The 230,686-nt window shown below is 32.9% G+C and carries 228 protein-coding genes, 3 tRNA genes, 1 other RNA gene, 2 pseudogenes and 1 riboswitch (1 of these 235 cut by a window edge); of the genes and pseudogenes, 166 read left to right on the top strand and 68 right to left on the bottom strand.

The window, feature by feature from the left end; translation table 11 throughout:
• The 4 genes from KA845_RS04205 to KA845_RS04190 all read right to left on the bottom strand — a co-directional run.
• Positions 1–548, bottom strand: the start of a protein-coding gene (locus tag KA845_RS04205; protein WP_002508889.1) for a peptide MFS transporter. The gene continues 955 nt to the left of window position 1, outside the view; only the first 548 of its 1,503 coding nucleotides appear in the window; the start codon lies at positions 546–548; its stop codon lies off the left edge, out of view.
• 383 nt (positions 549–931) lie between these two features.
• Positions 932–2,446, bottom strand: a complete 1,515-nt coding sequence (locus KA845_RS04200) for a peptide MFS transporter (protein WP_002508888.1) — start codon at positions 2,444–2,446, stop codon at positions 932–934.
• A 281-nt stretch (positions 2,447–2,727) separates the two neighbouring features.
• Complete coding sequence (gene queF / locus KA845_RS04195; protein ID WP_002508887.1) at positions 2,728–3,228, bottom strand: preQ(1) synthase; 501 nt, start codon at positions 3,226–3,228, stop codon at positions 2,728–2,730.
• A 24-nt stretch (positions 3,229–3,252) separates the two neighbouring features.
• Complete coding sequence (locus KA845_RS04190) at positions 3,253–4,143, bottom strand: DMT family transporter (RefSeq protein WP_210127798.1); 891 nt, start codon at positions 4,141–4,143, stop codon at positions 3,253–3,255.
• 677 nt (positions 4,144–4,820) lie between these two features.
• On the opposite strand from KA845_RS04190, the gene nrdI reads away from it, so the two are divergent.
• The 7 genes from nrdI (at position 4,821) to KA845_RS04155 (ending at position 12,973) form a co-directional block, all read left to right on the top strand.
• Positions 4,821–5,219 carry a class Ib ribonucleoside-diphosphate reductase assembly flavoprotein NrdI gene (gene nrdI / locus KA845_RS04185; protein WP_002508885.1) on the top strand — a complete coding sequence of 133 codons (399 nt, stop codon included), beginning with the start codon at positions 4,821–4,823 and terminating at the stop codon, positions 5,217–5,219.
• Complete coding sequence (nrdE, locus tag KA845_RS04180; RefSeq protein WP_210127797.1) at positions 5,182–7,287, top strand: class 1b ribonucleoside-diphosphate reductase subunit alpha; 2,106 nt, start codon at positions 5,182–5,184, stop codon at positions 7,285–7,287. Before nrdI ends, nrdE begins: the two co-directional genes overlap by 38 nt.
• A 106-nt stretch (positions 7,288–7,393) precedes the next feature.
• On the top strand, positions 7,394–8,362 hold the full coding sequence (nrdF, locus tag KA845_RS04175) for a class 1b ribonucleoside-diphosphate reductase subunit beta (protein WP_002508883.1): 969 nt from the start codon (positions 7,394–7,396) through the stop codon (positions 8,360–8,362).
• A 754-nt stretch (positions 8,363–9,116) separates the two neighbouring features.
• Positions 9,117–10,085: an ABC transporter permease gene (locus KA845_RS04170; RefSeq protein ID WP_002509864.1), complete on the top strand. Its 969-nt coding sequence runs from the start codon at positions 9,117–9,119 to the stop codon at positions 10,083–10,085.
• Entirely contained in the window at positions 10,075–11,034 is a 960-nt protein-coding gene (locus KA845_RS04165) for an iron chelate uptake ABC transporter family permease subunit (protein ID WP_002509863.1), read from the top strand. Before KA845_RS04170 ends, KA845_RS04165 begins: the two co-directional genes overlap by 11 nt.
• Positions 11,031–11,825 (top strand): iron ABC transporter ATP-binding protein, encoded by a 795-nt coding sequence (locus KA845_RS04160; RefSeq protein WP_021459141.1) that lies wholly within the window; start codon positions 11,031–11,033, stop codon positions 11,823–11,825. Before KA845_RS04165 ends, KA845_RS04160 begins: the two co-directional genes overlap by 4 nt.
• Positions 11,826–11,929: 104 nt before the next feature.
• A complete protein-coding gene (locus tag KA845_RS04155) occupies positions 11,930–12,973 on the top strand; it encodes a ferrated catecholamine ABC transporter substrate-binding lipoprotein SstD (protein ID WP_002509862.1) in 1,044 nt (347 codons plus the stop codon).
• Between the two features lie 379 nt (positions 12,974–13,352).
• Here the strand turns inward: KA845_RS04155 and KA845_RS04150 are convergent, their stop codons facing one another.
• The 3 genes from KA845_RS04150 to KA845_RS04140 form a co-directional block, all read right to left on the bottom strand.
• Positions 13,353–13,667 carry a CHY zinc finger protein gene (locus tag KA845_RS04150; RefSeq protein WP_002509861.1) on the bottom strand — a complete coding sequence of 105 codons (315 nt, stop codon included), beginning with the start codon at positions 13,665–13,667 and terminating at the stop codon, positions 13,353–13,355.
• 11 nt (positions 13,668–13,678) lie between these two features.
• Positions 13,679–14,632: a UDP-N-acetylmuramate dehydrogenase gene (gene murB, locus KA845_RS04145; RefSeq protein ID WP_369946239.1), complete on the bottom strand. Its 954-nt coding sequence runs from the start codon at positions 14,630–14,632 to the stop codon at positions 13,679–13,681.
• A 99-nt stretch (positions 14,633–14,731) separates the two neighbouring features.
• Positions 14,732–15,247: a GrpB family protein gene (locus KA845_RS04140; protein ID WP_002509858.1), complete on the bottom strand. Its 516-nt coding sequence runs from the start codon at positions 15,245–15,247 to the stop codon at positions 14,732–14,734.
• Positions 15,248–15,363: 116 nt separating this feature from the next.
• Between KA845_RS04140 and KA845_RS04135 the strand changes: the two genes are divergently transcribed.
• The 3 genes from KA845_RS04135 (at position 15,364) to KA845_RS04125 (ending at position 18,108) form a co-directional block, all read left to right on the top strand.
• Positions 15,364–16,245, top strand: a complete 882-nt coding sequence (locus KA845_RS04135) for an EMYY motif lipoprotein (protein WP_002509857.1) — start codon at positions 15,364–15,366, stop codon at positions 16,243–16,245.
• 167 nt (positions 16,246–16,412) lie between these two features.
• A complete protein-coding gene (ytxJ, locus tag KA845_RS04130; RefSeq protein WP_002509856.1) occupies positions 16,413–16,733 on the top strand; it encodes a bacillithiol system redox-active protein YtxJ in 321 nt (106 codons plus the stop codon).
• Between the two features lie 259 nt (positions 16,734–16,992).
• Positions 16,993–18,108: a glycerate kinase gene (locus tag KA845_RS04125; protein ID WP_021459139.1), complete on the top strand. Its 1,116-nt coding sequence runs from the start codon at positions 16,993–16,995 to the stop codon at positions 18,106–18,108.
• A 69-nt stretch (positions 18,109–18,177) separates the two neighbouring features.
• Here KA845_RS04125 and pepT read toward each other — a convergent pair whose 3' ends face one another.
• The 4 genes from pepT to gdpS form a co-directional block, all read right to left on the bottom strand.
• Positions 18,178–19,413: a peptidase T gene (gene pepT / locus KA845_RS04120; RefSeq protein ID WP_107374006.1), complete on the bottom strand. Its 1,236-nt coding sequence runs from the start codon at positions 19,411–19,413 to the stop codon at positions 18,178–18,180.
• A 12-nt stretch (positions 19,414–19,425) separates the two neighbouring features.
• Positions 19,426–19,920 (bottom strand): threonine/serine exporter family protein, encoded by a 495-nt coding sequence (locus KA845_RS04115; protein WP_002509853.1) that lies wholly within the window; start codon positions 19,918–19,920, stop codon positions 19,426–19,428.
• 18 nt (positions 19,921–19,938) lie between these two features.
• Positions 19,939–20,700, bottom strand: a complete 762-nt coding sequence (locus KA845_RS04110) for a threonine/serine exporter family protein (protein ID WP_002509852.1) — start codon at positions 20,698–20,700, stop codon at positions 19,939–19,941.
• 165 nt (positions 20,701–20,865) lie between these two features.
• Positions 20,866–21,936, bottom strand: a complete 1,071-nt coding sequence (gene gdpS, locus KA845_RS04105; protein ID WP_002509851.1) for a GGDEF domain-containing protein GdpS — start codon at positions 21,934–21,936, stop codon at positions 20,866–20,868.
• A gap of 391 nt (positions 21,937–22,327) precedes the next feature.
• Here gdpS and KA845_RS04100 point away from each other — a divergent pair, with 391 nt between their 5' ends.
• Positions 22,328–23,380, top strand: a complete 1,053-nt coding sequence (locus KA845_RS04100) for a glycosyltransferase family 4 protein (RefSeq protein ID WP_002509850.1) — start codon at positions 22,328–22,330, stop codon at positions 23,378–23,380.
• A 105-nt stretch (positions 23,381–23,485) separates the two neighbouring features.
• Here KA845_RS04100 and KA845_RS04095 read toward each other — a convergent pair whose 3' ends face one another.
• Positions 23,486–24,124 carry a YigZ family protein gene (locus KA845_RS04095; RefSeq protein WP_002509849.1) on the bottom strand — a complete coding sequence of 213 codons (639 nt, stop codon included), beginning with the start codon at positions 24,122–24,124 and terminating at the stop codon, positions 23,486–23,488.
• A 211-nt stretch (positions 24,125–24,335) separates the two neighbouring features.
• On the opposite strand from KA845_RS04095, the gene fakB1 reads away from it, so the two are divergent.
• The 26 genes from fakB1 to KA845_RS03965 all read left to right on the top strand — a co-directional run bounded on the left by fakB1 (position 24,336) and on the right by KA845_RS03965 (position 54,319).
• Entirely contained in the window at positions 24,336–25,199 is an 864-nt protein-coding gene (fakB1, locus tag KA845_RS04090; RefSeq protein WP_002509848.1) for a fatty acid kinase binding subunit FakB1, read from the top strand.
• Between the two features lie 298 nt (positions 25,200–25,497).
• A complete protein-coding gene (locus KA845_RS04085; protein ID WP_002509847.1) occupies positions 25,498–26,580 on the top strand; it encodes a DEAD/DEAH box helicase family protein in 1,083 nt (360 codons plus the stop codon).
• On the top strand, positions 26,573–27,244 hold the full coding sequence (locus tag KA845_RS04080) for a ComF family protein (protein ID WP_002509846.1): 672 nt from the start codon (positions 26,573–26,575) through the stop codon (positions 27,242–27,244). Before KA845_RS04085 ends, KA845_RS04080 begins: the two co-directional genes overlap by 8 nt.
• A gap of 66 nt (positions 27,245–27,310) precedes the next feature.
• Positions 27,311–27,880: a ribosome hibernation-promoting factor, HPF/YfiA family gene (hpf, locus tag KA845_RS04075; protein WP_002509845.1), complete on the top strand. Its 570-nt coding sequence runs from the start codon at positions 27,311–27,313 to the stop codon at positions 27,878–27,880.
• Positions 27,881–28,157: 277 nt separating this feature from the next.
• Positions 28,158–30,689, top strand: coding sequence for a preprotein translocase subunit SecA (gene secA / locus KA845_RS04070; protein WP_002509844.1), 2,532 nt, complete (start codon positions 28,158–28,160; stop codon positions 30,687–30,689).
• 250 nt (positions 30,690–30,939) lie between these two features.
• Positions 30,940–32,056 (top strand): peptide chain release factor 2 gene (prfB, locus tag KA845_RS04065; RefSeq protein ID WP_100218104.1). Its coding sequence is split into 2 segments (ribosomal slippage): positions 30,940–31,011 and positions 31,013–32,056, totalling 1,116 coding nucleotides; the frame shifts between segments, so codons are not numbered across the junction.
• A 295-nt stretch (positions 32,057–32,351) separates the two neighbouring features.
• On the top strand, positions 32,352–32,993 hold the full coding sequence (locus KA845_RS04060) for a YfbR-like 5'-deoxynucleotidase (protein ID WP_002509842.1): 642 nt from the start codon (positions 32,352–32,354) through the stop codon (positions 32,991–32,993).
• A gap of 5 nt (positions 32,994–32,998) precedes the next feature.
• Positions 32,999–33,232 carry a CsbA family protein gene (locus tag KA845_RS04055; RefSeq protein ID WP_002509841.1) on the top strand — a complete coding sequence of 78 codons (234 nt, stop codon included), beginning with the start codon at positions 32,999–33,001 and terminating at the stop codon, positions 33,230–33,232.
• Positions 33,233–33,529: 297 nt separating this feature from the next.
• Positions 33,530–35,512 (top strand): excinuclease ABC subunit UvrB, encoded by a 1,983-nt coding sequence (gene uvrB / locus KA845_RS04050; protein ID WP_021459135.1) that lies wholly within the window; start codon positions 33,530–33,532, stop codon positions 35,510–35,512.
• Between the two features lie 8 nt (positions 35,513–35,520).
• Complete coding sequence (gene uvrA, locus KA845_RS04045) at positions 35,521–38,364, top strand: excinuclease ABC subunit UvrA (protein ID WP_021459134.1); 2,844 nt, start codon at positions 35,521–35,523, stop codon at positions 38,362–38,364.
• Positions 38,365–38,498: 134 nt separating this feature from the next.
• The gene (locus KA845_RS04040) at positions 38,499–40,622 is read left to right on the top strand and encodes a BglG family transcription antiterminator (RefSeq protein ID WP_204172107.1); all 2,124 of its coding nucleotides are present in this window, start codon (positions 38,499–38,501) and stop codon (positions 40,620–40,622) included.
• 17 nt (positions 40,623–40,639) lie between these two features.
• Positions 40,640–41,104, top strand: a complete 465-nt coding sequence (locus KA845_RS04035) for a PTS sugar transporter subunit IIA (RefSeq protein WP_002509837.1) — start codon at positions 40,640–40,642, stop codon at positions 41,102–41,104.
• A 94-nt stretch (positions 41,105–41,198) separates the two neighbouring features.
• Positions 41,199–41,477: a PTS sugar transporter subunit IIB gene (locus KA845_RS04030; protein ID WP_002509836.1), complete on the top strand. Its 279-nt coding sequence runs from the start codon at positions 41,199–41,201 to the stop codon at positions 41,475–41,477.
• Between the two features lie 119 nt (positions 41,478–41,596).
• On the top strand, positions 41,597–42,856 hold the full coding sequence (locus KA845_RS04025) for a PTS galactitol transporter subunit IIC (protein ID WP_002509835.1): 1,260 nt from the start codon (positions 41,597–41,599) through the stop codon (positions 42,854–42,856).
• 17 nt (positions 42,857–42,873) lie between these two features.
• Complete coding sequence (locus tag KA845_RS04020; RefSeq protein WP_002509834.1) at positions 42,874–43,905, top strand: zinc-binding dehydrogenase; 1,032 nt, start codon at positions 42,874–42,876, stop codon at positions 43,903–43,905.
• Between the two features lie 23 nt (positions 43,906–43,928).
• The gene (locus KA845_RS04015; protein ID WP_002509833.1) at positions 43,929–44,084 is read left to right on the top strand and encodes a hypothetical protein; all 156 of its coding nucleotides are present in this window, start codon (positions 43,929–43,931) and stop codon (positions 44,082–44,084) included.
• Positions 44,085–44,137: 53 nt separating this feature from the next.
• Positions 44,138–45,178: a galactitol-1-phosphate 5-dehydrogenase gene (locus KA845_RS04010; protein WP_002509832.1), complete on the top strand. Its 1,041-nt coding sequence runs from the start codon at positions 44,138–44,140 to the stop codon at positions 45,176–45,178.
• A 290-nt stretch (positions 45,179–45,468) separates the two neighbouring features.
• Positions 45,469–46,413 carry an HPr(Ser) kinase/phosphatase gene (gene hprK / locus KA845_RS04005; RefSeq protein ID WP_204172108.1) on the top strand — a complete coding sequence of 315 codons (945 nt, stop codon included), beginning with the start codon at positions 45,469–45,471 and terminating at the stop codon, positions 46,411–46,413.
• On the top strand, positions 46,410–47,243 hold the full coding sequence (gene lgt, locus KA845_RS04000; protein WP_002509830.1) for a prolipoprotein diacylglyceryl transferase: 834 nt from the start codon (positions 46,410–46,412) through the stop codon (positions 47,241–47,243). The genes hprK and lgt overlap by 4 nt, the downstream gene beginning before the upstream one ends.
• Positions 47,244–47,251: 8 nt before the next feature.
• Complete coding sequence (locus KA845_RS03995) at positions 47,252–47,731, top strand: acyltransferase (protein WP_002509829.1); 480 nt, start codon at positions 47,252–47,254, stop codon at positions 47,729–47,731.
• A 29-nt stretch (positions 47,732–47,760) separates the two neighbouring features.
• Entirely contained in the window at positions 47,761–49,197 is a 1,437-nt protein-coding gene (locus KA845_RS03990; protein WP_021459129.1) for a tetratricopeptide repeat protein, read from the top strand.
• A gap of 62 nt (positions 49,198–49,259) precedes the next feature.
• The gene (gene trxB, locus KA845_RS03985) at positions 49,260–50,204 is read left to right on the top strand and encodes a thioredoxin-disulfide reductase (RefSeq protein WP_002509827.1); all 945 of its coding nucleotides are present in this window, start codon (positions 49,260–49,262) and stop codon (positions 50,202–50,204) included.
• A gap of 190 nt (positions 50,205–50,394) precedes the next feature.
• A complete protein-coding gene (rapZ, locus tag KA845_RS03980) occupies positions 50,395–51,315 on the top strand; it encodes an RNase adapter RapZ (protein WP_002509826.1) in 921 nt (306 codons plus the stop codon).
• Complete coding sequence (locus tag KA845_RS03975; protein ID WP_021459128.1) at positions 51,302–52,303, top strand: gluconeogenesis factor YvcK family protein; 1,002 nt, start codon at positions 51,302–51,304, stop codon at positions 52,301–52,303. The genes rapZ and KA845_RS03975 overlap by 14 nt, the downstream gene beginning before the upstream one ends.
• Before the next feature lie 30 nt (positions 52,304–52,333).
• Positions 52,334–53,275 carry a DNA-binding protein WhiA gene (gene whiA / locus KA845_RS03970; protein ID WP_002509824.1) on the top strand — a complete coding sequence of 314 codons (942 nt, stop codon included), beginning with the start codon at positions 52,334–52,336 and terminating at the stop codon, positions 53,273–53,275.
• An 819-nt stretch (positions 53,276–54,094) separates the two neighbouring features.
• The gene (locus KA845_RS03965; protein ID WP_002509822.1) at positions 54,095–54,319 is read left to right on the top strand and encodes a hypothetical protein; all 225 of its coding nucleotides are present in this window, start codon (positions 54,095–54,097) and stop codon (positions 54,317–54,319) included.
• A gap of 502 nt (positions 54,320–54,821) precedes the next feature.
• Here KA845_RS03965 and KA845_RS03960 read toward each other — a convergent pair.
• Positions 54,822–54,893, bottom strand: a tRNA-Arg gene (locus tag KA845_RS03960).
• A 149-nt stretch (positions 54,894–55,042) separates the two neighbouring features.
• Between KA845_RS03960 and clpP the strand changes: the two genes are divergently transcribed.
• Complete coding sequence (clpP, locus tag KA845_RS03955; RefSeq protein ID WP_002509821.1) at positions 55,043–55,627, top strand: ATP-dependent Clp endopeptidase proteolytic subunit ClpP; 585 nt, start codon at positions 55,043–55,045, stop codon at positions 55,625–55,627.
• 64 nt (positions 55,628–55,691) lie between these two features.
• Here clpP and KA845_RS03950 read toward each other — a convergent pair whose 3' ends face one another.
• Positions 55,692–56,585 (bottom strand): TIGR01777 family oxidoreductase, encoded by an 894-nt coding sequence (locus KA845_RS03950; protein ID WP_002509820.1) that lies wholly within the window; start codon positions 56,583–56,585, stop codon positions 55,692–55,694.
• Between the two features lie 232 nt (positions 56,586–56,817).
• The gene (locus KA845_RS03945; RefSeq protein WP_002510692.1) at positions 56,818–57,006 is read right to left on the bottom strand and encodes a hypothetical protein; all 189 of its coding nucleotides are present in this window, start codon (positions 57,004–57,006) and stop codon (positions 56,818–56,820) included.
• Positions 57,007–57,320: 314 nt separating this feature from the next.
• On the opposite strand from KA845_RS03945, the gene KA845_RS03940 reads away from it, so the two are divergent.
• Entirely contained in the window at positions 57,321–57,965 is a 645-nt protein-coding gene (locus KA845_RS03940; RefSeq protein ID WP_210127796.1) for a DUF4887 domain-containing protein, read from the top strand.
• A gap of 41 nt (positions 57,966–58,006) precedes the next feature.
• Here KA845_RS03940 and KA845_RS03935 read toward each other — a convergent pair whose 3' ends face one another.
• Positions 58,007–58,225, bottom strand: a complete 219-nt coding sequence (locus KA845_RS03935) for a hypothetical protein (protein ID WP_002510535.1) — start codon at positions 58,223–58,225, stop codon at positions 58,007–58,009.
• 331 nt (positions 58,226–58,556) lie between these two features.
• Here KA845_RS03935 and KA845_RS03930 point away from each other — a divergent pair, with 331 nt between their 5' ends.
• The 16 genes from KA845_RS03930 (at position 58,557) to KA845_RS03855 (ending at position 73,708) form a co-directional block, all read left to right on the top strand.
• Complete coding sequence (locus KA845_RS03930) at positions 58,557–59,585, top strand: sugar-binding transcriptional regulator (protein WP_002510534.1); 1,029 nt, start codon at positions 58,557–58,559, stop codon at positions 59,583–59,585.
• 40 nt (positions 59,586–59,625) lie between these two features.
• Positions 59,626–60,633: a type I glyceraldehyde-3-phosphate dehydrogenase gene (gene gap, locus KA845_RS03925; RefSeq protein ID WP_002510533.1), complete on the top strand. Its 1,008-nt coding sequence runs from the start codon at positions 59,626–59,628 to the stop codon at positions 60,631–60,633.
• Positions 60,634–60,766: 133 nt separating this feature from the next.
• Entirely contained in the window at positions 60,767–61,957 is a 1,191-nt protein-coding gene (locus KA845_RS03920) for a phosphoglycerate kinase (RefSeq protein ID WP_002510532.1), read from the top strand.
• Between the two features lie 71 nt (positions 61,958–62,028).
• Entirely contained in the window at positions 62,029–62,790 is a 762-nt protein-coding gene (gene tpiA, locus KA845_RS03915) for a triose-phosphate isomerase (protein WP_002510531.1), read from the top strand.
• Position 62,791: 1 nt separating this feature from the next.
• Positions 62,792–64,315 (top strand): 2,3-bisphosphoglycerate-independent phosphoglycerate mutase, encoded by a 1,524-nt coding sequence (gene gpmI / locus KA845_RS03910; RefSeq protein WP_002510530.1) that lies wholly within the window; start codon positions 62,792–62,794, stop codon positions 64,313–64,315.
• Positions 64,316–64,509: 194 nt separating this feature from the next.
• Complete coding sequence (gene eno / locus KA845_RS03905; RefSeq protein ID WP_002510529.1) at positions 64,510–65,814, top strand: surface-displayed alpha-enolase; 1,305 nt, start codon at positions 64,510–64,512, stop codon at positions 65,812–65,814.
• Between the two features lie 160 nt (positions 65,815–65,974).
• Positions 65,975–66,436 carry a hypothetical protein gene (locus KA845_RS03900; protein WP_002510528.1) on the top strand — a complete coding sequence of 154 codons (462 nt, stop codon included), beginning with the start codon at positions 65,975–65,977 and terminating at the stop codon, positions 66,434–66,436.
• Positions 66,437–66,504: 68 nt separating this feature from the next.
• Entirely contained in the window at positions 66,505–66,738 is a 234-nt protein-coding gene (gene secG, locus KA845_RS03895; protein ID WP_002510527.1) for a preprotein translocase subunit SecG, read from the top strand.
• A gap of 134 nt (positions 66,739–66,872) precedes the next feature.
• Positions 66,873–67,613: an alpha/beta hydrolase gene (locus tag KA845_RS03890; protein ID WP_210127795.1), complete on the top strand. Its 741-nt coding sequence runs from the start codon at positions 66,873–66,875 to the stop codon at positions 67,611–67,613.
• Positions 67,614–67,649: 36 nt separating this feature from the next.
• A complete protein-coding gene (gene rnr, locus KA845_RS03885; RefSeq protein ID WP_021459123.1) occupies positions 67,650–70,037 on the top strand; it encodes a ribonuclease R in 2,388 nt (795 codons plus the stop codon).
• A 22-nt stretch (positions 70,038–70,059) separates the two neighbouring features.
• A complete protein-coding gene (gene smpB / locus KA845_RS03880; RefSeq protein ID WP_021459122.1) occupies positions 70,060–70,524 on the top strand; it encodes an SsrA-binding protein SmpB in 465 nt (154 codons plus the stop codon).
• A gap of 101 nt (positions 70,525–70,625) precedes the next feature.
• Positions 70,626–70,986: a transfer-messenger RNA gene (gene ssrA / locus KA845_RS03875) on the top strand.
• Between the two features lie 133 nt (positions 70,987–71,119).
• The gene (locus KA845_RS03870; protein ID WP_021459121.1) at positions 71,120–71,308 is read left to right on the top strand and encodes a hypothetical protein; all 189 of its coding nucleotides are present in this window, start codon (positions 71,120–71,122) and stop codon (positions 71,306–71,308) included.
• 364 nt (positions 71,309–71,672) lie between these two features.
• Positions 71,673–71,888, top strand: coding sequence for a hypothetical protein (locus KA845_RS03865; RefSeq protein ID WP_021459120.1), 216 nt, complete (start codon positions 71,673–71,675; stop codon positions 71,886–71,888).
• Positions 71,889–72,351: 463 nt separating this feature from the next.
• Positions 72,352–72,915: a GNAT family N-acetyltransferase gene (locus KA845_RS03860; RefSeq protein ID WP_002510522.1), complete on the top strand. Its 564-nt coding sequence runs from the start codon at positions 72,352–72,354 to the stop codon at positions 72,913–72,915.
• A gap of 355 nt (positions 72,916–73,270) precedes the next feature.
• On the top strand, positions 73,271–73,708 hold the full coding sequence (locus tag KA845_RS03855) for a GNAT family N-acetyltransferase (protein WP_021459119.1): 438 nt from the start codon (positions 73,271–73,273) through the stop codon (positions 73,706–73,708).
• Positions 73,709–73,790: 82 nt separating this feature from the next.
• Here KA845_RS03855 and KA845_RS03850 read toward each other — a convergent pair whose 3' ends face one another.
• The 3 genes from KA845_RS03850 to KA845_RS03840 all read right to left on the bottom strand — a co-directional run bounded on the left by KA845_RS03850 (position 73,791) and on the right by KA845_RS03840 (position 75,403).
• Positions 73,791–74,144, bottom strand: coding sequence for a DUF3969 family protein (locus KA845_RS03850; protein WP_002510520.1), 354 nt, complete (start codon positions 74,142–74,144; stop codon positions 73,791–73,793).
• Between the two features lie 423 nt (positions 74,145–74,567).
• A complete protein-coding gene (locus KA845_RS03845; protein WP_002510519.1) occupies positions 74,568–74,921 on the bottom strand; it encodes a DUF3969 family protein in 354 nt (117 codons plus the stop codon).
• Positions 74,921–75,403 carry a hypothetical protein gene (locus KA845_RS03840; protein ID WP_021459118.1) on the bottom strand — a complete coding sequence of 161 codons (483 nt, stop codon included), beginning with the start codon at positions 75,401–75,403 and terminating at the stop codon, positions 74,921–74,923. Before KA845_RS03840 ends, KA845_RS03845 begins: the two co-directional genes overlap by 1 nt.
• A gap of 399 nt (positions 75,404–75,802) precedes the next feature.
• Here KA845_RS03840 and KA845_RS03835 point away from each other — a divergent pair, with 399 nt between their 5' ends.
• Together KA845_RS03835 and KA845_RS03830 are read left to right on the top strand one after the other, a co-directional pair.
• Complete coding sequence (locus KA845_RS03835) at positions 75,803–76,234, top strand: GNAT family N-acetyltransferase (RefSeq protein WP_210127794.1); 432 nt, start codon at positions 75,803–75,805, stop codon at positions 76,232–76,234.
• 179 nt (positions 76,235–76,413) lie between these two features.
• Positions 76,414–76,587 (top strand): VraH family peptide resistance protein, encoded by a 174-nt coding sequence (locus tag KA845_RS03830; protein ID WP_021459116.1) that lies wholly within the window; start codon positions 76,414–76,416, stop codon positions 76,585–76,587.
• Positions 76,588–76,996: 409 nt separating this feature from the next.
• Here the strand turns inward: KA845_RS03830 and KA845_RS03825 are convergent, their stop codons facing one another.
• A complete protein-coding gene (locus tag KA845_RS03825) occupies positions 76,997–77,422 on the bottom strand; it encodes a hypothetical protein (RefSeq protein WP_002510400.1) in 426 nt (141 codons plus the stop codon).
• Positions 77,423–77,864: 442 nt separating this feature from the next.
• On the opposite strand from KA845_RS03825, the pseudogene KA845_RS13150 reads away from it, so the two are divergent.
• From KA845_RS13150 to KA845_RS03790, 7 genes and pseudogenes are all read left to right on the top strand, one after another.
• A pseudogene (locus KA845_RS13150) lies at positions 77,865–78,383 on the top strand (DUF3885 domain-containing protein).
• A 208-nt stretch (positions 78,384–78,591) separates the two neighbouring features.
• Complete coding sequence (gene isaB / locus KA845_RS03815) at positions 78,592–79,077, top strand: immunodominant staphylococcal antigen IsaB family protein (RefSeq protein WP_021459114.1); 486 nt, start codon at positions 78,592–78,594, stop codon at positions 79,075–79,077.
• 254 nt (positions 79,078–79,331) lie between these two features.
• Positions 79,332–79,673, top strand: a complete 342-nt coding sequence (locus tag KA845_RS03810; RefSeq protein WP_103388086.1) for a hypothetical protein — start codon at positions 79,332–79,334, stop codon at positions 79,671–79,673.
• Positions 79,674–79,785: 112 nt separating this feature from the next.
• On the top strand, positions 79,786–80,235 hold the full coding sequence (locus KA845_RS03805; protein WP_002510405.1) for a GNAT family N-acetyltransferase: 450 nt from the start codon (positions 79,786–79,788) through the stop codon (positions 80,233–80,235).
• 119 nt (positions 80,236–80,354) lie between these two features.
• The gene (locus KA845_RS03800) at positions 80,355–80,720 is read left to right on the top strand and encodes a DoxX family protein (protein ID WP_002510406.1); all 366 of its coding nucleotides are present in this window, start codon (positions 80,355–80,357) and stop codon (positions 80,718–80,720) included.
• Between the two features lie 843 nt (positions 80,721–81,563).
• Positions 81,564–82,838, top strand: coding sequence for a cation:dicarboxylate symporter family transporter (locus KA845_RS03795; protein ID WP_002510407.1), 1,275 nt, complete (start codon positions 81,564–81,566; stop codon positions 82,836–82,838).
• A gap of 121 nt (positions 82,839–82,959) precedes the next feature.
• Positions 82,960–83,430: a GNAT family N-acetyltransferase gene (locus KA845_RS03790; protein ID WP_002510408.1), complete on the top strand. Its 471-nt coding sequence runs from the start codon at positions 82,960–82,962 to the stop codon at positions 83,428–83,430.
• A 291-nt stretch (positions 83,431–83,721) separates the two neighbouring features.
• Here the strand turns inward: KA845_RS03790 and KA845_RS03785 are convergent, their stop codons facing one another.
• A complete protein-coding gene (locus KA845_RS03785; protein WP_021459112.1) occupies positions 83,722–83,871 on the bottom strand; it encodes a hypothetical protein in 150 nt (49 codons plus the stop codon).
• A 590-nt stretch (positions 83,872–84,461) separates the two neighbouring features.
• On the opposite strand from KA845_RS03785, the gene KA845_RS03780 reads away from it, so the two are divergent.
• The 4 genes from KA845_RS03780 (at position 84,462) to KA845_RS03765 (ending at position 87,110) form a co-directional block, all read left to right on the top strand.
• On the top strand, positions 84,462–85,274 hold the full coding sequence (locus tag KA845_RS03780; RefSeq protein ID WP_002510409.1) for an oxidoreductase: 813 nt from the start codon (positions 84,462–84,464) through the stop codon (positions 85,272–85,274).
• Between the two features lie 171 nt (positions 85,275–85,445).
• The gene (locus tag KA845_RS03775) at positions 85,446–85,646 is read left to right on the top strand and encodes a cold-shock protein (RefSeq protein WP_002510410.1); all 201 of its coding nucleotides are present in this window, start codon (positions 85,446–85,448) and stop codon (positions 85,644–85,646) included.
• A 173-nt stretch (positions 85,647–85,819) separates the two neighbouring features.
• Positions 85,820–86,251, top strand: coding sequence for a VOC family protein (locus KA845_RS03770; protein ID WP_002510411.1), 432 nt, complete (start codon positions 85,820–85,822; stop codon positions 86,249–86,251).
• A gap of 424 nt (positions 86,252–86,675) precedes the next feature.
• Positions 86,676–87,110 (top strand): GNAT family N-acetyltransferase, encoded by a 435-nt coding sequence (locus tag KA845_RS03765; RefSeq protein WP_002510412.1) that lies wholly within the window; start codon positions 86,676–86,678, stop codon positions 87,108–87,110.
• A gap of 174 nt (positions 87,111–87,284) precedes the next feature.
• Here KA845_RS03765 and KA845_RS03760 read toward each other — a convergent pair whose 3' ends face one another.
• The 3 genes from KA845_RS03760 to KA845_RS03755 form a co-directional block, all read right to left on the bottom strand.
• Positions 87,285–88,247, bottom strand: coding sequence for an arsenic resistance protein (locus tag KA845_RS03760; RefSeq protein WP_002510413.1), 963 nt, complete (start codon positions 88,245–88,247; stop codon positions 87,285–87,287).
• A gap of 127 nt (positions 88,248–88,374) precedes the next feature.
• Positions 88,375–88,503: a hypothetical protein gene (locus KA845_RS13080; RefSeq protein WP_021459111.1), complete on the bottom strand. Its 129-nt coding sequence runs from the start codon at positions 88,501–88,503 to the stop codon at positions 88,375–88,377.
• 379 nt (positions 88,504–88,882) lie between these two features.
• Entirely contained in the window at positions 88,883–89,131 is a 249-nt protein-coding gene (locus KA845_RS03755; RefSeq protein WP_021459110.1) for a hypothetical protein, read from the bottom strand.
• 180 nt (positions 89,132–89,311) lie between these two features.
• Here KA845_RS03755 and KA845_RS03750 point away from each other — a divergent pair, with 180 nt between their 5' ends.
• Entirely contained in the window at positions 89,312–89,521 is a 210-nt protein-coding gene (locus KA845_RS03750; RefSeq protein WP_002510415.1) for a hypothetical protein, read from the top strand.
• A gap of 119 nt (positions 89,522–89,640) precedes the next feature.
• Here KA845_RS03750 and tsaT read toward each other — a convergent pair whose 3' ends face one another.
• The gene (gene tsaT, locus KA845_RS03745; RefSeq protein WP_369946162.1) at positions 89,641–89,832 is read right to left on the bottom strand and encodes a type II toxin-antitoxin system toxin TsaT; all 192 of its coding nucleotides are present in this window, start codon (positions 89,830–89,832) and stop codon (positions 89,641–89,643) included.
• A 185-nt stretch (positions 89,833–90,017) separates the two neighbouring features.
• Between tsaT and KA845_RS03740 the strand changes: the two genes are divergently transcribed.
• The 3 genes from KA845_RS03740 to KA845_RS03730 all read left to right on the top strand — a co-directional run bounded on the left by KA845_RS03740 (position 90,018) and on the right by KA845_RS03730 (position 91,220).
• Positions 90,018–90,515 carry a hypothetical protein gene (locus KA845_RS03740; RefSeq protein WP_002510417.1) on the top strand — a complete coding sequence of 166 codons (498 nt, stop codon included), beginning with the start codon at positions 90,018–90,020 and terminating at the stop codon, positions 90,513–90,515.
• Between the two features lie 25 nt (positions 90,516–90,540).
• Positions 90,541–90,747 (top strand): TM2 domain-containing protein, encoded by a 207-nt coding sequence (locus tag KA845_RS03735; protein WP_210127793.1) that lies wholly within the window; start codon positions 90,541–90,543, stop codon positions 90,745–90,747.
• Positions 90,748–91,010: 263 nt separating this feature from the next.
• A complete protein-coding gene (locus tag KA845_RS03730) occupies positions 91,011–91,220 on the top strand; it encodes a YozE family protein (RefSeq protein WP_002510419.1) in 210 nt (69 codons plus the stop codon).
• Between the two features lie 5 nt (positions 91,221–91,225).
• Here the strand turns inward: KA845_RS03730 and KA845_RS03725 are convergent, their stop codons facing one another.
• The 5 genes from KA845_RS03725 to KA845_RS03705 all read right to left on the bottom strand — a co-directional run bounded on the left by KA845_RS03725 (position 91,226) and on the right by KA845_RS03705 (position 94,850).
• Positions 91,226–91,462: a hypothetical protein gene (locus KA845_RS03725; RefSeq protein ID WP_021459109.1), complete on the bottom strand. Its 237-nt coding sequence runs from the start codon at positions 91,460–91,462 to the stop codon at positions 91,226–91,228.
• Between the two features lie 207 nt (positions 91,463–91,669).
• On the bottom strand, positions 91,670–92,965 hold the full coding sequence (locus KA845_RS03720; RefSeq protein WP_021459108.1) for a CitMHS family transporter: 1,296 nt from the start codon (positions 92,963–92,965) through the stop codon (positions 91,670–91,672).
• Positions 92,966–93,128: 163 nt separating this feature from the next.
• Positions 93,129–93,392: a hypothetical protein gene (locus KA845_RS03715; protein WP_002510422.1), complete on the bottom strand. Its 264-nt coding sequence runs from the start codon at positions 93,390–93,392 to the stop codon at positions 93,129–93,131.
• A 169-nt stretch (positions 93,393–93,561) separates the two neighbouring features.
• Positions 93,562–94,086 carry a GNAT family N-acetyltransferase gene (locus tag KA845_RS03710; RefSeq protein WP_002510423.1) on the bottom strand — a complete coding sequence of 175 codons (525 nt, stop codon included), beginning with the start codon at positions 94,084–94,086 and terminating at the stop codon, positions 93,562–93,564.
• A 338-nt stretch (positions 94,087–94,424) separates the two neighbouring features.
• Complete coding sequence (locus tag KA845_RS03705; RefSeq protein WP_002510424.1) at positions 94,425–94,850, bottom strand: organic hydroperoxide resistance protein; 426 nt, start codon at positions 94,848–94,850, stop codon at positions 94,425–94,427.
• Positions 94,851–95,018: 168 nt separating this feature from the next.
• On the opposite strand from KA845_RS03705, the gene aroD reads away from it, so the two are divergent.
• Complete coding sequence (gene aroD, locus KA845_RS03700) at positions 95,019–95,738, top strand: type I 3-dehydroquinate dehydratase (RefSeq protein WP_002510425.1); 720 nt, start codon at positions 95,019–95,021, stop codon at positions 95,736–95,738.
• Between the two features lie 65 nt (positions 95,739–95,803).
• Positions 95,804–96,343, top strand: coding sequence for a nitroreductase family protein (locus tag KA845_RS03695; protein ID WP_002510426.1), 540 nt, complete (start codon positions 95,804–95,806; stop codon positions 96,341–96,343).
• 553 nt (positions 96,344–96,896) lie between these two features.
• Here the strand turns inward: KA845_RS03695 and KA845_RS03690 are convergent.
• Positions 96,897–97,217 carry a thioredoxin family protein gene (locus KA845_RS03690; RefSeq protein ID WP_002509393.1) on the bottom strand — a complete coding sequence of 107 codons (321 nt, stop codon included), beginning with the start codon at positions 97,215–97,217 and terminating at the stop codon, positions 96,897–96,899.
• Positions 97,218–97,355: 138 nt separating this feature from the next.
• Between KA845_RS03690 and KA845_RS03685 the strand changes: the two genes are divergently transcribed.
• The 7 genes from KA845_RS03685 (at position 97,356) to KA845_RS03655 (ending at position 102,001) form a co-directional block, all read left to right on the top strand.
• Positions 97,356–97,709: an arsenate reductase family protein gene (locus KA845_RS03685; protein WP_002509392.1), complete on the top strand. Its 354-nt coding sequence runs from the start codon at positions 97,356–97,358 to the stop codon at positions 97,707–97,709.
• A gap of 182 nt (positions 97,710–97,891) precedes the next feature.
• Positions 97,892–98,272, top strand: a complete 381-nt coding sequence (gene gcvH, locus KA845_RS03680; protein WP_002509391.1) for a glycine cleavage system protein GcvH — start codon at positions 97,892–97,894, stop codon at positions 98,270–98,272.
• A gap of 249 nt (positions 98,273–98,521) precedes the next feature.
• A complete protein-coding gene (locus KA845_RS03675) occupies positions 98,522–98,914 on the top strand; it encodes a toprim domain-containing protein (protein ID WP_002509390.1) in 393 nt (130 codons plus the stop codon).
• The gene (locus tag KA845_RS03670) at positions 98,911–99,213 is read left to right on the top strand and encodes a thioredoxin family protein (protein WP_210127792.1); all 303 of its coding nucleotides are present in this window, start codon (positions 98,911–98,913) and stop codon (positions 99,211–99,213) included. Before KA845_RS03675 ends, KA845_RS03670 begins: the two co-directional genes overlap by 4 nt.
• 55 nt (positions 99,214–99,268) lie before the next feature.
• Positions 99,269–99,376: riboswitch (SAM riboswitch) on the top strand.
• A 78-nt stretch (positions 99,377–99,454) separates the two neighbouring features.
• Positions 99,455–100,480 carry a methionine ABC transporter ATP-binding protein gene (locus KA845_RS03665; protein ID WP_002509388.1) on the top strand — a complete coding sequence of 342 codons (1,026 nt, stop codon included), beginning with the start codon at positions 99,455–99,457 and terminating at the stop codon, positions 100,478–100,480.
• Complete coding sequence (locus tag KA845_RS03660) at positions 100,473–101,168, top strand: methionine ABC transporter permease (protein WP_002509387.1); 696 nt, start codon at positions 100,473–100,475, stop codon at positions 101,166–101,168. Before KA845_RS03665 ends, KA845_RS03660 begins: the two co-directional genes overlap by 8 nt.
• A 20-nt stretch (positions 101,169–101,188) precedes the next feature.
• Positions 101,189–102,001 carry a MetQ/NlpA family ABC transporter substrate-binding protein gene (locus KA845_RS03655; RefSeq protein ID WP_002509386.1) on the top strand — a complete coding sequence of 271 codons (813 nt, stop codon included), beginning with the start codon at positions 101,189–101,191 and terminating at the stop codon, positions 101,999–102,001.
• 307 nt (positions 102,002–102,308) lie between these two features.
• Here KA845_RS03655 and KA845_RS03650 read toward each other — a convergent pair whose 3' ends face one another.
• Positions 102,309–103,334 carry a hemolysin family protein gene (locus KA845_RS03650; protein WP_002509385.1) on the bottom strand — a complete coding sequence of 342 codons (1,026 nt, stop codon included), beginning with the start codon at positions 103,332–103,334 and terminating at the stop codon, positions 102,309–102,311.
• A 181-nt stretch (positions 103,335–103,515) separates the two neighbouring features.
• Complete coding sequence (popT, locus tag KA845_RS03645; RefSeq protein ID WP_210127791.1) at positions 103,516–104,352, bottom strand: polyprenyl-phosphate transporter PopT; 837 nt, start codon at positions 104,350–104,352, stop codon at positions 103,516–103,518.
• Between the two features lie 340 nt (positions 104,353–104,692).
• Here popT and sufC point away from each other — a divergent pair, with 340 nt between their 5' ends.
• The 11 genes from sufC to KA845_RS03590 all read left to right on the top strand — a co-directional run bounded on the left by sufC (position 104,693) and on the right by KA845_RS03590 (position 116,513).
• Positions 104,693–105,454 (top strand): Fe-S cluster assembly ATPase SufC, encoded by a 762-nt coding sequence (gene sufC / locus KA845_RS03640; RefSeq protein WP_002509383.1) that lies wholly within the window; start codon positions 104,693–104,695, stop codon positions 105,452–105,454.
• A gap of 97 nt (positions 105,455–105,551) precedes the next feature.
• The gene (sufD, locus tag KA845_RS03635; protein ID WP_210127790.1) at positions 105,552–106,859 is read left to right on the top strand and encodes a Fe-S cluster assembly protein SufD; all 1,308 of its coding nucleotides are present in this window, start codon (positions 105,552–105,554) and stop codon (positions 106,857–106,859) included.
• Positions 106,860–106,998: 139 nt separating this feature from the next.
• The gene (locus KA845_RS03630; RefSeq protein ID WP_021458896.1) at positions 106,999–108,246 is read left to right on the top strand and encodes a cysteine desulfurase; all 1,248 of its coding nucleotides are present in this window, start codon (positions 106,999–107,001) and stop codon (positions 108,244–108,246) included.
• On the top strand, positions 108,236–108,685 hold the full coding sequence (gene sufU, locus KA845_RS03625) for a Fe-S cluster assembly sulfur transfer protein SufU (protein WP_002509380.1): 450 nt from the start codon (positions 108,236–108,238) through the stop codon (positions 108,683–108,685). Before KA845_RS03630 ends, sufU begins: the two co-directional genes overlap by 11 nt.
• Before the next feature lie 195 nt (positions 108,686–108,880).
• On the top strand, positions 108,881–110,278 hold the full coding sequence (gene sufB / locus KA845_RS03620; protein ID WP_002509379.1) for a Fe-S cluster assembly protein SufB: 1,398 nt from the start codon (positions 108,881–108,883) through the stop codon (positions 110,276–110,278).
• Positions 110,279–110,500: 222 nt separating this feature from the next.
• The gene (locus KA845_RS03615) at positions 110,501–111,529 is read left to right on the top strand and encodes a hemolysin family protein (RefSeq protein WP_031266507.1); all 1,029 of its coding nucleotides are present in this window, start codon (positions 110,501–110,503) and stop codon (positions 111,527–111,529) included.
• 12 nt (positions 111,530–111,541) lie between these two features.
• Positions 111,542–112,612 carry an NAD(P)H-dependent flavin oxidoreductase gene (locus KA845_RS03610; protein ID WP_002509377.1) on the top strand — a complete coding sequence of 357 codons (1,071 nt, stop codon included), beginning with the start codon at positions 111,542–111,544 and terminating at the stop codon, positions 112,610–112,612.
• Between the two features lie 168 nt (positions 112,613–112,780).
• Complete coding sequence (locus KA845_RS03605; protein WP_002509376.1) at positions 112,781–113,629, top strand: DUF72 domain-containing protein; 849 nt, start codon at positions 112,781–112,783, stop codon at positions 113,627–113,629.
• Between the two features lie 42 nt (positions 113,630–113,671).
• The gene (locus KA845_RS03600; RefSeq protein ID WP_021458895.1) at positions 113,672–114,991 is read left to right on the top strand and encodes a bifunctional metallophosphatase/5'-nucleotidase; all 1,320 of its coding nucleotides are present in this window, start codon (positions 113,672–113,674) and stop codon (positions 114,989–114,991) included.
• Between the two features lie 82 nt (positions 114,992–115,073).
• The gene (gene lipA / locus KA845_RS03595; RefSeq protein WP_002509374.1) at positions 115,074–115,997 is read left to right on the top strand and encodes a lipoyl synthase; all 924 of its coding nucleotides are present in this window, start codon (positions 115,074–115,076) and stop codon (positions 115,995–115,997) included.
• Between the two features lie 141 nt (positions 115,998–116,138).
• Positions 116,139–116,513, top strand: a complete 375-nt coding sequence (locus KA845_RS03590; protein ID WP_002509373.1) for a YutD family protein — start codon at positions 116,139–116,141, stop codon at positions 116,511–116,513.
• Positions 116,514–116,671: 158 nt separating this feature from the next.
• Here the strand turns inward: KA845_RS03590 and KA845_RS03585 are convergent, their stop codons facing one another.
• The gene (locus KA845_RS03585) at positions 116,672–116,938 is read right to left on the bottom strand and encodes a DUF3055 domain-containing protein (protein ID WP_002509372.1); all 267 of its coding nucleotides are present in this window, start codon (positions 116,936–116,938) and stop codon (positions 116,672–116,674) included.
• A gap of 157 nt (positions 116,939–117,095) precedes the next feature.
• Between KA845_RS03585 and KA845_RS03580 the strand changes: the two genes are divergently transcribed.
• From KA845_RS03580 to dltD, 8 genes are all read left to right on the top strand, one after another.
• The gene (locus KA845_RS03580) at positions 117,096–117,527 is read left to right on the top strand and encodes a DUF86 domain-containing protein (RefSeq protein ID WP_002509371.1); all 432 of its coding nucleotides are present in this window, start codon (positions 117,096–117,098) and stop codon (positions 117,525–117,527) included.
• Positions 117,528–117,533: 6 nt separating this feature from the next.
• The gene (locus tag KA845_RS03575) at positions 117,534–118,322 is read left to right on the top strand and encodes a TIGR01457 family HAD-type hydrolase (protein WP_210127789.1); all 789 of its coding nucleotides are present in this window, start codon (positions 117,534–117,536) and stop codon (positions 118,320–118,322) included.
• On the top strand, positions 118,323–119,294 hold the full coding sequence (locus KA845_RS03570) for a 2-hydroxyacid dehydrogenase (protein ID WP_002509370.1): 972 nt from the start codon (positions 118,323–118,325) through the stop codon (positions 119,292–119,294).
• Positions 119,295–119,607: 313 nt separating this feature from the next.
• Complete coding sequence (locus KA845_RS03565; RefSeq protein ID WP_002509369.1) at positions 119,608–119,745, top strand: teichoic acid D-Ala incorporation-associated protein DltX; 138 nt, start codon at positions 119,608–119,610, stop codon at positions 119,743–119,745.
• 13 nt (positions 119,746–119,758) lie between these two features.
• On the top strand, positions 119,759–121,222 hold the full coding sequence (gene dltA, locus KA845_RS03560; protein ID WP_021458892.1) for a D-alanine--poly(phosphoribitol) ligase subunit DltA: 1,464 nt from the start codon (positions 119,759–119,761) through the stop codon (positions 121,220–121,222).
• On the top strand, positions 121,219–122,433 hold the full coding sequence (dltB, locus tag KA845_RS03555) for a D-alanyl-lipoteichoic acid biosynthesis protein DltB (RefSeq protein WP_002509367.1): 1,215 nt from the start codon (positions 121,219–121,221) through the stop codon (positions 122,431–122,433). The genes dltA and dltB overlap by 4 nt, the downstream gene beginning before the upstream one ends.
• A 12-nt stretch (positions 122,434–122,445) precedes the next feature.
• Positions 122,446–122,682, top strand: coding sequence for a D-alanine--poly(phosphoribitol) ligase subunit 2 (gene dltC / locus KA845_RS03550; protein WP_002509366.1), 237 nt, complete (start codon positions 122,446–122,448; stop codon positions 122,680–122,682).
• 1 nt (position 122,683) lies between these two features.
• The gene (gene dltD, locus KA845_RS03545; RefSeq protein WP_021458891.1) at positions 122,684–123,814 is read left to right on the top strand and encodes a D-alanyl-lipoteichoic acid biosynthesis protein DltD; all 1,131 of its coding nucleotides are present in this window, start codon (positions 122,684–122,686) and stop codon (positions 123,812–123,814) included.
• A gap of 449 nt (positions 123,815–124,263) precedes the next feature.
• Here the strand turns inward: dltD and KA845_RS03540 are convergent, their stop codons facing one another.
• A complete protein-coding gene (locus KA845_RS03540; RefSeq protein WP_002464399.1) occupies positions 124,264–124,506 on the bottom strand; it encodes a NifU family protein in 243 nt (80 codons plus the stop codon).
• 105 nt (positions 124,507–124,611) lie between these two features.
• Here KA845_RS03540 and KA845_RS03535 point away from each other — a divergent pair, with 105 nt between their 5' ends.
• The gene (locus tag KA845_RS03535) at positions 124,612–124,929 is read left to right on the top strand and encodes a YuzD family protein (protein ID WP_002509364.1); all 318 of its coding nucleotides are present in this window, start codon (positions 124,612–124,614) and stop codon (positions 124,927–124,929) included.
• A gap of 75 nt (positions 124,930–125,004) precedes the next feature.
• Here KA845_RS03535 and KA845_RS03530 read toward each other — a convergent pair whose 3' ends face one another.
• A complete protein-coding gene (locus KA845_RS03530; protein ID WP_002509363.1) occupies positions 125,005–126,069 on the bottom strand; it encodes an NAD(P)/FAD-dependent oxidoreductase in 1,065 nt (354 codons plus the stop codon).
• A 432-nt stretch (positions 126,070–126,501) separates the two neighbouring features.
• Between KA845_RS03530 and KA845_RS03525 the strand changes: the two genes are divergently transcribed.
• The 6 genes from KA845_RS03525 to KA845_RS03500 all read left to right on the top strand — a co-directional run bounded on the left by KA845_RS03525 (position 126,502) and on the right by KA845_RS03500 (position 132,136).
• Positions 126,502–126,738, top strand: coding sequence for a YuzB family protein (locus KA845_RS03525; protein WP_002509362.1), 237 nt, complete (start codon positions 126,502–126,504; stop codon positions 126,736–126,738).
• A 12-nt stretch (positions 126,739–126,750) separates the two neighbouring features.
• Positions 126,751–127,110 (top strand): HesB/IscA family protein, encoded by a 360-nt coding sequence (locus KA845_RS03520; RefSeq protein ID WP_002509361.1) that lies wholly within the window; start codon positions 126,751–126,753, stop codon positions 127,108–127,110.
• A gap of 223 nt (positions 127,111–127,333) precedes the next feature.
• A complete protein-coding gene (locus KA845_RS03515) occupies positions 127,334–128,542 on the top strand; it encodes an NAD(P)/FAD-dependent oxidoreductase (RefSeq protein WP_002509360.1) in 1,209 nt (402 codons plus the stop codon).
• 104 nt (positions 128,543–128,646) lie between these two features.
• Entirely contained in the window at positions 128,647–130,122 is a 1,476-nt protein-coding gene (locus KA845_RS03510; RefSeq protein WP_002509359.1) for a leucyl aminopeptidase family protein, read from the top strand.
• A gap of 288 nt (positions 130,123–130,410) precedes the next feature.
• Positions 130,411–131,727, top strand: a complete 1,317-nt coding sequence (locus KA845_RS03505; protein ID WP_002509358.1) for a Na+/H+ antiporter family protein — start codon at positions 130,411–130,413, stop codon at positions 131,725–131,727.
• A 28-nt stretch (positions 131,728–131,755) separates the two neighbouring features.
• Positions 131,756–132,136, top strand: coding sequence for a PaaI family thioesterase (locus tag KA845_RS03500; protein ID WP_002509357.1), 381 nt, complete (start codon positions 131,756–131,758; stop codon positions 132,134–132,136).
• A gap of 136 nt (positions 132,137–132,272) precedes the next feature.
• Here KA845_RS03500 and KA845_RS03495 read toward each other — a convergent pair.
• The 9 genes and pseudogenes from KA845_RS03495 to kapB form a co-directional block, all read right to left on the bottom strand.
• Positions 132,273–133,429, bottom strand: a pseudogene (locus KA845_RS03495) (FAD-dependent oxidoreductase).
• Between the two features lie 158 nt (positions 133,430–133,587).
• Positions 133,588–133,944, bottom strand: coding sequence for a Na+/H+ antiporter subunit G1 (locus KA845_RS03490; protein WP_021458889.1), 357 nt, complete (start codon positions 133,942–133,944; stop codon positions 133,588–133,590).
• Positions 133,922–134,215 carry a Na+/H+ antiporter Mnh1 subunit F gene (gene mnhF1, locus KA845_RS03485; protein ID WP_021458888.1) on the bottom strand — a complete coding sequence of 98 codons (294 nt, stop codon included), beginning with the start codon at positions 134,213–134,215 and terminating at the stop codon, positions 133,922–133,924. The genes KA845_RS03490 and mnhF1 overlap by 23 nt, the downstream gene beginning before the upstream one ends.
• Positions 134,212–134,694, bottom strand: coding sequence for a Na+/H+ antiporter subunit E (locus KA845_RS03480; protein WP_021458887.1), 483 nt, complete (start codon positions 134,692–134,694; stop codon positions 134,212–134,214). Before KA845_RS03480 ends, mnhF1 begins: the two co-directional genes overlap by 4 nt.
• Position 134,695: 1 nt before the next feature.
• A complete protein-coding gene (locus KA845_RS03475; protein ID WP_021458886.1) occupies positions 134,696–136,192 on the bottom strand; it encodes a Na+/H+ antiporter subunit D in 1,497 nt (498 codons plus the stop codon).
• Complete coding sequence (gene mnhC1 / locus KA845_RS03470) at positions 136,179–136,526, bottom strand: Na+/H+ antiporter Mnh1 subunit C (protein WP_002509351.1); 348 nt, start codon at positions 136,524–136,526, stop codon at positions 136,179–136,181. The genes KA845_RS03475 and mnhC1 overlap by 14 nt, the downstream gene beginning before the upstream one ends.
• Complete coding sequence (locus KA845_RS03465; RefSeq protein ID WP_021458885.1) at positions 136,526–136,954, bottom strand: Na(+)/H(+) antiporter subunit B; 429 nt, start codon at positions 136,952–136,954, stop codon at positions 136,526–136,528. The genes mnhC1 and KA845_RS03465 overlap by 1 nt, the downstream gene beginning before the upstream one ends.
• Positions 136,947–139,352 carry a Na+/H+ antiporter subunit A gene (locus KA845_RS03460; RefSeq protein WP_021458884.1) on the bottom strand — a complete coding sequence of 802 codons (2,406 nt, stop codon included), beginning with the start codon at positions 139,350–139,352 and terminating at the stop codon, positions 136,947–136,949. The genes KA845_RS03465 and KA845_RS03460 overlap by 8 nt, the downstream gene beginning before the upstream one ends.
• Before the next feature lie 129 nt (positions 139,353–139,481).
• Positions 139,482–139,865, bottom strand: a complete 384-nt coding sequence (gene kapB / locus KA845_RS03455; RefSeq protein WP_261353896.1) for a sporulation phosphorelay system protein KapB — start codon at positions 139,863–139,865, stop codon at positions 139,482–139,484.
• A 63-nt stretch (positions 139,866–139,928) separates the two neighbouring features.
• On the opposite strand from kapB, the gene KA845_RS03450 reads away from it, so the two are divergent.
• From KA845_RS03450 to KA845_RS03430, 5 genes are all read left to right on the top strand, one after another.
• Positions 139,929–140,525, top strand: coding sequence for a peptidylprolyl isomerase (locus KA845_RS03450; protein WP_142019766.1), 597 nt, complete (start codon positions 139,929–139,931; stop codon positions 140,523–140,525).
• A gap of 279 nt (positions 140,526–140,804) precedes the next feature.
• Positions 140,805–141,185 (top strand): S1 domain-containing post-transcriptional regulator Ygs, encoded by a 381-nt coding sequence (gene ygs, locus KA845_RS03445; RefSeq protein WP_002509346.1) that lies wholly within the window; start codon positions 140,805–140,807, stop codon positions 141,183–141,185.
• A gap of 190 nt (positions 141,186–141,375) precedes the next feature.
• On the top strand, positions 141,376–142,509 hold the full coding sequence (locus KA845_RS03440) for an NADH-dependent flavin oxidoreductase (RefSeq protein ID WP_002509345.1): 1,134 nt from the start codon (positions 141,376–141,378) through the stop codon (positions 142,507–142,509).
• Positions 142,510–142,917: 408 nt separating this feature from the next.
• Entirely contained in the window at positions 142,918–144,108 is a 1,191-nt protein-coding gene (locus KA845_RS03435; protein ID WP_142019765.1) for an ornithine--oxo-acid transaminase, read from the top strand.
• Positions 144,109–144,219: 111 nt separating this feature from the next.
• Positions 144,220–145,464, top strand: coding sequence for a Glu/Leu/Phe/Val family dehydrogenase (locus KA845_RS03430; protein WP_002509343.1), 1,245 nt, complete (start codon positions 144,220–144,222; stop codon positions 145,462–145,464).
• A 168-nt stretch (positions 145,465–145,632) separates the two neighbouring features.
• Here the strand turns inward: KA845_RS03430 and KA845_RS03425 are convergent, their stop codons facing one another.
• From KA845_RS03425 to KA845_RS03415, 3 genes are all read right to left on the bottom strand, one after another.
• Positions 145,633–146,598, bottom strand: coding sequence for a glycerophosphodiester phosphodiesterase (locus KA845_RS03425; protein WP_002509342.1), 966 nt, complete (start codon positions 146,596–146,598; stop codon positions 145,633–145,635).
• Between the two features lie 513 nt (positions 146,599–147,111).
• Complete coding sequence (argH, locus tag KA845_RS03420) at positions 147,112–148,488, bottom strand: argininosuccinate lyase (protein WP_002509341.1); 1,377 nt, start codon at positions 148,486–148,488, stop codon at positions 147,112–147,114.
• Entirely contained in the window at positions 148,481–149,683 is a 1,203-nt protein-coding gene (locus KA845_RS03415) for an argininosuccinate synthase (RefSeq protein WP_002509340.1), read from the bottom strand. The genes argH and KA845_RS03415 overlap by 8 nt, the downstream gene beginning before the upstream one ends.
• A 336-nt stretch (positions 149,684–150,019) precedes the next feature.
• Between KA845_RS03415 and KA845_RS03410 the strand changes: the two genes are divergently transcribed.
• The 9 genes from KA845_RS03410 (at position 150,020) to KA845_RS03370 (ending at position 163,459) form a co-directional block, all read left to right on the top strand.
• On the top strand, positions 150,020–151,351 hold the full coding sequence (locus KA845_RS03410) for a glucose-6-phosphate isomerase (protein ID WP_002509339.1): 1,332 nt from the start codon (positions 150,020–150,022) through the stop codon (positions 151,349–151,351).
• Between the two features lie 346 nt (positions 151,352–151,697).
• A complete protein-coding gene (locus tag KA845_RS03405; protein WP_002509338.1) occupies positions 151,698–152,273 on the top strand; it encodes a TVP38/TMEM64 family protein in 576 nt (191 codons plus the stop codon).
• Positions 152,274–152,277: 4 nt separating this feature from the next.
• On the top strand, positions 152,278–152,796 hold the full coding sequence (gene lepB / locus KA845_RS03400; protein ID WP_002509337.1) for a signal peptidase I: 519 nt from the start codon (positions 152,278–152,280) through the stop codon (positions 152,794–152,796).
• 18 nt (positions 152,797–152,814) lie between these two features.
• Entirely contained in the window at positions 152,815–153,387 is a 573-nt protein-coding gene (lepB, locus tag KA845_RS03395; RefSeq protein ID WP_002509336.1) for a signal peptidase I, read from the top strand.
• A gap of 163 nt (positions 153,388–153,550) precedes the next feature.
• Positions 153,551–157,036, top strand: a complete 3,486-nt coding sequence (addB, locus tag KA845_RS03390) for a helicase-exonuclease AddAB subunit AddB (protein ID WP_103388118.1) — start codon at positions 153,551–153,553, stop codon at positions 157,034–157,036.
• Entirely contained in the window at positions 157,017–160,670 is a 3,654-nt protein-coding gene (addA, locus tag KA845_RS03385; protein WP_210127788.1) for a helicase-exonuclease AddAB subunit AddA, read from the top strand. Before addB ends, addA begins: the two co-directional genes overlap by 20 nt.
• An 11-nt stretch (positions 160,671–160,681) precedes the next feature.
• Entirely contained in the window at positions 160,682–161,821 is a 1,140-nt protein-coding gene (locus KA845_RS03380; protein WP_002509334.1) for a DUF418 domain-containing protein, read from the top strand.
• Positions 161,822–162,013: 192 nt separating this feature from the next.
• The gene (locus KA845_RS03375; protein WP_002509333.1) at positions 162,014–162,916 is read left to right on the top strand and encodes a fumarylacetoacetate hydrolase family protein; all 903 of its coding nucleotides are present in this window, start codon (positions 162,014–162,016) and stop codon (positions 162,914–162,916) included.
• 150 nt (positions 162,917–163,066) lie between these two features.
• Positions 163,067–163,459, top strand: coding sequence for a YisL family protein (locus KA845_RS03370; RefSeq protein WP_002509332.1), 393 nt, complete (start codon positions 163,067–163,069; stop codon positions 163,457–163,459).
• Positions 163,460–163,772: 313 nt separating this feature from the next.
• Here KA845_RS03370 and KA845_RS03365 read toward each other — a convergent pair whose 3' ends face one another.
• Complete coding sequence (locus KA845_RS03365) at positions 163,773–165,095, bottom strand: CoA-disulfide reductase (protein ID WP_002509331.1); 1,323 nt, start codon at positions 165,093–165,095, stop codon at positions 163,773–163,775.
• 47 nt (positions 165,096–165,142) lie between these two features.
• The gene (locus KA845_RS03360; protein WP_002509330.1) at positions 165,143–165,985 is read right to left on the bottom strand and encodes a Cof-type HAD-IIB family hydrolase; all 843 of its coding nucleotides are present in this window, start codon (positions 165,983–165,985) and stop codon (positions 165,143–165,145) included.
• 119 nt (positions 165,986–166,104) lie between these two features.
• On the opposite strand from KA845_RS03360, the gene KA845_RS03355 reads away from it, so the two are divergent.
• The gene (locus KA845_RS03355) at positions 166,105–166,413 is read left to right on the top strand and encodes a metal-sulfur cluster assembly factor (protein WP_002509329.1); all 309 of its coding nucleotides are present in this window, start codon (positions 166,105–166,107) and stop codon (positions 166,411–166,413) included.
• 147 nt (positions 166,414–166,560) lie between these two features.
• Here KA845_RS03355 and KA845_RS03350 read toward each other — a convergent pair whose 3' ends face one another.
• Positions 166,561–166,971, bottom strand: coding sequence for an Lrp/AsnC family transcriptional regulator (locus KA845_RS03350; protein ID WP_002509328.1), 411 nt, complete (start codon positions 166,969–166,971; stop codon positions 166,561–166,563).
• A 104-nt stretch (positions 166,972–167,075) separates the two neighbouring features.
• Between KA845_RS03350 and KA845_RS03345 the strand changes: the two genes are divergently transcribed.
• Both KA845_RS03345 and clpB read left to right on the top strand, forming a co-directional pair.
• Positions 167,076–167,495: a carboxymuconolactone decarboxylase family protein gene (locus KA845_RS03345; protein WP_021458881.1), complete on the top strand. Its 420-nt coding sequence runs from the start codon at positions 167,076–167,078 to the stop codon at positions 167,493–167,495.
• 193 nt (positions 167,496–167,688) lie between these two features.
• Positions 167,689–170,298 carry an ATP-dependent chaperone ClpB gene (clpB, locus tag KA845_RS03340; RefSeq protein ID WP_021458880.1) on the top strand — a complete coding sequence of 870 codons (2,610 nt, stop codon included), beginning with the start codon at positions 167,689–167,691 and terminating at the stop codon, positions 170,296–170,298.
• A 271-nt stretch (positions 170,299–170,569) separates the two neighbouring features.
• Here clpB and KA845_RS03335 read toward each other — a convergent pair whose 3' ends face one another.
• Positions 170,570–170,761 (bottom strand): DUF2929 family protein, encoded by a 192-nt coding sequence (locus KA845_RS03335; RefSeq protein WP_002510178.1) that lies wholly within the window; start codon positions 170,759–170,761, stop codon positions 170,570–170,572.
• Between the two features lie 228 nt (positions 170,762–170,989).
• Between KA845_RS03335 and KA845_RS03330 the strand changes: the two genes are divergently transcribed.
• A complete protein-coding gene (locus tag KA845_RS03330) occupies positions 170,990–171,931 on the top strand; it encodes a beta-ketoacyl-ACP synthase III (protein WP_002510177.1) in 942 nt (313 codons plus the stop codon).
• An 11-nt stretch (positions 171,932–171,942) separates the two neighbouring features.
• A complete protein-coding gene (gene fabF / locus KA845_RS03325; protein ID WP_002510176.1) occupies positions 171,943–173,187 on the top strand; it encodes a beta-ketoacyl-ACP synthase II in 1,245 nt (414 codons plus the stop codon).
• Between the two features lie 143 nt (positions 173,188–173,330).
• Here the strand turns inward: fabF and KA845_RS03320 are convergent, their stop codons facing one another.
• A complete protein-coding gene (locus KA845_RS03320) occupies positions 173,331–173,705 on the bottom strand; it encodes a DUF3899 domain-containing protein (RefSeq protein ID WP_002510175.1) in 375 nt (124 codons plus the stop codon).
• Positions 173,706–173,950: 245 nt separating this feature from the next.
• On the opposite strand from KA845_RS03320, the gene opp3b reads away from it, so the two are divergent.
• Genes opp3b through KA845_RS03295 form a run of 5 tightly spaced genes read left to right on the top strand, consistent with a single transcriptional unit; the run spans position 173,951 to position 179,647 of the window.
• On the top strand, positions 173,951–174,877 hold the full coding sequence (opp3b, locus tag KA845_RS03315; protein WP_002510174.1) for an oligopeptide ABC transporter permease: 927 nt from the start codon (positions 173,951–173,953) through the stop codon (positions 174,875–174,877).
• Complete coding sequence (gene opp3C, locus KA845_RS03310) at positions 174,877–175,944, top strand: oligopeptide ABC transporter permease (RefSeq protein WP_245338048.1); 1,068 nt, start codon at positions 174,877–174,879, stop codon at positions 175,942–175,944. The genes opp3b and opp3C overlap by 1 nt, the downstream gene beginning before the upstream one ends.
• Before the next feature lie 17 nt (positions 175,945–175,961).
• A complete protein-coding gene (locus KA845_RS03305) occupies positions 175,962–177,047 on the top strand; it encodes an ABC transporter ATP-binding protein (RefSeq protein ID WP_002510172.1) in 1,086 nt (361 codons plus the stop codon).
• Positions 177,034–177,978 (top strand): ABC transporter ATP-binding protein, encoded by a 945-nt coding sequence (locus KA845_RS03300; protein WP_002510171.1) that lies wholly within the window; start codon positions 177,034–177,036, stop codon positions 177,976–177,978. The genes KA845_RS03305 and KA845_RS03300 overlap by 14 nt, the downstream gene beginning before the upstream one ends.
• A gap of 19 nt (positions 177,979–177,997) precedes the next feature.
• Entirely contained in the window at positions 177,998–179,647 is a 1,650-nt protein-coding gene (locus KA845_RS03295) for a peptide ABC transporter substrate-binding protein (RefSeq protein WP_002510170.1), read from the top strand.
• A 107-nt stretch (positions 179,648–179,754) separates the two neighbouring features.
• On the opposite strand, the gene trpS is transcribed toward KA845_RS03295, so the two are convergent.
• Positions 179,755–180,744, bottom strand: a complete 990-nt coding sequence (gene trpS, locus KA845_RS03290) for a tryptophan--tRNA ligase (RefSeq protein WP_002510169.1) — start codon at positions 180,742–180,744, stop codon at positions 179,755–179,757.
• Between the two features lie 307 nt (positions 180,745–181,051).
• Here trpS and spxA point away from each other — a divergent pair, with 307 nt between their 5' ends.
• The 5 genes from spxA to KA845_RS03265 all read left to right on the top strand — a co-directional run bounded on the left by spxA (position 181,052) and on the right by KA845_RS03265 (position 186,254).
• A complete protein-coding gene (gene spxA, locus KA845_RS03285; protein ID WP_021458876.1) occupies positions 181,052–181,447 on the top strand; it encodes a transcriptional regulator SpxA in 396 nt (131 codons plus the stop codon).
• A gap of 231 nt (positions 181,448–181,678) precedes the next feature.
• Positions 181,679–182,395, top strand: coding sequence for an adaptor protein MecA (gene mecA / locus KA845_RS03280; protein WP_002510167.1), 717 nt, complete (start codon positions 181,679–181,681; stop codon positions 182,393–182,395).
• Between the two features lie 103 nt (positions 182,396–182,498).
• Positions 182,499–183,479, top strand: a complete 981-nt coding sequence (locus KA845_RS03275) for a competence protein CoiA (protein ID WP_002510166.1) — start codon at positions 182,499–182,501, stop codon at positions 183,477–183,479.
• 52 nt (positions 183,480–183,531) lie between these two features.
• Entirely contained in the window at positions 183,532–185,340 is a 1,809-nt protein-coding gene (pepF, locus tag KA845_RS03270) for an oligoendopeptidase F (RefSeq protein WP_204172357.1), read from the top strand.
• A 299-nt stretch (positions 185,341–185,639) separates the two neighbouring features.
• A complete protein-coding gene (locus KA845_RS03265; protein WP_002510164.1) occupies positions 185,640–186,254 on the top strand; it encodes an NAD(P)-dependent oxidoreductase in 615 nt (204 codons plus the stop codon).
• Between the two features lie 59 nt (positions 186,255–186,313).
• Here the strand turns inward: KA845_RS03265 and yjbH are convergent, their stop codons facing one another.
• The 3 genes from yjbH to KA845_RS03250 all read right to left on the bottom strand — a co-directional run bounded on the left by yjbH (position 186,314) and on the right by KA845_RS03250 (position 188,162).
• On the bottom strand, positions 186,314–187,102 hold the full coding sequence (gene yjbH, locus KA845_RS03260) for a protease adaptor protein YjbH (RefSeq protein ID WP_002510163.1): 789 nt from the start codon (positions 187,100–187,102) through the stop codon (positions 186,314–186,316).
• 16 nt (positions 187,103–187,118) lie between these two features.
• Positions 187,119–187,490, bottom strand: coding sequence for a truncated hemoglobin YjbI (locus tag KA845_RS03255; protein ID WP_002510162.1), 372 nt, complete (start codon positions 187,488–187,490; stop codon positions 187,119–187,121).
• Between the two features lie 93 nt (positions 187,491–187,583).
• Complete coding sequence (locus tag KA845_RS03250) at positions 187,584–188,162, bottom strand: CYTH domain-containing protein (protein WP_002510161.1); 579 nt, start codon at positions 188,160–188,162, stop codon at positions 187,584–187,586.
• Between the two features lie 179 nt (positions 188,163–188,341).
• Here KA845_RS03250 and KA845_RS03245 point away from each other — a divergent pair, with 179 nt between their 5' ends.
• The 7 genes from KA845_RS03245 (at position 188,342) to fabI (ending at position 195,247) form a co-directional block, all read left to right on the top strand.
• Positions 188,342–188,689 (top strand): UPF0738 family protein, encoded by a 348-nt coding sequence (locus KA845_RS03245; RefSeq protein ID WP_002510160.1) that lies wholly within the window; start codon positions 188,342–188,344, stop codon positions 188,687–188,689.
• 16 nt (positions 188,690–188,705) lie between these two features.
• Entirely contained in the window at positions 188,706–189,341 is a 636-nt protein-coding gene (yjbM, locus tag KA845_RS03240) for a GTP diphosphokinase (RefSeq protein ID WP_002510159.1), read from the top strand.
• Between the two features lie 14 nt (positions 189,342–189,355).
• A complete protein-coding gene (locus KA845_RS03235; protein WP_002510158.1) occupies positions 189,356–190,165 on the top strand; it encodes an NAD kinase in 810 nt (269 codons plus the stop codon).
• Positions 190,165–191,019, top strand: a complete 855-nt coding sequence (locus KA845_RS03230) for an RluA family pseudouridine synthase (RefSeq protein WP_002510157.1) — start codon at positions 190,165–190,167, stop codon at positions 191,017–191,019. Before KA845_RS03235 ends, KA845_RS03230 begins: the two co-directional genes overlap by 1 nt.
• 28 nt (positions 191,020–191,047) lie before the next feature.
• Positions 191,048–192,433, top strand: a complete 1,386-nt coding sequence (mgtE, locus tag KA845_RS03225; RefSeq protein WP_002510156.1) for a magnesium transporter — start codon at positions 191,048–191,050, stop codon at positions 192,431–192,433.
• 8 nt (positions 192,434–192,441) lie between these two features.
• Complete coding sequence (locus KA845_RS03220) at positions 192,442–194,286, top strand: monovalent cation:proton antiporter family protein (RefSeq protein ID WP_002510155.1); 1,845 nt, start codon at positions 192,442–192,444, stop codon at positions 194,284–194,286.
• Between the two features lie 190 nt (positions 194,287–194,476).
• A complete protein-coding gene (gene fabI / locus KA845_RS03215; RefSeq protein WP_002510154.1) occupies positions 194,477–195,247 on the top strand; it encodes an enoyl-ACP reductase FabI in 771 nt (256 codons plus the stop codon).
• Between the two features lie 139 nt (positions 195,248–195,386).
• Here the strand turns inward: fabI and cozEa are convergent, their stop codons facing one another.
• On the bottom strand, positions 195,387–196,472 hold the full coding sequence (cozEa, locus tag KA845_RS03210; RefSeq protein ID WP_002510153.1) for a lipoteichoic acid biosynthesis protein CozEa: 1,086 nt from the start codon (positions 196,470–196,472) through the stop codon (positions 195,387–195,389).
• A 206-nt stretch (positions 196,473–196,678) separates the two neighbouring features.
• Here cozEa and KA845_RS03205 point away from each other — a divergent pair, with 206 nt between their 5' ends.
• The 3 genes from KA845_RS03205 (at position 196,679) to KA845_RS03195 (ending at position 199,692) form a co-directional block, all read left to right on the top strand.
• Positions 196,679–198,250 (top strand): alanine/glycine:cation symporter family protein, encoded by a 1,572-nt coding sequence (locus KA845_RS03205; protein WP_002510152.1) that lies wholly within the window; start codon positions 196,679–196,681, stop codon positions 198,248–198,250.
• 90 nt (positions 198,251–198,340) lie between these two features.
• Entirely contained in the window at positions 198,341–199,087 is a 747-nt protein-coding gene (locus KA845_RS03200) for an esterase family protein (protein ID WP_002510151.1), read from the top strand.
• Between the two features lie 95 nt (positions 199,088–199,182).
• Complete coding sequence (locus KA845_RS03195) at positions 199,183–199,692, top strand: YjcG family protein (RefSeq protein ID WP_002510150.1); 510 nt, start codon at positions 199,183–199,185, stop codon at positions 199,690–199,692.
• A gap of 441 nt (positions 199,693–200,133) precedes the next feature.
• Here KA845_RS03195 and ltaA read toward each other — a convergent pair whose 3' ends face one another.
• Positions 200,134–201,324, bottom strand: coding sequence for a lipoteichoic acid biosynthesis MFS flippase LtaA (gene ltaA, locus KA845_RS03190; protein WP_210127787.1), 1,191 nt, complete (start codon positions 201,322–201,324; stop codon positions 200,134–200,136).
• The gene (locus KA845_RS03185) at positions 201,302–202,477 is read right to left on the bottom strand and encodes a diglucosyl diacylglycerol synthase (RefSeq protein ID WP_002510148.1); all 1,176 of its coding nucleotides are present in this window, start codon (positions 202,475–202,477) and stop codon (positions 201,302–201,304) included. The genes ltaA and KA845_RS03185 overlap by 23 nt, the downstream gene beginning before the upstream one ends.
• A gap of 421 nt (positions 202,478–202,898) precedes the next feature.
• Here KA845_RS03185 and KA845_RS03180 point away from each other — a divergent pair, with 421 nt between their 5' ends.
• The 7 genes from KA845_RS03180 (at position 202,899) to KA845_RS03150 (ending at position 212,287) form a co-directional block, all read left to right on the top strand.
• On the top strand, positions 202,899–204,383 hold the full coding sequence (locus KA845_RS03180; protein WP_031266499.1) for a UDP-N-acetylmuramoyl-L-alanyl-D-glutamate--L-lysine ligase: 1,485 nt from the start codon (positions 202,899–202,901) through the stop codon (positions 204,381–204,383).
• Positions 204,373–204,603, top strand: coding sequence for a YueH family protein (locus tag KA845_RS03175; protein WP_002510145.1), 231 nt, complete (start codon positions 204,373–204,375; stop codon positions 204,601–204,603). The genes KA845_RS03180 and KA845_RS03175 overlap by 11 nt, the downstream gene beginning before the upstream one ends.
• 12 nt (positions 204,604–204,615) lie before the next feature.
• Entirely contained in the window at positions 204,616–206,178 is a 1,563-nt protein-coding gene (locus tag KA845_RS03170) for a peptide chain release factor 3 (RefSeq protein ID WP_002510144.1), read from the top strand.
• 284 nt (positions 206,179–206,462) lie between these two features.
• Positions 206,463–207,260 carry a TerC family protein gene (locus KA845_RS03165; protein ID WP_002510143.1) on the top strand — a complete coding sequence of 266 codons (798 nt, stop codon included), beginning with the start codon at positions 206,463–206,465 and terminating at the stop codon, positions 207,258–207,260.
• Positions 207,261–207,460: 200 nt separating this feature from the next.
• Complete coding sequence (locus KA845_RS03160; protein WP_002510142.1) at positions 207,461–209,203, top strand: S1C family serine protease; 1,743 nt, start codon at positions 207,461–207,463, stop codon at positions 209,201–209,203.
• Positions 209,204–209,277: 74 nt separating this feature from the next.
• Positions 209,278–210,582 carry a TrkH family potassium uptake protein gene (locus tag KA845_RS03155; protein ID WP_369946164.1) on the top strand — a complete coding sequence of 435 codons (1,305 nt, stop codon included), beginning with the start codon at positions 209,278–209,280 and terminating at the stop codon, positions 210,580–210,582.
• A gap of 196 nt (positions 210,583–210,778) precedes the next feature.
• Positions 210,779–212,287: a bifunctional metallophosphatase/5'-nucleotidase gene (locus tag KA845_RS03150; RefSeq protein WP_002510140.1), complete on the top strand. Its 1,509-nt coding sequence runs from the start codon at positions 210,779–210,781 to the stop codon at positions 212,285–212,287.
• Between the two features lie 49 nt (positions 212,288–212,336).
• Here KA845_RS03150 and KA845_RS03145 read toward each other — a convergent pair whose 3' ends face one another.
• A complete protein-coding gene (locus KA845_RS03145) occupies positions 212,337–212,939 on the bottom strand; it encodes a CPBP family glutamic-type intramembrane protease (RefSeq protein ID WP_002510139.1) in 603 nt (200 codons plus the stop codon).
• A gap of 4 nt (positions 212,940–212,943) precedes the next feature.
• Entirely contained in the window at positions 212,944–213,129 is a 186-nt protein-coding gene (locus tag KA845_RS03140) for a YkvS family protein (RefSeq protein ID WP_002510138.1), read from the bottom strand.
• Positions 213,130–213,325: 196 nt separating this feature from the next.
• Here KA845_RS03140 and lplA point away from each other — a divergent pair, with 196 nt between their 5' ends.
• Positions 213,326–214,315, top strand: a complete 990-nt coding sequence (gene lplA / locus KA845_RS03135; protein ID WP_002510137.1) for a lipoate--protein ligase — start codon at positions 213,326–213,328, stop codon at positions 214,313–214,315.
• 76 nt (positions 214,316–214,391) lie between these two features.
• On the opposite strand, the gene KA845_RS03130 is transcribed toward lplA, so the two are convergent.
• Positions 214,392–214,610, bottom strand: coding sequence for an IDEAL domain-containing protein (locus KA845_RS03130; RefSeq protein WP_002510136.1), 219 nt, complete (start codon positions 214,608–214,610; stop codon positions 214,392–214,394).
• 246 nt (positions 214,611–214,856) lie between these two features.
• On the opposite strand from KA845_RS03130, the gene KA845_RS03125 reads away from it, so the two are divergent.
• From KA845_RS03125 to KA845_RS03110, 4 genes are all read left to right on the top strand, one after another.
• Positions 214,857–215,420: a competence protein ComK gene (locus KA845_RS03125; protein ID WP_031266496.1), complete on the top strand. Its 564-nt coding sequence runs from the start codon at positions 214,857–214,859 to the stop codon at positions 215,418–215,420.
• Between the two features lie 142 nt (positions 215,421–215,562).
• A tRNA-Asn gene (locus KA845_RS03120) sits at positions 215,563–215,637 on the top strand.
• A gap of 2 nt (positions 215,638–215,639) precedes the next feature.
• Positions 215,640–215,728, top strand: a tRNA-Ser gene (locus KA845_RS03115).
• A 287-nt stretch (positions 215,729–216,015) separates the two neighbouring features.
• The gene (locus tag KA845_RS03110; protein ID WP_002510134.1) at positions 216,016–216,504 is read left to right on the top strand and encodes a GNAT family N-acetyltransferase; all 489 of its coding nucleotides are present in this window, start codon (positions 216,016–216,018) and stop codon (positions 216,502–216,504) included.
• Between the two features lie 61 nt (positions 216,505–216,565).
• Here the strand turns inward: KA845_RS03110 and KA845_RS03105 are convergent, their stop codons facing one another.
• Positions 216,566–218,062 (bottom strand): glycosyltransferase, encoded by a 1,497-nt coding sequence (locus tag KA845_RS03105; RefSeq protein WP_002510133.1) that lies wholly within the window; start codon positions 218,060–218,062, stop codon positions 216,566–216,568.
• A 431-nt stretch (positions 218,063–218,493) separates the two neighbouring features.
• Between KA845_RS03105 and KA845_RS03100 the strand changes: the two genes are divergently transcribed.
• Positions 218,494–219,390: an ABC transporter substrate-binding protein gene (locus KA845_RS03100; RefSeq protein ID WP_002510132.1), complete on the top strand. Its 897-nt coding sequence runs from the start codon at positions 218,494–218,496 to the stop codon at positions 219,388–219,390.
• Between the two features lie 340 nt (positions 219,391–219,730).
• On the opposite strand, the gene KA845_RS03095 is transcribed toward KA845_RS03100, so the two are convergent.
• A complete protein-coding gene (locus tag KA845_RS03095; RefSeq protein ID WP_002510131.1) occupies positions 219,731–219,940 on the bottom strand; it encodes a TM2 domain-containing protein in 210 nt (69 codons plus the stop codon).
• A 184-nt stretch (positions 219,941–220,124) separates the two neighbouring features.
• Here KA845_RS03095 and KA845_RS03090 point away from each other — a divergent pair, with 184 nt between their 5' ends.
• On the top strand, positions 220,125–220,679 hold the full coding sequence (locus KA845_RS03090; RefSeq protein ID WP_002510130.1) for a GNAT family N-acetyltransferase: 555 nt from the start codon (positions 220,125–220,127) through the stop codon (positions 220,677–220,679).
• 101 nt (positions 220,680–220,780) lie between these two features.
• Here the strand turns inward: KA845_RS03090 and KA845_RS03085 are convergent, their stop codons facing one another.
• A complete protein-coding gene (locus KA845_RS03085; protein ID WP_002510129.1) occupies positions 220,781–221,719 on the bottom strand; it encodes a 1,4-dihydroxy-2-naphthoate polyprenyltransferase in 939 nt (312 codons plus the stop codon).
• A gap of 182 nt (positions 221,720–221,901) precedes the next feature.
• Between KA845_RS03085 and KA845_RS03080 the strand changes: the two genes are divergently transcribed.
• From KA845_RS03080 to KA845_RS03060, 5 genes are all read left to right on the top strand, one after another.
• The gene (locus tag KA845_RS03080) at positions 221,902–223,254 is read left to right on the top strand and encodes an isochorismate synthase (protein ID WP_002510128.1); all 1,353 of its coding nucleotides are present in this window, start codon (positions 221,902–221,904) and stop codon (positions 223,252–223,254) included.
• Positions 223,247–224,929: a 2-succinyl-5-enolpyruvyl-6-hydroxy-3-cyclohexene-1-carboxylic-acid synthase gene (gene menD, locus KA845_RS03075; RefSeq protein ID WP_002510127.1), complete on the top strand. Its 1,683-nt coding sequence runs from the start codon at positions 223,247–223,249 to the stop codon at positions 224,927–224,929. The genes KA845_RS03080 and menD overlap by 8 nt, the downstream gene beginning before the upstream one ends.
• The gene (gene menH, locus KA845_RS03070; protein WP_002510126.1) at positions 224,916–225,722 is read left to right on the top strand and encodes a 2-succinyl-6-hydroxy-2,4-cyclohexadiene-1-carboxylate synthase; all 807 of its coding nucleotides are present in this window, start codon (positions 224,916–224,918) and stop codon (positions 225,720–225,722) included. The genes menD and menH overlap by 14 nt, the downstream gene beginning before the upstream one ends.
• Positions 225,715–226,533 (top strand): 1,4-dihydroxy-2-naphthoyl-CoA synthase, encoded by an 819-nt coding sequence (menB, locus tag KA845_RS03065; RefSeq protein ID WP_210127786.1) that lies wholly within the window; start codon positions 225,715–225,717, stop codon positions 226,531–226,533. Before menH ends, menB begins: the two co-directional genes overlap by 8 nt.
• Positions 226,534–226,762: 229 nt before the next feature.
• Positions 226,763–227,215 (top strand): MarR family winged helix-turn-helix transcriptional regulator, encoded by a 453-nt coding sequence (locus KA845_RS03060; RefSeq protein ID WP_002510124.1) that lies wholly within the window; start codon positions 226,763–226,765, stop codon positions 227,213–227,215.
• A gap of 77 nt (positions 227,216–227,292) precedes the next feature.
• On the opposite strand, the gene KA845_RS03055 is transcribed toward KA845_RS03060, so the two are convergent.
• Both KA845_RS03055 and KA845_RS03050 read right to left on the bottom strand, forming a co-directional pair.
• A complete protein-coding gene (locus tag KA845_RS03055) occupies positions 227,293–228,459 on the bottom strand; it encodes an aminotransferase class I/II-fold pyridoxal phosphate-dependent enzyme (protein ID WP_002510123.1) in 1,167 nt (388 codons plus the stop codon).
• 117 nt (positions 228,460–228,576) lie between these two features.
• A complete protein-coding gene (locus KA845_RS03050; RefSeq protein WP_002510122.1) occupies positions 228,577–229,581 on the bottom strand; it encodes an acyltransferase family protein in 1,005 nt (334 codons plus the stop codon).
• Between the two features lie 174 nt (positions 229,582–229,755).
• Between KA845_RS03050 and KA845_RS03045 the strand changes: the two genes are divergently transcribed.
• Positions 229,756–230,193 carry a MarR family transcriptional regulator gene (locus tag KA845_RS03045; protein WP_002510121.1) on the top strand — a complete coding sequence of 146 codons (438 nt, stop codon included), beginning with the start codon at positions 229,756–229,758 and terminating at the stop codon, positions 230,191–230,193.
• The last annotated feature ends 493 nt before the right edge of the window (positions 230,194–230,686 follow it).

Here is a 230,686-nt window from a genome sequence, read left to right as displayed (position 1 = left end):
CTGTCAACAAATTGGTTTAAGATTAATGGTGAAATAAGTGCACCCATGTTGACCGACATATAAAAAATAACGAACCCAGCATCAATACGTTTATCATTTACTGGATAAAGTCGTCCAACAATGTTAGAAATATTAGGTTTCATTAAACCAGAACCAACTATGATGAAGAACATAGATGTAAATAGACCAGTCATGCCGATCGGTAAACTTAAACAGACATGCCCGATAATAATAAAGACAGCACCATACAAGTTAGCAGCACGTGTCCCAGTAACACGGTCTGCAACCCAGCCACCTAGAACGGATGTCATATAGATTAATGAGCCGTATACGGCCATGATTGATTGAGCAGTACCTTCATCAATGCCTAAACCGCCATCTTTGATTGAAAAGTACATATAAAATAGTAATAACGCACGCATGCCGTAATAGCTGAATCTCTCCCAAAATTCAACGAAAAATAATACACCAAGACCACGTGGATGTCCAAAGAACCCATGTTGAGGAACATTTGGAACGTCTTGATTTTGGGTGTTATCGTAAGCCAAGTAACATCCCTTCCTTTCTCCCTAAAAAAATGTATAAAAGGAATTTTACGCTTAAACAAAATTAATTGCAACAATATTCTAAAAATAAAAATATTCAAAATATTCAGTTTTTTAATGCGTATAATTAATATATGTTTTTATTTAATTTTAAACAATATGTGATTACGCCTAAGTAAAAACGAAACAATATAGTTACTAGAATGTATGAGTGAATATCATAATAATGGCAGTGGCAATCTGTGGGGAAAATCACTAGTCGGAGACTAAATAGGTTAAGGGAGTGCCCGCGGAAGACTTGCATAAAAAAACTGCCAACAAAGTCAGAGACTTTGTTGGCAGTAAGAACTGACTAACATAAATTAGTCAGTTGTATTAATTAGTGACTAGTAGACACCTTTCATACCACGTTTTACAATTGGCGAAATGAATAATAATAAAATACCAATCACAATCGCAACGATGCCTGAGTACATGAAGTAATCACTTTGATTTATTTTTGTATAAACTACAACGAGTTGTGCATTTAAACCTTGCGCCGTAGCATTACTTAACATCCATAAGCTCATCATACGAGCAGTAAATGTTAATGGTGCAAGTTTAGTAGATGTTGATAAACCTACTGGAGAAATACATAATTCACCGATGGTAATAAGTAAGAAACTTAATACTAACCACAATGGATTAACTAACTCCACACCACTTTGTAGCGGAATAATCATAACAATATAAGATAGACCGGCGATGATTGTACCATAAGCAAACTTATTTACTGTTGGTGGATTGTGTTTACCAAGCTTAACCCATAATGTTGCAAAGACAGGTGCAAGTAAGACGATGAAAATTGGATTTAATGATTGTGCCCATGAAGCTGGGATTGAAAAATCAATTAACCCACCTGTTAATTCAGACATTTCTAATTGTGTTTTTTTATCTGCGAAAGAGGCTAGGATAGTAGATCCTTGCTCTTGAATCATCCAGAATGCTACAGATGCTATGTATAATGGAACATAACTCCATACACGAGATTTTTCGTCTTTCGTTACTTGTTTACTCACTAACATATTCACAACAATATATATTGGTAATACAATGCCTAGGAACGTAATAAGTACACTGAAATTACCTAGTGTTAATGCGTTGTTTAAATGTAAAATAAATAGATAGAGACCAAATAAAATTAATACTATAACAGTGATAAGTGCTACACGTTTAATTTCTGGTTTAGTAAGTGGATTAGGTACGTTTAATCCCGCTAAACCTAAATTCTTTTTACGTTTAACTGCGTACAAAATTAACCCACAAAGCATACCAATAGCAGCAATTAAAAAGCCACCGTGGAAGCCAAAGCGTGTTTGGACGTAACCAGTAAGTAATGGTGAAATCAGAGCCCCTAAATTGATTCCCATATAAAATAATGTAAATGCTGCGTCTCTTCTAACATCATTGTGGTCATATAACTCTCCGACCGTTGTTGAAATATTAGGTTTTAATAATCCTGTTCCAGCGATGATAAAGAGTAATGCAATCATTACAAGTGTGAGATTATTCGGAAGCGATAGTAATATATGTCCAATCATGATGAGGAACCCACCATAGAAAACTGCATGTTGAGTGCCGGTAATACGGTCAGCAATCCAACCTCCAATAATACCAGACATATAAATTAAAGTTCCATAAAGTGCAACAATTTGTAATGCAACAGCTTCATCTAAACCAAAGCCGCCATCAGCAACACTATAGTATAAGTAATAAACTAATATTGCTTTCATACCATAGTAACTGAATCTCTCCCAAAACTCAGTAAAGAATAAAGTGCTTAGTCCTTTAGGATGACCGAAGAAACCAGTCCGCGGTGTGCTTTCCATAATTTCTTCGTGACTATAATTATTTTTTTTCATAATTTCCCTCCCCATAAATGGTTGAATTTATTCTATACTTTTAATAACGAAAAGACAAGAAAAATTTAAAGCGATAACATTTTATAATGAAGGAATTGTAAATTATAAAAAAAGTTGGGATAGAAATATCTCTGTGGGAAAAGCATTAGCCGAAGACTACAGGCTGAGTCAGTGCCCACGGAAAGCACGCACAGTTAAAAATAAAGAGGACTAATCCAAATTAAGGATTAGTCCTCTTATTTTGAGAATGGGATTCATGTCCCAGTCGCTTTCGGGTTAGTTTAACGATTATCTATTTTTTCTGGATAAAGGTCATGATTCATTAGGCGATGTTCTGCCATTGTTGCATATTTAGTATCAGGTCGACCGTAGTTCGTATATGGGTCGATGGAAATACCTCCACGTGGAGTGAATTTGCCCCATACTTCAATATAATGTGGGTCCATTAAATCAATTAAATCATTCATTATAATATTCATACAATCCTCATGGAAATCTCCATGATTTCTAAAGCTAAATAAATATAATTTTAGAGATTTTGATTCTACCATTTTAATGTTAGGTATATAAGAAATATAGATCGTCGCAAAATCAGGCTGTCCTGTAATAGGGCAAAGTGACGTGAATTCCGGACAATTAAATTTAACAAAATAGTCACGTCCAGGGTGTTTATTGTCAAATGATTCTAATACGTCTGGTCTGTAATCAAAGTCATACTTATTATTTTGGTTGCCTAATAAGGTAATATCTTGTAATTCATCAGATTTGCGTCCTTCAGTCATAAAAATGTCTCCTTTGTATAACATTTATTTCATCGTTTGTGATTGATTTTCTTGCGTTGCTTCTATTGGTTGTCGTCTTGCTTTTTCAAACATATAATAACTTGCTGCAATAATTATGACATAACCTAGAGTAGCGTACATATCAGGTGATTCTCCGAATAATACGAAGCCGAAAAAGGCAGTAAAGATGATTGATGCATATGTGAAAATAGATATATCTTTGGCAGGGGCATAACTATAAGCTAGTGTTATACCAATTTGACCAACTGCAGCAGCTAAACCTGCACCGATAAGGTACAATACTTGTAACCAAGACATAGGCTCATAGGTAAACAGTGTGAAAGGTATTAAGGCAACAACAGAGAAGAGTGAAAAATAAAATACAATCGTATAGGGTGCTTCTCTACTACTTAATGCACGTACACACGTGTAAGCACTGGCTGCAAATATGCCAGAGAATAAACCACCTAGTGCAGGGATCATTGCAGAAGAAAATTCAGGTTTTACTACAAATAACATACCAACAATTGCCACAATCATAGCAATGACTTGATATCTTCGTACTTTTTCGTGTAAGAATATTAAACTAAGTAATATCGTCCAAAAAGGGTTTAACTTCATTAATGTATCTGCATCACTTAACAGCATATGATCGATGGCATAAATATTAAGCAAGACACCGATTAGTCCTAAAATAGAACGGGTAATTAATAAAGGCTGACTGCTTAATTTGCCAAAAAGTGGTTGTTTGTATTTATAAATAAAAAATAACGGAATAAATAATGATATTAAGTTTCGAGCAAGAGATTTTTGAAAGACTGGTAAATCTCCAGCTAAACGAAAGAAGACTGACATAAAACTGAAGCCTATAGCGGAAATTAATATCGCTATAATACCTTTTACTTTGGGATTCAATTATATCGCCTCATTTGCAAAATTTTAACGTATTCATATTAGCACAATTTTAATGATAATGTACATAAGTAGTTGCGTTTAATCAAAGAATGTATTATCCTGTAATCGAACACATGTTCTTGTTTTTGAGGGTAAATCTGAAAATAAATTATGTTGTGATTTAATCTGCGTGAAATTCATTAATTTTATTATTGAGCGACGAGGTATGAGAAAACGCACAGTATCAAGAGATTAACATTGTTTCGAAAAAGGCAATTAAAAAGCCTTAAAATTCAATAAAAAAATCTTTTCTCAGAAAAAAGGCAATTTAAACTTGGAATGGTGCCATTTGTTAGTAGTTCGGTGAAATTTTACAAAAGCATTGCTCTTTAAAAGTGACAATTTATTATGTATAATTAAACACATAATATAGTATTAAGAATTACAGACAAACACAATATGTTGTGTTTTTGGTTTGTATATCGCATATATAAAAGCACCACAATTAAGTAATTTAACACCCAGACATATGGTGAAAACATGACAAATTAAGCATTATTACTATTTAAATGCTGATTTACATACAGTGCGATAGCTACTAACAAACACTATATGTTGTGCTTACCTATGGATAGAAGCAAGCGAACATTTATAATTGAATTACAGCTTAGCAATGATTTTAGAAAGTAGGTGGTCCAATGAAGGTCGTGTATTTTTCATTTTCAGGTAATGTGAGACGCTTTATCAAAAAAGCAGAACTTGAAAATACAATGGAATTAACACAGTTAAATTGTTCTGAACGCATAAACGAACCGTATATATTGGTCACTGGGACGATTGGTTTTGGGGAAGTGCCTCAACCAGTACAATCATTTTTAGACACAAATAGTGATTTATTAAAAGCAGTTGCTGCAAGTGGCAACCGCAACTGGGGACAAAATTTTGCGAAAGCAGGCCGTTCTATTGCAGAACGTTTCCAGGTACCGCTTTTGATGAAGTTTGAAGTACAAGGTACATCAAATGATGTGACCGAATTTAAAGATAAGGTGGGGCAATTCTATGAAGACTATGGACGAGAAGAAATACAATCACATTGAATTAAATAATGAAGTTACAAAACGTAAAGATAATGGTTTTTTCAATTTAGAAAAGGATCAAGAGGCTTTAGCCGTTTATTTAGAAGAAATTCACGACAAAACAATATATTTTGATACAGAGCTTGAACGTTTACATTATCTTGTAGATAATGATTTTTATTTTGACGTCTTTGCAAAATATTCAGAAGCAGATTTAATCGAAATTACTGAATTTGCTAAAAGTATCAATTTTACTTTTGCAAGTTACATGTCAGCAAGTAAGTTCTATAAGGATTATGTCTTGAAGACCAATGACAAATCACAGTATTTAGAAGATTATAATCAGCACGTAGCAATTGTGGCTTTATATTTAGCTAATGGTCATAAAGCTACAGCAAAACAATTTATTTCAGCGATGATTGAACAACGCTATCAACCAGCGACTCCAACTTTCTTAAATGCTGGTCGTGCGCGTCGTGGTGAGTTAGTATCATGTTTCTTATTAGAAGTAGACGATAGTTTGAATTCAATTAATTTCATTGATTCCACAGCTAAACAATTAAGTAAAATTGGTGGCGGTGTGGCTATCAACTTATCTAAACTACGTGCACGTGGTGAAGCAATCAAAGGTATTAAAGGTGTAGCTAAAGGTGTCTTACCAGTTGCTAAATCATTAGAAGGTGGATTTGGTTACGCAGACCAACTTGGACAACGTCCAGGCGCAGGTGCTGTATATTTAAATATTTTCCACTATGATGTTGAAGAATTCTTGGATACGAAAAAAGTTAACGCTGATGAAGACTTACGTTTATCAACAATTTCAACTGGTTTAATCGTACCTTCTAAGTTCTTTGACTTGGCTAAAGAAGGTAAAGACTTTTATATGTTTGCACCACACACAATTTACAATGAATACGGTGTGACATTAGATGACATTAACTTAGATGAATATTACGACGATTTAGTAGCGAACCCTAATGTCGATAAAAAGAAAAAAGATGCGCGTGAAATGTTAAATATGATTGCACAAACACAATTACAATCTGGTTATCCGTATTTAATGTTTAAAGATAATGCTAATAAAGTACATGCTAACTCTGATATTGGTCAAATCAAAATGAGTAACCTATGTACTGAAATTTTCCAATTACAAGAAACATCTATTATTAATGATTACGGTACAGAAGATGACATCAAACGTGACATCTCTTGTAATTTAGGTTCCTTAAATATTGTGAACGTAATGGAATCAGGTAAATTTAAAGATTCAGTGCATACAGGTATGGATGCTTTAACTGTAGTTAGTGATGAAGCGGATATTCAAAACGCACCAGGCGTTAAAAAAGCAAATAGTGAGCTACATTCAGTTGGCTTAGGTGTTATGAACCTACACGGCTATTTAGCTAAAAACAAAATTGGTTATGAATCTGAAGAAGCTAAAGATTTTGCAAATATATTCTTTATGATGATGAATTATTATTCTATTGAACGCTCAATGGAAATTGCTAAAGAACGTGGGGAAACTTATAAAGACTTTGAACAGTCAGATTATGCAAATGGTAAATATTTTGAGTTTTATACTTCTCAAACATTTGAGCCACAATACGAAAAAGTTCGTAAGTTATTTGCAGATTTAACTATTCCAACAGCAGAAGACTGGAAAGCTTTACAACAACAAGTTGAAACACACGGTCTATTCCATGCTTATCGTCTTGCGATTGCACCAACACAAAGCATTTCATACGTTCAAAATGCAACTAGCTCAGTAATGCCAATTGTTGATCAAATCGAACGTCGTACGTACGGCAATGCTGAAACGTTTTATCCAATGCCTTTCTTATCACCAGAAACTATGTGGTATTACAAATCAGCATTTAATACAGACCAAATGAAATTGATTGATTTAATTTCTACAATTCAAACTCACGTTGACCAAGGTATTTCGACAATTCTTTATGTTAACTCAGAGATCTCTACACGTGAGTTATCTAGATTATATGTATATGCACATCATAAAGGATTAAAATCACTATATTATACACGTAATAAGTTATTAAGTGTCGAAGAATGTACGAGCTGTGCAATTTAATCGTTAAACGATAAGTCTGTGTGATATAGCAGAGGTTGGTCTAGTACTGACCTCTGCATCTCATTGCATAAATTAAAAATATACACTGGATTGGAGCATCAAATACATGAAAGCAGTCAATTGGAATACACAAGAAGATATGACGAACATGTTTTGGCGACAAAATATTTCACAAATGTGGGTAGAAACGGAATTTAAAGTATCAAAAGATATAGCGAGTTGGAAAACTTTATCAGAAGCAGAAAAAGAAGCCTTTAAGAAAGCTTTAGCTGGTTTAACTGGGCTAGATACACATCAAGCGGATGATGGTATGCCTTTGATTATGTTACATACGACTGATTTACGTAAAAAAGCAGTGTATTCATTTATGGGCATGATGGAGCAAATTCATGCTAAAAGTTATTCACACATCTTTACAACGTTGCTACCATCTAGTGAAACAAACTATTTACTAGACCAATGGGTGATTGAAGAACCGCATTTAAAATTTAAATCTGAAAAAATTGTGAGTACTTATCATAAATTATGGGGTAAAGAAGCTTCTATCTATGATCAATATATGGCACGTGTAGCTAGTGTGTTTTTAGAAACATTCTTATTTTATTCTGGTTTCTATTTCCCACTTTATTTAGCAGGACAAGGTAGAATGACAACTTCTGGAGAAATCATTCGTAAAATTTTATTAGATGAATCTATTCATGGTGTGTTCACTGGTATGGATGCGCAAAGTTTACGTAATGAGTTGTCAGAAAGTGAAAAGCAACAAGCAGATTTGGAAATGTATAAATTGTTAGATGAATTATATAAAAATGAAGTAGCTTATACGCATTCTTTATATGATGAAGTCGGTATCAGTGAAGATGTTTTAAACTATGTCAGATATAACGGCAATAAAGCATTGTCTAACTTAGGATTTGAACCATATTTTGAAGAACGTGAGTTCAATCCAATCATTGAAAATGCACTAGATACATCAACGAAAAATCATGACTTTTTCTCTGTAAAAGGTGATGGCTATACATTGGCACTTAACGTTGAAGCGCTACGAGATGAAGATTTTATTTTTGAAGATTAATAGATCTAATTAATTAAACTATTTGAGCGTTCATTTATGTTAAAGACGCGAAACTAATACTCAAAATATAAAGAGGTTGGGACAATATTGATTTGTCCCAACCTCTTTTCATATTGGTAGTAGCTGACTACATTGAAAATGCGCTTTAAACCAAGCTTTTTCAACGCTAGTCATCCTTGCCGGGGTGGGACAACGAAATCATTTTTTAAAATCGGATTTCTGTCCCACTTCATGATTTATTCGAAATCTTTTTTCATATGGGCAGTAGCTGACTGCATTGAAAATGCGCTTCAAACCAAGCTTTTTTCAACGCTAGTCATCCTTGCCGGGGTGGGACGACGAAATCATTTTTTCAAAATCAGATTTCTGTCCCACTTCGTGATTTATTCGAAACTTTTTCATATTGGCAGTAGCTGACTGAATTGAAAATGCGCTTCAAATCAAGCTTGTTTCAACGCTAGTCATCCTTGCCGGGGTGGGACGACGAAATCATTTTTTCAAAATCAGATTTCTGTCCCACTCCCTTTATCGATATTATTGAGCGATATAAAGAAATTATTTAAAAAAATTAGTGACAATTTCCAGATACAGGTACTTTGTAAATACTGTAAAAAATACATCTACTCTAAAATTATGTTATAAGCTATTGAAATTATTGATAAAGATGATAAAATTTTAAATATACATATGATAATGATTATCAACATCATTGATTGCAATTATCATTAGATTTTGGGGGAAGAGGTACCATGATATGAAATTTTTACTAAATGGTATGAGCTTAGCGATTATGTTGATATTACTAACAATATTGTCATTGTTTGTTGGTGTTAGTAAAGTTTCCATTACTGATATTTTTCATTTAACGCAAGAACAACGTAATATCATCATCTCTAGTAGAATACCTAGGACAGTCAGCATTATCATCTCAGGAAGTACACTGGCATTATCTGGACTTATTATGCAACAAATGATGCAAAATAAGTTTGTAAGTCCCACAACAGCGGGAACAATGGACTGGGCCAAATTAGGTATCTTAATCTCACTTATTTGGTTCCCACAAGAAAATATTATGATTAAATTGGCATTTGCAGTGCTTCTAAGTGTAGGAGGTACATTTTTATTTGTTAAATTAGTCCAACTGATTCGCTTTAAAGATGTAATTTTTATTCCGTTATTAGGGATTATGTTAGGTGGAATTGTATCCAGTTTTGCTACATTTATTGCCTTGAAAACGAACACCGTACAGAGCATAGGCAACTGGTTAACAGGCAACTTTGCCATTATTACAAGTGGACGCTATGAAATTTTATACTTAAGTATACCTTTGTTAATACTTACATATATATTTGCTAACCATTTTACTATTGCAGGCATGGGCAAAGATTTTAGCAATAATCTAGGTGTCAATTATGACAGAATTATCAATCTAGGACTATTCATTTCAGCTACAATTACAGCTTTAGTAGTTGTAACTGTAGGCACATTACCGTTCTTAGGTTTAATCGTACCTAATATTATCTCTATCTTTCGTGGTGATCATTTAAAAAATGCTTTACCACACACAGCAATGTTAGGCGCTATATTTGTCATGTTTTCAGATATCATTGGTAGATTAATTGTGTATCCTTATGAAATTAATATTGGTTTAACGATAGGGGTCTTTGGCACAATTATCTTTTTAACTCTACTTATGAAAGGAAGACATCATTATGCAAATTAGTGCGAATAAAAAAATAATGATTATGCTTGGTGTGACAGTACTAATTGGTGCATTATATCTAGTTGCAGGCATTGATTTCGAAATATTTCGATATCAATTGTCGAGTAAATTACGAAAATTAGTTTTAATGTTGATTGTAGGTGCTGCCATTGGCGCGTCAGTCGTAGTCTTTCAAGCAGTGACTACTAATAGATTATTAACACCATCAATTATGGGGTTAGATGCAGTTTATCTATTTATCAAAGTATTGCTAGTTTTTGCATTTGGTGTGCAATCTTTCTTAGTGACAAATTTATATGTGAACTTCTTTATTACATTAATTGTTATGATTATATTTTCATTATTGCTATTTCAAGGTGTATTTCGAATTGGCAATGTTTCGGTATATTTTATTTTGCTCATTGGTGTAATATTAGGAACTTTCTTTAGAAGTATTACTAGCTTTTTAGAATTGATTATTAATCCAGAAGACTTTTTAGCAGTCCAAAGTTCAATGTTTGCAAACTTTGATGCTTCTAATGAAAAACTAGTAACAGTAAGTGGTATTTTATTAATCATTTTAATTATTATTGTTGTGATGTTGATACCGTATTTAGATGTTTTACTGTTAGGTAGATCCCAAGCCATTAATTTAGGTGTTTCTTATGAAACGATGACACGTATCCTTATGATTTTAGTAGCTGTATTAGTATCCGTGTCTACAGCATTAGTTGGTCCGATAACATTCTTAGGGTTATTAACTGTGAACTTAGCACATGAGATTATGAAAACTTATGAACACAAGTATATTTTACCGGCAACGATTTGTTTAAGTTGGATTAGTTTATTTTTAGCACAAGGCATAGTCGAAAATTTATTTGAAGCAACGACGCAAGTGAGTATTATCATTGATTTAGTAGGTGGAAGTTACTTTATTTACTTACTAATTAAAAGGAGAAATGCAAATTGATTAGTGTACATAACGTTAATAAAACAATTCAAGATAAACAAATACTAAGCGATATTTCTGTAGATATACAACCAGGACGTTTAACAACTATGATTGGACCCAATGGGGCAGGGAAAAGTACATTGTTATCGGCAATAACACGTATGATTGAACATGATGGTGGCGATATTGCTATTGAAGGTCGTGATATTCATAGTTATAAAAGTAACGATTTAGCAAAAAAACTGTCCATTTTAAAACAAACGAATCATACAGAATTGAATATAACGGTAGAACAACTTGTTAATTTTGGGCGTTTTCCTTATTCGAAAGGGCATTTAAAACAAGAAGATAAAGATCAAGTAGAATATGCCTTAGATTTATTGAAATTACAAGATATACGACATCAATCAATAAAAACACTTTCTGGAGGTCAACGTCAACGCGCATATGTTGCTATGACCATTGCACAAGATACAGAATATATTTTATTAGATGAACCATTAAACAATTTAGATATGAATCACTCTGTTCAAATTATGCAGACGTTACGTCGTTTAACACGTGATTTAAATAAAACGATAGTAGTTGTCATTCATGATATTAACTTTGCTTCATGTTATTCCGACGATATTATTGCCTTAAAAGATGGTGAGTTAGTCAAAGCTGGTACAAAAGATGAAGTTATTCAAGAAGAAGTGTTAAGCACACTATATGATATGGACTTGAGTATAGAAAATATTAGAGGTCAACGTATTTGTATCTATTTCGATGAACTGACAACAGTGAAAGAATATGAAATGGCCTTGTAACAGTTTTTAATTCTTTGAAGGGAGTGATGTAACCATTAAAGCAACAAAGTTTTTTTGGTGTATAAAAGGAAGGAATAATTATTTAATAGGAGGATTTAAGTAACATGAAAAAAATCGCTTTAGTAATCTTAGTAGGTTTAATGTTTTTATTAGTAGCTTGTAGTAATTCAGAAGATCAAAAGAGTTCGGACAGTAAGTCTGATGATAAATCATCAGATAAAACAGTAACTGTTAAAAATAGTTATGAAGCAAGTGGTGAAGAACGCGATGGTAGTGATGCAGAAAAAGTAAATGATACAGTGAAAGTGCCAGTAAATCCGAAAAATGCTGTAGTCTTTGATTACGGTGCATTAGATACTATGAAAGAACTAGGACTAAAAGATAAAGTTAAAGCTGTACCAAAAGGTGAAGATGGAGAATCATTACCTGATTTCTTAAGTGATTTTAAAGATAAAAAATATCTTAATACTGGAAGTTTGAAAGAAGTTAATTTTGATAAAGTTGCAGCAGCAAAACCTGAAGTAGTCTTTATTTCTGGTAGAACAGCTAATCAAAAAATTCTAGATGAACTTGAAAAAGCAGCTCCAGATGCAAAAGTAGTTTACATAGGTGCTGATGAAGAAAATTCAGCAAAATCAATGAAGAAAAACACTGAAATCTTAGGTAAAATATACGAAAAAGAAGATAAAGCCAAAGAATTGAACAAAGAATTCGATGATAAAGTTGCAAGCATTAAAGATAAAACAAAAGAATTCAAAGATCAAACAGCAGCATTCTTGTTAGTGAATGAAGGAGAATTATCAACTTTTGGTGCTAATGAACGTTTCGGTTCAATGATCTTTAATACTATGGGCTTTAAACCAGTCGATGAAAGTATTAAAAATAGTCAACATGGTCAAAACATTACAAATGAATATCTTGTAGAGAAAAACCCTGATATGATTTTTGCCATGGATAGAGGACAAGCTATTGGTGGTAAATCAACAGCGAAAAAAGCACTAGGTAATGATGTCATTAAAGATGTCGATGCAGTTAAAAATGACAAAGTTTATGAATTAGACCCTAAATTGTGGTATTTTGCTAGTGGTTCAACAACAACTTCTGTAAAACAAATTGAAGAAGTAGAAAAAGCTATAGATAAAAATTAATTACTCTACCGTGGGGGTTCAATAATTAATGATTAAACTAAACCGAATGACTTATGGCGTTGAAACGTTCATAAGGCATTCGGTTTTTTAATTTCGATTGAAGGTAAAGTGCCATTGACTGATAGAACTAAAAGTGGAAAAGTGAATAAGCCGTTGTTTAATAGAGACTAAATGAATTTTATAGTTATGGTTCAATATTATAAACGTTCATTCATATACTACTCCCAGTTGGCTAGCACGTGACTAAAATGTTATCAATGATTCAAATAAACTACAAAGGTCTATATAAACAAAGAAAACGTCAATTTCTATTTGAATAAAATAGAAATTGACGCTTTTATTTAACTAAAGTTATTTATATCTCAATTCGTTAAATTAATTAAACTGAAAAATAGTGATGATAATGAAATTTACATCTATTATTAAAATGTGCATCACAAGAAGGACAAGTTTCGGTCATCATATATTCGTTAATAGTCAACTCGTGGTGACAGACACCACAAAGTATAGCCCGCTCATTAAACTGATCTGTTGACCATCGTTGAATATTATGAGATTCATGTTCATTGTGACATTTGAAGCACGGATAGTATTTATTGCAACATTTAAACTTGATGGCAATAATGTCTAATGGTGTTTGGTAATGCGTACAACGTGATTCGTCGTCAACGAGTGAACCGTATAGTTTAGTCATATTAAATACTCCTATTGTTTTGAAGGATACTCTCCGATAATGCGAACTTCAGGATGTAAATCAATTTCAAATTTGTCTTTTACTACTTGTTGGACATAGTGTATTAGATCTTCATAATCTGTTGCTGTTCCGTTATCAACATTTACCATAAAACCAGCATGCTTTGTAGAGACTTCTACACCGCCAATACGATGGCCTTGTAACTCACTATCTTGGATTAATTTACCAGCAAAGTGACCTGGTGGTCTTTGGAAAACACTACCACAAGAAGGGTACTCTAAAGGTTGCTTAGTTTCACGACGTTCTGTTAAATCATCCATTTTAGTTTGGATTTCGTGCTGATTACCAGGCGTTAATGAAAATGAAGCTTCGAGAACTACTAAATGTTGTTTCTGAACAATACTATTTCGGTAATCTAATTCTAATTCTTGGTTAGTTAATTGGATTAAGTCACCTTGTTCGTTAACACATAGGGCATAGTCGATACAATCTTTGACTTCGCCACCATAAGCGCCAGCGTTCATAAAAACAGCGCCACCAATTGAGCCGGGAATGCCACAAGCAAATTCTAAGCCAGTCAAGGCATAATCTCTAGCTTTACGTGAGACATCGATGATTGCAGCACCGCTACCAGTAATAATGACGTTGTCGGAAACTTCAATATGATCGAGTGATAATAAACTAATGACGATACCTCTAATACCACCTTCACGGATAATTATATTAGAGCCATTGCCTAAATAAGTAATCGGAATTTCATGGTGATTGGCAAATTTTACAATAGCTTGAACGTGTTCATATTTTGTCGGTGATAGATAATAGTCAGCTTGTCCGCCAGTTTCAGTGTAAGTATAACGTTTAAGAGGTTCATCCACTTTGATAATATTTGATGGAACAATTGCTTCTAACGCTTTTAAGATGTCTTCTTTATGCAAGTGTAGTACATCCTTTCTTCTTGAATTCATTTTTTATTATATCAAGTATTTCCATAATTTGCTAAATAGTCTAATACAAATATACAATGATTTATAATAGCGCATAGCATTGTATTAGTATAGGTATATTTATAATTGTTGATATAAGTGTGCAAATATTTGTTGTTTACCATTTTCATAATCTCGAATGGTATGAGTTGTTTGAGTTAATTCTAATTTCTGTTGCTCAAACTGTTGGATAATATATTGATTATGTTCGAGTGCATCATCCATAGCTAAGTATTGATTGTATAGGTCGCTATCTCTTTGGATAATGTGTAGTCTAGTCTGTTGTTTTAAATCAATTAAATTATTGAATTGGGCCATGACTACTTTTTTCTTATAATGATGATGAAGGCGATAAAAATTTTCATAATTTAAACGTTTTTCATCTAAAGCAGTAATATCATGCAAATTATTAACACCTACGAGAATATCTAATATTGGTTCTGTTTGATAGTTGAAATGACGTGTACCACCAATGTGATAAGTCGTTTTTACTGGGGTGTCTAATAGTTGTTTCAGTGTACGCGCAATATGATTATAACATTGGTGATAAGTTGCTTCACTATCGGAAATAATAAAGGGTTGGACTGTACTGTACATACTACATCTATGCTCCTTAAAATAATTGTGATTTAAAAAGTCTGAATTAATATATCATATATCATTTTCAATATAAATATCTTTATGTATAATACGTTATGATAAGGAGTGCAGAAATGAAAAAAATATTATATCTTGTATTATTATGCTGCATTGTTTTTTCCTTAGCGGCATGTGGCAATAAAGAAGATTCAAGCATTAAAGATTTTGAATCAACCTTAAAGCTATCACAAAATAAAGGCCATGCATTAAAAACAACGGTTGATGAACTGAACATTGAACAATTAGATGAGTTAAGTAATAAAGAAACAACTGATAAAAATAAACGTGAAATTAATCAACTACAAAATGATATTAATAATAAACTTGTGCCGAAAATGACTGCTTATGAAGATTCTATTAAAAATATCAAAGCTTCATCTGAACAGGCAAAATCATTAAAAAAATCATATCGTAAAACGGTTGAACAACAAATAAATGCGTTAAAAGAGTTACAAACTTTTGTTAGTCTATGTAATCAATCTATTAAAGCAAATGAAGATATTTTAGATTATACAAGGTTATTTGAAAAAAATCGTTCTAAAGTAGAAAAAAATATGGATAATGCCTCCGCTGCTGGAAGTACTACTGATGTACATATTCTCACTAAAAAATTGGAATCAAATAGTCGTGAGCTGAAAGCAACAGCTCAAAAAAATGTTGATACAAATAATGATAAAGAAGCTAAAGCACAAATTGAAAATGACATTATGCCTTTGATAGAAAGTCAAATTAAAGATTTAAATCAAACAACAATTAGCGATAGTAATGTGAATGCAGCACGTAAAAATACTATAGAAATGTATTATAGTTTGCAAAATTATTATGAAACACGAAAAGAAACGATTACTATAGGTGAGAAACTCGACAAAATTGACTATAACAAATTACCTAAAAATGGGAAGGATTTAGAACAATACGAAAAACCATTTGAGCAAGAGCTTAAAGAAGTTGAGTAGGGTGCAATTAAATAATTCCCCAAGATTAATAAAACGATTTTCGAATAAGTGGTTAACAATAAAAAGTTATTTGTGTATAATGGGAACCATTGATAAGAATATTATCGAGTCGCTTACACCTAGAAATTAACTAGGGTGTGTGTTAAATACTTTTAGAGGTGAATAGAATGGCTATAAAGCTGAGTTCGATTGACCAGTTTGAACAAGTTTTAAATGAAAATAAATATGTATTTGTATTTAAACATAGTGAAACATGTCCAATTTCGGCAAATGCATATGATCAATTCAACAAATTTTTATATGAGAGGGACATGGATGGTTATTATTTAGTAGTTCAACAAGAACGCAAACTATCCGATTATATTGAAGACAAAACTAATATAAAACATGAATCACCACAAGCATTTTATTTTGTGGACGGTAAAGCAATATGGAATGCAAGTCATAATGATATTAATGTTTCATCATTAGCGACAGCAGAAGAATAACAATTAAATAGATAACAGGGCGCTGGTTATGTACACAAAAAGATTTGTCGATAACAAGCGCCCTTTTAATGTGAAATATTTCTGTAAGGCATGTATAATGTAACAATGAATGTTAATGTAGAATGCTACATAAAATCTAAACGCTTAAATATTGCGATACATGTATGATTGTGGAATGTAAGATGTTTTGGGAATGTTTGAAGGTAATAATAATCATACTGCATATTTAAATGAGTATTAATTTATGAGGTGACAAGAAATGAAAGTATTAGTTGCTATGGATGAATTTAATGGAATAATCTCTAGTTATCAAGCTAATAGATATGTTGAAGAAGCTGTCGCAAGTAAAATACAATCCGCAGACATAGTTCAAGTGCCGTTATTTAATGGTCGCCATGAGTTGATGGATTCGGTATTTTTATGGCAGTCAGGTACTAAATATAAAGTGATGGCACATGATGCGGTAATGAATCCAGTTGAAGCAATATATGGTATTACAGAAAGTAATATGACCGTCATCGAAGGAAATTTGTTTTTAAAAGGTGAAGGTGATATCACGCATTGCTCAAGTTATGGTTTGGGAGAAGTAATGTACGATGCATTAGAAAATCAAGCAGAACATCTAGTCATATCATTAGGTGGTATTGATAGTTTCGACGGCGGTGCAGGTATGCTACAAGCTTTAGGAGCTAAGTTTTATGATGATGAAGGTGAAGAAGTTGATACAAGACAAGGAAGTCGTGTATTAAAATTTATACGAACTGTTGATTTTAAAGGCTTGCATCCGCGTTTACAAGAAGTGCGATTACAATTGATGTCAGATTTTGATAGTAAACTTTATGGTAAGCATAGTGAAATTATGCAAATTTATAAAAATAAACAAGTGACATATACAGAAGCGGTGGAGATTGATAACCTCATTTGGTATTTTAGTGAAATTGTGAAAAATGAAGTTCAACAATCTTTAGGACTCATTGAACGTGGAGGTGCTGGGGGTGGCATAGCCGCAGTCCTACATCAATTATATCAAGCAGAAATTTTAACTAGTCATGAACTTGTCGATCAAATAACCCATTTGGAATCATTAATTCAACAAGCAGATTTAATCATCTTTGGTGAAGGGGTAAATGAAGAGGATCAAATTTTAGAAACAACTACGATACGTATAGCTGAATTAAGCACAAAATATGATAAACCAGCAATTGCTATTTGTGCTACAAGTGATAAATTTGACCAATTTGAATCCTTAGGTGTTACCGCTATGTTTAACACATTTATTGAAATGCCAGAAAGCTTTACTGACTTTAAAATGGGCATTCAAATTAGACATTATACTGTCCAAGCGCTTAAACTATTACAGCGAGCATTTGATTAAATTTATATAAAGCAATCGCCAATGTCAGTGTTCTAAGAACCTCGGCATTGGCGATTTTTATGTTAGTTATTAATTTTCTTCATAATAGTGAACGACTTCTTGAGCGATATTAACGACTACATGTACAGCTTGTTCCATAACATCAATTGAAGCGTATTCGAAAGGTCCATGGAAATTTGCACAACCTGTAAAAATATTTGGCGTAGGTAAACCTTTGAAGGATAGTTGAGATCCGTCTGTGCCGCCTCGAATAGGGTCTGTATTTGGTACTATGTCTAAGTTGTTAAAAGCACGTTTAGCGATCTCTATTACATGTGGATTTTGGTTTATTTGCTCGCCCATATTATAATATTGATCATTAATAGTGACCGTAATCGGATCATCTTCATAATGGTCATTAATCGTCTCTTTAAGTTCAATCATATGTTTTTTTCGCACATCGAAATTTTTACTATCATGGTCACGAATAATATAATGTAAAGATGCTTTTTCAACATCACCATTAAATTGCATTAAATGATAAAAGCCTTCATAACCCTCTGTGCGTTCTGGCACTTCATTTTGCGGTAATAGCGAATGATATTGGTGTCCAAGAGACAGTGCATTAATCATCGCATTTTTAGCTGAACCAGGGTGGACATTAACGCCGTATGCAGTGACAATCGCTTCAGCTGCATTAAAGCTTTCATATTGTAATTCTCCTAATTCGCTACCGTCCATAGTAAAAGCAAATGCCGCATTAAAACGATCGACATCAAATTTATGTGGGCCACGGCCAATTTCTTCGTCCGGCGTAAATCCTACACGAATAGGGCCATGTTTAATCTCTGGATGGTCAATTAAATACTTGAGTGCTTCCATAATTTCTACTACGCCAGCTTTGTCATCTGCACCTAATAACGATGTACCGTCAGTAATCATTAATGTATGACCTTCAACATTTTTCATAGCAGGGAAGGTTTCTTGGCTTAATACCCGATTTGTATCTCCCAATTTAATCGGCGTACCATCATATTCTTGGATAATTTGAGGATTAACATTTGTGGCATTGAAATCTGGTGACGTATCGACATGTGCTAAGAAACCGACAGTAGGTAACTCATATGAAACATTGCTGTCGAGTGTTGCAAATAAGTAACCATTGTCATCTACATCTGTAGTTAAGCCAAACGCTTGTAATTCGCTTTCCAGCACGCGCAATAAGTCCCATTGTTTTGCTGTTGACGGTGTTGTTGTGGACTCTGGGTCTGACTGTGTGTCTATTGTGACATATCGCGTTAATCGTTCAATAATTTGTGATTTCATGTAAAACACCCCTTAAGCTCTGTTGTTTATATCATAAGATTTCTTATATGTTTTGCCTTTCATTTTACCATAATATTGTTTAATACGCGTATAGAGAAAATACGATATTTCAGCACATAAAATTCCAAAAGCGATAGCTCCTGATATTAAAGTAACTTCTAAAAAGGTATTTACAGCATGTGTATATTGATTGGTAACGAGTAGGCGTGTTGCTTCATACGCAAGACCTCCGGGGACCAAAGGGATAATACCTGGAACGATAAAGATAATAACCGGTCGTTTATAGTGACGACTCATAGTGTGACTCATAATACCTAAGATGAGGCTACCAAGAAATGCAGCCATAACTTTACCTAAATCCATATCTACTGTAAATTTATAAATTGTCCAGCCCATCGCACCTACAAAACCACAGGCAAATAGGAGACGTCGAGGTGCATTGAAAATAATAGAAAATAGTGTGGTAGCAATAAAACTAATAGCAAATTGTGCTAAGTAATATAGCAATATCATGACTGTCACCTCCTAAAATAAAAGTAAGACTATAGCAACACCAGCTCCGATGGCGAAAGCTGTAATTGCTGCTTCGACACCACGTGACATACCTGCAAGCAATTCACCAGCAAGTAAATCACGTATTGCGTTGGTGATTAATATACCAGGTACTAAAGGCATAACACCGGCAATAGTTATAGTATCCTGATTGATTGCTAATCCGAGTTTAGTACTAATAGCTGCAATACTTATTACCACTGCAGCACTAATAAATTCTGAAAAGAACTTGATTTGTATAAAACGTTGGACAAAATCAAAAGTTAAAAAGGCGCCGGCTCCTGCTAAAACTGCAAAGATAAAGTCATGTGCAACGCCACCGAACATGAATAAGAAAAAACCACAGGCAACCATCGCAGCAATAAATTGTGTTACAAATGAGTATTGTAACGAGGCGTGGTGTAGTTGAAACAATTCCTCTTTGGCTTCATCTATTGTAAGTTCATTATTCGAAATTTTTCGAGATAAACTATTAGTTAAAGCAATTTTTTCTAAATCTGTCGTACGTTCTCGAATACGTATTAAGCGAGTATTGGTACGATCGTTTAAAGAAAAGATAATTGCTGTTGAAGTTACAAAACTATATGTATCATCTAGGCCATAACTTGCTGCCATACGATTCATTGTATCTTCAACACGATATGTTTCAGCACCACTTTCAAGTAAAATTCTACCTGCAATGAGTACTAAATCAATCACTTTATTTTCATCAATAATTGTGATTGAGTCAGACATTGTCGCCACCTCCAAATAATGTGTTGAACAATTGAAAGTTTACAGTCTCTTTGTACAACTTTCAATAGTTAATGTGGTTAGTCATATAGATTTAATATTATATTTGACAATATATAAAAACAATCCGTAAATCTTATAATTACGGATTGTTTATACATTAAATAATTAAAGTTTAATGATTGGGTTGAACATAACTTGATTTCGGCCTTCTTGTTTAGCTACATGCAACATATCATCTGCATCTTTAAAGACTTTACGTTGTGACTTATAATCATCTTGTGTTAAGAAACCAACACCAATAGATACAGATAATTTTATTACTTCTTTATTTGGCAAGTGGAATGATGATTGCTCTACACCATTGCGTATAGCTTCACTTAACTTAACGCATTGATCTAAACTATAATCTCTCAGTACGATTGAAAATTCTTCGCCACCATTGCGGTAAATATTGAAATGTGTTGGAACGTAATTAATAAGTAACTGTGACATTTGTCTTAACACTGCATCGCCAGCTTGATGAGAGTATTGGTCATTCACATCTTTAAACCCATCAATATCAATAAGTAACAGTCCCAAGCTTTCTTGATGTTGCTCCGCTTCACGTGAAACTTTATTCAGATGACGATCAAATTCTTTTACGTTTCCAAGTCCGGTTAGATAATCGATACTGTCTTCATTTTCATAGCGGTTAACTAACGAAAAGAAATGCCAAATATCAACAAAGGTAACTGATGAAGTAATAGTTAATACAAAGGATATAGGAATTAAGAATAAGACTTCCATCCAATCGACATATGGGCTTATAAGTGCTAACATTGCATAAATGATTAGACTAATTGTGTTTAATATCTGGATAGAAACAATGTCGCTTTGTTTTAAAAATGGGCCGATCATACTGACAATAATTGCAATTACAAGTAAGATAACCCCATTTATAATAGAGTGGTCAAATATAAAAATGCTTACTAAGGAAACAATAATTGCAGCTAGTACAGTATATATTAAGTTGGTATACCTACCTATGAAGAGTAACGGTATAAACGTTAATTCAATGATATATGCATCAAATAATGGGATAGGGTAGGCAGACAGTAATAAAGCAACAATTGTCATTAATACTGTAACGTAAGCTTTGGAAAATATCATGATTCTATTTTCTGAGTATTGTAAACGGTGAAATAAATAGATACCGGCTACAGTAACAGAAATATTATATATTATTGCTTCAAACATTTTATTAAACGCTCCTTTAAAATAACACTTTGTCATTGTAAGTGAAAACTTACAATTTGTCATCATCATTTCTATACAAATTCACAAAAAACCCGTTTTTTAATGTTAAAATGAACTAGCGAATGATATTATAATAAAATGAATAAACATTCGAGAAATCTTATAAAAAGGTTTTGTTAATATTATACTTATTTCGATTTGTAATCTTAAATAGTTTTAAGGTATGATTACTAAAGTAAATATTAAACGTAAATTAAATGTATACACTTGTTATGTATATTAAATTATTATACAGTAATAAGCATTATACAACTGTTATAAATAGGACATACAGATGTTGGATTCAGAGTGAAATTACAACATTTAGAATTAAATTAATGAAGGTGAACTGATGTATACATTATTATTAATCATTTTTTCAATGATAGTCAGTTTAATACTTACACCAATAATAATCAAAATTTCACATAAAATGGGGATTGTTGATAAACCAAACTTCAGAAAAGTGCACACGAAACCTGTTTCTGTGTTAGGTGGTACTGTCATATTGTTTTCGTTTTTACTTGGCATATGGTTGGGTCACCCAATTGAAACTGAAGTTAAGCCTCTAGTGATTGGCGCTGTAATAATGTATCTTGTTGGATTAGTCGATGATATTTATGACTTGAAACCCGTAATTAAATTACTTGGTCAAATTATTGCAGCATTAGTCGTTGTTTATTATGGTATAACTATTGATTTTATATCGCTACCCATAGGTCCTACAATTCATTTTGGTGTTTTAGGTATTCCTATTACTGTAATTTGGATTGTAGCTATTACAAATGCAATTAATTTAATAGATGGTTTGGACGGTTTAGCATCAGGCGTATCTGCCATAGCATTAGCAACAATCGGTTTTATAGCTATACTTCAAGCGAATGTGTTAATTATTATGATATGTAGCGTCCTGATAGGTGCTTTATTAGGCTTTTTATGCTTTAATTTTCACCCTGCTAAAATATTTTTAGGTGACAGTGGTGCACTTTTAATTGGCTTTATTGTTGGCTTTTTATCATTACTTGGGTTTAAAAATATTACATTCGTTTCGTTATTCTTCCCAATTGTTATTTTAGCGGTACCGTTTATCGATACGCTATTTGCAATGATACGTCGTGTGAAAAAAGGTCAACATATTATGCAAGCAGATAAGTCGCACCTACATCACAAACTGCTAGAACTAGGTTATTCACATAGACAAACTGTAACCTTAATTTATTCCATCGCACTATTATTTAGTTTATCCAGTATTATTTTGTATTTATCACAACCATGGGGCGTTGTAATGATGTTAATCTTAATAGTTGTTACGATTGAACTAATTGTGGAATTTACTGGCTTAATTGATGATGACTATAGACCGATATTGAAACTGATTGAAAAGAAAGATCACAACGAAAAATAGCATAATAAAAAGAGTTCTGAGACTAAATGATTGCTCGACCTATGTATTCTTACTTAGTTTAGATTACGTAGCCCAAGTTAATGATTTAATCTCAGAATTTTTTAGTTATGTGGTTATATCAAATGGTAGGTGTTTAACCTCACCTTCGATTAAATCGAATTTGCCAGCAGTCGTGCGATTTAAGAATGCTAAAAATGCGTCATATTCTGTGGCAACAACGTCAATGCTATAACTTACTTTATCAGTATATTGCGTATCACGTAACAGAAATGAAGTAGAAGCTAGTTCATATTCAAATTTACCAGTTAAATCATAATTAATCGCAACTGTAACAGGGACTGCCTCTTTTAGCGCTACGCGGCCGATATCATAAATTACATCTCGTACTGCGCCACTATATGCACGAATCAGTCCGCCTCCACCTAATTTGATACCTCCAAAATAACGTGTTACTACGACACAGACATTATGAGTCTCTAATTTTTTAAGTATATCCAACATAGGAACACCAGCCGTACCACTTGGTTCACCATCATCATTTGCTTTTTGGATATTCATTTGATTACCTATCGTATAAGCTGAACAATTATGAGTTGCCTCTTTATGTTCTTGTTTAACCTCAGCTATGAATGACTTTGCTTCGTCTTCATCCGCTACTGGTTTAATATGGGCTATAAATCTAGATTTATTTATAACATTTTCGATTTGATGTTCAGCTTTTATCGTAATAATTGGTTCTTCCATGTATGATTCCACCTCTATTTTTGACGCTCTAAATTTGGAAATTCTAATCTTTATACCACTAGAATGCTATAAAGGTAGTAGAATTACAAAAGCTAAATGTGTTACTTTCTATTATACTATAATACAAACAACAATTATAATTACATAAAGGAATTTTCTTTTGTTAGAAATTACGGTATGATAAATGTGAGTATAATTGAGGAGGATTATGATGAAGATTGCTGTCTTGACAGATTCCACAAGCTATCTATCTCAATCAATGATTGATAAATATAATATTAAAGTAGCTCCGTTAAGTGTAACTTTTGATAATGGTGATAATTTTATTGAAAACGAAACTATTTTTGCACCTGAATTTTATGAACGAATGAAAACATCTAAAACGATACCAACAACGAGTCAACCTGCGATAGGTGTCTATTTAGAATTGTATGAAGCCTTGCGTGAAGAAGGGTATACTGATGTTGTTGCTGTAATGATGTCATCAGGAATTAGTGGTAGTTATCAAACTGCAACACAAGCCGCTGAAATGGTTGAAGGTATTAAGGTGCATACGTTTGATTCCAAATTAGCTGCAATGGTTGAAGGTGCTTATGTATTAAGAGCAATAGAATTAATTAAGCTAGATTATAAACCTGAGGCTATTATTGCTGATTTAGAAAATATGCGTGAGCAAACTGGAGCAGTTTTAATGGTAGATGATTTAAAAAATTTACAAAAAAGTGGACGTATCACGGGTGCTCAAGCATGGATTGGTACAATGTTAAAAATGAAGCCTGTACTAAAATTCGAAGATGGTAAAATTTTACCAGAAGAGAAAGTACGTACCAAAAAGCGTGCTTTAAAGGCGTTAGAACAAAAAGTATTGGACCAAGTTAATGGACTTGAAGAATTTACACTATTTATTATTGGTGGAGATAAAAAAGAAGATTCAAAATGGCTTTACGAAGATTTAAAAGCGGCGCATCCAGATTATAATATTATTTTTTCTGAATTTGGGCCGGTAATCGCAGCGCATTTAGGTTCTGGCGGTATAGGTTTAGGATATACTTGCCGTACAATTACAGAAAAATAAATATAAGACGTTATTAGAGACTAGAACAATATGAGGGTGTTACAGTAGTTAACATTTAATATGGCTCTAGTCTTTTTTGAGGTGATGAACAATCAAACTATATGGTAGGTTAGTTACCAATCATGCTTTGCTGACAACTGAAAAGGTGATTTATTGTGGGCCAGGCATTACGCAAGAACGAAGTGTAACGACTTGTTTGCAGTGCGGTTCTATCTATAGACGTCACATTCACAGTTATTACTCACCACTATTACAACGTGATATATTATATTGTCGCTATTGCCTCCAATTAGGACGTATGGATAGTCTGTCGGATGTTTATATAACACAAACATATAATGTAGCTACATCTGCAGAATTTAATATACCTTTTAAGTTATCTCCACAACAACATTATGGTGCAACAGCGTTATTAGAAGCTGTTAAGTCAAGTCAAGATCAACTGTTACACGCTGTGACTGGAGCGGGTAAAACAGAAATGATGTTTCCAGCATTGCAATATGCAAGGCAACAAGGACTAAATGTTGCAGTAGTATCACCACGCACTGACGTAGTTATAGAGCTTACTCTGAGGTTACGAGCAGCATTTCAACAAGAATGCATAGATGTACTGTATCGAGGGCAACCTCAACGATTTAATGGTCATTTTGTTATTGCTACTGTGCATCAATTGCTACGTTTTAAACAGCATTTTCAACTAGTTATTGTAGATGAGGTAGATGCGTTTCCACTAGCAATGGATAGAGTATTGCAACATTCAATAACGTTAGCATCGACACACGACCGATGTCATATTTATATGACTGCAACGCCTCCCAAATCACTTTTAAGACAATTTAAAGCTTCGAATATAATTACATTACCTGCACGTTTTCATCGACAACCATTACCGATACCACAATTTCAATATTTTAAATTGACACCACAACGACCGCAAACCAACCTTGTACGACTACTATGTCGACAACAAGCAGCGGGGAGAATAACACTTGTATTTGTTCATAGTATTAAGCTATTAAGACAGTTAGAGCATACGTATCAAAAGGTGCTAGTACAGTCAGCATTTGTGTCGAGTGACGATGCACTACGCATGACCAAAGTACAAGAATTGAGAGCAGGGAAATATGTTAGCGTGTTTACTACTACTATCTTAGAAAGAGGGTTTACACTAGCTAAGTTAGACGTTGTTGTATTAAATAGCCACACTTTTACACAGCATGTATTAATTCAAATGTCAGGACGTGTAGGACGTAAAACTGAAGCTCCTACAGGTAATGTTTGGTTTTATCATCAAGGAATATCTACACAGATGTTAAAAGCAAAGCACGCGCTAAAACGAATGAATCGCATAGCACAACAACGGGGATGGATTGATGGTTAATTGTCTATGGTGTGATGCGCAAATTAATGAGGCGTTAACGATTACAAACTTTTACGCCCGTCCTGTACTAATATGTGAGGCGTGTGACGATGCTTTGCAACAATGTAAAATTCAGACAAAAGCGTGTTGTACTACTTGTTTAAAACCAATATCAGATAATCAAAGCCAATGTATGGATTGTGCTATGTTGGCTAAGCGCTATCAACGCATCAATCAACTATATTGTAATTTTCACTACAAAGGAATGATGAAAGCAGTGTTACAACAATACAAATTCAACAGAGATTACGTACTTTGTACATTGATAGCACGATATATACAGTTACCGCGTATGCATTATGACTATATTATCCCGATACCTTCTCATAGCTCTAGAGATCGTTGGCGGACATTTAATCCAGTGACTGCAGTGTTAGCATGTATGCATGTTAAATATACTAACTGTTTAACAATGCAGTATGATCGTAAACAATCATCTTTAACCAAACGTCAACGTTTAAGTCAGCCTAATCCATTTATAATTACAGCAGATTTGGACTTTACTAATAAAAATATTTTGTTAGTAGATGACATCTATACTACTGGAATTACTGTTCATCAAGCAGCATGTAAATTTTTTGTAAGAAAAATCAGAAAATTCGATGTCTTTACATTTGCACGCTAACGTAAACGTGGTATTATGAGAGTAAGCAACATTACCAATATAGAGGTTTTAAAGGAGTCGATTACTATGTTTAGATTTGAAATTCACGGAGAGAACCTCACTATTACAGATGCAATCCGTAACTATATTGAGGATAAAATTGGTAAACTCGAACGTTACTTTAACAATGTTCCAAACGCTATCGCACATGTTAAAGTCAAAACGTATCAAAACTCAGCTACTAAAATTGAAGTAACAATTCCATTAAAAAATGTAACATTAAGAGCTGAAGAAAGACATGACGACTTATATGCGGGTATAGATTTAATTAATAATAAACTTGAACGTCAAGTAAGAAAATATAAAACTCGTGTGAATCGTAAAAGTAGAGACAAAGGGGATCAAGAAGTTTTTGCTGAAATTGTAGAAGATAATAAAGCAGATGCTTTAGATGATACAAGTCAGGAAAATGACTTCGAAATTATTCGTTCTAAACAATTTAGCTTAAAGCCAATGGATTCTGAAGAAGCGGTGTTGCAGATGGATTTATTGGGTCATGATTTCTTTATTTTTACAGATCGTGAAACTGACGGAACAAGTATTGTTTATAAACGTAAAGATGGAAAATATGGTTTAATAGAAACAACAGAACAATAACTAACTATAAGTGTTGAAGCGTTCATGATTAAGTTAAATCGTGGACGCTTCTTTTATGTTATGTTAGTATGAAATAATTTGATAGCACAAAGACTAAGTTGTGCTAGGATAAGCGAGTTATTATATAGAACAGTATGAAATGTAAAGTATATTAACAGCAGCAAAGGAAATGTAAATATATTTATAACAATAATCCTATAAGTGTAATTTTAAGCTAATTAATGGTATTATAAATTGTTGTAAGTAATAGAGTTATTAAGCTAAAGGAGCGAACAGAATGGGTTTTTTATCAAAGATAGCTGATGGTAATACTAAAGAAGTAAAGCGCCTTGGTAAATTAGCAGACAAAGTTCTCAAGTTAGAAGAGGACATGTCTATATTAACTGATGAAGAAATAAAAGAAAAAACAAAATCGTTTCAAGATAAAGTACAGGCAGAAGAAGATGTACAGAAGCAAAATAAAATATTAGACGAGATTTTACCAGAAGCTTTTGCCTTAGTAAGAGAAGGTTCAAAACGTGTCTATAATATGATACCGTACCGTGTTCAAATTATGGGTGGTTTAGCAATCCATAAAGGTGATATTGCTGAAATGCGTACAGGTGAAGGTAAAACGTTAACCGCTACAATGCCGACATATTTAAATGCCTTAGCAGGTCGTGGTGTTCATGTTATTACAGTCAATGAATACTTAGCGAGCAGTCAAAGTGAAGAAATGGCAGAACTATATAATTTCTTAGGGTTGTCAGTAGGCGTAAATTTAAACAGCAAAACAACAGCTGAAAAACGAGAAGCATACGCATGTGATATCACTTATAGTACGAATAATGAATTAGGATTTGACTATTTGCGTGATAATATGGTGAATTATGCTGAAGAACGCGTTATGCGTCCACTACATTACGCTATTATTGACGAAGTCGATTCTATTTTAATTGATGAAGCACGTACACCATTGATTATTTCAGGAGAAGCTGAAAAATCAACGTCATTATATACACAAACAAACGTCTTTGCGAAGATGTTAAAAAGTGAAGATGACTTTAATTATGATGAAAAAACTAAAGCAGTGCAATTAACAGAACAAGGTATTGATAAAGCAGAACGTATGTTTAAAATCGATAACCTTTATGACGTTAAGAATGTTGATATTATTAGTCACATTAATACTGCTTTACGTGCACACGTGACACTTCAACGCGATGTTGATTATATGGTCAATAATGGAGAAGTATTAATTGTCGACCAATTTACTGGTCGTACGATGCCTGGACGTAGATTCTCTGAAGGCTTACATCAAGCGATTGAAGCTAAAGAAGGCGTTAAAATTCAAAATGAATCTAAAACTATGGCGTCAATTACTTTCCAAAACTACTTCCGTATGTATAATAAATTAGCTGGTATGACCGGAACAGCTAAAACGGAAGAAGAAGAATTTCGTAACATTTACAATATGACAGTGACACAAATTCCAACGAATAAACCTGTACAACGTGTCGATAAACCTGACTTAATTTACATTAGTCAAAAAGGTAAGTTTGATGCAGTTGTAGATGATGTCATTGACAAACATAAACAAGGACAACCTGTATTGCTAGGTACAGTTGCAGTTGAAACAAGTGAATATATTTCTAACTTACTAAAAAAACATGGTATTCGTCATGATGTGTTAAACGCCAAAAACCATGAACGCGAAGCCGATATAGTTGCAGGTGCTGGTCAAAAAGGTGCAATTACTATTGCGACAAATATGGCTGGACGTGGTACAGATATCAAGCTTGGTGATGGCGTAGAAGAATTAGGTGGTTTAGCAGTCATTGGTACGGAACGACATGAATCACGTCGTATTGATGATCAATTACGTGGTCGTTCTGGTCGTCAAGGTGACAAAGGTGATAGTCGATTTTATTTATCGCTACAAGATGAATTGATGGTCCGCTTCGGTTCAGAAAGATTGCAAAAAATGATGAATCGCTTAGGTATGGATGACTCTACTCCTATTGAATCCAAAATGGTATCACGTGCTGTAGAATCTGCACAAAAACGAGTAGAAGGTAATAACTTTGATACTCGTAAACGTATTCTTGAATATGATGATGTACTACGTAAACAACGTGAAATTATTTATGGCGAACGTAATAATATCATTGATAACGAGAATAGTTCAGAATTAGTCAATGCCATGTTGCAATCAACATTACAACGTAGCGTGACATATTATATTAATGATGATGAGGAAGAACCAGATTATGAACCTTTTATCAACTACATTGATGATGTGTTCCTTAATGAAGGTGAACTTAAAGTATCTGATGTTAAAGGAAAAGACAGTGAAGATATTTATAATCTTGTTTGGCAAAAAGTTGAAGCTGCATTGGTAGAACAAAAAACAGAGATTGGCGATCAATTCCCTGAGTTTGAACGTATGATTTTATTACGTTCAATTGATACGCACTGGACTGATCATATAGATACTATGGATCAATTAAGACAAGGTATTCACTTACGTTCCTATGGTCAACAAAACCCATTACGTGACTATCAAAACGAAGGTCATCAATTGTTTGATAGCATGATGGAAAATATTGAAGAAGATGTGAGTAAATACATCTTGAAATCTGTAGTATCGGTTGAAGATGATATTGAAAGAGATAAAACAACAGACTTCGGTAAAGCTGAGCATGTTTCAGCAGAAGATGGTAAAGAAAAAGCTAAGGCACAACCATTTGTGAAAGATGAACATATTGGTCGTAATGACCCTTGTCCATGTGGTAGTGGTAAAAAATATAAAAATTGTCACGGTGCTTAATGCTGTCGTGTAGAGCCTGGAGCATATTATTGTTCTAGGTTCTTTTGTATCGTTGAAAGTTATCACTAAACAAGAAATTGATGACACAGAGTGTCATGCACAAGCAACGTTAGAGGCATCATCAATGCTAATTACAGTAATAATTTATTGACTGAGGGACTAGGAGAATAAACTTACACAATGTAGACTATAATTAGAAGTGACAATTTATGTTAAAATATTAATAAAACGTTATTTAGGAGCGATGACTATGGAATTATCAGAAATAAAACGTAATATAGAGCACAATGCTGACAAGTTAGAACAACTTAGGGGGTCTCTTTGACTTAGAAGAAAAAGAGACAAATATTCAAGAATATGAAGAAATGATGACTGACCCTAACTTTTGGGATGACCAAAATACGGCGCAGAGCGTCATTGATAAAAATAATGCTCTAAAATCTGTAGTAACCGAATTTAGAAAGTTAGAATCACAGCTAGAGGATATGGATGCTACACGCGAATTACTTGCAGAAGAACAAGATGAAGATATGCAAGCAGACCTAGTAACGCAAGTTCAAGCATTTAAAGGTGATTTAGATCAATTTGAATTACAATTATTATTAGATGGACCTTATGACGCAAATAATGCAATCTTAGAATTACATCCAGGTGCTGGTGGTACTGAATCACAAGATTGGACGAGTATGCTATTAAGAATGTACCAACGTTATTGTGAACAAAAAGGCTTTAAAGTTGAAACTGCCGATTATTTACCCGGTGATGAAGCGGGCGTGAAAAGTGTAACAATAGTCGTTAAAGGTCATAATGCTTACGGCTATTTGAAAGCAGAAAAAGGCGTTCACCGACTCGTTCGTATATCACCGTTTGATTCTTCAGGTAGACGTCATACGTCATTTGCATCGTGTGATGTAATTCCAGAATTTAATAATACAGAAATTGAAATTGATATTAATCCAGATGATATTACCGTAGATACGTTCCGTGCATCAGGAGCTGGTGGTCAGCACATTAACAAAACTGAATCAGCGATACGTATTACTCATCACCCTACAGGTATAGTAGTAAATAACCAAAATGAACGTTCACAAATTAAAAACCGTGAAGCTGCTATGAAGATGTTAAAATCTAAATTATATCAACTTAAATTAGAAGAACAAGAGCAAGAAATGGCAGCAATTCGAGGAGAACAAAAAGAAATAGGCTGGGGCAGTCAAATTCGTTCTTATGTTTTCCATCCATATTCTATGGTTAAAGACCATCGTACAAATAAAGAAACAGGTAAAGTAGATGCTGTGATGGATGGTGACATAGGGCCATTTATCGAAGCATACCTAAGAAGTCAAATGGATCAAGCTGAAGAGTAATACATTAATAGTTCCAACAGTAGACTTTGAAATATAGGATTAACAATTTACCTTATAGCGATAAACGACTATGTAAGTGCAATACTTTGCGATGACATACGTGATGATGGATTTAATAATTAAGCAAGCAATATATTGCTTGCTATGACTTTTCCACTTTTAAATTTTTGAAATATCAATGAATAGAAGGCATAATTTAAGTAACTTTAATAATTAAGTTGGTATGAAAATTGATTTTCTTGTTTGTTATAATAAAAGCAAGTATAATCATTGTTTAAACAAGGAGGCGTATGTCATGGGTGTACATCAATATTTTAAACGCTTATCCGATTTGGAAAAGTTAATCAGACTACCAGGAAAATTTAAATATTTTGAGCATAATGTAGCTGCGCATTCATTTAAAGTTACAAAAATCGCGCAATATTTAGCAACTGTGGAAGAGTATAACGGCAACGAAGTGGATTGGAAAAGCTTATATGAAAAAGCATTAAACCATGACTTTGCTGAAATTTTCACAGGAGATATTAAAACTCCGGTGAAATACGCTAGTGGCGAATTGAAAAAATTGTTTTCTCAAGTTGAAGAAGAAATGGTAGATACTTTTATTAGTGAAGAAATACCTACACCTTATCAAGATGTTTATCGAGAACGATTACAGGAAGGTAAGGATGATTCATTAGAAGGACAAATATTATCAGTTGCTGATAAAATTGACTTATTATATGAAACTTTCGGAGAAATTCAAAAACGTAACCCGGAACAGCTCTTCTTTGAAATTTATGAAATGTCTTTAGAAACAATTATGCAATTTGACCATTTAAGTTCGGTACAAGATTTCATAGACAACGTAATTCCTGAAATGTTAACTGAGAAATTTATTCCAAAATCTGAATTGCGTGAAACAACAATGGCAATTTTAAATAAAAGAAATGAGTGACATATATGATTTGGTATATACTCGCATCATTCTTCCCGTGTATACTTGTCATTTTATTTAGTGTGGTGACTAGAAGTAAATGGGTTGGTACAATTTTAGTACTCGTCTTAATCGGTGCATCGATTCAAAAAGGTTTTTTTCATAATGAGTGGATTATCTTTATTGATGTAGTATCCATACTTGCAGGGTACGTGATTATTGACCAATTACAATTGCATAAAAAAGAAGATGAAGATTAACGGGTATATACAATGTATAAACAGTTCGATTGCAATAAATGCTGTTTAATAAGTATACTTATATAACTCAATAACAAACATGAAAAAACAAACATAGTGTGAACTATGTTTGTTTTTTTCTATGTGTGAGTGAGAGTAATCATTTTAAACGAACAAATGTTTGTATATTTCGAACAGAATCTGTTAAAATAGTATGCAAGTGAAATAGATTTTAAACAATTGATATAATTAATAATCTACAGTATGAGCAATGAATTAACTAACGTTAAACGTAATATATAGGAGGAATGTGTCACTATGGAACATTATCCATTCAAATTAGTTTCCGACTTTGAACCAGAAGGTGACCAACCGGAAGCAATTCGAAAAATTGTCAATGGTGTGAATGCAGGAGAACGACATCAAACCTTACTAGGTGCTACAGGTACAGGAAAAACATTTACGATGAGTAATGTAATTAAGGAAGTGGGCAAACCGACCTTGATTATTGCCCATAATAAAACCTTAGCAGGACAATTATACAGTGAATTTAAAGAATTTTTTCCAGAAAATAGAGTAGAGTATTTTGTAAGTTATTACGATTATTATCAACCAGAAGCATATGTACCTTCTACCGATACATTTATTGAAAAAGATGCTTCAATCAATGATGAAATAGACCAATTGCGACATTCTGCAACAAGTGCCTTATTTGAACGTGATGACGTTATAATTATTGCCAGTGTTAGTTGTATTTATGGTTTAGGTAATCCAGATGAATATCGTGATTTAGTTGTGAGTGTACGTGTTGGTATGGAAATGGATCGTAGTGAACTATTGCGCAAATTAGTAGATGTACAATATACGAGAAATGATATTGATTTTAGACGTGGAACATTTAGAGTGAGAGGCGATGTTGTAGAAATTTTCCCAGCCTCACGTGAAGAAATGTGTATCCGCGTTGAGTTTTTTGGAGATGAAATAGATCGCATTCGTGAAGTGAATTATTTAACAGGTGAAGTATTGAGAGAACGAGATCATTTTGCGATTTTCCCAGCTTCTCACTTCGTTACACGTGAAGAAAAAATGAAATCAGCAATACAACGTATCGAAAATGAATTAGCTGAACAATTAGAAAAATTACGCAGTGAAAATAAATTATTAGAAGCACAGCGTTTAGAACAACGTACCAATTATGATTTAGAAATGATGCGAGAAATGGGCTTTTGTTCTGGTATTGAAAACTATTCGGTGCACTTAACATTGAGACCGTTAGGCTCCACACCATACACATTATTAGATTATTTTGGAGACGACTGGTTAGTTATGATTGATGAGTCTCATGTTACTTTGCCTCAAATAAGAGGTATGTATAATGGTGACCGTGCACGTAAGCAAGTATTGGTGGATCATGGATTTAGACTACCTAGTGCACTTGATAATAGACCGCTCCAATTTGAAGAATTTGAGTCTAAAACACGTCAACTCGTTTATGTTTCTGCTACGCCAGGGCCATATGAATTAGAACATACCGATGAAATGGTCGAACAAATTATTAGGCCAACTGGTCTATTAGATCCAAAAATTGATGTACGCCCTACAGAAAATCAAATTGATGATTTATTAGGTGAAATCCAAGGACGTATTGAAAATGATGAACGTGTACTTATTACGACATTGACTAAAAAAATGAGTGAAGATTTAACGACCTATCTGAAAGAAGCGGGTATTAAAGTAAACTATCTTCATTCAGAAATTAAAACATTAGAACGTATTGAAATAATACGAGATTTACGTATGGGTACGTATGATGTCGTTGTAGGTATTAACTTATTACGTGAAGGTATAGATATACCAGAAGTATCCTTAGTTGTTATATTAGATGCTGATAAAGAAGGGTTCTTGCGTTCTGAACGTTCCCTTGTACAAACGATAGGTCGTGCAGCACGTAACAGTAAAGGTGAAGTTATTATGTACGGTGATAAGATAACGGATTCTATGCAATATGCTTTAGATGAAACAGAACGTAGACGTCAAATACAAATGGCTTACAATGAAAAACATAATATTACACCGACGACAATCAATAAGAAAATTCATGATGTTATTAGTGCTACGGTAGATTCAGATGAAACAAATGAACAACAACAAACAGAAGTACCGAAAAAACTTACGAAAAAAGAACGCGAAAAAACGATTCAAAATATCGAAAAAGAAATGAAGCAAGCAGCTAAAGACTTAGACTTTGAAAGAGCAACAGAATTACGTGACATGTTATTCGAATTAAAAGCAGAAGGGTGACATAAAGTATGAAAGAGCCATCAATTGTAGTAAGAGGGGCGAGAGCCCATAATTTGAAAGATGTTGATATCGAGATACCGAAAAATAAATTAATAGTGATGACAGGCCTTTCAGGTTCAGGTAAATCATCATTAGCATTTGATACGATTTATGCAGAGGGACAAAGACGTTACGTAGAATCATTAAGTGCTTATGCACGTCAATTTTTAGGACAGATGGATAAACCAGATGTAGATACGATTGAAGGTTTGTCACCAGCAATTTCAATCGATCAAAAAACAACAAGTAAAAATCCTAGATCTATCGTTGCAACTGTTACTGAAATTTATGATTATATTCGTTTACTTTATGCACGTGTAGGCAAGGCATACTGTCCAAATCATCATATCGAAATTGAATCGCAAACCGTACAACAAATGGTGGATCGTATTTTAGAATTAGAAGAACGTACAAAAATTCAACTATTAGCACCAATTGTCAATCATCGCAAAGGATCACATGAAAAATTAATTGAAGATATAAGTAAAAAAGGTTATGTACGTGTGCGTGTTGATGGGGACATTATAGATGTAAATGATGTTCCTCAATTAGATAAAAATAAAAATCACACAATAGAAGTGGTCATTGACAGATTAGTAGTCAAATCTGGTATAGAAACACGTCTTGCCGATTCAATTGAGACAGCATTAAATTTAGCAGAAGGTAATTTAGTTGTAGATATTATTGATGGTGATGAACTGAAGTTTTCTGAAAACCATGCTTGTCCGATTTGTGGATTCTCTATCGGTGAATTAGAACCACGTATGTTTAGTTTTAATAGTCCTTTCGGTGCTTGTCCTACCTGTGATGGTTTAGGTCAAAAATTAATGGTGGATTTAGATTTAGTAGTGCCAGATAAAAACGCTACATTAAATGATGGCGCAATTTTACCGTGGGAGTCTACTAGCTCTGATTATTACCCAACATTGTTAAAACGTGTATGCAAAGTTTATAAAATAAATATGGATAAACCATATAAAAAATTAACTGATAGACAAAAAGATATTATAATGTATGGTTCGAAAGGTAAGGAAATTGAATTTACTTTTGAACAACGTAACGGTCAGAAGCGTACACGTACGATGGAGTTTGAAGGGGTAGTTAACAACATCAATCGTCGTTATCACGAATCACCTTCAGAATATGTGAGAGAAATGATGAGTAAATACATGACTGAGTTACCATGTGAAACTTGTCATGGTCAACGTCTAAGTAAAGAAGCATTAGCAGTCTATGTAGCTGATTTAAATATCGGTGAAGTTATAAATAAATCAATTAAAGATGCATTGCACTTTTATGAAACGATTGAATTGTCAGCACAAGATCGTACAATTGCTGACCAAATATTAAAAGAAATCATTTCAAGATTGAAGTTTTTATTTAATGTTGGCTTAGAATATTTGACGTTAAATCGTTCTTCAGGCACTTTGTCTGGTGGTGAGGCGCAACGTATTAGATTAGCGACTCAAATCGGTTCACGACTATCAGGTGTCTTGTATGTATTAGACGAACCATCCATCGGTTTGCATCAACGAGACAATGATCGATTAATTGAGACATTGAAAGAAATGCGTGATTTAGGTAATACTTTAATCGTGGTTGAACATGATGATGATACTATGCGCGCAGCAGATTATTTAGTAGATGTTGGTCCGGGTGCTGGTAATCATGGTGGTGAGATTGTTGCGAGCGGTACACCGCAACAAGTTATGCAAGAAGCGCAATCTTTAACTGGTCAATATTTAAGTGGTAAAAAACAAATCGATGTACCTGAACATCGTCGAGAAATTACGCAACGACAAATTCACGTTACTGGTGCACGTAGTAATAACTTAAAAAATGTAGATGTATCATTCCCATTATCAACAATGACTGTAGTTACAGGTGTATCTGGTTCTGGTAAGAGTTCATTAGTTAATGAAGTTTTATATAAATCTTTAGCTAAAGAAATTAATAAGTCAAAAGTTAAACCGGGTGATTGTGACGCAGTGACTGGTATTGAAGAATTAGATCGTATTATAGATATTGACCAATCACCTATTGGGCGTACACCACGTTCAAACCCTGCTACTTATACAGGGGTTTTTGATAATATCCGTGATATTTTTGCACAAACTAATGAAGCCAAAATACGAGGTTATAATAAAGGACGCTTCAGTTTTAATGTCAAAGGTGGACGTTGCGAAGCATGTAAAGGTGATGGTATTATCAAGATTGAGATGCACTTTTTACCGGATGTATATGTTCCGTGCGAAGTATGTGATGGATCACGATATAATCGTGAAACATTAGAAGTAACATATAAAGGGAAAAATATCGCAGATGTATTGAACATGACCGCGGAAGAAGCGACTTATTTCTTTGAAAATGTACCTAAAATTCATCGCAAATTAAAGACACTTGTAGATGTTGGTTTAGGGTATGTGACTCTGGGTCAACCAGCTACGACGTTATCTGGTGGTGAAGCCCAACGTGTGAAATTAGCTTCAGAGTTGCATAAACGTTCTACTGGTCGTTCGATTTATATATTAGATGAACCTACGACTGGATTACATGTAGATGATATTAGTCGACTTTTATCTGTACTTAATACGTTAGTTGAAAATGGCGATACAGTTGTCATTATTGAACATAATTTAGATGTCATTAAAACTGCTGATCACCTGATTGATTTAGGACCTGAAGGTGGCGATGGCGGTGGTACAATTATTGCTACTGGTACACCTGAAGATATAGCGGAAGTATCAGAAAGTTACACTGGACATTATTTAAAAACAGTATTAGCACGTGATAAAGCTAACCAAAAATCATAAGAATTTTAATTTAGAGCAAAGTAGTCATTTGATATAGCAAATGGCTACTTTGCTCTTTTTATGTGTCAGGACAAGGTTTATGAGACAAGGTCACAACGATGTACAACGCGAAAGCGCCTTTTTGTGACTAATCCATGTACCACCGTTGGTTGAATTATGGTAAGTTGAATTTAACCAATAAAGGGGGGATAAAAATTATAGAAACAGAAAATTATAAAATTATTCTTCAAATTGTCAAGAACCCCGCAATTAAAAGTAAAACCTTAGAAACGCAATTTAATTTGTCACGTCGGCAATTAAGTTACAGAATTGACAAAATTAATCAATGGCTTAGTAAAGCTTCATATGAACAAATAACACGGACGAAGCAAGGTCATTTTATCGTTGATCCTACTGTTAAGGAAGCGCTCAACATTGATGATGTCGATATATCTGTAAATGACAAAGAATTTTACAATGTAGAGCAACGTCAGTACATTATTTTATTAATGTTATTTAACTCTACACCTTATTTATCATTAGATCATTTTGCGTTAGATCTTAAAGTAAGTAAAAATACTGTGCTTAATGATATAAAAAAAGTGAAAACACAGTTAGCTCAATACAATTTAACGTTACGTTATTCTCGAAAACAAGGATATGCCTTAATGGGTGATGAATTACAAACACGTAAATTGGCGATCAAACTTATTATTAACAGTACACATACACAATTGTCTAGTCACGAGATGAGACATTTTCTAGGTGTAACTGAAGATGATATGACGATAATTAATAAGCAAATGACCAAGATTGAAAGTTTTTTACGGAAAAAGTATGTAGATCATAGTTTAAATCTGTTCCCATATTTACTGAATATATTTTTTAATCGTATTGAACAAGGTTACATCATTAACCATTTTAAAATAGATTATAGTGCTTTGTCAGATACACAAGAATACAAAGCTACAGAAATTTTATTGGAGCCATTTTCTGATGTACCTATGGAAGAAAGGTTATATGTTACTTTGCACTTACTATCAACGAGCATGCAATGGTCAGAACAGCCAGAAACTACTGCTTTTCCACAATTGAAGTCAGTGCTTATTACTACACTACAACGATTTGAACAAATAACCTGTATTCAATTTGAGAATAAAGATCAACTTTTGAAACAATTACTATGGCATATGAAACCCGCATTTTATCGTATTAAATATCAATTATCTGATATCCAAGAGTTAGAAAATCCATTACATGGAGAATATCGAGAGCTGTTTCATTTAGTAAAGCAATCGATCCAACCGCTTGAACATTATTTAGGTCAAACATTGCCTGATAATGAAATTGCATATTTAACAATGCTTATCGGTGGCAGTCTGAGACGACAAGATATTGATATTGAACAAAGCTTAAAAGCAGTTGTAGTGTGCACGCAAGGGCATTCTGTATCACAGATGATGTTGCAAGAACTTAGAGGCCTATTTCCAGAAATTATCTTTTTAGATGCTTTGTCATTATCAACATTTAATAATTATTCTTTAGATTATGATATCGTCTTTGCGCCCATGCATGTGATGACTACAAAAACATTATTTATTACAAAATCGTTTTTAAATGCGCAGGAGAAAAAATTATTGCGACAAGAAGTGTTGAAAACGTTTGGAGATTCTACGGAAAATACAATGAATGTTGAAGCCTTTATGGAAACGATTAAAGCACATGCCAATGTGTTTGATGAGGAAGGATTATACGAACGTATTAAAGATCATTTAGCTTATCTCCAACCAATAAGTACGATTAATTCAGCAACATTATCTTTAAATAATGAATTGAATTTAAAAGATTTATTACCTACAACACATATAAAGCAATGTAATGAAGTTAAAACGATGGACGAAGCGATTGCATTAGCAAGTGAGCCATTATTAAGCGCACAATATATAGAACCTCAATATGTAGAAGCAATGCAACAACATTTTGATGATACTTATATGGTAATTCAAAATAACATCGCTATTCCACATGCCATGAGTGACGGTGGTGTAAAACGTACAGCTATGAGTATGCTCGTATTACAAGAGCCACTCATTATTAATAAGCAACATCCAATTCATATTATTGTTGTGATTGCTGCAACGGATAAGGTAAAACACTTGAGACCTTTGTTACAGCTAAGAGATTTGGCACAAAGCAACCAAGATATCAACTGTATTCAAGAAGCACAAACAATACAAGAAATCGTTCAAATTATTGAACAGTATTCCAAAATTGAATAAAAATGAGGTGCGCTTAGATGACAAAAATAAGTATTGAATCATCTAATGTTTTATTAGATGTACAAGTAGAATCAGCGTCTGAAGCTTTGCAGCAATTATCGCAAACGCTTTTTCAAAATGGTTATGTCAAAGCAAGTTATGAGTCAGCCGTAATAGCACGAGAACAAGAATTTCCGACAGGTTTGCCAACGAATTATTGTGGTGTTGCTATTCCACATACAGACCCACAACATGTAAATGATAAAGCAATCGGTATTGCTGTATTGGCAGAAGCAGTTCCTTTCGTAATGATGGGGGAAACTGAAGCAACAACACCAGTAAAAATAATTTTTATGTTAGCTATGGACAAAGGTGATGCACAACTAACATTATTACAAAAACTCATGTCTCTTTTGCAAAATGATGAAACATTAGCAACGTTAGCCGAAGCAACAAATAAGGAAACGATTGTCAGAGTGATAGAACAACAATTAGCAGAATAATTTATTATGTTCTGGTGATACAACACCAGAAAAAATATTCGAATATTCTGAAATTAAATTATCAATAAATAGTTAATATTAGGAGGAGTTATTTATGAAACAAGTATTAGTAGCATGTGGTGCAGGTATTGCAACTTCAACGGTGGTAAATAATGCAATTGAGGAAATGGCAAAAGAACACAATATCAAGGTGGATTTGAAGCAAATTAAAATTACCGAAGTTGGACCTTATGAAGATACAGCAGATTTATTAGTTACTACTGCAATGACGAAAAAAGAATATCATTTCCCAGTAATTAATGCACGTAATTTCTTAACAGGTATTGGTGTTGAAGATACTAAAAAAGAAATTTTAGAAGTGTTAAAACAATAACAACTCAATAAATTAGTAAAAAGGATCATTCAAAAATCATACTAGATAAACATAACGCATTATATTGTGATACAACCTAGTAAAAATGATCCTTTTTTATAAAGGGATGGAGCGATTATATGGATACTTTTGTAGATTTTATTAAAGGGTTTTTAGATTTAGGAGCAACAGTAATTTTGCCTATCGTTATATTTTTATTGGGGCTCTTCTTTAGACAAAAGGTTGGCGCAGCATTTCGTTCAGGTTTGACGATTGGTGTAGCATTTGTCGGTATCTTTTTAGTAATTGATTTACTTGTGAAAAATTTAGGTCCTGCAGCACAAGCGATGGTTAAGAATTTAGGTGTTAGCTTAAATGTAATTGATGTAGGTTGGCCTGCCACTTCATCTATAGCATGGGCATCTAGTATTGCAGCTTTTATTATACCTTTAGGTATTTTAATCAATGTGGCTATGTTACTTACGAAAACAACTAAAACAATGAACGTTGATATTTGGAACTTTTGGCATTATACATTTTGTGGTGCCATGGTGTATGCAGTGTCGGGTAGTATTTGGCAAGCCTTAGTGGCAGCTGTAATTTTCCAAATTGTCTGCTTAAAAGTAGCAGATTGGACAGCGCCAATGATGAGTGAATTCTTTGATTTACCGGGAGTGTCATTAGCTACTGGTAGTACAATTTCATACGCTCCAGGAATCTTCTTAGTTAAAGGGCTTCAAAAAATACCTGGCTTAAAAAAATTAGAAGCAGACCCGGATACAATTCAAAAACGTTTTGGTGCTTTTGGTGAATCTATTTTTGTTGGACTGGTATTAGGTCTAGCTATTGGTATTTTGGCCGGTTATGATCCAGGTAAAGTTATTAATTTAGGGATGTCAATGGCAGCAGTAATGGTATTAATGCCACGTATGGTAAAAATTTTAATGGAAGGTTTAATGCCTGTCTCGGAATCTGCACGTACTTGGTTGAATAAGCGATTTGGAGAACGTGAAATCTATATCGGACTAGATGCGGCAGTAGCACTCGGTCATCCAGCAGTCATTTCTACAGCATTAATTTTAGTGCCAGTTACAGTATTACTAGCAGTTATATTACCTGGTAACCAAGTATTACCTTTTGGTGACTTAGCAACGATACCTTTTGTTGTAGCGTTTATCGTAGGAGCTGCACGTGGAAATATTATACATTCAGTTATTGTAGGTGCAATTATGATTGCAATCTCTTTATATATTGCTACAGATGTTGCTCCGATATTTACAGAAATGGCAAGTGGCACAAATGTTGAAATGCCTAAGGGTAGTTCGCAAATTTCAAGTATTGACCAAGGCGGTAACATACTAAATTGGATTATTTATAAATTCTTCAATTTATTTAACTAGTGGAGGAGTGAGACATAATGAAAGGTTTAGTAAAAACGCAAGCTGGGTTTGGACATTTAGCATTACAAGAGCAAACAATTGCTGCTCTAGGTGACGACGAGATTAAAATAAAAGTACATTATGCGGGTGTATGTGGTACAGATATTCATACGTATGAGGGACACTACAACGTAAATTATCCAGTGACATTAGGTCATGAATTTGCTGGTGAAATTGTGGAATTAGGCAACAATGTAGAAGGCTTTAACATTGGTGACCGTGTGACATCAGAGACAACGTATTATATTTGTGGACAATGCCAATATTGTGCTACAGGTGACTATAATTTATGCAGTAAAAGAAGGGGACTAGGAACGCAACAAGACGGTGCATTTGCTCCGTTTGTTATTGCACGAGCGGCAAGTGTACATCGATTACCAGACAACGTCACTTATCAAGCTGCTGCAATGACTGAACCACTAGCTTGTGCACATCATGCCGTTGCTAAAATTGATGTTAAAAAAGGTGATAAAGCGGTAATTATGGGGCCCGGACCGATTGGATTATTAGTTGCTCAAGTTGTGAAAAGCAAAGGTGCAGAGATTATTATTACTGGCTTAGACAATGATCAAGCGCGATTAGATAAAGCAGCTGCGTTACAACTAGACCATGTTGTAAATTTGCAACATACCAATTTGCAACAATACACTGACGATCTAACTTCAGGTTATGGTGTTGACATAGTTATTGAATGTTCAGGTGCGGTTCCAGCAGCTAACCAAGGATTATCCTTATTAAGAAAAAAAGGTAGTTTTGTACAATTAGGTATATTTAAAGACGATAAAATTGAATTTGATATGGATAAAGTAATTCAAAAAGAGATTACGGTGGTAGGTAGTCGAAGTCAAAAGCCAGCGGATTGGGAGCCATCATTACAATTACTTAGCGATGGTTCGGTCAACGCTGAGACTTTAGTTACTAAAATTTTGAACATTAGTGAATGGGATACCGCATACCAACATATAAAAAGTGGAGAAGGAATTAAAGTTTTACTCAAACCAGTGGAATAATACGTTAAGAGGGAGACGATACTATGGTCGAAGCTATGTTAGATTTTATGATTGGACCGATGAGACAGCTTACAGACGTCTATATGGAACATCAATTGATATGTAATACTGCTGTGATTGCGAGTTATTTTGCAGCTATATTTGTGAAAAAACAAAGGGTAAAGCAAGATAATAGTTAAAATAAGATAGCACCGGTGTGTTTTAAGCTACCTTTTAGGAAAAGAGGGATGATATGAAGGCTTTGAATTTATATGGTGTTGAGGATATCAGATGCGAAGAGACAGTAATGCCAACGATTGTTAATCCAGATGATATACTGATAGAGGTTAAAGCAACGGGTATTTGCGGTTCTGATAGTTCAAGATATAAAAAATTAGGACCTTATATTAAAGGTATGACGTTTGGTCATGAATTTTCAGGGGTTGTCGCTGCTGTAGGGGCAGATGTGTCAACGGTGAATAAAGGTGATGCAGTCGTTGGTTGTCCTGCCATCGTTTGTTATGAGTGTGAATACTGTGAAAGAGGTGAGTATGCACGCTGTAACAATTTATTTGTGACAGGCTCATATCGACCAGGATCATTTGCTCAATATATTTGCTTGCCAGAAAGTAATGTCTTACCTATGGATGAAGCTATTGGATTTGAGCAAGGTGCTATGATAGAGCCGTCCGCAGTGGTGGCACATGGTTTTTATCAGTCACAAATTAAACCTGGAGATACAGTTGCGATAATAGGTTGTGGTAGCATTGGCTTACTTGCAGTACAATGGGCAAAAATATTTGGTGCAGCACAAATCATTGCCATAGATATTGATGATAATAAATTGACGCTTGCACAACAATTCGGTGCCGATATTTTAATTAATTCACACACACAATCATTGGCACAACAAAAAGAGCAATTGTTTCCCTCTGGTGTTGATTTAGCTGTTGAATCTGCGGGGGCGCCACAAACGATAAACGATGCCTTGATGTTGCCCCAAAAAGGTGGCGAAGTAATCTTAATAGGTATTCCTTATGCTGATATGGTTATTGAACGTCAATACTTTGAAAAAATATTACGCAATGAATTAAATGTTATAGGTTCTTGGAATGGTATATCTAGTCCGTTTCCAGGTAAAGAATGGAAAGCCACATTACATTATATGGCTACAGGTGACTTAAATGTAAAACCAATGATTACCACAAGAGTGGCTTTAGATGAAGGACCAGAAATATTTGATAAACTCGTAAATCATAAAGAAAAGTACAATAAAATTATGTTTATTCCATAACTAACAAAAAACCAGTGCTATATTTTATCATTATAAAATGTGGCGCTGTTTTTTATTGTTATAAAGAGGATGATTGCTAAATCTTAAAAAATTTTATAATTTAGAAGTTAGTTTGTATAAAGCATATTTTTTTATGTATAATGAAGTGTCTAATAACGTTACCATTTACGATGCACATTGATTTATAATAAATAGAAAATTTTAAAGATAGTTTTTTATATGGATAATCGCATCTTTTTGATATGATATTAACATGATAAGAATAGGAAAAACATTATTGAGGTGAACCTATGTTAACGACTAAAAATTTAGTGGAACGGTTTGATTTGGAATTAATTGCAGGGGAAGCGGGTTTAGAAAATCAGATTAAAAACACTGATATTTCCAGACCAGGATTAGAAATGGCAGGTTATTTCTCTCACTATGCATCAGATCGTATTCAATTATTAGGAACAACTGAATTGTCATTTTATAATCTATTGCCCGATGAGGAACGTAAAGGCAGAATGCGCAAATTGTGCCGTCCAGAAACACCAGCAATTATTATAACACGTGACTTAGAACCACCAGGGGAATTAGTAGAAGCAGCGAAAGAATTAGATACGCCGTTAATTACATCAAAAGATGCGACAACACAATTGATGAGCCGTCTAACGACTTATTTGGAGCATGAATTAGCACGTACAACATCACTACATGGCGTGCTTGTTGATGTTTATGGTGTAGGAGTTTTAATTACAGGTGATTCTGGTATTGGGAAAAGTGAAACTGCATTAGAGCTTGTGAAGCGCGGTCACCGTTTAGTAGCAGACGATAATGTTGAAATTAGAGAAATTAGTAAAGATGAATTAATAGGAAAGCCACCGAAATTAATCGAACATTTATTAGAAATCCGAGGTTTAGGTATTATTAATGTTATGACATTGTTTGGTGCAGGTGCCATTTTAACGGAAAAACGTATTCGTTTAAATATTCATTTGGAAAATTGGCATGAAGATAAATTGTATGATCGTGTTGGTTTGAATGAAGAAAAATTACAAATTTTAGATAACGAAATTACTAAAAAGACGATACCAGTTCGACCGGGCCGAAATGTCGCTGTTATTTTAGAAGTTGCAGCTATGAACTATCGTTTGAATATTATGGGGATTAATACTGCTGAAGAATTTAACGACCGTTTAAATGCAGAGATTTTACGAAATGGTAATCAGAATGAGAGGGACTCAAAAGAATGATGTTAAGCTATATAGATCCCATTGCATTTGAACTAGGGCCATTAGCTGTACGATGGTATGGTGTGATAATTGCTGTAGGCATATTACTAGGCTATTTTATTGCACAGGCAAGTGTGCAACGTGTTGGCCATGATAAAGATACACTTGTAGATATAATCTTTTGGAGTGCTATTTTTGGATTTATAGTAGCACGTTTATACTTTGTTATATTCCAATGGCCGTATTATATACAAAACCCTATAGAAATACCGATGATTTGGCATGGTGGTATTGCAATACACGGTGGATTAATAGGTGGTTTTGTTACCGGTATTATTTTATGTAAAATTAAAAATTTAAATCCTTTTCAAATTGGTGATGTTATAGCGCCAAGTATGATTTTAGGTCAAGGTATAGGTAGATGGGGAAACTTTGTAAACCATGAAGCACACGGTGGTCCAGTGTCACGTACATTTTTAGAAAATTTACATATACCGGATTTTATAATCAACAACATGTATATTGATGGTAAATATTACCATCCTACATTCTTATATGAATCTGTATGGGATATTTTAGGTTTCATAGTATTAATTGTATTACGCAAACATTTAAGAGTTGGAGATACATTCTGTCTATACCTTATCTGGTATTCAATTGGACGATTCTTTGTAGAAGGTATGAGAACGGATAGTCTGATGTTGACAGAAGGTATACGTGTAGCGCAATTGATGTCTGTTATATTAATTATTGTTGGCATTGCAATCATGATTATCAGACGTGTGAAATACGACTCACCGCGTTATCGTGAAGCGGGAGCACTAAGTTGGCCAACTAAAAAGGCGAAGTGAGATAAAACATGAGAAATGTTAAAAAAATAGCTGTATTAGGGAAAAATCCACTATGGCACATGTATCGATATGTTAAAAAAGTTAAGATCTTTAAACAAACTATAGTCATTGAACTATGTCGCTTTGTACCAAGTGTACGTTTGAAACATTTTCTTTATCGACATGTCTTGCATATGAAAGTAGGTGCTAATACTGCATTTGCTTATAAAGTGATACCGGATATTTTGTACCCAGAATACATTACAATTGGAAAAAATTGTGTTGTCGGTTACAATACTACAATTTTAACGCATGAATTTTTAGTAGATGAGTTTAGAACAGGTAAAGTAATTATCGGGAACGATACTTTAATTGGTGCGAATTGTACGATATTGCCTGGTGTGGTCATAGGTTCAAATGTTAAGGTGGGTGCTGGAGCTGTTGTAAGTAAAGACATACCTGACAATGCATTTGCCTATGGAAATCCATTGCATATTGTGAAACAATAAAAAGAACTTGCTAAAGGAGGTGAGCATGGATGGCACATAACGACAAAATTATATCAATGAAGTTAGACGCTGATTTTTATAAACGCAGAGGCGAATCAAAATTTGAACAACAGGATTATAATAAAGCGGCAACGTTTTTTAGAAAAGTGCTTGAAATGTCACCTCAAGATTTTGATGTTAAAGTCAGTTATGCCACGTGTTTAGTGAAATTAGGTCAAGGCCAAAGAGCTGAAAGACTGTTTTATGAAAGTGTTGCACAAAATGAATTTGTTGCCGAAAGTTTCTATCAATTAAGTCAGTTAAACATTGAGTTAAATGAACCAAACAAGGCTTTCTTGTTTGGTATTAATTATGTATTAGTTTCAAATGATGACGAATACCAAACGCAACTAGATGAAATGTTTGAAGTGTCGTATAGTTCAGAGCACGATATTGAACAAGAAAGTCAACTCTTTGCAATACAACTAATTTTTCAATATTTATTTTCACAAGGACGTTTACCAGAAGCGAAAGCATATATTCTACGTCAGAATGCAGTGATTCAACAACATAAAATTATTCGTAATTTATTAGCAATGTGTTATTTGTATTTAAACGAATATGATATAGCTAAGACTATGTTTGAACAATTATTATCTGAAGATGCTACAGATATGCACGCGTTGTGTCATTACACGTTGTTACTATACAACACTAAAGAAAAAGAAAAATATCAACAATATTTAAAGTTACTAGGAAAAGTAGTGCCAATGAATGAAGATGAAGCTTTTAAATTAGGCATCGTCTTAAGTTATTTGAAAGAATATCAAGCTTCGCAAAACCTCTTATTGCCTCTTTATAAAAAAGGTAAGTTTCTGTCGATTCAAATGTATAATGCTTTAAGTTTTAATCATTATTATTTAGATCAGTTAGAGGATAGTAAATTCTTTTGGTCAAAACTTCAAGAAATATCAAAAGTAGACATGGGCTATGCCCCGTGGAAAATTGAAGAAAGTAAAGATTATTTTAACAATCAAATTCTACCTTTATTGTTGAATGATGATAGTCATCATCGATTATATGGCATATTTTTACTAAATCAATTAAAGGGCAGAGAAGTATTGCTCACGGAAGAAATATGGTCGATTTTAGAAACAATGAATGATTATGAAAAATTGTATCTCACATATTTAATCCAAGGATTGAAATTAACAAAATTAGATTTTATTCACCGTGGATTGTTAAAACTATATGAAACACAACACTTGAAACAAGATGAAGAATTGTTTATTGTATGGATTGATCAAGCCGAAGCAATAATCGCAGACAATAAAGATTTAACACATGTTGAATGGTATCTTGCAGCATTTGCATATATACATTATCAACATAAAAATAAAAAATTAACGAAACAACAAGTTATGGATTGGTTCGAAGTGACACGCTATCGCTTAGATCAAACCATTCAATATCTCATGAGCATATAAGTTTAAGAAATGCAAGAAATAATATATAATGCGCATAATGAATATAAATAGGAGGCAATGAAATGACTGAACAAGTAGACTTTGATGTTGCTATAATTGGTGCAGGACCAGCTGGTATGACTGCAGCTGTATATGCATCACGTGCGAATTTAAGTACAGTAATGATAGAAAGAGGTATGCCAGGCGGTCAAATGGCAAATACAGAAGAAGTAGAAAATTTCCCAGGTTTTGAAATGGTTACGGGACCAGATTTATCTACTAAAATGTTTGAACATGCGAAAAAGTTTGGTGCTAAATACCAATATGGTGATATTAAATCAGTCGAAGACAAAGGTGACTATAAAGTTGTAGATTTAGGCAATAGCCAAATTACAGCACACGTAGTTATCATCACTACTGGTGCCGAATACAAAAAAATTGGAGTACCAGGTGAACAAGAGCTTGGAGGTCGTGGTGTCAGCTATTGTGCAGTATGTGACGGAGCATTCTTTAAAGGTAAAAAACTATTCGTTATCGGTGGCGGAGATTCAGCAGTTGAAGAAGGTACATTCTTAACTAAATTTGCTGATAGTGTTACTATCGTACACAGAAGAGATGAATTACGTGCACAAAAAATATTGCAAGATCGTGCATTCAAAAATGATAAAATTGATTTCATTTGGAGTCATACGCTAAAAACAATTAATGAAAAAGATGGCAAAGTAGGTTCAGTTACGTTAGCATCAACTGTAGATGGAACTGAACAAACATTAGATGCTGACGGTGTATTTGTTTATATCGGCATGAAGCCACTAACTGCACCTTTCCAAAATCTTGGTATTACCAATGATGTAGGATATATCTTAACAGACGAAGAAATGCAAACATCTATACCAGGTATTTACGCGGCTGGCGATGTACGAGAAAAAGGTTTACGTCAAATCGTAACTGCGACTGGTGACGGTAGTATTGCTGCACAAAATGCGCAAGCATATATTGAAGAATTAAAAGATCGAATTGAAGCGTAATTAGCAACTAAGAAATAGCTAGTGTGAGGACTTACAGTTAAAGTAACGTAAACTTGCACTAGCTTTTTTATGTTTTGCTGTCCATCATGTAGTAAAATTACTATCGTGCAATTGAAATTTGTTGTAAAATATATTACGATAGCATGATTGTGTCCAAATAACATATTAAACAATGGATGGTGTATAACAAATGCAACATAAAGAAAAGGAAATCGTAAAAAGTGAATTATTAGTGATTACTGGCTTATCCGGAGCTGGAAAGTCTTTAGTAATTCAAAGTTTAGAAGATATTGGTTATTTTTGTGTCGATAATTTACCGCCGATATTATTGCCTAAATTTGTAGAATTAATGGAACAAGGTAATCCATCACTACAAAAGGTTGCCATCGCCATTGATTTAAGAGGAAAAGAACTGTTCAAATCATTAGTGCAGGAAATGGACCAAATTAAAAGTCGTGGAGACGTTATTGTTGATTTAATGTTTTTAGAAGCTACTACGGAAAAGTTAGTATCTCGTTATAAAGAAACCCGTAGAGCGCATCCACTTAATGATAACGGTCAACGCCCACTTATGGAATCTATTGAGGAAGAACGCTATCTGCTTACTGAAATTCGCAGCTTAGCGAATTACATTATTGATACATCAAATATTAAACCTAAAGAACTTAAAAGTCGTGTGAATGATTATTTTAATAATGATAATTTTGAAACGTTTAGTATTAATGTAACGAGTTTTGGTTTTAAACACGGTATGCAAATCGATGCTGATTTAGTGTTTGATGTTCGCTTTTTACCTAATCCGTACTATGTAGAATCTTTAAGACCACTAACAGGTGAAGATGAGGCAGTTTATAAATATGTTATGAAATGGAAAGAAACAACTATTTTTTATGAGAAATTGATGGACTTATTAAAATTTATGATTCCAGGATATAAAAAAGAAGGGAAGACACAGCTTGTGATTGCTTTAGGTTGTACAGGCGGACAGCATCGCTCCGTCGCTTTAGCGAAACGTATTGGAGAATCGCTAAGAGAAAGTTTTGACTATAACGTTTATGTTCATCATAGAGATGCACATATTGAAAGTGGCGAACAAAATGGAAAAAATTAAGCTCGTACTCATCGGTGGCGGTACAGGACTTTCTGTCTTAGCACGTGGACTTAGAGATTACAATATAGATATCACAACTATTGTAACTGTGGCAGATGATGGGGGAAGCACTGGTAAAATTCGTAATGAAATGAATATTCCTGCACCCGGTGACATCCGAAATGTAATTTCAGCGTTAAGTGAAGCAGAACCTATGATTGATGCTTTATTTAAATACCGTTTCCAAGAAAATCAAATAGAAGGTCACGCACTAGGAAATTTACTTATTGCTGCCTTGACAAATATAACGGATGACTTTGGTCATGCGGTTAAAGAATTGAGTAAAATTTTAAATATTAAAGGTCAGGTTATCCCATCAACTAACGAAAGTGTGCGTTTAAATGCAGTGATGGAAGATGGCGAAATTGTCCATGGAGAGTCTAATATACCAAAGAAAAATAAGAAAATTAAACAAGTTTTTCTTGAACCTCAAGATGTAAAACCTATGGCAGAAGCAACTCAAGCATTAAAAGATGCTGATTTAATTGTATTAGGACCTGGTTCACTTTACACCAGTGTGATATCTAATTTGTGTGTTGAGGGAATTGCGCAAACATTGGTGGAAAGCGAAGCGCCAAAACTTTATGTTACTAATGTGATGACGCAAGCTGGTGAAACGAATGATTACACGGCGTATGATCATATTAAAGCTATACATGATCATGTTGGACAGGCATTTATTGATAGTACGATTTGTGGACCGCAAACATACAATAAAGAAGTATTAAAACGATATATCCAAGAGAATGCAACGCCGGTAATATGTGATTATGAAGTATTAGAGAATGAAAATATTGCAGTCTACACACATCCCGACTTAGTGCAAATTTCATCTGAGTATTATGTTAGGCATAATACTAAAGTATTGTCGAAAATGATTTATGAAATTGCTTTAGATACAACAAGAACGATTAAATTTAATCCCAAAAAAGAAGACGATGAATTGTAATATGTAATATAAGAAAAGGAATGGATAGCTATGAGCTTTGCATCAGACATGAAAAATGAATTAACAAGAATTGAAGTTGATATAGACAACGCAAAAGCAGAGCTCAGTGCTTTGATCCGAATGAATGGTGCGTTGAGTCTAGCAAATCAACAGTTTGTAATAAATGTGCAAACTGAGAATGCTACAACTGCAAGACGTATATATTCATTAATAAAAAAAGTATTCCAAGTAGAGGTTGAAATCCTTGTAAGAAAGAAAATGAAATTAAAGAAAAATAATATTTATATTTGTCGAATAAAAATGCAATCACGTAAAATATTGGCAGACTTAGGTATATTGAAAGATGGTGTCTTTACCCACGAAATAGATGAATCTATGATAGCAGATGATGAAATGCGTCGTAGTTATTTGCGAGGAGCATTTTTAGCAGGTGGTTCGGTAAATAATCCTGAAACATCATCGTATCATTTAGAAATATTTTCATTATATGAAAGCCATTCAGAAGGATTAACGAAATTAATGAATGAATATGACCTTAATGGTAAACATTTAGAACGTAAAAAAGGAAGTATCGTTTATCTGAAGGAAGCTGAAAAAATATCTGATTTTCTTAGTTTAATTGGTGGTTACCAAGCGCTACTTAAGTTTGAAGATGTTAGAATTGTGCGTGATATGAGAAATTCAGTAAATAGGCTTGTGAACTGTGAAACTGCGAACTTAAATAAAACCGTAAGTGCTGCAATGAAACAAGTTGAAAGTATTCAATTGATAGACAAGGAAGTCGGTTTAGATAATTTACCTGATCGCCTAAGAGAAATAGCTAAATTACGTGTTGAGCATCAAGATGTGTCGTTAAAAGAATTAGGTGAAATGATGTCTACTGGTGCCATTTCAAAATCTGGAGTTAACCATCGTTTAAGAAAATTAAACGAAATGGCTGATAAAATACGCAGTGGCGAACAGATTGATTAAATAATAGTGCAATAGAGAAATCTACAGAGAGAGTAATAATATGGCTAATTTACTAATGTATCTAGCTTTCGTGTTATTTTTCGTATTAATCATACTTATTGTTTTGAGTGAGATTTTTACCATGACACCCGCCGGGAAAATTTTCGTAACTATGTTAATGATAGTATTAATTATTGGCATAGTCGTTTCCTATCAAAAGGGTTCAGATATGAGGAAACATGAAATCGATCCAATAGAATATCACAAAGTTTAATAGTTTAAATATAAACAAAGATACTTCCATAAAATGAAGATATCTTTCAGACTGTCGACAAAATTTCTGACTTTGTTGGCAGTTTTTTTTATGCACGCTTTCCGCGGGCACTGCCTTAGCCTGTAGTCTTCGGCAAGTGATCTTCCCGCAGGAGTCGGCCCAAAGCACTGCCAATCTATAGAAAATCTCTTAGGAAGGCTAATATTTAAGGACTGTTTACTGACGATAAAACAAGAGGCTACCGACAAAGTTTCTGATTTTGTGGGCAGTTTTTTTGTGCACGCTTTCCGCGGGCACTGCCTTAGCCTGTAGTCTTCGGCAAGTGATCTTCCCGCAGGAGTTGGCATAAATCGTTAGCCAATATAATACTAAAATATTACTTATTCAATGATTGTTTGTCATCAAGTCAATGAGACAAACAATCAAAGCAATAAAAACATCTATTCCTTTAGTATAAAAATTAATTGTCATAGTAAAACATAAAATATATCAATTATAGGTATACATGTTAGAATTGATATTAAGTTATTATAAAAGGAATTAGTTGTATAAGGAGCGTTAACGTAGTGAAAATTTTAGCTTATTTAAGACTTATCGCGATGGTGCTCATCATTTTTTGGGTTGTACGCGGCGTCATCATGATGATAGGTGATTTTATGGGAGTTGTTGCTTATAATCAACAACTTGTCATCGTAGGTTTAGCAACAATATTATTAAGTGAGTTTTATAGAGGGCGAAAGGCTTCGACTGCATTATTTGCAGTTGGCTTTTTATTAATCATTTTTGGTTAAGTAAAATATAAGAACGAAAAAGCAGAAACAAACATGTAATCAATTATGTGTTTGTTTTTTATTTATATGTCGCAGTTATATTGTATTTATAAAAAACAGTACAATCGGTACTTTTAAATATGTCTATTTAGCGCACTTACAGCATTTGTCAGAATGAGTGAAGAGTGGTTTCTAGCTATGAATTTAGTACCTGTAGCTTATCTTTAGTGAAATATTATATGCCGTATTGAAAAGTAAAAAGAAAGTTAATTTGGTATATAACTTATAAGCTACATGCTATAATCACTTTTATAAGGTATAGTAGTTGTGTTATATAAATAATAAAATGGATTAAACTACTTTTTAAGTTAATGTTATTAATAAAAAAACTACCTAAAAAATAGGTAGAAATTAAATGTTTTGATAGCATCTCAAATGTATAAATATATAAAGTGCCCAACGACGATTAATAAAACTTCTTAAAGCTTGTGGTAGCAAGAAGTAACGTTGAACACTAACTTAGCCCCCTCGAAGGGAATCGAACCCCTATTGTAAGAACCGGAATCTTAAGTGTTATCCATTACACTACGAGGGGTAAAATAAACAATACTTTAAGTTTACAAATCTTCAAAGTAATGGTCAATACACTTTTTAAAAAGAATAAAAAACATGAGTTTATTTTTTGACCATTTTTGACTTTTAGGTTAAAATAAATTCAACAGTTATAAATAAGGAGGAAATATAATGAATTTAATTCCTACAGTAATCGAAACAACAAATCGTGGTGAACGTGCTTATGACATTTACTCACGTTTATTAAAAGACCGTATAATTATGTTAGGTTCACAAATTGATGACAATGTTGCAAACTCAATTGTTTCTCAATTATTATTCTTACAAGCACAAGATGCTGAAAAAGATATTTACTTATATATCAATTCACCTGGTGGTAGTGTAACAGCTGGTTTTGCGATTTATGATACAATTCAACATATTAAACCAGATGTACAAACAATTTGTATTGGTATGGCTGCATCAATGGGTTCATTCTTATTATCAGCTGGTGCTAAAGGTAAACGTTTTGCGTTACCTAATGCTGAAGTTATGATTCACCAACCATTAGGTGGTGCCCAAGGTCAAGCGACAGAAATAGAAATTGCTGCGAACCATATCTTAAAAACAAGAGCTAAATTAAATAAAATTTTAGCTGAACGTACAGGTCAATCAATTGAAAAAATTGAAAAAGACACAGACCGTGATAATTTCTTATCTGCTGACGAAGCAAAAGAATATGGTTTAATTGACCATGTTATGGAACCAGAAGCATAAATAATTAAAACCAGTCCTATATAGGACTGGTTTTTTAATGTTTTATTCAATGATAATTAACTATTTAAATTAACTCTTCCACAGCTAATTTTAAATTTGGATAATTAAATTCAAAACCTAAAGCTTCTAATTTTGTTGGAATTACTTTTTGAGTATCTAAAGCGATTGTTGACATTTGACCTAACATGAGACGTATTAATGGTGATGGCACCCAAGTCCAATGTGGCTTATGACTAATTCTTGCTATCGTATAACCAAAAAGATTTTGACGTTCAACAACTGGTGCGGTTAAATTGAATGGTCCGCTTGCTCGTTCGTTATTAATGAGATATAAAATCGCACGTGTTAAGTCGTTAATATGAATCCATGAATACCATTGTTGGCCGGAACCTAACTTACCACCAACATTTAAATCATATGGTAATTTCATAAGTGGGAATGCACCACCTTGATTAGATAACACCATTCCAAAACGACCAATAACGACACGTGTACCAAACGACTCAAACTGTTTAGCTATACGTTCCCATTGATATACTACTTCTGATAAAAAATCAAAAGGTAATGACTGATATAATTCAGTGTAAGTTTGGTAAGCGTCAGGGCGGTAATAACCGACGGCACTCGCATTGAAGAATATCTCTGGTTTATGAGATCTATTACTAAATAAATTTACTAATGCTTGTGTTGATTGAATTCTACTTAGCATAATCGTTCTTTTGTATGATGGCGTCCAACGTTTATTTAACGTTGCGCCAGCTAAATTGATAACAATATCAATATCAGGCACGTTATTTTCCCAATTAGATTTAGACCAATTAACATAACGGATGTTAGAGTGAGTTGCACGTTGATCATGGCGAGTGAGGATAGTTATGTGTGCATCACTTTCGACGATTGCGTTCACGAGTTGGGTACCGATCATACCAGTACCACCTGTGATTAAATAGTGTTTCATAATATCACCTCTTATGTAGTTTGACGCTAATATTTCACTATTACAAGAATCACATAATATTTTGAATGAAAATTAGGTATATTTCAAATTGCTTAATTAATAAATATTGTAAAAGCGATGATTTTTATTAAAGTCATCGTGAAATTACTTGATTGTTTTAGTATACATTATATTTTTAAAGATAAGTTAAAGATTTGTTTTATAAGATATGATATTTGTAGATTTATGTAAATTACGTCAAAATTAAAATAATACCAATTATAAAGAAAACAATAAAAATAAATAGTATAAGTGTAATGACGAATTTAACAGTTGACGATTTGTGATTATCATTTGCCTCATTTTCAAGCATCATAGTTTTTACATTATTATGTTTTTTATTTGTATGTTGTGAATCATTGAAAGGATCTATTTGTTTCAAAATAAGCACCTCGCATTTAGATTAATGAATGACATAGTGAAAAATATTTAAATTTAGTTGTGTAGTCTTTGTATTATTAATAGTACTTCAACTCGTTTGTTAATTTATTTTACTACAAAATGTTTTGAAAATAAGCCAGGAGGTAATTTTAAATTAAAGAGTTTAATAAAATCCCTGAATAGTGTAAAATATAGTTTCGTACTTCAATAATCAAATACGCATAAAATGCATAGCATAAACGCAATATAATACTGAAAAGTGAGGGGGAAGTAAATGCACATCAAAAATTAATTTTGATGATAAGCATAAAAAATATGAGTAATTTGTCGAAAATTATAAGTGGAATAATTGTATTGTTATTACTTGGTGGCCTGATTTTTGCAATTTTTGCTTTTGTAGATCATTCTAATAAAGCTAATGAACGCTTATCTGATCAAAAACAAGAACAACAAGACAAAGATAAGAAAAAAGATAAAGATAAAGAAAAAAAGAAAAAAGATACTGAAGAGTCTACTCAAGAAACGCAACAAACACAACAAACGCAACAAACACAGCAAACTCAGCAAACACAACAAGTTCCTCAAACTACAGAAGAGACGAGACAGCCAGCGACAACAGAAGAACGTACGTCTGAGCCAAAAACAAAAGAACCAAAGACCGAAGAACCAAAGACCGAAGAACCTAAGACCAAAGAGCCATCTACAGAGGAACCAAAGACAGAAGAGCCAAAGACCAAAGAGCCGTCTACTGAAGAACCAAAGACAGAGGAACCAAAGACCGAAGAACCTGAAACAGAAGAACCATCTACAGAAGAGCCGTCTACTGAAGAACCGTCTACCGAAGAACCAAAGACCGAAGAACCGAAAACTCAAGATAAACCATCAACAAATAATAGTTCCCAAAACAGCGAAGGTTCATCACAACAAAGTAATCAGTCTAGCTCATCAGAAGATGATTAATAATAAACGCCTTAAGCAATCTGCTTAGGCGTTTTTTTGAATTAAAATATCCAATTTAAAATATAACTTACTAATGATGAAATTAGGAATAAGAGAAAAATGAGTGTGAAACAGCCGCAACCAATTGGACCACAACCACAATTAAAAGTTTTAATATAACCTCTTGATTGATAGTGACCGTTTTGGTTATTAAAATAATCATCATTTCGATATCGTTGATCACCTGGTTCAATAACTTCATTTTGTTTTTCTTTGGACAAATTATGCCCCTCCACTTCACAAGAATAAAAATTTAATTATACTTAAATTATGATGGACAGTGTCTCTGTGGGTCAATTTATTTCACTGCAAATTTGTAGTTTAGTGATGATTAGATTTAAGTAATAAGGGTATTATTGATAACGTAAGACCTTATAGCAATGATGTAAGCACATTCATTTTAAAGGGGTAGTTCTTATGCTTGCAATTCTCTAGATATAGTAGTAGTATTGCAATTGTAAATGGTTATATTTTTTTGTCCCACTAGGGACGGAAAAAGTCAACCTATGGTTGTAAGATGACCCTTTATTTTGGAATTGGAGGAGGATAGTAGTGAAAGACTTGATAAATATTCAACAGAAGTTAGTGCCTGAAATTGTTGAAAAAATGTATCGTCGTTTTTCTATATTAACTACTATCGCTAAAAATCAACCTGTAGGTAGACGAAGTTTAAGTGAGTATATGGATTTAACAGAGCGGGTATTGCGTTCCGAAACAGATATGTTAAAGAAGCAAGAACTTATCAAAGTTAAACCAACAGGAATGGAAATTACAGCTGAAGGTGAACTGACAATACAACAATTAAATAGTTATTTTAATGTGTATTCAGATAGTCATCATTTAGCACAAGGCATTAAAGAGCAATATGGTATTCGCGATGTTTATGTGATACCTGGTGATACAGATAATGAGCGTTCCGTTAAAATTGAGTTAGCAAGACAAGCTGGTCAATTATTGGAAAATAGTCTGTATGAAAATTCAGTTGTATCAGTTACGGGTGGTTCCACAATGGCTTATGTCAGTGAAGCTATGCATCAACAACCATACAATGTCTTTTTTGTTCCAGCTCGAGGTGGTCTCGGTGAAAATGTTGTGTATCAGGCAAACACCATTGCTGCAAGCATGGCTCAGCAAACAAATGGTGAATATACCACACTTTATGTACCGGATAATGTAAGTGAAACAACGTATAATACATTATTAAATGAACCATCAGTAATTCATACACTTGAAAAAATTAGAGAATCAAATATTACAATTCACGGTATTGGTGATGCGCTGAAAATGGCTAAAAGACGCCAGTCTCCGCAAGAAATTGTGGATAAACTTCAACATCATAATGCCGTCGGAGAAGCATTTGGTTATTACTTCGATGATCGAGGCGATGTAGTGCATAGAGTTAAAACAATTGGACTACAGTTAGAAGACCTTGAGTCAAAAAGGTTTATTTTTGCCGTCGCTGGGGGTAAGTCAAAAGGAGAAGCAATTAAAGCTTACCTATCAATTGCCCCTGCCAACACTGTATTAATTACAGATGAAGGTGCGGCAGAAGTTATTTCAGATTATAGTAATAAAAAGTGATTTCACTTTTTAAATATCATTTTTAAAGGAGGCCATTATAATGGCAGTTAAAGTAGCAATTAATGGTTTTGGTAGAATCGGTCGTTTAGCATTTAGAAGAATTCAAAACGTTGATGGAATCGACGTTGTAGCAGTAAACGACTTAACAGATGATGAAATGTTAGCACACTTATTAAAATATGACACTATGCAAGGACGTTTCACAGGAGAAGTTGAAGTAGAAAATGACGGTTTCCGTGTAAATGGTCAAGAAGTTAAATCATTCTCAGAACCAGATCCAAATAAATTACCATGGGGCGACTTAGATATCGATGTTGTTTTAGAATGTACTGGTTTATTCGCAGACAAAGATAAAGCATCAGCTCATATCGACGCAGGTGCGAAAAAAGTATTAATCTCTGCTCCAGCATCAGGTGATTTAAAAACAATCGTATTCAACACTAACCACAATGAATTAGATGGTTCTGAAACAGTTGTATCAGGTGCTTCATGTACTACTAACTCATTAGCTCCAGTTGCTAAAGTATTAAACGATGACTTCGGTTTAGTAGAAGGTTTAATGACTACTATCCATGCTTACACTGGTGACCAAAGCACACAAGACGCTCCTCACAGAAAAGGTGACAAACGTCGTGCGCGTGCAGCTGCTGAAAACATTATTCCTAACTCAACAGGTGCTGCTAAAGCAATCGGTTTAGTTATTCCTGAAATCGATGGTAAATTAGATGGTGGCGCTCAACGTGTACCAGTAGCTACTGGTTCATTAACTGAATTAACAGTTGTATTAGACAAAGAAGTAACTGTTGAAGACGTTAATAGTGCAATGAAAAATGCTTCAAACGAATCATTTGGTTACACTGAAGACGAAATCGTTTCTTCTGACGTAATCGGTATGACTTACGGTTCATTATTCGATGCTACACAAACTCGTGTAATGACTGTTGGTAACCAACAAATGGTTAAAGTAGCAGCTTGGTATGACAATGAAATGTCTTACACTGCACAATTAGTTCGTACTTTAGAACAATTAGCATCACAAGCTAAATAATTTTAGTTTAAATATTAATTTAGCAAGCTTGTTGTGCTGTTAAATTTTAACTATAAGCTTAGGAGTAAGCGGGGAGCACAAACGCTTCTCCGCTTATTTTACTGTATTGTCCCATTAAAAGGAGGTAGTTTAAATGGCTAAAAAAATCGTTTCTGATATAGAATTAAAAGGTAAAACTGTACTTGTTCGTGCTGACTTTAATGTTCCTATGAAAGATGGAGAAATTACTGACGATAACCGTATCGTTCAAGCCTTACCGACAATTAATTACATTGTTGAACAAGGTGGTAAAATCGTCTTATTCTCACACTTAGGAAAAGTAAAAGAAGAAAGTGATAAACAAGAATTAACATTAAAACCTGTAGCCGAAGCATTATCAACAAAATTAAATAAAAACGTGGTTTTTGTTCCTGAAACACGTGGAGAACAATTAGAACAAGCTATTCAAGAATTAAATGAAGGCGATGTACTATTAGTCGAAAATACTCGTTTTGAAGATGTTGATGGTAAAAAAGAATCAAAAAATGATGCTGAATTAGGTAAATATTGGGCTTCATTAGGCGATGTTTTTGTAAATGATGCGTTTGGTACAGCACATCGTGAACATGCATCTAACGTAGGTATTGCAGCTAATTTAGAAACAGTAGCAGGTTTCTTAATGGAAAAAGAAATTAGATATATCGGTGGCGTTGTAGAAAACCCTGATAAGCCTGTAGTAGCTATCCTTGGTGGTGCGAAAGTTTCAGACAAAATAGGTGTGATTACTAACCTATTGAAAATCGCTGATAAAGTACTTATTGGTGGTGGCATGTCTTATACGTTCTTTAAAGCACAAGGTAAAGAAATTGGCTTATCATTATTAGAAGAAGATAAAGTCGATTTTGCTAAAGAATTACTTGAGCGTGCTGGTGACCAAATCGTTTTACCAGTTGATTGTAAAATCGCTAAAGAATTTTCAAATGATGCTGAGATTACGGTAGTATCAACAGATGACATTCCTGCTGATCAAGAAGCGATGGATGTTGGTCCTAAAACTGTCGACTTATTTAAAGAACAACTACAAGGTGCTCATACTGTAGTATGGAATGGACCTATGGGTGTCTTCGAATTGAGTAACTTTGCTAAAGGTACAATTGGTGTCTGTGAAGCAATCGCTGAATTAAAAGATGCAAATACTATTATTGGTGGCGGCGATTCAGCAGCTGCAGCAATTTCATTAGGCTATGCAGATGATTTCAGTCACATTTCAACAGGTGGCGGAGCATCTCTAGAGTATCTTGAAGGTAAAGAATTACCTGGCGTTGTAGCAATTGCCAATAAATAAATTCCGCACTAAGTATGACTGATAGTTATATTAAAGGATAATTATAAATCAATTAATAGGAGTGTATTGTAATGAGAAAACCAATTATTGCTGGTAACTGGAAAATGAACAAAACAGTTCAAGAAGCTAAAGATTTTATCAATGAATTACCAACATTACCAGATACTAATGAAGTTGAATCAGTAATCTGTGCACCAACAATTCAATTAGATGCTTTAGTATCATTAGTAAATGAAGGGAAAGCACAAGGATTACAAATCGGTGCGCAAAATGCATATTTTGAAGATAATGGTGCATTTACTGGCGAAACATCACCAGTAGCATTAGCAGATTTAGGTGTGAAATTTGTTGTTATTGGACATTCAGAACGTCGTGACATTTTCCACGAAACTGATGAAGAAATTAACAAAAAAGCACATGCAGTATTTAACCACGGCATGACTCCAATCATTTGTGTAGGTGAAACAGATGAAGAACGTGAAAGTGGTAAAGCAAATGAAGTTGTAGGTAATCAAGTGAAAAAAGCTATTGAAGGTTTATCAGACGAACAATTGAAACAAGTTGTAATTGCTTATGAACCAGTATGGGCAATTGGAACAGGTAAATCATCTACAGCTAAAGATGCAAATGAAATGTGTGCATTTGTAAGAACAACAATCGCTGATGCTACAAGCCAAGACGTAGCAGACGCAACTCGTATTCAATATGGTGGTAGTGTGAAACCTAACAACATTAAAGAATACATGGCTGAAACAGATATCGACGGCGCATTAGTAGGTGGAGCATCTCTTAAAGTCGACGATTTTGTACAATTGTTAGAAGGTGCTAAATAATATGGCTAAACAACCAACTGCATTAATCATTTTGGATGGTTTTGCAAATCGTGAAAGTGAACATGGAAATGCTGTCAAACTAGCTAACAAACCGAACTTTGATCGTTATTTTGACCAATATCCAACGACACAAATCGAAGCAAGTGGTTTGGATGTAGGACTTCCAGAAGGCCAAATGGGTAATTCAGAAGTTGGTCATATGAATATTGGTGCTGGACGTATTGTCTATCAAAGCTTAACTCGTATTAACAAGTCTATTGAAGACGGTGACTTTTTTGACAATGAAGTGTTAAATAATGCTATAACACACGTACAAGATAATAATTCTGCGCTACATGTCTTTGGATTATTGTCAGATGGTGGTGTGCACAGTCATTACAAACACTTATTTGCAATATTGGAATTAGCTAAAAAACAAGGTCTCGATAAAGTATATGTTCATGCATTTTTAGATGGACGTGACGTTGATCAAAAATCAGCATTAAAATTTATCGAAGACACAGAAGCTAAATTTGCAGAAATTGGTATCGGTCAATTCGCATCTATTTCAGGTCGTTATTATGCAATGGATAGAGACAAGCGTTGGGACCGTGAAGAAAAAGCATATAATGCGATTCGCAACATTGATGGACCAACATTTGCTACTGCAAAAGAAGGTGTCGAAGCAAACTATGCTAAAGACCTTACTGATGAATTCGTAGAACCATTTATTATTGCTGACCAAAACAATGGTGTGAATGATGGAGATTCAGTGATTTTCTTCAATTTCCGTCCAGACAGAGCTGCACAGCTTTCTGAAGTATTCACAAATAAAGTATTTGATGGTTTTAAAGTAGAACAAGTGAAAGACTTATACTATGCTACTTTTACAAAATACAATGATAATGTTGCGGCAGAAATTGTCTTTGAAAAAGTAGATTTAACAAATACTATCGGTGAAGTAGCACAAGATAACGGTTTAAAACAATTACGTATTGCTGAAACTGAAAAATTCCCACACGTGACTTACTTTATGAGTGGTGGACGTAATGACGAATTTGAAGGGGAACGTCGACGCTTAATCGATTCACCTAAAGTTGCAACGTATGATTTAAAACCTGAGATGAGTGCTTATGAAGTAAAAGACGCTTTAATCGAAGAGTTAAACCAAGGTGATTTAGATTTAATTCTATTGAACTTTGCGAATCCAGATATGGTTGGACATAGTGGAATGTTAGAACCTACAATCAAAGCAATTGAAGCTGTAGATGAATGTCTAGGAGAAGTCGTAGATAAAATTATCGACATGGGTGGTCATGCGATTATTACAGCAGATCATGGTAACTCAGACATGGTACTAACTGACAACGATGAACCTATGACAACACATACAACTAACCCAGTACCAGTTATTGTTACTAAAGAAGGTGTCACATTACGTGAAACAGGTCGCTTAGGTGACTTAGCACCAACATTATTAGATTTATTAAATGTTCAACAACCAGAAGATATGACTGGTGAAACGTTAATCAATCATTCTAAATAACAGTAAGAAAACAACCAAGATTTAAGAATAATAAGCTATGACTATCTTCTTAGATAAGGTAGTCATATGACTTGTTTTCATAATCACAGTTTGTTTCAATAATTAAATTATTTTATATTTACGTTGAATCAAGCTATAATGAAAGTGCAAAAATAAAAACTCTAAACTACTTAGGAAAAAGGAGATTAACAAACATGCCAATTATTACAGATGTTTATGCTCGCGAAGTCTTAGACTCACGTGGTAATCCAACAGTTGAAGTTGAAGTATTAACTGAAAGTGGTGCATTCGGACGTGCATTAGTACCTTCAGGTGCTTCTACAGGTGAACACGAAGCAGTTGAATTACGTGATGGAGATAAATCACGTTATTTAGGTAAAGGTGTTACTAAAGCTGTAGAAAATGTAAATGAAATTATTGCACCAGAAATCGTTGAAGGTGAATTCTCAGCTTTAGATCAAGTATCTATTGATAAAATGATGATTCAATTAGACGGTACTGAAAACAAAGGTAAATTAGGAGCAAACGCTATTTTAGGTGTATCTATCGCTGTAGCGCGTGCAGCTGCTGATTTATTAGGACAACCACTTTATAAATATTTAGGTGGATTTAACGGTACAGAATTACCAGTTCCAATGATGAATATCGTAAATGGTGGTTCTCACTCAGACGCACCAATCGCATTCCAAGAATTTATGATTTTACCAGTAGGCGCTGCTACATTTAAAGAATCATTACGTTGGGGCGCAGAAATCTTCCACAACTTGAAATCAATCCTTAAAAACCGTGGTTTAGAAACTGCAGTAGGTGACGAAGGTGGCTTTGCACCTAAATTCGAAGGTACTGAAGATGCAGTAGAAACTATTTTAGAAGCAATTAAAGCAGTAGGCTTAGAGCCAGGTAAAGATGTATTCTTAGGCTTTGACTGTGCTTCATCAGAATTCTTTGAAGATGGCGTATATAATTATGCTAAATTCGAAGGTGAAAACGGTTCGAAACTTACTGCTGAACAGCAAGTTGATTACTTAGAAGAATTAGTTAATAAATATCCAATCATTACTATTGAAGACGGTATGGATGAAAACGATTGGGACGGCTGGAAAGTTCTAACTGATCGTATTGGTGACCGTGTACAATTAGTAGGTGACGATTTATTCGTTACAAATACTGTTAAATTAGAAGAAGGTATCGAAAAAGGAATTGGTAACTCAATCCTTATCAAAGTTAACCAAATCGGTACATTGACTGAAACATTTGAAGCTATTGAAATGGCTCAAAAAGCTGGATACACAGCTGTAGTTTCTCACCGCTCTGGTGAAACAGAAGATACAACAATTTCTGATATTGCAGTTGCTACAAATGCAGGTCAAATCAAAACTGGTTCATTATCAAGAACAGACCGTATTGCGAAATACAACCAATTATTACGTATCGAAGATGAATTATTCGAAACAGCTAAGTTCAAAGGACTTAAAGCATTCTATAATTTATCTAAATAATATAGCTTAAATTAAATGAGTTCACGCGGATAAACACGTAGGTCAATCGACTTACGTGTTTATTTTTGCATCAATATGGAAAGTTTCTATCAGAATAATTCATCTTTAACTTTGAAACTGATATAATAAAGTATGGAAATATCTTAAGGAGTACTTGGAAATGGATGAAAATCAAAAGTCTAGAGTAACAAAGACAGCACACTTTATCGCATATAGTTCGCTAATATTGGCAATACTTTCTGCTATTCACAATTTCATAGTTTTAGATGATAGTGTAGTGCGACAATTGTTGACAAATAGTGGGCAAAAAGCGACTGACAATGCAATTGGTACTATCCGTAATAGTTTTCAATACACAGGTGTTATGTATGTATTAGCATATTTAGCAGGTATTATAGCTATTTGGAATCGTCACACGTATTTATGGTGGTTTATGTTTGCGGCATTCACGACTAATGTTTTATATAATTTGATTAATGTTTCTGTAGTCTTACAAGCTATCAGTGATGCTAAGTCAGTATTAAGTACTTTACCACTGATTATTGTGTTAGTTGCTTCTACGCTTATCGCAATATATATGTTAGTAGTATCAATCAAACGAAAAAGTACGTTTAATCGATAGGTATTTGATAAAATAGACGAACGTGTGATATAATGCGTTTTGTATATAATGAATGGAGGACAATGTTTATGCACTCGTTAATAATAGTTCTATTAATTATAGATTGTATTGCATTAGTAACTGTTGTATTACTCCAAGAAGGAAAAAGTAATGGACTTTCTGGCGCAATTAGTGGTGGTGCAGAGCAGTTATTTGGTAAACAAAAGCAACGCGGTGTCGATTTATTCTTGCATAGATTAACAATTGTATTGTCTATCATTTTCTTCTTGTTAATGTTAGGCATAACATATTTGGGTATATAAGGTCCGACAATGTTAAAGTCGGGCTTTTTTATTTATAATAGTACTTGAGAAGCTAAACAGCTCATCATGATGATAAAACATAAAGTGCCAAGGTGGCAAAACTATGTGACATGACAGTGAAAGGATTGAACAAAATGCAAATTAAACTTCCAGAACCTTTCTTATTTGAAGAAAGTAATCGTGCTGTTTTATTATTACATGGCTTTACTGGTAACTCTGCAGATGTTAGACAGATGGGGCGTTTCTTACAAAAACAAGGTTATACTTGTTATGCACCTCAATATGAAGGACATGCAGCTCCCCCAGAAGAAATTTTAAAGTCCAGCCCACATGTTTGGTATAAGGATGCCTTGGATGCATACGATTATTTAGTCGATAAAGGCTATGATGAAATTGCGGTAGCAGGTATATCACTAGGTGGGTGTTATGCATTAAAAATAAGCTTAAATCGAGATGTAAAGGGTATTGTAACCATGTGTTCGCCTATGTACATTAAGACTGAAGGTTCTATGTTTGAAGGTGTATTAGATTATGCACGTACCTTTAAAAAGTATGAAGGTAAACATGCTTCAACGATAGAAGCTGAAATGTCCGCTTTCAAACCAACTGAGACATTGAAAGAATTACAAGGACAAATTCAAGATGTACGCGATCATGTTGATGAAGTGATGGATCCAATCTTTGTAGCACAAGGCGAATTGGATCAAATGATTAATACTGATTCAGCTAATATTATATACAATGAAAGCGAATCGGATGATAAAACAATAAAATGGTATGCCAACTCTGGTCATGTCATTACTATTGATAAAGAAAAAGAACAACTTTTTGAAGATGTTCTCAAGTTTTTAGAATCGTTAGATTGGTCTGAATAATTATTTTAAAATTAAAATATAGAAAGGAGGGGCATGATGAATTTAAAGCAATCTATTGAAACAATCATTAAACAACCTGACTATGAACCAATGTCAGTGTCAGATTTCCAAGATGCATTAGGTTTAAGCAGTGCCGACTCATTTAGAGATTTAATAAAGGTGCTAGTTGAACTAGAACAAACTGGTTTAATAGAAAGAACTAAAACAGATAGATACCAAAGAAAAGTAGCTTCGAAACAAAAAACGAAGGCATTATTAAAAGGTAAGCTAAGCCAAAATAAAAAAGGATTTGCCTTTCTACGCCCAGAAGATAGTGAAATGGATGATATCTTTATTCCACCTACTAAGATTAACAGAGCGATGGATGGTGACACGGTCCTTGTAGAAGTACAAAACTCACGTGGTGAACATAAAGGGAAAACTGAAGGTGAAGTAAAATCTATAGAAACACATTCAGTTACACAAGTAGTAGGTACTTACAGTGAAGCACGTCACTTCGGCTTTGTGCTACCAGATGATAAACGTATTATGCAAGATATCTTTATTCCTAAAGGTCAAAATTTAGGTGCTATTGATGGTCATAAGGTGTTAGTACAAATTACTAAATACGCTGATGACAATTCTAATCCAGAAGGTCATGTTTCTGCTATTTTAGGACACAAGAATGATCCAGGTGTAGATATTTTATCTATTATTTATCAACATGGTATAGAAATTGAATTTCCTGATAAAGTGTTAGAAGAGGCAGAAGCAGTACCAGATGAAATTAAACCGTCAGAAATTACTGGTAGACGTGATTTACGAGATGAACTCACTATAACGATTGACGGTGCAGATGCAAAAGACTTAGATGATGCGATTAGTGTGCAGCAATTATCTAATGGTAATACTCAATTAACGGTTAGTATTGCGGATGTTAGTTACTATGTCACTGAAAATTCCGCATTAGATAAAGAAGCATATGATCGTGCTACAAGTGTCTATTTAGTAGATAGAGTAATACCGATGATTCCACATCGTTTAAGTAATGGTATTTGTTCATTGAATCCAGATGTAGACCGCTTAACATTAAGCTGTCGTATGGAAATAGATGAGCATGGAGATATCGTTAATCATGAAATATTCGATAGTGTTATCCATTCTGATTACCGTATGACCTATGATGCAGTAAACGAAATAATAACAGATAAAAATGAAGCTACACGTAACAAATATAGCGAAGTAACACCAATGCTAGATTTGGCTCAAGATTTGTCACAACGTTTTATCCAAATGCGTAAACGTCGTGGTGAAATTGATTTTGATATAAATGAAGCTAAAGTGTTAGTTAATGAGGAAGGTCTACCTACCGATATTCAAGTGCGTAATCGTGGAGAAGGTGAACGATTAATTGAATCATTTATGTTAGCTGCTAACGAAACTGTAGCAGAACATTTTGATAAGTTAGATGTACCATTTATTTATCGTGTACATGAGCAACCAAAATCAGATAGATTACGCCAATTCTTCGATTTTATTACGAATTTCGGCTTGATGATTAAAGGTACAGGAGAAGACATCCATCCTTCAACATTACAAAAAATTCAACAAGAAGTAGATGGTTTACCAGAACAAATGGTTATCTCTACCATGATGTTAAGATCAATGCAACAAGCACATTATGATGACACCAATTTAGGTCATTTTGGTTTGTCAGCAGAATATTATACACATTTCACGTCACCTATACGTCGTTATCCAGATTTAACTGTACACCGTCTCATTCGTAAGTATTTAATCGATAATGCAATGGACGAAAAAGAGTTAAGAAAATGGGAAGATAGCTTACCAGAAATTGCAGAACATACATCTCAAAGAGAACGTCGTGCGATTGAAGCCGAACGTGACACAGATGAACTGAAGAAAGCAGAATTTATGGTACAGCATATTGGTGATGAATTTGAAGGTATTATTAGTTCTGTTGCTAACTTTGGTATGTTCATTGAATTACCAAATACCATTGAAGGTATGGTTCACGTAGCTAACTTAACGGATGACTATTATCACTTCGATGAGCGCCAAATGGCGATGATTGGTGAACGCCAAGCAAAAGTGTTCCGTATTGGTGATGCAGTGAAAATTAAAGTTATCCATGTTGATGTGGATGAACGCATGATTGATTTCCAAATCGTAGGTATGCCATTACCTAAAAATGAACGTAGTCAAAGACCAGCACGTGGTAAAACAATTCAAGCTAAAACACGTGGTAAGTCATTAGATAAGTCAAAAGATGATCGTCAGCAAGGTAAAGGTAATAAAAAGAAAAAATCACGTAAAGGTAAAAACCAGCGTAATCGTGATAGCCAAAAAAGTGGTAACACTAAACACAAACCGTTTTACAAAGATAAAAAAGTCAAAAACAAAGCACGTAAAAAGAAAAAATAAATCAGCGAAGAGGTGAAACTCAATGCCAAAGAAAAAATCACCAGGTACATTAGCAGAAAATCGTAAAGCCAGACATGATTATAATATTGAAGATACGATTGAAGCGGGCATTGTGTTACAAGGAACAGAGATTAAATCCATTCGTCGTGGTAGTGCCAACTTAAAAGATAGCTATGCACAAGTAAAAGGTGGAGAAATCTATCTGCAAAATATGCATATTGCGCCTTATGAAGAAGGCAATCGCTTTAACCATGATCCACGACGTTCACGAAAATTACTATTACACAAACGTGAAATTATTAAATTGGGTGAACGTACGCGTGAGATTGGATATTCTATTGTTCCATTAAAACTTTATTTAAAACACGGTAACTGTAAAGTCTTATTAGGTATTGCACGTGGTAAGAAAAAATATGATAAACGTCAAGCTTTAAAAGAAAAAGCAGTGAAACGTGACGTAGATAGAGCAATGAAAGCCCGTTATTAAGCTAATCTATTGCTAAAGTAAGCAATTTTTGGTAATATTAAATGTACTTTCTGTAAAACATAAGGTAGTAGTGATATACAGGAAGTACATTCATTCATCGAGGGGACGTTTATGGATTCGACAGGGGTCCCCAGAGCTCATTAAGCGTGTCGGAGGGTTGTCTCCGCAACAACACACACAGTTTATAATAACTGGCAAAGAAAACAATAATTTCGCAGTAGCTGCCTAATCGCACTCTGCATCGCCTAACAGTGTCGCCTATGCACTGTTAACGCGATTCAACCTTAGTAGGCTACGCTAAACACTGCCGTTTGAAGTCTGTTTAGAAGAGATTTAATCAAACTAGCGTAATGTTGGTTGTCTATTACCTCTCATTACGCGAAATTGACTAATAGACTACACACGTAGAAAGATGTGTATCAGGACCTTTGGACGCGGGTTCAACTCCCGCCGTCTCCACTACATAGCTCTCAACCGTCAAGGTTGAGAGCTTTTTTGATTTTAAATAAGGAAAGCAATGACAAATAATAGTTTTTCTATAAATAGTCAAGGTGGAAACTTCGCTAGTATCTCTTTTAGGAAATTAGTTTAAGGAATGAGATACTTTAAATCTAATGGCAGTAACAAGCCATTTAAGACGATTGATAAGTTACAAGAAGTACTTCATCATAAGCGATTAGAGCGTAATAAGCAGCATGAAAAAGAGAACGAAGTCACATTTCAAAACTTTGTAGTAGAAGTTAAAAAATCATTAAATAACGAACGTGAGGAGCTAATTGTATAATTGGAAATTTAAACAATGTGGATTTTCCTATATTAGAACGTTATATGCGCAATTATATGGTATGTCTTACACTATCGTCCTAAAATTAGGTAACAGGTATTATCACAATATAACTATTAGTCACAGCTAAAAGTATGACTTAACAATCGAATTGAATTGAAAGTTATTCGGTAGTGTTTATGTACAAATGAGGTTTAGTAAGTTCGCACAGGTGTATTATAAAAATGGTGACAACCATTACAACGTGGAAAATAACTCACTTTAATAAGTGGAGTGTTTTTCGTTCTGTGAGAGCGTCTTTGTTGCGTTGAGAAGTGGTTAATTGGATAATCGTAACTATAATGTTTACATGGGGTGAGTGTAATTGAAGGAAATTTTTGTTTTTATAATAGAAATGAATGACGGTAATATTTTTCGTGAGTATGTAGAAAATGTTTGGAAAATAGATGAAAGTATAGCTTTAAAACGTTTTGAAAAAGCGATTAAAAAACATCATTACTTTTATTTAAAAGAAAGTGATAGATATATTAAGGTTAGTAATATAAGCACAATAAAAATAGAAATTATAAGGAATTCTTAGGATAATGTATTTAAGATAACCGTCAATAAACAAATTTTTAACTTTTACCTTTAAACCATATTGAGAAACAAATGAATCAGCAGATGATTTCAAAGTAAAAAATAAAACACCTTATATGATAAGTGTAATAAAGTTCCAAGCGCTTTTTAACATCTTCTAAAATTTCATCCAAAAAACAAAAGTTATAATTCGTATCTGTATTTTTGTTCTTAAATAATTGTACTATTAAAATACACAAAAAGTTGCTAATTTGTGATTTAATCAAAATCAGGTTTTCACAACTAATCATCGTAGTGATTTATTTTAAGTAACAAAAATGGAAGTGTATCCGATTGATTAAGGGTAAAGACTTATGTGCTTGCCTTATTTATTATGATATTGTGTAAGTAAATTATTCTGATCTTAACGTCAATAAAGAAATTGAAATAGAGTGAAATTAAATTATAAAAATGGAGGAGATTTATTGAATTTTCAAGATTATAATTTTAGCACTGATCGTTTGATTATAAGACCATTAGACTTTTCGGATTATGATTCTTGGCTTTTAAGTTTTTCTGAAAGGGAAGAGTCAAAGTATAGACATGATAAAGGCAAAATAGATTTAACTGATAGAAATAAAAAGTGGTTTAATAATTTCGTGGACAATCATAGAAAATTATTTGAAAACGATGAGATGTATATTTTTTCTATTTTCGATAAAAAAGGGAAGCATCTAGGAATGATTGATATAGTTACTATTGAGCGTGAAAACTTTCAATGGGGTGAATGTGGTTTTTATATACATAATCAATTTTGGAACAATGGTTTTGCCTACGAATCGATGTTAAAAGTTTTGGAAATTGCTAATAAAGAATTAGGGTTTCATAGGCTTGAAGCACATGTGAATTTAGATAATAAACCTTCCTCAAATTTGTTAAAAAAACTAGGATTTGAGTTTGAATGTACTAGAAAAGGCTTTATATATGAATTTGGAGAATGGACAGATAATCATATATATTTTATGAATTTACATGATGAAGAACTTTGATTTTGAAACAATTGGAAAAGTGACCTATTACAAAAGTTAAATGACTCATTAATTAATCAATGAGTCATTTAGTAAACCCTATATTAAAAATACGAGACTTATATTTACAAATTTGATTCATAGTCACAAAATTTATATTTGATATGAAGAAAATGCAATAGTTAAATTGGGTTTGAAAGATATTGTGGAGATAAAATAATCATATTTTTAATAAGCAGGTATATTTGGATAAATTTAGGTTACTCATTTTTCTATATAGCAGATATTATTTATATGCATTTATGTTAGAATATTCTGTGAATTATAGATTTGAATTAGAGTAATTTGTTGGCTATAGAGAAATGGAGGTATAACTATGAACATTAGAAAAATTCATGCGGTTGATTATAATGATTGTGCTAAAAATTTAGTCGCAGCATATGCTGGTCCGCCATGGAATAATAAATGGACTGAAAATGAAGCATTACTTAGAATTGAAGCAACAATGAGTGGGTTTAACTCAAGAGGATACGTTGTTGAAGAAAAGGGGAAAATAATAGCTATGTGTCTAGGTAGAATTGATTATTATTTTAGTGGTTTAAATCAATTTTGTATAGATGAATTCAATGTAATACCTTCCCAACAAAAATTGGGTATTGGGAAACAATTAATAAGCTATGTCTCCGATGCAATGAAACGGGAAAATATAAATACTATTTTCTTAATTACAGGTGGAGAACTATCGTCAAAATTTTATGAAAAAAATGGATTCATAAAAACAACTGATGGGATTATGATGGAACTTGTATTATGATATAGAAAGAAAACATTATTATTGAAGTTATGTATTAAGTAAAATATATAGGGCACAGTAGTGTGCCCTTAAATTCAATGTATTATTCAGGTGAAATTTCTTTCTTTATAATAAATTCAGTCAACTTCTCTTCTGTAAATTCAACATTTTTATATTCTACCAATAATTTTTCGGTTTGTTTGATTAGTCGATTCGTTTCTTTTTCGACAGAAATATTAAAAGTTTCAAAATTTTCTAATTCTGTACCTTCATGTACTAAGTCGATGATATCTTGTCGAACATTGTATTTTTTTAGCTCTCCCATAATATATGGGCTGAAAAACATGCGTTCAGCATTTTCTATACTTATTAACCCTAGATTTACTTGCTTAAATAATCCATATATTGTAATTAGTGAAAATTTTTCAATTTCTAATTTGTTTTCAAATGCAATCATTAAAATTGACTCCATCTATTTTTAGTTTTTACATCAAATACATAGCCATTTTGTATACTTTAACTCATCTACCAGATTCGATTTTCCGCAAATCTCTAAGCAACGGTTTATTGTTTACAGTAGTATGTTTGGTTCCATTTTGAACTGGTTTAAATCCTGATGGGTATTTTGGAGCATATTTTATATTATTATTGTATATATAAGGTTTAGATACACATTACCAACACTCGTGAAAAGGGAGTGTTAAAGTAGATGAAATAATAAAAGCTCTAGTGATTTTATTAACATACAAATCACCAGAAGCTTTTAAAACAACTTAGATTGTGGCACATCATTGTCCTAGACCGAAAGCGAAACAACAAAGAAGATAAGTAATTCACTTTTCAAAGTCCGTTAATTCGATCTACCCTTAAATTCAAAGTATTATTCCGGTGGATTTTTTTTCATTATAATAAATTCAGTCAACATTTTTTCTGTAAATTCAATATTCTTATATTGTAATAATAATGCTTCGGTTTGTTTGATTAATCGATCAGTTTCTATTTCGACAGAAATATTAAAAGTTTCAAAATTTTCTAATTCTGTACCTTCATGTACTAAATCTATGATTTCTTGTCGAACATTGTAATTTTCTAATTCTTCCATGATATAAGGTGTAAAAAATATACACTCCGCATCATCTATACTAATTAACCCTAGATTTACTTGCTTAAATAATCCATATATCGTTATGAGTGAAAATTTTTCAATTTCTAATTTGTTTTCAAACGCAATCATTAAAATTGACTCCATCTATTTTTAGTTTTTACATCAAATACATAGCCAGATTTACTTTGAAAGTAATGAACAGAAACCTTTTTTCCTTTTACATAGCCATTTTTGTATACTTTAACCCATCTACCAGATTCGATTTTCCGCAAATCTTTGAGCAACGGTTTATTGTTTACAGTGGAATGTTTTGTTCCATTTTGAACTGGTTTAAATCCTGCTGGGTATTTTGGAGCATATTTTATACTTTTATACGCCTTCATCCCATGTTTAATAATGAACCTAACTATCCCATTTCGATTTTCATAGTGTTGTGTCGATTTTACAGGAACATAATCTGGTAAATTATCCTGTTCAGCTTGATTTATACTTTCGTCTAAAGTTCCAATCGAATCAACATCTTCATATTCATTTCCAAGCACTGAAATGGGGGAAGAAATAAATGTAATTAATAGTATTAAAACTAAAAAAGATATAAATTTATTTCTCAATTTATAGAAACATCTCCTAATATATAATTGTTTATATATTAGCGTGGTAATAAATCAAAATTGAAGTCTAATGTGCAATAAGGTAAAAAATAATAACTTAAGAAGTAAAAAAGCGTTTGTTCTAGCCTTGATACTACTAAAATAACCACACATGTTAATGTATGGCTGTTTTAGTAGTATATATACAAATGGAGTATTATATTTATGAGCAAACAAATTGAAAGACTGTATAAGTAAATATTGACTAAATAGCAATCGTTATATAATATGTGCTTTAATATAAGCGTTATATAAATAGAAAACCTATTGGTATATTGCAGCTTCAAACAGACACAGACATAGAGTTAAATAAAATTTAAAAACTAGTCGTAAATATTAAATTAAGACTAGGGGGAAAATATGAATCTTTCAAAAATAGCACTTCTGGAAAAAGATTATCAAAAAGCATTAGAAATATGGGAAAGCTCTGTTACTGCAACCCATGATTTTTTAAAAGAAAAAGATAGATTGGAATTTAAATCTGAAATTCCAAAGTATTTTAAACGTGTCGAAGTCTATTTATGGTTTGAAAATGATGAACCAATTGGTATTTCAAGTACAAACGAACAAAACTTAGATATGTTATTTATAGATCCTAAATATTTTAAAAAAGGATACGGTACAAAAATACTTCAATATCATATTCAAGAAAATAAAGTTCAATACGTCGATGTATATAAAGATAATCATAACGCAGTAAATATTTATATCAAAAATGGATTTAAAAAATATAAAGAATCACAAACCGACGAACATGGTAAAGACTATCCTATATTACACCTTAAATTATAAATTATTACATGATGATACTAATATAAAACCCACCTAAATGATGAACTGACCCCAATTAGTGGGAATAAAATAAAAACACTTTATATAATGCCTTGTTAATGGGGTTTTTATGATGTCAGATTTTATGATAATGTATATATATAAAATAAAGTTGACCAAAATATAAGAGGGCGATTGTTATGAGTATAAAAGAAATGTGGCATTATTTATTAAATAAAAAGTGGGAATCTAATGATATTTGGTTGTTAATTTTATATGTGCTAATTGCAAGTTGTTTTGTAATACCTTTGTTAGGTATACCAATTGGTATGATTGCATTCTTAATACTAAATGAAAATGTCTTGAAAAAATAATCGGTTAATATGGTGTAGAGAAATAAATAAGCAATACCCCATTGAGAAAGGTAGTGTTTTTATATGGCTAAGTATTTTACTACTAAAAAATAGCTAAATACTTGTTTGCTATATTAATAATTTTACGCCCAATAGTGATTAATATCTTTGATTTGGATAGGTCACTTACGGTTCAAATTACAATTGATAGTATATTTATAATCATTGGTCTCATAATTCTTTTCTTAAATTATTATTTCCATAAAAGAGGAAACAACAACTAATACAAATGAATTTAAAATTGCACATAGTAAAGCAAACATTGAAGGTGTAATTAATGTTTTAAATGTTAATACTTAAATATAAAATACTTTATGCAAACTAAAATAAAAGAGCAATGAATTTTAAGATTCATTGCTCTTTTTATTTATTAATGGTCTAGAAATTTAATAGTTAGTTTATTATTTGGATCCTTTTCAATAACTTTTTGGGCAATTGATTTGAGATCCTGCTTATTAATAATATCGAAGTCTGGTTCGTCTATAATTTTTAAAAACTCAACTAAAAGGTTGTAATCTTCAAAATTAGAAAGTTCTAATGATTGCCAATAATGATAATATGCTAAATCATAAGCATGATCTATATAATTAAAGTGGAAATGATAAATACTGGCAACCATTTCATGGTATTCAATAGTATTAACTTGGTTAGCAAGCGTTGATAAATAAAGTGCTATTTTTTCATCAGAAATATCATTTGACATAAAATATATCAAAACTTCATCAATATCATTATTTTCTAATATATTTTGAAGTTCACTTGGTAATAAATTTATTAATATATTAATGCTTTTCATAAGGCTCACTCAACCTTTCGATATATATTTGAGAAAAAAATGACTTGTACAATTAAGTATAGAACGTAATTTTCAAAAGGAAAGTGACTCTTTTATCTATGTAATTAAAAAGTAAAGAAAAACTATAAATTAGTATAATACAGCGATTGCTTTTGTTAATGAATTATTAAATAATATTAACAAGTAGAATAAGTAAATGTGAGAAACTTGCAACATTCAAGGGTTCAATATCTAAATGGATATTTCAAAGAGCTATTGCAAGTCATTGGTGAATTGATGGAAATTAAAAAATGCTTATGGAGAAATTAAAGTAGCTTTAGATAAAACGGAGGAAAAAATGATTCAATTACCTATTTAAAAAAAGGAGTTTTTTCGAGATAAGTTAACATTTGATGTAGATCTTACTGAAGGGCTTTATCAATTTGTAGAGAGACCTGAACATATTAGCGTCGATTATTTTTCAGAATATAATCCTTTGTATTTTGAAACAGTAAATAGAAATGCTATTGATATATTTAATTATTTGTTTTCAAATTATAAAAAATTAATCTTCGTTACAGCCATTATGTCTTTTGACAACATACCAAAAGAGCGAACTAATTTTATGTCGAAATACATTAGAAATCATCATAAATGAAAGTATCGTTTACATAGATAAGCATTTAAAAATGATATGAGTATTGACGAGGATTTTGTAAATTGTGAATATTATGTTGTAGAGATAGATAAAAAAGATTTACGTCACCAATATTTAATTCAAAGTATCGCTAATCTTGATTTTCCGGAGAGAACACCAAATATCAATAAAAGGTGGAAATGGCTAGATTTTTTTATTATAAGTGAAGACCAGAATATTACATTTTTCATGCACGATGATACAGGTATAGGTGTTCAATTTAAAAATAAACATGATTATGAAAATTTTAAAAATAAATTCGGTTATTTAAAATATGAAGTATGATAGAAAACTAAGTTACTTTTGGCAATTGATAGTTTTTAGTTTAATAGTCATTAGACAGTTGAATAGGTAAGAAAAGATATAGTTAAGACAAGCACATCAGTGTTTGTCTTTTTTAATACACCTTGAATTTAGTTGACTTATTGCAATATAGATGTAACATTACAATTGAGTCGAGTATGATTCAAAATTCATACAGGGAGTGTTTAATATGAATAATGTGTCAAAGGTTTTGTTATCGTGCGGCTTCGTATTTAGTACAGCTATAGGTGCAGCAGCCATTTATTCACATCAACCACATGCCCAAGCAGCAGAAACGCCTCATTATAACTTTACTGGTTATACGTCTGCTAACAGTGAATTTATTTTGGATGAAGATTTTATTAACGCAATTAAACATGACAATTTAACTATGAATGGTTACAGCATCACTAAAGGAACTACAGATACAGTACAATTGGTAGATATTTACGATCAACAATTCTGTGAAAGAGGAGAAAATAACGCGGATTTTGTTCTTTTTGAGTTAGATGGTAAAACAGTGTCACAAAATGATTTATTAGAAGTATATGCTCCATCTGATGTTTATGAAACACCAGATGGGAATATGTATGAACGTGATTATAATGGAACATTGATTCAATTTTACGAAAATGATGGATATATAACTAAAGTAAAAATCCAGGCATATGAATAATTCAGGAATTCTAAATAGCTCATTAAAATTTAACTAGGGTAGGCACGACAGTGCTTACCTTAGTTTTTTGTTGGGGATAATATTAAGATTCAATGGTAGTTATGGTTGAAAATAATTGTTATATATTGATAAAAAACCAAATAATTTTATATTGTTCAAAATACAATTTTAATGATAGGCTATTGGTAACAACGTTGTACGCATTATAGTTATTAATGAGGTTTTAAGTTCAGTGATACAGAAAGGGGATAACTATGAAAAAAGTAAAATTAGTGGTAGGAACAAGTATTATAGCAGGAGCATTATTATTTAGTAATAATGTGGCTGATGGGTCACTTAATAAAGAAAAATTAACAGACGCTGCAGTTAAGACAGTTATTGAAAATACCAGTTATAAAGAAGGTGGCATAAATCATACTGAGAAAATAACAGATAAAGGTGATTTTTATGAGATTCCAGTTTACCAAACTAATGGTGTTGGTGGATTAAAAATTATAAAAATTAATAAAGAAAATGGTGCTATTCAATATGGAGATAATGATCTTAAAGATTTTGAATCAGCAGGTTCGTTAAATCTAGATAACTATGAAGATTAAAGGTGTTATGAGATTGATAAGGTAGAGGATTAAGTGTTAACTCTATTATTGTATGAGATAAATTTAATGAAACACCCTTAAACTTTGACATATTAAAAAGGGGTAGATTTGTGTGTTTGAAAAATTGAAATCTATAGATGATGCGCCATTTAATCTTTTATTATTAGCCGATCCATCTATGGATATGGTTTTAGAAAAGCTCAATAAAGGAGAATGTTTTCTTTATAAAGTGGAATCAGAAGTTATAGGTTGTTATGTATTGAATAGAGTTACAAGGAATAGAGTTGAACTTGTTAATATCGCTGTTAGTGAGAAAAACCAAGGATGTGGAATGGGTAAACAATTAATATTACATGCTTTCGACTATGCTAAAGAAAGTGGTTATAGTGAAATTGTGGTTGGTACAGGCAATTCTAGTATTGGACAAATCGCTTTTTATCAAAAAGCAGGGTTTAGAATGCTTGAGATAAATAAAGGTTTTTTTGAAAGACATTACAAGGAAAAAATTTATGAGAATGGAATTTTATGTAGAGATATGATTATGTTTTTGAAACAATTGTGAACGGATTTTAAGTTGTTAAATATAATACTGTTCGGGTTAGTAAACCAAATTGGTTTGATTAACTGGTGTGAGTCATCGTGTTACAATGAACTAAAAGTAATGTGAAGGGTGTTTTTAGAATGAAAATGGTATTTCGGTTGTTATATTCTTTGCTACTTATAATTGCAGGCATAGGGCACTTTACTAAAAAAGACGGCTTTGTAAGAACGGTTCCAGATATTTTGCCAGCTAAATCTTTTATCGTACAATTTACTGGAGTTCTCGAAGTTTTATTTAGTGTATTCTTGTGGATTAAAAAAGGTCAGGCAGTCACAAGTAAATTGTTAGCTACATTTATGATTGCGGTATTTCCTGCAAACGTCAATATGGCTATTAAAGAAATTCCATTTCAACCAGGTGCAAGTCCTAATAAAATAATTTTATGGTTAAGATTACCATTACAAATCCCATTAATAGTAGGTGCACTTAAATTAGGTAGAAAGTAAATTTCTGCAAAAATGCGATGGTTAATTAAAAATAGATGCTTGATAAAATAAACTGCAGCTCTCGACTTATATAGTTGAGAGCTGTTTATTGATGTTAGAGGTAAATTACCTTACTAAAAATGTAACTGATGTCAGTTTTACTGATAGCGTTTTAAACAAAATTGAAACTATAAAATATTATATAAAAAAGTGAAAATTTAACGTGTTATTATCATTTTGTTTGTGTAACAATAATATTTATTATATATTAGCAGTTCAGACATTAATTCTATCTATTTTCGGGGTAAGTATTACAGGTGCTTGCCCTTGTTTCAGGAACAATTTAATGTTGACTTACATATAATTCATTTTAAATAGAAAATTATAGTTTGAATTAATTAAAAATAATGTAAATTAGTGTTTTTATTTTACTATTCTGAATTTTATGATATTATACAGTTATATTTAGTTGATACATAGCAACTAAATAGACAATAATTTTTTGATTTTGTGCAGACGCCATTCTTATATTTAGAGTGGCGTTTTTATGATGATTTTCATGTATGGCTAAGAACTTCAATACATAATTTTGTACGTATTTATTAGCGGGTAAAAATGCTTAGCTTTCAATATAAAATAAGTAATGTTTTTATTAGTATAAATATGTAAAAAAATCAATAGATATTTTTAACAGACACTAAAATGTCAAAATTTAACATAGTTGTAATCAATTCAGAATTGCCAAAAATGTATTTATTATGATAAATTTAATTGATGTTAAAAACTGAGGGATGTATATTTATTGCATCTTTTGGTTTTTTCATTTTGTTTGTTATTTGTAAGCAAGAAAAAGGGGGTTAAATAGTGCGACTATTTAAGAAAATAAGTTTACCAATGCAAATAGTTATTGCTTTGGTACTTGGGGTTATTCTTGGCAGTATATTACATGGAAATAAGGACGTAATTAATTACATACAACCTATCGGAGATGTATTTATAAATTTAATTAAAATGATCGTTGTGCCGATTGTATTTTGTTCATTAGCATTATCTATTTCTAATGTTGGTGATACAAAAACGATTGGACGTTATGGTGGAAAGACTTTACTATATTTTGTTATTATGACAAGTTTTGCTATATTTATGGGACTTGTGTTTGGTAATTTATTTAAACCTGGTACAGGACTAAATCCAGATTTGTTACCTAAAGGTGATATTTCTAAATATGAAGAAACTGCGAAAGGTGCAGAAGAAACTACATATGGAAACCATCTAATCGATACAATTGTAAACATTATACCTACGAATATTTTTGATGCGCTTGCAACAGGAGAGTTATTACCTATAATTTTCTTCTCAGTATTCTTTGGTCTTGCTTTAGCTGCAATTGGCGAAAAAGCAGCTCCTGTAAAAGACTTTTTAGGCGGTGTATTAGAGGCAGTATTCTGGATGATTGGTAAAGTATTATTATTAGCGCCATTAGCTGTATTTGCATTTATTACAACAACAATCATTACATTTGGCTTATCAGCGCTAATTCCTTTATTCAAATTATGCCTAACTGTAGTAGTAGCTATGTTCTTCTTTATATTTGTAGTATTAGGCATTGTGTCTAGAATTTGTGGTGTTAAAATCACACAAATTATTAAATTATTGAAAAATGATTTAATGTTAGCATTTTCAACTGCAAGTTCTGAAGCTGTACTACCTACAGTTATGAGAAAAATGGAACGTTTCGGTGTGCCAAGAGATATCGCATCATTTGTATTGCCTACAGGTTATTCCTTTAACCTAGATGGTGCTGCTATGTATCAATCAATTGCAGCTCTATTCGTAGCGCAATTATATGGTGTAGATTTAAGCATACCAGAACAAATTATTTTAATGGTTACGTTAATGTTAACTTCAAAAGGTATGGCAGGTGTGCCTGGAGCTTCAATCGTTGTATTATTAACAACATTGGGTTCAGTAGGATTAAATCCTCAAGGCCTTGCACTAATTATTGGCGTAGACCGTATTTTAGAAATGTTACGTACTTGTGTAAATGTATTAGGTAACTCTGTAGCGTCTATCTATATTGCTAAGACTGAAGGCGTTTACGATAAAAAAGAAGGTCAAGAATATTTGAAAACGATTTAATTTAAGCTGTGAAAAAGACGACGAAAATGTCGTCTTTTTTTTGTGTTAAACAGTTGATAATTGCTACTTTTTATAGTAAATTTATGTGCTGATATTTCTTTAAAAAAGGAGCAATTTAAAAATGGAGATGAGAATCGCAAATAAAAATGATATAGAAACAATTATTGAATTAAGAAAAGCTCAATTATTAGATCAAGGTATGTTACCAACGGTCAATATTGATGATAATATGAAACAATATTTCGAAGAAGTGTTTGAGAAGGAACATATATATCAAATATTTTTAATAGATAATGGAGAAATTGTATCTACAGGCGCTGTGGTTATTCAACAAATTCCACCAGCATATGATAATTACACTGGTCAAGAAGGTTATATAACAAATGTATATACGAAACAAGCATATAGAGGTTTAGGACTAGGAAAGCAAGTTATCGACCAATTAATAAAGCAATGTAAGATGTTAGATGTTAACGTAGTGAACTTAAAAGCATCAAGTGATGGTGCGCATTTATATTCAAAAATTGGCTTTTTCAACAATCCTACGTCTATGACGCTAGAATTAGCTGAAGATGATCAACAAGCAAATTAAACGTAATAAATAACAAAGCATGTATCCGTAAATCAACAGTGCAGTTACGAATACATGCTTTTTCTCTTTTTTATATTTAATGTTATTCATGTAATGGTTTGATATAGAACAATAGGTGGTATGTGATTAACAACACCTATAGAGTAATAATAATAATTTATGATTCAATTTGCAGCGCCACTTAACTGTGGCTTTTTTATGTTGTTAGACCTATTATGGTACGAACAAAAACTGGTGTAACACTTTCGTACAACGAGTTACACCAGTTAAAATGATACGTGATTTATTACACTAAAATTGATCATCTGAGCGATCTTCATCTGCCTCTTCGTGATCTACTCCTTCAAATTCGTCAAATTCTGTTGATGGATTAGCAACTAAAAAGCGAAATCCTAAAAAACTTAATATTGAGACAATACCAATTAATACGTACTTTTTCATAATTTTCCACCTTTGTTTTTAACAATAACTTATACAAAAGCTTTTAGCTCTATATCAATGTGAGGTTTTATTAATATATAAGACAATTTAGTAATGACTTGTTATAGAGTGTTATTTACAATATAACTTTTGGATAATTTATTATTTTATAATTTGTATTATACATTTGAGCTAGATATCGAACAATTATTTTAATGATTTATGTAAGCGATATAAATATGTATCGTAAGTACTATTATTCCACTGTGAAAGTAACATAAACATAATTCAGAATAATTCTCTATAAAAAACAGCTATTTTTATTAATAATTAAAATAGTAATTGTATTGTACCGTATATTTATTGATGTTGCTAGTAGATTTTGTAATTTTGTATTGCTGTAATGATCTTTACAATACTGTAATAAAGGAAGCTTAAAAATTAGTGGCACAAAGAATATAACTTGGGTGAGTTATAACATAATATTAAAATTATTTTACAGTAGGGTTATAATGCGACTGAATTATATGCAAATGCTATAATGCATCCATGAAAGATTTATTATTAAGTTATTAAAATGGGATGTAACAACTATAAAGGATGATTATAAAATGAAAGTAGTATTAATAACTGGTGCAAGTAGTGGTATAGGATTTGAAACTGCCAAATTACTTGCGCAAAAGGGGTATAAAGTTTATGGTGCTGCGCGTCGTGTCGAAGCGATGAAAGTATTAGAAAAATTCGGTGTCACACCAATTAAATTAGATGTTACAAATAATGACTCGATACACAATACGATTGATACATTAATTGAAAAAGAACATCGTATAGATGTGTTAATTAATAACGCAGGGTATGGTTCGTTTGGAGCAATTGAAGATGTAGAGGAAGAGGAAGCAAAAAGACAATTTGAAGTGAATCTATTTGCTGTTGCTAAGCTGATTAAATTAGTACTACCATATATGCGCCAACAACGTTACGGAAAGATTATCAATATTTCTTCAATGTCCGGAAAGATTCCAGCTTATTTAGGTGGTTGGTATAGTGCTACAAAGTATGCTTTAGAAGGATTTAGTGGTAGTTTACGGTTAGAAGTTTCTGATTTTGGAATAGACGTTGTACTTATAGAACCAGGTTCTGTTAAAACAGATTGGGCACTCATCTCTGCAGATAATTTAGAGCGTTCAGCACGTGGTGGCGCTTATGAAGTGACTGCGACAAAAATTGCTCAAGGTTTACGAAAACGATATGAGAAAGATATGATGTCTGATCCGGCAGTTATTGCAAAGTATATAGTGAAGTCAATTGAAAGTAAAAAAAGCAAAGCGCATTATCTAGTTGGATTTGCAGCAAAACCATTAGTTTTTTTACATGCTGTTTTACCAACTAAAATATTTGATGTGTTATTGAAAAAATTTAGTTAATTTTTCGAAAAGGTAAACAGTTGTTTGACATGTCCTACAAATACTGTATACTAAAGATAAGTAATTCGAGTTCGTTATATATGTATGTAGTTTTATTCGTAAGAATTTTACTCCTATGTGTTATTGAACGATTACAAATATTTTGTGCAAAAGCACAAGGAGGTATTTTTTATGAATAAAGGTACAGTAAAATGGTTTAACGCAGAAAAAGGATTTGGCTTCATCGAAAGAGAAGATGGTAACGATGTATTCGTACATTTCTCAGCTATTTCTGAAGAAGGTTACAAATCATTAGAAGAAGGACAAGCAGTAGAATTTGAAATCGTTAATGGCGACAGAGGCGACCAAGCTGCTAACGTTATTAAATTATAATTTAATAGCTTTTAAAACACTTATCTCCGGATAAGTGTTTTTTTGTGTTATGAGCTGGGTAAGTTATTTAACAGGATGACCATAAAACAAGAAAATTACATCATCCTTAATAGCAACATATTATGTATTTAAGTTGATAAAAATTTAATTCTATAGCTCTGGAGGACATTAATATGAGTTCATTAATACCGTATTTAACATTTGATAACACTAAAGAAGCCTTAGCATATTACGAAGCAGTTTTTGGTGCTACAGATATCCAACGTCTACCTGTAGATGCTAATCAAGCGAGCAATTTTGGTCTTGCAGAAACAGAAGCAGAAAATGCAACTATGCATGCTGAATTTAAAATTGCTGGTACTACTGTCTTAGCTTCAGATGCGTTTGGAGGGAATTCAAAGATTAATGATAGTATTGCTTTATTAATTGATTATGATCTTAATAATGAAGCGGATACGAGAGAAGTAGAAGCCTTATATGAACGTGTAAGTCAACATGAATCTATTGAGGTAGCCATGCCATTAGCAGAACAATTTTGGGGTGGTAAAATGGCTGTTTTTACTGACAAATACAATGTGAAATGGATGTTACATGGTCAACACTAATGCTACATTTGTATGTTGAATATGAAAAATATAATAAATAGTACATTTTAAATTTAAGTTAATAACAGAATAGAACAATCCTCGCAAAATAAAATTGCGAGGATTGTTCTATTCTGTTATTAGTCATTTTCTAAGTGAAACAGCATTGATTGATGATTTAATCCGATTATTAGATAAATATGAGGGCACACGCTCAAATGATGCAATACGGTCAAAATTTACCATTCAAATTACGCACTTATTTGCTGCATATAATCTTAGCCAACGTAATTACAGCAAGACAAAGATAATGTCATTGTACAGTTGGGATAGACTAGTGATAATAATGAACAAGATTTTGCTAAAACAATGAAATCAAACATGGAAAACTGCTAAACTTATATTAAGTTACCGCATGTTAAATTAACGAGATAGGGGAATAATGATGGAATTGCATGTAAAATCATATGAGATGTTATCAAAAGATGTACTATTTAATATTATATGTGAACGAATTAATGTTTTTGTAGTCGAACAACAATGCAGTTATCAAGAAGTAGATAGTATTGATAAACAAGCACTACATGTTTTTTATAAAAATGGGGAAACAATTGTTGCATATACACGAATATATAAACAAGATGACGCTGTACATTTTGGCCGTGTTTTGGTAAACCAACAATATCGAGGACAAGATATTGGTCGACAAATCGTCAGCCAAACAATCAATGAAATTAATATAAGGTATCCACAAGAAATAATTAAAATAGCGGGGCAAACTTATTTGAAAGCATTTTATACTTCGTTTGGTTTTCAAATCGTTTCAGAAGAATATTTAGAAGATGGTATACCACACTACGATATGGAATTAAAGCTATAATATGGCGTGGTTATTATGTCAATTATAACTAATACTGCGCTGTGCTATCTTAGTAAGTGACAAAGGTATACAACATTAACAAAGCATGTTTTCAATGCAAATTTTAAATGACATAAGCGTGGTATATAACATTAAAGCTATATGCCACGCTTATTTTAATGATCTATAATGACGTTAGTTAATCACTTTAGGGAACACTCGAATATAAACTAATTCGCCAATAAGTTCAATTATCGTCTGGGTAATGATAACCGTTGAGGTAATGAGCGCTATTTCACTCGGTAATGCTAAGGCAAGCGGTAATACTACAAGTGAATTTCGGGTACTCGTACTAAATGTCAAAGTACGTTGTTCAATAATAGATAAGCCAAAAAGTTTTCCAGTCAATAGTGCTAAAATAGGTGCGCATAATAAAAAACAGACGTAAATCGGAATTACTGTGAATACTATTTCTGCGGAAGCTAAAACTTTATTGATTTGAGAGCTGATAACTGCAATTAAAACCAATGACATCATAGGTACTGGAAGCCATGATGTTAGTTGTTGCGTACGAAGTATTAACGGTTGCCACTTACTAAAATATTGTAATAATATCGCTAAGCATAACGGTACCACTATGATGACTACGAAAGATGTGACAAAAGGTTCAAATACGATTAGCTCTTGCAAGGGGTAATCTAACATCAGTGTTAAGTATATAGGCAGTAATAACATTTGAACAATTAATAATATCGGCGTTGCTATAGTTATGAGTGAAGCATCTCCCTTACCAAGATGAGTAAATACAATGACATAATCAATACAAGGTGTAAGCAATACTAAATAAATACCTAGCTCTAGTGGTTTAGTTTCTATTTGAAATAGCTGGATTAAGATGAAAACTAGAATTGGAATTGCTACAAAATTAGTAAGTAGTAACACGCCAATGAATTTTGTATGGTTTAACGCTTGCTTTAATTTTGTAAAAGGAATTTGTGTAAACATAGAAAACATTAAAATGGCGAGCAATAACGTAATCCATGACTCCAATAGCTGGCCAATTTCGACAGAGCTTAAACCTAAAATAATTGCGATAATAATAGAAATAAAATAAATATAAATTTGGTTGTTTTCTAGTGAATCTTTAATGTGGTGCATAACTTTTCTGCTCCTCAATTTACTTAAATTAATCGTATCATACAAAGAAGTGCATAGCACAATTAATGTGCTATGCGCTTAAACCGTTCCAAAGTAAATATAGATTGATTAGGAGGCTAAAATAGTTCTATTTTTTGGCTTCAATATTGACTTTATTTTCGATTTTCCCTTCATTTTGTTCGTTTACATTTAACAACAGTGCGCGTACTACGATGAGACCAGTGACAATTAGTAGAATATGTTTTAAATATTTCATTGTTTTCACGTCCCTAATATAGTTATAACTGGATTTTATTCGTTAGTTAACTGTACCCGTTTCACTCAAGTTAAATGTCAAAGAAATAAAAAAGGTGAAGTAAGCAATTTAAGCTTACTTCACCAATGTTAATACTTAGATTAATTATGCAAATGCATCTACAATAGCTTTCACAACTTGGATAACACCATTAACAATTTCTGCCCAATTCATTTGTACAACCTCCTTTGTGTAACAATGTACTTATAGTATATGTGGAAGTTATACATTTTTGTGTTGCAGTCCCTATATTATAAAAAACAATGCTTAATTGTACGAAATTTAAAATTAGACAACAGTTAGGATGCGTAATTGAATGATGCACAACTTATTATTGGCATTATGCATCATTAATGGTGATCGTACGTTGTGCCAAATCATATGAGATATGTAATTCTGTACTATTATTTTCGAGTGTTATTTGTTGAATCTCGTTATTTTCTGTTGTGAAATGCAATTGATTTAATATACCAAATGCATACTCATTTATAGGGCTAACAATAGATAAAGAAGTTTTATCTTCTTGAACCATAAAGTGCTTGTTACTATTATTGATCACTTGCCATAAAGGATAATTTTGTAAATACATTTAGGTACAACCTTTCATTTTTTAGTGAATTATCATCAGTATAAAACATAATAATATAGAAGTGTGTAGTGTAAAAGTGCTAGTGACTGAAAAGTAGATATTTAGAACATGGTAGGTATTAAAATATTCAAAAAGGGAATAACACTATTAAACTATAGATTGCATTGAAAGGATGAAATCATGAATTTGGTAATTATATTTGTTTTAAGTTTGGTGTTTGCCATTTTGGCTACGTTACCATTTTTATTTGTTAATACACAGTTATATGAACATAAAAATCAATCTTCAGCTGATAGAAAAACAGAAAAGCGAAGTGCGGTTAAACGTTTTTGTTATCATTTTATATTAGCATTTATAATGTTAGTAATTTATCACTTTCTTACTGATTAATAGTTCTATTTACACTAGTACTTACAATATCGCTAAAACGTTATATTGATTGTGTAAAGACACTTACTGACTAAGTTGTTGTTAGTGTCTTTACATTGTTATAGTTACTTACTAATGCTTTAAAATATAGTTAAAACAACACTGACTAAGATGCCTGCAATCCCTAAAAAGATTAGCATGACAGTTAAACCTAATAATGATTCTTGATATGCTTTCTTTTTTTTATAAAGAAATAAAGAAAGAATGCCGGATAATAAAAATATACAAGATAACCAAAATACTATTGCGAAATGTAAATTCAAGAGTGTCACCCCCCCCCTTAATTTTCCTTAAACTTTAAATAATTGTTAATTATAAGAATGATGATAATTGTATTATATTGATTTTAGCATTTATTTAGTAAGAGCAATAGATATTTTTACGATTAACTCTTGTCTACGTTTTAATTTACTAATAAAGGTGAATAATATAAGAAGCGGTGAATGGGGGAATGTCTATGCATAATACAATATCTGCCATCGAACATGATATTGAGCAGCTTGAATCACCAAATTCTAATATATCTGATGAGGCGTTACAAGACATAGAACGACGTATTGTAGACCAAAAAACAAAAATTAGAGAATCACTGTCACCTAGCAAATCACGTGAAGCGGAGCGTTTGAATGAAATTGCAGGTAAAGTAAACAGCAATATTAGTAGTGCATTTGATAGATTTGATTCAGTAAAGCAATTAAAAGATTATTTGGAACCAATTTTTCAACGAGGAAAAATTGATACGACTTATGGTCGTGCGTTAGTATTGATTGAAGAAACTAAATTGATTGAATATGTAAAAGATTATTTTAATAAACCCGAAGATGATTATGAACTATGTCACTATATTGTATCTAAAGCAATAGAGTTGAGTGACAAGATTATGACAGATCAATATACGGCACTTTTAAAATTAGAATTACGCTTTTTTGATCAAAAGTTTGCTGGATTAAAATAATCTTTAAAAAGGAGGAAACGAAATAATGAATGAAGTTAACAAAGTGATTTATATTGTTTTAGCCTTATTTTTAGGCGGTTTTGGTGTTCATAAATTTTATGCTCGTAAAACGGGTATGGGGCTATTATATATTGTGTTTTGTTGGACAGGGATTCCTCAAATTATAGCAATTATTGGCGGCATTTTAGCAATTTTCAAACCTGCTGACCAGCATGGCAATATTTTAGTATAAATTAAATATTATAAATAAAAAAGATGGCAAACTTAGGAATTTTAAAAGTTTGTCACCTTTTTTATTTACAAAAAGTTAAAAAAATTATAAAAATTTAACATTTGTTGTTAAACATTGACATAGCTTGAATTCCAAGCTATATAGACGTTGTATAAATCAAAGTGACGTGTAGACAAAACTTTGAAATTTGATATGATTAAAAAAAAGGCATTACACACATAATGAAAGCGCTATTAAAATATATAAAGTCGAGGTTGATGCTTATGACATTTTATGATTTTGTTATTAGTTTTATTGAAGATGATACACCATTAGGTAGTCTAGCCAATAATGTACGACGTGACAAAGACTTTCCTAAAAATGAAACGTGCCATGCGACTTTACGTACTTACTTCCATAATCACTACATTGATCATGAGATGTTAGAGTCTGCAAACAGAGCATTAAGTTTATATCGCTTAAATTATAAGTGATTATTCTAACTTGTGTAATACCAATTCTGTGTTTTTAATGCATCCAAAATATCTTTAGTTTTGAAATTAATTTCATTATTTCTAATTGAAAAAGGTTCAATAATATCTTGAGCCAACCACGTTTGTATTAGTTCATGTGGTAATCCATCCAATTGCATTTCGCTTTCACTTACAATAAAACATTCCCAATCAAGTGAAAGTTGTGAAGGATTAACATAATTACATCCATTAAGTTGATTCATTTCCAAACACTCCTTAATATTGTAAATCCGACGTTAAGTTTTACCCACAATGTAAGAGTATAAAACGAAATTTTGCTCAATTTGTTGAAATTATACAAGATAAATATGTGTGATAGTAGCCACAAATTATTGTTTATATGCATAAAAATATGACGTAATATCATGTCGATACTACGTCATATTTTTGTTTTTAAAAATCAAACGTTGTTACCAAGGTATAATTCCGAATAGACAAGCTATTAAAATCATGAAGAGGCTAGAGCCAATTGCCCACTTAATAACAATACGTTGGTTAGTTCCATATTCTATGTCTAACATACCAACTAGTAAATAACCAGCTGCATATAATGGACTTAAAACGTGTAATGGCTGACCTAAAACAGATGCTCTGGCCATTGCTACTTTTGAAATACCGAATTGTTCTGCTGATTCTGCAAGAATTGGCAAAATACCATAATAGAATGGATCATTAGCCATAAAGTAAGTAAATGGACCACTTAAAATTGCAGTTATCAATGCGAAATGATTACCCATTGCATCTGGAATAATATGTACTAAGGCAGTTGCCATTTCATCTACCATTTTAGTTCCATCCATGATACCTGTAAAAATACCAGAAGCAAATACTAAACTAATAACAGCTAATACGTCACCCGCGTGTTTTTTCACTACAGAATTTTGAATGCTTAAGTTAGGATAGTTAATTAAAATTGCAACACCAAACCAGACCATGAAAAGTGCTGGTATAGGTAGTAATTCCATTACTAAACAAACGATTAATGACACTGTTAAAAAGGCATTAGGTATAAGCATTTTAGGTCGTTTAAGTAAACTTTCTTCTTTAGTTTCTTCTTTTTTAACATCTTCTATATCTATAACAGTTGCAGTAGTAATATGTCTTTTTGATCGTTTACCTAAAATATAAGCTACTACAAAAGCAAAAAGAATACCCGCTGCCATAGCTGGCATAATAGGAATAAAGACGTCTTCAGTACTTAAATGTAATGCGGAAATTGCACGTGCAGTTGGACCACCCCAAGGTAACATGTTCATTACACCAATTGACAGTAACGCTAGCGTGGATAAAACATATAAACTCATGCCAATTTTTTTATAAAGTGGCATCATCGCTGTAACTGTAATGATGAATGTAGTTGTACCGTCACCATCTAATGCTACTAGTGAGGCTAGTATAACTGTACCAATTGCTATTTTGACTGGGTCTCCTTTAACTATTTTTATAATTTGATTGATGACCGGTTCGAATAATCCAGCGTCAATCATGACACCAAAGTATAAAATTGCAAATGTTAACATAATTCCTGTCGGTGCAACTGTTTCTATCCCCTCTAACATATATTTCCCTAAACCGGCGTAAAATCCACCGATTAAAGCGAAAACAGTTGGCACGATAATTAATGCTATTAATGCTGACATTTTTCTTGTCATTATTAATACCATAAAGACAATAATCATAATGAATCCTAATAATGCTAAATTCATAGTATTAAATTCCCCCCCTTATTCAAATAATTATAGCGCTTTCAATTCATTAAAGACAATAAATACATAAATTTCATAATAAAATTTTATTATGAATCAATATAAAAAAACAATAGTTTTATTGATGTTAAAGTCGTCAATAAAACTATTGTTTATGTAAGGATTAAATAAAATTAAGTACGAACGTTTTAATTACGGGAATCCCAGATAAAATTATAGCAATACAAGTCACTATAAGTGCAAAGATATTGGCAATACGATCTCCTTGTAATAGGGCGTAAATATTAAATAGTAAAACCCCGACTAAAAATAGTCCGGCAGCAATTACAATTGCTGTGCTGTCATAAATAGTGCTTAAAATGATAATTGGTATAGTTAATGTGATAAGTGACAACAATAAAGAGAATAGAGTTGTTGTGAATTTCAAATTATGCCACCTCCCAGAATGTTAGGTATTTATAGTATATTAATTTACCACTTAGTACGTAATAAAAATAATATGTTGTTATTTTATGTATTGCAAGTCATTTTTATTATTAAAATAAAAAGTATGAACCACAAGGCATGTGCTGTCTATACTTACCATAAAAATATTTTTATAACATTGTGCCATCTAAGTAGTATATGAGCCAATGTTGATCGATATATTTGTCATGATATTTACGTGCATGTTGTTCAACTGCTAACACATCAAAGTCTAAATCACTAAAGAATACCTTAGCTGTAATATTATTAGAAGCAACTGAAGCAATAACTATCTCTATATTTTTTTCTTCACAAGTATTAAAAATATAGTTTATGAGGAGTGCGGCATTTTCTTTACGTTCTTCTGCATTAATACCTGTAACGCACATGTTTTCCAAATAAGCTTTATGTGCGAGACCATGTATTGGGAAGTGTGCCATTGTACTGACTGCTATTAAAGATTGATTTGAAAACAATCCAAATACGATATAGGTTTTATTTTGAGGTGATAACGTTGTTTTTAAATAGGGGGCTGTAACAATTTCATTATCATAAATGCCCCAAATAAATGCATTGCTCTTATTGTGCAAAGCTTGCAATAAAAATTGTTGATATAAATCAATATCGTTAATAGATAAAATGCGTGTATGCAACATTGAATTCCTCCTTTAATAAAACTTTGTGAACAATCGTAATTTTTTGAAGATATTACATTAATAGTAAATGATTGTGTAAGCGTTGGCAATATTATTTATAAATAAATATAAAAAATAAATAAGTGTGTTTATTATAATTTTTCAATATAAAAAAATTATCTACTTATTTATATTGAAAAAATTGTATAAATAAATAGACTTTGTATTTTAATGTTGTAATCATTATATTGCTTTTGGAGGAAGGATATTTTAGCTATTATCAAGCAAAAAAAGTCGAGAGCAGAAGCAAAGTAAATACTTCGCCTTCATGCTCTCGACTATTAGTAAAACCAATTGAATTAGTCAGCAACTTCAACATTTAAGTTAACATCAATGTTGCCTTTTGTTGCTTTAGAATATGGACAAAACTCATGTGCGTCTTGTAAATATTTTTCAGCATCAGCTTGAGATAAAACATTTTTAACTTTTGCATCAATGTCAACGCTTAGCTTAGGACTTTCTGCCTCTGGATCATCTTCTAAACGTACAGTTAAGGTAACTTCTGGTTCGGCATCTCTAACTTTGTTTTGTTTTAAAATTAAATCAAAAGCACCATTAAAACAAGATGCATAACCTGCAGCAAATAGCTGTTCAGGATTTGTACCTTTTTCAGCATCAGCTTGAGCTGGTGGAATGACTGCTACATCAATTGCTTTATCATCTGTGTGGACATGTCCATTACGTCCACCTGTATTCGTTGCTTTTGTTTCATAATTAACTGCCATATTTATTACCTCCTAAATTAAATCATATAATTTGCATACCCTTTAATATAAAAACTAATCATCAATTTCAAAATGATAAAATAGTAATTCATTAAAGTTATTGTTTTCATGGAATTGATTAAGATACAATAAATGCTAAATAGAATAACTAAAATAGAGGTGTGAATAATGGCACAAGTGAAAATAGCGGTAACCATTGCTCCGGAAAATGAATTATTACCAGCTACAATTGAAGACTTAAAACGATATCAATCGGACTTCGATATAATTGAATTACGTATAGATCAATGGCAACAAATAGAAACAACAACAGTACGTGCAGTATTACAACAGCTAAAAGACTTAGCGTTAAATAAACAAATATTAGTGACATATCGTACGGCCAACCAAGGTGGTTTAGGAACGTTAGCGTCAAAAGAATATCTTGAATATTTAACCACATTAATAACACAAGAAACATTTGACGTTATTGATCTTGAATTTGATAAAAAGCAAAATCCTGAGGAATTAACAACAGTAATCAATCTAGCGCAAAATAATAATAAAGAAGTAGTATTGTCCTATCATGACTTTGATCAAACCCCACAATTAGATGAGTTAAAGCATTTGTATTATAAAATGCATTTGTTGGCTCCAGATTACTTGAAGGTAGCAGTAATGCCTAAAGGGAAAGAAGATGTCACTAATTTATTAAATGCTATGTCTGTAACAGCAGATTCAGTAAATGAACGTGTTGTAGGCATTGCTATGGGTAAAATAGGGATTGTTTCACGTACTGCGCAAGGCGTGTTTGGTGGAACAATTTCATATGGCTGTATAGACACTCCAAAAGCACCTGGACAAATTCACGTAGCAACGTTGCGTCAACAGTTAGATTTTTATAACTAGTTTGAAAATTCCCTGATAGTATTTTATAATTGAAAATAATTATCAATACGAAAGGGCGTTGTTTCATGGAATTACAAGATGCAATCGCGAATAGAAGAAGTATTAAAATGTTTAAAAGAGATATGGTGATTGATGATCAAGCATTATACCAAGCGATTGAACAATCTACGTATGCGCCTAATCATGGTATGAGACAGCCATGGCGTGTTGTGCATATCGCTAAAAATAGATTAGGTGAAATGAGTAAGCAAGTATCGCGTATTGCTTTTCATCACCAACCCGATAAACAGCAAGATCACTATAATGCTGTGACAAATTTAGGTGGTATGTTGGCATTAATTGTACAAGAAGATCCACGCCAAAAAGAAAATTTGGAAAATTATTTGGCTTTTGGTGCCTTTGCTCAAAATTTAATGCTTTTACTACATGAAGCGCAAATAGGTACGTGTTGGAAGACACCTCAATATATCTTTTTACCACAAATAAGAAACGTTTTCGGCGTGAAAGATAATGAAAGTTTAGTCGGTTTTATGTATTTAACAGATATGGAAGATGAAATGCATCATCCACCACGTCAAACTCAAAATATAATGACACAATTTTAATTTATAAAGGGGAGTGGGACAGAAATCTGATTTTGAAAAAATGATTTCGTCGTCCCACCCCGGCAAGGCTGACTAGCGTTGAAAAAAGCTTGGTTTGAAGCGCATTTTCAATGCAGACAGCTACTGCCAATATGAAAAGAGATTTCGAATAACACATGGAGTGGGACAGAAATCTGATTTTGAAAAAATGATTTCATCGTCCCACCCCGGCAAGGATGACTAGCGTTGAAAAAAGCTTGGTTTGAAGCGCATTTTCAATGCAGACAGCTACTGCCAATATGAAAAGAGACTAGAACAAATCAATATTGTCCTAGCCTCACCAGACTGCCGACAAAGCTACTGAGTTTGTTGGCAGTTTTTTTATGCACGCTTTCCGCGGGCACTGTCTTAGCCTATAGTCTTGGCAAGTGCTATTCCCGCAGGAGTCGGCATAAATCATTACTATTTTGAAAAACTATATAAATAAAACGTAAACAAGCCCTTCGCAAATTACTGTGAAGGGCTTGTTTACGTTTTGAAGCTAGCATATCAAATTAATGTGCTAGTTTTTGTATTACTGAAATGTTTCAGCTAAGAATGACTCAACTTGTTCTGGTGATTTAGCATTTGCTGAATGTAGGTGAGCAAGTTTTTCACCATTTTTGAAGACTAAAAGACTTGGAATACCCATAACGTCATTATTTGCTGCAACATCTTCTAGTTCGTCTCTATTGACTGTATACCAATTATAATTATTGTATTTTTCTACAATAGGATCAATCCACATATCCATTGCTTTACAATCTGGACACCATCCTGCTTCGAATTTTACAATGACAGGTTGATCACTATTTATAGTTGAATCAAAATTACTTGTTGAGTTAATTGTTTCCATATTAACGCTCCTTTGATTATTAATTGATTACATTATAACTAAAAAAACTAGGGAAATAAAAATTTTAGCTTAAAAATTGAAGCGTTTTGATCGTAATTCTGCTATATTAGTGATAACAACGTATAGGAGGTACAGTACATGATTAAATTTTACCAATATCCTAATTGTACGACATGTAAAAAAGCTGCTAAATTTTTACAATCGTACGGTGTGAGTTATGAACCTATCGACATCGTTCAACATACACCAACTAAAAATGAGTTTAAAGATATTTTAGAACGTACTGGCATTGAAATTAACAAAATGTTTAATACACATGGTGCCAAATATCGCGAATTAGGTTTAAAAGATAAAATAGGGACGCTTTCTGATGATGAAAAGCTAGATTTACTTGCTTCTGATGGTATGTTAGTAAAACGACCACTAGCTGTGCTAGGCGATAAAGCAACTGTTGGTTTCAAAGAAGAAGAGTATAAAGCGACATGGTTATAAAGATTTTCACTTTATAACGATCGCTAAAGTTTTTAAAAAATGCAGTCAAAATCAATTTATGAAAACGCTTAATGATGCTGTGTAAAAGTAACATAAATTTTTGATTATTAAAGGCAAACAGTTGCCAGTCATACATTCATATGGCATCATAAATATGTAAAATCATATAGGAGGGGATTCTCGTGGCAGTACCAAGTGAATTAAAATACTCAAAAGAACATGAATGGATAAAAGTTGAAGGAAATACGGTTACAATTGGTATCACTGAATATGCGCAAAGTGAATTAGGTGATATTGTATTTGTTGAATTACCAGAAGTTGATGATGACATCCAAGAGGGGGATACTTTTGGCAGTGTTGAATCTGTAAAAACTGTCTCTGAATTGTATGCACCTGTTACTGGTAAAGTAGTAGAAGCAAATGAAGAATTAGAAGATAGCCCTGAATTTGTAAATGAATCACCATATGAAAAAGCTTGGATGGTGAAAGTTGAAGTTAGTGATTTAGATCAATTGAATGAACTACTTTCAGCTGAACAATATTCTGAAATGATTGGTGAATAGAATAAGTGATTTTAAACTCCATGATATTTACTGTCTTGGAGTTTTTAACTTATCTATGGCGCTAAAGTTTACCAAAATTTAATAAACCCTTAAAATCATGGAAAATTAATGCTGTAACAATGAATTTGACAAGTAAAGACGCCATTTTTACAATATTGATACAAAATTATAATATGTTTATAACCTCGTGTCTTTGTGAAAAACCAAATATAGTATAAGTTTATTATCAACTTTTAGAAGGTGGATGTCATGACGATTCTTAATAAAGTTATCATTGTTGAAGGCAAATCTGATAAAAAGAGAGTTAAACAAGTAATTGATGAACCAATTGAAATTATTTGTACTCATGGAACTATGGGTATTGATAAAATTGATGAAATGGTGGAATCTTTGTACGATAAACAAGTTACAATTTTAGTTGATTCAGACGATGAGGGAGAAAAGATTCGTAGATGGTTTAAACACTATTTAAGCGAAAGTAAACATGTTAGAGTGGATAAACAGTATTGTGAAATTGCGAGATGTCCAAAACGATATTTAGCTAAAGTATTGAAAAAAAACGGCTTTGTAGTTAAAGACGAAGAGCATATCAATAAAGCTAAACTAGATTATATAGCTGAAAGGGTAAGTTTATTAACATGAATGCAACGACAAAACAACACGTAGGAAATGTACGTGAACATTTTGATAAAGATAAACATTTAGTTTTTGGTTATACACCAACTTGCGGTACATGTAAAATATCTGAAAGAATGTTAGATATCGCAAATGAAATCTTAAAATTACCAATTACTAAAATTGATTTGAATTTTCACCCTGAGTATTCACAGGACAATGAAATACAATCGGTTCCTGTGTTACAACTAATGTCTAAAGATAAGGAAATAAAGCGTATTTACGCTTTTCAATCTGTGCCATATCTTTTAGAAAATTTGCAATAATATATTGACGAATCATTAGTGCAGTGGTAGGATTAAAAATAATTAAATAATGTAACTCTTATCGAGAGAGGTGGAGGGATGTGCCCTATGAAGCCCGGCAACCGTCTAAGTATAGAAATGGTGCCAATTCACATAAAGTCGACCGAACTTTAAAAGATGAGAGAGGGTGTTATTGCTTTCTCTATCTTTTAAGATGAGAAAGCATTTTTTTAATTTATAAGCAATACAAGGAGGACAAACAATGATTGAGTTAAATCAAATCGTCAAGCGTTATAAGACGAAAAAGCAAGATGTGCTTGCGGTAGATCATGTTGATTTAAGTATTCAATCAGGCTCAATTTTTGGAGTTATTGGTTTTTCAGGTGCGGGCAAAAGTACATTAGTTCGACTGTTTAACAATTTAGAACAACCAACTTCAGGTGACGTAACAATCGATGGTGACAATATAGGACAATTGTCTAAAAAAGATTTAAGAAAAAAACGTCAAAAAGTGAGTATGATATTTCAACACTTCAACTTATTATGGTCACGTACTGTATTAAATAATATAACATTCCCATTAGAAATTGCTGGGGTACCGAAGCAAGAAGCAAAACAACGGGCTGCAGAACTTGTTGAGTTAGTAGGATTAAAAGGACGAGAAGACGCATACCCATCTGAATTATCTGGTGGTCAAAAACAACGTGTTGGTATTGCACGTGCTTTAGCAAACGAACCGACTGTGTTGTTATGTGATGAAGCGACAAGTGCACTAGATCCACAGACTACAGATGAAATTTTAGATTTATTACTTAAAATTAAAGAACAGCGAAATTTAACTATTGTGATTATCACTCATGAAATGCATGTTATACGTCGTATTTGTGATGAAGTCGCAGTAATGGAAAATGGCAGTGTTATAGAACAAGGATCTGTGACGAATGTATTTGAAAATCCAAAACATGAAGTAACGAAACGCTTTGTTAAAGAAGACTTAAATGATGATTTTGAAGATGCATTTGCAGACATAGAGCATTTTGGCAAAGATGATTACATAGTAAGATTGAATTTTACTGGTAATAACACTACTGAACCTATCGTGTCATACATTACGCGAGCGCATCAAATAGACGTAAATATTTTAGAAGCAAATATAAAAAATACTAAAAGTGGGTCAATTGGCTTTTTAGTGTTACATCTTCCGAATATAAATTCTGAAAAATTCGAAGATTTCAACAGTGATTTAGCAAAACAACAAGTATCAGTGGAGGTGTTACGTCATGACTAGTTCATTTAGTGAAATCCTCCAAGAAATGATTACGATGCCCAATGTACAATGGTCACAAGTGTGGGTAGCAACTTATGAAACGTTATATATGACAGTGATAGCAACTATTTTTGCTTTTATTTTTGGTATTATTTTAGGAGTGTTGCTCTTTTTATCAGCTAAAAGTGACGCTAAAGCAGCTAGAATTTTTTATAGCATTGTCTCTTTTGTCGTTAATTTATTCAGAGCAATTCCTTTCATCATTTTAATATTATTACTTATACCGTTCACTAGTTTAATTTTAGGTACAATAAGTGGACCAACAGGTGCCTTACCAGCATTAATTATTGGTTCTGCTCCATTTTATGCTAGATTAGTTGAAATCGCATTTAAAGAAATTGATAAAGGTGTAATTGAAGCGGCGTGGTCAATGGGTGCCAATACATGGACAGTAGTAAGAAAAGTATTGTTACCTGAAGCTATGCCAGCGTTAGTATCAGGAATTACAGTTACAGCAATCGCCTTAGTAGGTTCTACGGCAATTGCAGGTGTTATAGGTGCAGGTGGATTAGGGAACCTTGCATATTTAACTGGTTTTACACGAAATCAAAATGATGTCATTTTAGTTTCGACAATTTTAATTTTAATTATTGTGTTCATTATTCAATTCATTGGTGATTGGGCTACAAATAAATTAGACAAACGATAACATGAAATGGGGAGAAAAACATGAAAAAAATACTTAGTTTAGCTTTTGTATTAGTTTTATCTGTAGTATTGGCAGCTTGTGGTAATAGTGAAGGTAAAGATAAAAAAATAACTGTTGGTGCGTCACCGTCACCACATGCTGAAATCTTGGAACAGGCAAAACCATTGTTAGAAGATAAAGGTTATGATTTAGAAATTAAAACTATCAATGATTACACAACACCTAATAAATTATTAGATAAAGGCGAATTGGACGCTAACTATTTCCAACATACACCATATTTAGAAACTGAGAAAAAATCTAAGAAATATAAAATTGAGTCAGCAGGTGATGTACATTTAGAACCAATGGCTGTATATTCTAAAAAGTATAAGAATTTGAAAGATTTACCGAAGGGCGCAACAGTATATGTATCTAACAACCCTGCAGAAGAAGGTCGTTTCTTAAAATTCTTTGTAGATGCTGGATTAGTTAAAATTAAAGACGGTGTTAAAATTGAAGATGCTAAATTTGATGATATCGTAGAAAACAAAAAAGATATTAAATTTAATAATAAACAATCAGCTGAGTATCTACCGAAAATTTATCAAAATGAAAAAGCAGATGCCGTTATTATCAATTCTAACTTTGCAATTGATCAAAAGTTAGATCCTAAAAAAGATTCAATTGTTTTAGAAAAACCTGAGGATAATCCATACACGAATTTAATTGCGGTCAAAGAAGGTCACAAAGATGATGAGAAAATTAAAGCGTTAATGGATGCTTTAAATTCTAAAGATATTAAAGACTATATTAAGAAAGAATATAATGGTTCAGTTGAACCTGCAAAATAATTTTAAAAACCGCCTCTTAACGTAATAAGTTAAGAGGCAGTTTTTATGTAGTAACATTATATTTTTTGAAACACAATATTTGAAATTTAAACTTGGTGCTCTGTATAATAATGGTAGCATTGAGCAGTGCTGAAATGGGAGAACAATATAGGGTTTCTTTAATTCTGTGTTGTCTTATTAATCACGAAAACCCTAACGCTAAGGGTGAATCTTGTAAATTCTTATATTTATATATAATAAAACTCGGATAACACAGAATACTTATAGTGTAAGTTAAACTATCAAGTACCTGGCTACCCGAGCTTTATTAATGTTGGTCGTGTTCGTCTTGAATATCGCCAACTATATTTTCTAATATATTTTCCATAGTAATAATGCCATGAATTTGGTTTGATGATTTAACTAAGGCAATGTGGACATGGAGTTGTTTCATTTGTTCTAGCACAGTATGACATTTGGTAGATAGGTCTACTGTTAAAATATCATGAGTGATTTCTGATAATGACTCCACAGATTCGTTTAATAAATCTTTAGCATGCACATAGCCAATAATATTATCAGGTTGATTGACATAGACAGGATATCTTGAATAATGAGAGTCGTTAATGATTGCTTTTGCCTCGCTCAATGGTGTATCTGAAGAGAACGTTGCTGTTTGTGACAAAGGTATATAGCCGTCTTGTACGATCATATTGTCAAAGTCAAATGCTCTATTTATATGTGTCAATTCACCTTTTGTTATTTCTCCGCCATCGTGACTTTCTTTTAATAATAGTTTTAATTCTTCTTCAGAATGGTAAATTTCACTTTCTTTCGCAGGTTGCATTCCGAATAATCGCAAAATAATACGTGCAGAACCGTTAAGAATATATATGAATGGATAAAATAATTTGTAAAACATGATAATTGGTTTTGCAATATATAATGTGATTTGTTCAGCTTTTTGAATTGCGATAGTTTTTGGTGCCATTTCACCGATAACTACGTGTAAATAAGTAGCTATAACAAAGGCACTAATTAAAGTGAAGACATGAATCAATGTATCAGACATACCAAACAAACTGAAAAATGGATGTAGGATAAATTCAAAAGTAGATTCACCAACCATACCGATTCCTAGTGCAGTAATTGTAATTCCTAATTGACAGGCTGCTAAGTATTCATCGAGATGAGTTACAACTTTTTTGGCAGCTATCGCTTGACGATGATTAGCTTCAGCCAATTGATTGATTCTTGATGTGCGTACTTTAACAATTGCAAATTCTGTAGCTACAAAGAATGCCGTAAGTGCTAACAGTAAAATAAACGTAAGTAAACTAAATAAGGTCCCCAAAGGTTAATAAATTCCTCCAATATAATAATAGATCAATCTTTTTATAGATTGATTTACTATTATATAAAAAAATAAGACACAATTCTAATAAAAAGCATAATTTTATTTGTTGCAAAATAAACAATTAAAACCCCTGTTAAAGATTACCTTAAAGCAAACTTCAACAGGGGATAGATTAATATTATTCTGAGCTTAGTTTTTGACTAATAAACACTCCGATACATAATACGATTAATGAAATTAGCCATTCTAAACCATGAGTAGGTATGCCAGGAAATACCGCATACAATGAACCAATCACTAAACCGATAATTAATGCGTAAGTTGTGATCGTATGTTGAGAGAGTAAAGACTGAATAAGTTTACTACTGAACATAAAGCCAAAAATGACACCACAACCTACTGTAATTAAGAGTGGAATAGCAGCAAAATTGAATGAAACAAACTCAGAAATAGCAAACATAATAGTACCATAAACGCCGAATACTAATAACATAAAAGAACCTGAAATTCCTGGTAACAGCATGGCGCTAGAGGCACACATTCCGGCAAGAAAATATTTAATAATAAGACCAAAATCTAATGTGAAATGTGAATTGTTAACAGATTCTTCACCACTTAATGACGATATAATAAGTATAATTGCTATTCCTAATATTAATAGTAAGTAATGTTTTATTGAAAAAGTAGCTTTAAAGTTTGCTGATTTCAATAAGAAAGGAATAATACCAATGATTAAGCCAGTGAAAAAGAACATTGTAGGTATATGAAATTCACTTAATAGGTAATTAATCAATTTACTTAAACTACCAATGGCTAAAACCATACCTAATCCAATCGGAATTAAAAAGCGAATACTAGCTACAAAATGTTTGGAAAACAAACCACTTATTGCACGGATAAAATCATTATATATTCCTAAGAGTAAAGCAATAGTACCACCACTAATACCGGGGACTAAATCAGAAGTACCCATTGCGAACCCCTTAAAAATATTAGACCATTTAATATTTGACATATTTCGTTCCCTTCTTTATACAAAATATGTTATTAACATAGCAAAAATTAGTATAGAGTTAAAATGAACTAAAGTAATTTGCATCATTATTAGAAAATTCAATAAATAAAAGAGATTGAGAACCAAGCACAATTTATTATCAGTTGCTATAAAAACATAACCGATCATAAAAATTATTGTATTATAATAATTATTATAAATAAGCACCTGAAAAGGTTTATATTACCTAGTATTTAAGTTATAATAAATCGGTGTAATGCGTTTGCAGTTTTTTGACTGCAGATTAAAATTATTATAAACTAGTAAAGAAAACATATTATTTATGACGGAGGGAATATGTATGCCATCAACATTAGAAATTAAAGACCTACATGTGTCTATTGAAGATAAAGAAATATTAAAAGGTGTGAATTTAACAATTAACACTGGTGAAGTTCATGCTGTAATGGGGCCAAATGGTACTGGGAAATCAACATTATCATCTGCGATTATGGGACATCCAAGCTACGAAGTAACACAAGGTGAAGTATTATTAGACGGTGTGAACGTATTAGAATTAGAAGTTGATGAACGTGCAAAAGCAGGTTTATTCCTAGCAATGCAATATCCATCAGAAATTACTGGCGTTACAAACGCTGACTTTATGCGTTCTGCTATTAATGCTAAACGTGAAGAAGGCCAAGAAATCAACTTAATGCAATTTATTAAAAAATTAGATAAAGAAATGGAATTCTTAGACATCGACCAAGATATGGCTCAACGTTATTTAAACGAAGGCTTTTCAGGCGGTGAAAAGAAACGTAACGAAATTTTACAATTAATGATGTTAGAACCAAAATTTGCAATTTTAGATGAAATTGACTCTGGTCTTGATATTGACGCATTAAAAGTTGTATCAAAAGGTATTAATGAAATGCGTGGTGATCAATTTGGCTCATTAATTATTACGCACTATCAAAGATTATTAAATTATATTACTCCTGATCACGTACATGTTATGTATGGTGGCGTTATTGTTAAATCCGGTGGACCTGAATTAGCTAAACGTTTAGAAGAAGAAGGTTATGAGTGGGTTAAAGAAGAATACGGTGCGACAGAATAAATCTCAATTAGGTAAAAAGATATACTAGTTTGAGAGCTAAGGTTTTAATTGATACCTAAAATGAAATCAATGAATCATCAAATGGGAGGAAAATAGTATGACAACTGAAACTTTAAACATTTCTGAAGCACAACTTGTTGAATATTCACAAGCCCATAATGAACCTTCATGGATGACAGAGTTACGTAGAGAAGCGTTAAAATTAACAGAAACTTTAGAAATGCCAAAACCAGATAAAACTAAAATTAACAGATGGGACTTTGATTCATTTAAGCAACATGAGACAACAGGAGAAGTCTACAGTAGCTTAGATCAATTACCTGAAGAAGTTAAAAACATTATTGATGTTGAAAAATCAGAAAACTTGATCATCCAACATAATAATACACTTGCTTTTTCACGTGTATCGGATTCTGCTAGTAATGACGGTGTCATTGTTGAAGGCTTATCACAAGCATTAGTTAATCATCCGGAATTAGTACAACAATACTTTATGACTGAAGCGGTAACAGTAGACGAACATCGTTTAACTGCTTTACACACAGCATTAGTTAACGGTGGGGTCATTGTATACGTACCAAAAAATGTTGTTGTTGAGCATCCTATTCAATATGTAGTACTACATGATGATGAAAATGCTAGCTTCTACAACCATGTTATTATTGTTGCAGAACAAAGTGCAGAAGTAACATATGTAGAAAACTATCTATCTGGTGTTAGTGGCGAAGGAAATCAAATTAATATTATTTCCGAAGTAATCGCAAGCGCAAATGCTAATATTACTTATGGCTCAGTTGATTATATGGATAAAGGTTTCACTGGCCACATTATCCGTAGAGGTACAACTGAAGCAGATGCTTCAATTAATTGGGCATTAGGTCTAATGAATGAAGGAAGTCAAATTATCGACAATACTACAAACTTAATGGGTGATCGTTCAACGAGCGCCTTAAAATCTGTAGTTGTAGGTACTGGCGATCAAAAGATTAATTTAACTTCAAAAATTGTTCAATATGGTAAAGAAACAGATGGTTATATTTTAAAACACGGCGTTATGCGTGAAAATGCTTCATCTGTCTTTAATGGTATTGGTTATATTAAACATGGTGGTACGAAATCAATGGCTAACCAAGAATCTCGTGTATTAATGTTATCTGAAAATGCACGTGGAGATGCCAACCCAATCTTATTAATTGATGAAGATGACGTAGAAGCTGGACACGCTGCATCTGTTGGTCGAGTTGACCCAGAACAGCTATATTACTTAATGAGTCGTGGTATTTCACAAACAGAAGCAGAACGTTTAGTAATACATGGCTTCCTTGATCCAGTAGTAAGAGAATTACCTATTGAAGATGTTAAGCGTCAATTACGTGAAGTAATTGAACTTAAAGTAAATAAATAACCTTAGATGCTAATCAACGTAACTGTCTCTTTACATGAGTTCAATGAGGCAGTTTCGTCTTAATAGAGTATTCAATTTAGTTATTGTTATGTAAGACTCAACTAAGGTCGAATCAGAAATTCTTAACTAAGAAAGGTCTGTGAATAAAGTGACCGAATCATTAAATGTACAAGAAATTATTAAAGACTTTCCTATTTTAAATCAAAAAGTTAATGGAAAACGTCTTGCATATTTAGATACGACTGCAACAAGTCAGACACCAATACAAGTCATCAATGTACTAGAAGACTATTATAAAAGATATAATTCTAATGTTCACCGAGGTGTGCACACATTAGGTTCTTTAGCTACAGATGCCTATGAAAGTGCACGTGAGTCAGTACGAAGATTTATCAATGCCCAATACTTTGAAGAAATTATTTTCACGCGTGGTACTACTGCTTCTATAAATTTAGTGGCACGTAGTTATGGAGATGCTAACCTGACAGAAGGCGATGAAATAGTAGTCACTGAAATGGAACATCATGCGAACATCGTACCGTGGCAACAATTGGCGAAAAGAACTAAAGCAGAATTGAAATTTATCCCGATGACTCCAGACGGTGAATTAGATATTGAAGATGTAAAAGCGACGATCAATGATAAAACTAAAATTGTAGCAATTGCACATGTTTCTAACGTCTTAGGTACGATCAATGATGTTAAAGCTATAGCTGAAGTTGCGCATCAACACGGTGCTATTATTAGCGTTGATGGTGCACAATCTGCACCACATCTTGCATTAGATATGCAAGATTTAGACGTGGATTTCTTTAGTTTTAGTGGTCATAAGATGTTAGGACCAACTGGTATAGGCGTATTATATGGTAAACGTGAATTGCTGCAAAATATGGAACCTATTGAATATGGTGGCGATATGATAGATTTTGTCAGTAAGTATGATGCTACATGGGCTGACTTACCAACAAAATTCGAAGCAGGCACACCACTAATTGCACAAGCTATCGGTTTAGGTGAAGCTATTAAATATCTTGAAAACATAGGTTTTGAAGCCATTCATAACTATGAAAAAGAGTTAACAGCGTATGCCTTTGATCAATTATCTAATATAGAAGGTCTTGAAATTTTTGGCCCTCCAAAAGAACGTAGAGCTGGTGTTATTACATTTAATTTAACGGACATTCACCCACATGATGTCGCTACAGCAGTTGACACTGAAGGCGTTGCGGTAAGAGCAGGGCATCATTGTGCTCAACCATTAATGAAATGGGTGGACCAATCATCAACTGCTCGTGCAAGTCTTTATATCTATAATACAAAAGAAGATATAGATCAATTGGTTAACGCGTTGAAACAAACGAAGGAGTTTTTCTCATATGAATTTTAACAATTTAAATCAATTATATCGTTCTGTAATTATGGATCATTATAAAAACCCTAGAAATAAAGGGAAATTAGATAATGGCACTATGACTGTAGATATGAATAATCCTACATGTGGGGATCGTATCCATTTAACGTTTGATATTGAAGATAGTGTTATAAAAGATGCCAAATTTGATGGAGAAGGCTGTTCTATATCTATGTCTAGCGCATCTATGATGACCGAATCTATAAAAGGTCATACGCTAGCAGATGCGATGCAAATGAGCCAAGAATTTACTAAAATGATGTTAGGTGAAGATTATAAAATCACTGAAGATATGGGAGATATTGAAGCGTTACAAGGTGTTTCGCAATTCCCAGCGCGCATTAAATGTGCAACATTAGCGTGGAAAGCGTTAGAAAAAGGCACAGTAGAAAAAGAAGGCAAAACTGAAGATTAAAGTAATCTAATGCGTTGACAAAGTGTAATATTCCATTCAGACTGTAACTAACAGCAGTTGTAATATAGAAATTATTATTTTCTATAATTAGTTGATTATAGTCTTAGCTAGTTCAACTCAGACAATCATCCGATGGAATACAAAATAAAATATTGCGCGTATAGCAGTTTTAAATATATATAAGGAGTGATTGAAATGGCTAAAAAAGCACCTGATTTAGGAGATTATAAATATGGTTTCCATGATGAAGACGTGTCCATTTTTAGATCAGAACGTGGTTTAACAGAAAATATTGTTAAAGAAATTTCAAACATGAAAGAAGAACCAGAATGGATGCTTAATTTCAGATTAAAAGCATTGAAACTATTCTATAAAATGCCAATGCCACAATGGGGTGGAGATTTATCAGAATTAGACTTTGATGATATTACGTATTACGTAAAACCATCAGAAAATACTGAACGTTCTTGGGACGAAGTACCTGAAGAAATCAAACGTACATTTGATAAACTAGGTATCCCAGAAGCAGAACAAAAATATTTAGCTGGTGTTTCTGCTCAATATGAATCTGAAGTAGTATACCACAATATGGAAAAAGAATTAGAAGATAAAGGCATTATCTTTAAAGATACAGACAGCGCATTAAGAGAAAATGAAGAGTTATTTAAAGAGTACTTTGCATCTGTAGTTCCAGCAGCAGATAATAAGTTCGCAGCGTTAAACTCAGCTGTATGGTCAGGTGGCTCATTTATTTATGTTCCTAAAAACATTAAATTAGATACGCCATTACAAGCTTATTTCCGTATTAACTCTGAAAACATGGGACAATTCGAACGTACATTGATCATTGCAGATGAAGGTGCATCAGTAAACTATGTTGAAGGTTGTACTGCGCCAGTGTACTCAACAAGTTCATTACACTCAGCTGTAGTTGAAATTATTGTACACAAAGACGCACACGTACGTTATACAACAATTCAAAACTGGGCGAATAACGTATATAACTTAGTTACAAAACGTACTTTAGTGCACGAAAATGGTAACATGGAATGGGTTGACGGTAACTTAGGATCTAAGTTAACTATGAAATATCCAAACTGTGTCTTAATGGGTGAAGGTGCTAAAGGTAGTACTTTATCTATTGCATTCGCAGGTAAAGGACAAGTCCAAGATGCTGGTGCGAAAATGATTCATAAAGCGCCAAATACATCATCAACGATTGTATCTAAATCAATTTCAAAAGATGGTGGTAAAGTTGTATACCGTGGTATTGTACACTTCGGTAGAAAAGCAAAAGGCGCACGTTCAAACATTGAATGTGACACTTTAATTTTAGATAACGAATCAACATCAGATACAATTCCATATAACGAAGTATTTAATGACAACATTTCATTAGAACATGAAGCAAAAGTTTCAAAAGTTTCTGAAGAGCAATTGTTCTACTTAATGAGTCGTGGTATTTCTGAAGAAGAAGCTACTGAAATGATTGTTATGGGCTTCATTGAGCCATTTACAAAAGAGCTACCAATGGAATATGCGGTAGAAATGAATCGTCTAATCAAATTCGAAATGGAAGGTAGTATCGGATAATAACTATCACCATGCCAATATGATTTTGATTTGACTACAAGCACGAGTGATACCATGTTGATACCATTTACTGTTAAATGATATCGAATATGTGTATGAACTCGTGCTTTTTTAATTAATATACAACGATATATTATTAACTATGTTGCGTTTCATGTTTTATAAACATGGGAATATTAATTTTAATATGACATTAACAATAAGGGGATATGCAGTGTGATTATAGCAATAACCATAGCCATTCTATTAATTATATCTTTCTTTTTTTCGAGTAGTGAAACAGCGCTCTCCGCAATTAATAGAATTAGATTAACTGAAGAAGCAAAGCAAGGGGATAAGCAAGCTCAAAAATTATTAGACTTACTACAAAAGCCAAGTAATTTTATTACCACAACTTTAATAGGCAATACTATAGCGAATATATTAATTCCGATATTAGCGACAATCTATGCAGAAAAGCACGATATACATATTGTGTGGGCAATTATCATTGCTATCGTAATCGTGTTGTTTATAGGTGAAGTTATTCCTAAGTCAATTGCAGCGTCAATTCCATATCAAATTGCTAAATTAAGTTATATACCATTACAAATATGTATTTTTATTTTTAAACCATTAACAATGATTTTAAACGGGATAACAGATAGTATTCATCATGCATTAACTAAAAATGAAGAAAGTTCTCAACGTTATTCAAAAGAAGAAATTAGACAAATGGTAACAATTGCAGGTAGTGAAGGCGCATTTAACGAAATGGAAAGTAAACGATTGCAAGGCGTAATGGATTTTGAACAATTAAAAATTAATGATGTTAACACCACACCGCGTATTAACGTCACAGCATTTTCTAAAGAAACTACATATCAAGAAGCATACGAAACAGTTATCTCTAATCCATTTACTCGGTATCCGGTGTATGATGAAGATATTGATAACATTATAGGTATTTTCCATTCAAAATATTTATTAGCTTGGAGCCAAGAACAACAGAAACAAATTACAGATTATATTTCTGTTCCACTGTTTGTCAATGAACATAACAAAGCAGAATGGGCATTAAGAAAAATGACAGTGACACGTAAACACTTAGCTGTTGTTTTAGACGAATACGGTGGGACTGATGGTATCGTCTCACATGAAGATTTAATTGAAGAAATGTTAGGAATGGATATTGAAGATGAAATGGATGAAGAAGAAGAGGAAAAGGTGTCATTAAATAGAAAGCAATCCTCTCATAATTCTAATACATAAGAGGTGTTGAAAATGAATTTAACTTCAAGTGTAACGAATCAATTAAAGATAAAATATCCAATTTTCCAAGCAGGTATGGCTGGCAGCACATCACCTGAGCTTGTAGCTGCAGTTAGTAACTCAGGTGGTTTAGGAATCATTGGTGCAGGTTATTTTAACGCTGAACAATTAGAACAACACATCCAAGAAGTTAAAATGCTAACTTCAAGACCTTTTGCTGTAAATCTTTTTGTACCCGGAAATCAAGAAGTCGTCACTGAACAAGTTATGCATATGAATGCGTGGCTAAAGCCGTATCGTAGAGCATTTAATTTAGAAGAACCAGTACTGAACATTCAAGAACAAACACAATTTGAATCAGCAATCGAAATTGTAATTGCGCAATCGGTACCTATTGTGACGTTTACGTTTGGCGTGCCAGAAAAAGATCTTATCGATAAACTACATCGTCATAATATAACTGTGGTAGGTACTGCGACGTCTGTAGAAGAAGCAATCGAAAATGAACGTGCGGGTCTTGATATGGTAGTAGCTCAAGGCAGTGAGGCAGGAGGGCATAGAGGTTCGTTCTTGCAAACGTCTGGCCAATATGGTGCTTTAGTAGGTACCATGTCACTTGTGCCTCAAATTGTAGACAATGTGACTATTCCGGTTATCGCTGCAGGTGGTATCATGGATGCGCGAGGAGTTGTAGCAAGTTTGATATTAGGTGCAGAAGCGGTACAGATGGGAACAGCATTTTTAACTTGTATTGAAAGTAATGCCAATGATTTGTTGAAAAATGCTATATTTAACAGTGCTGAAACTGACACTGTCATTACTAAAGCATTTAGTGGAAAACCGGCACGAGGTATTGATAATGAATTTATTCATAATATGCAACGTTATGATGATGAAATACCAGCATATCCAATTCAAAATGAATTAACCAATGCTATACGAAAAAAGGCGGCTCAATTAGGTGATGCAGAAATGACACATCTATGGAGTGGACAAACTCCACGGTTAGCACAATCTATTGCAGCTTCACAACTGATGTCGCAAATTATTACTGATACACAAAATATATTACAAAATGAATAAATTATATATTAGCACTAGTTAACTCACCTCTAAATATAGTAAATAGTAATGAGCGTGTTGCACTTAACTAGTGCTTTCACTTTATCTATGAAAATTCAAACATACTATTATAATCTAAACATGTGAATCCCTTAAATAATATATGGTATTATGAAGTCGGTGATAATAATGATAAATATAGGGCTAACGGGTTGGGGCGATCATGATTCATTGTACGAAGATTTACAGAGGAAAACTGACAAATTACAAGTCTATGCTAGTCATTTTCCAATTGTTGAACTTGATGCATCTTACTATGCCATTCAACCTGAAAGAAATATACTAAAATGGATTAAAGAAACACCTAAACGCTTTAAATTCATTGTTAAAATCCATCAAGCGCTAACGTTACACGCAGACGTATTAGATTTTGCGTCATCAAGACAAGCGTTAATCGATGAATTTAATAAGATGTTAGAACCATTAATAGCGGCTGATAAATTAGCGATGGTATTAATTCAATTTCCACCTTGGTTTGATTGTACTACACAACATATTACATATATTCGTTACTTAAAAACGAAGTTATCTGATGTACCTATATGTGTTGAGTTTAGACATCAATCTTGGTTTAACAGCACTTATAAAGAACAGACACTAGAGTTTTTGACAGCCCAGCAAATCATTCATGCTGTGTGTGATGAACCTCAAGCTGGTCAAGGTTCCATTCCATTAGTAAATCGAATCACGCATGACGTTGCTTTTGTAAGGTACCACGGGCGTAATGTGCATGGTTGGACTAAAAAAGATATGACCGATGACAAATGGAGAGAAGTACGCTATTTATATGATTATACAGAAGAAGAATTGATGGACTTAGTTAACAAAGTTAAAGTGTTGGAACATAAAGCCAAAACGATTTATGTTGTGTTTAATAATAATTCAGGCGGTCACGCAGCAGCAAATGCGAAAATGTACCAACGCCTACTTGGAATTGATTATGATGGCTTAGCGCCACAACAATTGAAGTTATTTTAAAGTTATAAGCGTCAATTCATTAATTTTAGAGGAGAGATTGTGATGAAACTAACCATTTATCATACTAATGATATACATAGTCATCTGCAAGAATATGCAAATATTTCAGCATATTTAGCAGAGGAAAGACCCAAATTAAATCATCCCTCTCTTTATCTTGATATTGGTGATCATGTAGATTTATCAACACCAATTACACAAGCCACAATGGGAAAACATAATGTAGAGCTACTAAACAGTGCACGTTGTGATATAGCAACGATTGGTAATAATGAAGGTATGACTATTTCACATGCAGCATTAAACCAACTATATGATAAAGCACATTTTGATATTACGTGTGCCAATGTATTTGATGAAGCTGGTAATTTGCCTAACCATCTAACATCTTCAGTTATTAAAGTTATCGAAGGTACTAGAATATTATTTGTAGCAGCAACAGCACCATTTACACCTTTTTATCGTGCATTAGATTGGGTTGTTACTGATCCGCTTGAAGCAATTAAAGATGAAGTCAAAGCACATGAAGGTCAATATGATGTCTTAATTATAATGAGTCATGTTGGTGTATTTTTTGATGAGAAATTGTGCCAAGAATTACCTGAAATTGATATTATTTTAGGTAGTCATACACATCATTTTTTCAAACATGGTGAAGTGAACAATGGCGTATTAATGGCGGCGGCTGGTAAATATGGTTACTACTTAGGTGAAGTAACGATGGAAATTCAAAATCATAGTGTAGTATCTAAAAAGGCTGAGCTTTATGCTAATGCTGACTTACCCCAAGTTGCAACAGACTTTGAACTTGAAGGTAAGCGATTATTAAGTACACCGGTTATTAATCATGAAATGAACTTACCAAGGAAAACAAATGTGATTTCAAAAACATCTTATTTATTAGCTGAAAGTATATATGAATTTACACATGCAGATTGCACTATTATTAATGCAGGTCTAATAGTACGTGCGATAGAAGGTAAAGAAGTCACAGAATACGATGTGCATCAAATGTTACCCCATCCTATAAATACGGTTAGAATCAAAATCACAGGACAAGAACTAAAATATGTTATAATAAAAAGTCAAAAGCAAGAATATATTAATGAATATGCACAAGGTTTAGGCTTTAGGGGGGATATATTTGGGGGATATATATTATATAACCTTGGATTTATAGAATCTGAATCTCGTTATTTTATCAATGGTGAAGAAATAGATGATGACAAAATTTATACATTAGGTACAGTGGATATGTACACATTTGGCCGGTATTTTCCAACACTGAAAGACCAAGCAACTGAGTACTTATTGCCTGAATTTTTAAGAGATATTTTTAAAGAAAAATTGTTAGAATATTAATTTCTAACCCAATTACGTTTTAATTTAGTGTGAAGTTAGTTATAATGATGGAAGATATTAATATAGGAGGTCGTGCGTGGTTATGGCTACTAAAAATGAAGAAATACTACGAAAACCAGATTGGTTGAAAATAAAGCTTAATACTAATGAAAATTACACAGGGCTCAAGAAGATGATGCGTGAGAAGAATTTACATACGGTCTGTGAAGAGGCAAAATGTCCGAATATTCATGAATGTTGGGGTGAACGTCGTACTGCTACATTTATGATACTAGGTGCTGTATGTACACGTGCTTGTAGATTCTGTGCTGTTAAAACTGGATTGCCTAACGAGTTAGACTTAGATGAACCAGAACGTGTAGCAGAATCTGTAGAATTAATGAACTTAAAACATGTAGTAATTACAGCAGTAGCTAGAGATGACTTAAGAGATGCTGGTTCAAATGTTTATGCAGAAACAGTACGTAAAGTACGTGAACGTAACCCATTTACAACAATTGAAATCTTACCTTCAGATATGGGCGGAGATTTTGAAGCATTAGAAACTTTAATGGCATCAAAACCGGATATTTTAAACCACAATATTGAAACAGTACGCCGTTTAACACCAAGAGTAAGAGCGCGTGCTACTTATGATCGTACATTAGAATTTTTACGTCGATCTAAAGAATTGCAGCCGGAAATTCCAACTAAATCAAGCTTTATGGTTGGTTTAGGCGAAACATATGACGAAATTTACGAAACTATGGATGATTTACGTGCCAATGATGTTGATATCTTAACAATTGGACAATATTTACAACCTTCACGTAAGCATTTAAAAGTTGAAAAATACTATACTCCATTAGAGTTTGGTAAATTAAGAAAAGTTGCTATGGACAAAGGATTTAAACATTGCCAAGCAGGACCACTTGTGCGTAGTTCATATCATGCAGATGAACAAGTTAACGAAGCAGCTAAAGAAAAACATCGTCTTGGTGAAGAGCAATTAAAAGCAGAACAATAATAATATAATGTAGTAACTTTATAGACTTAGTTCTCCAATGCAGACGTTTTCAAATGAGTTGTATGAGGGCTAAGTCTTTATTCACGTTATATTAGCCAACAAGATAGCTTTATAAATATAGTAATAGTTCGGGTGAATGACATGATAAAAGTGAATGGGCAGTTTTTTGAAATAATAGAAGATTACAGGGAACATTTCGATGAGGAAGTATTTGCTAATCGTTATTCAGATATTTTAGATAAGTATGATTACATTGTTGGTGATATAGGATACGAACAATTACGCTTAAAAGGTTTTTATAGCGATTCAAATAAAAAAGCAGAATTGAGTAAACGATTTTCAACAATTCAAGATTATTTATTAGAATACTGTAACTTTGGCTGTCCTTACTTCATTTTGAAAAATGTTACTACTGAAAATCAAAACAAATTGAAGCAAGAAAAACAGGTCGTCTTAGAAGAAGATAAATTGAAAGATGTTAAAATTCAACCATCGATTCAACATAGTGAAAGCTAAGCTAGCTTACAACTCATTATATGCATTGTGATACTATTAGTTCCAACAAATGAATAGATGTCTATGTGTACAATAAACTTCATAAATGAAGCAACTATATAGGGGTGGATTTGGAATTCGAATGTTACTAATTTGAAATTCCTTCCACCCCTATATTTTTATTGGATTTTTTCAGCTAAAAACGCATTAAGTTCTTCACCTTCTGCTTCATTGACACCTAAAATATAAGCGGTATAACCTTCTTCAGCTAAATCATCTGTACCGATAATACCGAACTTATTTGTCTGCATGTTAAGCACAATCGTTTTACCGAAATGACGATTCGTTTGAACTATCATCAAATCATAGCGGCTCTCTTCGCCGACAAAACCAACGAATTGTACTTGAGCAGCTTCATCATCGTCGTATAAAAACATGTCTATCATTATGTAACCTTCTTTCTTTTGATAGTTAGAATAGCAATTTATTTTAATACTAATGTTGTTAGAACTATTTTGTTATAAATCCTTAGTTTTCAGTATAACTACAAATGAATTTAACTGCAAAATTGTGATATGATGAATATATTAAGGGGTGACGGAAATGTACTTTGTAAACAAAGACCAATTAAATGCCAAATTAAAATATATTCAACAATTAACAGAACAATATGAAGAAAACAAACATAACCATTTTGCCTTTGAACGTATAGCACAGATGCTTATTGAATCATCGGTTGATATTGGAAATATGATTATTGACGGATTTATATTACGAGATCCTGGAAATTATAAAGACGTAATAGATATTTTAGCATTAGAGCAAGTTATCTCAAAGGAAACACAACAAAATATTAACCAAACGGTAGATGTTAGAAAGCAATTTGTACATTATTATGACGAATTAGACACAGCAAATTTGATGACCTTGTTTGATAACGCGCTACCTTTTTATCGCCAGTTTATTCAAGAGGTAATACAATTTGTAGAAAGTGAAAATGTACCGATTACTGCGTTTGGTAAAAAAGGAGACTAACATAAAATGAAGCAATATAAAGCGTACTTACTCGATTTGGATGGAACAATGTATAAGGGTGACGAAACTATTGATGGGGCATCTCAATTTATTGAATATTTAAAAGCACAAAATATCCCTTATTTATTTGTAACAAATAATTCTTCAAAGCAACCAGAAACAGTAGCTGAAAAATTACAAACTATGGGCATATCAGCAACAGGCAATGAAGTCGTAACATCTGCTTTAGCTACAGCAGATTATATTGCAGAAGAACATCCAGGTGCATCTGTGTACATGCTTGGAGGTACAGGGTTACAAACAGCGCTCGTAGATAAAGGCCTAACAATAAAAAATGATGAATTCGTTGATTATGTTGTTGTAGGTTTAGACGAAGCGGTTACATATGAAAAGCTTGCGGTCGCTACGTTAGGCGTACGAAATGGAGCGAAGTTTATTTCTACAAATAAAGATGTTTCGATACCTAAAGAACGAGGATTTATGCCTGGGAATGGGGCTATTACAAGTGTAGTTAGTGTATCAACAGGCGTACAGCCTACTTTTATTGGAAAGCCAGAACCAGTAATTATGAATAAAGCATTAGATATTCTTAACTTACCTAAATCTGAAGTAGCGATGATAGGCGATTTGTATGATACTGACATACTTTCAGGAATTAATGTTTCCATTGATACAATTCATGTGCAAACTGGGGTGTCAACACTTGCAGATGTCGAAGCTAAAGACATTCCACCAACATACTCTTACGAAGATTTAAACGCTGTAATTAAATCATTAAAAGGTGAGGTTGATTAAATGGATAAAGTAGTAGTGACTAGACAAGTACCTGATGAATTCATTAAACAATTAGAAACAATAGCTCAAGTAGAAGTGTGGAATGAAGCTTTTACCCCAATGCCACGAGAACAATTTTTGAACGCTATTAAAGATGCGACTGCATGTTTTATCACACTAACGGAAACGATTGATGAAGAAGCCATTAATGCAGCACCACACTTAAAAGTAATTGCTAATATGGCAGTTGGCTATGATAACATCGATGTACAACTTGCAAATGATCATAAAATTGTCGTAACAAATACGCCAGATGTATTAACAGAAACGACTGCAGAATTAGGCTTATCATTGATGTTGAGTGTCGCGCGTCGTATAGTCGAAGCAGAACGTTATGTACAAGATGGTCAATGGCAAAGTTGGAGTCCTTATTTGTTGGCAGGCAAAGATTTATACCGTTCTAAAGTAGGTATTTTTGGTATGGGTGATATTGGTAAAGCATTTGCTAAACGTTTAAAAGGTTTTGAAGCGAACATTATGTATCATAATAGAAGTCGTAACGAAGAGGCAGAAGAAGCACTAGGAGCACTAGGAGCATTGTACGTTTCCTTTGACACATTGCTAAAACATAGTGATTTTATAATTTGTACTGCTCCATTAACTGCCGAAACAGAAAACAAATTTGACAGTGAAGCTTTTGCCAAAATGAAAAATGATGCCATTTTCATTAATATCGGTAGAGGTGCTGTAGTAGATGAGTCTGCACTTGTTTCAGCTCTGGAAAACAATCAAATTTTAGCATGTGGCTTAGATGTACTAAGAGAAGAACCAATACAAATGGATCATCCTTTATTAGGAATGAAAAATGCTGTTGTTGTACCACATATCGGTAGTGCGTCGGTAGTCACTCGTAACAAAATGATTCAATTATGTGTAGATAATATTAAATTAGTACTAAATGGTAATACTGCAAAAACAGCTGTTAAAGCTTAGCATTAGTGCATCAAACTTATGAGTAATAATTAACTCGGGTAATTTACACAGTAATCGTGATTGAGTATCACGCAAATAATAAAAAAGTAGTAACTGACAACCACCGTCAGTTACTACTTTTTTTATTGAATTGATTGCTATCAAAATCATAATGAAAAAACATATAAGAAAATAGTTATAGTAAAATGTAGTTCATACATAAAAATATTAATATATTGTAAAGTTGTTTGATGTTATGTATAATAAGTTGTAGTAAATTTAAAAGTGTATAGATACAAAAAATCTGAATCGTTGTATTTTCAAGAGGTGAATAATGAATAAGAATAATCATAGATTTATAGTGGTTAAAAGTATTGGATTGGTATTGTTGTATTTAATTATTTTCATTGCTTTGTATTTACTATATGGTGCTGGAGATACACATAACGATTTTATTTATAATGAATTTTAATGAGGAGAACATCATGAAAGATATTTTACAGACAATAAACCGGTATAGCGTCATTTACCCTAATAAGATTGCTATTCGTTACAACGATCATTCATTAACTTATAAACAATTGGATACATACGCTAATGCATTAGCCTGTTATATAATGTCATCGCGTACTCCGTTAATACTATATGGTCATATGTCTCCCTACATGATTGTAGGGATGTTAGCCAGCTTAAAAGCAGGTTGTGGTTATATACCATTAGATATTTCTATGCCAACTGCACGTTTGCAACACATAATCAATAAGGTAGAACCTAATTTTGTACTAAATACAACGAGTGATGAAATAGAGTTGACTAATGGAGAAATAATAACGATTGATGATTTACAGCAGATGTCAGTAACGACAAGGGAATTTAATAATATACAAGAAGTTGATATAGCTTATACTATTTTTACTTCGGGTACTACCGGAGAACCTAAGGGTGTTCAAATTTCATATGGCAGCTTGAATGAATTTGTTAAATGGATAAGTGATATTAATCAATTGGGATTATATCAGCATTGGTTAAACCAAGCGCCGTTCTCATTCGATTTATCTGTAATGGCTATTTATCCTTGTTTAACAACTGCTGGTACGCTACATCTAGTTGATAAACATATGGTGGCTAAGCCTCAGTTGCTCGATGATTTATTAAGAAGCAATAACATTAATATTTGGGTTTCTACACCATCATTTATGGAGTTAGCTTTATTATTACCTGTATTTACTCAAGAAAAATATGAAAGTTTAGGGCAATTTATTTTTTGTGGGGAAGTACTATCCCATAAACTTGCTGAAAAATTGTTACATCACTTCAATAAAGCAGTGGTTTATAACACATATGGCCCGACAGAAGCAACAGTTGCAGTTACTGGAATACAAATAACTCAGTCCATTATACAACACTACAATCCGCTTCCAGTAGGCAAACCTAGAGCAGGTGTAACGTTAGCTGTTAATGACCATGCAGAATTAATTATTATGGGGAGATGTTTGAGTCAAGGATATTTAAATGATGCTATTAAGACAGCACAAGTATTTAAAGAGTATCAAGGTAAACAAGTATATTATACGGGAGACTCAGCGTACTATTTAGATGATATGTGGTTTATAAAAGGGCGTATGGATAATCAAATCAAATACAATGGCTATCGTATAGAACTAGAAGATATAGAGTTTCGGTTACGACAAATTCACTTTATTCAAGAAGCGATAGTAGTACCTAAAGTTAAACAAGGAAAGGTAGTTCAACTTATCGCTGCAATCACATTGACTAAAGCAGTATCCCCAGAAGAAGTAAAAGTATTGAAAAGCGAAATTACACCACTATTAGCTGAAAATTTACCTACTTATATGCTACCCACTAAATATGAAATATTAGAAAAGTTACCGATAAATGGCAATGGCAAAGTAGATAGAAAAGCTATAAATGAGGTTATATTACGATGATACCTTATGGAACGTTCACTTTTTTTGCGATAGCGATAGTCGTATTGCTACCAGTTGTTTGTTTAGGTTTTATGGGTAAGCGTAGTTATACATATAATTTTTTAAGTAGCTTACTAATGGTAGTACTTATTTTTGCATCGCAAAAATATAATATTTACAACAATCCGTATTTGAGTTTTCAACTATTTAGCTTTTTCGGTTATATTGTTTGGCAAGTGAGTATCATTATGTTTTATCTCAATATTAGACGTCGACATAATTATACGAGTTTATTTAGCAGTGTAATATTTTTAGCAATCTTGCCCTTGCTATGTGTGAAATTATTACAAAGCTCATGGTTAGGTGACTATCAAATTGTCTTCCATGAATACAAAGTGGTGAACTTAATTGCATTTTTAGGTATTTCCTATGTGACCTTTAAAAGTGTGCAATTACTAATGGAAATTAGAGATGGTTCAATTAAAGAAGTTGATGTTTGGAAAGTAATTCAATTCATTTCATTTTTTCCAACTATTTCATCAGGTCCAATAGATCGCTATAAGCGTTTTATCAAAGATGACAAAGTAGTGCCCGACGGTACTGTATACAGTACATTATTTGCGAAAGCGCTCCATTTTGTGATGCTTGGATTTTTATATAAATACATTATTGCTTATTTGATTCAAAATTATGTCATACAACCATTGCTTGAAACACCACATAATGTTGTCGATACGTGGTTATATATGTATGCTTATAGCTTTTATTTGTTTTTTGATTTTGCAGGATATAGTTTATTTGCTTTAGCTTTTAGTTATTTATATGGCATCCAAACGCCACCGAATTTTAACCAACCATTCAAAGCGCAAAATATTAAAGCGTTTTGGCAACGTTGGCATATGACTTTATCTTTTTGGTTCAGAGACTGTATATATATGAGATGTTTATTTTTTATGTCGAAGAAAAAATTATTAAAAAGTCAATTTGCTATGTCGAACATTGCATTTATAATTAATTTCTTCTTAATGGGTTTATGGCATGGTTTAGAGCTACATTACATAGTATACGGTTTGTATCACGCAGCTTTGTTTATTGGCTTTAGTTATGTTGAACGCTTAAGTAAATACTTCGGCTGGCAGTGGCAAAATAAATTTACTGCTTGTATTAGTACAGTTATTACTTTTCATTGTGTGACTTTTGGCTTTCTCATATTTTCAGGACAGTTAATTTAGGAGGAAATTAGTATGGACATTAAAAACCAAATTTTAAATATTTTAGCAGACATTGCAGGTGATTCTATTGTAAAAGATAATTTAGACATCGCAATATTTGAGGAAGGTATTATCGATTCTTTTAAAACGATAGAATTATTATTAGCCATTGAAAATCAGTTAGGTATCGACGTATCGATAACAGATTTTGATCGTGAAGCGTGGGCGACTCCAAATAAAATTATTGCGTTATTATCTGCGAAACAATAAAATGAAACAATTCTATCCATTTATCATTAGTTTAGTTTTATTTGGAATTTTTGTAGCTTTGCCCGCAAATTGGTTTAAAGGATTAATTTCTAATCAAACATTATCTGAACAACGCAACTTGCTTAGCGAACAAGTGTTAAAAGGTACTTTACTACAAAATAAATTATATGAAACTAATAACTACTATCCTATTTATGGTTCTAGTGAATTAGGCAAACAAGATCCTTTTCACCCAGCTGTTATGTTAACACATAGAGTTAAGAAACCACCTTTTTTAGTAGGAACAGGAGGTTCTACCGACTTGATTAATGCTGTGACACTTGCAGCAAACTTTGATCAACTTAACGGCAAAAAATTAACATTTATCATCTCACCGCAATGGTTCACGCAACGCGGTTTAACACGAGAAAATTTTAATGCACGTATATCAGAAACTCAAATTGCTCAGTTATTTAAACAACAGCAAATGAGCAAGCACTTAAAAGAACGTTATGCTCAGCGCTTATTACAATTTAAAGACGTTAAAAACAAGACTTTCTTACATGATATGAGTCGAAATAAACAACAGTCTTCACATGCTTATGTCTCATCGTTCAAAGAAAATCAATTATTAAAAATTGAAGCAATTAAAGCTGCATTTCCACTTAATAAGCAAGCGTTTAAGCATGTTGGAGAGGACACGTCACATCGATCGTGGACATCTTTAAAAGCAGAAGCCGAACTTTACGGACAACAACATAGTATGTCGAATCAATATAATATACAGGATAAATATTGGCAGTTAATTCAAGCGAAACAACGTAAATTTAAACGCAATCATGAATTTAAAGTACATTCACCGGAATTTGAAGATTTAGCATTACTCGTTGATACATTGAAAGCTGCAGGAGCAGATGTTCAATATATAGTAATACCGACAAATGGCAAATGGTATGATCATATTGGAATAAAATCTAAGCAACGTCAAATGATTTATCAAAAAATTAAAGATACCATTACTGCTAAAGATGGTAAGCTTTATGATATGACATCTAAAGACTATGAACCATACGTTATTAGTGATGCTGTACATATTGGATGGAAGGGCTGGGTTTACGTAAACGAACAAATTGTGTTGCATCAGAATCAATAAAAGAGGTTCCTGCGAGAAGTGTACTAGACGAAGACTATATGCTTAGGCAGTGCCCGAGGAAAGCGTGCACAAAAAAACTGCCAACAAAATCGGGGACTTCGTCGACAGACTACGGAGTGTGACAGAAATCTGTACTGTGACCACAACGTGTATCTTTTGTAACTGAAAAGTTCCAAAATGAGGTGCTTTTTCTAAAAAATATAACTCATGTCTACATGGTAACCCACATTAACTTCTATTTCTGTGATAGCAAATAGGCTTTGAATAAATAATATTGGCAGTGATTTGGGCTGACTCCTGCGGGAAAAGCACTAGCCGAAGACTACAGGCTGAGGCAGTGCCCGCGGAAAGCGTGCACAAAAAAACTGCCAACAAAGTCGGAGAACTTTGTCGACAGTCTGAGACTTTCTTACATAGAAGGTCTCTAAAATTTTATTTGAAGTAATTCGTTAGAATACTTGTTCTACTTCGATAACACCTGGCACTTCTTCATGCAATGCACGTTCAATACCTGCTTTTAATGTAATAGTAGAACTTGGGCATGTTCCGCAAGCACCGTGTAATTGCAATTTAACTATTCCATCTTCTACATCGATTAGTGAACAATCACCACCATCACGTAGTAAGAACGGGCGTAGTCGCTCGATAACTTCAGCTACTTGATCAAACATCGTTGCGTTTTCAGTTGGCATAAATATGCCTCCTTTCAAGTAAATAAATTCTACATATCCGTATTTATTTATTATAATAGATATGTAGAGAAAAATCTATGATTCGAAATAAGGGGGACTTGATTTATGACAAAAATAAGTGTTGTAGTATATGGTGCAGACGTAATATGTGCAAGCTGTGTAAATGCACCGACGTCACAAAATACATTTGAATGGCTAAAACCATTATTACAAAGAAAATATCCAGATGTAAAATTTGAATTTACCTATATAGATTTTCAAAAAGATACTGAAAATCTATCGGATCATGACCAACATTTTATTGAGCAAATACAAGAAGATGAATTATTTTATCCTTTAATTACTATGAATGACGAATATGTGGCAGATGGTTACATTCAACTAAAAGATATAACACGTTTTATGGACAGACAATTACAATAACATGTTATATAAAAATGAGCCTAGAATATTTATATTCTAGGCTCATTAACTGTGTATTGTAATGCTAATATATTTTTATCCGTTATGATATTTGTACATCCAAAGTACACCTGATTTAAGAATAGAAGCAAGACGACCTGTAACCGTTCTATCCATAATGTAAGCAAATCCTTTTTTGTCTCCTAATGAACCTAAGAAACCTTGGATTTTTATTTCAGGCATTTTTTCAGGTAATGCTTTATTTTGCCAAATTAATTTCATGACATCAGCTATTTGGTCACCTTGATATTCTGCTAATTGTGCACTTGGTGCAAATGGTAAGTCAGCACAATCTCCAACTACATATACATTTTTATATGTAGGTACTTGGTGATACTGGTTTAAAATAACACGTCCACTTTTACTAATATCGATAGGTAAGTTACGTACTATTTCCACTGGTTGGATACCAGCTGTCCATACAATTAAATCTAAATCTTCTGGAACATCATTGTTGTATATACGACCAGGTTCAACACGATTAATGTCTGAGTTAGGAATAACATGAACTGAGTTCTTTTCAAACCAATTTTCGATATAATTACTTAATTTTTCAGGGAAACGACTTAAAATACGTTCACCACGATCATAAAGGTAAATATCTAAATCTTCTCGGCTTTCACGTAATTCACTTGCTAATTCGATACCGCTTAATCCAGCGCCGACAATTCCAACTCTAGCACCATTGGGTAATTCACTTATATGATGGAACGTTTCGCGTGATTTTGAAAGTGTTTGTATACTGTGCGTGTATTCTTCAGCACCTGGAACATTGTGATATTTATCTTCACAACCTAAACCAATAACTAATTCATCATAATCAACTTTAGTATTGCCCACAGATACAATTTGATCATCTAAATTAATATCATTAATTTCTCCATATACCACGTTAATGCGTTCAGAGTCTGGAAAATTCATACGAACGTCTTTGTCTGATTTAGTTCCAGCTGCCAACTCATAAAATTCTGGTTTTAAACTGTGATATGGCATTCTATCTACAAGTGTCAGTGAATAATTTTCAGGTAAAGCACTTGGTAAAATATGCGACATGATACGCATATTACCATAGCCGCCACCTAATAGGACTAAATTCTTCATTTTGATACCCCTCTAGTAATAATTATATTTTTAGATTAAATTAAAGCACGTGTTCCCGTAAAACATAGGCTTTTCTAATCTGAATAAAATAAGGAAAATAAACATTGAAAGTAATACAACTAACAGTGACATATCAATTTCCTAAAAATTAGCTTTCTTATACCCATTATATGCTTTTTTAGTTTTTTCTACAAATAACTGTGATGGTTATGTGAATTTCATTGTGGCGGTTACTTTAATTTATGCTATAAATATTATGTAAATGTAAGGCTAAATAAATTAGTCAGTTTGGATGATGTATAATAGTTCTAAAATAAGTTATAATTAACTATACGAATAGCATATACGAGTTCAGCAATGAAGCACGTAGTTAGTCATTATTTTTAAAAGTTGTTATAATATCATAATCGATAAATTTGAAGAGGGTGTATTATGAATCCAATAGTAGAGTTCTGCATTTCAAACATGGCGAAAGGTGGAGACTATGTATATAATCAACTAGAAAATGATCCAGAAGTTGACGTGCTCGAATATGGTTGCTTGCAAAATTGTGGGCTGTGTTCTAGTGGCTTGTATGCACTTGTGAATGGTGATATCGTGGAAGGTGAGTCACCTGACGATTTATTACAAAATATTTATGCACATATAGAAGAAACATGGATTTTTTAGGAGGTAATTAGTATGACAACAATTAATGTAACTGAAGCAGCGGCATATGAAGTTAAAGACATGTTGAACCAAAATGACATGTCAGATGGCTATTTAAAATTAAAAGTTAATGGTGGCGGGTGCACAGGTTTAACTTATGGTATGTCTGCAGAATCACAACCAGCTGACAATGATCAAACATTCGAGTTTTATGGCTTGAAAGTACTTGTAGACAAAGATGATTTACCATTATTAGATGGTACAACTGTTGATTTTAAACAGTCACTAATGGGTGGTGGCTTCCAAATTGACAATCCAAATGCGATTGCATCATGTGGTTGTGGTAGCTCATTTAGAACAGCTAAAGTAGCTGGCTCACCAGAAAATTGCTAAATTAATACATGAATAAATTGGTGTTTAGTAGTGCTAAATGCCAATTTGTTATATTTAATGTGAAATAATAAACAATATATTGGTAAGTGCTTGAAAATATAACTTAAAAACTATAAAATTATCATTGGATGAAAAATGTCTTTTTTATGAATTTTCGTAACTCTTCCAGGGTATTAAGAAAGACGTATGCAATAAAATTATTATGAAAGCTTAGGTGAATAAAATGGCACAAGATCGTAAAAAGGTATTAGTTTTAGGTGCTGGCTATGCTGGTTTACAAACTATTACGAAATTGCAAAAACAAATTTCGGCAGATCAAGCTGAAATCACTTTAATTAACAAAAATGACTATCACTATGAAGCGACATGGTTACATGAAGCATCTGCAGGTACAATCAGCTATGAAGATTTATTATATCCTGTTGAAAGTGTAGTTAATCAAGATAAAGTAAACTTCGTAAAAGCTGAAGTTACTAAAATCGATCGTAATGCTAGAAAAGTAGAAACTGATGCAGGAATTTTTGACTTTGATGTGTTAGTTGTTGCACTAGGTTTCGAAAGTGAAACATTTGGTATCGAAGGTATGAAAGACTATGCGTTCCAAATCGAAAATGTATTAACTGCACGTAAATTATCTCGTCATATTGAAGATAAATTTGCTAATTATGCAGCATCTAAACAAAAAGATGATAAAGATTTAGCTATTTTAGTTGGTGGCGCTGGTTTCACTGGTGTAGAATTCTTAGGTGAATTAGCTGACCGTATTCCAGAATTATGTAACAAATATGGTGTAGATCAAAGCAAAGTTAAATTAACTTGTGTTGAAGCTGCTCCAAAAATGTTACCTATGTTCTCAGATGAATTAGTAAACCACGCTGTAAGCTATTTAGAAGCTAAAGGTGTAGAATTTAAAATTGGTACGCCAATCGTTGCAGCAAATGAAAAAGGCTTCGTAGTTAAAGTTAACGATGAAGAGCAACAATTAGAAGCAAACACTTCTGTATGGGCTGCTGGTGTACGTGGTAGCAAATTAATGGAAGAATCATTTGAAGGCGTTAAACGTGGCCGTATTGTTACTAATCAAGATTTAACTATTTCTGGTTATGACAATATTTTTGTCATTGGTGACTGTTCTGCGTTCATTCCTGCTGGTGAAGAACGTCCATTACCAACAACTGCTCAAATCGCTATGCAACAAGGTGAACATACAGCTAAAAGTATCCAAAATATTTTAGAAGGTCAACCAACTTCTGAATTTGAATATGTAGATAGAGGTACTGTTTGTTCATTAGGTGCTAACGATGGTGTTGGTGTTGTATACGGTAAAGACATCCAAGGCAAAAAAGCTGCTTTCATGAAGAAAGTTATTGATACACGTGCTGTATTTAAATTAGGCGGAATTGGCTTAGCATTCAAAAAAGGTAAATTTTAATAAATTCGTGTAACACGCAGCTACATAATATTATGTAACACTGCATTAATCCAAGACCTGTCTTAATATAAGATGGGTCTTTTTTATAAGAAAAAGGTGATAATATGAATATTAGTGTAAATTCAACAAATCAATCTGTTCAGCAGACTTTAATAGTTGGAGTGCCGGAACATTTGAATCAATTTGAAACACTCAGTGTCAATGGCGTCGATATTAGAGAAAATATCGGATTCTTGAAACAGAATCATCTCATAGGTAGCAGTTTAGGTAAGGTATACCAAACTCATTTTCAATTACAAGATGAACACTATCGATTAATATCAGTCGGGTTAGGCAATTTAAAACAATTAGACTATACGCAGTTATTACAAGTCTTTGGCAAACTCTTTCAATTTCTAAAAAGTGAGCATATTTTGTCTGCATCATTGTTATTTGAAAGTTTTATATCTAAAAAAGTAAGTAGAAAAGATGTTGCTGAAGTACTTGGTCAACAAAGTGTTCGTGCAATTTATCAATTTGATAACTATAAATCAAATAAAAGTGCACTTTATTCACCTACTATCTTTGTACATAGTGACGCAGAAAATATTGCAGATGCTATTACACAAGGTAAAGTATTAGGTGAATCGATTAATACAGCACGTACATATAGTAATATGCCACCAAATATATTGACTCCGGGTTATTATGCGGAATTGATTGATGATCATTTTAAAGATAGTCAGGTTGAAGTTGATATAAAAGATGGTGAGCAGTTACAAGATGAAGGATTTGGACTCATTCACGCAGTAGGTAAAGGTTCAGCACACTCACCACGAGTAATTACAATAACGTATAACGGTGGGCCACAAAACGTAGCACCAATCGCTTTAGTAGGCAAAGGTATTACGTATGATTCTGGAGGCTATTCAATTAAACCAAAAGTCGGAATGCAGACTATGAAGTTTGATATGTGTGGCTCCGCAAATGTTATTGGCATGATTGAAGCAGCTGCTAGATTGCAATTGCCAGTAAATATTGTTGGTGTCATTGCGGCAGCAGAAAATATGGTCAACGAAGCAGCAATGAAGCCCGATGATATTTTTACAGCATTAAGTGGAGAATCAGTAGAAGTACTTAATACTGATGCTGAAGGACGATTAGTATTAGGCGATGCAGTATTTTATGCTAACCAATTCCAACCTAGTGTCATCTTAGATTTTGCTACGCTAACAGGAGCCGCAGTAGCAGCATTAGGGGAAGATAAAGCAGCTGTCTTTAAAAATAATACTAACGCACCAATAAATGAAATTTTAACTACAGCACGTAAAATGGATGAATTTGTCTTCGAATTACCAATAACTAGTACTGAACAACAACTCATTCGTCAAACTGATGTAGCTGATTTAGTTAATCATACAAATGGTCATGGTAAAGCGTTATTTGCAGCTACGTTTATTAGTCATTTTGCTGGCGACACACCACATTTGCATTTCGATATAGCAGGTCCAGCTACAACGACAAAGGCTTCTTATTTAGGACCTAAAGGCCCAACAGGTTACATGATACCGACAATCGTTGAATGGTTGCGACAACAATAAATTAGCATGCAAGAGGTTGGGACAATATTGATTCGTCCCAGCCTCTTTTTCATATGGGCAGTAGCTGACTGCATTGAAAATGCGCTTTAAACCAAGCTTTTTTCAACGCTAGTCATACTTGCCGTGGTGGGACGACGAAATTATTTTTTCAAAATCAGATTTCTGTCCCACTCCCTATATCATATCTGATAAGTTATAATGCAAAAAGTGATTGACAATATTGCTAGGGATTGCTATTATGAATCTCGTAACGCTTTAGTTCGATAATGTAATAAAGGAGTTTTTGATGTGATAAATGCAGTTGTAATAGCGGTTTTACTTATGATCATTTTGTGTTTATGTCGATTAAATGTAGTTATCAGTTTATTCGTAAGTGCATTAGTAGGCGGCATAATCGCTGGAATGAGCGTAACAGATGTTATCACGGTATTTGGTAAAAATATAGTAGATGGCGCAGAAGTAGCACTAAGCTATGCGTTATTAGGTGGTTTTGCTGCTTTAATATCATATAGTGGCATTACTGATTATTTAGTTAATAAAATTATCAAAGGCATTAGAGCTGAAAACTCTAAAATGTCCCGTCTGAAAGTTAAAGTTATAATTGTGGTAGCTTTATTGGTATTAAGTGTAATGAGTCAAAATATTATTCCTGTACATATTGCATTTATCCCAATTGTCATTCCTCCTTTAATTAGTATATTTAATGAATTAAACTTTGATCGTAGACAAATAGCTTTAATCATTGGTTTTGGTTTATGTTGGCCATATATTTTAATTCCATTTGGTTTTGGTCAAATATTTCATCAAATTATAATGAACGGCTTTAACAAAGCTGGACATCCGATAGAAATAAATATGATTTGGAAAGCTATGGTTATCCCATCATTAGGTTATATTGTAGGGTTAATTGCTGGTTTATTTTATTATAGAAAAGCAAGAAAATATATTGATCATAAACAAGATAAAGATCTAGCAAATGTAGAGTTAAAACCATATGTGTTAGTTGTGACAATCATTGCGATTATTGCGACATTTACAGTTCAAATGCTGACTGACTCTATGATCTTTGGTGCATTAGCAGGGGTATTAGTATTTTTTATTTCTGGTATGCAAAATTGGAAAGATATGGACAAGCAATTTGTTGAAGGTATTCAAATTATGGCATATATCGGTGTAGTAATCTTGACTGCTAATGGTTTTGCTGGTGTCATGAATAAAACCGGTGATATTGAGCAATTAGTACATAGTATTAGTGGAATTACTGGTGACAACAAGTTAATTAGCATACTACTCATGTATATCATTGGATTAATAGTCACATTAGGTATTGGTTCTTCATTTGCCACAATCCCTATTATAGCTACATTATTTGTGCCGTTAGGTGAATCGTTTGGTTTAAGTACAATGGCTTTAATTGCCTTAATTGGCACGGCAAGTGCCTTAGGTGATTCAGGTTCTCCAGCGAGTGATTCAACACTTGGTCCGACGGCAGGATTAAATGTTGATGGGCAACATGATCATATAAGAGATACGTGTATTCCGAACTTTATTTTCTATAATATCCCGTTGATTATTTTTGGTACTATCGCTGCTATGATATTATAAGAGTGATATAAATAAAGGGGTGGCAATTATGACAAATATGTTAGATGCGCTAGATATGAAAGTTGAAAAAGAGGGAGAAGGCATTTTGGTTATGTCTATGCCTGTAACAGATAAGGTGAAACAACCCTTTGGATTTCTACACGGTGGTGCTAGTTTAGCTTTAGGAGAAACCGCATGCTCAATGGGAGCAGCGAGCCTAATTGATACTGAGCAATATATTCCACTAGGATTAGAAATGAATGCAAATCACATTAGTTCAACGACAGAGGGTACTGTCTATGCTTCCGCAACAGTTATTCATCAAGGCAAAACGACACAAGTATGGAATATTGAGATAACTGATGATAGCGGCAAATTAATAAGTATTATGCGAGGTACCATCGCAATCAAATCACGACATAGATCTTGATAGACTAGTATTTTAAACATATTAAAGTACGTCATTTTAGCTGATAGCTAATGACAAAGCGTAGTCATTTATAAATAACTAAAAATTAATAAATCATTTAGGGAATGCAAAAGTTACTTTTATGCATTCCCTTTTTTTAATGTGATATAAAATTTTGAGCGAAGTAAGCTTGAGCAATTCGTTTTGCTGCTTCTCTACCTCCTGCAATATTGCGTGCGAAAGGTCCTAATTTTAAATCAGCTAGTCCGCCAGATACAAATAGCTGTGGTAACCATTCCAATGTATCAGACAATTGTGGATAGCCACAAGAGGTCATAGGTGCGGCATGTTCTAAAATTAACGATTTTATAATTGGTTGCTGTAATATCGAATTTTTGAAGCCTGTAGCAAGTAAAATATGATTATAATTATATCGTTCATCCTTCGTATGTATTTGCTTGTTTTTTATTGTGGTAATAGGTGTTTGGTGAATTGTCAAACGACCTTGCTGTTGATATTTTTTGAGATGTAGATATAACTCTTGAGGCACAGAGCCTTTGTGTCTCTCATCTTCAATAAAAGAAAGTATTTCGGCAGAATCCGTAAAAGTTGTTAACTTAGTCATGTTTTTAGGGCCAAGCCATGCTGGATCTGCATCAAAATCATGTACTGCTATAGTTTTATTAAGCCATAAGTGCACATGCTTTGATAATTATAAAGTAATTTATGTACTAAATGTGCTGCAGAAACACCACTTCCTACTACATGATTGCATTTGTGAAATTGTAGAGCTGTATTGTCGAAAATATGTTGCACATTATGCTGTTGATGAAAAATCTCAGGTACGTTTAAATCATGATGGCTACCCATAGCGATAATTAAGTTATCAGTAGTAATGGTACGCTTATTATCCAAAGTGAGTACCCATTGCTGTTTAGTATGTGTGTGTTGTTTAATATGGTTTACACTACCAATGACATGTCGATTATGTAACTGGTAATGATGTATAAGTGTATGTACATGATCGATAAACATATCTCTTTGAGGACGTTGATATTTTCCTAGTGTTGCTTGCATATATTGATGTGCTTTAGCGAATTGTTTTAAATGAAATGGATCAGGATGTACATGATGCACGCAAGGTGAGCGAAGAAAGGGCATATTAATACGTTTAGTGCGTTCGTCGAATTGTGCGCATAAATTACTGTGTGGATCAATGAGAGTCAGTTTGGACGTTGGAAGACCAGCGTGAATTAATTTTAAAGCAATTGTTAATGCTTGAATACCGCCACCGATAATTGTCCAAGTATGCATAAAGTTACCTTCTTTCAAATAGTAATGATTACGATTTAAAAATAACATAATGCATGTGTTATTGCAATATAAAAAGCGATAAGTATAATTACTAAAATAACGAAGAACTAGAAATTTGTGCTCTTGTTATTAAGTAACTACTTATCGCTTAACTATTGTTATAATTTTTTATCGTGTAATGTTTCGTTAAAATCGTCTTGTTGTGTTCTATTAGAAGAAGGTGTGTTTAAATTATATGCTGCTTTCATAATTAAATGACTGGCTAAAGGCCCCGTAATAAATACAAATATGATCCCTATAATGATTTGCATATTGATTATACCTTTCTCACCTATAAAGAAAAGGAATACACCAAATAATAGTAACATAGAACCAAGTGTTGTTGCTTTACCAGCGGCATGGGCACGAGAATAAACATCGTCTAATCTTAACAACCCAATAGCTGCAAAAGCACTGATTAATGCACCTAAGATAACCAATATAAGAGAAATACTAATGATGATCGTTGTTATCATGTTCAATCACCTTACCTTTGTCCATATATTTAGCAAACACTGCAGTGCCTAGAAAGGCAAGTATACCTATTAATAAAATAGCTACAATCATATATGTTGTACCTAGAAAGATACTAAATAATGCTACAATTGCCATTAATTGAATTCCCATAGCATCTAAGGCTACGACACGGTCAGCAAGAGATGGACCAAGGATGACACGAACTAACATTGCTAACATAGATAATGATACTATTACTAATGCGATAATTATAATTATTGAGTAGTTCATTGTGTATCACCAACCTCTCTTACAACTTTTTCAAGTGACGATTTAATGCTCGCAATTTCTTCTTCTTTAGTACTGAAGTCAATACAATGTATATATATTTTCGTACGATCATCACTAATACCTAACACTACAGTCCCTGGGGTTAAAGTGATTAATGTCGATAACAATACGAGTTGCCAATCTGTTGTTAATTCGGTGTCATAAGTAAAAAATGCTGGCTCATTTTTAATTGTAGGTTGTAATACAATACGTATTACATCGATATTAGCTTTTATGAGCTCGATTAAAAATACCGCTATTAATTTAAGTACTTTGTACACTGTAACCATATAAAATCTACCAGGGAATAACCCGCGTAATGTAAGTACCAACAATAGACCGAAAATGTAACCTAAAATAAAATTATTTAATGAGTAACTACCTGTGACAAAAACCCATAAGATACTTAATAATAAGTTAATTAAAATTTGAATCGCCATCTTATTTACCTCCTAGTACACTGTCTACATATCCACTAGGGTTATAGAAAGTAGAGGCAGCATCTTTAATAATAGGTTGTAAAAAGTCCGCTGATAAACCGAAAATTACTGTAATTACAACTGCAATAATCGCTACTATTAATGGGCCGCGGTGTTGTAATTTAGGCTTTGGAGTATACCCAGTCGCATCACCAAAGAAGCCTTGTAAAAATATGCGAATAACCGAATATAGTACGACTAAACTAGACAGTAATACGACAATACCAGTGAGATAGAACCCTTTTTCGAATGTAGCTTGGACAATGTAAAACTTACCATAGAAACCACTGAAAGGGGGGATACCCGCTAAACTCAAGGCCGCTATAAAGAATGTCCATCCTAGTACTGGATAGTGTTTAATTAAGCCACTAAAATTGCGCAAATCATATGATTTAGTAATTTGATAAATTACGCCAACTAAAAAGAATAAAGCGGCCTTGATTAACATATCGTGTAAGGTATAGTAAATTGCACCCATCATTCCTGCTTGGTTCATCATGGCTACACCAATCAAAATAACGCCAACAGCTATCATAATATTGTAGATAATAATTTTTTTGATGTCGAAATAGCTCACTGCTCCGACACAACCAAAAATAATAGTTAGTAGCGCTAAAAAGATGATTAAATAATATGTTAAGTCTGATGTGTCAGGGAAGAATAGACTAGTAGTTCTAGCTAATGAATAGATCCCAACTTTTGTTAATAAGGCTCCGAAAAAGGCGATAATCGCTACTGGTGGTGCATAATAAGCGCCTGGTAACCATACATACATAGGGAAAATCCCAGCTTTTGTTCCAAAAACAAAAATAAAGACAATAAATACTATAGTCACTACGCCACTTTCTTGTGGTGATAGTTGGTTCAGCTTTTGACTAATATCAGCTAAGTTTAATGTACCGACAACGGAATACAGCATACCAACTGCAATAACAAAAAACGCTGATGAAGTCACATTCACTAGGACATATTTAATTGTTTCGCTTAATTGCACTTCAGTACCACCGATAACAAGTAAAATATAAGAAGCCATTAAAAATACTTCAAAGAATACAAACAGGTTGAAAATATCTCCTGTCATAAAGGCACCATTGACACCTATAAGCATAAACATTACAGCAAAATAGTAATAATAGGTTTCACGTTCTATACCAACTGTTTGATAAGAATATAAAATTATCAGTAGGGTAATGAGTACACTCGTTGTAATTAATAAGCCACTAAATAAGTCTAAAACAAAAACTATACTATATGGCGCTTTCCACGAACCTAATTCTAAAACAATAGGACCATGTTTCGCCACATTAAATAGATTAATGATACTAAAAATAAATGTAATCATAGTACCTGTTAATGCTACATAACGCTTAATAATAGGGCGTTTACCTAGAAAAATCAAAATGATAACGGTCAATAATGGAATGATTAACGTAGATACTAATAAATTACTTTCTATCATCATCAAGCACTCCTCTCATACTTTCTACATTATCAGTACCTAGTTCTTTATAACTTCTAAAAGCAAGAACTAAAAAGAATGATGTTACTGAAAATGAAATAACAATAGCAGTTAGGATTAATGCTTGAGGGATAGGGTCAACGTATTGTGAAATACCTTTTTCATAAATAGGTACTTCTCCACCTTTTAAACCACCCATTGTTAGTATAAATAAGTTTGCTGTATGTGTTTGCAAAGTAGTCCCAATAATGATACGTATTAAACTTTTAGAGAGGATTAAATAAACGCTCATTGTAGTGAGAAAACCACAAACAATTATCATAACTATTTCCATTAGTCGCTCTCTCCAATCGTTAAAATAATAGTCATTACTGTACCGACTACTGCAAACATGACACCTAAGTCAAAAAATGTTGCAGTATGCATTTCCATTGGTTTTAAAATACCTAATGGAATTTCAAAAGGTGTATGTGTAAAGAAGTTCTTGTGGTAAAACCAGCTTGCTATAGGCGTTGCACCACAGAAAAACAAACCAATGCCAATTAATATTTTAAAGTCCCAAGGAAAGATTTTGCGCATTGTTTTGATGTCAAATGCTACAGTGATAATTACAAGCGCGCTTGACATCAATAAACCTCCAACGAAACCGCCACCAGGTGTATAGTGACCTGCAAGGAAAAGTGATAACCCAAACATAACGATTAAGAAGAAGATTAGAATAGCAGTGTACTGAAAAATCAGATTATTGTTTTGTCTATTCATAGTCAGATCCTCCTTCGTTATTTGTTTTACGATTTGAACGTAATTTAATCATAGTATATACACCTAGTCCTGCAATTCCAAGTACTGCAGATTCGAATAAGGTATCGGTACCACGGAAGTCAACCAAAATCACATTAACCATGTTAGTACCATGGGCTAAATCATACACATGCTCTTTATAATATGCTGCAATAGATCCAAAGTGACGGTTGCCATAAGCAATTAGACCGATAACTATAACTACTAATCCTGTTCCTATTGCAATTAACATATTACTCCACTTAAAGTTACGAGTTTCATTATGTCGATTTAAATTAGGCAAATGATAGAAACAAAGTAAAAATAACGCTGTTGATATAGTTTCGACGACAAATTGTGTTAATGCTAAATCTGGTGCACCGAAGAAGATAAAGAATACAGCAACGGCGTAGCCAACAGCACTGGCCATTATAATACTAAATAGTCGTGAACGAGCGCAGACAATCATTATAGATGACAACAAGATGATCACTACAATAATTAACTCAAACGGTCGAATATTGCTGACATTGTTAAACTCTATGTTAAATGGCGTTAATGATATGGCGATAATGGCCAAAATAATGAATGATGCGAATATAATAACTAAATTATTGCGAGTAAAACCCGTTACGTATGAGTCAGTAAACTTACTTGAAACGTAAGATGAATATTTACCTGTTGTGTCATACCAGTAGTTTAATTGCAGTTTATGTGGTTGCATACGCAACAAACGTACCCAGTAATTAAACGTTAAAATGAGTAAAATACCTATAACATAAATCAACAGTGTTGCAAAAAATGCTGGTGTAAAGCCATGGAATAAATGGAATGATGATGGCTTACTTTCAGCTTGACTTATGGCTGCTGTGGCTGGATCAATTAACGTACTCGTTAATATGGCAGGGAACAAGCCAAAGACAATTACTAATAGTGCTAAGATTGTTGGTGCTATTAACATAAGTTTTGAAGCTTCATGCGCTGATTTAGGTAATGCCTGAGGTCGATATGAACCTAAGAAAATTTGCCCGATAAAACGCACAGCATAAACAAAAGTGAAAATACTACCTATAATAGCAACAATCGGTATTAAAATACCAAAAGTATCTAAACTCAATATATCTGCGTGAGTTACTTCAATCATACTTTCTAAAAATGACTCTTTTGAAAGGAAGCCATTAAATGGTGGTATACCTGCCATACTTAATGAAGTGATAATCGTTAAAGTAAAGGAAATAGGCATAACTGTCATTAAGCCACCTAACTTTTTGACATCACGTGTACCAGTAGCATGGTCTATCGCACCTGTTATCATAAATAATGCGCCTTTAAACGTTGCATGATTAATTAAATGAAAAATAGCTGCGGTAAATGCTGCAATATAAAGTTGACTTTCTGAACCTGCAAAGTGATAACTTACAGCACCGATGCCTAGCATAGACATAATCATACCTAATTGGGACACAGTAGAAAATGCGAGTATACCTTTAAGGTCTTGTTGTTTTGTTGCATTTAATGAAGCCCAAATTAACGTGATAAGCCCAACAATGGTAACAGTCCACACCCAACCTTGAGAAACAGCATAGATAGGTGTCATACGGGCAACTAAGTATAAGCCAGCTTTAACCATTGTTGCCGAATGTAGATAAGCACTAACGGGTGTAGGTGCTTCCATGGCATCTGGTAACCAGATATAAAATGGAAATTGTGCTGATTTAGTCATAGCGCCAATTAACACCAAGACCATTGAAAGGATAAAGAATGTACTAGTTTGGATATCTCCAACGTGATCAATCATTGTACGAATACTTGTAGTATTAGCTGAAATCGAAAGTAAAATCAGCCCACCTAATAAGGAGAGACCACCAAATACAGTAACTAGCATAGATTTTTGGGCACCATAAATGGATCTTTGATTAGTACGCCAAAATGAAATTAATAAAAAGCTTGAAAATGATGTTAGTTCCCAAAATAAATATAGAACAATGATGTTATCTGATAACACCACGCCTAACATTGCACCCATGAATAATAATAAATAACAATAAAAATTCCCTAGTTGTTCTTTTCGACTTAAATAACTGATTGAATATAAGACAATTAAACTGCCAATTCCAGTTATGAGTAAACTAAATAATAAACCTAAACCATCTATGTATAAGTCAAAATTCATGCCAAATTTTGGCATCCAGTTTACTTCTTGCATAACGGTATTACCTGACATCGTTGTCTTAATATATGATAAGAAATAAATAAATAAGACAATAGGAAGCGGTAAGACAAACCAACCTAAATGAATCCGTTTATACAGTCGATATATACAAGGAATAATGAGCGCAAATATAAGCGGTAATAATACCATTAGGTGTAACCAACTCATTATGTTGTCCCCCTTTAAAATGAAATATGGTTTCATTATACATGATTCATACAGTTCTGAAAAACCTCTACAAGTGTATAACTAGTGGTTTTTTACTGTATTATTAAATAAGAAGAAACGCGTCATTTTTTAGGTGAAATTTTTTTTATACTGCACAGAATAATCTTCTTTTAACTGTTGTAAATTAGTAAGTGATTTTTGTGCATGTTCAGTATCTTCTTTTTGTAACTTCTTTTCCAAAGTACTAAGTGCTTGTTGTAAAGATTCAGTATAGGGAAGTTCTGTGACATCGAATGGTCGCAGTTGTGACTTGGTAGTATAGCGTTTTTCATATTGACTCAAAGCTTTACGTTCATGGAAAAACACATCTTCTACGGCAGTAGGATTATGTAAATCTCCTTGCTTAGGGTGTTTGATGACTTGTTCTACTTTGACTAAAATACCTTGGGCATTTTCTTCTACAATAGAAACACCATAGACACCAGTTTTATGAGCAAATCTATATAACATGATTAATACATCCTTTCTTTTATGTTAAAATACTATTATCATCTTAACATGAAATGGAGAATGAAAATGACGAACTATCCTCAATTAGATACAGAAGTAAAAGATAATGAAATAAAACTTGTAATGCATACAAATAAAGGAGATATGACATTTAAGTTATTACCAGATGTTGCACCTAAAACAGTAGAAAATTTTGTAACACATGCTAAAAATGGTTATTACAATGGTATTTCTTTCCACCGTATAATTAATGATTTTATGGTACAAGGTGGCGACCCAACTGCAACAGGTATGGGTGGCGAAAGTATTTACGGCGCACCATTTGCAGACGAATTTTCATTAGAAGCATTTAATATTTATGGTGCATTATCAATGGCCAATTCAGGACCTAATACAAACGGCTCACAATTTTTCATTGTACAAATGAAAGAAGTACCGGAATCAATGATTAACCAACTTGCAGATGGTGGATGGCCACAACCAATAGTTGAAGCTTACCGTACACAAGGTGGTACACCATGGTTAGACCAAAAACATACAGTATTCGGCCAACTTATTGAAGGTCAAAGCGTGCTAGAAGATATTGCAAGTACGAAAGTAGGTCCACAAGATAAGCCTTTACATGACATCACTATTGATTCAATTGATGTAGAGGATAAATAAAAGTAAGATCGAAATAAATGGATGAGCTTGTTACATTCTATTATGTGAGATGCGGAAGTTTATTACATGATAGTATTGTGCATTAATAGAAAATACAATGTGAAAGAACCATGTTCAGAACAAAATCTGAACATGGCTCTTTTTATTATAAGGGTTTAATTGTTTTGATGACTATTATATCAACAATTTATAGTAATTTTTCTATCGTAATATTAGTCTAGTTTAGTAATTTATGCTATTATATTATTGTTAAGTAAAACGAAATAAGGGGTTCTCACGTTGAATAATCACTACAAAGTAGGTCAACATCTTAAAGTACGTGTGACTGGTATTCAGCCTTATGGCGCATTTGTTGAAACCCCAGATAATACTGAAGGTCTGATTCATATTTCTGAAATTATGGATGATTACGTCCATAATTTAAAAAAGTTTTTATCCGAAGGACAAGTTGTCCGGGCAAAAGTTATTTCCATCGATAAAGAAGGTAAGCTTAATTTGTCATTAAAAGATAATGATTATTTTAAAAATTATGAACGTAAGAAAGAAAAGCAATCAGTATTGGATGAAATTAAAGAAACCGAAAAATACGGGTTTCAAACAATTAAAGAACGTATGCCAGGTTGGATTAAACAGTCCAAAGACACTATGAAGCAAGAGTAATACTCTTGTACTACTAACATTTCTGCATGAAATGTTAGTTTTTTGATTTTATTTTATATATAAACATGTATGCGCAAGCATATTATTATGTGAAGTGAATTTTTTACGGTAAAATGAACAAGCATTAAAATAGTGCAAGCATAATAACAATGTTATAGTGTTGAAATCATTAATTAGGAGGAAGTAAGTAATGAATGAAAAATTTGCAACTTTATTTGAAACAGTAGAGTTACCTAATAAAGTACAATTAAAAAATAAATTTGTGTTAGCTCCATTAACACACGTAACATCGCATGATGATGGGACGGTATCCGAAGACGAAATAAACTATATGGAACAACGTTCACAAGATGTTGGTTTGTCAATATCTGCAGCGAGTAATGTTACAGATTTAGGTAAAGCATTTCCAGGTCAACCGTCAGTAGCACACGATACTGATATAGAAGGTTTAAAAAAATTAGCTAACGTGATGAAAAAGAATGGCGCTAAAGCCGTAGTACAAATTCATCATGGTGGAGCGCAATCATTACCAAACTGGACACCAAATGGAGACGTGGCTGCACCAAGTCCAATTAGTATGAAAAGTTTTGGTGAGACAGAAGAACACCATGCACGTGAAATTACACATGACGAAATTTTAGAAACGATAAAAGCATTCGGCGAAGCTACACGTAGAGTAATAGAAGCAGGCTTCGATGGTGTTGAAATTCACGGTGCGAACCATTATTTAATTCATCAATTTGTCTCTCCATATTATAACCGTCGTACAGATGAATGGGGCACGGATAAATTCAAATTTGCTCGCGAAGTCGTTGATGAAGTGGTTAATGTTAAAAAACAATATGCCGATGACTCATTTATTATTGGTTATAGATTTTCTCCAGAAGAAGCAGAATCTCCAGGAATTAGTATGGAAATCACTGAATCATTAGTTAAAACTTTAGTTGAAAAACCATTAGACTATTTACATGTATCTTTAATGGATGTGCACTCTAAAACTAGAGAAGGCAAATATGCGGAAGAAACACGTATAGAATTATTACATCGATGGATTGATGGCCGTATGCCATTAATTGGTATAGGTTCTATATTTACTGCTGAACAAGCATTAGAAGCAATTAACACTAAACAAATCGAACTATTGGCATTAGGTAGAGGAATATTATTGGATTATCAATTTGTTAGTAAAATTGAAGAAGGTAAAGAAGATGAAATCATTTCATACTTTGATCCAAATAGAGAAGATAAACACCATTTACCACCAAAATTATGGGAACAATTCAACCAAGGCTTTTACCCATTACCAAGAAAAGATGGTAAATAAATAGCATTACTACAATAACTATATAGAACATTAATGATGTATGATTATATTATCGGAAGCGACTTTCAATATGAAGGTCATTCGATAAAATTCATGCATTGTTAATGTTCTTTTTTATTTGTCGACAATATCCCATTTTAAAATAGTAAATAATCATATATAAAACATAAAAATATATCTTGAAAAGCAAAGATAGATAAAACTTAGTTAGATTGTTTTGCCTTTTAAAGACGATTAACTAGCGTCATAACCGGATCAATACATATTTTGTAGTGCACTGTTTTATCCTAAAAAGAGTATTTCAGGGATTTTTTAGGAAAATAGTTTCAGTAACACGGTAAATACGTTATGCTAATGTTATGAATTATCGAGGCAATATTGCCATAAATTTTTTAAAGGGGAGATATCATGACAAAATCAGAAAAAATCATTGAGCTTACAAATCATTACGGAGCGCACAATTATGTTCCTCTACCAATTGTAATCTCTGAGGCTGAAGGGGTATGGGTAACAGACCCAGAAGGTAACAAATATATGGATATGTTAGCTGCATATTCAGCAGTTAACCAAGGTCACCGTCATCCTAAAGTCATCCAAGCATTAAAAGATCAAGCAGATAAAGTTACGCTTGTATCACGTGCTTTTCATAGTGATAACTTAGGAGCATGGTATGAAAAAATTTGTAAATTAGCAGGTAAAGATAAAGCATTACCAATGAATACAGGAGCTGAAGCAGTAGAAACGGCATTAAAAGCTGCAAGACGTTGGGCATATGATGTGAAAAAAATAGAGCCTGATCAAGCAGAAATCATTGCTTTTAATGGTAATTTCCATGGCCGTACAATGGCACCTGTATCTTTATCATCAGAAGCAGAATATCAACGTGGATATGGCCCATTATTAGATGGTTTCCGTAAAGTTGATTTTGGAGATATCGAAGCTGTAAAAGCAGCAATCAATGATAATACTGCAGCAATCTTAATTGAACCTATCCAAGGTGAAGCGGGAATAAATGTACCTCCAGAAGGATACTTAAAAGAAATTAGAGAGTTATGTGACGAACATAATGTATTATTTATAGCTGATGAAATTCAAGCAGGTTTAGGACGCTCAGGTAAAATGTTTGCAACAGACTGGGATAATGTTAAGCCAGACGTTTATATTTTAGGAAAAGCTTTAGGCGGAGGCGTTTTCCCAATTTCAGTTGTGCTAGCAGATGAAGAAGTTTTAGGCGTATTTACACCAGGTTCACACGGTTCAACATTTGGTGGTAACCCATTAGCTTGTGCAGCTTCATTAGCAGCATTAGATGTAATTGTCGATGAAGATTTACCAGGTCGCTCATTAGAGCTAGGGGAATACTTTAAAGCGGAATTACAAAAGATTGAACACCCAGCGATTAAAGAAGTTAGAGGTCGTGGTTTATTTATTGGCATTGAATTACATGAAAATGCCAGACCTTATTGTGAAGCATTAAAAGAGCAAGGCATTTTATGTAAAGAAACACATGATACTGTAATTAGATTTGCACCACCATTAGTCATCACAAAAGAAGAATTAGACCTAGCATTAGACAAAGTGAAAAACGTTTTTGAATAATAAAAAAATTTGATATATAACTTTTTTTAATCCCTTTAAAAAGGCAAAAGTTATGTTACAATTAGCAATGAAAGCGAAATCATTAGTTACGAAAAAGAGGCGAAATGAATCATGACTGAGAATAATAATTTGGTGACTTCTACGCAAGGTATTATTAAAGAGGCTTTAAACAAATTGGGATTTGATGATGGTATGTATGATTTAGTCAAAGAACCACTTAGATTCCTACAAGTACGAATTCCAGTACGAATGGATGATGGGACTGTTAAAACATTTACTGGTTATCGTGCACAACATAATGACGCAGTTGGTCCAACAAAAGGTGGCGTAAGATTCCACCCTGATGTGGATGAAGAAGAAGTTAAAGCGTTATCTATGTGGATGACACTAAAATGTGGCATTGTTGATTTACCTTATGGTGGAGGTAAAGGTGGAATCATATGTGACCCACGTCAAATGAGTATCCATGAAGTAGAGAGATTATCACGTGGTTATGTACGCGCAATTTCACAATTCGTTGGTCCAACAAAAGATATACCAGCGCCAGATGTGTTTACAAACTCACAAATTATGGCTTGGATGATGGACGAGTATAGCTCACTTGATAAATTTAATTCACCAGGTTTTATTACAGGTAAACCAATTGTACTTGGTGGTTCACAAGGACGCGATCGTTCTACAGCTTTAGGTGTTGTTATTGCAATTGAACAAGCAGCCAAAAGAAGAGGCATGGATGTTAAAGGTGCACGAGTTGTTATACAAGGATTTGGTAATGCTGGTAGTTTCTTAGCTAAATTCTTATATGACTTAGGTGCTAAAATTGTAGGTATTTCCGATGCTTATGGTGCATTACATGATCCAGAAGGTTTAGATATTGATTATTTATTAGATAGAAGAGACAGTTTTGGTACTGTGACAAATTTATTCGAAGATACAATTTCTAATAAAGAGTTATTTGAAATTGATTGTGATATCTTAGTTCCTGCAGCAATTGCTAATCAAATTACAGGCGATAATGCAAATGATATTAAAGCTGATGTAGTTGTTGAAGCAGCTAACGGACCTACAACACCAGAAGGTACTAAGATTTTAACTGAACGCGGTATTTTACTTGTACCTGACGTACTAGCGAGTGCGGGTGGCGTAACAGTTTCATACTTTGAATGGGTACAAAATAACCAAGGTTATTATTGGCCAGAAGACGAAGTTAATGAAAAATTACGTGAAAAATTAATTACAGCATTTGATACGATTTATGAGTTATCACAAAATCGTAAAATTGATATGCGCTTAGCAGCGTACATTGTCGGACTTAAGCGTACAGCAGAAGCGGCACGTTATCGTGGATGGGCTTAAGCCTTATACTTATAAATAATTAAGAGGGTAGAACAAAATATGTTCTACCCTCTTTTTGCTATCGTAAGTTGATAGTATACTATTTCGCTTGTTCAAAAAATGATGACTTCGCCATTTATGAAGGCACAAGTATTGTTATAAATTTATATTATTATAGTGCAAGTATCGTTATTTATCATTAGCAATAACTTGTTCGTAGACATCAGGATAATTTGTGAATACGCCATTAACACCGTATTTATTTAATCTTTCCATATCTGCTTTAGTATTGACTGTAAATGGATGGACGAGTAGTCCTGCTTTTTTTAAGTTTTTCACATTGTCTTTAGTTAAATCTGTATATTCAGGTCCTACACCTATGGCGTAACTTCTAATTGCATTTAAATCTGCTTGAGTTAAGTTAGGTAATTCACCTTTATCAAGTAAGCGGATTAAAGGGATATTAGCATTTTGCGCTTGGACTTTTTGTAAACTTGCTTGTGAAAATGATTGAATTAATACATGGCCGTTTGATAAAGAATTTTGTGTCAGTAAATGATGCTTATCTAATGAAGCTAATAATTTTTCTTCCATACCCGGATAGACATCTGGTGATTTAGTTTCAATATAATAATTAGCATTACTGCCATATCGTTCTAACACTTCGTCTAGTGTTGGAACTTTTTGGCCTTCATATGAAGGGTCGGCATATTGTGGATTATTGGCATTAAATTTACTTCCAGCATCAAGTTCTTTAATTTCTTTTAAAGTATGTTCATCGACCCTACCAGTTCCGTTAGTAGTACGATCCAATGTTTCATCATGCATAACTACTAAATGACCGTCTTTTGTCATTTGTAAATCTAATTCTATATATGATGCACCCATTTCATTATGACTTTTGTCATAAGCTGCAAAAGTATGTTCAGGGGCATAGCCACTCGCACCACGATGTGCAATTGTTGTGTATTTTTCACCTGTTGGATTATGTATAGCACGATATGCTTTGTTTTGAGTTGCTTGTGATGATTGGTTAACTTGTTGTGTAGCTTGCTGATTCGCATTGTTACTATTTGCTTGGATATCTGGGGTTGTAAAACTTGATAGAGCTAAAATTGAAAAACCACTGACAAATAATCGTTTTGTATATTTCATACCTTCACTCCTCATAATAAACTGTATATTAACCATACAAAAAACAGATTAAAAAATAAATATATTTTACACCTTTTTAATTTAAGTTAAATAAAAACAATTAATAAATTAAAGAAGGTTAAAAAAGTATAAAAATGTTTACAATAAGTAAATAGATACGAAGTATTGTTAATAATGTAATGTCAGCTTAAAGAATGTTATTACAAAGATGATAATTATCGGTCATTACCGATAACTGCATTATAAATAACTAGATAAGTTGTACATATGTCATTAACACCTAACTTAGCATTTTTAATTTGTGAGGACTTTTAAGGATAGGGGTGTTGAGAGGTGCGAGCGTTATTTACTAGAGAAATAGCTAATACTTAAAATTGCTAAACTACATGCGATAAGACGTTGTGCTGTATTCATAATAGCACTCCTACATTAGCTGTTAAGTTATAAATATTAAACTAAAATAATAAAAGCATAAAAACCATTTCAATAAATGATTTTTATGCTTTTATATAATTATTTCAGTTGTGCTTTAATTTGTTTAATTTGCTGTTTAACTGCTTCTTGACCTGTAGAACCGTAACTAATTCTGCGACTCACGCAGTTTGCAGGTGTTAAGAATGTAAAAATATCATCTTCTATTAATGGATGTGCCTCTTGATATTTTGACAAAGGGACATCAAGTAAATATTTATTATTTTGAATACACCATAATACTAATTTTCCTACGATTTCGTGTGCAGTTCTAAATGGTACATCTTTAGTTACTAAATAATCTGCGAGTTCAGTGGCGTTAGAAAAGTCATTATTCACAGTTTGTTGTAAATGTTCAACGTTAACAGTCATTGAATCGACCATTCCTTCAAAAATACGCAGTGAACCTTTTAATGTATGAAGGGCATCAAACAAACCTTCTTTATCTTCTTGCATATCTTTGTTATAAGCGAGTGGTAATCCTTTCAATGTCATCAACATACTCATTAAATGACCAGTTGTTCTACCAACTTTACCTCTTATAAGCTCTGCCATATCAGGGTTTTTCTTTTGAGGCATAATTGATGAACCAGTTGAAAAAGCATCGGATAACGTCACGAAGTTTGCTTCCGCAGAAGACCAAAAAATAATTTCTTCCGCAAAACGAGACAAGTGAACCATCGTTAATGATATATTATGCAACGTTTCGACAATATAATCACGATCACTTACAGCATCCATACTATTTTCATATAGCGAACTAAACCCTAATAATGATTGAGTTTCATGTCTATCTATTGGATAGGTCGTACCACTTAAAGCAGCAGCACCTAAAGGAGATATGTCTATACGTTTTAAACTATCTTCAAATCGAGATTTATCACGGCTTAACATCCAATAGTAAGTTAATATATGATGTGCAAATGATATAGGCTGCGCTCTTTGTAAATGAGTGTAACCAGGCATGATAGTATCAATATGATTTTCTGCCACTGTTAAAATACTTGTTTGAAAGGAAGTAATCAGTTCAATTAGCTGTTCTACTTCAGCTTTTGTATATAAATGCATATCTGTTGCTACTTGATCATTACGACTACGTCCTGTATGAAGTTTACCTCCAGTGTCACCAATACGCTTAATTAATTCGTGTTCAATGTTTAAATGTATATCTTCTAATGATACATCGAAAGTAATTTGGTTATTTAAATAATCTTGAAGAATGTCATTTAAGCCTTCAATAATTTGTTTGCTTTCATCAGCAGTAATAATTTCTTGGTTTGCCAACATTGTCGCATGTGCAATGCTACCTTGTATATCTTGCTTAATAAGTGTTTTGTCAAAATGAATGGAAGCATTGAATTCATCGACCCAATCTTCTGGTTGTTCGCTGAATCTACCACCCCAAGCTTTCTCACTCATTGTGGTAACCTCCGTGTAGCATAGAGTTGACTTGTGTCGGTAAACCAAAGATTTCAATGAAACCTACTGCTGAATCTTGATTGAAAGCATCTTCTTTTGTATAAGTTGCTAATTTTTCGTTGTATAATGTGTAAGGTGATTTTCTGCCATTGACTATAGCATTACCTTTATAAAGTTTGATTCTTACTTCACCTGTAACATGTTGTTGTGTACTATCGACAAATACTTTTAAGCTGTCTGTTAATGGAGAGAACCATAAAGCATTATACACTTGCTCAGAAAATTGTTTCTCAATAACTGGTTTAAAATGTGCTACATCTTTCGTTAAAGTGATTGTTTCTAACGCTTTATGGGCTTTGATAATTACTTCTGCTCCTGGTGTTTCATATACTTCTCTAGATTTAATACCTACTAATCTATTTTCAACATGGTCGATTCTGCCAATACCATGTTTACCAGCAATTTTGTTTAATTTTAAAATTAATTTACTTAATGACAAGTTTTCACCATTTAAAGCAGTCGGTAATCCTTGTTCAAAAGATAAAATAATTTCTTCTGATTGATTTGGTGTATCTTCTAATTCATTTGTTAAATCAAATGCATCTGTTGGTGGTGCCGCATATGGATCTTCTAAAATACCACATTCGTTACTTCTACCCCATAAATTTTGGTCAATTGAATAGGGAGAATCTTGTTGGATAGGTACTGGAATATTATGTTTAAGAGCATAATCGATTTCTTCTTCACGACTCCAAGCCCATTCTCTTACCGGAGCAAAGACTTTTAATTCAGGATTTAGAGCTTTGATTGCTACTTCAAAACGTACTTGGTCATTACCTTTACCTGTACAGCCGTGAGCGATACCAACTGAATTCGTTTTATCTGCAATTTCTACTAATTTTTTAGAAATTAAAGGTCTTGATAATGCAGATACTAAAGGATATGTACCTTCATACATTAAGTTACCTTTGATTGCATATGCTACATACTCATCACTAAATTCTTCAGTAGCATCTATGATATGACATTCAACTGCACCCATATCTAAAGCTTTTTGATAGACGATGTCTAAATCTTTTCCTTCACCAACATCTAAACAACAAGCTACAACATCGTAACCTTTATCTATTAACCATTTTACTGCCACACTTGTATCTAATCCTCCGGAATATGCTAAAACTATTTTTTGTTTCATATTGCCACCTCATTTGTAATTTTTAATCTGTAATTTAATATAACTAAGAATAACAGATAACTAGTGAAAATAAAACCATTTTTTTACATAAATATGCAAAAAGTTGTGAAAGTCGCTCTATTTGTAATTTTGTTGTGATTATTACCATTTTTGTTAGTATTATGTATATATACGTTAAAATTTATGTATAATAAACTGCATATAGCGCAACAATTAATGATATAAAATAATTTTGTTCATTATTAGTATAAGTAACAATGATAGGCTAGTTGTTTGAATAGTCATACTAAACTTAGTAAAATAATAGTGAATTAAAAATTACAGGAGGCAATTTACATGACTCATATTCAGTTAGATTATGGTAAAACTTTAGAATTTTTTGGCAAGCATGAACTTGAGCAACAAAAAGATATCGTAAAATCAATTCATAAAACAATCCATGAGGGTACTGGTGCTGGTAGTGATTTCTTAGGTTGGATCGATCTTCCTGTTGATTATGACAAAGAAGAGTTTTCTCGTATTTTAGAAGCAGCTAAACGTGTTAAAGCACATTCAGACGTATTTGTAGTTATTGGTATTGGTGGTTCATATTTAGGTGCACGTGCAGCTATTGAAATGCTAACACCAGCATTTAGAAATAGTGATGAATATCCTGAAATTGTATTTGTAGGTAATCATTTATCTTCAACATACACTCAAGAGTTAATCCAATATTTAGATGGTAAAGATTTCTCAGTCAATGTGATATCAAAATCTGGAACAACTACTGAACCAGCAGTTGCATTTAGATTATTTAAACAGTTAGTAGAAGATAAATATGGTAAAGAAGAAGCAAAACAACGTATTTTTGCTACAACTGATAAAGAAAAGGGTGCGCTTAAACAATTAGCTACTAATGAAGGCTATGAAACATTTGTAGTACCAGATGATGTTGGTGGCAGATACTCAGTATTAACTGCAGTAGGTTTATTACCAATAGCAGTTGCAGGTATTGATATCGAAGCGATGATGCAAGGTGCAGCAAAAGCACGTGAAGAATTGTCTTCTGATAATTTAGATGAAAATATTGCGTATCAATATGCAACAATCCGTAATATTTTATACTCAAAAGGTTACACAACAGAAATGTTAATTAACTTTGAGCCTTCTATGCAGTATTTCAATGAATGGTGGAAACAACTTTTCGGTGAATCAGAAGGTAAAGATTATAAAGGCATTTATCCATCAAGTGCAAACTATACAACAGACTTGCATTCATTAGGTCAGTACGTACAAGAAGGTCGTCGTTTCTTATTTGAAACAGTTGTGAAAGTTAACAATCCAAAACACAATATTACTATTGAAGAAGATAGTGATGACTTAGATGGTTTGAACTATTTAGCTGGTAAAACAATTGATGAGGTAAATACGAAAGCATTTGAAGGTACGTTATTAGCACATACAGATGGTGGCGTTCCTAATGTCGTTGTAAATATTCCTAAGCTAGATGAGGAAACATTTGGTTACGTTGTATACTTCTTCGAGTTAGCTTGTGCGATGAGTGGTTATCAATTAGGTGTTAATCCATTTAACCAACCAGGTGTTGAAGCTTATAAACAAAATATGTTTGCGCTATTAGGCAAACCTGGTTTCGAAGACAAAAAACAAGAATTAGAAAACAGACTATAAGTGAAATAACAATTCACGATTAAATAATGTGATGTTATTTTTGATGCAGAGGTTGGGACAAAATGAATTCGTCTCAGCCTCTTTTCATTTTGGCAGTAGCTGACTGTATTGAAAATGCGCTTCAAAGCAAGCTTTTTTCAATACTAGTCATCCTTGCCGGGGTGGGACGACGAAATCATTTTTTCAAAATCAGATTTCTGTCCCACTCCCTTTTCATTATAAGACTATATTAGGATAACGTTCTACTGCTTAAGCATGAATTATGAAGAGAAGATTTCATTATTGTTTTAATTGTTGTTAAGAAGATTTATAATTAAGCATATTAGTAAGAATGGGGATTGATGCAATGACAGTTGAACAGGTACAACAATGGTTTGCGCTATTTGGTGATTTAGGTTATATCGTAGGTTTTTTATTACCATTTATCGAGGCCTTTTTACCTATTTTACCTATAATTGTCTTTGTAATAGTAAATGTTAATGCTTATGGATTAATCATTGGTACCATACTTGCATGGCTAGGAACAGTTTGTGGAAGTTTTATAGTGTTTTGGTCACTTCGCCAACTTGCGCATTTAAAATATATACAACGGGTGAAAGCACGCAAAACGACGCAACGTTTAATTTCTTTTGTTGATCGGCGAGGTGTTATACCTATTTTTATTTTACTCTGTTTCCCTTTCACGCCTAGTGCAGTTGTTAATATAGTAGCAAGCGTTTCACACATTAAGCCACTACATTACTTTTGGGTGTTATTAACATCTAAATTTATTATGATTGGTATGATAGGTTGGCTTGGCAATGATATAACTACATTGTTTACAAATCCAACTAAGATGATTATCGTTATTTGTGTAATTATTATTGTTTGGTTACTTGGTCGAAAGTTAGAACAACATTTTATGCATAATTCTAAGGAGTGACCACGTGAAAAAGTTAGTGAAAAATTTGATTTCTATTATAATAGCGATTATTATAGTTTTATTGATTCAAGCATTCGTTATTACTGGTATAGTCGTTCATAAACAAGGTATGTCGCCTACATTGTCGACGGGAGACCGTCTTATTGTAAATAAAGTAGCACCATTAATAAAGCAATTAGATAATGGTGATATTGTGATGTATCGTCAAAATGATAAGGTAAACGTAAGCAGAATTATTGGAGTACCAGGAGATTCTATCGCTTATAAGAAGGGAACGCTTTATAAAGATGATAGACAAATAAAGGAACCTTATGCTAATAATAGAATAGACGCATTAACCTTACGTAAAATCAAAGGTTCTGAAAGTGATATTGTACCCCCAAATTCATATTTTGTGTTGAATGATCAGCGCCAGCATGATGCTGATTCTCGAAATTATGGTTTTATTCAACAAAAAGACATAGTGGGCAAAGTCGCCTTGAAGTATTATCCTTTAGATGAGTTTACAGTAAACTTTAAATAAATATATGAGGTGTGAAGAGTGAGAAAAGAAATAACAGAATGGATTATATCAATTGTTGTTGCAGTAGCATTAGTGCTATTAATTATTAACTTTGTAGCCAAACCTTACACTGTAAAAGGTGACTCAATGGATCCCACGTTAAAAGATGGAGAACGTGTTATCGTCAACCTATTTGGTTATAAATTTGGTGATATTAAAAAAGGCAATGTAATTGTCTTCCATGCCAACAAAACAGATGATTATGTTAAGCGTGTAATTGGTACACCTGGTGATAAAATTGAATATAAAAAAGATCAATTATATGTAAATGACAAAAAAGTAGATGAACCATATTTAGATTACAATGAGAAACATAAAATGTATGAATATATTACAGGTACGTATAAACCTGAAGACTTTGTCAGAGATGGTAATAAAACAACGATTCCTAAAGGTAAATTACTTGTTTTAGGAGACAATCGTGAAGTGAGTAAAGATAGCCGTTCATTTGGACTTATTGATAATGACCAAGTTGTAGGGAAAGTAGCATTTAGTTTCTGGCCACTAGATGAGTTTAAATTTGGTTTTGATCCTGATACAAAGTATGAATAATAATTGATGATAAATAGGTTAAAAACATAAGAAGAATTGCTAACTAACACAGACGAAGTTTTAGCAATTCTTCTTTCTTTATCTCATAAAATATCAAGAGTAACAGAATAAAAATCTCCTAGTTATGTGTTAAGATATAAGTCAAAAGGAGTGGAGACGAGCGATGGAATTAAATGCTTATGTAGGTAGGGCTGGTACTGGGAAATCATATGCAATGATAGAACAGATAAAAACAGCCATGAAACAAGATCCATTAGGTGATCCTATAATTTTAATTGCTCCTACGCAAAGTACATTTCAATTAGAGCAAACCTTTGTAAAAGACCCAGCATTAAACGGTAGCTTAAGAACTGAAGTTTTACATTTTGAACGTTTGAGCCACCGCGTGTTTCAAGAAGTAGGCGGATTAATGGAACAACAATTATCAAAAGCAGCTACTGAAATGATGATTTATGATATATTACAACAATTTAAGGACGAATTAAGCTTATATAAATCACAAGTTAAATATTATGGTTTTAGCGAAAAATTACACGAACAAATTAAAGATTTTAAAAAGTATAACGTTTCGCCGCAACAGTTAGAAACATACATAGCAGATAATGAATTACAAACACGGACAAAACATAAATTAGAAGATATTGCATTAGTATATAAGCAATTAGAGCAACGCATTGCTGGAGATTACGTCTCTACTGAAGATAGTTTGAATCGTTTTATAGAAGTGATGGGACAGTCACAATGGCTAAAAAGAGCACAAATCTACATTGATGGGTTTCACAACTTTTCAACGTTAGAATATGCAATTATCAAAGCACTTGTTCAACATAGTAAAAGTGTCACTATTCTATTAACTACAGATGGAGATAAAGATCCATTTAGTTTATTCCGCAAGCCTTCGGAAGCACTGACTCATATTGAAACTATTGCACAAGAATTGAATATACCGTTACATAAATCAAATTTCCAAACACAGTACCGGTACCAAAATGCTGATTTAAAAACGTTGGAACACAATTTTAATGCATTACAATATGAACCAACTACGCATCAAGCAGGAGTTCAGATACTTGAAGCATCCAGTATGCGAGAAGAAATTAATGAAGTAGCAAGACAAATTATTAAAGAAAACCGCGATAAAGGTCGTCGTTATCAAGATATTGCAATTCTTTATCGTGATGAAACATATGCATATTTAATGGAATCTATTTTACCACAGTATGATATTCCATTTAATATAGATACGAAAGCGCCCATGACACATCACCCAGTTATGGAAATGATTCGCTCATTAATTGAAGTATTACAAACTCAATGGAATTTTGAGCCTTTGATGCGAGTATTTAAGTCAGGGGTACTAACACAACAATTCAAAGATAGTAATTATTTAATTCATATTTTAGAAAATTTTGTATTAGAACGAGGCATTTACGGTAAACGTTGGATCGATCCACACTATTTTCAAATTGAACAATTTAATAAAATGGGCTTAAAACGCCAACCGTTAACTGACGAAACACGTGAAGCCTATGAGCGTGTGATTAAATTAAAAGATAGCGTAATAAATAAAATATTACAATTTGAACAACATATGAATAATGCTACAACTGCGAGAGCATTTGCGACTGCTTTTTATGAAGCAATGGAAGATTTTCAGTTGCCAAGTCAGTTAATGGCTGAAAGAGACGCCCTAGATTTAGCAGAGCAACATGAAGATGCTGAAACATTAGATCAAGTATGGCAAGGGTTCATTCAAACTTTAGATGATTTAGTCACAGTGTTCGATAATCAAGAAATGTCACAACAGCGATTTTTAGAATTGTTAGACATTGGACTGGATCAGTTAGAGTTTAATATGATTCCACAAACATTAGATCAAGTCAGTATCGGTACAATGGATTTGGCCAAAGTAGATAACAAACAACATGTTTACTTAGTTGGTGTGAACGATGGTGTGTTGCCACAGGCAGTATCGGCATCTAGTTTAATAACGGATGAAGAGAAAAAATACTTCCAAGCAAACGCCGATATAGAATTGAGTCCCACAGCTGACATATTACAAATGGATGAAGCATTTGTATGTTATATAGCAATGACTCGTAGTACCGAAGCAGTTACTTTTTCATATAGTTTAATGGGTGTTAAAGGGGACGAAAAAGAAGCAAGTCCTTTTATTCAACAAATACAGTCACTATTTTCAAACTTAGAAATTGAAAATATTTCACATTTACATCAAGCGCAACCATTGACGTTAATGCAACATCCACACCAAACTAAAATTGCCTTATTCGAAGCATTAAAATCATGGCTCAATGAAGAAATAGTAGCAGAAACATGGCTTGATACGTATCAAGTTATGTATCGAGATGAACGTTTAAATGAAGGTTTGGATTATTTATTAACTGCACTTACTTACGATAATGAAACAGCTCAATTAGATAATGAATTGGCACAGTCATTGTATGGCAAATCTATAAATGCTAGTGTATCTAGATTTGAAGGCTATCTAGCTTGTCCATTTAAACATTTTGCTTCACATGGTTTGAGGTTAAATGAGCGTACAAAATATAAATTGCAAAATTTTGACTTGGGGGATATTTTCCACCAAGTGCTAAAATATATTTCTGACAAAGTACAAGGCGAGTTTAAACAGTTAACGCAGCAACAAATTCAACGATTAACTACGCAAGCGTTACAAGTGATACTGCCAGAGGTACAATTCAATGTATTAAATTCAACAGCATATTACCGTTATTTATCACAACGTATTGGAGCAATCGTTGAAACAACATTAACGGCTTTACAATATCAAGGGAGCCATACAAAGTTTCTTCCACAACGATTTGAAGCGGGATTCCGTAAAAATCCACGTAGTAATGACGAATTGTATGCAGAACCATTAATTACTAAGCAAGGTATTCCAATTAATATTAGAGGACAAATTGACCGTATCGATACTTACACAGAAGGTGCGGAAAGTTTTGTTAATATTATTGATTATAAGTCTTCGAAGTATAGTGGAACATTAGATTTAACAAAAGTATATTATGGTATGCAAATGCAAATGATGACATATATGGATATTGTTTTACAAAATAAAAATCGTTTAGGTTTAACTAATGCAACAAAACCTGGTGGATTGCTTTACTTCCATGTGCATGAACCACGTATTAAGTTAGCTTGGAAAGAGTTAACTGAGGATAAAAGAAATAGTGAATTTATAAACTCATTTAAATTAAATGGGTTATTAAATAGTGACAGTACTGCTTTACATGCCTTTGATACACGACTAGAACCAAGTTTTGTCTCTGACATCGTACCAGTGGCTTTAAAGAAAGATGGTGGCATTAGAAGTAATAGTAAAGTTGCTGATGAAGACACTATTTATAAATTTATTGCACGGAATAAACGTAATTTTATCGAAACGGCTTCGAATATTATGGACGGTCATACAGAAATTGCACCTTTAAAATATGATCAAACCTTACCATGTCAATATTGTAACTATAAATCAGTGTGTCATGTAGATGGCATGATTGATCAAAAACGTTATCGTCACGTTGATGAATCGATAAATCCACTTGATGCAATACATGCTGATGATATAGAAGATGAAGGAGATATCACTAATGAATCAGATTCCGAATAAACCTACTGATGCACAATGGACCGATAATCAGTGGAAAAGTATCTATGCTAAAGGGCAAGATATACTAGTGGCAGCAGCAGCTGGCTCTGGTAAAACTGCTGTATTAGTAGAGCGTATTATTAAACGTATTATTACGGATGGTATCGATGTAGACAGATTATTAGTAGTAACCTTTACTAATGCCAGTGCTCGTGAAATGAAAGCACGTGTGGAACAGCGTATCAAAGAGGCGTCATATGATGATCCAAATAATACACATTTAAAAAATCAACGTATTAAAATTCATCAAGCACAAATATCGACGCTACATAGTTTTTGTTTGAAGTTAATTCAGCAACATTATGATGTGTTAGATATAGATCCTAATTTTAGAACGAGTAGCGAAGCGGAAAACATACTACTGCTAGAACAAACTATAGATGAAGTGTTAGAAACACATTATGATCAATTGGATCCACATTTTGTAGATTTAACAGAACAACTGTCGTCAGATCGTAATGATGAAGCATTTAGAAACATGATTAAACAAATGTACTACTTTAGTATTGCTAATCCTAGCCCACGTACATGGTTGCAATCATTATCATATCCTTATGAAAATGATGACGCACAACAACAATATTTAACGTTACTTAATGACTTAGCAATGATTTTTATCACTTCAGCGCAAGAAGCATTAAATAAAAGTTATGATCTATTTATGATGCTCGAAGCTGTAGATAAACAAGTCGCAGTTATAGATCAAGAAAGACGTTTTATGGCGGAAGTTATAGAAGGTGGGCAACTGAATACAGAACAATTAGTTAATCATCAATTTGAAGCACGCTTTCCTGCCAAAAATAAGGCAATTAAAGAAGCAAACGAGATGATGATTGACGTTTATGATGACGCCAAAAAGTATTATGATCAATACAAAGCATTTGTTACTAAGGTTAAAGAAGATTATTTTGCGCGTTCCGCAAGTGATTTAACGGCTGAAATGAAAAAATTAGCACCACGTGTAGAATATTTGGCAACAATTACGACTGATGTAATAGAGCAATTCAATCATAAAAAGCGAAGTAGAAACTTGGTAGACTTTTCAGATTATGAACATTTTGCATTGCAAATTCTAATGAATGAAGATGGAACTATATCTGAAATTGCACAGAACTTAAGTGATCAAATAGACGAAATTCTTGTGGATGAATATCAAGATACTAATAGAGTGCAAGAAAAAATTCTATCGTGTATCAAAAAAGGTGATGCGCATAATGGAAACCTCTTTATGGTAGGAGACGTTAAACAGTCTATCTATAAATTCAGACAAGCAGATCCTAGTCTTTTTATTGAAAAATATAATGATTTTTCGTTAGACGGTAGTAGCAGTGGTTTACGTATAGATTTATCGCAAAATTTTAGATCTCGTCCAGGCGTTTTGCACACTACAAACTATCTGTTTGATCATATGATGGATGAAGCGGTGGGTGAAATTGTCTATGATCAAGCTGCTCGTTTATATAATGGTGCACCGTATGATGATCAGCCGATGCCACTTCAGTTAAATACATTAGTAGAGGATGCACAATCAGGATTAACAGGAACGGAACAAGAAGCTGAATATATCGTGCAACAAGTTCAAACTATTATGAATGAACGCGAAGTGTATGATATGAAAACACAAAGTTATCGTAAACCTTCATATAAAGATATTGTCATTTTAGAGCGAACATATGGTCAAGCAAGACGATTACAACAAGCATTTAAAGATCATGATATACCTTTTCATGTGAATAGTAAGGAAGGTTATTTTGAGCAAACAGAAGTGCGCCTTATATTGTCATTTTTACGAACAGTTGATAATCCATTACAAGATATTTATCTAGTAGGACTAATGCGTTCTGTCATTTACCAATTTACAGAGGTGGAGCTCTCTAATATTCGTGTCTTTAGCCCGAATGATGATTACTTTTACCAATCAATCGAACAGTATATGAAGCACGAATTGGCTAACAAAACGCTCGTTAAAAAATTGCAACGTTTTATGGATGATATTGCGGCATATCAAATATATAGTCAACATCATCCTGTGTATCAATTGATTGATAAATTTTATAATGATCATTTTGTTATTCAGTATTTTAGTGGGTTAATTGGTGGTAAAGGGCGACGCGCTAATTTATATGGTTTATTTAATAAAGCAGTCGAATTTGAAAATACAAGTTTTCGTGGATTATACCAATTTATCCGTTTCATTGATGAATTAATTGAACGTGGAAAAGATTTCGGTGAGGAAAATGTTATTGGTCCGAATGATGATGTCGTTCGAATGATGACTGTCCATAGTAGTAAAGGATTAGAATTTCCATTTGTTATCTATTCAGGACTATCGAAACAATTTCGAAAAAATGATTTAACTAAACAAATTATTTTAAATCAACAATATGGTATTGGAATGCAATATTTTGATGTAGCTACTAATATTACATTTCCATCACTCGCGTCTGTGACTATAAAAGCTATAGCGGAAAAAGAATTGATCTCTGAAGAAATGCGATTGATTTATGTAGCATTGACACGTGCCAAAGAGCAATTATTTTTAATAGGTAGAGTTAAAGATGAAGCTGATTTAGATAAACTCGTCCAAACTGTAGTTTCTGACAATCATTTACCTGTTAGTTATAGGTTAACTGCCCAAAGGCCAATTGAATTAATTTATCCTATATTAGCGAAATATCAATCTTCTGAGTTACCTAGGGAATTGAGATTTGAAAATCAGATAAATGACTTACCTGTAGAATTGCAACCACGTGTGACATTGAATGTTGACCATTACGAAGATATTGCTAATGAAACGGAGCATAGTACTAATAGCGCACGTTCGGTTACTGATATTGTAAACAGTGAAGCTAACCAAGAACAACAGCAACAAATATATCATCAGTTAGCTTATGAATATCCTTATCCAAAAGATATTGTTAAAGCGTCTAAACAATCAGTATCTGAATTAAAGAGACAATTAGAAACAGAAGAAGCAGGCACAAATTATGATCGTGTTAGACAGTATAGCATTGGTTCTGCTGCGTATGAGCGTCCAGCATTTTTAGCACAAAATGTAAAACGACGAGCAAACGAAATCGGAACACTAATGCATACAGTGATGCAACATTTACCATTTCAAGAAGGTGGTTTAACTGAAAGCGAGTTAGACCAATATTTAGATCAATTAGTTGCTAAAAATATTATAGCTGAAGCAGATAAAAATGATGTCAATATTGGTGAAATTATCCAATTTACACACAGTGAATTATATAACACAATAACACATAGTGATTATATTTTTAGGGAACTACCATTTATTGTCAATCAAAGTAAAGTAGATCAAAACTTTGATGAAGATGAAGATATTTCAATTATTCAAGGTATGATTGATCTTATTTTTGTCAAAGATAATCAATATTATTTTGTAGATTATAAGACAGATGCATTTAATAGGAGACGAGGCATGACTGACCAAGAAATAGGTGAGCAATTACGGCAACGTTATAAAATACAAATGACCTATTACCAAAAAACACTAGAAACCATATTAGACAAACAAGTAAAAGGCTATTTGTATTTCTTTAAATATGGTCAACTTTCGATAGAGGATTAAGGAGGATTGTCATGAATCGTCCACAGCGATTATTTGAGTTAGACGCACTACGTGGTATGAGTTTGCTAGGTATTGTGCTTATGAATATTTTGATTTTCAGTTTTCCGTACGACAATATTGATTTAACAAAACATTTATCTGGTTTTGATGTAACCATTATTAGAAGTGTCAAATTAATTATCATCAGTTCATTTTATCCAATTTTTACATTTTTATTCGGTTATGGACTGGCAATTATGTATCAAAATACACAGCGTAAACAACTACGCTTTTATCCAATTATTTACCGACGCTTATTTTTTTTATTAGTAGTTGGATTACTGCATGGCTATTTTATATTCAGTGGAGATATCTTATTTACGTATGCAGTAACAGGAATGGTTGCAGTGCTATTAATAAAGTTATCAAAAAATACTCTAACAAGTATTGCATTAATTTTATTTATGGTGAAAATCATAGTGATACTAATGCCAGTCGTTATTTTACATGCTATGTATGGTCCTGATAACTCTTTCAATATGTTAAGCCATAGCGTACAAGACCTTATTAACAGTCGTCAAAGTAGTAGTTATTTAGATTTCTTACCTATTAATATGGAAGAAAATAATTATTCCATTTTAGATACTTTAACAATATCTGCTATATTTGAATTTTTACCGTACATTTTAATTGGAATAGCAGCACAAAAATTTGACTTAATTTCACATATTAGAGCAGTACCACAAAAATATTTAAAATGGGGAATTTTGGCAATTGTAGTTGGCTATATTTATAAACTACCAAGTGTAATTTATTATGCTGATGAGACGTATAAATTAGTATCATCATTATTAGCAGGTCCAATTGTGGCTACTGGTTACATTTTAGTATTTTGTTATTTATGTCAAACAGTCAAAGGAAAAAACTGGCTGTCTGTGTTCGCTTTTCCAGGAAAACTGAGTATGAGTGTATATTTAACACAAAGTATTATCTTTTTATATATTTATACAGGTGCTGGTTTCGGTTTATACAATAAATTAACCTTAGCTCAATCTTATACACTCGCAATTTTAGTGTATATGGTTCAACTGGTAGTAAGTTATTTATATTTAAAACGTTATAAACAAGGATCGTTTGAATGGATTTGGCGTAAATTTACCTACTTGAAATAAGGTGATGATTGGTATAGCGCTCTTAGGAACATTTTTTAAGAGCTTAATGATTTTAAAGAAAGACAAGTTGGCATGCCATCAAATTTTTTAAAGAAAATGAATATTTAGATTATTCCTTATTCATTTATTTGTTATTTAAGCGTAAATTTAGTTATAATATGAAGTAAGATACAGATGAGGAGCTGATATTGAATGAAATTTCTATCATTCAGACATGAAGGACATACATCTTTCGGTGTTAAGGTAAAACGTGAAGAAGCCGCATGGAATTTGAAACACGTCTTTGCAGACTTCGCGGAAGGTGAGTTTAATCCCAAAACATTATTACAAGGTTTACAACAAAACCAAACAGTAGATTTTCAAGAACAAGTGAGAAAAGCAGTTGTTGCTGCTGAAGACAGTGGACAAGCTGAGCAATATAAAGTGCCATTTTCTGAACTTGAATTTTTACCGCCTGTAACACCGACAAATAATGTGATTGCTTTTGGACGTAATTATAAAAAACATGCAGATGAGTTGAATAATGAAGTACAACGTTTATATGTATTTACTAAAGCCGCATCATCTTTAGCTGGTGATAATAGTACGATACCTAACCATCAAGATATTACTTCAGAATTAGATTACGAAGGTGAATTAGGTATTGTCATTGGAAAAGCTGGAGAAAAAATCCCTAAAGGTCTTGCTTTAGATTATGTATATGGTTATACCATCATTAATGATATTACTGATCGTACGGCTCAAAATAAGCATGCACAAGCCTTTCTATCTAAAAGTTTGACTGGTGGTTGTCCAATTGGTCCTTATATTGTTACCAAAGATGAATTACCGACACCAGAAGATGTTAATATCGTGACTAAAGTAAACAATGAAATTCGTCAAGATGGTAATACATCTGAAATGATTTTAAAAATTGATGAATTAATTGAAGAAATTTCTAAATATGTAGCATTGCACCCAGGAGATATTATTGCTACTGGTACGCCAGCAGGTGTTGGCGCGGGCATGAACCCTCCTCAATTTTTACAGCCTGGTGACGAAGTCAAAGTGACAATCGATAACATAGGTACATTAACTAACTTTATTGAAAAATAAGAATTAAAAAAGAGACAAAGTTTTTAGGTAATAAATTTCACCTAAAAACTTTGTCTTTTTTTATTTGATATGATGATAGTTCAACGATTGTGTATTAATTAATGTATGATAAAATAAATATGAAATTATAAAATTGTGTGGAGGGATAGCATGATACACATGCATATATTAAGTTGGGTAGTTGCAATTATTTTATTTTTTGCAGCGTACTTCAACTTTTCAGAAAAGCAAGGTGCAACACCATATTTTAAACCTATTCATATGTTATTAAGAGTTTTTATGGTCTTAGTTTTATTTAGTGGTTTATGGTTACTTATTCAAGAGTTTTCTTCGGGTTCACAAGGTGGCGGACACATGTTACTAACGTTAAAAATGGTAGGTGGTATTGCTTCAGTAGCATTAATGGAAACTGCATTAATTAAGCGTAAAAAAGGGCAAGCCAGTCATGGCATTTTATGGGCTACAATTATTGTAATTATCATTACTATGTTATTAGGCATCATCTTACCTTGGGGACCAATTTCTCAACTATTTGGTATGTAGTAATGGATAGCAATGACCAAAGAAGCTGAGTTTTATATTTTTAAACACAACTCAATTAAATAAAATTAGTTTCAGACTGTCTACAGAGTCTCTGGCTTTGTTGGCAGTTTTTTTATGCACGCTTTCCGTGGCACTGACTAAGCCTGTAGTCTGCGACGAGTGCTCTTCCCGCAGGAGTCGGCATAAACTACTGCTAATATTCCATAAAAATAATATCTAACTAGAACATAAATAAACCCTTCGCAAATTAATGCGAAGGGTCTATCTACGTTCTGAAATACCTCAAGTATCAATAATGTTTGCGATGTATTTATTATTTATTGCGTGCTTTATAACCAATCATATTGATTAAGTCTTTAGGATGGCTATATGGTGGCGCATAAGCTACTTCAATATCTGTTAAATCATCTACTGTCATCTGATTAGCCATTGCTACGGATAAAGTATCAATACGTTTATCTACACCAGCTTTACCTACTGCTGCTGCTCGTAATAGTTGGCGTGTATTTTTATCAAAATAAACACGTAAGTGAATTTTTGTGTTTCCTGGGTAATAACCAGCATGTTTACCTTGTTTAAGCTCAACCATACTATAGTCAAAATATTTTAATTCATTAGGTGTCACACCTACGCTCGCAAATGTATAATCAAAAAACTTAACAATATTACTGCCTAAAAATCCTTTGAATTGAATTTGTGGATTACCGGCAATTTGTTCTGCGATAATACTCGCTGCACGATGAGCACCCCACGCAAGTGGTACGTGTGCTTGTAAATCGACATGACGATAACGTGAAGTAATAATATCACCGAGTGCATAGATATTTTCGATATTCGTTTCAAATTTATCATTAACAGGAATATAGCCGTGGCTATCTAAAGTAACATTTGACGCTTTAATAAAGTTTGAGTTTGGCTCAACACCCACACCAGTAATGACGAGGTCAAAGTCTTCGTGGTGGCCTGATTTAAAATACACAGTTTTGCCTTTAATGGTATCTATTTCTTCATTGAAATGATAAGTTATATTACGCTCTTTCAATGATTCGATGATAGGTTCGTTCATATCATTATCCATTAATTTATTAATATGCTCAGAACGATGTATTAATGTAGGTGTAATTCCACGTTCATACAAATTATCTAACACTTCTAAACTGATATAACCGGCACCAACTATTAACACACGTTGGACATGATTGTCTTGTATAAAGGACTCAATGGCATCAGTATCTTCCATATTGCGTAGAGTAAAGACTATGTCACTATCAAGAGGAAGCGAGCGTGCACTGCATCCAGGGCTTAAAATTAATGTATCATAGTTAACATGAAAGACTTCATCTTTTTGATAGTCATGCACAGTAACAGTTTGGTTATCATCATTAATAGCTATAACTTCATGATAGGGCTTAACTGTTATTTGTTTAGCATTATAAAAATCTTCGGGAGTTGCTTCGAGTATTGCATCACGTGATTCGACAATGTTTCCTAAATAATAAGGCAAGCCACAATTAGCAAAACTCATATCACGATCTTTTTCAAAGACTGTGATTTCACTATTATGATCCAAACGTCTAATTTGACTCGCGACAGTTGCACCACCTGCAACCGCACCAACTACAACAATGTGATTCATAATATTTTCAGCCTCCTTATTGAGTAATATTTGTATAACCTCGATAGTTAGATACGTGAATTTATAACTTGTTCATAAGCGATGTTTAAATTGAAAAATTCATTAAGATAACGGCCGATACCATCATCATTGTTAGAATAAGTAACATGATTTGAAACATGTTTTAGTTCGTCTAAACCATTTTCCATTGCAACACCATGTTGTGCATATTTAATCATTTCTAAGTCGTTATCCTCATCGCCAAACGCAATAATATTGGAGCGTTCAATATCAAGGTAAGATTTAACCGCATCTATACCTTTAGCTTTACTAATATTTTTACCCACTATTTCAATAACAGGAAATGGTGATCCCCAACGACGATGTTCAATGCTTTCAGCATAAAAACGTGATAGCATTTGTTTAATTCGTGGAATCATAACTTCTTCTGCTTCAACTAAAATCGACGTTGGTGAAGCAGTTAGAGTTTGTAATAAATCTCCAGTTTCAACAGTAGGGCTGCCCATAGAAAAACCATCAAATAATTTTTGGTCAAAGTTATCGATAAAAACATGATCTTTGATTTCAGCAATAATATTACTGACACCATAGTCTTTCAATGATTGAATAATGCTTGTAGCAAGCTCTAAATCTAATTCTTCATGAACTGGTGTAAAATTGTCATCTTTTGGATGATGTACATATGCCCCGTTAAAATTGACTACAGGTGTGTTCATATTCAATTCATGGTAATAAGTTTGACTAGCACGATAAGGACGTCCAGTAGCAATCATTAGTTTGTGTCCTTGTGCTTGTAATGTATTAAGTATTGTTTTTGTATAAGGTGAAATCTGTTTATCATCGTTTAATAAAGTACCATCTAAATCTAAACAAATTAAATAAGGTTTCATATATGTCTCCTTAAGTTGATATTAAAATTTAATGTAACAATATCATAGCATTTTATTGGCGTTTTGTAAGATATTTGATATATTGTTAATTAAGATTAATTACGAAGAGGTGATTACAAATGGATGAAGGACTTAAAGATAGTATTTTAAATGCCTTAGAGATGGTTATCGACCCAGAGCTTGGTATTGATATAGTTAATTTAGGCTTAGTATATAATGTAGATGTAGATGATGAAGGATTATGTACCGTTGAAATGACATTGACTTCTATGGGATGTCCAATGGGACCTCAAATTATAAATCAAATTAAAATGGTATTAGCTGAAATACCTGAAATTGCAGATACTGAAGTTAATGTTGTATGGAGCCCGCCTTGGGATAAAGATAAAATGTCTCGTTATGCTAAAATTGCATTAGGCATTGGCTAAGCTCAATTTTTAGTAAAGACTTAATTATGTTCATAGATGTTTAGACATCATTGGACATGTTAAGTCTTTTTTTGTTGGAGAAAATTAAATATCAATTGAGTTATGATAAAACCAATCCGAAAGGTGAATAGCCATTCGAGATTGGTTTTATTTAACTTGTGACAAAATAAATTGTGTGTGTGTGTGACCATAACGTTGCATATCATCGATACATTGTTCAACTGCTGACATTGATTGAAAATGCATTTTAACTAAAAAGCAAGATGAACCAGAAACTCTATAACAAAAATCAACATCAGATTGGTTATTAATAAAAAGTTTGAAGTCTTTATATAAATTATTTTTAATAGTAATGTGCATAATAACTTCAATAGTATAACCTAACAAAGTGTAATCAATGTCAATTGTATATTTTTTAATAATACCGGTCTCTAAGAGTTTATTGATTCGTTCACGTACTGAAGGTGATGATAAATGTACAAGGTCACTCAATTCAGACAACGATATTTTACTATTCGTTTGTAGCACAGAAATGATTTTATTGTCGATTACGTCCATGAATAATAATACCTCAAATAATAAAGTTTTTATTAATTATACCTAATAAAACATAAGGATGAAAGACGTTTAGTTATATAAACTTCATAATAGGAGGTGGACATATGACTTTAATAAAATTAAGTGAATTAGGTGAAACACCGTATCAACAATTACTAGGTCATAACGAACAATTATTACAGAGTTGGACAACATTAGCCCAAACGATTGAACAAAACTTACATTTACAACCTAAAGTGGTGGAGGAAATTAGAAGAATGTTGGCACACCAAAGTGGTTGTTCATATTGTAAGAGCAAAGGAAAACCAGAAGGTAGTAAAGCACAATTTAATCCAAAAGAACTGACAGCAATTGGTTTTACAGAAGTATATATGACAATGGGGACGAACATACCTGATTATCTATTTCAGGAGCTTTATAAAGTAATGACTGACGAAGAAATCATCATGTTGATAGCGTATATTCAGTTCACGGAGTGTCAGCAAAAATTTGGAGCATTGTTACAATTGGAGGCTACTGATTAATTTGATGGCACGATTTCGATTAAATTTGTACTAATTTGTGTATAACAAAAAAGAGAAAATTAGCGGCATACGAATGATGTTTTTTAGTTGATATTAGCAACAGAAAGGTATATAATTTAATTAAGGTCAAAGAAAGTCAAAGTCAAAGATAGTTAACCTTGACCTACACTTAATGATACAGGGGTGAGTTTATTTGGATATTAATCAAATGACCTATAAAGTACAAAGTGTTTTACAACAAGCTATTGAAATCGCTAAAAACTATGAAAACCAAAATATTGAAATTGAAGCTATATTAAAAGCAGCCTTAACAGAATCGGATAGTTTATTTAAAAATATTTTAGATAGAGCAAATATTGATACTGAAAGTTTAGCACTACAGTATGATAGTAAATTAAGTAATTATCCAACTGTACAAGGTGAACATGTGCAATATGGACAATATATAAGTCAAAACGCTAATAAATTATTGAATACAGCAGAACAATATATGAACACATATGAAGATGAATATATTTCAATGGAACATTTGTTGTTAGCAGCAATGGAAGTAGACAGTATTACACGTGAAGCAATAGGTAACAAACAAGAAGTTATTACAGAAATTATTAAAAAAGTTAGAGGAGGAAACCATGTGACAACACAAAATCCAGAAGTAAATTATGAAGCTTTAGAAAAATATGGCCGTGATCTTGTTGAAGAAGTAAGACAAGGGAATATGGATCCAGTCATTGGTAGAGATGAAGAAATACGAAATGCTATACGTATTTTAAGTAGAAAAACTAAAAATAATCCAGTATTAATTGGTGAACCAGGTGTTGGTAAAACTGCAATTGTTGAAGGCTTAGCCCAAAGAATTGTACGTAAAGATGTACCTGATTCTTTGTTGGATAAGACTATTTTTGAATTGGATTTAAGTGCATTAGTTGCAGGCGCAAAATACCGTGGTGAATTCGAAGAGCGCTTAAAAGCAGTGTTAAAAGAAGTTAAAGACTCAGATGGCCGAATCATATTATTTATTGATGAAATTCATATGTTAGTTGGTGCAGGTAAAACAGAAGGCGCGATGGATGCCGGTAACATGTTAAAACCTATGTTAGCTCGTGGCGAACTTCATTGTATTGGGGCAACAACTTTAAATGAATATCGTGAATATATTGAAAAAGATTCTGCTTTAGAGCGTCGTTTCCAAAAAGTAAATGTATCAGAACCAGATGTAGAAGATACTATTTCAATTTTACGTGGACTTAAAGAACGTTATGAAGTATATCATGGTGTACGTATTCAAGACCGTGCACTCGTCGCAGCAGCAGAACTGTCTGATCGTTATATTACTGATCGTTTTTTACCGGATAAAGCAATTGATCTTGTTGACCAAGCCTGTGCAACGATTCGTACTGAGATGGGTTCGAACCCTACAGAATTAGATCAAGTTAATCGTCGTGTAATGCAATTAGAAATTGAAGAAAGTGCATTGAAAAATGAATCTGATAATGCAAGTAAACAAAGATTACATGAATTGCAAGAAGAATTAGCGAATGAAAAAGAAAAGCAAAGTGCCATTCAGTCACGTGTTGAACAAGAAAAAGAAAAAATTGCGAAACTACAAGAAAAACGTACTGAATTAGATGAAAATAGAAAGGCGTTAGAAGACGCAGAAAATAATTATAATCTTGAACGTGCTGCTGAATTGAAACATGGTAAAATTCCTGAATTAGAAAAAGAATTAAGAGATTTAGAGGAAGCTTTTCAAGATGAACAAAATGAAGACAATGAGCGTATCATTCGTGAAATCGTATCAGATGAAGAAATAGGCGATATTGTAAGTTCATGGACTGGTATTCCAGTATCCAAATTAGTAGAAACAGAACGCGAAAAATTATTGAATTTATCAGAAATATTGCATCAACGCGTAGTAGGTCAAGACAAAGCAGTAGATTTAGTATCTGATGCTGTAGTAAGAGCTAGAGCAGGTATTAAAGATCCTCAAAGACCGATAGGGAGCTTTTTATTCTTAGGTCCTACAGGTGTAGGGAAAACAGAATTAGCTAAGTCTTTAGCATCGACATTATTTGATTCAGAAAAACATATGATACGTATAGATATGAGTGAATATATGGAGAAACACTCTGTGTCTCGTCTTATTGGAGCGCCTCCAGGTTATGTGGGTCATGACGAAGGTGGACAATTGACAGAAGCGGTTCGCCGCAATCCATACTCAGTAATTTTGCTTGATGAAATTGAAAAGGCACATTCAGACGTCTTTAACGTATTATTGCAAATATTAGATGAAGGACGCTTAACTGATTCCAAAGGGCGAAGTGTTGATTTCAAAAATACGATTATCATTATGACAAGTAATATTGGTTCTCAAGTATTGTTAGAACAAGTGAAAGATACAGGTGTCATTACTGAAGCTACAGAAAAAGCAGTGATGGATAGTTTAAATCAATATTTCAAACCAGAAATTTTAAACCGAATGGATGATATCGTATTATTTAAACCATTATCTGTCGAAGATATGGGACGTATTGTTGAAAAACTATTAGCACAGTTAAATATCAGATTGTTAGACCAACGTATTACAATTGAAGTGTCACCAGAAGCGCAAGCATGGCTAGGTAAAGAAGCCTACGAACCACAATTTGGTGCGCGACCATTAAAACGCTTTATACAATCACAAATCGAAACACCATTGGCACGAACAATGATTAGAGAAAATTTACCTGAAGGAACTACTTTACAAGTTGATTTAACAGATGATGGCTTAACATTTAATATAGTTGAACCACAAAGTATGTAAAGACACAATAAACAAGAGGGAGTGGGACAGAAATCTGATTTTGAAAAAATGATTTCGTTGTCCCACCCCGGCAAGGATGACTAGCATTGAAAAAAAGCTTAGTTTAAAGCGCATTTTCAATACAGTCATCTACTGCCAATATGAAAAGAGACTGGAACGAATCAATATTATCCCAGCCTCTCTTATTTGAACGGGGATTTATGTCCTAGCTACATTATAAAAACAAGCCGATGCACAAGAAGTGCATCGGCTTGTTTTATACGTAAATTGTCTATTGTTGACTCGTATCTTTCTTTAATGGCTTCATTGTCATGTCAAATAACACAACAATAATTGTGAGTATAACTGCCACAACGATAGGTGTAATTAAATTTAATGCACCGCCACCATCTAAACTGTTTAATACAAAGTTAACCATTTCGAGTAACAAAATAGCCCAAAATAATACTGCGAGGTATTTCATAGTATAATGCCTCCAATTAAACTGTATATAACTTCATTATAAGGAATAGGTTATATTTTGTATAGTAGAAATCGGTTACAATTCTGTTGATTTTGTGACGATGGAAAGTGTGATTAATAATAATATGTGTACATTAACTCAAACAAGTGCGCTTGTTCTTGTATTTAACTAAAAAAATATGTTAAATTAATACCTGGTATTAAATATATATTAAGAAGGTGTACAACCATGAATGTGGGTATCAAAGGTTTCGGTGCATATGCGCCAGAAAACGTAGTGGACAATGCCTATTTCGAGTCTTTTTTAGAAACTTCAGATGAATGGATATCTAAAATGACTGGTATAAAAGAAAGAAGATGGGCTGGAGAAGATGAAGATACTACTGACTTAGCTTATAAAGCCAGCGTCAAAGCAATTGAGGATGCTGGAATAGAAGCAAATGACATTGATATGATCATAGTTGCTACTTCAACTGGAGAATATCCGTTTCCAACAGTAGGTAACATGTTACAAAACAGACTAGGTATTAGTAAAGTAGCATCAATGGATCAATTAGCTGCTTGTAGTGGCTTTATGTATGGACTAATTAATGCAAAACAATTCGTACAATCAGGTGATTATAAAAACATCTTGGTTGTAGGTGTAGATAAATTATCTAAAATTACAGATATGACTGACCGTTCAACGGCTATCTTATTTGGCGACGGTGCTGGTGCTGCTGTTGTTAGTGAGGTATCTGAAGGTCGAGGTATTTTAAGTTATGAGCTTGGCTCAGACGGTTCAGGTGGAGAATATTTATACTTAAACCCAGATAATGGTAAAATATTTATGAACGGACGTGAAGTGTTTAAATTTGCGGTCCGCATCATGGGTGAAGCTTCCAATAGAGCGGTAGAAAAAGCTGGTTTACAATCTGAGGATGTAGATATGTTTATTCCACACCAAGCAAATATCCGTATTATGGAATCTGCGCGTGAACGTTTAGGCATTCCAAAAGAAAAAATGAGTGTATCAGTAGATAAATTTGGTAATACTTCTGCAGCATCCATTCCTTTAAGTATTGCTCAAGAACTAGAAAATAATAAAATTAAAGATGATGATGTATTAGTATTTGTTGGATTTGGCGGCGGCCTTACATGGGGTGCCATTACATTAAAATGGGGTAAATAGGAGGTCAATTTATGAGCAAAGAACAACGTGTGGTTATTACGGGTATTGGTGCTTTATCACCAATCGGTAATGATGCGAAAACATCATGGCAAAATGCATTAAATGGAGTAAGTGGAATTGACAAAATTACACGTATTGATACTGAACCATATAATGTACATTTAGCAGGTGAGCTAAAAGATTTTAATATTGAGGACTATATTGACAAAAAAGAAGCAAGACGAATGGATCGTTTTACGCAATATGCAGTCGTTGCTGCAAGAGAAGCAGTTGCAGATGCGAAATTTGAAATCAACGAAAGTACAGCTGATAAAATTGGTGTATGGATTGGTGCAGGTATCGGAGGTATGGAAACATTTGAAAATGCCCACAATACTTTATTAAATAAAGGTCCACGACGTGTTAGTCCTTTCTTCGTACCAATGTTAATTCCAGATATGGCAACAGGTCAAGTCTCTATAGACTTAGGAGCTAAGGGGCCGAATGGTTCAACTGTAACTGCCTGTGCGACAGGGACGAACTCAATTGGTGAAGCATTCAAAATCATACAACGTGGTGATGCAGATGCGATGATAACTGGTGGTACAGAGGCACCAATTACTGATATGTCGATTGCAGGATTCAGTGCAAGTAGAGCACTTTCAACAAACGACGATCCTGAAACTGCTTGTCGCCCATTCCAAATTGGCCGCGATGGTTTTGTTATGGGTGAAGGCGCAGGAATAGTAGTGCTTGAATCATTAGAGTCTGCACAAGCGCGTGGCGCAGAAATTTATGCCGAAATTGTTGGCTATGGTTCAACTGGTGATGCATATCATATTACAGCACCAGCACCTGAAGGTGAAGGTGGTTCTCGTGCTATGCAAGCAGCAATTAAAGATGCTGGTATTGAAGCACAAGACATTCAATATTTAAATGCACATGGTACAAGTACGTCTGTAGGTGACTTAACAGAAGTGCAAGCTATCAAAAATACTTTCGGTGACGCCGCTCATTCATTGAAAGTAAGTTCTACAAAATCTATGACAGGACACTTATTAGGTGCTACTGGTGGTATAGAAGCTATCTTCTCAGCATTATCTATTAAAGAAGGACGTGTAGCACCAACAATCCATGCAGTTACACCTGACCCAGAGTGTGACTTAGATTTTGTACCTAATGAAGCTCAAGATTTAGACATTACTTATGCTATGAGTAACAGTTTAGGTTTCGGCGGACATAATGCAGTAATTATTTTGAAAAAGTTTGCTGATTAATCTATATAACACACATTAGTATCATAACTTTAAACCGTAAAAACCTTTTTATAATGGAGGTTTTTACGGTTGTTTAATTTTACTAAATTCAAAATAAAGTAACGCTTCCTATTGAATGCAATAGGAAGCGTTTTGTGTAGTTACTATATAATATAGGCTAAAGCAATACTAATTAGAAAATAGATAATGTTACAAGCACAGGCATATTTTATCCAAGATGTGATAACATAATGGTCCTTTTTAGCGCTTTTAGGATTGAAAAAGGAATCGTCTGCTACAGATTGTCTTCGTTTTTTTGTAGATAGTTGATATGTTAAACGGCGAAATCCATAGCTTGTAGGATCTAAAACACCTTCTTGAATAATAATCATTACAAAAGATAGGATTGCGATAATGCTAGATAATATAAACAAAATATTTATGTAGTTTGTTAAAGTGAAATCACTTATGAGCGAAAATATAAGTGTTAACACAGGTGTTGCGAGTAACCAAAGTATACTTTTTTTAAAAAAGCGCATAACTCATTATCCTCCAAATAAGCATTTCCACAATTATAACTGAAAATTTGAAAAAACAAAATATTAATATGCTAACGCTTTAATATATTAAAATCACTCAATTAATATAAAAATAATAATGCTATCCTTTAATAATGTGAAGCGAAACTATATTGATTAATACGTAAATTAACTATATAATATGTATAATATTTCTGAAAATTTTGAAAGGAATGTTAATTTTGAACATTTAAGGGGGATGAGCTATGCTTAAATACATTTTAAAAAGATTAGGTTATATGTTTCTATCGTTATTTATTATTATAACGATTACCTTTTTCTTAATGAAATTGATGCCTGGATCACCATTTAATGATGAAAAGTTAAATGAGTCACAAAAAGAATTATTAAACGAGAAGTACGGTTTGAATGATTCGATACCAGTGCAATACGGTAACTATTTAAAAAATGTAGTTACTGGTGATTTTGGAAATTCTTTCCAATATGATAATCAACCTGTGTGGGAATTAATTCAACCACGCTTATTGCCATCGTTAGAAATGGGTATTGCAGCTATGGTTATAGGAGTAATTTTAGGATTGATACTAGGGGTTATTGCAGCAGTTAAACAAAATACATGGGTTGATTATACTGCCACCGTTATTTCAGTTATTGCAGTTTCGGTACCATCATTCGTTTTAGCAGTATTACTGCAGTACGTATTCGCAGTACGATTACAAATATTCCCAGTTGCAGGTTGGGAAGGTATTTCTACAGCTGTATTGCCATCATTAGCACTTTCGGCAGCTGTATTAGCAACCGTAACGAGATACATAAGAGCGGAAATGATAGAAGTGTTAAGTTCGGACTATATATTAATGGCGAGAGCTAAAGGTAATTCGACAATGCGCGTATTATTTGGACATGCATTACGTAATGCATTAATACCAGTAATTACGATTATTGTGCCAATGCTTGCCAGTATATTAACAGGAACATTGACAATTGAAAATATTTTCGGTGTACCAGGTTTAGGGGATCAATTTGTACGATCAATTACAACAAATGACTTCCCAGTTATTATGGCGACCACTATTTTATTTAGTACACTGTTTATTGTTTCTATCTTTATTGTAGATATTTTATACGGTGTGATAGATCCACGTATTCGTGTGCAAGGAGGTAAGAAATAATGACAGATAAAAGAGATGAATTTTTAACTGATGATGCTTCCAATGCAGTAATGGCTAATACTACAAGTGGTGTTATGGCCGAGGACTTTGTTAAAAGTAATAATGATATTGCTAAAGAGCCAGAGATGCAGCGTGAGAGTAAAAACTTCTGGCAGGATGCTTGGTCACAATTAAAACGTAATAAATTAGCAGTAGTCGGCATGATAGGATTGATTATTATTTTGATACTAGCGTTAGTTGGTCCATTAATGAGTTCACATGATTATGCCGAACAAGATGTAGATCGACGTAATTTACCAGCAAAAATTCCGGTATTAGATCAACTGTCATTCTTGCCTTTTGACGGTGAAGGAGCACAAGGTGTAGATGCATATAAAGAGGCCGGCGTAAAAGAAAACTTTTGGTTTGGGACAGACCAATTAGGCCGTGACTTATGGTCTAGAACTTGGCAAGGCGCTCAAGTATCACTATTTATTAGTGTTGTAGCCGCGTTGTTAGATATTTTTATCGGAGTAGTATACGGTGCAATATCCGGCTTCTTCGGCGGTCGAGTAGACAATGTGATGCAACGTATTATTGAAATTGTCGCGTCTATTCCAACATTGATTGTTGTAATTTTGTTCGTATTAATTTTTGAACCTTCCATTTGGACGATTATTTTAGCGATGGCCATAACTGGTTGGATCGGTATGAGTCGTGTAGTACGTGGAGAATTTTTAAAACTAAAAACGCAAGAATTTGTCATGGCTTCTCGTACGTTAGGGTCATCAAAATTAAAATTAATTTTTAAACATATTTTACCGAATACATTAGGTGCTATTGTAGTTACTTCAATGTTCACAGTTCCAAATGCCATTTTCTTCGAGGCATTTTTAAGCTTTATCGGTATTGGTGTACCAGCACCAAGAACATCACTAGGTTCACTCGTTAATGATGGTCGTGCGATGTTACTAATTCATCCACATGAATTATTCATACCAGCATTAGTGTTAAGTTTATTAATATTATTCTTCTACCTATTTAGTGATGGTTTAAGAGATGCATTTGACCCTAAAATGCGTAAATAACAAAGGAGGCGTTTTTTATGTCAGAAAGAATTTTAGAAGTAAAAGATTTGCATGTGTCCTTTGATATTGATGCAGGGGAAGTGCAAGCCGTACGTGGTGTAGATTTTTATTTGAATAAAGGTGAAACATTAGCAATAGTAGGTGAATCTGGATCTGGGAAATCAGTTACTACTAAAGCGATTACAAAATTGTTCCAGGGTGATACCGGTCGTATCAAACAAGGGGAAATTAATTTTTTAGGTGAAGACCTTTGTGTAAAATCAGAACAAGAATTAGTTAAATTACGTGGTAAAGAAATTTCGATGATATTCCAAGATCCGATGACATCATTAAATCCAACGATGAAAATTGGTAAGCAAGTTATGGAACCGCTCATCAAACATAAAAATTACAATAAAGCAGATGCTAAAAAGCGAGCAATAGAAATTTTGGAATTAGTTGGATTACCAAATCCTCAACAGCGATTTAACGCGTATCCACACCAATTCTCAGGTGGACAAAGACAGCGTATTGTCATTGCTACAGCCTTGGCATGTGAACCCAAAGTACTTATTGCAGATGAACCAACAACGGCTTTAGATGTAACGATGCAAGCACAAATACTTGATTTAATGAAATCATTACAAGATAAAATCGATACGTCTATTATTTTTATTACCCATGATTTAGGTGTAGTGGCAAACATAGCAGATCGTGTAGCAGTAATGTATGGAGGACAAATGATTGAAACTGGTGATGTTAATGAAATATTTTATGATCCTAAACATCCGTATACATGGGGATTATTATCATCTATGCCAGATTTAACAACAGGTACAGATACAGAGTTGATTGCTATTCCAGGAACACCTCCAGACTTATTACATCCGCCTAAAGGGGATTCGTTTGCTAGTCGTAGTCAGTATGCATTAGATGTTGATTTCAAAGAGGCACCACCATGGTTCCAAGTCTCACCAACGCACTATGTGAAATCTTGGTTATTGGATGAACGTGCACCAGAAGTTGAACCGCCAGCAATGGTACAACAACGCATGCGTGAAATGTCAAATAACTACGCTAAGCCTAAACAAGTAGAAAGGGTGTCGTTCAATGGTCAATCATAAAGAAACACTGTTAGAAGTAAAAGAATTAAAACAGTACTTTAACGAGGGCAAACGTAATGAAGTACGAGCGATAGAAAATATTTCCTTTAATATATACAAAGGTGAAACATTTGGACTTGTAGGTGAATCTGGTTGTGGTAAATCAACAACAGGTAAAGCCATTATTAAACTTAATGATATTACTGATGGTGAAATTCTCTACGAGGGTGTAGATATTCAAAAAATAAAAAACAGAAAAGATTCTTTGAAATTCAACAAAAAAATTCAAATGATTTTCCAAGACCCTTATGCATCATTAAATCCTAGACTGAAAGTTATGGATATTATCGCTGAAGGCATTGATATTCATAAATTAGCTTCTGGTACAAAAGATCGCAAAAAACGTGTGTATGATTTATTAGAAACTGTAGGTTTAAGTAAAGAACATGCGAATCGTTATCCACACGAATTTTCAGGGGGACAAAGACAGCGTATCGGAATTGCTCGTGCATTAGCAGTTGAACCAGAGTTTATCATTGCCGATGAACCAATATCGGCACTAGATGTCTCTATTCAAGCACAAGTAGTTAACATATTGTTAAAGCTACAACGTGAAAAAGACATTACGTTTTTATTCATTGCACATGATTTATCTATGGTGAAATATATCTCAGACCGAATAGCGGTAATGCATTTTGGTAAAATTGTGGAGCTAGGAACGGCGGACGAAATTTACAATAATCCCCTCCATCCATACACTCAATCATTACTATCGGCTGTGCCTCAACCAGATCCAGAAAGTGAAAAACAACGTAAACGTATAACATATAAAGCAGATGAAGCACGAGATAAAGAACGCACTTTACAAGAAGTGTCACCCGAGCATTATGTTTTTGTCACTGATGAAGAAGCAGAAACTTTAAAAAATAACAACGCTCAAACGCAACAATAACAGGGAGAGGGGGAGTTAGATGAAGAAGTTCAAATTACTTATTATCACGATTGCACTTGCTGTTGTGTTAGCTGGGTGTAGTAGTGCAGAAGGTATTTATTCAGATAAAGGACAAGTATTTAGAAAAGTAATACCACAAGATATGGCATCATTAGATACAGCAATGGTCACAGACACAGTGTCATTTGATATTTTCAATCAAGTTTACGAAGGCTTATATTCGTTGAATGATAAAGATGAAGCCATTCCAGGTGTAGCAAAAGAGCTGCCTAAAGAAAGTAACGGTGGTAAAACATTAACTATTAAATTACGAAAAGACGCTAAATGGTCTAATGGAGATAAAGTAACAGCACATGATTTTGTTTATTCTTGGCAACGAGCACTTAAGCCGGATACAGCTGCAGAGTATGCTTACATAATGTATGATATTAAAAATGCAGAAGAAGTTAATTTAGGTAAAAAAGATGTCGATGAATTAGGGGTTAAAGCTGTAGATGATTATACGTTAAAAGTAGAATTAACAAAACCGATACCTTATATAAATGAATTGTTTGCTTTTGGTATTTTCATGCCACAAAATGAAAAAGCTGTAAAAAAATACGGTGAACAATATGGTACTACTGCTGAAAAATCTGTGTACAATGGTCCATTTAAAGTGAAAAATTGGAAAGTTGAAGATAAGATTGAATTAGAAAAAAATGAAAATTATTGGGATAAGAAGAAAGTACATTTAGATAGAGCGAACTATAAAATACTAAAAGATCAACAAGCTGGTTCGGCATTATATGATACAGGTTCAGTTGATGATACATTAATTACAGCAGACCAAGTAGAAAAATATGAAGAGGAGGAAGGGTTACAAAAACGATTAAAAGCAAGTACATTTTATATGAAAATGAATCAACAAACTGTACCTGCATTTAAAAATAAAGATATGCGATTAGCTATAGCCAAAGCTATAAATAAAGAAGGTTATGTGAATTCAGTTAAAAACAATGGCTCTAAAGCTATGGATGGTTTTACATCAAGTTTAACCGCTAAAACACCAAACGGTGAAGATTTTGCGAAAACTATCGATTCTCCATTAAGCTTTGATCCAAAGGAAGCTCAAAAGCATTATGACAAAGCGAAAAAAGAATTAGGCATTAAAAATTTAACATTCACTATGAATACAGAGGATACTCCGGACGCTAAGATTTCAGCAGAATATATTAAAGCACAAGTTGAAAAAAATCTTCCAGGAGTAACATTGAAAATTAAACAATTACCGTTTAAACAGCGTGTCAATCGAGAAAAGACTGAAAATTATGAAGCGTCTTATTCCGGTTGGGGACCTGACTATCCAGATCCGTTAACATACTTAAATATTATGACAACAGGTAATGGGCAAAATAACACCGGTTGGGGTAGTAAGGAATATGACCAGTTAGTAAAAGACGCTAATGGAAAATTATTGAAAAAACCGGAAGAGCGTAATGCGGCAATGAAAAAAGCTGAGGAAATTTTATTAAATGATGCACCAATTGCACCTGTTTATCAACAAGGTGAAGCACATTTAACAAATCCACAAGTTAAAGGATTGGTATATCACCAAATTGGTGGGGATACATCATTGAAAAATGTCAAAATAGATAAAAGTATTGACCGTGAAACTGGTGAAAAGAAATAGACTAATCTAAGAACGTATTACTTTTAACGTTTCTTATAAACTAGTTAATAACGGTATAACGCCTGAAACATTAATAATGTTTCAGGCGTTATTGTTTTGCTATAGGTTTATCTTTTACGTCCTAAGCCCATTGCTTTTTCCATTTTCTTCAATGTTTTGAACGACGCTTTTTGAGCCTTGTCACGGCCTTCATCTAAAATTTCATCTAATTGGTCTGAGTTGTAGAAGGCATTGTAGCGCTCTTGGAAATCAGTTAAGAATTGTTTCACTACTTCTGATAAATCTACTTTAAATGTCCCGTAACCTGCATCTTTATAACGTTCAACAAGTGCGTCGACAGATTCATCAGTAAGGCTAGAATAAATAGATAATAAGTTAGAAATTCCCGGTTTATTCTCTCGATCAAATTGAATAATACCATCAGAGTCAGTTACTGCACTTTTAATTTTCTTAGCAGCTACATTCGGCTCATCTAATAATGAGATAAAGTTTTTCTGATTATCATCACTTTTACTCATTTTTCTTGTAGGGTCCTGTAAGCTCATTACACGACCTCCAACTTTTGGCATGCGTATTTCTGGTTTGACTAAAATATCATTGAAGCGCGTATTGAAACGATCAACTAAATTACGAGTTAATTCAATATGTTGTTTTTGATCATCGCCAACAGGGACAATATTCGTATTATAAATAACGATATCAGCTGCCATAAGTGGTGGATATGTGAGTAATCCTGCTGGAATACCTTCAGTTTGCTTTTGAGCTTTGTCTTTAAATTGCGTCATTCGTTCTAACTCACCAATAGATGCAATTGTAGTTAACATCCAACTTGCTTGGACATGCGCAGGAACTTCTGATTGAATAAATAACGTTGATTTTTCCGGATCAATGCCTGAAGCAAGATATATTGCAGCGAGTTGTCTAATTTGTTTGCGTAATTTTAATCGGTCTTGAGCAACTGTAATTGCATGTTGATCTACGATGCAGAAAAAACAATCATAATCATCTTGAACTTCGCCAAATTGTTTTAATGCACCAATGTAATTCCCAAGGGTTGGAATACCACTTGGTTGGATACCTGAAAATAATGTTTCCATTTGTGTGATGCCTACTTTCTAATTTATTAATAACTTTGCATTCATTATAACAGTATTTTAATCATTTGTAAGTTATGTTAAACTAGATATATACTCCAGTTTTAGTGTTAAAGGTCACATGAGATTTGAGAATTTTTAAAAAGTTTTTAGAAAAATTGTGAATTTCTCATTTAATTTTAATGTTGAAGGGGTATACTAACGTATGTAAGGTTAAGAAAGATAAAAATCATTACGATACAATAACTTCTTAATCATATAAATAATGTGAACAATGAATTTTATTCATGAAAATAGGAGAGTGAGATGTATGGTAACATTATTTACTTCACCAAGTTGCACATCTTGCCGTAAAGCGAAAGCATGGTTACAAGAACATGACATTCCGTATACGGAGCGAAACATTTTTTCTGAGCACCTAACAATTGATGAAATTAAACAAATTTTAAAAATGACTGAAGATGGAACAGATGAAATTATTTCTACGCGTTCAAAAACATATCAAAAGTTGAATGTTGATATTGACGCGCTACCACTTCAAGATTTATATGCAATTATCCAAGATAATCCTGGCTTATTACGTCGTCCTATCATTTTAGATGATAAACGTTTACAGGTAGGATACAACGAAGATGAAATCAGACGTTTCTTACCACGTAAAGTACGTACTTTCCAATTGCAAGAAGCACAACGTCTAGTTGATTAAGTATACATTAAAAGAAGTAACGTTATAAAAAATAGAAATTGTGAATGAATTGTGAAATTCAAAAAAACAGCACTATAAATAAGTGCTGTTTTTTTGGTATATAGTAGGGTATATGTTATTATAAGAAATCGATAGATGATAGTAAAATTTAATCAAACAAAACGATTGTAATTCTTACTACGTTCTAATACAATATGGTTACTATTCATCGACTGTAAGGAGTGAGATGATATGAGAATAGAGCGTGTTGACGATACAACAGTGAAGTTATTTATAACTTATAGTGACATTGAAGCTAGAGGATTTAAACGCGAAGATTTATGGACTAATCGTAAGCGTGGCGAAGAATTCTTTTGGAATATGATGGAAGAAGTAAATGAAGAAGAAGATTTTGTCGTAGAAGGTCCATTATGGATTCAAGTTCATGCTTTTGAAAAAGGCGTAGAAGTTACCATTTCTAAATCGAAAAACGAAGATTTAATGAATATGTCTGACGATGAAGCCAATGAGCAATTAGATTATCAAGTAAGCGATATTTTATCACAAACGTTTGACCAAGATGACAGCCTAGAAGAATTGCTTGAACAAAAAGCACAACAATCAACTAGTAATCAGCAAGAACAAAAAGAACACAAACAACAAAATGTTCGTACTGTAATTGTAAAATTCAATGACTTTGAAGAAGTAATTAGTTATGCACATCAACATAATATCGTTATCAATGAATTTGAAGACTTACTGTTCAGTCTTAATAATCAATATTATTATGCTATGTACTTCGATGAAAGTGTAGAGCAAGAAATTATTAATGATTGCTATAGTCAATTGTTAGAATTTGCACATCCTACAGACAAGTCAGAAGTATATTTAAATGATTATGCGAAAATTATTATGAGTCATAACGTGACTTCTCAAGTACGTCGTTATTTTCCTGATACAGTAGAATAAAATAAATACAGTATAGACAAATAAGCCATAGTTTTATGGCTTATTTTTTTGCCTTTAAAAGTAATTCGATGAGTAGCGTCGTGTATCCTTATGAGGTGAAAAAATGTATTATGCTAAACAAAATAACGGATCATTGATAACTGCACATGAAGCACAAAGAGGTAGTGCTTATTTTTGTCCGCATTGTGCTGAAACAGTAGTATTACGACAAGGAACAGTTAAAAGAGCTCATTTCACACATATTAAACGAAATTGTCGACCTAATCATAGTGGGGAAACGCTGACACACTATAAAGCGAAATATCGTTTAGCGCAAGACTTACAATTATTAGGTTATGAGGTGCAAATCGAACCACAAATACGCCAAGGTTCACAAATACCGGATTTATTACTAAATAATAAAGTAGTAGTGGAACTACAATTTTCCAACATTACGCTAGTTGAACTACAACGCCGTACTTCAAATTATGAATTACTTGGTTACATGGTTTGTTGGGTAGTTTTGTTACCTACAGTAAAGTATAACTATTTTAAATTAACGGATTTTCAAAGTGCTTGTATTCAGCCTCAATTACGTAGATTATTTGCGTGGCATCCAACTAGTGAACGATTATACGTAATAACACAAATTATGGCATACGGTCATAACAAGTTTAAAGGGGTCTATAATAAGTTAAACCAATTTACGTTCAATAACTGTTCAGAGCAACAAAGAGTATCAACTGCTAAAATCCCTGAGCAAAGTATATTAAAGTATTTGCAATTTTGTCGCAAAAGGAAGTCAGTGTTAGAACCGACATTAAGTTTAATGTATCAATTACAACTTACAGAACAATGGGTAGCTAAGCATTTAGGTCATGTATATCCTGAGCAACTATTAATAAAAACCCACCCTGTTTTATGGCAATTACGTTATATTTACGAATTACAACTACCTAATTTTCAAGTAACACAAGTGGTGAATAGTTTAAAGAGACGTACATTTGCTACGCCAAATATTAATACTACAAAAGAGTTACAACGTTTGATAAATCGATTTGCTCAGCATTATAAAACTAGTAAACAATATAACGTGCAAAATTAGACGTGTCATGAGAAAATTATAACAATTAGATTTCTAGGAGGTTTAGAAAGTTATGAGTCAACAATTAACAAGAGAAGAACAAGAAACTAAATATCCTGAGTATACATGGGATTTAACAACAATCTTTGAATCAGATGATGCTTTTGAAGCAGCATTCGCTGAGGTTGAATCATATTTAGGTCAAGAAGAACAATTTAAAGGGCATTTAGCAGATAGTGCTGAAACACTATACCAAGCATTAGCTCTAGAACAAGAAGTTGGTTCCAAATTGGAAAAAGTGTATGTATATGCGCATTTAAAACAAGATCAAGATACTGCAAATGATAAATACACTGGTTTAGAATCAAGAGCACACCAACTCATTATTAAATTTAATGCTAGTTGGAGCTTTTTAGTGCCTGAAATTTTACAAATAGATGAAGCACAAATACAAAGTTATATTGAAGCGTATGAACCTTTACAACAATTTGCATTTGATTTGAAATTAATTAATGAAAAGCGCCCTCACGTGTTAAGTGCAGATAAGGAAAAATTACTGTCTCAAGCACAAGATGCCTTGTCTACGCCGAATAATGTCTATGGTATGTTTAGTAATGCAGATTTAGAGTTTGAAGACGCTGTTGATAGTGAAGGTAATAAACATCCATTAACACAAGGTACATTTATTAAATGTTTAGAGTCGGATGATAGAGTGTTACGTCAATCAGCATACAATAATTTATACAATAAATATGGTGCCTATAATAATACGTTAAGTGCAACCTTAGCAGGCGAAGTAAAAACAAGTATATTTAATGCGCGCTCACATAATTATCAAACAGCAAGAGAAGCAGCTTTAAGTAATAATCACATTCCAGAGGAAGTTTATGACAACCTAGTGAAAACAGTTCATAAATATTTACCACTATTACATCGTTATACTGAACTGCGTAAATCATTATTAGAATTAGATGATATGAAAATGTATGATCTTTATACGCCGTTGGTAAAAGATGTTAAATTTGATATGCCATATGAAGAAGCTAAGTCATGGATGATAAAGGCATTGGAACCAATGGGCGAAGAATATATGAATGTAGTAAAAGAAGGCTTGAACAATCGTTGGGTGGACGTTTACGAAAATAAAGGCAAACGTTCTGGTGGTTATTCTTCTGGTGCTCATTTGACTAATCCGTTTATTTTACTCAACTGGTCAAATACTGTTTCTGATTTATATACACTTGTTCATGAATTTGGCCATTCTGTACACAGTTATTTCAGTCGTAAGCATCAACCTGCTAACGCTAGTGATTATACTATTTTCGTAGCAGAGGTAGCATCGACATGTAATGAAGCATTATTGAGTGATTACATGGATAAACATTTGGATGACGATAGACGTTTATTACTACTCAACCAAGAATTAGAGCGCTTCCGTGCTACATTATTCCGCCAAACAATGTTTGCTGAATTTGAACATAAAATTCACCAAATTGAAGAAGCGGGAGAACCTTTAACAGCAACTCGTATGAATGAAGAATATGCAGCATTGAATAAACTATACTTCGGTGATGCAGTAGAAACTGACGAACATATTAGTAAAGAATGGTCACGCATACCTCATTTCTATATGAATTATTATGTATATCAATATGCTACTGGTTATAGTGCAGCCCAAAGTTTAAGCCATCAAATTTTAACAGAAGGGCAACCCGCAGTAGAACGCTATATTAATGAGTTCTTGAAAAAAGGTAGTTCCGACTATCCAATTGAAATACTAAAAAATGCGGGTGTTGATATGACATCACCAGAGCCAATTGAGCAAGCATGTGAAGTATTTGAACAAAAATTAGATGCATTTGAAAAACTTATGAAAGCTTAATATGAATGAATTCGTTTTCAATTTGACGAGTTTGTGACAAATTTAATTTATTCAGTTTAAATGGTTGAAAAGGGGGGGAGGGCGTGTTATATTATGTACATGAAATTAATCACATAACAAACATACCCCTTTGTTTGAAGTGAGAAATTTCTCCCATCCCCTTTGTTTAGCGCCGTGTAATCAGACACGGCGTTTTTTTATGTCTTTTTTTACTACTTAAGCATTTCTCTTTGACTTCTTTTAAGAAAAGTCTTATATTTAACTTGTATTTAAAATAGTTACAAGTAGGAGGCGTTCATATGAAAATAGCTGTAGTAGGAGCGAATGGGAAAGCCGGTAAATTGATTACTGAAGAAGCAATAAACAGGGGATTTGATGTGTCAGCAATAGTAAGAAATAACAATAAAACAATTGCTTCACAAGTAATTCAAAAAGATTTGTTTGACTTAAATCAAGATGACGTAGCGCCATTTGATGTTATCGTCAATGCCTTTGGTCAACCAGACCCACATAAACAATACGAACATAGTCAAGCGATAGCGCATTTGACAAGTTTAATAGCTAATAGTCCCACACGTTTTATTGTCGTAGGTGGTGCAGGTAGTTTGTATGTAGATGCTGATCATAAAATAAAATTAATAGATACACCAGAGTTTCCAGAACAATTTAAGGCTACTGCTCAAGCACAAGGCAAGACATTAGAGGAGCTGAAAAACCAATCTAATGTACAATGGACATTCGTAAGTCCAGCTCCAGACTTTCAATACGAAGGTAACCGTACAGGAGAATATCGTATAAGCAACGATGAAGTTATCGGTGATTATGTAAGCTATGCTGATTTTGCGATAGCGATTGTCGATGAAATTGCTAATGCACATTATGTACAACAGCGTTTTGCAGTATTTGCAAAATAATAAAATTGTATATAAAAAAATCCCGCAAGCGCTATGGACGCTAGCGGGATTTTTTTGGTTCATAATTTGGCTCTCCAAAATGTTCCTTTTGGATCACGTAATTTTTCTATTTTTTGTTGCAATGCTAATTTTTTAAGTTCTTTATTTAATACCTTTTCGGGCCATTCATAAATTGTTAGGAGTTCCTCTTTGGTTACGAGTTGTTGTTGTTGAATATATTCTTCTAACTTTGGAGGTAATTCTTTTTCTATTGATGTGCCCATCAATTCATTTATGATATAAGTATAAATATGATAAGGATACAAACCTTCTACTTTCAAGCCTTCTTCATGTACATCTTCACTAAAGAAAACTAATGAAGGCGCTTCGTTTATATCCATTTCTCGTGCAATGTGTAAATCAACTTGCAAGCTTTCTTTTAGTACTTTATTGTGTAAGTCTTCTTTGAACACATCGTAATCTATACCAGCATTATTTATACAATCATTGACCATACCCTCAGTAATAATATCTTTTTTTGTGATTATTTCATTTTGTACAAGGTGTATGAACCTTTCTGCACGCAATCTACCTTGTAATTCAGCTGCTTTATAAGCTAGTGCAATATTATCTAAATCAGAAGTACTTTGAGCTTGGCATTTCGTTAAAACTCTTAAAGATGGGTTTAGAATATGTCTAATTCGGATATATTGCTTATATTCAAGGCGCAATTTAGACAGAATTGCAGATAGTTTGAAACAATCTGTACTGAATGGATCGAAAAATGAATAAATTTCTATTTTACTTACAGGTGAAAGATTGGCATCTTCACGACTATTAGCATGTATCATTTTTAATTCTCCAGTCATGTGTTTTCACCTACAATTAATTTTCGGAATTTACCATATGATTAGCAGTTAGACGTAGACGTTCATATAAATAATCACCTACACCTGCAGGAAACTGAGCTGCTGTAATTGCAGTAGCCATATTTTCTAGCCAAGCATCACGTTCGAATGTCGTGATAGTAAAATCTAAATGACGTCTTTTAAGCATTGGATGTCCGTGCTCTTGTGAATAGAGACTTGGACCACCTAAAAATTGGGTCAGAAACTGTTTTTGTTTACGGCTCGTTTCTTCAAAATCTCCAGGAAATAAATGGTTTATACGTTGGTCTTTTGCTACAAGCATATAAAAGTGATCAATCATGTTGTATAAAGCTTCAGAACCGATAATTTCATAAGGTGTTTGAGTCATTGTTATCACCATATTTCATTTATATATTAATAATATAACATGAATATTTACATATGAAAGTAATTCGACTTTTAGGAGAATTGTCCGTGTTTATTATTGCAACCCTTCTTTACGGTTAAAGAAACGTTGTACTTTATTATCGGGTGTGACAGCATCGATATCATGTTCTGCTAATAACGCATGAAATTGTGCCAAACCTGAGTTATACTCTTGGACTTCATATTCTAATTCATAATCAGTTGTATTTAGGTAAGTACTTTTATCTAGGACTAATAGATTATTGTCTATCTCTCGTTCTAAACGTTCAGTGGTAAGTGAACCTAATATTACTAGTGATTCGATATCAATATGCATTTGCGATAAAACGTCTTTGATATCTTGAGGCAGTTGAGAAGGAGGTAGTGGTGCGTTAATTTCAGGTTGTACAGTAGTATCGAAGTTATATTCTAATAATCCTACTGCGGCTGGAACTTTTAACGTCATTTCATTGTGTTGGTCTTTTACACGAATGCGCAATGCACAACGTTGTGCTTTTAATTGAAAATCTGGTGTGTCTATATAATGATTCGTTTGTGAAAATGGTGTCTCATTTTTAAAGTAAAAATCTGTTAAATTGTCGTATTGTGTTGCTGTTAATAATTGTTTGAATTCAATTTCATTATTTGTAGCCAAAATAATTCACTCCTCGGCTTTTATTATGCAAAATTTTGTTGTAGATTTAAAGTAATCCGAAAAAATAATACTATATATACATAATAAATCTTTAAAAAAGTTGGATTTCATAATAGTCATGTGACGTGTTATGTAATAGGAAATTATGTTAAACTAATGAAGAATAAGGAGGAACAAGCATGCGTATTTATGTTAACGAAATCAAAATTACAGATGATAGCATTCTTTGCTATACCGAAGAATCAATAGAAGGATTACAAGAAGCAGGACAAATGCTTGTTGATAGTGATAATCATGCCTTCGCACATATTTTAGATAATGGGGAATCTTATACATACCTTATTTTTGTACAAGAAACATGGTCGATGTTACACGAAAATAAAGGTAAAAAAATAATAGTTAATGACACGTTAGAATTAACAGAATTTAATAACGAACTAACTTACATATTAGAAAATATTAAGGGTAATTCAAATTATGGTAAGGAGTTTGTTTCAGTAGTTGAAGACACGTTTGAATTAGAGTGAAGCGGAGTGAGACGCAATGAATCAATGGGATCAGTTTTTAGCTCCATATAAACAAGCTGTAGATGAATTAAAAATAAAGTTAAAGGGTTTACGTAAACAATACGAAGTTGGTGAACAAGCATCACCAATTGAATTTGTCACTGGTAGGGTTAAACCTATGACTAGTATTATCGACAAAGCGAATAAGCGACATATCCCTTTTGATCGATTACATGAAGAAATGTATGATATAGCAGGTTTACGTATGATGTGTCAGTTTGTGGATGATATTGATGTTGTGGTTAATCTACTAAGGCAACGTAAAGATTTTAATGTTGTTGAAGAACGTGATTATATTAGTAATACTAAGCAAAGTGGTTATCGTTCATATCACGTGATTATTGAATATCCAATAGAAACACTGTCAGGTAAAAAAAGAATATTGGCTGAAATACAAATCCGTACATTAGCGATGAATTTTTGGGCGACGATTGAACATACATTGCGTTATAAATATGATAGTGATTATCCGCCTGAGATCCAACATAGGCTTGAACGTGCGGCTGAAGCGGCATTTTTATTAGATGAAGAAATGTCGGAAATTAAAGATGAGATTCAAGAGGCACAACAATATTATTCCAAAAAGCGAGCGAAAAAACATAACAATGACTAGTGAGGTGTATATCCATGCGTTATACAATATTATCTAAAGGCGATTCTAAATCTAATGCCTTAAAGCATAAAATGATAAACCATATGGAAGACTTTAATATGGTAGAAGATGAAGACAACCCAGAAATTGTAATTTCTGTAGGTGGAGATGGCACCTTACTTCAAGCATTTCATAAATATAGTCATATGTTATCACGTTGCGCTTTTGTCGGGGTACATACTGGGCATCTCGGCTTTTATGCAGATTGGTTACCACATGAAGTAGAAAAATTAATAATAGAAATTAATAATTCACAATTCCAAGTAATTGAATATCCATTGTTAGAAATCATAGTGCGATATAATGACAATGGTTATGAAACAAGATATTTAGCGTTAAATGAAGCGACAATGAAAACTGAAAATGGTTCAACGTTAGTTGTGGACGTAAATATACGTGGTAAGCAATTTGAACGTTTTAGAGGTGATGGATTATGTGTATCTACACCTTCAGGTTCAACAGCTTATAATAAAGCACTTGGTGGTGCACTTATTCATCCATCTTTAGAGGCAATGCAAATAGCAGAAATTGCATCTATAAATAATAGAGTATTTAGAACAGTAGGTTCACCATTAGTCTTACCTAAACATCATACTTGTTTAATTACACCTGTGAACCATGACACTATTTTAACAACAATTGATCATGTAAGTATAAAACATAAGAATGTCAATGCCATTCAATTTCGAGTTGCGAATGAAAAAGTGCGATTTGCTAGATTTAGACCATTTCCATTTTGGAAGAGAGTGCATGATTCATTCATTTCTAGTGAGGACGATATTTGATGAAATTTGTCTACCGAATCTTTCGTAATGAAATGCTGAAAGATTTTTTACACAGACATTTATACTCACGTAAGACGATAAGCGCCATTAAAAATAATGGCGCTTTAGTTGTTAATAATGAGCATGTAACGGTAAGAAAAAAATTAACTGAAGGTGATGAGTTAGTTGTTTGTTTGCCTCAGGAACAACCGAGTTTCAATTTACAGCCTTATCATTCACCATTAACTATTTTATTTGAAGATGATTATATTCTTATTGTATCGAAATCAGCGAATCAAAATATTGCACCTTCTAGAGAACACTTACATCAAAGTTTAGTAGAACAAGTGCTTGCATATTTACAGCAATCTTTCACACGCTATGTGCCACATATCGTTACACGGTTAGATCGTAATACTTCAGGTATTGTTATATTTACGAAACATGGGTATATTCATCATTTAATGTCTGAAACGCAAATAGATAAGCGTTATTTATGTATTTGTATGGGTAAAGTACAGGATAATGGAATAATCAAAGCACCGATAAAGAGGCATCCTGACAGTATTATTCAAAGGATGGTAGATCCAACTGGTAAATACGCAGAAACACATTTTAAATGTTTAGCTTCTACAGACAACTTTAGTTTATGTCAGGTCAAGTTACTAACTGGAAGGACACATCAAATTAGAGTTCACTTTCAGCATATAGGTCATCCACTAGTAGGAGATGGGTTATATGGGGGGATAACATCCCGTTATCATCATCAACTACTACAATGTATGCGTGTTTCCTTCACGCATCCTATTACGCAACAAATCATTACAATTGAAGATCAAACAGATAAACTTACTACTATTTATAATATGCTATAATTTTAAATATATTCTGGAGGTGTCGACTATGAATAATGAGAATGAAACAATCACACTAGATGATGAAAACGTATATAATAAAGTTTTACTTGATGATTTATTGTTACAAAATCATATAGATGAATTTAGAACTGAATTTTTAACAATGCATACATATGAACAAAGTGAGTATTTTGAAGATAGCGAGGATGAAATTCGACAACGTATATTTGAAGTCTTATCTCCAGAAGAAGTAGCTAATTTTTTCGATCAATTAGAAATTGATGAAGAAGAGTATGAAGCACTTTTTGATACGATGAATGCATCCTATGCCAGTCATGTGTTAGAAGATATGTCATATGATAATGCTGTAGACATAATGAACAATTTATCAAAACAAAAAATAGTCAGCCTCTTAACTTTAATGAATAAAGATGATGCCAAAGAAATAAAAGCATTGCTGCATTATGAAGAAGACACTGCCGGCGGTATCATGACTACTGAATATATTTCGTTAAAGGCTACTATGCCAGTGAAAGAAGCATTGATGCACGTTAAAGAACAAGCTCCAGACGCAGAAACCATTTATGTAATTTTCGCAGTGAATGATGATAAACAATTGGTTGGTGTATTGTCATTAAGGGATTTAATTATTGCTGAAAATGATGCATATATTGAAGATATTATGAGTGAACGTGTTATTAGTGCAAATGTAGCTGATGACCAAGAAGACGTAGCACAAAAAATGCGAGATTATGATTTTATAGCTATGCCGGTTGTCGATTATCAAGATCATCTTCTTGGTATTATTACCATTGATGATATTTTAGATGTAATAGATGAAGAAGCAAGCGAAGACTACTCACGTTTAGCAGGTGTTAGTGACGTCGATGCTACGAATGATTCTGTTACCAAAACTGCTTTAAAGCGTTTGCCTTGGCTTATTATATTAACATTTCTAGGTATGATAACTGCCACAATATTAGGCTCATTTGAAGACACATTATCACAAGTTGCACTATTAGCAGCTTTTATTCCAATTATTAGTGGCATGTCAGGTAATTCTGGTACACAATCGTTAGCCGTTTCAGTACGTAATATATCAACTGGTGAAATTGATGAACAAAGTAAATTCAAAGTGGCATTACGAGAAACTGGAAGTGGATTTTTAAGTGGTTTAGTATGTGCTGCTATTCTATTAATGATTATTATTGTCCTGTACCAACAACCTATTTTAGGGCTTATTGTTGCAAGTAGCTTAACTATAGCGATGACAGTAGGAACGTTAGTTGGTTCAATGATACCTCTAGTTATGAACAAACTTAATATTGATCCGGCAGTTGCTAGTGGGCCGTTTATTACAACAATTAATGATATCGTAAGTATGCTAATTTACTTTGGCCTAGCGACGTCATTCATGTCTTATTTATTATAGGAGGCAATATGGAATTTGTATCACTTGTTATAGTTGTTTTAGCAGCATTTTTAACACCTATTATTGTCAACAGACTTAATATTACTTTTATTCCAGTCGTCGTTGCTGAAATACTTATGGGTATTGTGATTGGTAACTCTTTTCTGAATCTTGTAGAAAGAGATGCTATGCTTAATATTTTGTCGACATTAGGATTTATCTTTTTAATGTTTTTAAGTGGATTAGAAATAGACTTTACTGCCTTTAAAAAAGATTCTAAAAAAGGTAGTAATAGTAAAAATGAGAAGAAAAAAGTGCCGGGACATTTACAATTGGCTGTTACTGTCTTTATGTTTATTATGATAATTTCAATTGTCTTTGCCTATCTCTTTAAGTGGTTTGGATTGATAGATGACGTCTTGTTAATGATTATTATTATTTCGACAATCTCATTAGGCGTCGTTGTACCTACATTAAAAGAAATGAACATTATGAGAACGACTATTGGACAGTTTATCTTACTCGTTGCTGTCTTAGCAGATTTGGTTACTATGATTTTATTAACAGCATATGGCACAATTCATGCTTCACATAGTGGTTCTATTTGGTTAATTAGCACATTAGTTGTGTTTACAGTTGTCTTTTATTTAATCGGTGGCGTATTCAAGAAAGCGCAGTTTTTACAAAAGTTAATGGACGGTACTACCCAAATCGGTATTAGAGCAGTATTTGCGCTAATCATATTATTAGTAGCATTAGCAGAAGGTGCTGGTGCAGAAAATATTTTGGGTGCGTTTCTAGCCGGTGTCGTTGTTTCCTTGTTAAAACCAGACGAAGATTTAGTGGAAAAATTAGATTCCTTTGGTTACGGTTTCTTCATACCAATATTCTTTATAATGGTTGGGGTAGATTTAAACATCCCTTCTTTAATAAAAGAACCGTCACTGTTAATTATTATTCCGTTATTAATGGCAGCTTTTTTAGTGTCAAAATTAATTCCGGTCTTTTATATAAGACGTTGGTTTGATCAAAAAACCACGATTTCTACAGCATTTTTATTAACGTCAACATTATCATTGGTTATTGCTTCGGCAAAAATTGCGGAACAATTAGGAACAATCACACCAGAAATTTCAGGCATTTTAATTTTAAGTGCTGTTATTACATGTGTATTCGTGCCGATCGTATTTAAAAAAATGTTCCCAATGCCTGAAGAAGCAACACGCAAAATTGAGGTCAGTATGATTGGAAAGAACCAATTAACGATACCAATTGCTCAAAATTTAGCATCTCAGTTATACCAAGTTTCATTGTACTATCGAACAGATTTAAGTGATAAACGTAAATTAGCTGATGAGATATCTATGATTGAAATTGCTGATTATGAAGCGGACATGTTAGATAGATTAGGTTTGTTCAAAAGAAATATCGTTGTCTGCTCTACTAATGACGATGATATTAACAAAAAGGTAGCGTTAATGGCTAAAGAACGAGGCGTTGAACGTGTTATTTGTCGTTTGGAAAGTAATACCGATGATCAAGAATTACGTGCACAAGGTATTGAAATCTTTAGTAGTTATTTAAGTAATAAAATTTTGCTTAAAGGTCTAATTGAAACACCTAATATGTTAAATATCTTAAGTAATGTAGAAACTTCATTATACGAAATTGCGATGTTGAATCATAAATATGATCAAATACAATTACGTAACTTCCCATTCGATGGCGATATTATTTTTGTAAGAATTATTCGTAATAATGAATCTATCGTACCTCATGGTGATACGCAATTACGTTATCGTGATAGACTAATTGTAACTGGCTCTAAAGAATATGTAGATGAATTAAAACGAGAATTAGAATTTTATTATTAACAACGCCCATGTCCAGTAGGCGACTTACTTAACATAATACAAATTAAATAATTAAATTAATGTATTTAATTGTTCAGTTAAATGTAGCAATGTTAAAATAATTACTGGTATAATTAAGTAATATAATGTGGATTGTACTAAACAATCATTGAAGTGAAATCAATTTATATAAATTAAAGGAGTTAGTCTAATGTTTAATTTGGAAAATAAAACGTATGTTATTATGGGTATTGCGAATAAACGTAGTATTGGTTTTGGTGTGGCAAAAGTGCTAGATGAATTAGGTGCTAAACTAGTATTTACATATCGTAAAGAGCGTAGTAAAAAAGAATTAGAGCGTCTAGTTGAGCAATTAAACCAAACTGAAACACATATGTATCAAGTTGATGTACAAAACGATGAAGATGTCGTTGCAGGATTTGCTAAAATTGGCGAAGAAGTAGGACACATTGATGGTGTATATCACTCTATCGCATTCGGTAATGTTGAAGACTTACGTGGCCGTTTTTCTGATACATCAAGAGATGGTTTCTTATTAGCGCAAGATATTAGTTCATACTCATTAACGATTGTAGCTCGAGAAGCTAAAAAATTAATGACTGAGGGTGGTAGTATTGTTGCTACTACGTATATCGGTGGAGAATATGCTGTACCTAATTACAATGTAATGGGAGTAGCTAAAGCTAGTTTAGAAGCTAATGTACGCTACTTAGCAGCGGATTTGGGTGAAGATAATATTCGTGTTAATGCTATCTCTGCAGGTCCAATTCGTACATTAAGTGCTAAAGGGGTCGGCGGTTTCAATACTATTCTTAAAGAAATTGAAGAACGCGCACCGTTAAAACGTAATGTAACTCAAGAAGAAGTGGGTAAAACAGCTGCATACTTATTAAGTGATTTTGCAAGTGGTGTTACTGGTGAAAACATTCATGTAGATAGCGGCTATCATGCAATAAAATAATAAAGTGTAAAACGTTGGTGCATGCACCAACGTTTTTTATATATGAACTGATGATAAAAAGAGGCTAAGATAATAAAGAGGACCAATCCATATAAGGATTAGTCCTCTTATTTTACGAATGGGGATTTAAGTCCATCCGTTAATCATGCACAGTAGATTGTGCTTTATCTATAATTTTTTGTCTATAGTTGAAAATATTTCTAACAATACATTTAATTACTGCATATAATGGTACAGCAATAAGTATTAGCATAAAGCCTCCTAAATTACCTGCAGCTAAAATCACTACAATGATAGTTAATGGGTGAATATTTAAAGATTTACCCATAACGTTAGGTGTTATGACATTTCCTTCTAATTGTTGTGCAATTAATGTAATGATACAAACCCAAATAAATGTAGAAGGGCTTTGAATAATTGCGATAATACCTGCTGGTGCAAACGCCATCCAAGGACCTAGGAATGGGATCATATTTGCTACAATCGCGAACATTACTAATAATAGTGTGTAATTTAAACCTAAAATAGAATAGCCGATATATAAGATTAGTCCCAAAATTAAACTTACTGTTACTTGACCTTGGATATAAGATTTTACAGTTTCGTTTAAATCTTTCAATAAATCTACAACAAATACTTTGCGTTCACCTTTAAAAATGCGTGCAATAAATGGTATAAAACGCTCATGATCTTTTAACATATAGATTAAGAAAAATGGAACCATAATTAATAAGAACATTGTTGAAATAATAGAAGTAATATAACTTAATGAATTAGATAAAATATCAGCAACGTTATCACCCATAGAGCCAACAACTTTATTGATTCTTTCCGTAACATCTGACGGCAAGCGTTCCATTTGGTTTAATGAAAATTGGATAATATTTTGTACTTCATTTTGTAACATAGGGATTTGTTGGATCAAATTATCAATTTGTTCTACAATCATTGGACCTACAATACCGACGATGATGCCGATAACAATGATTAACCCGATAAAGATAATTGTGATACTTCCCCAACGTGGTACATTATATTTCTCTAAAATCTTTTGAAAAGGAAGACATAGATAGAATAAAAAACCACTTAATAACAATGGTAGAAGTACAGATTGTAAAATAATGATAAACGGTATGAAGATGGAATGAACTTCCATTACTAATTTAATTAGTATAAATAGGATTATTAATGCAATCCCAGTTCTAAACCATACTTTATTTAACATAGAACTGTCCTCCTAAAGCAATAATAGATTACACTTTAGTATAGCTTATAACGTGGCACAACAAAAGACAAAAATAGAACCATTCATAAATCTACAATTAATGAATGGAAAAGTAAAAAATATCCATTGTGCAAGCGCTTACATATGTGTATAATAATAAGCATTATATCACGCAAATACTGTGATATGACAAGGGGGATAAAATGATGTTAGAAAATTTTGTTGCATGGCTTAATGAATTAGTATGGAGTAAACCGCTAGTTTATGGTTTGTTGTTAACCGGTGTAATATTTTCGTTTATGATGCGTTTTGTTCAAATTAGACATTTTAAAGAAATGATAAGGTTGATGTTTCAAGGTGAGAAATCACCTACTGGGATATCAAGTTTCCAAGCGATTGCTTTATCTTTAGCAGGACGTGTGGGAACAGGTAATATTGTAGGTGTATCTACAGCTATTTTTATTGGGGGCCCTGGTGCAGTATTTTGGATGTGGGCGTCAGCGTTCTTAGGTGCGAGTAGTGCCTTTATAGAATCGACATTAGGTCAGATCTACAAACGTGAAGAAAAAGGGGAATATCGTGGTGGACCTGCTTTCTACATTGAATATGGAATGAAAGGTAAAATTGGGAAAATTTATGGTTTAATATTCGCGATTGTTACAGTAATTTCGGTAGGGCTTTTGCTACCAGGTGTTCAATCAAATGCAATTGCAAGTTCAATGAAAAATGCTTTTGGTTTTGATGCATGGATAATAGCTATAGCTTTAGCTGTGTTATTAGCGTTAATTATTTTCGGTGGTATTAAATGGATTGCTAATGCTGCCACTGCTATCGTACCTTTCATGGCGATTGCGTACATTTTAATAGCAGTTATTATTATCATTATAAATATCGAACATGTACCAGCTTTATTTGCGTTAATTTTTAAATCAGCATTCGGAATGGAAGCTGCTTTTGGTGGCATTGTAGGGGCTATGATTGAAATTGGAGTGAAACGTGGACTCTACTCAAATGAAGCAGGACAAGGTACAGGGCCTCATGCGGCTTCGGCTGCTGAAGTGTCTCATCCTGCCAAACAAGGATTAGTACAATCATTTTCTGTTTATGTTGATACATTGTTTGTCTGTACAGCTACAGCACTTATTATTTTATTATCTGGCACTTACAATGTTACTGATGGTAAAACAAATAGTGATGGTGGTCCGAGACTTATTGAAAATAACGAAATTTTTGTACCTATGGCTAATGGTGACAAAGATTATTCTGGTACTGCAATGTATGCACAAGCTGGTATTGATAAAGCATTCCAAGGTAGTTCATATCATTTCGATCCAGCATTTTCTGGTATTGGGTCGTACTTTATAGCGATTGCATTATTCTTCTTTGCTTTTACTACAATATTAGCGTATTACTATATTGCAGAAACCAATATAACCTATCTTACAAAAAATAAAAATTATTCCAACACATTCTTTTGGATTAACGTCACACGTATAATTTTAATAGCTGCAACTATTTTTGGTGCCGTTAAAACTGCAGAGGCTGCTTGGGGTATGGGTGATCTAGGTGTTGGCTTAATGGCATGGTTAAACATCATAGCTATATGGATATTACATCGCCCAGCAATCAATGCTTTGAAAGATTATGAGCGACAAAAGAAAAAATTGGGTTCAGGTAAGCAAGCGATATATAAACCAGATAAGAATGAAGTGCCTAACGCAGTATTTTGGCACTATGATTATCCTGAACGGCTTGAAAAAGAACGACAAAAAGAGTAAATCTATACAATTTAATACTAGTCAGTATATTTGAAAATACTGCGTCTCTTGGTACAATGGCGTTAAGAAAACTAGGAGGCGCATATTTTTATGACCGAGTTTCAAGCAGGAAGCGTAAATGAAATTAACTTTCCCAGTAAAATATTAGAGAGGGATATTAAGTTGTCTATTTATTTACCCAAAGACTATACAGCCTTATTTAAATATAAAGTAGTATTTTGCTTTGATGGTAAAGACTTTTATAGTTTTGGACAAATTCATAGAACTTATGAAAAATTAAGAGCAAACAATGAAGTAGAAAGAGCGATATTTGTTGGATTTAACTATGAATCGGTAGATAAAAGAAGAGCAGAGTTTCACCCACAAGGTGAGCGTACACCTTTAACAGTTAAAGCTATGGCTCAAGAAATATTACCGTATATAGATCAACAATTTCCAACTTATAAAGTAGGTAATGGACGACTACTACTTGGAGATAGTTTAGCAGCCAGTGTTGCTTTAATAACGGCGTTAACTTATCCACGCGTGTTTAGCCAAGTAGGTATGCTTAGTCCACAACATGACGACGTGATTACAACATTGGTGCAAAGATGTCAATTTACTGACATTTTAACAGTTTGGCATACTGTAGGATTAGAGGAGGCCGATTTTGCCTTACCAACAACTGGTAAAAGAGCCGATTTTTTAACGCCTAATAGAGCATTGAATCAATTATTAGCAACACAGGAAATGACCTATTACTATCAAGAATTTGATGGTGGTCATCGTTGGAAATCTTGGAAACCATTATTAGCTGATACACTTACTTATTTTTTATCAGATAATATTTCTTTTTAATAAAAACTAAAAATTGAAGTTAAATAAAGTTTAAAGTAACGAATTTTTCTGAAATTTGCTATAATGGTAATATGTTAAACAAAGGAGGAATTTCAATGATTTTAGGATTAGCATTAATTCCGTCAAAAGCATTTCAAGATGAAGTAAATGCTTACCGTAAGCGTTATGATTCACATTATGCGACAATTATGCCGCATATTACAATTAAAGGGCAATTTGAGATTAAAGATGAAGATTTCGAAGCTGTTAAAGAAGATATTAAATCACGTCTAGAAGGGCTTCAACCAATCGATGTGCATGCAACTAAGGCTTCTAGCTTTGCACCGATAAATAATGTTATTTATTTTAAAGTGCAAAAAACAGATGAAATTCAAAACTTGTTTGATCAATTTAATAATGGTGATTTTTATGGACAACCTGATCATCCGTTTGTTCCACATTTTACAATTGCTCAAGGATTAACAAGTCAAGAATTCGAAGATATTTATGGACAAGTTAAATTAGCAGGTATTGATTATAAAGAAACTATTGATCAAGTTTCTTTAGTGAAATATGATGATGAAGCTGAAAAGTGGAAAGTTGAAGATACTTTTAATTTAGCTTAATTGTAAATTATCCTCATAGAGACTAACAATGTTAGCTCTAGTGAAATAAAAGGTATTATTGCAATAAAACCTAATTGAAATAATACTTGATTAGGCTAGACTGTCGACAAAGTTTCCGGCTTTGTTGGCAGTTTTTTTGTGCACGCTTTCCGCGAGCACTGCCTCAGCCTGTAGTCTTCGGCGAGCGCTATTACCACAGGAGTCGGCCAAAATCGCTACCAAAATTAATCATTGTATTTAAATCTTAAATATACATTAGTAAATATAAAGAAGGGGAGATATGGGTCAAGGCGTTTCCGCTCAGCAGTTTCACAATAAGAAGCATTTAAATAGCAACTATGTAATTATAAAAAACACGGTCGTAAAATTTAATAGTGTTAACTAAATTTTACGACCGTGACTTTTATATACGTTAAAACATTATTGATTGTCAGTAGTACTTTATATTAAATTTTTGCGGTTTTTTATAAAGTAGAGCGCATAAAAGACTGCTAAAAATAAAAAGACTAGTGCTGAAAAATAAAATGTATTGTTAACACTATGCGTGAACTCTTTAATAAGTCCGCCACATAACGGACCAATCATAGAACCGAAACCTTGAACACTATTAAAAACTCCCCAAGTTTCTTCTTGTTCTTCAGGATTAATGTGACCTGCCATAAATGTATTCCATGCAGGTAGTAGTAGACCGTACATTAAACCGATGAAAACAGCGAGTCCCCATACTATATAAATATTAGTAATAAGAGATAATGCAAAAATTAATAATGCATACAATGTGAAGCCACCGATGATTACACTATAGGTAAACAGTCTTCCATTATTATCTATTAATTTTGACAGAATAAGCATTGAAATGGCACAGCCAATGCCACCAATAATAAGTGCAATGGTGTATTCAACAGTTGATACGCCAACAACTTTTGTTGCATAAATAGGTAAAATTGGGACTAATGCAGTAATTGCTGCACCTTGTAGTAAAATACCTGGAAATAGCAGCATATGCTTTTTAGTTACATTTTTAATTTGTGTGATTTGTTGGGCTACTGGTTTCGTATTGTAATTTGTTAATCTGATTTTTACGAAATAATATAATACCCATGCGACTAAAACCATGAGTGACATCATAAAGGCAAAATTCGTTGGATGGAATTTAAAGATAATATTCATTGAGACCATACCAACTAATAAACCTAGCAACCAAGAAAAATAAACATAGCCCATTTGTTTGCCACGATTTTTTTCTTCAACACTAGCTAACATTATGACCCAAATTGGAGTAACAGCGATTCCTAGTAAAATTGCACTAGCAATTAAGACAATTGGATTTGTTGGAAACCAAATAACTAGAAATAAGCTGAAAAAGGCAAGTAAGAAACCTAATGTTAATACTACTTTAGTACCTAATCGTTTGAGTAAAAAGCCAATGACAAAATTGGTTGCAGCGTCTGCTATAAAATGAATAGAAATAGCGATAGATGTAACACCTACCGCTATGGAAGTTGCAGTTGGAAGTAGTGATAAATAACTCAATATATACATTCCTCGGGCAAATTCCATTAAAAATAATATTATAAGCATGATTATGAAATTTTTATTGTGTGCGTAATTATTTAACGAAGAGCTTTGCATATAAAGGAACCTTTCCATATACTTCCTCATATTGACTAGAATGATGCATGAGGTCTAGTAAATCTTTACATAACTTATAAGTTGAATATGTTACTCTAGAGTCGTCCATTTGTTGTGACATCATTGCTAAAGCGTCAGGCTGTGATGTTAACTCTGCAACATACGAGATAGCATCATTTGGTGTATAAGCGATCTTACCGAATCCTTTGGCTTCAAAATAATGTGCGTTTTCTAACTCTTGACCTGGTGCTGGATCTAAGAAAATCATAGGAATTTGTCTCGTCAGTGCTTCAGAAATAGTTATACCCCCTGGCTTAGTAATCATCAATTGACTCGAAGCCATCCACTCATTCATATGTTGAGTATAACCTAAAATTAACACATTATTATAGTCTTTAAATTGTGCCGTTAAGCTACGTTTTAATTCTTTACTTTTACCACAAATCATAACTATTTGAGATTGTGGACTTTGGATAAGCATATCTTTAATCATCTGACCGAAACCAGTAGAAACACCAAAAGCGCCTGCTGACATTAATATAGTAGGTTTATCAGGATCTAAGTGATTGCTACTTAACCACTCACTTTTATCGATAGCTGCCTCAAATTTATCAGAGATAGGAATACCCGTTACTTTGATGTTATTTTTAGGAACACCAATAGATGCAAATTCTTCTTTTAAGTCCTCAGTAGCTAAATAATATCTTTCAGAATGAGGGGTAATCCAATTTTTATGCATTTTATAGTCAGTCATTACTGTGGCAACAGGAATATTAATGTTAAATTGTTCAGTCAATACTGACATAACCGGAGTAGGGAATGTTAGTAAAATTAAATCCGGTTTTTCTTTTAATAATAAATTTATTAATTTATTTAAGCCGTAATATTTATAAAAACATTTGTCTAACTCCTCAGGTCGACTATAATAAAATGATTTATACATGTTTCTAAAATACTTAAAACTATTGATATACCATTTTTTACATATAGAAGTTAATAAAGGGTGAGCTTCTAAAAATAAATCATGTTCAATTACAGTTAGGTTATCAAGGTTCATAGCATTAAATTCATTCACGATACTTTGCGTAACTTGTAGATGACCATTACCAAATGAACCAGTAATTATCAATAATTTTTTCTTTTGAGTAACCATGAAAGCCACCCTCCAATAATGTAGTGTGATGCATAATTATTTTATCGTAATTTTAAGCAGTGCGAAAGAAAAAAACGCAATTAAAGAAGATTATATCATTTTACAAGTTGATGTAAAATGATTCATACTAGTTTAAGTATATATAAGTTACAATGAAATCTATTTTTATAAGTATAGATTAGCATTAATAAAGTAAAATGTATCGTCAGATTCATTATAATAAGCAAATTATAGAAAGACTTAACATATGACTTACATCAAGTTAAAATTCTCCAAGTATTATTAAACTTTCTAATAGTTTGTTTATTTAAACTATAGCCATAAAATGAAGAAACAAATCATGAATTTCAAGAAATCATTGCTATAAAAACAAGAAAAAACGTGTATAATAAACATATGTGATTTAAAGGAGCGATAGATGTTGGATGCGAAAACGTTGTTTGACAAAATAAAAGTAAAACAAGTTATTGGATCATTAGAACAAGATATAGTTGATATAACAACTGACTCACGTACTGCTACAGCACAAAGCATATTTGTAGCATCAGAGGGCTATACAGTGGATAGTCATAAGTTTTGTCAAGATGTAGTGGATGCAGGGTGTGAAATTGTAGTAGTTAATAGACAGTTGACACTTACAGGTAATGTGACACAAGTTATAGTGCCTGACACTTTACGTGTAGCAAGTATCTTAGTCAACTTATTGTTTAATTATCCAAGCCAGCAATTAATAACTTATGGTGTAACTGGAACAAATGGTAAAACATCTGTTGCGACAATGATTCATCATATTTATAGAAAATTAAATAAAGGCAGTGCCTATTTAGGTACTAACGGCTTTCAAATAAATGAAGAAAAAACTAAAGGTGCTAATACAACACCTGAAACGGTAGTATTAACGAAGAAAATAAATGAAGCTGTCCAACAACAAGCTGAAGCGATGACTTTAGAAGTATCGAGTCATGGTTTGGCGTTGGGACGTTTACGCGGAGTCGAATTTGATGTGGCAATCTTTACAAATTTAACGCAAGATCACTTAGATTTCCATGGCACTATGGAGGCATATGGGCATGCTAAATCATTATTGTTTAGCCAATTAGGTGAAGATTTAGCAAAAGAGAAATATGCCATTGTTAATAACGATGATGATTTTGCTGAATATTTAACATCTGTGACACCGTTTGAGGTTTTTACTTATGGTATCGATCGTGAAGCACAATTTACGGCCATTAATATTAATGAAACATTGCAAGGTGTTACTTTTGATTTGGCAACGCCTTTTGGTGTGTATCCAGTTAAATCCCCATACGTTGGAAAATTTAATATTTCTAATATCATGGCAGCAATCATTGCAGTATGGAGTAAGGGCATACCTTTGACAGAAGTTATAGATGTTGTTGAATATTTAGAGCCTGTCGATGGACGTTTAGAAGTGCTAGATCCTGAATTGCCAATTGACTTAATTATTGATTACGCGCATACAGCTGATGGAATGGATAAATTAATTGATGCTGTAAAACCATTCGCACAACAGCGCCTAATCTTTTTATGTGGAATGGCGGGAGAACGTGATTTAACTAAAACTCCTGAAATGGGCCGTGTCGCTTGTCGTGCTGATTACGTTATTTTTACTCCTGATAATCCGGCAAACGATGATCCGAAAATGCTAACTTCAGAATTAGCGAAAGGTGCTACGCATAATAACTACGTAGAGTTTACTGATCGTGCAGAAGGAATTAAACATGCTATTGAAATTGCACAGCCAGGAGATACCGTTGTGTTAGCTTCGAAAGGTAGAGAACCTTATCAAATTATGCCAGGACATGTTAAAGTACCACATCGTGACGATTTAATTGGTTTAGACGCAGCATATGCAAAATTTGGCGGTGGGCCACATGCAGATTAGACACTTACCAGATGATACTAGAGTGTACCTGCATAAAGATGACCAAATACATCACTATTTTGTAGGGATACCTGATTATAATTGGTCGTTAGAGTTAACAACTCAGGTCGATACTTGTGAAATGAAAGAAGAAATAATCATGCATTTATTTACAATATTCGACGAACAAAAATGTACCCAAATTGCAACAAGAGTAATTGAATGGATAGACGAGTATTAAAGGAGAATTAAAATGACAATTAAGGAAGAAATTGAAGCACGAAAAACGTTTGCTATTATTTCTCACCCCGATGCTGGTAAAACGACATTAACTGAAAAACTATTGTTATTCGGTGGTGCAATTCGTGAAGCTGGGACAGTAAAAGGTAAAAAAAGTGGGAAGTTTGCTACAAGTGATTGGATGAAAGTAGAGCAAGAACGTGGTATTTCAGTAACTAGTTCTGTGATGCAATTTGATTATGATCACTATAAAATTAATATATTAGATACACCAGGCCATGAAGATTTTTCAGAAGATACGTATCGTACATTAATGGCTGTTGATAGCGCAGTTATGGTAATTGACTGTGCGAAAGGGATTGAACCACAAACATTAAAATTATTCAAAGTGTGTAAAATGCGTGGTATTCCTATTTTTACATTTATTAACAAACTAGATCGTGTAGGTAAGGAACCATTTGAATTATTAGAAGAAATAGAACAAACACTCGAAATAGAAACTTATCCAATGAACTGGCCAGTAGGCATGGGACAAAACTTTTTCGGTATTATCGATAGAGAATCAAGAACTATTGAACCTTTTAGAGATGAAGAAAATTTATTACATTTAAATGATGATTATGAATTGGAAGAATCTCATCCTATAACGAATGATAGTGCTTTTGAACAGGCTATCGAAGAATTGATGCTTGTCGAAGAAGCGGGTGGTTCATTTGATAATGATTCATTATTAGCGGGTGAATTGACACCGGTGTTCTTTGGTTCGGCATTAGCTAATTTTGGAGTAGAACAATTTCTAAATGCTTATGTGGATCATGCGCCTATGCCAGATGCACGTCAAACAAAAGAAGATACAGCTGTTTCTCCTTATGACAAAGACTTTTCTGGTTTCATTTTTAAGATTCAGGCCAATATGGATCCTAAGCATAGAGACCGTATAGCATTTATGAGGATAGTGAGTGGCGCATTTGAACGTGGCATGGATGTGACATTACAACGAGCAAAGAAAAAACAAAAAATTACACGTTCAACATCCTTTATGGCTGATGATAAAGAAACGTTAAATCATGCTGTCGCTGGTGACATTATCGGATTATATGATACCGGTAATTACCAAATTGGAGATACCTTAGTAGGTGGAAATCAAAAATATAGTTTCCAAGAGCTACCTCAATTTACACCTGAATTATTTATGAAAGTTTCTGCTAAAAACGTTATGAAGCAAAAACATTTCCATAAAGGAATTGAACAACTAGTGCAAGAGGGTGCAATTCAATATTATAAAACATTGCACACGAACCAAATCATTCTAGGTGCAGTAGGACAACTCCAATTCGAAGTGTTTGAGCATAGAATTAAAAATGAATATAACGTAGATGTAGTTATGGAACCAGTAGGGAAGAAAATAGCACGTTGGATTGAAAATGAAGATGATATTCAAGAAAAAATGAATTCTTCACGTTCGATATTAGTGAAAGACCGTTATGATCAATACGTCTTTTTATTTGAAAATGATTTTGCAACGCGCTGGTTTGAAGAAAAATTCCCTGAAATTAAGTTATATAGTTTATTATAAGTAAAGTTTCGTGTATAATAAATAAAAAATAGAATACCTATGACTAAATGTCAGAGGGGAGTAACTTAGCTCTAATAAAGCACTGTAGTAATACAAGGAGCAATTAGAGTCGTTTTATCGTCATTACGAAGTGTTTGCACTTCCGGTAAAATGGGTAAATGTATTTTTGCTGAGTGAGACCTTTGCTTGTAGTTGTGTCTTTCTGTAGTTTATGTGAAGCAGTGGGTCATAACTTATTAGCTTAGGTCTCTATTTTTATGTAAAATTAAAGGAGTTGTAATGTCATGGATCCGAGTTTGATCTTACCTTATTTATGGGTAATAGTTGTTTTAGTATTCTTAGAAGGTTTATTGGCGGCTGATAATGCGGTCGTAATGGCTGTTATGGTTAAGCATTTACCCCCAGAACAACGTAAAAAAGCCTTGTTCTATGGTTTATTAGGTGCATTTGTATTTAGATTTTTAGCACTATTTTTAATAAGTATTATCGCAAATTTTTGGTATATCCAAGCAGCAGGTGCACTTTATTTACTTTATATGTCCATCAAAAACCTGTACAATTTCTTCCAACATAAGGATGAAAATGAAGAAATTGGCAATGATAGTCATCACTACGATGAAGATGGAGAAGAAATTAAAACAAGTTCCAAAGCGTTTTGGGGCACTGTAGCCAAAGTTGAATTTGCAGACATTGCTTTTGCTATCGATTCAATGTTAGCGGCAATGGCTATCGCTATTACTTTACCAAAAGTTGGTATTCATTTTGGTGGTATGGACTTAGGGCAATTCACTGTAATGTTCCTAGGTGGTTTAATCGGTGTCGTAATCATGCGTTTTGCGGCAACATACTTTGTAGAGTTGTTAAATAAATATCCAGGTTTAGAAGGTGCGGCATTTGCTATCGTAGGCTGGGTCGGCATTAAGTTGATAGTTCTTGTGTTAGCGCACGAAGACATTGGCTTAATACCTCATGAATTCCCTCACGGTGCCATTTGGCAAACTATTTTCTGGGCTGTTATGATTTTACTTGTTATCGTAGGCTGGTTAACGTCTATGCGTAATAACAAAAAACATAAAAACTAATTATCAAAGCATTGGATGGACCTTTTCAAAGGTGTAATCCAATGCTTTTTCAGTTATATTATGGTTAACTGTTAAAAAATTAACAAAATAAAGATATTGTGTATCAACTTTTTGCATATTAAGATGAAATAAAGAAGAATTTTTTTGTGCAATATGTCATAATGAAAGGATAATGATAAGCGGATGAAGGAGGAGATTTGGTGGATAAAGACAACAAAATAATCATACCTAGAAAGAAATATCGTCGTAAACGCCGCCAGTTCTTTCATAATGAAGAACGTGAACAACGTATCAAATACGAGCAGCAGCTACAACAACAACAAGCACTTAAAGATGAAGAGGTAGCTAAAAACAACGAAGAAAGAGTGAAAGAAAATTTACAAAAGTCACGTATCGAAAAACTCACTCAAGAAGAAATTCAACAGCAACAACAAGAAATGAAAAAGCGCAACACGTCAGTTGAAACTGACGCTCAAACTAGCCCAACAGCTAATGAAGATGCAACAACAGATGATAAAACAATTGAGCAAGAAACAACTGAAGTGCAAGAAAGTTCGAGTCCAGAAGCAACAACATTATCAAAATCGACATCAAATGAAGCAACAACTGATCAAAATGAAGATGAGCATCAGTCACAATTAGCAGCGGATGAAAATACGAATTTTCACTCTGAAGAAGCACAACAATCTCAGGTGAGCGATTCTGTTGATGCAGACACTACGTCGAATACAACTAGTGATGAGCAACAGTCAGCAACACAACAAGCAACATCTAAAACTGAACCAACATGGCAAGATAAGACACGAGCTTTTATTAAATTCCATTGGGCTAAAATCTTAATTGTTATTGGCGTAATTTTAATATTAACCTTGATGAATGCGATATTTAATAATGTAGATAACAACGGTCACAATAAAGATGGATTTTTAAATGGCAGTATCGATGATCATAAACAGTACACAAACACGATGAAGAGTGCGAATAAAGCTATTCATTCTGTAGTCACTGTAGAAAATAATACAAGTGATGACGCTTCATCAGTACAGAATGAAACTAAAGAAGCAGGACAAGAAAATGAACTAGGTTCTGGTGTCGTCTACAAAAAAGTGGACGACTCTATTTTTATTATAACGAATGCACATGTTGTTGGAGATAAAGAACAACAAAAGATTACATATGGTGATGACAATGAAACAATTGGTAAAGTCATTGGCACTGATAAATGGTCAGATATAGCAGTTGTCAAAGCTAAAATAAAAAAACAAAGTGATATTAAAGCAATTAAACATGGTGATTCGCAAAAACTGGTTTTAGGTGAACCAATAATTGCAGTAGGTAATCCGTTAGGTGTTGATTTTAAAGGGTCTATTTCCAGTGGAATAATCTCAGGTCTGAATAGACATGTACCAGTTGACATTGATAAAGATGACAACTATGATGTGCTGATGGATGCATTTCAAATTGATGCTCCAGTAAACCCTGGTAACTCTGGTGGCGGCATTATAGATAGAGATGGCAAGCTAGTAGGTATTGCTTCCTTGAAAATTAGTATGGATAATGTAGAAGGAATTGCATTTGCTATACCTGTAAATACAGCATTATCAACTGCACAAGAACTAGAAAAAAAAGGTGAAGTAAAATATCCAAATACTGGCGTGAAAATTATTGATACTGCAGAATTAAATGATGACGCTAAAGCTTCATTACAATTACCTGAAGACATCGATAATGGTGTAGTTATTGGTGAAGTACAAGAAAATAGTTTAGCTGAAAAATCTGGGTTGCAAAAAAATGATGTCATAGTAGAATTAGATGGTAAAGAATTAGAAGATAAACTAAGATACAGACAAATTATTTTTAGTCACAAAGATGATTTGGATACTCTACCACTTAAAATATATAGAGATGGTAAGGTAAAAGATATTAAACTTAAATTGAAGTGACGTTGAGGTGAGTAAAAGCGTTGTCTATTTTTAATAAATTATTTAAAAAATCTAGCCCTCAACAAGGGATTGTCATGTATTATCTCGTTGCTATAGTCGTATCATTTTTATTACTCAATTTACCATTTGTATATAAAAGTGGTGTAGATGTAAAACCGATTGATACTTTATTTGTCGCAGTATCCGGAGTAAGTGTTACGGGATTGACTCCTATAAATATTTCCGAAACTTTTTCGACTTTTGGCCAAATCATTATTATGGTGATTTTAAATATTGGTGGCATCGGTGTTATGGCAATCGGGACGTTATTATGGGTAGTTTTAGGCAAAAGAATTGGTATCCGTGAACGTCAACTCATTATGTTGGATAATAATAAAGATACGATGAGTGGTACAGTTAAATTAATATTAGATATTGTGAAAACAATGCTTGCTATTGAATTTGTGGCAGCTATGTTATTAACATTTTATTTTTACAGAGATAATCCGGATTTATCATATGCGATCATGCAAGGCTTTTTCGTGTCGGTATCAGCAACAACTAACGGTGGTTTAGATATAACCGGCCAGTCCTTGATTCCTTACGCAAATGATTACTTTGTACAAACTATAGTAATGTTTTTAATTATTTTAGGTTCAATAGGTTTTCCGGTGTTACTTGAAGTGAAAGCGTATATTAAAAATAGAATACCTAATTTTAGATTTTCATTATTTACTAAAATTACAACGTCAACATACTTATTCTTATTCGTTTTTGGTGTAATTATTATTTTAGTACTTGAGCATAATCACGCTTTACAGAACATGAGTTGGCATAAAAGTTTATTCTATGCACTATTTAATTCTTCAACTACACGTAGTGCAGGTTTACAAACTATTGATGTAAGTCAATTTAGTGAAGGTACAAATGCCATTATGGGATTCTTGATGTTTATTGGTTCATCTCCAAGTTCCGTCGGAGGAGGAATAAGAACAACAACATTCGCAATATTAATCTTATTTCTACTTAACTATAATAATAATTCAGAGAAGTTTTCCATTAAAGTATTTAATCGTGAAATCCATGCGATGGATGTACAACGTTCATTTGCAGTTTTCACTATGGCTAGTTTGATTACTTTCGCTAGTATTGTCAGCATTTTAATCATTGAAAATAGTGAAATGACATTGTTAGAAGTGTTTTTTGAAGTCATGTCAGCATTTGGAACATGTGGTTTATCGTTAGGAATTACGAGCGATTTACATTCAACATCCAAAGTAATACTTATGGGTCTCATGTTTATAGGACGTGTTGGATTGATTAGCTTTATTATTATGCTCGGTGGTAGGAAAGAACCAGATAAGTATCATTATCCAAAAGAACGTATTCAAATTGGTTAATATTAGACTAAGCTAAAAAACAATATAAGGTCATTTGTACTAATAATTTTGTGGGCAAGGTGGCAATGTCAAAAAAGTAATATTGACATTGTTATTGAGTCCACATTTTTTAATCAGTAACATGGTTAATTAATTACTTTAGTATCGTAATATAGCGCAATCGTGTTAAACTGTGAGTGATAAAGGGGCGAGGTATATGACACAAAGTGAAAAAATAAATGTTGATATTATAGCGACTTCGGATATGCATAGTTATTTTTTAAATGGACATCATGGATCTAACATTTATCGCGCTGGTACATATGTAAAACACATGAGACAGCGCAATAACAATGTAATATTGCTAGATAGTGGAGGTAGTTTAGCCGGTTCTCTAGCTGCATTTTATTATGCAGTAGTAGCACCGTATAAACGACATCCGATGATTAAGCTTATGAATGCTATGGAATATGATGCGAGTGGCATAAGCCCAAATGAATTTAAATTTGGGTTGTCATTTTTCTCTAGAGCAGTATCACTATCAAGGTTTCCTTGGTTATCTGCAAATATAGAATATAATCGTACTAAGGAACCATATTTTTCAACGCCTTATACGATAAAAGAAATAGAAGGTATTAAAATCGCTATCGTTGGTTTAACTTCCGATGGATTAATGGAACGTGAATATTTTGAAATGGAACACGATGTGGTTATTGAAAAAACACTAGTTTCTGCCAAAAGATGGATTAGCTATATTCATGAAAGTGAAGCCCCAGACTTTTTAATTGTTATATATCATGGTGGTCTAAATCAGCTTAATACTTCTACGAATGAAAGAGAACAAAAAGTAAATGAAGCAGAAAAAATAATGCAACATATAGGAGTGATTGATTTATTAATCACAGGTCATCAGCATCAAACTTTTGTCGGTAGAAACGACCAAACAGTATATGTACAAGCAGGGCAAAACGCTCAAAAATTAGTACATATTAAAGTTGATTTTAAAAAACGAACAAGTTCTTTTGAATTAGAAGGTATTAACTCTGAAATTATTGATTTAAATGCTTTTGAAGAAGATAAAGCATTATTAACAGAGACGTATTACGATAGAAAAGCAGTAGAATATTGGGCAGACGACATTATTACTGCTCATAACTTAGAAGCTGGAGTAAATGGACTCGAAGATGTAATTACACAGCCCCATGCTTTTACCCAATTGTTACATGATAGCATTAGATTAGTTTATGACTTAGATATTTCTTGTGTTCATTTACCGAAGAGTGGGGAAACAGGATTACAAGGAACAGTAACAAATGCGGAATTATATAATGCTTATCCACATCCAGACGTACCTATGGATTTAACAATTAAAGGACAACATATAAAAGATATTTTGGAATACAGCTATGCACATATTGAATTTTCAAATGATGCCTTAAGCGTTACAATTATCGATGAAACTTTATGTACATTTTGGCAAGGCGTGGATTATACAATTGATATGAATGCACAACCATTCAATCGAGTGACCTTAAACAATATTAATTTAAATCATATGTATCGCGTATCAATGACTGACTATTGTTACCGCAATTACCAATCATATTTAGAAAATGCAGTTATCCATGATAAACATTCAATTACTATGAATGATCTTATTGCTGATAATTTAAGTAATGATAGTTATCAAATACAACAAAAACAACAATTTAAAGTTTATTTATAAGTGAAAAAGCGTACCCACTATGGATACGCTTTTTATTATTCAGAAATATTTAACCATGGAAAATAAGTAAAAGCACCACAGCAACAATTTGTGCAATAACAGTAGTAGCTATTCTACGTGTATAGAGGTAGCTAATAGATAATAATATTTGGACAATGAAAATAAGACTAACTATCCATAAGTTATCTAAGTAATAAAATAATGAAGCTGAACAAAGTGCTGTAATTATAATACTTAACCAATTTGATATATTTAATTTAATTAGTTCTTTTTGAAGTACGGTTCTCATATATAATTCATGGCAAGGTATTACAAATAATAATGTGACCAACATTTGCCACTTGAAATATACACCTGTACGCGTAAGCTCTTTAATAAGCTCAGAATATTTCAAATCATATGATATAGCAGCAAAAATTAATTGAATGATAATGAGCGTCAGTCCACTCAAAATACCTACACCTATAGATGTCAGTAGTCGTTTTGATTCTATATCACGTTGATAAAAGACGTAACTAACGCCTGCAATTAGCATGATACCAGTATAGAGGTACCAATACTCTTGCTTTTCGCCCCACATAATATATAAAATTACGTGAAAGACCAAAAAACTAATGATAAACCACACTAATGCTTTTGAAATTGATTTCATAATATTATCCTTCTTGGTCGACGATTTTATATCGTTTATGATTAATGACCGTTTTTTCAGGTAAGTCTAATTCAGTGAAATTCTCCATGATTGTTAAATCGACAATTACTGAATTATCATTAATTTTTTCTACACGGCCTTTTAAACCATCATAAAATTCTACAATATTTCCTACTTCTGCAACAGTCATTTTGAGTCCTCCCTAGAATAGTTAACTAGATATATTGTACTAAAAAATACAAGACAAATAAACAAATATCCATTATATCGTGTGAAATGAATGAATTGAGTAATAATTATAAAAAATGCGAGTATATAATTGGCAATTTTAATAAAAATAATGCATAAATAAGATAAGGGTATATATTAGGAGAAGGAGAGATACAATGAAGTTTATTAGTAATAAAAATATTACAGACCCAACTATGAATTTAGCTATGGAAGAATATGTGTTAAAAAATATGCCTAATGATGATAGCTACTTTTTATTTTACGTTAATAGACCTTCAATTATAATTGGGAAAAATCAAAATACGATTGAAGAAATTAACAAGCCTTATATTGATGAACATAATATAGATGTAGTAAGAAGAATATCTGGCGGTGGAGCAGTTTATCATGATACAGGCAATTTAAATTTTAGTTTTATTACAAATGACGACGGTGATAGTTTTCATAATTTCAAAAAATTCACCGAACCTATTGTAGAAGCATTAAATAAACTCGGCGTAAATGCTGAATTAAGTGGGAGAAATGATATACAAGTAGGTCAAGCTAAAATATCTGGTAATGCGATGGTTAAAGTTAAAGATCGTATGTTCAGTCATGGTACTTTGATTTTAAATAGTGATTTGAATGAAGTACAAAACGCATTAAAAGTAAATCCGGCAAAAATTAAATCTAAAGGTATTAAATCCATACGTAGTCGTGTTGCTAATATCGTTGAATTTTTAGATGAGCCACTCGATATTGAAACCTTTAAATCCATTATATTAAAAACTATTTTTGGGGAACAAAGTGATGTGGAAGAATATGAGTTAACTGCAGACGATTGGTCAAAAATAGAAGAACTAAGCAATACTAAGTACCGTACATGGGATTGGAATTATGGCAAAAATCCTAAGTATAATTTTGAACGTGAAGAAAAATTTGAAAAGGGCTTTGTGCAAATTAAATTCGATGTAAAACGAGGACGTATTGAACATGCTAAAATATTTGGAGATTTCTTTGGTGAGGGAGATATTACAGATTTAGAAGAAGCATTGACAGGCACTTTACATGATTTTGAAAGTATTGAAGCAGCATTAGATGATTTTAATTTGTATCATTATTTTGGTGATATTGATAAATATGAACTAATAAGATTGATGTCATAACATTAAAAAAAGTCTATTCTCATACTTGATTTAAAAGTAGGGAATAGACTTTTATTCTAAATGTGTGGAGTATAAATTAGCCAACGAGAAAGTCCTCCAAGTTTTTGTATTCTTCTGTGTAGCGCTTGAAATCATTCTCATTTTTGTTCTTAAGTGCATTGTCTATAAGAATTTCTAATTGTTCTTTACGAACATTTCTCAGTGACTCATCTATAATAAGTTCAATGCCTAAGTCGTTAATTGTAGAAACAAAAGATTCTAATGTATTATATTTTACATTTGTGTTGTGTTTCATTTTGAACACGTCCTTTCTATATATTTAATTTCATTATACAATCATTATTTTTTGAAATCAACGAATATTCTGACTTTTTAGAATTTAAAAGTGTAAAAAGAAACTTTTAAAAGTTAGAATTTTACAGCCAAATATCCCTGGAATTTAATTAATGGAAATATTAAAGAAGAAAATAATATAAACAATTGATTTTAAAATAGTAATACTATAATATATTGTTAATTAATAGCTGAGGAGGCGATTACAATATTTAGTAAATATGTCATTAAGAAAGGAGACATGGTGATACAACCCATTGACACTAAAGAAAGAAAATATGGAGGGACGCGAATATTAAAATATAAACAACAGATAGAAGAAGTAAAAGATAGAACACACAAAATTATTGAGAGATCATGTCGTTTTTATGGCAGTAGCTATCACTTTAAAAAAGAAGATACCATTAGAATTACTGGAATTATCAGTAAACCGCCGATATTATTTACACCGCTATTTCCTACTTACTTTTTTCCTACCCATTCTGACAGAAAAGATGAAAATGCTTGGATTAATATTCATTATGTACAACATATAAAGAGATTAAAAGACAGAAAATGCAAAATTACTTTTGTTGATGAGCAAACACTTAATATAGATATTTCTGCACATAGTATGAGGCATCAATATTTAAACGCCATTTATTACTATTATATGATGGATAGAGCAGCAAGGATTGCTACTTTTGATCCAGATGCACCAATCGATTATACTAAACCGCAATTAAATATTTATGAAGCATTAGCTAAGTACTCATTATTTGAACATAAATAAAGAAATACTTGTAAAAATGAAATATGCGGAATAAAGTATTAAATTAGTGTAAATATTCCGCATATTTTTTTAACATTAACACTTGAAAATTTATGTGTAATTGATATAATTATATTTGTGCTTGATGAGAGACACATATTATTCCACAGTAGCTCAGTGGTAGAGCTATCGGCTGTTAACCGATCGGTCGTAGGTTCGAGTCCTACCTGTGGAGCCATTGGAAACGTACTCAAGTTGGCTGAAGAGGCGCCCCTGCTAAGGGTGTAGGTCGCGAAAGCGGCGCGAGGGTTCGAATCCCTCCGTTTCCGTTAAAGGTGTAAATATTTTAAAATGAATAATTTACATTTATCGTAAGAACGTTGTTGACGCAACGTTCTTTTTTTTATCTAAATGTTAAGAAACAGCGAATGCTAATAAAATGTAGGGTGATAAATATTATAACTTCCACTTTAATTACTTTACATTTATAGTTATAAAGCTAATTTTGAATATCAAATAATATGATGTATTAGTCATGTGAATAATGTCATTTTATCTCACACAAATTTGCACATGATATTTGGCTTCAGTAGTATGATGTGCAAGGAGTGATAAAATGATTAGATTGGCACATGAAGAAGATTTACACAACATAACGAAAATTTATAATGATGCGATATTAAATACTACAGCTGTTTATTCTTATGATCCGGTGACACTTGAAAATAGACAAGCATGGTTTGCGGAAAAACTTGCAAAAAATGAACCAGTAATAGTTTATGTAAAGGATAATGAAGTGGTAGGTTTTGCTACATATGGTTCGTTTAGAGATTGGCCTGCATATAAAAATACTGTGGAACATTCTATATATGTTGATCCTAATACTAGAAAAGAAGGTATAGCTTCTAAGCTGTTAACTGAATTAATTAAAGAGATAGAGTATAAAGGATATAAAACTATTGTTGCTGGCATAGATGCTAATAACGAAGGAAGTATCAAATTGCATGAAAAATTCAACTTTGTTGCGTGTGGTAACATTAAAAGCGTAGGATATAAATTTGATAAATGGCTAGATTTAGCATTCTATCAATTAATACTGAAGTAATCCCATAAAAAACCCATCCATATTCGAAATGGATGGGTTTTATTATGTTAAATGATGATTATTAAGCATCATTTAATAGAGAAAATAGTTGCTTGTAATTATTTATAGCGGTGTCATATTTTACTGTTGATGTCGTTTCAACACTTTTGAGTGGTGAGTCAATGATCTTCGTCATGTATTCTGTTAACTCAGTTATATTGTTGGCTTCGACTAAATATCCATTTTCACCATGCGTTATGATTTCGGACGGACCATATCTAATATCATATGAAATAACAGGACATCCAACTTCTATACTTTCCATTATGGTTAAACCGAAGCCTTCATATTGACTTGTAAGAAGGGAAGCTTTGGATTGTTGTAGTTCTTGTATGGGGTTATTTGTATGTTCATTAATTGTTATTTTTTGTTGTAGCTCTAAATCATCAATCAGTGTTTTTATATATGAACTATAATTGGCGTCGCCACTACCAAAGATACTTAATGTAGTCGAGTATCCTTTAGCTACGAATTTTTTGTATGCATGAATAATATGTTCTATTTGTTTTTCAGGTACCAATCGTCCAATAAATATGAAACGATTTTGTTGTGGTAGCTGTGTATCTATATTTACGGGTTTAATGAAATGAGGTATAACGGAAATTTTGTTTTCAGTTATAACATTATTGGTTAAAATATCTGCTTTTTGTTGGTGTGTTAAAACGATGTATTGTGTCACTTTGTCAGCGTTTTTTAAAGCATATTTATATGAGCTTTTTATATTGTGTTTACCAAGGTGACTACTGTGAAATACTAAAATATTTTTAGTACGCTTTGTTTGTTTTAATAGTGGTGCATCCAATAAGCGTGCATCATTAAATATTATGTCGCCATCTTTGAACTTGCTATCAAAATAATATCGAAATAATTGTTTTTCTGAAGTGAAAGTTTTATGTGGCTGTTTATCCTTGTACGTCTGGATAAAGCTTAAGTCATTGTCTGCATTATCTTCAAAAAACTTCATACAATAAATAGCACCATAAACATCGAAAAATTCTTCTAATATTTTTTGAGAAGATTTGGGTGCGTAATATACTTTTTTGTGCAATATGCCATTTTTATTATATTGCCAGCGTTGAACTTTTTTCTTACTGATAGGGGACATATAGTCTTCAAATTTAACTACTTTAGTATTGTCATAATAGCGTCTATATAAAACATACGTTTCATTATCGTAGTACCGTACGATGCTTTTGTCTTTTGAAATTTCTGAAGTAAAACCTGATAATTCATAAGGCGTTTCATGGTAAGTCAGTTGATTGGGATTATCAGTAGTGGGTTCAATAAGTAATTTATAATCTGCTAACCAGTCATAAATGTTTTCAAAATAAGTATTAGTTGTTATTTTTTCATCTTCTAAATATGATTTATAAATATCGTTATAATTGGCATTATAGTTAGTTGTTAAAATTGTTGTATTGATATTTAAAGCTTGATCTATTAATTTTATTCTATTCAGTAAAGCTTTTGTTCTTCCGCCATGTTGTAATGGCAATGTTGAAGTTATTGTATAGATCATTTTTAAATCCTTTCTGTTTTTCGTAAGTATCGGTAACCCAACACCATATTGTAAGTTATTAAGCTATTTTATCACTATAAAAAATCAACAATATATGATTGTTACGGCAATAAAAATAGCAGTATCTACAGCATAATTATAAAAAATTAGCTATAAGTTATTAACATAGTACCAGAGTATTTATATATTGTTTGAAATAATATTATGGACAGTAAAATAGTATATAAGATTTGATTTTCAATTTAAAGTCTAAATGAAGGAATTTAAAAAAGTTAAGCACTCTGCGGAGTTATAATTTGGAATAAGTAGGTATATTTACATTTTTAGAGACTTTTTTAGTTAAGATGAAAATAATTCGAGTCAAAAACTTTAAATGATATTGATAATTATTATCGATTAAAGGTATGATGGATAAAAAAGAGGTAAAGTATATGAAGAAATTATTAATAATAGCATTATGTTTATGCTTCGTTGTAGCAGCTTGTGGTAATAAAAAAGAAAGTGAAAATGAGCAAAGAGAATATACAACTACAGATGATAGCAAAGTGAAAATACCTAAAAACCCTAAACGTATAGTATTGTTAACTGCAAATTATGGTAGTTTGAAAAAGTTAGGGGTTGAACCTGTAGCGATTACGAATGCTTTTCCAGATTCTAACTATCTAGGGAATAGTAAAGTGAAAAAGGTAAATCCAGAAGATGTTGAAGCTGTAGCTAAATTAAAACCAGATTTAATCATTACATATAAAGAAAATAAAAATAATAAAAAATTCTCTAAAATTGCACCAACAGTACCAATTAAAGTACAAAAATTAGATTATAAAGAAACACATATAGAATATGGTAAACTTGTTAATAAAGAAGATAAAGCTAAGCAACAGGCTAATGAAGTTGCGAAAAAACTAGAACAAGATGGTAAAGAGATCAAAAAACACATCGGTAATGATGCAACATTTTCAATAATGGATATTCAACAAAAAGACATTTATCAATTTGGACCACGTTTTGGTAGAGGCAGTGACACATTATATGATGGTTTTAAAGTAAAACAAGATCCTGAGGCACAAAAAGCTATGCCTGCAGAACGCTTTATGAAAGTACCTAAAGAAAAATTTAATGACTATGCAGGAGATTATTTAATGATTCCTACGCCTGATGGTAAAAAATCAAAAGCAGAATTTACAACTTCAGATATGTGGAAAAATAATGAAGCAGTAGTACAAAATAACGTGATTTATTATGATGCAGATGAAGCCATCTATAGTGACTTGATAACAATTGAAAAACAAGGTGAACAATTTAAGAAAGAAATCATGAACATTAATTAATACTATGATAAGAGCACTGAATGGTCGTCATTTTGCACGCATTCAGTGCTTTTATTGTAATTTAATGACATAGTCATGGTGTAAGGTTATACAAAAAAGCCCTTTGAGTCACGTTAAGTGCTACAAAGGGTGGGGTGTGTTTATTACTTGTTATTTTTTTTACTAAATAAGCGTTTTATGCCTCTAATGATAAAACTAACAGCTACTGCTCTTAGTACACGTTGTATAATTTGTTGCATTTTTTATACCTCCTAAGTTGTTACAACTGGATATTATTTATTTACCCAAATTCGTTAAGTTAAGTCTATAAAAATTAAACTTTAAATAGTAATCATGTAAATTAAGGGAAGTAAATCATGCCTTCATCATCTGCTTTTTTGAAAAATATCGTAATAATTCCACTAATTATAGCGATGATATATGGAATGCCGGTCCAAAAGAAGATGATGTGCATTATACCTTGTAGTACTTGATTTGAATAAAATTTATGAACTCCTATCCAACCAAGGAAAAAGGCTAAAACTACATAAATAACTTTGTTAACTTTCATTATTCTAAAAACCCTTTCTTTCTTTTTCTTTATTATAACAATATTACTTACAAAAGAAGATTAATAACATTTATTGTCATAATAACAATAGTTTTTAAAGATAGATAGTTAATTATTTCAATTACTAGTTCAAGTTATTATATAATGAAAAGGATAAAGAATTTAGGCAAAAGGAGATATAAAAATGATAAGAAAGGCAGAAGCGAAAGATAAAGCAGCTATTGCACAACTGTGTTATATCATATGGGATGAATTAGAAGTAGATATGGTGAAATTTGTAGAGCGAGAAAGATTGTTGTCAATTCTTGAACGTAGCATAGTCGAAGTACCATATCGTGGAAATTTAAATAATATATGGGTATATGAAATCGATGGCAATGTAGCAGGGTGTTTAATTGCATATCCAGGGGAGAAAGAATTGGAATATGAAAAGGCATGGTTAGACATGGACTTAGATCATGATGTTGCTGCATTAGGCACACCAATGCCTATGAAAGAAGCAAAAGATGATGAATACTACATTGAAACAATCGCAACTTTTCCTAATTATCGTGGTAGAGGTGTCGCTACACAATTAATACAATATGTAATTGATCTAGCACCACACGAAAAATGGAGCTTAAATTGTGATTATCACAATGAACGAGCTTTTTATGTCTACAATAAATTTGGTTTCGTCACTGATAGTGATATCGATTTATATGGTCATAAACACAGACATATGATTTACCAACAATAAATCAACAAAAAAGCGAGAGTACCAATCAAAGATAACTACTTTGATTTAGCACCCTCGCGCTGGTTGATGTATAACATTTGAGAGACACTTAATTTTAAGACTTAAATGCCTCCAAGAAGTGCGCTTATATAAATACCTAACGCATATAACACTCCGAAGAATGTATTAGTTTTACCAGTAGCTGCCATAGCTGTCATCATTGTCGCAGGTGTATCATTCTTTTTAAACCTACGAACTGCTTTAACAGGCAATGGAAATGACAGTAAAGCTAATAAAAAGAAAATTGAACCACCAGGTATGAAAAATGTAATGTAAACGACAAACGCATAAGCAACAATGTACATTAATGCTAAGAAGCGGATGGAATTTGCTTTACCTAAAACAATAGGTAAAGTTAAGCGTCCACTTTCTTTATCTTTAACTCGGTCTCTTATGTTATTAGCCATGTTGATTAAGCCAATTGTAATGATAATTGGTACGCTAATCCACACTACTAACGTTTGTAGGTTGCCAGTTTGGATAAAAAAGGCAAGAAGTATAATTATTCCGCCCATAAACACACCTGAGAATAGTTCTCCAAAAGGTGTCCAAGATATTGGCATAGGGCCACCTGTGTATAAGTATCCAATTGCCATACACACTAGACCAATAGGTAGAATCCAGAACGAACTTTGGACAGCTAAATATATGCCGAGTAGTGCGGCAATAATATAAAAAGCAATTGCAAGATTCATGACTAGCTTAGGACTCATACCATTGCGAACAATTGCGCCGCCGATACCTACTGATGTATGGTCATCTAGACCCTTTTTAAAATCATAATACTCATTAAACATGTTTGTTGCAGCTTGAATTAATAAACAAGCTAGAAGCATGGCTAAAAGTAAACTGATTTTAATGTGGTCTTCGCTACCTAGTAAAAATATTTTTGCAGTAGCTGTACCAACTAAGACTGGAACAATTGCTGCTGTAAGTGTATGAGGTCTCATAAGTTGCCAATACTTTCTCACAGTTGAATATTGTTGATATTGAGAAGCCATAGTTTAATTACCTCTTATTCTATTATTTATATTTTAATAAAGTAATTTTAATAGAAGTTGTATTAAAGGTCAAATTACGTAAAGTTTCTTATGTAAGAATTAAGCAAGAATGCGTACACACATTGTGAAAGATGGTACAATATACTAATGAGTAAATTAGAATTATGAAAGAAGTGAACTAGATGACTGTGGACGTCAAGGAAGACAAAATTGTCTCAGCTGTATACGATAGTAGCCGTACATGGGTTTCGGTAGAAGCCAAAATAGACTATGAACTTGACCCGACAATGTTATTCCAAATAACTGAAGACAGTGCTGACGACCGATTTTTCTTCAAAAAAAATGATAATACGATGTCATTCTTTGGTTATCGCGCTATTAATAGGTTTAAAAATGATTTCGAAAATAAACAATCTATATTCCGGGAATGGGAAAAATATAAAAATGATATAGAGCTTATACATCCGAATTCAGATAAACATCACTTAAAGATTTGTGGTGGTTTTCAGTTTTCATCACACAAATCAGGCGATGAATGGCGTCAATTTGGCATTAATCATTTTATTTTGCCCGAAGTATTAGTAACTATGACAGAAGGCAGTACTTATATTACTTATACTACAAAACGAGCAACATTTGAATTAGCTAAATTTAATGCTGTGATTCAACATTTAACACAAAATACGACAGTTATACACGATGACTTAGGGAAGGTCAAACGTATAGAAGATATTTATAAAGAAGAATGGCGTGATTTAGTACGTGATACTATTGCACAATTAAATGAAAACAATAAAATTGTGCTAGCTCGTAAACGTATGATTCAATTTGAAAAACAAATTAAAATACCATTTATTTTAAATCAAGCAATGCAATCCGAACGAAATAGCTATTTATTTGTGTTGGAATCAGAAGATAGTATCTTTTTCTCACAAACACCAGAACAGTTAATGGAAGTAAAAAATGATGTGATTTATACGAAAGCAGTTGCAGGTACAATTAAGCGTACCCACGATGAAGCAGAGGACTTGAGGAATATTGAACAATTCCTACAAGACACTAAAAATTTAAATGAACATCAATTTGTTGTGGATAGCATACTTAATGATATTAAACCATATGTCAATGAAGTTAATTACAATGAATCACCTAAAATATTAACAAATGATCACCTGTACCATTTACTTACAGAGATAACTGGAACGTTGACAAATGAATCTTATATTGGACTTATAGATCATTTACATCCAACACCAGCATTAGGTGGTTTTCCGAAAGATGAAGCGGTTAGCTATATCGAAAAAAATGAATTTGGTACGCGTGGATTATACGGAGCACCAGTAGGCTTTATTGATATGTATGATGATTGTGAGTTTATTGTGGCGATACGTTCAATGTTGATAAAAAATCAACAAGCAACTTTATTTGCTGGTTGTGGAATTGTACATGATTCAGATCCAGATAGTGAAGTTGAAGAGACTGCAGTTAAATTCACACCAATGATGAGAGCATTAGGAGTAGATGGAAATGACTAAACATGTAGAAGCCTTAACTAAACAAGTTTATACTTTGGCATCGGAATTATATGCATATGGCATAAGAGAAGTTGTTATTAGTCCAGGTTCGCGCTCAACACCATTAGCTATAGCAATTGAAGCTCACCCTAAATTAACAACATGGATACATCCAGATGAAAGAAGCGCGGCTTTTTTTGCTTTAGGTTTGATGAAGGGTAGCGAGAAACCTGTAGCTGTATTATGTACTTCAGGCACTGCTGCTGCCAATTACACTCCAGCAGTGGCTGAAAGTCAAATCAGTCGTTTGCCTTTAGTATTACTCACAAGTGATCGACCACATGAATTGAGAGGCATTGGCGCACCACAGGCGATTAATCAAATACAAATGTTTGAAAACTATGTCCAATACCAGTTTGATTTTCCTCTTGTTGACAGTGGTGAAAATAGTGAAAAAATGATGGATACTATTGCTTTTCAAATGCAAAAAGCAAGTCAACATTTATATGGACCACATCGTGGACCAATCCATTTCAACTTGCCGTTTAGGGAACCACTTACACCAGATTTAACAAAGGTGAGTTGGTTAACGTCAGATAATAAAGCTTTACCACATTATCAAAAAACGACAACACTAAATGAAATTGCGACAATTATTAAAAAGAAACGCGGTCTTATTTTGGTAGGAGATATGCAACATCAAGAAGTAGACCAAATTTTAACATATGCGACTATTCACGACTTACCAATACTGGCAGACCCTTTAAGTCAATTAAGAAAAATTAAACATCCAAATGTAATTAGTACGTATGATTTGATGTTTAGAGCGGGTCTCGAACTTGAGGTAGACTTTATAATTCGTGTAGGAAAACCAGTTATTTCCAAAGTTATTAATCGTTGGTTGACTCAAACATCTGCATATCAAATTTTGATTCAAAATAATGATCGACCAGATGCTTTTCCAATAGCACCGCATATTTCTTATGAAATGTCAGCGAATGATTTCTTTAGACAATTATCAGAAACAGTGACTGTAGAACGTAAACAATGGCTAGAAAAATGGCAGTTGTTAGAAGTGCGTGCACAAAATGAAGTGAGAGATTATATACAGTCAGCTACAGATGAAGGTGCATATGTGGGTCATTTACTAGATAAACTGACTGATAAAGATGCATTATTTGTAAGTAACAGTATGCCAATACGAGATGTTGATAACTTATACATTAATTGTGAAGCTGAAGTATATGCGAATCGAGGCGCAAACGGTATTGACGGTGTTGTTTCGACAGCGATTGGGATGGCTGTCCACAAAAAAGTTACATTACTAATAGGTGATTTAGCATTTTATCATGATATGAATGGCTTATTAATGGCTAAATTAAATAATATTAATTTAAATATCGTGTTACTGAATAATGATGGTGGTGGCATCTTTTCTTATCTACCTCAAAAAAATGCTGCAGAACCTTATTTTGAACGATTATTTGGTACGCCAACAGGATTGAATTTTGAGCATACAGCGTTATTGTATGATTTTGCGTTCCATAAATTTGAAACAATGGCAGATTTTAAATATGAATCATTATCGCAATTTGGCTCACATATTTATGAAATTATAACTGAGAGAGACTCCAATCAATTACAACATCAAACCTTGTATCAAAAATTGGGGGACATTATCAATGCTACATTATAATTTTCATGGTGCACAAATAACTACTGATAATTTAATAATATTATTGCACGGTTTTATAAGTGATCATTCAAGTTTTGATGACCATATTGATACTTTGAATCAACATGCAAATGTCTTAACAATTGATTTACCAGGGCATGGAGATGATATTTCAGCGAATGATGTGACATGGGATTTTGATTTTATTGCACAACAATTAGATGAAGTTATCCGACTATATGCAAGTTATAATATTTACTTACATGGTTATTCTATGGGCGGTAGAGTCGCCTTATATTATGCCTTATACGGTAATATGGCACTTACAGGGCTTATTTTAGAAAGTACTTCTCCTGGCATTGCAACTGACAGTGAGCGCGAAGAGCGTCAAAATGTCGATAATGCTAGAGCTAAAGTTTTGGAAATTGCTGGCCTTGAAATATTTGTCAATGATTGGGAAAAACTTCCACTCTTTTACACGCAATATGAACTTGAAAAGCCAATACGTAAAAGAATACGTAATATGAGAATGAATCAAGATCCGTATAAATTGGCCAAAGCTTTACGAGACTATGGCAGTGGCTATATGCCTAGTTTATGGTCAGAAATAACACATATTGATATTCCTGTTGCTATATTGGCAGGAGCGTTAGATCAAAAGTTTGTTGCCATCGGTAATAAGATGACTAATTTAATACCACGCAGCAAATTTTATGAAGTTCCACACGTTGGACATACAATTCATGTGGAAGATGCTTCAGAATTTGATAAAATAGTAGTAGGTTTTTTAAATAAGGAGGAGCAAAATGACTAGACAGTGGGAAACAATTAAAGAATACAAAGAAATTAAATATGAATTTTACAATGGTATTGCCAAAGTAACGATCAATCGTCCAGAAGTACGTAATGCGTTTACACCTAATACAGTACAAGAAATGATAGATGCATTTACACGTGCTAGAGATGATCAACGTATCTCAGTTATTATTTTAACTGGTGAAGGCGATAAAGCATTTTGTTCAGGTGGAGATCAGAAAAAACGTGGACACGGTGGTTATGTAGGTGACGACCAAATTCCTCGTCTAAATGTGTTAGATTTACAACGTTTAATTAGAATTATTCCTAAACCGGTTATTGCAATGGTTAGAGGATATGCAATCGGTGGCGGTAATGTATTAAACGTCGTATGTGATTTAACGATTGCTGCAGATAACGCTATTTTCGGTCAAACAGGTCCAAAAGTTGGTTCATTTGATGCGGGTTATGGCTCAGGCTACTTAGCGCGTATCGTTGGACATAAAAAAGCTCGTGAAATTTGGTACTTATGTCGCCAATATAATGCACAAGAAGCATTGGATATGGGCTTAGTAAATACTGTAGTACCTTTAGCTGAAGTTGAAAATGAAACTGTTAAATGGTGTGAAGAAATTATGCAACATTCACCGACTGCTTTACGTTTCTTAAAAGCTGCTATGAATGCTGACACTGATGGTTTAGCAGGTCTACAACAAATGGCTGGCGATGCTACATTATTATACTATACAACGGATGAGGCAAAAGAAGGCCGTGATGCGTTTAAAGAAAAACGTGATCCTGATTTTGATCAATTTCCAAAATTCCCATAAATCAATACAGAAAAGCTCGAAGGTGGAAAATGCTACCTTCGAGCTTTTTATTTTAACTAAATTAAATATGTACTAATAATTTTATGAATTTAATATAGTTGAATTAGCAACCAGATAAATAAATATAAAAAAATTAACACTTAATTTAATGAATTTTGTTTTAATTAAAATATATATTTGACACATATTAATTTACATATTATATTATAATTAATGAGGTGAGTAGTCGATGAATAATGAATACGGAGAAGATGCAAGAAAAGAACTATGCTTTTTATTTTATGTTTCTACTAAAGAATTCGTTAATCGTTTTAACAAATATTTAAAGCAATATAATATTAGTTTCCCCAATTATATTGTGTTGCTGTATATAGAAAATAATATTCCAATCTATATAAAAACGCTTTGCGAAAAATTATATTTAGACTCAGGGACGATAAGCCCAATAATTAAACGATTGGAAAAGAAAAATCTAATCCAACGTACACGAACACTAGAAGATGAACGACGTGTGAAGGTTCAGTTGACAGCTGAAGGCATTGAGTTAAAACGACATTTTAATAAAATTTCAGAAGAAGTATTTAATCAATTTGATATGGAAGAAGAAGATACGCGTCAATATCACAAAATATTAAAAAAATTCACACAAATTAATGTAGTAGAAAATTCCAATGAATCATAACTTTCATGTGACTATGTAGTCCAATATTACATAATAAAAAACAACCCTACAATGCTTAAGCGTAGGGTTGTTTTTTATTATACAGCACTATAATGTTCAGCGATAAAGTGTTCTAATCGACGCATGCCTTCTTTTAAAACTTCTAAGTCATATGCATAAGATATTCGAACATGTCCTTTACCATAATCAGTAAATGATGATCCAGGTACAATGGCTAAATGAGCTTCTTCTAATAATTGGACGCAAAATTCAAAGTCATTGTCTGTAAACTTGCGAATACTAGGAAAAATATAAAATGCTCCTTCGGGTTGAGCATCTAATTTAAAACCAAGTGATTCTAATTTTTGAACTAAATAATTTTTACGTTCAATATAAGCTTCGTTCATATATTGAGGCGCCTCTAAACCTTCGTTTAAAGCAGCTATACAAGCGACTTGTGCAGGTACATTTGCACAAATGCAATTATAGGCATGCATGAACGTCAGTTTTTCAATTAAATATTCAGGACCAATTAAAAAGCCAATCCGAATGCCAGTAGCAGAATGTGATTTACTTAGACCACCAATTAATAACAGTTGATCACGAATGCTGTCAAATTGTGCAAATGATGTATGCGTACCATTAAACGTATTTTCCGCATAAATTTCATCACTGATAATAAATAACTCATGTTGCTGTAAAGTCGTTACTAACGCTTCGACTTCGTTAAAAGTTAAAGTGACGCCAGTAGGATTGGTAGGGTAGTTAAGTAATATTGCCTTCGTTTTAGCTGTGATATGTTGTTCAATCGCTTCAGGTGTAATTTTGTAGTTGCTGTGAGTTGTGTCTATATAAACGGGTTTGCCACCTAACGTTTCAATTAAAGGTATATAGCCAGCATAAATGGGTCCAGGAATTAATATTTCATCCCCAATGTTTATAATACTTCTTAATGATGTATCTAACGCTTCACTCGCACCATTTGTAATAATAATTTCTTCTTCAGAGTATTGGAAATTATATTTATGATAAAAATATTGGCTTACAGCACGTCGTGTCTCTATTAAACCTTTGTTATGAGAATAGCTTGTCATATCTTCATTGATCGCGTTAATATACGCATCTTTTACGACTTGTGGCATATTAAAATCAGGTTGACCTATAGTTAAATTGACACAGTCCTCTATATCTTTCATCCGATTAGAAAACTGTCTAATACTAGGTGCTCTTAAATACTGTGCGCGATCGTTTAATGAAAGTTTCATTTTTTTCACCTCAAAATAAAATACCGAATTGTAATTTGATAATAGTTATGTATAATTTGAATATTTCAAATTATTTCTATCATAACATATTTTCTAAGACTACAATTCGGTAAAATATTAACCTTTAAAATTAGAAGGCTTCTCTAAATTAATTACTGGATTTGTCCATTTTGCAACTTTGTATGAAGACAATAGATAGACAATAATACATGTTACAACAATTAAATAAATATAGGTTAAGAAGGACGTAGGATCTTTAAATGGGTAAATTTTGAAACCTCTAATAATCCCAATAAACAATCCATGTAATAAATACACTTGCAATGTCCTAGTTCCAATATAGGTAAAAATCCTTTTCTTTTCTGGTACCAAATTTAAAAAAGAAAACATTGTTATTAATATAGTGAAATATAAAAACAACCTTTTAAGTGGACTGTACAAACCTTCTTCATCTTCTAAAGAAGTATAAGGCGAACTGCCTAACAACCAATCGGAATTAATAGGATGAAGGGTATAGCCTATGTAAAAGACAATCAACACTAGAATTGATAGTGGGATGAACTTTTTGTTTCTTAATACTTGTGTATGTTCTTTTTTAAATAAATAGCCTAGATAGAATATTGGGAAGAAAATAATAGTTCTGGAAAAACTTAAATAATTACCAATATCATCTGAAAAACCAGCAAATAATGCAATTATAATTGCAATAGGTAAAACAAAATATGGTTTATAATTTTTAACTAACACTAAAATGATATGGAAAAAGAAAAGTGTTAATAAAAACCATAATGCAAATACTGGATCAAAAGGATCGAGTGTGACATTATCTTCTTTACCTGTAAAATAATAATATAAAGAGAAGAATGCAAAAAATATAAAATAAGGAACAAGTAACTTTTTAGAAACCTTTTCTAAATATCCTGGTTGACCAGCTTTTTTAGCAAAATAGCCTGATATGAATAAAAAACAAGGCATATGAAAGCTATAAATAGTTAGATAGAGAGACGTTAAAAAAGTATCTGATTCAGTATAAGGTTGTAATAAATGGCCAAATACAACTAAAAAAATTAACAATGCACGTGCATTGTCGAAAAAGAAGTCTCTTTCTTTAATTTGTGTCATGATTCTTCTCCTTTAGTAAAAGCTCGCTATTTATAATTTATTATAAATTGGATACGAAATGCAACAATTATGTCATGAATGTAGATTATTATTGAGCATTTGATAGAATATCTTTATAATTAAAACTATTAAAAATAGTATAGAATAAATATTATATAGTGGAGATGGTCAACTATGTATAGACAACTAGAAAAATTAATCACACATACGAGTAACGAGTTGAATTTAGTAAGTAGGCATTTGAGTCAACGTACAGAATTATCACCAGATCATATTGATTTACTTTCCATTTTATTTGATTACTCAAAGCTGTCGCAATACGATTTAACTATGAAACTTAATAAAGAACAATCAATTGTTTCTAGGTGGATCAAAAAATTATGCAAATTAGGTTATATTATGAGTATACAAAATAAAACAGATTTACGTTGTAAAGATTTAATTATTACAGAAAAATCAAAGTTATTAATTCAGCAAATTAACGACAGTAGGGTAGCATTAATTGAAGCAAGATGCCAAAGTTTATCACAAGAAGATATTTTATTATTTCAAATGTTATTGTTAAAGCTATCTAGTTTAGAACAATACAAACAAAATGGTCCTAGATTATAATAATTGCAAAAAGCATGAGCATTGTACTATTTTTAACAGTTATCTCAGATTCAAACATGATCATAATTAATAAATAAAACAGGTGGAAGTTAATTAACTTCCATCTGTTTCACTTTGTTGACAGTTTTTTGTGTACGCTTTCCGTGGGCACTGCCTCAGCCTGTAATCTTCGGCTCGTGCATTTACCGCAGTAGCTGTCTCAAAATAGTGTCAATATTAAACTAAAATTATTAGTGTTGTTTATGAACTTGTCGAAAACAAATTTTGTCTTAATAATGGCAGATTACTTATAGTCTCAGTTATTTTATTAAAATTATTATTTATTCAAAACCTATTTGGCATCAAATTAATGAGACAAACAATTAAAGAAATAGAAATAAATATAATTTAACTTTGCTTTAAGATTTAAAGATACTGTAAAAACGCAATATCAATTAAGCAGTGAAACAGTAGCAAAAAGCCTGAGTGGCACAAAAACACTTTCGTTGAATTC

Source organism: Staphylococcus sp. GDX8P114P-2 (assembly GCF_017892945.1).
GTDB classification, from domain to species: domain Bacteria; phylum Bacillota; class Bacilli; order Staphylococcales; family Staphylococcaceae; genus Staphylococcus; species Staphylococcus arlettae.
This window is presented reverse-complemented; position numbering and strand designations above follow the sequence as displayed.

Bases quoted from the DNA above. Each gene is read 5' to 3' on its own strand.
- popT (WP_210127791.1), bottom strand. From the start codon at position 104,352: ATGTCAAATATTAAATGGTCTAATATTTTTAAGGGGTTCGCAATGGGT.
- KA845_RS03540 (WP_002464399.1), bottom strand. From the start codon at position 124,506: ATGCCAACTGAAAACGCAACGATGTTTGATCAAGTAGCTGAAGTTATC.
- KA845_RS04030 (WP_002509836.1), top strand. From the start codon at position 41,199: ATGAAACAAGTATTAGTAGCATGTGGTGCAGGTATTGCAACTTCAACG.
- KA845_RS03435 (WP_142019765.1), top strand. From the start codon at position 142,918: ATGACAAAATCAGAAAAAATCATTGAGCTTACAAATCATTACGGAGCG.
- KA845_RS03235 (WP_002510158.1), top strand. From the start codon at position 189,356: ATGCGTTATACAATATTATCTAAAGGCGATTCTAAATCTAATGCCTTA.
- rapZ (WP_002509826.1), top strand. From the start codon at position 50,395: ATGCAACATAAAGAAAAGGAAATCGTAAAAAGTGAATTATTAGTGATT.
- KA845_RS04055 (WP_002509841.1), top strand. From the start codon at position 32,999: ATGATTTGGTATATACTCGCATCATTCTTCCCGTGTATACTTGTCATT.
- KA845_RS03730 (WP_002510419.1), top strand. From the start codon at position 91,011: ATGACATTTTATGATTTTGTTATTAGTTTTATTGAAGATGATACACCA.
- KA845_RS03735 (WP_210127793.1), top strand. From the start codon at position 90,541: ATGAATGAAGTTAACAAAGTGATTTATATTGTTTTAGCCTTATTTTTA.
- spxA (WP_021458876.1), top strand. From the start codon at position 181,052: ATGGTAACATTATTTACTTCACCAAGTTGCACATCTTGCCGTAAAGCG.
- KA845_RS03110 (WP_002510134.1), top strand. From the start codon at position 216,016: ATGATTAGATTGGCACATGAAGAAGATTTACACAACATAACGAAAATT.
- KA845_RS03205 (WP_002510152.1), top strand. From the start codon at position 196,679: ATGTTAGAAAATTTTGTTGCATGGCTTAATGAATTAGTATGGAGTAAA.
- KA845_RS04060 (WP_002509842.1), top strand. From the start codon at position 32,352: ATGGGTGTACATCAATATTTTAAACGCTTATCCGATTTGGAAAAGTTA.
- KA845_RS04040 (WP_204172107.1), top strand. From the start codon at position 38,499: ATGTACCACCGTTGGTTGAATTATGGTAAGTTGAATTTAACCAATAAA.
- KA845_RS04020 (WP_002509834.1), top strand. From the start codon at position 42,874: ATGAAAGGTTTAGTAAAAACGCAAGCTGGGTTTGGACATTTAGCATTA.
- KA845_RS03770 (WP_002510411.1), top strand. From the start codon at position 85,820: ATGAGTTCATTAATACCGTATTTAACATTTGATAACACTAAAGAAGCC.
- yjbH (WP_002510163.1), bottom strand. From the start codon at position 187,102: ATGACTGGAGAATTAAAAATGATACATGCTAATAGTCGTGAAGATGCC.
- KA845_RS03345 (WP_021458881.1), top strand. From the start codon at position 167,076: ATGACTTTAATAAAATTAAGTGAATTAGGTGAAACACCGTATCAACAA.
- menH (WP_002510126.1), top strand. From the start codon at position 224,916: ATGCTACATTATAATTTTCATGGTGCACAAATAACTACTGATAATTTA.
- KA845_RS04150 (WP_002509861.1), bottom strand. From the start codon at position 13,667: ATGACTAAACTATACGGTTCACTCGTTGACGACGAATCACGTTGTACG.
- KA845_RS03785 (WP_021459112.1), bottom strand. From the start codon at position 83,871: ATGAAAAAGTACGTATTAATTGGTATTGTCTCAATATTAAGTTTTTTA.
- secG (WP_002510527.1), top strand. From the start codon at position 66,505: ATGCACTCGTTAATAATAGTTCTATTAATTATAGATTGTATTGCATTA.
- KA845_RS03145 (WP_002510139.1), bottom strand. From the start codon at position 212,939: ATGAAATCAATTTCAAAAGCATTAGTGTGGTTTATCATTAGTTTTTTG.
- KA845_RS03185 (WP_002510148.1), bottom strand. From the start codon at position 202,477: ATGGTTACTCAAAAGAAAAAATTATTGATAATTACTGGTTCATTTGGT.
- argH (WP_002509341.1), bottom strand. From the start codon at position 148,488: ATGAGTGAGAAAGCTTGGGGTGGTAGATTCAGCGAACAACCAGAAGAT.
- KA845_RS03095 (WP_002510131.1), bottom strand. From the start codon at position 219,940: ATGAAAGTTAACAAAGTTATTTATGTAGTTTTAGCCTTTTTCCTTGGT.
- KA845_RS03380 (WP_002509334.1), top strand. From the start codon at position 160,682: ATGAATCGTCCACAGCGATTATTTGAGTTAGACGCACTACGTGGTATG.
- KA845_RS04125 (WP_021459139.1), top strand. From the start codon at position 16,993: ATGAAAGTATTAGTTGCTATGGATGAATTTAATGGAATAATCTCTAGT.
- KA845_RS03570 (WP_002509370.1), top strand. From the start codon at position 118,323: ATGGATAAAGTAGTAGTGACTAGACAAGTACCTGATGAATTCATTAAA.
- KA845_RS03665 (WP_002509388.1), top strand. From the start codon at position 99,455: ATGATTGAGTTAAATCAAATCGTCAAGCGTTATAAGACGAAAAAGCAA.
- KA845_RS03175 (WP_002510145.1), top strand. From the start codon at position 204,373: ATGCAGATTAGACACTTACCAGATGATACTAGAGTGTACCTGCATAAA.
- KA845_RS03130 (WP_002510136.1), bottom strand. From the start codon at position 214,610: ATGAAACACAACACAAATGTAAAATATAATACATTAGAATCTTTTGTT.
- hpf (WP_002509845.1), top strand. From the start codon at position 27,311: ATGTTTAGATTTGAAATTCACGGAGAGAACCTCACTATTACAGATGCA.
- ytxJ (WP_002509856.1), top strand. From the start codon at position 16,413: ATGGCTATAAAGCTGAGTTCGATTGACCAGTTTGAACAAGTTTTAAAT.
- mgtE (WP_002510156.1), top strand. From the start codon at position 191,048: ATGAATAATGAGAATGAAACAATCACACTAGATGATGAAAACGTATAT.
- KA845_RS03220 (WP_002510155.1), top strand. From the start codon at position 192,442: ATGGAATTTGTATCACTTGTTATAGTTGTTTTAGCAGCATTTTTAACA.
- ltaA (WP_210127787.1), bottom strand. From the start codon at position 201,324: ATGCAAAGCTCTTCGTTAAATAATTACGCACACAATAAAAATTTCATA.
- KA845_RS03940 (WP_210127796.1), top strand. From the start codon at position 57,321: ATGAGTAATTTGTCGAAAATTATAAGTGGAATAATTGTATTGTTATTA.
- sufD (WP_210127790.1), top strand. From the start codon at position 105,552: ATGACAACTGAAACTTTAAACATTTCTGAAGCACAACTTGTTGAATAT.
- KA845_RS03440 (WP_002509345.1), top strand. From the start codon at position 141,376: ATGAATGAAAAATTTGCAACTTTATTTGAAACAGTAGAGTTACCTAAT.
- trxB (WP_002509827.1), top strand. From the start codon at position 49,260: ATGACTGAACAAGTAGACTTTGATGTTGCTATAATTGGTGCAGGACCA.
- KA845_RS04035 (WP_002509837.1), top strand. From the start codon at position 40,640: ATGACAAAAATAAGTATTGAATCATCTAATGTTTTATTAGATGTACAA.
- KA845_RS03775 (WP_002510410.1), top strand. From the start codon at position 85,446: ATGAATAAAGGTACAGTAAAATGGTTTAACGCAGAAAAAGGATTTGGC.
- KA845_RS03725 (WP_021459109.1), bottom strand. From the start codon at position 91,462: ATGAATCAACTTAATGGATGTAATTATGTTAATCCTTCACAACTTTCA.
- KA845_RS04015 (WP_002509833.1), top strand. From the start codon at position 43,929: ATGGTCGAAGCTATGTTAGATTTTATGATTGGACCGATGAGACAGCTT.
- tpiA (WP_002510531.1), top strand. From the start codon at position 62,029: ATGAGAAAACCAATTATTGCTGGTAACTGGAAAATGAACAAAACAGTT.
- trpS (WP_002510169.1), bottom strand. From the start codon at position 180,744: ATGGAAACATTATTTTCAGGTATCCAACCAAGTGGTATTCCAACCCTT.
- KA845_RS03920 (WP_002510532.1), top strand. From the start codon at position 60,767: ATGGCTAAAAAAATCGTTTCTGATATAGAATTAAAAGGTAAAACTGTA.
- KA845_RS03610 (WP_002509377.1), top strand. From the start codon at position 111,542: ATGAATTTAACTTCAAGTGTAACGAATCAATTAAAGATAAAATATCCA.
- KA845_RS03375 (WP_002509333.1), top strand. From the start codon at position 162,014: ATGAAATTTCTATCATTCAGACATGAAGGACATACATCTTTCGGTGTT.
- gpmI (WP_002510530.1), top strand. From the start codon at position 62,792: ATGGCTAAACAACCAACTGCATTAATCATTTTGGATGGTTTTGCAAAT.
- lplA (WP_002510137.1), top strand. From the start codon at position 213,326: ATGAAGTTTATTAGTAATAAAAATATTACAGACCCAACTATGAATTTA.
- KA845_RS03565 (WP_002509369.1), top strand. From the start codon at position 119,608: ATGAATAAGAATAATCATAGATTTATAGTGGTTAAAAGTATTGGATTG.
- KA845_RS03055 (WP_002510123.1), bottom strand. From the start codon at position 228,459: ATGAAACTTTCATTAAACGATCGCGCACAGTATTTAAGAGCACCTAGT.
- KA845_RS04110 (WP_002509852.1), bottom strand. From the start codon at position 20,700: ATGTCTGACTCAATCACAATTATTGATGAAAATAAAGTGATTGATTTA.
- rnr (WP_021459123.1), top strand. From the start codon at position 67,650: ATGAATTTAAAGCAATCTATTGAAACAATCATTAAACAACCTGACTAT.
- pepT (WP_107374006.1), bottom strand. From the start codon at position 19,413: ATGAAATCACAAATTATTGAACGATTAACGCGATATGTCACAATAGAC.
- sufU (WP_002509380.1), top strand. From the start codon at position 108,236: ATGAATTTTAACAATTTAAATCAATTATATCGTTCTGTAATTATGGAT.
- KA845_RS03150 (WP_002510140.1), top strand. From the start codon at position 210,779: ATGACACAAAGTGAAAAAATAAATGTTGATATTATAGCGACTTCGGAT.
- KA845_RS03080 (WP_002510128.1), top strand. From the start codon at position 221,902: ATGACTGTGGACGTCAAGGAAGACAAAATTGTCTCAGCTGTATACGAT.
- KA845_RS03050 (WP_002510122.1), bottom strand. From the start codon at position 229,581: ATGACACAAATTAAAGAAAGAGACTTCTTTTTCGACAATGCACGTGCA.
- isaB (WP_021459114.1), top strand. From the start codon at position 78,592: ATGAATAATGTGTCAAAGGTTTTGTTATCGTGCGGCTTCGTATTTAGT.
- KA845_RS03165 (WP_002510143.1), top strand. From the start codon at position 206,463: ATGGATCCGAGTTTGATCTTACCTTATTTATGGGTAATAGTTGTTTTA.
- KA845_RS03105 (WP_002510133.1), bottom strand. From the start codon at position 218,062: ATGATCTATACAATAACTTCAACATTGCCATTACAACATGGCGGAAGA.
- KA845_RS03870 (WP_021459121.1), top strand. From the start codon at position 71,120: ATGAGATACTTTAAATCTAATGGCAGTAACAAGCCATTTAAGACGATT.
- hprK (WP_204172108.1), top strand. From the start codon at position 45,469: ATGTTAACGACTAAAAATTTAGTGGAACGGTTTGATTTGGAATTAATT.
- KA845_RS03530 (WP_002509363.1), bottom strand. From the start codon at position 126,069: ATGAAGAATTTAGTCCTATTAGGTGGCGGCTATGGTAATATGCGTATC.
- KA845_RS03800 (WP_002510406.1), top strand. From the start codon at position 80,355: ATGAAAATGGTATTTCGGTTGTTATATTCTTTGCTACTTATAATTGCA.
- KA845_RS03605 (WP_002509376.1), top strand. From the start codon at position 112,781: ATGATAAATATAGGGCTAACGGGTTGGGGCGATCATGATTCATTGTAC.
- dltC (WP_002509366.1), top strand. From the start codon at position 122,446: ATGGACATTAAAAACCAAATTTTAAATATTTTAGCAGACATTGCAGGT.
- mnhC1 (WP_002509351.1), bottom strand. From the start codon at position 136,526: ATGGAAATAGTTATGATAATTGTTTGTGGTTTTCTCACTACAATGAGC.
- KA845_RS03575 (WP_210127789.1), top strand. From the start codon at position 117,534: ATGAAGCAATATAAAGCGTACTTACTCGATTTGGATGGAACAATGTAT.
- clpP (WP_002509821.1), top strand. From the start codon at position 55,043: ATGAATTTAATTCCTACAGTAATCGAAACAACAAATCGTGGTGAACGT.
- opp3C (WP_245338048.1), top strand. From the start codon at position 174,877: ATGACAGATAAAAGAGATGAATTTTTAACTGATGATGCTTCCAATGCA.
- fabF (WP_002510176.1), top strand. From the start codon at position 171,943: ATGAGCAAAGAACAACGTGTGGTTATTACGGGTATTGGTGCTTTATCA.
- KA845_RS03090 (WP_002510130.1), top strand. From the start codon at position 220,125: ATGATAAGAAAGGCAGAAGCGAAAGATAAAGCAGCTATTGCACAACTG.
- KA845_RS03415 (WP_002509340.1), bottom strand. From the start codon at position 149,683: ATGAAACAAAAAATAGTTTTAGCATATTCCGGAGGATTAGATACAAGT.
- nrdF (WP_002508883.1), top strand. From the start codon at position 7,394: ATGAAAGCAGTCAATTGGAATACACAAGAAGATATGACGAACATGTTT.
- menD (WP_002510127.1), top strand. From the start codon at position 223,247: ATGACTAAACATGTAGAAGCCTTAACTAAACAAGTTTATACTTTGGCA.
- KA845_RS03780 (WP_002510409.1), top strand. From the start codon at position 84,462: ATGAAAGTAGTATTAATAACTGGTGCAAGTAGTGGTATAGGATTTGAA.
- KA845_RS03710 (WP_002510423.1), bottom strand. From the start codon at position 94,086: ATGTTGCATACACGCATTTTATCTATTAACGATATTGATTTATATCAA.
- menB (WP_210127786.1), top strand. From the start codon at position 225,715: ATGACTAGACAGTGGGAAACAATTAAAGAATACAAAGAAATTAAATAT.
- KA845_RS03690 (WP_002509393.1), bottom strand. From the start codon at position 97,217: ATGGAAACAATTAACTCAACAAGTAATTTTGATTCAACTATAAATAGT.
- KA845_RS03510 (WP_002509359.1), top strand. From the start codon at position 128,647: ATGAATATTAGTGTAAATTCAACAAATCAATCTGTTCAGCAGACTTTA.
- fakB1 (WP_002509848.1), top strand. From the start codon at position 24,336: ATGAAGATTGCTGTCTTGACAGATTCCACAAGCTATCTATCTCAATCA.
- murB (WP_369946239.1), bottom strand. From the start codon at position 14,632: ATGAATTCAAGAAGAAAGGATGTACTACACTTGCATAAAGAAGACATC.
- KA845_RS03765 (WP_002510412.1), top strand. From the start codon at position 86,676: ATGGAATTGCATGTAAAATCATATGAGATGTTATCAAAAGATGTACTA.
- secA (WP_002509844.1), top strand. From the start codon at position 28,158: ATGGGTTTTTTATCAAAGATAGCTGATGGTAATACTAAAGAAGTAAAG.
- KA845_RS03525 (WP_002509362.1), top strand. From the start codon at position 126,502: ATGAATCCAATAGTAGAGTTCTGCATTTCAAACATGGCGAAAGGTGGA.
- KA845_RS03450 (WP_142019766.1), top strand. From the start codon at position 139,929: ATGACGAACTATCCTCAATTAGATACAGAAGTAAAAGATAATGAAATA.
- KA845_RS03410 (WP_002509339.1), top strand. From the start codon at position 150,020: ATGACTCATATTCAGTTAGATTATGGTAAAACTTTAGAATTTTTTGGC.
- KA845_RS03990 (WP_021459129.1), top strand. From the start codon at position 47,761: ATGGCACATAACGACAAAATTATATCAATGAAGTTAGACGCTGATTTT.
- KA845_RS04135 (WP_002509857.1), top strand. From the start codon at position 15,364: ATGAAAAAAATATTATATCTTGTATTATTATGCTGCATTGTTTTTTCC.
- KA845_RS03295 (WP_002510170.1), top strand. From the start codon at position 177,998: ATGAAGAAGTTCAAATTACTTATTATCACGATTGCACTTGCTGTTGTG.
- KA845_RS03230 (WP_002510157.1), top strand. From the start codon at position 190,165: ATGAAATTTGTCTACCGAATCTTTCGTAATGAAATGCTGAAAGATTTT.
- KA845_RS03330 (WP_002510177.1), top strand. From the start codon at position 170,990: ATGAATGTGGGTATCAAAGGTTTCGGTGCATATGCGCCAGAAAACGTA.
- KA845_RS04025 (WP_002509835.1), top strand. From the start codon at position 41,597: ATGGATACTTTTGTAGATTTTATTAAAGGGTTTTTAGATTTAGGAGCA.
- pepF (WP_204172357.1), top strand. From the start codon at position 183,532: ATGAGTCAACAATTAACAAGAGAAGAACAAGAAACTAAATATCCTGAG.
- KA845_RS04170 (WP_002509864.1), top strand. From the start codon at position 9,117: ATGAAATTTTTACTAAATGGTATGAGCTTAGCGATTATGTTGATATTA.
- KA845_RS03585 (WP_002509372.1), bottom strand. From the start codon at position 116,938: ATGATAGACATGTTTTTATACGACGATGATGAAGCTGCTCAAGTACAA.
- dltB (WP_002509367.1), top strand. From the start codon at position 121,219: ATGATACCTTATGGAACGTTCACTTTTTTTGCGATAGCGATAGTCGTA.
- sufC (WP_002509383.1), top strand. From the start codon at position 104,693: ATGCCATCAACATTAGAAATTAAAGACCTACATGTGTCTATTGAAGAT.
- KA845_RS04085 (WP_002509847.1), top strand. From the start codon at position 25,498: ATGGATAGTCTGTCGGATGTTTATATAACACAAACATATAATGTAGCT.
- KA845_RS03660 (WP_002509387.1), top strand. From the start codon at position 100,473: ATGACTAGTTCATTTAGTGAAATCCTCCAAGAAATGATTACGATGCCC.
- KA845_RS04200 (WP_002508888.1), bottom strand. From the start codon at position 2,446: ATGAAAAAAAATAATTATAGTCACGAAGAAATTATGGAAAGCACACCG.
- KA845_RS03245 (WP_002510160.1), top strand. From the start codon at position 188,342: ATGCGTATTTATGTTAACGAAATCAAAATTACAGATGATAGCATTCTT.
- KA845_RS03155 (WP_369946164.1), top strand. From the start codon at position 209,278: ATGTATTATCTCGTTGCTATAGTCGTATCATTTTTATTACTCAATTTA.
- KA845_RS03335 (WP_002510178.1), bottom strand. From the start codon at position 170,761: ATGAAATACCTCGCAGTATTATTTTGGGCTATTTTGTTACTCGAAATG.
- KA845_RS03060 (WP_002510124.1), top strand. From the start codon at position 226,763: ATGAATAATGAATACGGAGAAGATGCAAGAAAAGAACTATGCTTTTTA.
- KA845_RS03900 (WP_002510528.1), top strand. From the start codon at position 65,975: ATGGATGAAAATCAAAAGTCTAGAGTAACAAAGACAGCACACTTTATC.
- KA845_RS03460 (WP_021458884.1), bottom strand. From the start codon at position 139,352: ATGAGTTGGTTACACCTAATGGTATTATTACCGCTTATATTTGCGCTC.
- nrdI (WP_002508885.1), top strand. From the start codon at position 4,821: ATGAAGGTCGTGTATTTTTCATTTTCAGGTAATGTGAGACGCTTTATC.
- KA845_RS04095 (WP_002509849.1), bottom strand. From the start codon at position 24,124: ATGGAAGAACCAATTATTACGATAAAAGCTGAACATCAAATCGAAAAT.
- KA845_RS03500 (WP_002509357.1), top strand. From the start codon at position 131,756: ATGACAAATATGTTAGATGCGCTAGATATGAAAGTTGAAAAAGAGGGA.
- KA845_RS03590 (WP_002509373.1), top strand. From the start codon at position 116,139: ATGATAAAAGTGAATGGGCAGTTTTTTGAAATAATAGAAGATTACAGG.
- lgt (WP_002509830.1), top strand. From the start codon at position 46,410: ATGATGTTAAGCTATATAGATCCCATTGCATTTGAACTAGGGCCATTA.
- KA845_RS03350 (WP_002509328.1), bottom strand. From the start codon at position 166,971: ATGGACGTAATCGACAATAAAATCATTTCTGTGCTACAAACGAATAGT.
- nrdE (WP_210127797.1), top strand. From the start codon at position 5,182: ATGAAGACTATGGACGAGAAGAAATACAATCACATTGAATTAAATAAT.
- KA845_RS03355 (WP_002509329.1), top strand. From the start codon at position 166,105: ATGGATGAAGGACTTAAAGATAGTATTTTAAATGCCTTAGAGATGGTT.
- KA845_RS03360 (WP_002509330.1), bottom strand. From the start codon at position 165,985: ATGAAACCTTATTTAATTTGTTTAGATTTAGATGGTACTTTATTAAAC.
- KA845_RS03195 (WP_002510150.1), top strand. From the start codon at position 199,183: ATGATTTTAGGATTAGCATTAATTCCGTCAAAAGCATTTCAAGATGAA.
- KA845_RS03275 (WP_002510166.1), top strand. From the start codon at position 182,499: ATGTATTATGCTAAACAAAATAACGGATCATTGATAACTGCACATGAA.
- smpB (WP_021459122.1), top strand. From the start codon at position 70,060: ATGCCAAAGAAAAAATCACCAGGTACATTAGCAGAAAATCGTAAAGCC.
- KA845_RS03465 (WP_021458885.1), bottom strand. From the start codon at position 136,954: ATGAATAGACAAAACAATAATCTGATTTTTCAGTACACTGCTATTCTA.
- KA845_RS03790 (WP_002510408.1), top strand. From the start codon at position 82,960: ATGGAGATGAGAATCGCAAATAAAAATGATATAGAAACAATTATTGAA.
- KA845_RS04080 (WP_002509846.1), top strand. From the start codon at position 26,573: ATGGTTAATTGTCTATGGTGTGATGCGCAAATTAATGAGGCGTTAACG.
- KA845_RS03890 (WP_210127795.1), top strand. From the start codon at position 66,873: ATGCAAATTAAACTTCCAGAACCTTTCTTATTTGAAGAAAGTAATCGT.
- sufB (WP_002509379.1), top strand. From the start codon at position 108,881: ATGGCTAAAAAAGCACCTGATTTAGGAGATTATAAATATGGTTTCCAT.
- queF (WP_002508887.1), bottom strand. From the start codon at position 3,228: ATGACTGAAGGACGCAAATCTGATGAATTACAAGATATTACCTTATTA.
- KA845_RS04100 (WP_002509850.1), top strand. From the start codon at position 22,328: ATGTATACATTATTATTAATCATTTTTTCAATGATAGTCAGTTTAATA.
- dltD (WP_021458891.1), top strand. From the start codon at position 122,684: ATGAAACAATTCTATCCATTTATCATTAGTTTAGTTTTATTTGGAATT.
- uvrB (WP_021459135.1), top strand. From the start codon at position 33,530: ATGGAACATTATCCATTCAAATTAGTTTCCGACTTTGAACCAGAAGGT.
- opp3b (WP_002510174.1), top strand. From the start codon at position 173,951: ATGCTTAAATACATTTTAAAAAGATTAGGTTATATGTTTCTATCGTTA.
- KA845_RS03265 (WP_002510164.1), top strand. From the start codon at position 185,640: ATGAAAATAGCTGTAGTAGGAGCGAATGGGAAAGCCGGTAAATTGATT.
- KA845_RS03600 (WP_021458895.1), top strand. From the start codon at position 113,672: ATGAAACTAACCATTTATCATACTAATGATATACATAGTCATCTGCAA.
- KA845_RS03045 (WP_002510121.1), top strand. From the start codon at position 229,756: ATGTATAGACAACTAGAAAAATTAATCACACATACGAGTAACGAGTTG.
- KA845_RS03845 (WP_002510519.1), bottom strand. From the start codon at position 74,921: ATGATTGCGTTTGAAAACAAATTAGAAATTGAAAAATTTTCACTCATA.
- uvrA (WP_021459134.1), top strand. From the start codon at position 35,521: ATGAAAGAGCCATCAATTGTAGTAAGAGGGGCGAGAGCCCATAATTTG.
- KA845_RS03490 (WP_021458889.1), bottom strand. From the start codon at position 133,944: ATGATAACAACGATCATCATTAGTATTTCTCTTATATTGGTTATCTTA.
- lipA (WP_002509374.1), top strand. From the start codon at position 115,074: ATGGCTACTAAAAATGAAGAAATACTACGAAAACCAGATTGGTTGAAA.
- fabI (WP_002510154.1), top strand. From the start codon at position 194,477: ATGTTTAATTTGGAAAATAAAACGTATGTTATTATGGGTATTGCGAAT.
- gap (WP_002510533.1), top strand. From the start codon at position 59,626: ATGGCAGTTAAAGTAGCAATTAATGGTTTTGGTAGAATCGGTCGTTTA.
- KA845_RS03085 (WP_002510129.1), bottom strand. From the start codon at position 221,719: ATGGCTTCTCAATATCAACAATATTCAACTGTGAGAAAGTATTGGCAA.
- aroD (WP_002510425.1), top strand. From the start codon at position 95,019: ATGGCACAAGTGAAAATAGCGGTAACCATTGCTCCGGAAAATGAATTA.
- addA (WP_210127788.1), top strand. From the start codon at position 157,017: ATGAATCAGATTCCGAATAAACCTACTGATGCACAATGGACCGATAAT.
- KA845_RS03705 (WP_002510424.1), bottom strand. From the start codon at position 94,850: ATGGCAGTTAATTATGAAACAAAAGCAACGAATACAGGTGGACGTAAT.
- dltA (WP_021458892.1), top strand. From the start codon at position 119,759: ATGAAAGATATTTTACAGACAATAAACCGGTATAGCGTCATTTACCCT.
- KA845_RS03850 (WP_002510520.1), bottom strand. From the start codon at position 74,144: ATGATTGCATTTGAAAACAAATTAGAAATTGAAAAATTTTCACTAATT.
- KA845_RS03760 (WP_002510413.1), bottom strand. From the start codon at position 88,247: ATGCACCACATTAAAGATTCACTAGAAAACAACCAAATTTATATTTAT.
- whiA (WP_002509824.1), top strand. From the start codon at position 52,334: ATGAGCTTTGCATCAGACATGAAAAATGAATTAACAAGAATTGAAGTT.
- KA845_RS03740 (WP_002510417.1), top strand. From the start codon at position 90,018: ATGCATAATACAATATCTGCCATCGAACATGATATTGAGCAGCTTGAA.
- KA845_RS03480 (WP_021458887.1), bottom strand. From the start codon at position 134,694: ATGGCGATTCAAATTTTAATTAACTTATTATTAAGTATCTTATGGGTT.
- KA845_RS04010 (WP_002509832.1), top strand. From the start codon at position 44,138: ATGAAGGCTTTGAATTTATATGGTGTTGAGGATATCAGATGCGAAGAG.
- KA845_RS03750 (WP_002510415.1), top strand. From the start codon at position 89,312: ATGAATTTGGTAATTATATTTGTTTTAAGTTTGGTGTTTGCCATTTTG.
- KA845_RS04165 (WP_002509863.1), top strand. From the start codon at position 10,075: ATGCAAATTAGTGCGAATAAAAAAATAATGATTATGCTTGGTGTGACA.
- KA845_RS03810 (WP_103388086.1), top strand. From the start codon at position 79,332: ATGAAAAAAGTAAAATTAGTGGTAGGAACAAGTATTATAGCAGGAGCA.
- KA845_RS03475 (WP_021458886.1), bottom strand. From the start codon at position 136,192: ATGATAGAAAGTAATTTATTAGTATCTACGTTAATCATTCCATTATTG.
- KA845_RS03365 (WP_002509331.1), bottom strand. From the start codon at position 165,095: ATGAATCACATTGTTGTAGTTGGTGCGGTTGCAGGTGGTGCAACTGTC.
- cozEa (WP_002510153.1), bottom strand. From the start codon at position 196,472: ATGTTAAATAAAGTATGGTTTAGAACTGGGATTGCATTAATAATCCTA.
- KA845_RS03695 (WP_002510426.1), top strand. From the start codon at position 95,804: ATGGAATTACAAGATGCAATCGCGAATAGAAGAAGTATTAAAATGTTT.
- KA845_RS03830 (WP_021459116.1), top strand. From the start codon at position 76,414: ATGAGTATAAAAGAAATGTGGCATTATTTATTAAATAAAAAGTGGGAA.
- KA845_RS03995 (WP_002509829.1), top strand. From the start codon at position 47,252: ATGAGAAATGTTAAAAAAATAGCTGTATTAGGGAAAAATCCACTATGG.
- KA845_RS03655 (WP_002509386.1), top strand. From the start codon at position 101,189: ATGAAAAAAATACTTAGTTTAGCTTTTGTATTAGTTTTATCTGTAGTA.
- KA845_RS03255 (WP_002510162.1), bottom strand. From the start codon at position 187,490: ATGACTCAAACACCTTATGAAATTATCGGTTCTGAAGCTTTATACAAC.
- KA845_RS03515 (WP_002509360.1), top strand. From the start codon at position 127,334: ATGGCACAAGATCGTAAAAAGGTATTAGTTTTAGGTGCTGGCTATGCT.
- addB (WP_103388118.1), top strand. From the start codon at position 153,551: ATGGAATTAAATGCTTATGTAGGTAGGGCTGGTACTGGGAAATCATAT.
- KA845_RS03140 (WP_002510138.1), bottom strand. From the start codon at position 213,129: ATGACTGTTGCAGAAGTAGGAAATATTGTAGAATTTTATGATGGTTTA.
- KA845_RS03535 (WP_002509364.1), top strand. From the start codon at position 124,612: ATGACAAAAATAAGTGTTGTAGTATATGGTGCAGACGTAATATGTGCA.
- KA845_RS03855 (WP_021459119.1), top strand. From the start codon at position 73,271: ATGAACATTAGAAAAATTCATGCGGTTGATTATAATGATTGTGCTAAA.
- yjbM (WP_002510159.1), top strand. From the start codon at position 188,706: ATGAATCAATGGGATCAGTTTTTAGCTCCATATAAACAAGCTGTAGAT.
- KA845_RS13080 (WP_021459111.1), bottom strand. From the start codon at position 88,503: ATGAAATATTTAAAACATATTCTACTAATTGTCACTGGTCTCATCGTA.
- KA845_RS03100 (WP_002510132.1), top strand. From the start codon at position 218,494: ATGAAGAAATTATTAATAATAGCATTATGTTTATGCTTCGTTGTAGCA.
- KA845_RS03305 (WP_002510172.1), top strand. From the start codon at position 175,962: ATGTCAGAAAGAATTTTAGAAGTAAAAGATTTGCATGTGTCCTTTGAT.
- KA845_RS03685 (WP_002509392.1), top strand. From the start codon at position 97,356: ATGATTAAATTTTACCAATATCCTAATTGTACGACATGTAAAAAAGCT.
- KA845_RS03370 (WP_002509332.1), top strand. From the start codon at position 163,067: ATGATACACATGCATATATTAAGTTGGGTAGTTGCAATTATTTTATTT.
- KA845_RS03430 (WP_002509343.1), top strand. From the start codon at position 144,220: ATGACTGAGAATAATAATTTGGTGACTTCTACGCAAGGTATTATTAAA.
- mnhF1 (WP_021458888.1), bottom strand. From the start codon at position 134,215: ATGAACTACTCAATAATTATAATTATCGCATTAGTAATAGTATCATTA.
- KA845_RS03835 (WP_210127794.1), top strand. From the start codon at position 75,803: ATGAATCTTTCAAAAATAGCACTTCTGGAAAAAGATTATCAAAAAGCA.
- mecA (WP_002510167.1), top strand. From the start codon at position 181,679: ATGAGAATAGAGCGTGTTGACGATACAACAGTGAAGTTATTTATAACT.
- KA845_RS03200 (WP_002510151.1), top strand. From the start codon at position 198,341: ATGACCGAGTTTCAAGCAGGAAGCGTAAATGAAATTAACTTTCCCAGT.
- KA845_RS03170 (WP_002510144.1), top strand. From the start codon at position 204,616: ATGACAATTAAGGAAGAAATTGAAGCACGAAAAACGTTTGCTATTATT.
- KA845_RS03405 (WP_002509338.1), top strand. From the start codon at position 151,698: ATGACAGTTGAACAGGTACAACAATGGTTTGCGCTATTTGGTGATTTA.
- KA845_RS04155 (WP_002509862.1), top strand. From the start codon at position 11,930: ATGAAAAAAATCGCTTTAGTAATCTTAGTAGGTTTAATGTTTTTATTA.
- KA845_RS03320 (WP_002510175.1), bottom strand. From the start codon at position 173,705: ATGCGCTTTTTTAAAAAAAGTATACTTTGGTTACTCGCAACACCTGTG.
- KA845_RS03425 (WP_002509342.1), bottom strand. From the start codon at position 146,598: ATGAAATATACAAAACGATTATTTGTCAGTGGTTTTTCAATTTTAGCT.
- KA845_RS03300 (WP_002510171.1), top strand. From the start codon at position 177,034: ATGGTCAATCATAAAGAAACACTGTTAGAAGTAAAAGAATTAAAACAG.
- KA845_RS03580 (WP_002509371.1), top strand. From the start codon at position 117,096: ATGTACTTTGTAAACAAAGACCAATTAAATGCCAAATTAAAATATATT.
- KA845_RS03675 (WP_002509390.1), top strand. From the start codon at position 98,522: ATGACGATTCTTAATAAAGTTATCATTGTTGAAGGCAAATCTGATAAA.
- KA845_RS03755 (WP_021459110.1), bottom strand. From the start codon at position 89,131: ATGTATTTACAAAATTATCCTTTATGGCAAGTGATCAATAATAGTAAC.
- eno (WP_002510529.1), top strand. From the start codon at position 64,510: ATGCCAATTATTACAGATGTTTATGCTCGCGAAGTCTTAGACTCACGT.
- KA845_RS03670 (WP_210127792.1), top strand. From the start codon at position 98,911: ATGAATGCAACGACAAAACAACACGTAGGAAATGTACGTGAACATTTT.
- KA845_RS03950 (WP_002509820.1), bottom strand. From the start codon at position 56,585: ATGAAACACTATTTAATCACAGGTGGTACTGGTATGATCGGTACCCAA.
- KA845_RS03825 (WP_002510400.1), bottom strand. From the start codon at position 77,422: ATGAAAAGCATTAATATATTAATAAATTTATTACCAAGTGAACTTCAA.
- KA845_RS04140 (WP_002509858.1), bottom strand. From the start codon at position 15,247: ATGTACAGTACAGTCCAACCCTTTATTATTTCCGATAGTGAAGCAACT.
- KA845_RS03975 (WP_021459128.1), top strand. From the start codon at position 51,302: ATGGAAAAAATTAAGCTCGTACTCATCGGTGGCGGTACAGGACTTTCT.
- KA845_RS03720 (WP_021459108.1), bottom strand. From the start codon at position 92,965: ATGAATTTAGCATTATTAGGATTCATTATGATTATTGTCTTTATGGTA.
- gdpS (WP_002509851.1), bottom strand. From the start codon at position 21,936: ATGTTTGAAGCAATAATATATAATATTTCTGTTACTGTAGCCGGTATC.
- KA845_RS03520 (WP_002509361.1), top strand. From the start codon at position 126,751: ATGACAACAATTAATGTAACTGAAGCAGCGGCATATGAAGTTAAAGAC.